Annotated in this window: 214 protein-coding genes, 1 other RNA gene, 2 pseudogenes and 1 other annotated feature (1 of these 218 only partly in view); of the genes and pseudogenes, 189 read left to right on the top strand and 28 right to left on the bottom strand. The window is 53.8% G+C overall.

All coding sequences use genetic code 11. The annotated features are described in order from the left end of the window. From PCAR_RS10915 to PCAR_RS10905, 3 genes are all read left to right on the top strand, one after another. Positions 1 to 861, top strand: partial view of a M16 family metallopeptidase gene (locus PCAR_RS10915; protein ID WP_011341729.1) — the 3' portion only. 636 nt of this gene lie to the left of the window's left edge; only the last 861 of its 1497 coding nucleotides appear in the window; its start codon lies off the left edge, out of view; it ends in the stop codon at positions 859 to 861. Beyond that, positions 858 to 2297: a M16 family metallopeptidase gene (locus PCAR_RS10910; protein WP_011341728.1), complete on the top strand. Its 1440-nt coding sequence runs from the start codon at positions 858 to 860 to the stop codon at positions 2295 to 2297. The genes PCAR_RS10915 and PCAR_RS10910 overlap by 4 nt, the downstream gene beginning before the upstream one ends. A 339-nt stretch (positions 2298 to 2636) precedes the next feature. Then, positions 2637 to 4004 (top strand): YihY/virulence factor BrkB family protein, encoded by a 1368-nt coding sequence (locus PCAR_RS10905; RefSeq protein ID WP_011341727.1) that lies wholly within the window; start codon positions 2637 to 2639, stop codon positions 4002 to 4004. Here the strand turns inward: PCAR_RS10905 and PCAR_RS10900 are convergent. After that, positions 3992 to 4711, bottom strand: a complete 720-nt coding sequence (locus tag PCAR_RS10900) for a UDP-2,3-diacylglucosamine diphosphatase (protein WP_052643396.1) — start codon at positions 4709 to 4711, stop codon at positions 3992 to 3994. The two genes, PCAR_RS10905 and PCAR_RS10900, sit on opposite strands and share 13 nt — an antisense overlap. Positions 4712 to 4955: 244 nt before the next feature. Between PCAR_RS10900 and PCAR_RS10895 the strand changes: the two genes are divergently transcribed. The 4 genes from PCAR_RS10895 (at position 4956) to PCAR_RS10880 (ending at position 9458) form a co-directional block, all read left to right on the top strand. Beyond that, positions 4956 to 5768 (top strand): ZIP family metal transporter, encoded by an 813-nt coding sequence (locus tag PCAR_RS10895; protein WP_011341725.1) that lies wholly within the window; start codon positions 4956 to 4958, stop codon positions 5766 to 5768. 85 nt (positions 5769 to 5853) lie between these two features. Continuing rightward, positions 5854 to 7155, top strand: coding sequence for a hypothetical protein (locus PCAR_RS10890; RefSeq protein ID WP_011341724.1), 1302 nt, complete (start codon positions 5854 to 5856; stop codon positions 7153 to 7155). 708 nt (positions 7156 to 7863) lie between these two features. Beyond that, entirely contained in the window at positions 7864 to 8643 is a 780-nt protein-coding gene (locus PCAR_RS10885; RefSeq protein ID WP_011341722.1) for a DUF364 domain-containing protein, read from the top strand. Positions 8644 to 8810: 167 nt separating this feature from the next. Beyond that, a complete protein-coding gene (locus tag PCAR_RS10880) occupies positions 8811 to 9458 on the top strand; it encodes a hypothetical protein (protein WP_011341721.1) in 648 nt (215 codons plus the stop codon). Positions 9459 to 9577: 119 nt separating this feature from the next. Here the strand turns inward: PCAR_RS10880 and PCAR_RS10875 are convergent, their stop codons facing one another. After that, complete coding sequence (locus PCAR_RS10875) at positions 9578 to 10477, bottom strand: OmpA/MotB family protein (protein ID WP_011341720.1); 900 nt, start codon at positions 10475 to 10477, stop codon at positions 9578 to 9580. 381 nt (positions 10478 to 10858) lie between these two features. Here PCAR_RS10875 and nadC point away from each other — a divergent pair, with 381 nt between their 5' ends. From nadC to PCAR_RS10815, 12 genes are all read left to right on the top strand, one after another. Beyond that, positions 10859 to 11683: a carboxylating nicotinate-nucleotide diphosphorylase gene (nadC, locus tag PCAR_RS10870; RefSeq protein WP_011341719.1), complete on the top strand. Its 825-nt coding sequence runs from the start codon at positions 10859 to 10861 to the stop codon at positions 11681 to 11683. Positions 11684 to 11692: 9 nt separating this feature from the next. Then, on the top strand, positions 11693 to 12676 hold the full coding sequence (locus PCAR_RS10865; protein ID WP_011341718.1) for a biotin--[acetyl-CoA-carboxylase] ligase: 984 nt from the start codon (positions 11693 to 11695) through the stop codon (positions 12674 to 12676). Positions 12677 to 12871: 195 nt separating this feature from the next. Then, positions 12872 to 13639, top strand: coding sequence for a type III pantothenate kinase (locus PCAR_RS10860; protein WP_011341717.1), 768 nt, complete (start codon positions 12872 to 12874; stop codon positions 13637 to 13639). 159 nt (positions 13640 to 13798) lie between these two features. Further along, positions 13799 to 15877 carry an elongation factor G gene (fusA, locus tag PCAR_RS10855; RefSeq protein WP_011341716.1) on the top strand — a complete coding sequence of 693 codons (2079 nt, stop codon included), beginning with the start codon at positions 13799 to 13801 and terminating at the stop codon, positions 15875 to 15877. A 206-nt stretch (positions 15878 to 16083) separates the two neighbouring features. After that, complete coding sequence (locus PCAR_RS17880) at positions 16084 to 17034, top strand: hypothetical protein (RefSeq protein WP_011341715.1); 951 nt, start codon at positions 16084 to 16086, stop codon at positions 17032 to 17034. A 285-nt stretch (positions 17035 to 17319) separates the two neighbouring features. Further along, positions 17320 to 17781 (top strand): MOSC domain-containing protein, encoded by a 462-nt coding sequence (locus PCAR_RS10845; RefSeq protein ID WP_011341714.1) that lies wholly within the window; start codon positions 17320 to 17322, stop codon positions 17779 to 17781. Next, positions 17778 to 18275: a MogA/MoaB family molybdenum cofactor biosynthesis protein gene (locus PCAR_RS10840; RefSeq protein WP_011341713.1), complete on the top strand. Its 498-nt coding sequence runs from the start codon at positions 17778 to 17780 to the stop codon at positions 18273 to 18275. The genes PCAR_RS10845 and PCAR_RS10840 overlap by 4 nt, the downstream gene beginning before the upstream one ends. Before the next feature lie 55 nt (positions 18276 to 18330). Further along, a complete protein-coding gene (locus PCAR_RS10835) occupies positions 18331 to 18987 on the top strand; it encodes an MgtC/SapB family protein (protein ID WP_245523284.1) in 657 nt (218 codons plus the stop codon). A gap of 56 nt (positions 18988 to 19043) precedes the next feature. Further along, complete coding sequence (locus tag PCAR_RS10830) at positions 19044 to 19778, top strand: TIGR02266 family protein (RefSeq protein WP_011341711.1); 735 nt, start codon at positions 19044 to 19046, stop codon at positions 19776 to 19778. Positions 19779 to 20007: 229 nt separating this feature from the next. Continuing rightward, positions 20008 to 21672 carry an AMP-binding protein gene (locus tag PCAR_RS10825; protein WP_011341710.1) on the top strand — a complete coding sequence of 555 codons (1665 nt, stop codon included), beginning with the start codon at positions 20008 to 20010 and terminating at the stop codon, positions 21670 to 21672. After that, entirely contained in the window at positions 21669 to 22886 is a 1218-nt protein-coding gene (locus PCAR_RS10820) for a M24 family metallopeptidase (protein ID WP_011341709.1), read from the top strand. Before PCAR_RS10825 ends, PCAR_RS10820 begins: the two co-directional genes overlap by 4 nt. A gap of 51 nt (positions 22887 to 22937) precedes the next feature. Next, a complete protein-coding gene (locus tag PCAR_RS10815; protein WP_011341708.1) occupies positions 22938 to 23915 on the top strand; it encodes a cytochrome b/b6 domain-containing protein in 978 nt (325 codons plus the stop codon). A 169-nt stretch (positions 23916 to 24084) separates the two neighbouring features. On the opposite strand, the gene PCAR_RS10810 is transcribed toward PCAR_RS10815, so the two are convergent. Next, on the bottom strand, positions 24085 to 25467 hold the full coding sequence (locus PCAR_RS10810) for a sigma-54-dependent transcriptional regulator (RefSeq protein ID WP_011341707.1): 1383 nt from the start codon (positions 25465 to 25467) through the stop codon (positions 24085 to 24087). A 118-nt stretch (positions 25468 to 25585) separates the two neighbouring features. Between PCAR_RS10810 and PCAR_RS10805 the strand changes: the two genes are divergently transcribed. The 3 genes from PCAR_RS10805 (at position 25586) to PCAR_RS10795 (ending at position 31375) form a co-directional block, all read left to right on the top strand. Beyond that, positions 25586 to 26998 (top strand): NfeD family protein, encoded by a 1413-nt coding sequence (locus tag PCAR_RS10805; protein WP_011341706.1) that lies wholly within the window; start codon positions 25586 to 25588, stop codon positions 26996 to 26998. Next, positions 26995 to 27744: a slipin family protein gene (locus PCAR_RS10800; protein ID WP_011341705.1), complete on the top strand. Its 750-nt coding sequence runs from the start codon at positions 26995 to 26997 to the stop codon at positions 27742 to 27744. The genes PCAR_RS10805 and PCAR_RS10800 overlap by 4 nt, the downstream gene beginning before the upstream one ends. A gap of 184 nt (positions 27745 to 27928) precedes the next feature. Next, complete coding sequence (locus PCAR_RS10795) at positions 27929 to 31375, top strand: pyruvate carboxylase (RefSeq protein ID WP_011341704.1); 3447 nt, start codon at positions 27929 to 27931, stop codon at positions 31373 to 31375. A gap of 106 nt (positions 31376 to 31481) precedes the next feature. Here the strand turns inward: PCAR_RS10795 and PCAR_RS10790 are convergent, their stop codons facing one another. Then, positions 31482 to 32435 carry an AEC family transporter gene (locus tag PCAR_RS10790; RefSeq protein WP_011341703.1) on the bottom strand — a complete coding sequence of 318 codons (954 nt, stop codon included), beginning with the start codon at positions 32433 to 32435 and terminating at the stop codon, positions 31482 to 31484. Between the two features lie 92 nt (positions 32436 to 32527). On the opposite strand from PCAR_RS10790, the gene PCAR_RS10785 reads away from it, so the two are divergent. From PCAR_RS10785 to PCAR_RS10745, 9 genes are all read left to right on the top strand, one after another. After that, positions 32528 to 32992, top strand: coding sequence for a PaaI family thioesterase (locus tag PCAR_RS10785; RefSeq protein WP_011341702.1), 465 nt, complete (start codon positions 32528 to 32530; stop codon positions 32990 to 32992). A 91-nt stretch (positions 32993 to 33083) separates the two neighbouring features. After that, positions 33084 to 33638: a peroxiredoxin family protein gene (locus tag PCAR_RS10780; RefSeq protein ID WP_011341701.1), complete on the top strand. Its 555-nt coding sequence runs from the start codon at positions 33084 to 33086 to the stop codon at positions 33636 to 33638. Then, positions 33638 to 34372, top strand: a complete 735-nt coding sequence (locus PCAR_RS10775) for a cytochrome c biogenesis CcdA family protein (RefSeq protein ID WP_011341700.1) — start codon at positions 33638 to 33640, stop codon at positions 34370 to 34372. The genes PCAR_RS10780 and PCAR_RS10775 overlap by 1 nt, the downstream gene beginning before the upstream one ends. 70 nt (positions 34373 to 34442) lie before the next feature. Beyond that, entirely contained in the window at positions 34443 to 34874 is a 432-nt protein-coding gene (locus PCAR_RS10770; RefSeq protein ID WP_011341699.1) for a Fur family transcriptional regulator, read from the top strand. A gap of 198 nt (positions 34875 to 35072) precedes the next feature. After that, on the top strand, positions 35073 to 37037 hold the full coding sequence (gene feoB, locus PCAR_RS10765; RefSeq protein ID WP_011341698.1) for a ferrous iron transport protein B: 1965 nt from the start codon (positions 35073 to 35075) through the stop codon (positions 37035 to 37037). After that, the gene (locus PCAR_RS10760) at positions 37034 to 37216 is read left to right on the top strand and encodes a hypothetical protein (RefSeq protein WP_011341697.1); all 183 of its coding nucleotides are present in this window, start codon (positions 37034 to 37036) and stop codon (positions 37214 to 37216) included. Before feoB ends, PCAR_RS10760 begins: the two co-directional genes overlap by 4 nt. Next, on the top strand, positions 37216 to 37872 hold the full coding sequence (locus PCAR_RS10755; RefSeq protein ID WP_011341696.1) for a metal-dependent transcriptional regulator: 657 nt from the start codon (positions 37216 to 37218) through the stop codon (positions 37870 to 37872). Before PCAR_RS10760 ends, PCAR_RS10755 begins: the two co-directional genes overlap by 1 nt. Before the next feature lie 235 nt (positions 37873 to 38107). Beyond that, entirely contained in the window at positions 38108 to 40609 is a 2502-nt protein-coding gene (locus PCAR_RS10750) for a response regulator (protein ID WP_011341695.1), read from the top strand. Further along, entirely contained in the window at positions 40590 to 42731 is a 2142-nt protein-coding gene (locus PCAR_RS10745; protein WP_011341694.1) for an LVIVD repeat-containing protein, read from the top strand. The genes PCAR_RS10750 and PCAR_RS10745 overlap by 20 nt, the downstream gene beginning before the upstream one ends. A gap of 17 nt (positions 42732 to 42748) precedes the next feature. Here the strand turns inward: PCAR_RS10745 and PCAR_RS10740 are convergent, their stop codons facing one another. Then, positions 42749 to 45178, bottom strand: a complete 2430-nt coding sequence (locus tag PCAR_RS10740) for a TonB-dependent receptor plug domain-containing protein (protein WP_158447418.1) — start codon at positions 45176 to 45178, stop codon at positions 42749 to 42751. Positions 45179 to 45575: 397 nt separating this feature from the next. Between PCAR_RS10740 and kdsB the strand changes: the two genes are divergently transcribed. The 23 genes from kdsB (at position 45576) to ahcY (ending at position 66226) form a co-directional block, all read left to right on the top strand. After that, on the top strand, positions 45576 to 46328 hold the full coding sequence (kdsB, locus tag PCAR_RS10735) for a 3-deoxy-manno-octulosonate cytidylyltransferase (RefSeq protein WP_011341692.1): 753 nt from the start codon (positions 45576 to 45578) through the stop codon (positions 46326 to 46328). Between the two features lie 123 nt (positions 46329 to 46451). Beyond that, positions 46452 to 48056 carry a CTP synthase gene (locus tag PCAR_RS10730; RefSeq protein ID WP_011341691.1) on the top strand — a complete coding sequence of 535 codons (1605 nt, stop codon included), beginning with the start codon at positions 46452 to 46454 and terminating at the stop codon, positions 48054 to 48056. A 1-nt stretch (position 48057) separates the two neighbouring features. After that, entirely contained in the window at positions 48058 to 48891 is an 834-nt protein-coding gene (gene kdsA / locus PCAR_RS10725) for a 3-deoxy-8-phosphooctulonate synthase (protein ID WP_011341690.1), read from the top strand. 5 nt (positions 48892 to 48896) lie between these two features. Next, a complete protein-coding gene (locus tag PCAR_RS10720; RefSeq protein WP_011341689.1) occupies positions 48897 to 49859 on the top strand; it encodes a KpsF/GutQ family sugar-phosphate isomerase in 963 nt (320 codons plus the stop codon). Next, a complete protein-coding gene (locus tag PCAR_RS10715) occupies positions 49859 to 50389 on the top strand; it encodes a KdsC family phosphatase (RefSeq protein ID WP_011341688.1) in 531 nt (176 codons plus the stop codon). Before PCAR_RS10720 ends, PCAR_RS10715 begins: the two co-directional genes overlap by 1 nt. Before the next feature lie 73 nt (positions 50390 to 50462). After that, on the top strand, positions 50463 to 51035 hold the full coding sequence (lptC, locus tag PCAR_RS10710) for an LPS export ABC transporter periplasmic protein LptC (protein WP_081425056.1): 573 nt from the start codon (positions 50463 to 50465) through the stop codon (positions 51033 to 51035). A 2-nt stretch (positions 51036 to 51037) separates the two neighbouring features. After that, positions 51038 to 51538 (top strand): lipopolysaccharide transport periplasmic protein LptA, encoded by a 501-nt coding sequence (lptA, locus tag PCAR_RS10705; protein ID WP_011341686.1) that lies wholly within the window; start codon positions 51038 to 51040, stop codon positions 51536 to 51538. Further along, entirely contained in the window at positions 51528 to 52253 is a 726-nt protein-coding gene (gene lptB / locus PCAR_RS10700; protein ID WP_011341685.1) for an LPS export ABC transporter ATP-binding protein, read from the top strand. Before lptA ends, lptB begins: the two co-directional genes overlap by 11 nt. A gap of 61 nt (positions 52254 to 52314) precedes the next feature. Beyond that, positions 52315 to 53772 carry an RNA polymerase factor sigma-54 gene (gene rpoN / locus PCAR_RS10695; RefSeq protein ID WP_011341684.1) on the top strand — a complete coding sequence of 486 codons (1458 nt, stop codon included), beginning with the start codon at positions 52315 to 52317 and terminating at the stop codon, positions 53770 to 53772. A 95-nt stretch (positions 53773 to 53867) separates the two neighbouring features. Beyond that, positions 53868 to 54416 carry a ribosome hibernation-promoting factor, HPF/YfiA family gene (gene hpf, locus PCAR_RS10690; RefSeq protein ID WP_011341683.1) on the top strand — a complete coding sequence of 183 codons (549 nt, stop codon included), beginning with the start codon at positions 53868 to 53870 and terminating at the stop codon, positions 54414 to 54416. Positions 54417 to 54506: 90 nt separating this feature from the next. Beyond that, on the top strand, positions 54507 to 54968 hold the full coding sequence (locus tag PCAR_RS10685) for a PTS sugar transporter subunit IIA (RefSeq protein ID WP_011341682.1): 462 nt from the start codon (positions 54507 to 54509) through the stop codon (positions 54966 to 54968). A 212-nt stretch (positions 54969 to 55180) separates the two neighbouring features. Beyond that, positions 55181 to 56047 (top strand): RNase adapter RapZ, encoded by an 867-nt coding sequence (rapZ, locus tag PCAR_RS10680; protein ID WP_011341681.1) that lies wholly within the window; start codon positions 55181 to 55183, stop codon positions 56045 to 56047. Between the two features lie 6 nt (positions 56048 to 56053). Continuing rightward, positions 56054 to 56455, top strand: coding sequence for a PTS sugar transporter subunit IIA (locus PCAR_RS10675; RefSeq protein WP_011341680.1), 402 nt, complete (start codon positions 56054 to 56056; stop codon positions 56453 to 56455). 17 nt (positions 56456 to 56472) lie between these two features. Continuing rightward, positions 56473 to 56955, top strand: a complete 483-nt coding sequence (locus tag PCAR_RS10670) for a PTS sugar transporter subunit IIB (RefSeq protein ID WP_011341679.1) — start codon at positions 56473 to 56475, stop codon at positions 56953 to 56955. 7 nt (positions 56956 to 56962) lie between these two features. Further along, on the top strand, positions 56963 to 57661 hold the full coding sequence (locus PCAR_RS10665; RefSeq protein WP_011341678.1) for a PTS sugar transporter subunit IIC: 699 nt from the start codon (positions 56963 to 56965) through the stop codon (positions 57659 to 57661). 3 nt (positions 57662 to 57664) lie between these two features. Beyond that, on the top strand, positions 57665 to 58435 hold the full coding sequence (locus PCAR_RS10660; protein ID WP_011341677.1) for a PTS system mannose/fructose/sorbose family transporter subunit IID: 771 nt from the start codon (positions 57665 to 57667) through the stop codon (positions 58433 to 58435). Then, entirely contained in the window at positions 58435 to 58701 is a 267-nt protein-coding gene (locus PCAR_RS10655; protein ID WP_011341676.1) for an HPr family phosphocarrier protein, read from the top strand. Before PCAR_RS10660 ends, PCAR_RS10655 begins: the two co-directional genes overlap by 1 nt. A 1-nt stretch (position 58702) precedes the next feature. Then, positions 58703 to 60478: a phosphoenolpyruvate--protein phosphotransferase gene (gene ptsP, locus PCAR_RS10650; protein ID WP_011341675.1), complete on the top strand. Its 1776-nt coding sequence runs from the start codon at positions 58703 to 58705 to the stop codon at positions 60476 to 60478. A 71-nt stretch (positions 60479 to 60549) separates the two neighbouring features. After that, entirely contained in the window at positions 60550 to 61719 is a 1170-nt protein-coding gene (gene metK, locus PCAR_RS10645) for a methionine adenosyltransferase (RefSeq protein WP_011341674.1), read from the top strand. Between the two features lie 57 nt (positions 61720 to 61776). Continuing rightward, a complete protein-coding gene (locus tag PCAR_RS10640; protein ID WP_011341673.1) occupies positions 61777 to 62859 on the top strand; it encodes a glycosyltransferase in 1083 nt (360 codons plus the stop codon). 123 nt (positions 62860 to 62982) lie between these two features. Beyond that, on the top strand, positions 62983 to 63711 hold the full coding sequence (locus PCAR_RS10635) for a hypothetical protein (RefSeq protein WP_011341672.1): 729 nt from the start codon (positions 62983 to 62985) through the stop codon (positions 63709 to 63711). A gap of 122 nt (positions 63712 to 63833) precedes the next feature. Then, positions 63834 to 64754 carry an ArsR/SmtB family transcription factor gene (locus PCAR_RS10630; RefSeq protein ID WP_011341671.1) on the top strand — a complete coding sequence of 307 codons (921 nt, stop codon included), beginning with the start codon at positions 63834 to 63836 and terminating at the stop codon, positions 64752 to 64754. 44 nt (positions 64755 to 64798) lie between these two features. Then, a complete protein-coding gene (ahcY, locus tag PCAR_RS10625) occupies positions 64799 to 66226 on the top strand; it encodes an adenosylhomocysteinase (RefSeq protein ID WP_011341670.1) in 1428 nt (475 codons plus the stop codon). 74 nt (positions 66227 to 66300) lie between these two features. On the opposite strand, the gene lptG is transcribed toward ahcY, so the two are convergent. Then, a complete protein-coding gene (lptG, locus tag PCAR_RS10620; protein WP_011341669.1) occupies positions 66301 to 67389 on the bottom strand; it encodes an LPS export ABC transporter permease LptG in 1089 nt (362 codons plus the stop codon). Between the two features lie 3 nt (positions 67390 to 67392). Beyond that, a complete protein-coding gene (gene lptF, locus PCAR_RS10615; protein WP_011341668.1) occupies positions 67393 to 68568 on the bottom strand; it encodes an LPS export ABC transporter permease LptF in 1176 nt (391 codons plus the stop codon). A gap of 206 nt (positions 68569 to 68774) precedes the next feature. On the opposite strand from lptF, the gene rpsB reads away from it, so the two are divergent. The 33 genes from rpsB to PCAR_RS10450 all read left to right on the top strand — a co-directional run bounded on the left by rpsB (position 68775) and on the right by PCAR_RS10450 (position 102844). Next, positions 68775 to 69578: a 30S ribosomal protein S2 gene (gene rpsB, locus PCAR_RS10610; RefSeq protein WP_011341667.1), complete on the top strand. Its 804-nt coding sequence runs from the start codon at positions 68775 to 68777 to the stop codon at positions 69576 to 69578. 122 nt (positions 69579 to 69700) lie between these two features. Continuing rightward, positions 69701 to 70612 carry a translation elongation factor Ts gene (tsf, locus tag PCAR_RS10605; protein WP_011341666.1) on the top strand — a complete coding sequence of 304 codons (912 nt, stop codon included), beginning with the start codon at positions 69701 to 69703 and terminating at the stop codon, positions 70610 to 70612. Positions 70613 to 70625: 13 nt separating this feature from the next. Beyond that, positions 70626 to 71351: a UMP kinase gene (gene pyrH, locus PCAR_RS10600; RefSeq protein WP_011341665.1), complete on the top strand. Its 726-nt coding sequence runs from the start codon at positions 70626 to 70628 to the stop codon at positions 71349 to 71351. A 5-nt stretch (positions 71352 to 71356) separates the two neighbouring features. Next, positions 71357 to 71914 (top strand): ribosome recycling factor, encoded by a 558-nt coding sequence (gene frr, locus PCAR_RS10595; RefSeq protein WP_011341664.1) that lies wholly within the window; start codon positions 71357 to 71359, stop codon positions 71912 to 71914. Between the two features lie 219 nt (positions 71915 to 72133). Continuing rightward, positions 72134 to 72862 (top strand): isoprenyl transferase, encoded by a 729-nt coding sequence (locus tag PCAR_RS10590; protein WP_148204334.1) that lies wholly within the window; start codon positions 72134 to 72136, stop codon positions 72860 to 72862. Beyond that, positions 72859 to 73671 carry a phosphatidate cytidylyltransferase gene (locus tag PCAR_RS10585; protein WP_342606863.1) on the top strand — a complete coding sequence of 271 codons (813 nt, stop codon included), beginning with the start codon at positions 72859 to 72861 and terminating at the stop codon, positions 73669 to 73671. Before PCAR_RS10590 ends, PCAR_RS10585 begins: the two co-directional genes overlap by 4 nt. An 8-nt stretch (positions 73672 to 73679) precedes the next feature. Next, on the top strand, positions 73680 to 74864 hold the full coding sequence (locus PCAR_RS10580) for a 1-deoxy-D-xylulose-5-phosphate reductoisomerase (RefSeq protein ID WP_011341661.1): 1185 nt from the start codon (positions 73680 to 73682) through the stop codon (positions 74862 to 74864). After that, positions 74858 to 76198 carry an RIP metalloprotease RseP gene (rseP, locus tag PCAR_RS10575; RefSeq protein ID WP_011341660.1) on the top strand — a complete coding sequence of 447 codons (1341 nt, stop codon included), beginning with the start codon at positions 74858 to 74860 and terminating at the stop codon, positions 76196 to 76198. The genes PCAR_RS10580 and rseP overlap by 7 nt, the downstream gene beginning before the upstream one ends. Before the next feature lie 2 nt (positions 76199 to 76200). Then, complete coding sequence (tsaB, locus tag PCAR_RS10570) at positions 76201 to 76902, top strand: tRNA (adenosine(37)-N6)-threonylcarbamoyltransferase complex dimerization subunit type 1 TsaB (protein WP_011341659.1); 702 nt, start codon at positions 76201 to 76203, stop codon at positions 76900 to 76902. A gap of 124 nt (positions 76903 to 77026) precedes the next feature. After that, the gene (locus PCAR_RS10565) at positions 77027 to 77248 is read left to right on the top strand and encodes a DUF465 domain-containing protein (RefSeq protein WP_011341658.1); all 222 of its coding nucleotides are present in this window, start codon (positions 77027 to 77029) and stop codon (positions 77246 to 77248) included. Positions 77249 to 77500: 252 nt separating this feature from the next. Continuing rightward, positions 77501 to 79171: a dihydroxy-acid dehydratase gene (ilvD, locus tag PCAR_RS10560; RefSeq protein ID WP_011341657.1), complete on the top strand. Its 1671-nt coding sequence runs from the start codon at positions 77501 to 77503 to the stop codon at positions 79169 to 79171. Between the two features lie 75 nt (positions 79172 to 79246). Further along, positions 79247 to 80944, top strand: a complete 1698-nt coding sequence (ilvB, locus tag PCAR_RS10555; protein WP_011341656.1) for a biosynthetic-type acetolactate synthase large subunit — start codon at positions 79247 to 79249, stop codon at positions 80942 to 80944. 12 nt (positions 80945 to 80956) lie between these two features. After that, a complete protein-coding gene (gene ilvN / locus PCAR_RS10550) occupies positions 80957 to 81463 on the top strand; it encodes an acetolactate synthase small subunit (protein WP_011341655.1) in 507 nt (168 codons plus the stop codon). A gap of 164 nt (positions 81464 to 81627) precedes the next feature. Beyond that, complete coding sequence (locus PCAR_RS10545; protein ID WP_011341654.1) at positions 81628 to 82272, top strand: phosphatidylserine decarboxylase family protein; 645 nt, start codon at positions 81628 to 81630, stop codon at positions 82270 to 82272. A gap of 207 nt (positions 82273 to 82479) precedes the next feature. Then, positions 82480 to 82699, top strand: a binding site (T-box leader). A 206-nt stretch (positions 82700 to 82905) separates the two neighbouring features. After that, positions 82906 to 84447, top strand: a complete 1542-nt coding sequence (locus tag PCAR_RS10540; protein WP_011341652.1) for a 2-isopropylmalate synthase — start codon at positions 82906 to 82908, stop codon at positions 84445 to 84447. Between the two features lie 57 nt (positions 84448 to 84504). Continuing rightward, positions 84505 to 85785 (top strand): 3-isopropylmalate dehydratase large subunit, encoded by a 1281-nt coding sequence (locus tag PCAR_RS10535; protein WP_011341651.1) that lies wholly within the window; start codon positions 84505 to 84507, stop codon positions 85783 to 85785. A gap of 39 nt (positions 85786 to 85824) precedes the next feature. Further along, positions 85825 to 86355, top strand: coding sequence for a 3-isopropylmalate dehydratase small subunit (locus PCAR_RS10530; protein WP_011341650.1), 531 nt, complete (start codon positions 85825 to 85827; stop codon positions 86353 to 86355). A 228-nt stretch (positions 86356 to 86583) separates the two neighbouring features. Then, the gene (gene leuB / locus PCAR_RS10525; RefSeq protein WP_011341649.1) at positions 86584 to 87681 is read left to right on the top strand and encodes a 3-isopropylmalate dehydrogenase; all 1098 of its coding nucleotides are present in this window, start codon (positions 86584 to 86586) and stop codon (positions 87679 to 87681) included. Positions 87682 to 87752: 71 nt separating this feature from the next. Further along, complete coding sequence (locus tag PCAR_RS10520; RefSeq protein ID WP_011341648.1) at positions 87753 to 88772, top strand: aspartate-semialdehyde dehydrogenase; 1020 nt, start codon at positions 87753 to 87755, stop codon at positions 88770 to 88772. Between the two features lie 76 nt (positions 88773 to 88848). Further along, positions 88849 to 89616, top strand: a complete 768-nt coding sequence (locus PCAR_RS10515; protein ID WP_011341647.1) for an energy-coupling factor transporter transmembrane component T family protein — start codon at positions 88849 to 88851, stop codon at positions 89614 to 89616. Beyond that, positions 89613 to 90371 carry a tRNA pseudouridine(38-40) synthase TruA gene (gene truA, locus PCAR_RS10510; RefSeq protein WP_011341646.1) on the top strand — a complete coding sequence of 253 codons (759 nt, stop codon included), beginning with the start codon at positions 89613 to 89615 and terminating at the stop codon, positions 90369 to 90371. Before PCAR_RS10515 ends, truA begins: the two co-directional genes overlap by 4 nt. Positions 90372 to 90462: 91 nt before the next feature. Continuing rightward, the gene (gene rplM, locus PCAR_RS10505) at positions 90463 to 90891 is read left to right on the top strand and encodes a 50S ribosomal protein L13 (RefSeq protein WP_011341645.1); all 429 of its coding nucleotides are present in this window, start codon (positions 90463 to 90465) and stop codon (positions 90889 to 90891) included. A 29-nt stretch (positions 90892 to 90920) separates the two neighbouring features. Next, on the top strand, positions 90921 to 91313 hold the full coding sequence (gene rpsI / locus PCAR_RS10500) for a 30S ribosomal protein S9 (protein ID WP_011341644.1): 393 nt from the start codon (positions 90921 to 90923) through the stop codon (positions 91311 to 91313). Between the two features lie 102 nt (positions 91314 to 91415). Next, positions 91416 to 92453 (top strand): N-acetyl-gamma-glutamyl-phosphate reductase, encoded by a 1038-nt coding sequence (argC, locus tag PCAR_RS10495; protein ID WP_011341643.1) that lies wholly within the window; start codon positions 91416 to 91418, stop codon positions 92451 to 92453. Positions 92454 to 92514: 61 nt separating this feature from the next. After that, entirely contained in the window at positions 92515 to 94392 is a 1878-nt protein-coding gene (locus PCAR_RS10490) for a YgiQ family radical SAM protein (protein WP_011341642.1), read from the top strand. A 222-nt stretch (positions 94393 to 94614) separates the two neighbouring features. Then, positions 94615 to 94803 (top strand): DUF2065 domain-containing protein, encoded by a 189-nt coding sequence (locus tag PCAR_RS10485; RefSeq protein ID WP_011341641.1) that lies wholly within the window; start codon positions 94615 to 94617, stop codon positions 94801 to 94803. A gap of 201 nt (positions 94804 to 95004) precedes the next feature. Beyond that, the gene (gene queA / locus PCAR_RS10480) at positions 95005 to 96036 is read left to right on the top strand and encodes a tRNA preQ1(34) S-adenosylmethionine ribosyltransferase-isomerase QueA (RefSeq protein ID WP_011341640.1); all 1032 of its coding nucleotides are present in this window, start codon (positions 95005 to 95007) and stop codon (positions 96034 to 96036) included. Between the two features lie 74 nt (positions 96037 to 96110). Then, positions 96111 to 97241 (top strand): tRNA guanosine(34) transglycosylase Tgt, encoded by a 1131-nt coding sequence (gene tgt / locus PCAR_RS10475; RefSeq protein ID WP_011341639.1) that lies wholly within the window; start codon positions 96111 to 96113, stop codon positions 97239 to 97241. Positions 97242 to 97328: 87 nt separating this feature from the next. Next, positions 97329 to 97640 carry a preprotein translocase subunit YajC gene (yajC, locus tag PCAR_RS10470; RefSeq protein ID WP_011341638.1) on the top strand — a complete coding sequence of 104 codons (312 nt, stop codon included), beginning with the start codon at positions 97329 to 97331 and terminating at the stop codon, positions 97638 to 97640. 205 nt (positions 97641 to 97845) lie between these two features. Next, the gene (gene secD, locus PCAR_RS10465; RefSeq protein WP_011341637.1) at positions 97846 to 99447 is read left to right on the top strand and encodes a protein translocase subunit SecD; all 1602 of its coding nucleotides are present in this window, start codon (positions 97846 to 97848) and stop codon (positions 99445 to 99447) included. 10 nt (positions 99448 to 99457) lie between these two features. Beyond that, the gene (gene secF, locus PCAR_RS10460) at positions 99458 to 100381 is read left to right on the top strand and encodes a protein translocase subunit SecF (protein ID WP_011341636.1); all 924 of its coding nucleotides are present in this window, start codon (positions 99458 to 99460) and stop codon (positions 100379 to 100381) included. A gap of 93 nt (positions 100382 to 100474) precedes the next feature. Next, the gene (gene recJ, locus PCAR_RS10455) at positions 100475 to 102199 is read left to right on the top strand and encodes a single-stranded-DNA-specific exonuclease RecJ (protein WP_011341635.1); all 1725 of its coding nucleotides are present in this window, start codon (positions 100475 to 100477) and stop codon (positions 102197 to 102199) included. A 93-nt stretch (positions 102200 to 102292) separates the two neighbouring features. Beyond that, positions 102293 to 102844 (top strand): thioredoxin family protein, encoded by a 552-nt coding sequence (locus tag PCAR_RS10450; RefSeq protein WP_011341634.1) that lies wholly within the window; start codon positions 102293 to 102295, stop codon positions 102842 to 102844. An 86-nt stretch (positions 102845 to 102930) separates the two neighbouring features. Here the strand turns inward: PCAR_RS10450 and PCAR_RS10445 are convergent, their stop codons facing one another. Further along, a complete protein-coding gene (locus PCAR_RS10445) occupies positions 102931 to 104121 on the bottom strand; it encodes a pyridoxal phosphate-dependent aminotransferase (RefSeq protein WP_011341633.1) in 1191 nt (396 codons plus the stop codon). A gap of 174 nt (positions 104122 to 104295) precedes the next feature. Between PCAR_RS10445 and pheA the strand changes: the two genes are divergently transcribed. From pheA to PCAR_RS10385, 12 genes are all read left to right on the top strand, one after another. Next, entirely contained in the window at positions 104296 to 105378 is a 1083-nt protein-coding gene (pheA, locus tag PCAR_RS10440; protein ID WP_011341632.1) for a prephenate dehydratase, read from the top strand. 43 nt (positions 105379 to 105421) lie between these two features. Beyond that, the gene (locus tag PCAR_RS10435) at positions 105422 to 106288 is read left to right on the top strand and encodes a prephenate dehydrogenase (protein WP_011341631.1); all 867 of its coding nucleotides are present in this window, start codon (positions 105422 to 105424) and stop codon (positions 106286 to 106288) included. Between the two features lie 45 nt (positions 106289 to 106333). Further along, positions 106334 to 107629 carry a 3-phosphoshikimate 1-carboxyvinyltransferase gene (gene aroA / locus PCAR_RS10430; RefSeq protein ID WP_011341630.1) on the top strand — a complete coding sequence of 432 codons (1296 nt, stop codon included), beginning with the start codon at positions 106334 to 106336 and terminating at the stop codon, positions 107627 to 107629. Between the two features lie 39 nt (positions 107630 to 107668). Next, entirely contained in the window at positions 107669 to 108376 is a 708-nt protein-coding gene (gene cmk, locus PCAR_RS10425; RefSeq protein ID WP_011341629.1) for a (d)CMP kinase, read from the top strand. Next, positions 108373 to 109212, top strand: a complete 840-nt coding sequence (locus PCAR_RS10420; RefSeq protein WP_011341628.1) for a 4-hydroxy-3-methylbut-2-enyl diphosphate reductase — start codon at positions 108373 to 108375, stop codon at positions 109210 to 109212. Before cmk ends, PCAR_RS10420 begins: the two co-directional genes overlap by 4 nt. Positions 109213 to 109314: 102 nt before the next feature. Beyond that, positions 109315 to 111036, top strand: a complete 1722-nt coding sequence (locus tag PCAR_RS10415; RefSeq protein WP_011341627.1) for a 30S ribosomal protein S1 — start codon at positions 109315 to 109317, stop codon at positions 111034 to 111036. Positions 111037 to 111094: 58 nt separating this feature from the next. After that, positions 111095 to 111991 (top strand): signal peptide peptidase SppA, encoded by an 897-nt coding sequence (gene sppA / locus PCAR_RS10410; RefSeq protein WP_011341626.1) that lies wholly within the window; start codon positions 111095 to 111097, stop codon positions 111989 to 111991. A gap of 14 nt (positions 111992 to 112005) precedes the next feature. Beyond that, positions 112006 to 112290: an integration host factor subunit beta gene (locus PCAR_RS10405; RefSeq protein ID WP_011341625.1), complete on the top strand. Its 285-nt coding sequence runs from the start codon at positions 112006 to 112008 to the stop codon at positions 112288 to 112290. A 42-nt stretch (positions 112291 to 112332) separates the two neighbouring features. After that, positions 112333 to 112716, top strand: coding sequence for a PaaI family thioesterase (locus PCAR_RS10400; protein ID WP_011341624.1), 384 nt, complete (start codon positions 112333 to 112335; stop codon positions 112714 to 112716). Between the two features lie 478 nt (positions 112717 to 113194). Beyond that, the gene (locus PCAR_RS10395; protein ID WP_011341622.1) at positions 113195 to 114100 is read left to right on the top strand and encodes an RluA family pseudouridine synthase; all 906 of its coding nucleotides are present in this window, start codon (positions 113195 to 113197) and stop codon (positions 114098 to 114100) included. A gap of 48 nt (positions 114101 to 114148) precedes the next feature. Then, positions 114149 to 114931, top strand: coding sequence for a prolipoprotein diacylglyceryl transferase (gene lgt / locus PCAR_RS10390; protein ID WP_041531784.1), 783 nt, complete (start codon positions 114149 to 114151; stop codon positions 114929 to 114931). Next, the gene (locus tag PCAR_RS10385; protein ID WP_041531783.1) at positions 114928 to 115563 is read left to right on the top strand and encodes an HAD family hydrolase; all 636 of its coding nucleotides are present in this window, start codon (positions 114928 to 114930) and stop codon (positions 115561 to 115563) included. The genes lgt and PCAR_RS10385 overlap by 4 nt, the downstream gene beginning before the upstream one ends. A 52-nt stretch (positions 115564 to 115615) precedes the next feature. Here PCAR_RS10385 and PCAR_RS10380 read toward each other — a convergent pair whose 3' ends face one another. From PCAR_RS10380 to PCAR_RS10370, 3 genes are all read right to left on the bottom strand, one after another. Next, entirely contained in the window at positions 115616 to 116035 is a 420-nt protein-coding gene (locus PCAR_RS10380) for an ATP-binding protein (RefSeq protein WP_011341619.1), read from the bottom strand. A 16-nt stretch (positions 116036 to 116051) separates the two neighbouring features. Next, positions 116052 to 116393 carry an STAS domain-containing protein gene (locus tag PCAR_RS10375; protein ID WP_011341618.1) on the bottom strand — a complete coding sequence of 114 codons (342 nt, stop codon included), beginning with the start codon at positions 116391 to 116393 and terminating at the stop codon, positions 116052 to 116054. A 211-nt stretch (positions 116394 to 116604) separates the two neighbouring features. Then, positions 116605 to 118170, bottom strand: coding sequence for an AAA family ATPase (locus tag PCAR_RS10370; protein ID WP_011341617.1), 1566 nt, complete (start codon positions 118168 to 118170; stop codon positions 116605 to 116607). A gap of 225 nt (positions 118171 to 118395) precedes the next feature. On the opposite strand from PCAR_RS10370, the gene PCAR_RS10365 reads away from it, so the two are divergent. From PCAR_RS10365 to mtaB, 17 genes are all read left to right on the top strand, one after another. Then, a complete protein-coding gene (locus tag PCAR_RS10365) occupies positions 118396 to 120105 on the top strand; it encodes a tetratricopeptide repeat protein (RefSeq protein ID WP_011341616.1) in 1710 nt (569 codons plus the stop codon). Beyond that, a complete protein-coding gene (locus PCAR_RS10360; protein WP_011341615.1) occupies positions 120062 to 120880 on the top strand; it encodes a hypothetical protein in 819 nt (272 codons plus the stop codon). The genes PCAR_RS10365 and PCAR_RS10360 overlap by 44 nt, the downstream gene beginning before the upstream one ends. Positions 120881 to 120919: 39 nt before the next feature. Beyond that, positions 120920 to 122542: a peptide-binding protein gene (locus PCAR_RS10355; protein ID WP_011341614.1), complete on the top strand. Its 1623-nt coding sequence runs from the start codon at positions 120920 to 120922 to the stop codon at positions 122540 to 122542. A 13-nt stretch (positions 122543 to 122555) separates the two neighbouring features. Then, on the top strand, positions 122556 to 123530 hold the full coding sequence (locus tag PCAR_RS10350; protein ID WP_011341613.1) for an ABC transporter permease: 975 nt from the start codon (positions 122556 to 122558) through the stop codon (positions 123528 to 123530). Positions 123531 to 123611: 81 nt separating this feature from the next. Then, complete coding sequence (locus tag PCAR_RS10345) at positions 123612 to 124211, top strand: type II secretion system protein (RefSeq protein WP_011341612.1); 600 nt, start codon at positions 123612 to 123614, stop codon at positions 124209 to 124211. Further along, positions 124208 to 125074, top strand: a complete 867-nt coding sequence (locus PCAR_RS10340) for an ABC transporter permease (protein ID WP_011341611.1) — start codon at positions 124208 to 124210, stop codon at positions 125072 to 125074. The genes PCAR_RS10345 and PCAR_RS10340 overlap by 4 nt, the downstream gene beginning before the upstream one ends. A gap of 14 nt (positions 125075 to 125088) precedes the next feature. Then, complete coding sequence (locus tag PCAR_RS10335; protein WP_011341610.1) at positions 125089 to 125538, top strand: YchJ family metal-binding protein; 450 nt, start codon at positions 125089 to 125091, stop codon at positions 125536 to 125538. Positions 125539 to 125743: 205 nt separating this feature from the next. Further along, a complete protein-coding gene (locus PCAR_RS10330; protein WP_011341609.1) occupies positions 125744 to 127105 on the top strand; it encodes a sodium-dependent transporter in 1362 nt (453 codons plus the stop codon). 2 nt (positions 127106 to 127107) lie between these two features. Continuing rightward, positions 127108 to 127923 carry a bifunctional DNA-formamidopyrimidine glycosylase/DNA-(apurinic or apyrimidinic site) lyase gene (gene mutM / locus PCAR_RS10325; RefSeq protein WP_011341608.1) on the top strand — a complete coding sequence of 272 codons (816 nt, stop codon included), beginning with the start codon at positions 127108 to 127110 and terminating at the stop codon, positions 127921 to 127923. Positions 127924 to 128155: 232 nt separating this feature from the next. After that, entirely contained in the window at positions 128156 to 128593 is a 438-nt protein-coding gene (locus PCAR_RS10320) for an acyl-CoA thioesterase (protein ID WP_148204333.1), read from the top strand. Between the two features lie 3 nt (positions 128594 to 128596). After that, a complete protein-coding gene (locus tag PCAR_RS10315) occupies positions 128597 to 128803 on the top strand; it encodes a hypothetical protein (protein WP_011341606.1) in 207 nt (68 codons plus the stop codon). Between the two features lie 98 nt (positions 128804 to 128901). Next, positions 128902 to 129588 (top strand): serine O-acetyltransferase, encoded by a 687-nt coding sequence (gene cysE, locus PCAR_RS10310; RefSeq protein WP_011341605.1) that lies wholly within the window; start codon positions 128902 to 128904, stop codon positions 129586 to 129588. Between the two features lie 3 nt (positions 129589 to 129591). Further along, positions 129592 to 130035, top strand: a complete 444-nt coding sequence (locus PCAR_RS10305; protein WP_011341604.1) for an RrF2 family transcriptional regulator — start codon at positions 129592 to 129594, stop codon at positions 130033 to 130035. A 23-nt stretch (positions 130036 to 130058) separates the two neighbouring features. Beyond that, the gene (gene nifS / locus PCAR_RS10300; protein WP_011341603.1) at positions 130059 to 131249 is read left to right on the top strand and encodes a cysteine desulfurase NifS; all 1191 of its coding nucleotides are present in this window, start codon (positions 130059 to 130061) and stop codon (positions 131247 to 131249) included. 55 nt (positions 131250 to 131304) lie between these two features. Further along, entirely contained in the window at positions 131305 to 131673 is a 369-nt protein-coding gene (nifU, locus tag PCAR_RS10295) for a Fe-S cluster assembly scaffold protein NifU (RefSeq protein ID WP_011341602.1), read from the top strand. Between the two features lie 129 nt (positions 131674 to 131802). After that, a complete protein-coding gene (gene mnmA, locus PCAR_RS10290) occupies positions 131803 to 132861 on the top strand; it encodes a tRNA 2-thiouridine(34) synthase MnmA (RefSeq protein WP_011341601.1) in 1059 nt (352 codons plus the stop codon). Then, complete coding sequence (gene mtaB / locus PCAR_RS10285) at positions 132858 to 134156, top strand: tRNA (N(6)-L-threonylcarbamoyladenosine(37)-C(2))-methylthiotransferase MtaB (RefSeq protein ID WP_011341600.1); 1299 nt, start codon at positions 132858 to 132860, stop codon at positions 134154 to 134156. Before mnmA ends, mtaB begins: the two co-directional genes overlap by 4 nt. A gap of 71 nt (positions 134157 to 134227) precedes the next feature. On the opposite strand, the gene PCAR_RS19270 is transcribed toward mtaB, so the two are convergent. The 5 genes from PCAR_RS19270 to PCAR_RS10260 form a co-directional block, all read right to left on the bottom strand. Continuing rightward, positions 134228 to 134347, bottom strand: coding sequence for a rubredoxin-like domain-containing protein (locus PCAR_RS19270; protein WP_011341599.1), 120 nt, complete (start codon positions 134345 to 134347; stop codon positions 134228 to 134230). Between the two features lie 114 nt (positions 134348 to 134461). Further along, the gene (locus PCAR_RS10275) at positions 134462 to 135277 is read right to left on the bottom strand and encodes a glycerophosphodiester phosphodiesterase (RefSeq protein WP_011341598.1); all 816 of its coding nucleotides are present in this window, start codon (positions 135275 to 135277) and stop codon (positions 134462 to 134464) included. Then, positions 135274 to 136596 carry an MFS transporter gene (locus tag PCAR_RS10270; protein ID WP_011341597.1) on the bottom strand — a complete coding sequence of 441 codons (1323 nt, stop codon included), beginning with the start codon at positions 136594 to 136596 and terminating at the stop codon, positions 135274 to 135276. The genes PCAR_RS10275 and PCAR_RS10270 overlap by 4 nt, the downstream gene beginning before the upstream one ends. An 86-nt stretch (positions 136597 to 136682) precedes the next feature. Next, positions 136683 to 136985, bottom strand: coding sequence for a YcgN family cysteine cluster protein (locus tag PCAR_RS10265; protein WP_011341596.1), 303 nt, complete (start codon positions 136983 to 136985; stop codon positions 136683 to 136685). After that, a complete protein-coding gene (locus tag PCAR_RS10260) occupies positions 136957 to 139191 on the bottom strand; it encodes a vitamin B12-dependent ribonucleotide reductase (RefSeq protein ID WP_011341595.1) in 2235 nt (744 codons plus the stop codon). The genes PCAR_RS10265 and PCAR_RS10260 overlap by 29 nt, the downstream gene beginning before the upstream one ends. 446 nt (positions 139192 to 139637) lie before the next feature. On the opposite strand from PCAR_RS10260, the gene PCAR_RS10255 reads away from it, so the two are divergent. The 12 genes from PCAR_RS10255 (at position 139638) to PCAR_RS10190 (ending at position 152982) form a co-directional block, all read left to right on the top strand. Then, positions 139638 to 140954, top strand: coding sequence for a PhoH family protein (locus PCAR_RS10255; protein WP_011341594.1), 1317 nt, complete (start codon positions 139638 to 139640; stop codon positions 140952 to 140954). Between the two features lie 54 nt (positions 140955 to 141008). Beyond that, positions 141009 to 142037, top strand: a complete 1029-nt coding sequence (gene tsaD / locus PCAR_RS10250; RefSeq protein ID WP_011341593.1) for a tRNA (adenosine(37)-N6)-threonylcarbamoyltransferase complex transferase subunit TsaD — start codon at positions 141009 to 141011, stop codon at positions 142035 to 142037. Between the two features lie 125 nt (positions 142038 to 142162). Next, positions 142163 to 142660 (top strand): DUF2062 domain-containing protein, encoded by a 498-nt coding sequence (locus PCAR_RS10245; protein ID WP_011341592.1) that lies wholly within the window; start codon positions 142163 to 142165, stop codon positions 142658 to 142660. Next, positions 142657 to 143451 (top strand): 16S rRNA (adenine(1518)-N(6)/adenine(1519)-N(6))-dimethyltransferase RsmA, encoded by a 795-nt coding sequence (gene rsmA, locus PCAR_RS10240; RefSeq protein WP_011341591.1) that lies wholly within the window; start codon positions 142657 to 142659, stop codon positions 143449 to 143451. Before PCAR_RS10245 ends, rsmA begins: the two co-directional genes overlap by 4 nt. Positions 143452 to 144280: 829 nt before the next feature. Continuing rightward, complete coding sequence (locus tag PCAR_RS10230; RefSeq protein ID WP_011341589.1) at positions 144281 to 144787, top strand: complex I 24 kDa subunit family protein; 507 nt, start codon at positions 144281 to 144283, stop codon at positions 144785 to 144787. Between the two features lie 20 nt (positions 144788 to 144807). After that, positions 144808 to 145191 carry a (2Fe-2S) ferredoxin domain-containing protein gene (locus PCAR_RS10225; RefSeq protein WP_011341588.1) on the top strand — a complete coding sequence of 128 codons (384 nt, stop codon included), beginning with the start codon at positions 144808 to 144810 and terminating at the stop codon, positions 145189 to 145191. An 18-nt stretch (positions 145192 to 145209) separates the two neighbouring features. Further along, positions 145210 to 146670, top strand: coding sequence for an NADH-ubiquinone oxidoreductase-F iron-sulfur binding region domain-containing protein (locus PCAR_RS10220; RefSeq protein ID WP_011341366.1), 1461 nt, complete (start codon positions 145210 to 145212; stop codon positions 146668 to 146670). Between the two features lie 24 nt (positions 146671 to 146694). Continuing rightward, the gene (gene fdhF, locus PCAR_RS18430) at positions 146695 to 149418 is read left to right on the top strand and encodes a formate dehydrogenase subunit alpha (protein WP_011341587.1); all 2724 of its coding nucleotides are present in this window, start codon (positions 146695 to 146697) and stop codon (positions 149416 to 149418) included. Between the two features lie 191 nt (positions 149419 to 149609). Continuing rightward, complete coding sequence (locus PCAR_RS10205; RefSeq protein ID WP_011341586.1) at positions 149610 to 150227, top strand: carbonic anhydrase; 618 nt, start codon at positions 149610 to 149612, stop codon at positions 150225 to 150227. 99 nt (positions 150228 to 150326) lie between these two features. Next, complete coding sequence (locus PCAR_RS10200; protein ID WP_011341585.1) at positions 150327 to 151481, top strand: cysteine desulfurase family protein; 1155 nt, start codon at positions 150327 to 150329, stop codon at positions 151479 to 151481. 19 nt (positions 151482 to 151500) lie between these two features. Further along, positions 151501 to 152307, top strand: coding sequence for a formate dehydrogenase accessory sulfurtransferase FdhD (gene fdhD / locus PCAR_RS10195; protein WP_011341584.1), 807 nt, complete (start codon positions 151501 to 151503; stop codon positions 152305 to 152307). A 42-nt stretch (positions 152308 to 152349) separates the two neighbouring features. Then, positions 152350 to 152982: a molybdenum cofactor guanylyltransferase gene (locus PCAR_RS10190; protein ID WP_011341583.1), complete on the top strand. Its 633-nt coding sequence runs from the start codon at positions 152350 to 152352 to the stop codon at positions 152980 to 152982. Positions 152983 to 153330: 348 nt separating this feature from the next. On the opposite strand, the gene PCAR_RS10185 is transcribed toward PCAR_RS10190, so the two are convergent. Further along, positions 153331 to 154209, bottom strand: a complete 879-nt coding sequence (locus PCAR_RS10185) for a formate/nitrite transporter family protein (RefSeq protein ID WP_011341582.1) — start codon at positions 154207 to 154209, stop codon at positions 153331 to 153333. A gap of 635 nt (positions 154210 to 154844) precedes the next feature. Here PCAR_RS10185 and PCAR_RS18800 point away from each other — a divergent pair. The 3 genes from PCAR_RS18800 (at position 154845) to PCAR_RS10170 (ending at position 156779) form a co-directional block, all read left to right on the top strand. Further along, on the top strand, positions 154845 to 155006 hold the full coding sequence (locus tag PCAR_RS18800; protein ID WP_158447416.1) for a hypothetical protein: 162 nt from the start codon (positions 154845 to 154847) through the stop codon (positions 155004 to 155006). Positions 155007 to 155180: 174 nt separating this feature from the next. Further along, a complete protein-coding gene (locus tag PCAR_RS10175; RefSeq protein ID WP_011341580.1) occupies positions 155181 to 155507 on the top strand; it encodes a hypothetical protein in 327 nt (108 codons plus the stop codon). A gap of 237 nt (positions 155508 to 155744) precedes the next feature. Next, complete coding sequence (locus PCAR_RS10170) at positions 155745 to 156779, top strand: radical SAM/SPASM domain-containing protein (RefSeq protein WP_011341579.1); 1035 nt, start codon at positions 155745 to 155747, stop codon at positions 156777 to 156779. Positions 156780 to 156903: 124 nt separating this feature from the next. Here the strand turns inward: PCAR_RS10170 and PCAR_RS10165 are convergent, their stop codons facing one another. The 3 genes from PCAR_RS10165 to PCAR_RS10155 all read right to left on the bottom strand — a co-directional run bounded on the left by PCAR_RS10165 (position 156904) and on the right by PCAR_RS10155 (position 160189). Then, complete coding sequence (locus PCAR_RS10165; RefSeq protein ID WP_011341578.1) at positions 156904 to 158079, bottom strand: SpoIIE family protein phosphatase; 1176 nt, start codon at positions 158077 to 158079, stop codon at positions 156904 to 156906. A 10-nt stretch (positions 158080 to 158089) separates the two neighbouring features. After that, on the bottom strand, positions 158090 to 159841 hold the full coding sequence (locus tag PCAR_RS10160; protein ID WP_011341577.1) for a [Fe-Fe] hydrogenase large subunit C-terminal domain-containing protein: 1752 nt from the start codon (positions 159839 to 159841) through the stop codon (positions 158090 to 158092). 99 nt (positions 159842 to 159940) lie between these two features. Next, on the bottom strand, positions 159941 to 160189 hold the full coding sequence (locus PCAR_RS10155) for a (2Fe-2S) ferredoxin domain-containing protein (protein WP_011341576.1): 249 nt from the start codon (positions 160187 to 160189) through the stop codon (positions 159941 to 159943). Positions 160190 to 160566: 377 nt separating this feature from the next. Here PCAR_RS10155 and PCAR_RS17875 point away from each other — a divergent pair, with 377 nt between their 5' ends. The 23 genes from PCAR_RS17875 (at position 160567) to PCAR_RS10050 (ending at position 182184) form a co-directional block, all read left to right on the top strand. Then, complete coding sequence (locus tag PCAR_RS17875) at positions 160567 to 165363, top strand: NAD-glutamate dehydrogenase domain-containing protein (protein ID WP_011341575.1); 4797 nt, start codon at positions 160567 to 160569, stop codon at positions 165361 to 165363. A 236-nt stretch (positions 165364 to 165599) separates the two neighbouring features. Beyond that, positions 165600 to 166403, top strand: a complete 804-nt coding sequence (panB, locus tag PCAR_RS10145) for a 3-methyl-2-oxobutanoate hydroxymethyltransferase (protein WP_011341574.1) — start codon at positions 165600 to 165602, stop codon at positions 166401 to 166403. Positions 166404 to 166425: 22 nt separating this feature from the next. Beyond that, entirely contained in the window at positions 166426 to 167277 is an 852-nt protein-coding gene (panC, locus tag PCAR_RS10140; protein WP_011341573.1) for a pantoate--beta-alanine ligase, read from the top strand. Positions 167278 to 167284: 7 nt separating this feature from the next. Further along, positions 167285 to 167680: an aspartate 1-decarboxylase gene (gene panD, locus PCAR_RS10135; RefSeq protein ID WP_011341572.1), complete on the top strand. Its 396-nt coding sequence runs from the start codon at positions 167285 to 167287 to the stop codon at positions 167678 to 167680. A 10-nt stretch (positions 167681 to 167690) separates the two neighbouring features. Further along, complete coding sequence (locus tag PCAR_RS10130) at positions 167691 to 168977, top strand: amidohydrolase family protein (protein ID WP_011341571.1); 1287 nt, start codon at positions 167691 to 167693, stop codon at positions 168975 to 168977. Positions 168978 to 169090: 113 nt separating this feature from the next. Then, positions 169091 to 169789 carry a DUF502 domain-containing protein gene (locus PCAR_RS10125; RefSeq protein WP_011341570.1) on the top strand — a complete coding sequence of 233 codons (699 nt, stop codon included), beginning with the start codon at positions 169091 to 169093 and terminating at the stop codon, positions 169787 to 169789. A gap of 48 nt (positions 169790 to 169837) precedes the next feature. Beyond that, on the top strand, positions 169838 to 170308 hold the full coding sequence (locus tag PCAR_RS10120; protein WP_011341569.1) for a SoxR reducing system RseC family protein: 471 nt from the start codon (positions 169838 to 169840) through the stop codon (positions 170306 to 170308). Then, positions 170298 to 170750 (top strand): SsrA-binding protein SmpB, encoded by a 453-nt coding sequence (smpB, locus tag PCAR_RS10115; protein WP_011341568.1) that lies wholly within the window; start codon positions 170298 to 170300, stop codon positions 170748 to 170750. Before PCAR_RS10120 ends, smpB begins: the two co-directional genes overlap by 11 nt. Before the next feature lie 119 nt (positions 170751 to 170869). Beyond that, positions 170870 to 171227: a transfer-messenger RNA gene (gene ssrA, locus PCAR_RS18425) on the top strand. A 174-nt stretch (positions 171228 to 171401) separates the two neighbouring features. Further along, on the top strand, positions 171402 to 172667 hold the full coding sequence (locus PCAR_RS10110) for a tyrosine-type recombinase/integrase (RefSeq protein ID WP_011341567.1): 1266 nt from the start codon (positions 171402 to 171404) through the stop codon (positions 172665 to 172667). Positions 172668 to 173111: 444 nt separating this feature from the next. Further along, entirely contained in the window at positions 173112 to 173327 is a 216-nt protein-coding gene (locus PCAR_RS19265) for a helix-turn-helix transcriptional regulator (RefSeq protein ID WP_011341566.1), read from the top strand. Positions 173328 to 173421: 94 nt separating this feature from the next. Beyond that, the gene (locus PCAR_RS10105) at positions 173422 to 173649 is read left to right on the top strand and encodes a hypothetical protein (RefSeq protein WP_041531346.1); all 228 of its coding nucleotides are present in this window, start codon (positions 173422 to 173424) and stop codon (positions 173647 to 173649) included. Beyond that, on the top strand, positions 173646 to 175370 hold the full coding sequence (locus PCAR_RS10100; protein ID WP_011341564.1) for a hypothetical protein: 1725 nt from the start codon (positions 173646 to 173648) through the stop codon (positions 175368 to 175370). Before PCAR_RS10105 ends, PCAR_RS10100 begins: the two co-directional genes overlap by 4 nt. A 291-nt stretch (positions 175371 to 175661) precedes the next feature. Beyond that, on the top strand, positions 175662 to 176075 hold the full coding sequence (locus PCAR_RS18665) for a hypothetical protein (protein ID WP_148204332.1): 414 nt from the start codon (positions 175662 to 175664) through the stop codon (positions 176073 to 176075). Beyond that, positions 176072 to 176572, top strand: coding sequence for a hypothetical protein (locus tag PCAR_RS10090; RefSeq protein WP_011341561.1), 501 nt, complete (start codon positions 176072 to 176074; stop codon positions 176570 to 176572). The genes PCAR_RS18665 and PCAR_RS10090 overlap by 4 nt, the downstream gene beginning before the upstream one ends. 19 nt (positions 176573 to 176591) lie before the next feature. Continuing rightward, positions 176592 to 177512: a hypothetical protein gene (locus PCAR_RS10085; protein ID WP_011341560.1), complete on the top strand. Its 921-nt coding sequence runs from the start codon at positions 176592 to 176594 to the stop codon at positions 177510 to 177512. Positions 177513 to 177564: 52 nt separating this feature from the next. After that, positions 177565 to 178716, top strand: coding sequence for a S49 family peptidase (locus PCAR_RS10080; protein WP_011341559.1), 1152 nt, complete (start codon positions 177565 to 177567; stop codon positions 178714 to 178716). Positions 178717 to 178742: 26 nt separating this feature from the next. Beyond that, positions 178743 to 179342, top strand: a complete 600-nt coding sequence (locus PCAR_RS10075; protein WP_011341558.1) for a hypothetical protein — start codon at positions 178743 to 178745, stop codon at positions 179340 to 179342. Positions 179343 to 179389: 47 nt separating this feature from the next. Then, the gene (locus tag PCAR_RS10070) at positions 179390 to 180442 is read left to right on the top strand and encodes a phage baseplate assembly protein (RefSeq protein WP_011341557.1); all 1053 of its coding nucleotides are present in this window, start codon (positions 179390 to 179392) and stop codon (positions 180440 to 180442) included. Between the two features lie 20 nt (positions 180443 to 180462). Further along, the gene (locus PCAR_RS10065) at positions 180463 to 180744 is read left to right on the top strand and encodes a hypothetical protein (protein ID WP_011341556.1); all 282 of its coding nucleotides are present in this window, start codon (positions 180463 to 180465) and stop codon (positions 180742 to 180744) included. A 201-nt stretch (positions 180745 to 180945) separates the two neighbouring features. Beyond that, positions 180946 to 181146: a hypothetical protein gene (locus tag PCAR_RS10060; RefSeq protein ID WP_041531344.1), complete on the top strand. Its 201-nt coding sequence runs from the start codon at positions 180946 to 180948 to the stop codon at positions 181144 to 181146. 210 nt (positions 181147 to 181356) lie between these two features. Continuing rightward, positions 181357 to 181560 carry a hypothetical protein gene (locus PCAR_RS10055; RefSeq protein WP_011341554.1) on the top strand — a complete coding sequence of 68 codons (204 nt, stop codon included), beginning with the start codon at positions 181357 to 181359 and terminating at the stop codon, positions 181558 to 181560. A gap of 105 nt (positions 181561 to 181665) precedes the next feature. Beyond that, complete coding sequence (locus tag PCAR_RS10050) at positions 181666 to 182184, top strand: phage baseplate assembly protein V (RefSeq protein WP_011341553.1); 519 nt, start codon at positions 181666 to 181668, stop codon at positions 182182 to 182184. 8 nt (positions 182185 to 182192) lie between these two features. Here the strand turns inward: PCAR_RS10050 and PCAR_RS10045 are convergent, their stop codons facing one another. Beyond that, a complete protein-coding gene (locus PCAR_RS10045; protein ID WP_148204331.1) occupies positions 182193 to 182444 on the bottom strand; it encodes a hypothetical protein in 252 nt (83 codons plus the stop codon). Between the two features lie 744 nt (positions 182445 to 183188). Between PCAR_RS10045 and PCAR_RS10040 the strand changes: the two genes are divergently transcribed. The 23 genes from PCAR_RS10040 to PCAR_RS18650 all read left to right on the top strand — a co-directional run bounded on the left by PCAR_RS10040 (position 183189) and on the right by PCAR_RS18650 (position 214672). After that, positions 183189 to 183863, top strand: coding sequence for a Fic family protein (locus tag PCAR_RS10040; protein WP_011341550.1), 675 nt, complete (start codon positions 183189 to 183191; stop codon positions 183861 to 183863). Positions 183864 to 183878: 15 nt separating this feature from the next. Next, entirely contained in the window at positions 183879 to 185324 is a 1446-nt protein-coding gene (locus tag PCAR_RS10035) for a DUF3375 domain-containing protein (protein ID WP_011341549.1), read from the top strand. Next, a complete protein-coding gene (locus PCAR_RS10030) occupies positions 185324 to 185959 on the top strand; it encodes a DUF4194 domain-containing protein (protein ID WP_011341548.1) in 636 nt (211 codons plus the stop codon). The genes PCAR_RS10035 and PCAR_RS10030 overlap by 1 nt, the downstream gene beginning before the upstream one ends. Then, on the top strand, positions 185952 to 189317 hold the full coding sequence (locus tag PCAR_RS10025) for an ATP-binding protein (protein ID WP_011341547.1): 3366 nt from the start codon (positions 185952 to 185954) through the stop codon (positions 189315 to 189317). Before PCAR_RS10030 ends, PCAR_RS10025 begins: the two co-directional genes overlap by 8 nt. Then, positions 189314 to 190489 carry a DUF3322 domain-containing protein gene (locus PCAR_RS10020; protein ID WP_011341546.1) on the top strand — a complete coding sequence of 392 codons (1176 nt, stop codon included), beginning with the start codon at positions 189314 to 189316 and terminating at the stop codon, positions 190487 to 190489. The genes PCAR_RS10025 and PCAR_RS10020 overlap by 4 nt, the downstream gene beginning before the upstream one ends. A gap of 1517 nt (positions 190490 to 192006) precedes the next feature. Further along, a complete protein-coding gene (galE, locus tag PCAR_RS10015; protein ID WP_011341542.1) occupies positions 192007 to 192981 on the top strand; it encodes a UDP-glucose 4-epimerase GalE in 975 nt (324 codons plus the stop codon). Positions 192982 to 193123: 142 nt separating this feature from the next. Continuing rightward, positions 193124 to 194527: a UDP-glucose dehydrogenase family protein gene (locus PCAR_RS10010; RefSeq protein ID WP_011341541.1), complete on the top strand. Its 1404-nt coding sequence runs from the start codon at positions 193124 to 193126 to the stop codon at positions 194525 to 194527. A 901-nt stretch (positions 194528 to 195428) separates the two neighbouring features. Beyond that, positions 195429 to 197258: a glutamine--fructose-6-phosphate transaminase (isomerizing) gene (gene glmS, locus PCAR_RS10005; RefSeq protein ID WP_011341540.1), complete on the top strand. Its 1830-nt coding sequence runs from the start codon at positions 195429 to 195431 to the stop codon at positions 197256 to 197258. Between the two features lie 248 nt (positions 197259 to 197506). Further along, positions 197507 to 198520 carry a UDP-glucose 4-epimerase GalE gene (gene galE, locus PCAR_RS10000; RefSeq protein WP_011341539.1) on the top strand — a complete coding sequence of 338 codons (1014 nt, stop codon included), beginning with the start codon at positions 197507 to 197509 and terminating at the stop codon, positions 198518 to 198520. A 365-nt stretch (positions 198521 to 198885) separates the two neighbouring features. Then, on the top strand, positions 198886 to 200406 hold the full coding sequence (locus PCAR_RS09995; protein WP_011341538.1) for a lipopolysaccharide biosynthesis protein: 1521 nt from the start codon (positions 198886 to 198888) through the stop codon (positions 200404 to 200406). Beyond that, positions 200403 to 200972, top strand: a complete 570-nt coding sequence (locus tag PCAR_RS19130) for an acyltransferase (protein WP_041531341.1) — start codon at positions 200403 to 200405, stop codon at positions 200970 to 200972. Before PCAR_RS09995 ends, PCAR_RS19130 begins: the two co-directional genes overlap by 4 nt. 364 nt (positions 200973 to 201336) lie before the next feature. Further along, positions 201337 to 202443 (top strand): polysaccharide pyruvyl transferase family protein, encoded by a 1107-nt coding sequence (locus PCAR_RS18415; RefSeq protein ID WP_011341535.1) that lies wholly within the window; start codon positions 201337 to 201339, stop codon positions 202441 to 202443. A 33-nt stretch (positions 202444 to 202476) separates the two neighbouring features. After that, positions 202477 to 203685 (top strand): glycosyltransferase family 4 protein, encoded by a 1209-nt coding sequence (locus PCAR_RS18410; RefSeq protein ID WP_011341534.1) that lies wholly within the window; start codon positions 202477 to 202479, stop codon positions 203683 to 203685. Positions 203686 to 203745: 60 nt separating this feature from the next. Further along, the gene (locus PCAR_RS18660) at positions 203746 to 205122 is read left to right on the top strand and encodes a hypothetical protein (protein WP_011341533.1); all 1377 of its coding nucleotides are present in this window, start codon (positions 203746 to 203748) and stop codon (positions 205120 to 205122) included. Positions 205123 to 205269: 147 nt separating this feature from the next. Next, entirely contained in the window at positions 205270 to 206445 is a 1176-nt protein-coding gene (locus PCAR_RS18405) for a glycosyltransferase (protein WP_011341532.1), read from the top strand. Beyond that, positions 206442 to 206972 (top strand): acyltransferase, encoded by a 531-nt coding sequence (locus PCAR_RS18655; protein ID WP_011341531.1) that lies wholly within the window; start codon positions 206442 to 206444, stop codon positions 206970 to 206972. Before PCAR_RS18405 ends, PCAR_RS18655 begins: the two co-directional genes overlap by 4 nt. A gap of 1 nt (position 206973) precedes the next feature. Beyond that, complete coding sequence (locus PCAR_RS18400; RefSeq protein WP_011341530.1) at positions 206974 to 207723, top strand: glycosyltransferase family 2 protein; 750 nt, start codon at positions 206974 to 206976, stop codon at positions 207721 to 207723. A 690-nt stretch (positions 207724 to 208413) separates the two neighbouring features. Further along, entirely contained in the window at positions 208414 to 208788 is a 375-nt protein-coding gene (locus tag PCAR_RS18395) for an NUDIX domain-containing protein (RefSeq protein ID WP_081425048.1), read from the top strand. 109 nt (positions 208789 to 208897) lie between these two features. Beyond that, complete coding sequence (locus PCAR_RS09965; RefSeq protein WP_011341529.1) at positions 208898 to 210403, top strand: mannose-1-phosphate guanylyltransferase/mannose-6-phosphate isomerase; 1506 nt, start codon at positions 208898 to 208900, stop codon at positions 210401 to 210403. 188 nt (positions 210404 to 210591) lie between these two features. Beyond that, entirely contained in the window at positions 210592 to 210975 is a 384-nt protein-coding gene (locus tag PCAR_RS09960) for a four helix bundle protein (RefSeq protein WP_011341528.1), read from the top strand. A gap of 42 nt (positions 210976 to 211017) precedes the next feature. Continuing rightward, positions 211018 to 212370 carry a phosphomannomutase/phosphoglucomutase gene (locus tag PCAR_RS09955; protein WP_011341527.1) on the top strand — a complete coding sequence of 451 codons (1353 nt, stop codon included), beginning with the start codon at positions 211018 to 211020 and terminating at the stop codon, positions 212368 to 212370. 346 nt (positions 212371 to 212716) lie between these two features. Beyond that, complete coding sequence (locus tag PCAR_RS09950) at positions 212717 to 213688, top strand: transposase (RefSeq protein WP_011341526.1); 972 nt, start codon at positions 212717 to 212719, stop codon at positions 213686 to 213688. An 825-nt stretch (positions 213689 to 214513) separates the two neighbouring features. Next, on the top strand, positions 214514 to 214672 hold the full coding sequence (locus PCAR_RS18650; protein ID WP_281047630.1) for a hypothetical protein: 159 nt from the start codon (positions 214514 to 214516) through the stop codon (positions 214670 to 214672). A gap of 63 nt (positions 214673 to 214735) precedes the next feature. On the opposite strand, the gene PCAR_RS09940 is transcribed toward PCAR_RS18650, so the two are convergent. From PCAR_RS09940 to PCAR_RS09930, 3 genes are read right to left on the bottom strand one after another with little or no spacing between them, the layout of a single operon-like run. Next, the gene (locus PCAR_RS09940) at positions 214736 to 215065 is read right to left on the bottom strand and encodes a type II toxin-antitoxin system RelE/ParE family toxin (protein WP_011341525.1); all 330 of its coding nucleotides are present in this window, start codon (positions 215063 to 215065) and stop codon (positions 214736 to 214738) included. Continuing rightward, complete coding sequence (locus tag PCAR_RS09935; protein WP_011341524.1) at positions 215062 to 215349, bottom strand: type II toxin-antitoxin system Phd/YefM family antitoxin; 288 nt, start codon at positions 215347 to 215349, stop codon at positions 215062 to 215064. The genes PCAR_RS09940 and PCAR_RS09935 overlap by 4 nt, the downstream gene beginning before the upstream one ends. A gap of 49 nt (positions 215350 to 215398) precedes the next feature. After that, positions 215399 to 216634, bottom strand: a complete 1236-nt coding sequence (locus PCAR_RS09930; RefSeq protein ID WP_041531335.1) for an ISL3 family transposase — start codon at positions 216632 to 216634, stop codon at positions 215399 to 215401. Between the two features lie 246 nt (positions 216635 to 216880). Between PCAR_RS09930 and PCAR_RS09925 the strand changes: the two genes are divergently transcribed. The 6 genes and pseudogenes from PCAR_RS09925 to PCAR_RS09905 form a co-directional block, all read left to right on the top strand. Beyond that, the gene (locus PCAR_RS09925; protein WP_041531334.1) at positions 216881 to 217129 is read left to right on the top strand and encodes a type II toxin-antitoxin system RelE family toxin; all 249 of its coding nucleotides are present in this window, start codon (positions 216881 to 216883) and stop codon (positions 217127 to 217129) included. Beyond that, a complete protein-coding gene (locus PCAR_RS09920) occupies positions 217126 to 217500 on the top strand; it encodes a helix-turn-helix domain-containing protein (RefSeq protein WP_011341521.1) in 375 nt (124 codons plus the stop codon). The genes PCAR_RS09925 and PCAR_RS09920 overlap by 4 nt, the downstream gene beginning before the upstream one ends. 132 nt (positions 217501 to 217632) lie before the next feature. Further along, positions 217633 to 218427, top strand: a complete 795-nt coding sequence (locus PCAR_RS09915) for a transposase (RefSeq protein ID WP_011341520.1) — start codon at positions 217633 to 217635, stop codon at positions 218425 to 218427. Positions 218428 to 218621: 194 nt separating this feature from the next. Continuing rightward, entirely contained in the window at positions 218622 to 218915 is a 294-nt protein-coding gene (locus PCAR_RS09910) for a nucleotidyltransferase family protein (RefSeq protein ID WP_011341519.1), read from the top strand. A 154-nt stretch (positions 218916 to 219069) separates the two neighbouring features. Beyond that, the gene (locus tag PCAR_RS19260; protein ID WP_200858967.1) at positions 219070 to 219249 is read left to right on the top strand and encodes a HepT-like ribonuclease domain-containing protein; all 180 of its coding nucleotides are present in this window, start codon (positions 219070 to 219072) and stop codon (positions 219247 to 219249) included. Positions 219250 to 219276: 27 nt separating this feature from the next. Then, a pseudogene (locus PCAR_RS09905) lies at positions 219277 to 219759 on the top strand (sugar phosphate nucleotidyltransferase); the annotation flags it as partial. A gap of 10 nt (positions 219760 to 219769) precedes the next feature. Here the strand turns inward: PCAR_RS09905 and PCAR_RS09900 are convergent. Continuing rightward, positions 219770 to 220747 (bottom strand): IS481-like element ISPca3 family transposase, encoded by a 978-nt coding sequence (locus tag PCAR_RS09900; protein ID WP_011341518.1) that lies wholly within the window; start codon positions 220745 to 220747, stop codon positions 219770 to 219772. A gap of 137 nt (positions 220748 to 220884) precedes the next feature. Here PCAR_RS09900 and PCAR_RS09895 point away from each other — a divergent pair. Further along, a pseudogene (locus tag PCAR_RS09895) lies at positions 220885 to 221853 on the top strand (mannose-1-phosphate guanylyltransferase/mannose-6-phosphate isomerase); the annotation flags it as partial. 152 nt (positions 221854 to 222005) lie between these two features. Here the strand turns inward: PCAR_RS09895 and PCAR_RS09890 are convergent. Then, positions 222006 to 222365, bottom strand: coding sequence for a four helix bundle protein (locus tag PCAR_RS09890; protein WP_011341517.1), 360 nt, complete (start codon positions 222363 to 222365; stop codon positions 222006 to 222008). 144 nt (positions 222366 to 222509) lie between these two features. On the opposite strand from PCAR_RS09890, the gene PCAR_RS09885 reads away from it, so the two are divergent. From PCAR_RS09885 to aroL, 4 genes are all read left to right on the top strand, one after another. Continuing rightward, positions 222510 to 223862, top strand: coding sequence for a phosphomannomutase/phosphoglucomutase (locus PCAR_RS09885; RefSeq protein ID WP_011341516.1), 1353 nt, complete (start codon positions 222510 to 222512; stop codon positions 223860 to 223862). A 2204-nt stretch (positions 223863 to 226066) separates the two neighbouring features. After that, positions 226067 to 226294 (top strand): ribbon-helix-helix domain-containing protein, encoded by a 228-nt coding sequence (locus tag PCAR_RS09880; RefSeq protein ID WP_011341515.1) that lies wholly within the window; start codon positions 226067 to 226069, stop codon positions 226292 to 226294. A 1-nt stretch (position 226295) separates the two neighbouring features. Beyond that, a complete protein-coding gene (locus tag PCAR_RS09875) occupies positions 226296 to 226571 on the top strand; it encodes a type II toxin-antitoxin system RelE family toxin (protein WP_200858965.1) in 276 nt (91 codons plus the stop codon). 482 nt (positions 226572 to 227053) lie between these two features. Continuing rightward, positions 227054 to 227566: a shikimate kinase AroL gene (gene aroL, locus PCAR_RS09870; protein WP_011341513.1), complete on the top strand. Its 513-nt coding sequence runs from the start codon at positions 227054 to 227056 to the stop codon at positions 227564 to 227566. 419 nt (positions 227567 to 227985) lie between these two features. On the opposite strand, the gene PCAR_RS09865 is transcribed toward aroL, so the two are convergent. Further along, positions 227986 to 228744, bottom strand: a complete 759-nt coding sequence (locus PCAR_RS09865; RefSeq protein WP_011341512.1) for an MlaA family lipoprotein — start codon at positions 228742 to 228744, stop codon at positions 227986 to 227988. Between the two features lie 4 nt (positions 228745 to 228748). After that, the gene (locus tag PCAR_RS09860; protein WP_011341511.1) at positions 228749 to 230038 is read right to left on the bottom strand and encodes an alpha/beta fold hydrolase; all 1290 of its coding nucleotides are present in this window, start codon (positions 230036 to 230038) and stop codon (positions 228749 to 228751) included. Positions 230039 to 230355: 317 nt separating this feature from the next. On the opposite strand from PCAR_RS09860, the gene PCAR_RS09855 reads away from it, so the two are divergent. Continuing rightward, a complete protein-coding gene (locus tag PCAR_RS09855; protein WP_011341510.1) occupies positions 230356 to 230601 on the top strand; it encodes a hypothetical protein in 246 nt (81 codons plus the stop codon). Positions 230602 to 230686: the final 85 nt, after the last annotated feature.

The following is a 230686-nucleotide window of genomic DNA, read 5'->3' as shown; positions in this document are numbered from 1 at the left end:
TCTTACGACAGTAATCCCGACGGTTTGCTTTATGAGCACCTGCTGGCGACGGCGTTTACCGTGCATCCTTATCGCCATCCCACCATCGGCTGGCCTTCCGACATCCGGAATCTGACTCCCCGGAATGCGCGGGACTTCATGCACAAGTATTATGCCCCAACCAATACCGTCATTGCACTGGTCGGGGCGGTCGATTTTGAGCAAGCCGTATCTTTGGTGGGGAAATATTTCGGTCACTTGTCTGCCGGCACGCCGGTTCCCGATGTGGCCGCGGTTGAACCCGCCCAACGAGGCGAGCGCCGTGTCGAGGTGGTGTTTGACGCCCAACCGAAGCTCCAGGTGGCCTACCACAAACCGACCTTACCCGCGCATGACGATTACGTTTTCGATGTTATCGATCTGTTGCTGAGTCAGGGTCGAACTTCGCGACTTTACCAGAGTCTGGTGATTGAAAAACAGCTGGCAACAGAGGTCTCAACTTACGGCGCGCCGGGTTCGCGTTACCCCAATCTGTTCGTTATCTCTTTGGTGCCGCGTTATCCTCATACCGTGCAGGAGGTTGAACAGGCCCTTTATGGGGAACTCGATCGCCTCTGCCGTGAACCGGCCAGCGAGGAAGAGCTGCAACGGGTTCGCAACCGGTTGCGCGTCGAACAGTTGCGGACATTACGGGAAAACAGCGGGCTGGCCCGGATGCTGACCTATTTTCAAACGGTTGCGGGCGACTGGCGCTATCTTGTGGACTACGACCGAAAGATCGCTTCGGTGACCGCTGAAGATGTCATGACTGCGGCACGCCGCTATTTTGTCAGGGAAAATCGCACGGTGGCGATTCTTGCTCCGAAAGGATCCCGGCCATGAAAAAATACGGGATGGCCCTTTTATGTGGGCTTGTATTGTTGACCGGTTGCGCAGGATCCGGTCGCAGTGTGCATCCGAATGCACTGTCGTTTGCGCCGCTGCAATTTGAGTTGCCGCAGGTCGAGACCTTCCGTCTGGCCAACGGGGTGCACGTATTTTTACGTGTGGATCATGAACTGCCACTGGTTACCGTGACCGCCATGCTCGATGCCGGCAGTGTCAGCGATCCGCAGCATAAAAGCGGTCTGGCCCAACTGCATGGTAGCGTGATGCGTAGTGCCGGTGCCGGTGAGCTTAGCGCAGATGAAGTCGATGTCGCCCTGGAGCGGATGGCTGCCGATATGGCGGTCGGTACCGACCGCTATGCGACGAGTATCCATCTGTCGGTGCAGAGCGATGATCTGGAACAAGGTGCAGGTATTTTGGCGGATATGCTGCGTCGTCCGCGTTTTGATTCCGAGCGTGTCGAACTGGCCCGTCGCCGCATGCTTGAAAATATCCGGCGTCAAAATGACCGTTCCTCGATGATTGCACGTAAAGCCCTGGTATCCGCCCTGTATCGAAACCATGCCCTGGGCGACATTCCGTCCTTGGCTTCCGTCGCTGCCATCACCCACGAAGATCTCAAAACCTTTCACCGGCGTTTTTTCCGGCCGGATAACCTCTGGATTGCGGTTTCCGGAGATGTGGATCGTAAGACCCTGGAGTCGCTACTGTCCGGTTTGCTGGATGACTGGGAAAACGCATCGGATCTGCCGCCTCAGTCTGTCGAGGCCTTGCCTGATCCGGAGCCACCGGTATTGCTGGCTGCTCACAAGGATCTGCCCCAGACCACCGTGCTGATGGGGATGCGCGGCATCGATAAAGACGATCCCGATCTCTATGCGTTACGGGTGCTCGATTTTATCCTTGGGGGGGGGAGTTTCAATTCCCGTATGATGCAGGAAATACGAACCAGGCGGGGGTTAGCTTATTCGGTCTATTCGTATTTCCAGGTTGGGCGTCGCTTGCCGGGATTATTTGTCGCCGGTGCCGAAACCAAAAATTCATCGGTCGCCGAGGTGGTTAGCCTGATGCGCCGGGAGATGGTGAAGTTGGCCCGGCAACCGGTGACCGATGACGAGTTGACGTTGGCCAAGGAAAGCCTTGTCAATTCATTTGTCTTCGCTTTTGAAAATTCCCACGAAGTGGTCAGCCAGACCATGCGGCTGGCCTTTTATGGTTATCCTGAGGATTACCTGAGTCGCTATCGCGAACGGTTGGCCGCAGTTTCTGCCCAAGATGTCCTGGCCGCCGCCCGGCGACACCTGCATCCGGAATCGTTGACATTGGTATTGGTGGGCGATCCCGGGCAGCTTGACGAATTGGCCGGTCAGCTCGAATTGCCCCTGAAACCCGTCGATGTAACGGCTGAATCCGCCCGTCGCGGAGATTGAGGATGGTTCTTCTGTACAGTGAAACGGGGACATCCGATCAAAACCAGGGCGAACCATTGCCGAAAGCGTTCTGGACATTACAGGGTAAGCTTCCCATATCATTGCACAACATCGCGTATATAATGTAATGTAGCGGCAGCCGGCGGCCGAAAGAGCGGTTCTTTTTTCAGGCGGTTAAATATTCGGCGCCGTAAAAACAGGTCAGGTAGAGCCACTGGATATGTGAATTAAGCCGCCGCACCATGGGCAATAGTCCAAAGGGCAGGCTTGAAAGGCTGGATTAACCGTTCGGGCCATGCACACAAGTTTGTGCGTTGGACGCACTTTGAGGAGGCCGAGGTGCCAAACCGGTTTAAGGATAAATTACGCGCATTCCTGCTGCATGATCTGTGGCATTTCGACCCTCACGAGTTGACGCGCAGGCGGTTGTTTCTGATGCGTCAGCTGCAAGTCGCCACTATCGTGGTGCGCGGGTTCGTATCCGATGGCTGTATGCTGCGCGCTTCGGCTCTGACTTACGCCACGTTGCTGTCTATCGTTCCCTTGCTGGCCCTGATGTTTTCTCTCATCAAGGGATTCGGCGGCCAGAATGTGCTGGAACCGCTGCTTTTCAAGATTTTTACTCATGGATCCGGCGAGGTGGTGGGTGCTATCCTCTCCTATATCGAAAATACCAACTTTCGGCGTTTAGGGACCGTCGGTCTGGTGATCCTGGTGGCAACGGTCCTTACGCTGCTGTCCAATATAGAAAAAAGTTTCAATCATATCTGGGGCGTTAAGGAAACACGCAGCCTGACCCGGCGTTTTGCCGATTATTTTTCCGTCGTTTTGCTCAGTCCTTTGTTGATTGTTGCCGCTCTGTCCTTGACAACCACCCTGCGTAATCAGGTATTGGTGCAGCGATTGCTGGAAACGGCTGTGATCGGCGAGGCATTGTTGCTGCTGTTCAATGTGCTGCCCTATCTGGCTGTGTGGGCGGCTTTTACCTTCATGTATCTGTTCATGCCCAACACCCGCGTGCAGCTCGGGCCGGCACTGGTCGGAGGCGTTTTCGGCGGCACTCTCTGGCAATTGGCGCAGTGGGCCTACGTTAACTTTCAGATCGGCGTTTCCAAGTACAATGCCATTTATGGCACGATGGCTGCCTTGCCCATACTTATCGTCTGGCTTTATGTTTCATGGATGATCGTTCTGCTCGGTTTGGAACTGACCTACGCCATGCAGAATGCGACCATTCTGCGCGAGGAATACAGTGAGGAGCCGGTCAGCTTTGCCAGTCTGGAGCGGGTGGCCATGACGATTTTGTTGCTCTGTTCCGCATCCTTTTATGCCAACGATACAGCCTGGAATCATGCACGGCTGTGCTCCGAATTAAAATTGCCGCCACGCCTGGTGCGCTGCGTTCTGGAGAATCTCGTCAGGCTCGGTTTGCTGGCCAGGGTTCAGGTTTCCGCCGAGGATGGTTTCGTCTATCACCCCGGCAGAGCTCCGGAGAACATCGAAGTCACCGCTGTTCTGCAGGCCTTGCGTGAAGACGGCTCAACCCAGCCGCGGAATTTTCGCATGCCCGGCAGGGAACTGGTCACCGATATCGAAGAGACGCTTCTTCACGCTCAGAATGAGGCTCTGGAAGGTTTGACATTTCGGGATCTGGCGTTGAGGAAGCTGGAGTCGGGACCCGGAGGGGCGGCTCTTCAGGAGGGGTAGAGAGTAAAAACACCGTCTTCCAGTACGGCGTAGGAGGGTTGTTTGGTCCAATCCCCGAGAGCAATAAGGGTGTGGCCGTTTTCATGATGCAGCAAAGGTACGTGAAAATGACCCGTGATCACGGTATCATAGCCTTCGGAAAAACGTTGCCGGGCATAGTTTAGCAGGTCGTCGTGCGGCAGGGAATGCCGTTCACGGCCACCGTTTTTGCGGGAACTTTTGGCGCTGGCCCAGCGAGCAATACGCCATGCCGTATCGGGGGGCACCAGCATCATCAGGCGATGGCTCAAAGGATGGCGCAAAACACGACGCAGCACCCTGTAGCCCGTGTCTTTCGGATTGACCAGGTCTCCATGGGCTATGAAGATTTTGCGGCCATCGCGTTCCAACGCACCTCCGTCGGGAAGAATGCGACAATCCAGCGTTTCGCTGAAATAGGGCCCCAGATGAAAATCGTGATTGCCCTCGACGAAGACAAGTTCGGTGCCTGCCTCATGCAGGCGCCGCAGCCTTTCGAGCAGGGGAAGGTAAGCTGAAAATACGGTATGGCGATAGCCCAGCCAGAATTCGAAAATATCGCCCAGCATGACCAGGCTGCGCAGACTGCCGCATTGCCCATCCAGAAAATCCAGCAAGCGCAGGTAAGGTTCATCGCAGGGATCGAGCAGGTGCGTATCGGCTAGAAAAAGATCTTTCATGGGATCCATTGTACCCGTCCTGAAACTTCACAGGGAGGGCGATATCAGGTTGTGTAAGGGGAAACGGGCGCTTCTCGCACGACTCAAAAACAGGCATACGTCTGTGTGCCGGAGAGGCGACCTGCGTCGCACATTTACGGGAGTTTCTAGCGCTTAGTTCGTATAAAAAAGGCCTTTTCCGAATGGAATCCAACTATAAAAGCGGGACAGGGTAAAGTCAAGCCGAACGGCTTTTACGCCAAGGGAGGAAAGAATGCTGACTATTTTGGGGAATATGCACCCCATTGTGCAGGCTTTGCTGGCTACCTGTTTTACCTGGGGGGTAACGTCGCTCGGCGCAGCTGCCGTTTTTCTTGCCCGCCAGCCAAGTCGCAGGACGCTCGATGGCATGCTCGGTTTTGCTGCGGGGGTGATGATTGCCGCCAGTTACTGGTCGCTGCTGGCGCCCGCCATCGAAATGTCGGAAGGGCAGGGCGGGCCTTCCTGGCTGCCTCCGGCCATCGGGTTTTTACTTGGCGGGTTTTTCTTGCGCGGACTGGATATGCTTTTACCGCATTTGCATCGGGGCCTGCCGCGTAGCAAAGCGGAAGGGATTGAGACTTCCTGGCCCCGCAGCACGCTGTTCGTCCTTGCCGTAACGTTGCATAACATTCCGGAGGGCCTTGCCGTAGGGGTTGCTTTCGGGGCCGTGGCGGTCGGACTGGAGGCCTCCAGCCTGACGGCTGCGGTAGCCCTTGCTCTGGGGATCGGCCTTCAGAACTTCCCCGAGGGCGTAGCGGTCTCCATGCCGTTGCGCCGCGATGGTTTGTCTCCGCTGAAAAGTTTCTGGTATGGTCAGCTCTCCGGTTTTGTTGAAGTGGTCGCCGGTGTGATTGGAGCCGCAACGGTATTGTTGGCACGGCCGATCCTTCCCTATGCCCTTGCGTTTGCTGCCGGAGCCATGATTTTTGTGGTGATCGAGGAAGTGGTGCCGGAGACCCAACAAGGTGAGTTCGGCGATTTTGCAACGTTGTGCGCCATGTTCGGCTTTGTCGTTATGATGAGCCTGGATGTCGGTTTGGGCTAAAAACTCGTTTCCGCCCTATAGAAGTGCGTTGTATTTATTTTTTGTGTTCATGTCTATGAACTTTACGGTTTGTCAGGAGGACAACATGTTTTGTAACATTTTAAGGGCCGCCGGTCTTTACAGGGTGGCTCTGGTCGGGGTGTGCTTGCCGCTGTTGCTGGCATCATGGGGCCATGCTGGCGAGTATCGCACCCCGAGAGCCGGTGAACGTTTCACCACGGAATTGTTCGGTCAGTCGGTCACGGCACCGTCCCGGGATCGCTGTTCCGTGACCGCTTTGAACCTTGGCGTCCAATGGCTTGACGAGGCTCCCAGCGATTATGAACTGCAGCCCTATGGCGCTTATTTTCTATGGCGCAACACCGATAACGGCCGGCAGAGACTTCGTGCCGTGCTTGTGGGGGTGTACAACGAGGTGCGTTATCATGTGACACCCGATTGGTTGGGCAAAACCGAACTGGTCATGACGTTCGACAACATGACCGTTCCCATGGCACGTCAGGAATTCATCGAAGGGGTGAAAATCGAAGAGGAAGAACTGGAGTGGCATCGCCTTCACCTTGGTTTGGGCTTCGGTTGGCGGACCCCCCTGGCGCCAGGACACCAGGATAATGCCCTGGAAGTGGCTCTGACCTATGAGCCGGGAATGTTATGGTTCGATGACGGTAGCGATACCGTTGACGGTTTTCGACAACCCCGGGATACCTATGAGGGGAGAGTGCATATCCGTATGCGTGCCGATGCTCTCGAACGCAACATCATGGAACTGCCCCATGTCGGTTGGGCTGCAGGGTTTGATGGATGGTATGGGCATCGTGCGCGCTGGGACGATTGGGGGGCTGCGACCATATCGGGTATGCAGTCCGGGGAGGAGCATCGTACCTGGGTTGCCGGGCGCTTCTATGGCCTGGTCGCCATGCCTTCACCGCTGGGCGATGGCGAGCGCAACCGTCTGCTGGCTTCCGTATATGCAGGTATGGGCAAAGATCTCGATCGCTTCAGTGCTTTCCGCCTCGGTGGTGAACCGACCGGCGGGGAATGGGAGGCGCTATCGCGGCCGATGGTCTTGGGGGCGATCTTTGACGAGTTCTACAGTCGCAGTTATGCCATTGCCAATCTTGAATATCGACGCGAATTGCTGTTTTTCTGCTATCTGCATCTTCGCGGACAGTTAGCGGTCGTTGACAGGCCGCGGGTTAAAAACGGTTCTCTTGATTGGGAAATGGATACCCTGCCGGCCATCGGTGCGGCCGTAACCTGCGGGGCACCATGGAACTCCCAAATCGAACTCGGTTTGAGTTATAACTTCGGATTATTGCGTGAAGACGGTGGCGACAGCGATTTCGGCGCCTCCGCACTGACGTTGGGTTGGTCCAAGGAGTTCTGATCGGCGAATCTTTTCAATACGGTCTCGCCAAATGAGCTGGAAGCTCCTGCTTCGCTGAAGCGTATGCCTGCTGACAGCCAATCTTTCTGTATTGCCAGCTTGTGTGCTTTGTCACAATAGATATCACCGCCCCGGTATCCTGCCGGGGCGGTTTTGTTTGTCATGTATTTTGGTTTTATTGCCCAAAAAGAGTTGAAAGCCGCGTTGATTTATGTAAATCTCGTTGTGTAGCTTGCAACATATCGAAGGGTTTGTTTTCGATACAGGCTCTATGTTGTATCTGCGGAATCGTTTCCATCGTTACGCAGGGCATAAAAAGAGCCGGGTTGCACCTTACCTATTTGGCCGCTGGAGGGATATGACGATGTATTGTCGATCTCTTGCAGCGGCAATTTTTTTGTTTGGCGGGGAACGCGGGACGAGGTCGACAGCAAATAGACTTGCATTAGGCTGTATTCATGCGTATTTTGGATGCAAGAGACACCTAGGGACTGGCGGACGCGCAACGCAATGAGGCCATGGGAAAATCGCAGGCCGGTTAGCAGGGATATGTCACCTGTTGCCGATCGGTCGAACAATTACGGAAACTCGATGGCTTCCCTTTTCAGGTGTGAGGTTTATTTTTCAAGTCCGACAGCTTCGAGGAATATTTTCATTCGGAAACCGGGATAACTCTTTACGGTGCATTCCAATTTACGGAGGTTCAGAATGACATTGCACATCCAAAACAAGCTTATGCAAACGTTGCTCGGCAAGGCCGAAACCCTCAAGATCGAGGAGGTTCGCATCGGGGTGGGCTATTCGGCGGTGAAACTCGATAACGGACATGCCGGTCTCGCCTGGACGCCCCCCAATAGAGGCGGCGGGTGCACGCATCTTCACGCTGCAGGGACGCTGGGCGGGAAACCGGCGACGGAATTGCTGGCCGGTCTCGTCGAAGAACGGCCTTTACTGCGTGCTCTCGGGGTGGCTACGGCCAATGCGTTGCTTGCCGACAGCCCCAGTCCCGATGTTTCCACTGTCAATGCCCTGGAACCGCTGCGCATTACACCTTCCTGCCATGTGGTCATGGTGGGCTATTTTGGCCCTCTAGTGCGAGATTTACAGAATGTCGGATGCCGGCTTGACATTGTCGAACTCGATTCGAATCGTCCCGGTGTTCTGTCTCCGCAACAGGGGCAAAAGGTTTTGGGGGTCTGCGATGTTGCTATTTTAACCGGTACCAGCCTGATTACCGGTACTCTGGACGAGCTGTTCGCCTCTCTCGGTCGTCCCCGCAGTGCTGTGTTGCTGGGACCGTCGGCACCCTTGTGTGCCGAGGTCTTTGCCGATACGCCTCTGACCCAGATCTCCGGCGCCCGTGTTCTTGATTGTGACAGCGTTTTTCGGGTCATTTCGGAGGGGGGTGGCACCCCCTTGTTGAAGCGGCATGTCGCTTTTGAAACGCTGCTGTTTAATGCTGTGCCTGCTTGTGGCGCATGCCGGTAATCTCGTTTTTGGAAACCTTTCCGGCAGCCTCGATTACGCATGCGTTGTAATCATCTTTGCTTTCGTTTTATTTCGTTTTGCTCAGATTATTCTGGAGCATGTTCCTAAGGTTTTGGTATGATTGCAAAGAAGATATCGGTAACTTAGGCGCCAACGAGAGGTATGATATGTCATTTAGTGAACCTGTTAAGGATCAGCTTGATCTGTTCGGAGCGGTAGTTGACAATCTGGCCATCATGGTGGATATGGCACGCAGCGCTTTTAATCATCAGTGTCGTCAGATGTTAGCTGAAATGGAACACCACAAAGTGATCGTTGAGGAAGAGATCGCCCTGGCGACGGAGAGGATCGACAACCTGCTGGCTGAACTTTCCGCCAAAGACCAGGTCAACGCGATCAAACTGCACAGCGTACTGGCGCATTTGCAGATTGTTACCGAAGCGCTGGGCGAACTGGTTCATCCGCTGCGGCGGCAGATCAGCGACGGCGTTCCTTTCTCTCCCAAGGCATGTAGTCAGATCAATGATCTGCTCAAAGGGCATTTGGAGATTCTTCGCGCTTTGGCTGATGTCCTGAAAACAGATAACGATGTTCTTAAAACGTATATCAGCGATGAAAAAGGGCCCCAGGTCTGTTCCCTCTGTATCGAGTTCGCTACCGATCACGAGGCCCGGCTTATAGAGGGCTTGTGCACTCCCCATGCCGCACCATTATATCTTGGGATTCTCGATTGTCTGCGAGTTATGGCGCAGCATGAAATTTCCGTGGCACAGTTGCTGCGGGAGATTTCCAAGGCTGAAGGGCCTATGGCTTGATGGCTGTTTCGGCCACGGCTCAGTTACGGAAAAGGCCGGACGACAGTGTCCGGCCTTTTTTTACGATTGCGCTGAAGGTGGTTTCGGCTTTCGTCGACAGGTGACGTTTCCTGTCGTGGTTATTCGAGCGTTTGAGTCTGCTGCGGTACCAGCACGATCTGAATGCGCCGGTTTTGAGCCCGGCCCTGGGCCGTGGCATTGCTGGCGATCGGCATGTAGGGTCCGAATCCGCAGACGGATAAACGTTCGCCGGAAATTCCCAGGCGATCCTGCAGGAAATGCACCACGCTGCCGGCGCGAGCGGTCGACAGCTCCCAGTTGGAGCGGTAAATGTCCTTTAACCGGGGGCTGATGGGCACATTGTCGGTATGGCCTTCGACCCGAATGGATTTGTCGGCGGTATTCTTGAGGATGGTGCCAATGCGCTTGAGGATGTTGAGTCCGGCCGGTTTGATGTCGGCCTTGCCCGAATCGAAAAGAATCTTTTCCACCATGTTCACGGTCAGGCGGCCCTGCAGGTCCGAGATGGTCACTTCGCCGCGTTTGATTTCGCTTTCCAGTTTGTCGACCAGGTCATCGTAGGTTGTTTTCAGCTGCGCGATGCGTGCCTGGCGTGCCAGATGTTCCTGTTCCAGTTGCGAGTTCAAATGGCGTTTTTCCTCCTGCAGGCGATCAATATCCTGCCGCAGTTCGGTCATGGCTTGACCGGTTTCGGCACTGCGGTTGGCGAGGATTTTTTCCAGACGCGCGATGTCGGCTTTGGCGCGCAGGTTGTCCTGACGCAGCGTCACAGCCGTATTGCGGGAAGTTTCCAGTTGTTGCCCCAGTTCATCGTAACGAAGCGCCAGCTGTTTTTGCTGTTCCATCAGCTTGGCGTAGTCCTGTTCGAGATTGCTGCTGAGGGTTGCATAATGCTCGGCCTCATCGGATTTACGCTGAAAAGCGGATCGGCTGACGCAACCGCTGGCGAAAATGGCAATGATCAGGCTGATAGTGATGAACCGAAGGGTAACGCGCACGATAATGTTCCTCCTGTAAAGTCTGCCGCGGTGGGCGCCTGTGGATATTCCGACCATTGTTAAACAAAAAACCATCCACTTGTAAAGTACAAAGACCGTTTGCAGGGGCTTTATCCAAAGACCGGCAAGGACGGTTTCTGTTTTGGGGCCGATCGTGCGAAACGGATTTACCCTATAAGGGCATCGTGGGGGCAGCGTTGACGGACAGGTACGATTGCCGGGTTCGCGATGACAACATGATGTCGGGGTCGTTATCGAAATCGTGCCGGCTGTCGCGTGTGAGTCTGCAACGTATTGGTTGCGGGGGCTTCTGCGACCGTGATATAAAAAGGCTCGATGTTATTGTGTAAAGTTGTTTTAAATTCATCCTTGGAGAGAACCATGTTCGAAATAGATCGTATTATCCGGACCGCCCTGCAAGAGGATATCGGTCTTGGCGATATAACCACTCAGGCAACCATCGCAACCGGCACCACGGCCCGGGCGGAACTGGTTGCCAAGCAAGATTTCGTTTTGGCCGGGATCGATGTGGCTTGCCAGGTTTTTCATGTACTGGATCCTTCCATCGCTTTTGAAAAACTGCGGGAGGACGGTGTGCACGTGCAGCGTGGCGATGTCCTGGCCTGGATAAAGGGCGAGGCAGCCACCCTGTTGCAAGGTGAGCGAGTTGCCTTGAATCTTATGCAGCGCATGAGTGGTGTGGCTACCCATGCCGCAGCGTTTGTGAAAGAGCTGGAAGGCACCGGTGCGGCGGTGGTCGACACACGAAAGACCACGCCGGGGTTGCGTGTTCTTGAAAAATACGCGGTAAGGGTCGGTGGCGGCCGAAATCATCGCACCTCCCTTTACGACGGTGTTCTTATCAAGGAAAATCATGTTGCTGCGGCCGGAGGGATTGCCGTTGCGGTGGCCCGTGCACGTGAAACGGCGCCGCATACCTTGCGTATCGAGGTCGAAACACGCAATCTTGAGGAAGTCAAAGAAGCTTTGGTCGCCGGTGCCGACGTCATCATGCTCGATAACATGGATCTCGAAACATTGGCCGAGGCTGTCGCTTTGGTGGACGGAAATGCCGTGACGGAAGCTTCTGGCGGGGTAACGCTGGAGACCGTGCGCGGTATCGCCGAAACCGGTGTGGACCTGATTTCGGTGGGCGCCTTGACGCATTCCAGTCCGGCCGTCGACATTTCGATGCTTTTTCAATAACAGGCTATTATGACCGGGCAGGATGCACGCACAACCATACTCGCGTTATTTCGCGCGGCCGGCGACGGATTTGTCTCCGGTGCTCAGATCAGTCGTGCCCTGGGTGTTTCGCGTACCGCCATCTGGAAAAAGATCGAACAACTCCGTTTGTTGGGATATGCGATCGAGGCCGTGCCTTCCAAGGGCTACCGCTTGCAGGGCTCGCCCGATGTCCTGTTGGCTGCGGAGGTGCAGGCGAACCTGGAAACCGAGCGCATCGGCTGCGAAGTGATATACTACGCAGAGACCGATTCCACGAACCTGTGTGCCCACGAACTGGGCAAGGCCGGAGCGCCCGAGGGCAGCGTGGTGTTGGCGGACAGCCAGATCGCGGGACGGGGGCGACTCGGCCGTCGATGGTGTTCCCCCCCTGGAGTCAACCTGTACGCTTCGGTGCTGTTACGTCCTCCGGTGGCTCCCCGATATGCCAGCCAATTGACCTTTCTGTCCGCGGCCGCGGTGGCACGTACGGTGGCCGAAACCGGAAACCTTGCGGCGACGGTCAAATGGCCCAACGATGTGTTGGTGGGAGGGCGCAAAATTGCCGGCCTGTTGAACGAGTTGGACGCCGAAACTGAACAGATTCACTATCTGGTATTGGGGATTGGGGTCAATCTCAACATGCGGACCGAGCAGTTTCCGGAAGATTTGCGATATCCCGCTACCTCCATGATGTTGGAATGCGGCCGCAAAGTGTCGCGCCTCGATTTCGTTCGCTGTCTGCTGCGTCATCTCGATCATCTTTACGCTCTTTACCTTAGCGAAGGATTCCCTCCGGTGCTGGCCGTTTGGCAGCAATATTTCGACCTGGTGGGACGTAGCGTCGAAGTGGACCTTCAGGACCGTCGCATCATCGGGAAGGTCGCGGGGCTCGATAGCGATGGTGCGCTGTTGCTGGATCTTACGGATGGTACCCGGGAGCGGGTTCTGGCCGGCGACGTAAAACCGCTGTAGTTTCATCTATTCCGATGCTGGTTGGTTTCGTCCGACTCGCGTCATGGCTCACAAAATACTTAAGTACAAGTCTCGGTGGTTTTCGTAAACTACCGGCAGGAATATAGCCCGTTTACACGCTGGAGACCGTCAGCGTCCGACGCCGGGATTATGGGTGGACGCTGCCTGAATAAATGTGAAATTCAAAGGAACACTATGCTGCTGGTTATCGACGTCGGCAATACCAATACCGTTGTTGGACTTTATGAAGGGCAAACGCTGGCCTATAATTGGCGTATTACCACCGATAAAGGGCGTACCGGCGATGAATATGCCATGTTGCTGCACGAATTATTGCGTCTTGCCGGTGTCACCTTCGATCGCATAGAAGATGTGATCGTATCGAGTGTTGTGCCTCCGACGCTCCAGGCCATCGAGTCCCTGTGCCGCAAATATGTAGGACGCAGCCCTTATGTGGTCGGTCCGGGGATCAAGACGGGCATGCCGATTCTTTATGAAAACCCCCGTGAGGTGGGGGCTGATCGTATCGTCAATGCCGTGGCCGCTTTTGCCCGCTGGCAGCGGAGTTTGATCGTGGTCGATTTCGGTACGGCCACGACCTTCGATTACATTAATGCCAAGGGGCAGTACCACGGGGGCGCCATCGCTCCCGGGCTGAAGATCAGTGCCGATGCCTTGTTCGATAAAGCCAGCAAGCTGCCCCGGGTCGAGGTTTCCAGGCCGCCCACGGTGGTCGCCAAAAATACCGTCAACAGTATCCAGGCCGGGCTATTTTACGGTTATGTGGGCTTGGTCGACGGTATTGTCGAACGTATGAGAAAAGAAACCCGTGACGATCCCCTGGTTGTCGCTACCGGGGGCCTGGCCACTCTGATTGCCGACGAAACCCAAACCATACATGAGGTGGAAAGCGATTTAACTCTGGAAGGATTGCGCATTCTGTACCTGCGCAACAAGGGGTGATTTCCCTATAAAAATATTTTCTTCATGCTCACAACGGCAGCAGATTGCCGATACGATGTCATAAGCGGCGATGTTGTTTTATCCATCGCAGCGTTCGTTGTTTCCTTAGATGTGATTCTCACGCGCGTTCCCCCGGCGGGGAAAATGAAGGGAGAGACCATGGGAAAGTACGACACGGCTAAGTTGAGGAATTTGGGAGTTGTTGCACATGGCGGGGCGGGTAAGACCTCCCTGGTCGAGGCCATGCTGTTTTGCAGCGGGGTGACAGACCGATTGGGGCGGGTCGACGACGGCAGTTCATTGCTGGATTATCAGCCGGAAGAAATCAAAAGAACCAGTTCTATCGATGCCAGTTCCTGCTTTCTTCCCTGGAAGGAGCATGAGTTGCACATCCTCGATAGTCCGGGATATGCCAATTTTTTGCACGATACACGCAACTGTCTGCGTGTGGTTGATGGCCTGTTGTTGGTGGCTTCGGCTATTTCCGGGGTTAAATCCCAGACACAGAAAATGTGGGAATGGGGCCGCGAGTACAAGCTGCCGGCTGTCGCATTCGTAAGTAAGATGGACCGCGAGCGGGCCGATTTTCAAAAGGCCGTGGCAACCATGGCGGAGGCCCTGTCGATTCGTGCCGTGCCGCTGGTGTTGCCCATAGGCGCGGAAAATGAGTTTTCCGGTCTGATCGATCTGATTACCATGCAGGCGTACCGGTTTTCCGAGGATGCTTCGGGCGGGGTAGAGCCTGTTGAGATCCCCGGTGACTTGCAGGAAGAAGCTGAACTGCAGCGCATTGCCCTGGTGGAGGCCGCGGCCGAAACCGATGATGTGCTGATGGAAAAATATCTTGAAGAAGATAATTTGAGCGAGGCGGATATTCGTAGCGGGTTGCGGGTAGCGACCCTGTCCGGAGAGATTGTTCCGGTTTTGTGCGGCAGCGGTCCCGCCAATCGGGGGGTATCTTTTTTACTCGATGTGATTAATTTATGTTTGCCCTCGCCGGCGGATTGTCCGGTCCCTGTGGGCAGTGTGCCGGAATCCGGGGACCTGGCTGAACGGCAGGCGGCCAAGGATGCGCCCTTTTCCGCCTTGGTGTTCAAAACCATCAGTGACCCTTATACCGGCAAGTTGAATCTTTTGCGCGTTTATTCGGGAACGCTTGAATCCGATTCGACGACGGGCAACGCCAATCGCGATTGTACGGAGCGTATCGGTCAGTTGTATAAAATGGTCGGGAAAAAACAGGTGGCCGTCGATCGGGCCATGCCTGGTGAGATCGTGGCTGTGGCCAAGCTGAAGGAAACGGTCACCGGAGATACCTTGTGCGACCGTTCCCAACCCCTTTGTTTCGATTTTCCCGAGCCACTTAAACCGGTTATTTCCTTCGCGCTTGAGGCGCTCAGCAAGAACGATGAAGACAAGATCCATGCCTCCTTGCAGCGTTTGGTCGAGGAGGATCCGACACTGCAGTTGGTGCGCGATGAGGAAACGCATGAACTGATTTTGTCGGGCATGGGGCAGGTTCACGTGGAAGTCACGGTTGAAAAGCTCAAACGCAAATTCAATGTCGAGGTGGAACTCAAAGAACCGAAAGTCCCCTATCGAGAGACGTTACGCGGCTCTGCCAAGTTGCAAAGCAAGTATAAAAAACAGTCCGGTGGTCGGGGGCAGTATGCCGACGTGTGGCTCGAATTCAGTCCCTTGAGCCGTGGCGAAGGGTTCATGTTCGAAGATAAAATTGTGGGAGGCGCCGTGCCGCGTCAATATATTCCCGCCGTTGAAAAAGGTATCAGTGAGGCGGCCCGCACCGGTGTGCTGGCAGGATTCCCCACGGTGGACTTCAAGGTGACGCTGTTCGACGGTTCCTTTCACTCGGTGGATTCTTCGGAAATGGCTTTCAAGATCGCCGGTTCCATGGGGTTCAAGAAAGGGATTGAGATGGCGTCTCCGGTGTTGCTGGAACCGGTGATGAAAATGGAAATTACCGTCCCTGATGAATGCGTTGGCGATGTGATCGGGGATATGAATTCCCGTCGGGGTAAAGTCCTCGGTATGGATCCCAAAGCCGGCAATCAACAGGTCAATGTCATGGTGCCTCTGGCCGAGGTGCTCAAATATTCACCGGAGCTTCGTTCCATGACCTCGGATCGGGGCATGTTTACCATGGAATTCTCTCATTACGAGGAAGTTCCTGCCCATCTGACCAACAAGCTTCTCGCCGAACTGAAAGAGGCAGAATAAGCAATGCCGATCTTCTTTAGTGGGCGATGCGGAAAAGATCCGGCAAGGTGTGAGAATGCAGTCTGCCCGGGTTCCGGGTCATGCGACCGACGGCTGAAGGGGCCCGAGCAAACGATGCATTGACCTGCACAGGCCACTAAATCTATCCTGGCCGCCGACATGTGCCATTTGCCGGCGGCCTTTTTCTTTGATGAAAACAACAGGTAATGACTGCATCTGAAAATTCAAAAAACAAAAAATCGGTACGGTTGAAGGTTTCGCCACGTGTGGCGCGACTTGTGTCCGGTGATGCTGGCTGCGATGAGCAGGTGCAAGCCCTTCGCGGGCATCTGGATCTTAACGACGTAGAGTGGCTGACGCTGCTGGTTTATTTTGGACAGCGCGCCGACCGGGAACTCCTCCGGGAGGTTCGTCGGGCATTGGATACTTTTCCGGAGGATCGTTTGCGCCTCCTGGCTGCCGACAACTCGCTGCAGCTGCCTTTACTCGGTTTTTTGGCCAAGCGTTATGCGCACTGCCCTACCGTTGCCGATGCACTTCTGACGAATTCCGCGTTGCCCGCCGCGTTGCGTTCGCATCTGCGCAAAACGATGGCAGCATCCAGCAAACCTGTTGCGGACGAAGATGCCGGGGAAGCGGCTGAAGAGGCAGGTGCAAGCCAGCAGATGACGGACGCAACGGATCAGAACGAAAATCCGGCTGAGACCCAGCCTGAAGATGAAGAGCCTGAGGGTACTGAAAAACTCAGTAAATTTCAGATGGCCATGCAAATGGGGGTTGCAGAAAAGATCAAAGCAGCAATGACCGGGGATAAGGAATGGCGGAGTCTGCTCATCAGTGATTCGAATAAACTTGTTTCGTCGGCGGTTTTAAAGAATCCGCGCATTACCGAGGGGGAGGTGCAGACCATTGCCCGCAGCAAGTCGACCAATGACGAGCTGATTCGTATTATTCTGCTCAATCGGGAATGGGTCAAGAATTACAGTATCAAACTCGCTCTGGTATTGCATCCTCGTACGCCGATCGGGAATGCCTTGCGTTTTATGGGGTTTCTGACGGAAAAAGACCTCAAGAATATGGTGAAAAGCCGCGAAATATCACCGGTGATTGTCAATAACGCCCGACGGATACTGATGGCCAAGTCAAAACGCAGCTAAACCCGTTGATGGCAGATGCGGGGGCGTTTGATTTTTCTCCGGATCCTTTTTGGGGATGGGGTTGCTCAAGTCCGGTCGAGGGCAGAGGCAATGGTGTCGGGGAAAAATGCCCGGCCGGTGGCGTGGGACTATTTTTATTCTAAAATATGATATATTCTTAATATCCCGAGGGGGACCCGGGATGCAACAGGATTTCTTTCGGGAACAGGCCGAACCATAGTGCGGGGCCAGAGGGCAAATCGCACTTAATCGATAAAAACAATCGCAGTGGAGGAGATAGGATTTATGAAGGGCAGTATCGTTGCAGTATGTGTAAGCCCCGGAAAGGGCGAACGCAAAAAAAACGTGGGACAAGGTGTGCTGGTCGAAGGGTTTGGCCTCGAAGGCGATGGTCATGGGGGCGACTGGCACCGTCAGGTCAGCCTGCTGGCCATGGAGAGCATCGCGTCCATGCAGGCCAAAGGCTTGGATGTCAAACCCGGCGATTTCGCTGAAAATCTTACCACCGAAGGCTTGGAACTGTTTACCCTGCCCATCGGGACGCGACTGCAGATCGGTGAGGATGTGATGCTGGAGGTGTCCCAGATCGGAAAAGTCTGTCATACACGCTGTGCCATCTATCATCAGGCCGGAGATTGCGTGATGCCGCGCGAAGGAATCTTTGCCGTGGTGCTTAAGGGCGGACCGGTAAAAACCGGCGATGTGGTGGAGGTTTTGCCACCTTTGGCCAAGGAGACTTCGGCATGAGCGAGTTTGCCTTCACCATCGGTATTTTGACCCTTTCCGATAAAGGGGCGCGTGGTGAGCGGGAAGATCTCAGTGGTCAGGTCATTCGCGAGATGATTGCTCCGATTGGCAAGGTCACCCACTACAAGGTCGTTCCCGATGACCTGGATACCATCGTCGAAACCCTGGTGGAATGGGTGGATCGGGATGAGGTGGATCTGATTCTCACAACCGGCGGTACGGGACTCAGCCCCAGAGACGTTACCCCCGAAGCGACCGCCCGTATTCTCGACTGGGAAATACCGGGAATGGCCGAGGCGATGCGCGTGGCGAGCATGCAAAAAACTCCTCATGCCATGTTGTCCCGGGCCAAGGTGGGGGTGCGGCGCCGTTCCATGGTCATTAATTTGCCTGGCAGTCCCAAGGGGGTGCGCGAAAACCTTGAAGTCGTCATGCCTGCGCTGGGGCACGGTCTGAGCAAGCTTAAGGGCGACCCGTCCGATTGCGCTCAATAGGTTCAAAGACGTGAATCTTTTGGATACGGGTTTAATTCATTACGACATTTCCCTTTTGGGAAGGCTCCTCCTGGCGGCTTTGCTGGGTGCGATGCTCGGTTTTGAGCGGGAGATCCATGGCCGGCCGGCCGGTTTTCGTACCCATCTGCTGGTAACCATGGGAGCCTGTTTGATGATGGTGGTTTCGGAGTATTTTTATACCAGGTACCATGTTCTCAGCAGTAGCGGTTCCATGCGCATCGATCCCGGCAGGGTTGCCGCCCAGATTGTCACGGGGATCGGTTTTCTCGGTGCCGGGGCGATTATCAAGGATGGCTCCGCGATTCGAGGGTTGACGACGGCAGCCTGTTTGTGGATCGCGGCAGGTATCGGAATGGCCGTTGGTGTCGGGCTGTATGTGCCGGCGTTGGCCGTTACCGGCATGGCGGTAGGCGCTCTGATGTTCCTCAAGCGACTGGAGGACGCCATGGCGAAAGACAGTTATGCCGATCTGACGATCTTTTGCGACCCTGATCCTGCCGTCAGTTCTTCGCTTGAAGCATTGCTCGACGACCGGGGGCTGAGGCGGGTCGAAACCGCAATGGAAAAAGATAAGGTAGCGCAGGAAGTGCGCTACGATTTTGTTGTTAAAAAGTTTGGTGGTATGGATTTCAGAACTTTTGTGGATGAGCTTGCAGCGATTCCGGGAGTGCGCAAAGTCCGCTATCGCTGACGCTACGAAAGAGGAGTTACTCACCCTGCATATTTTTTCAGAGAGGAACCGTTGCTATGATGTCGCCTCAGGATGTTAAGACAACCATTCTGCTTGCCGATGGCACCCGTACCATTCTTGATCTGGAAAAATCGTTTTTTCGCAGGGAGCAATATAATGTTCATACGGCAACCGGCGCTCGGGAGGTTTTTGATCTTGCTGTCAAGCACCAACCGGATATTCTCTTTATGGGCGCCGAGTTGTGCGATATGTGCGGGGCCGAGATGTGTCTGAGGCTGAAAGCGCACCCCAGTCTTTGTCGTCTGGCAGTGGTGCTGCTGGTTCAGCCCAACATGCCTGATCAGTTGTTGCGCTGTCAGCGGGCAGGTTGTGATGATATCCTGCAGAGACCGCCCCGGCGGCATCAGTTTCTGCAAGCCATAGAGAAGCACCTGCAGGTTCCAAGGCGGGCGGCGCCGCGCGTTCAAGTTCATATGCATGTCAAATATCGGGAACCATCGGGCGAACATGATTTAACTCATTATTCCGTCAACGTCAGCACCGGCGGATTTTTTATCGAAACCCGCGCCCCGTTGCCGGTCGATACGCCATTGCGGCTCGAGTTTACCATTCCCGGGCATGTGAATCCGATTTGCTGCCAGGGCAGGGTGGCCTGGATCAATGCCCTTGACGAGTCCCGGACAAAGCGATTGCCGGAAGGTATGGGGGTGCAGTTTATAGGATTGACTCTTGAGGATATGGCGGTCATAAGGGCTTTTGTCATGCGCTCGCTTGTTGTCCCCGATTGGTAACTTTATTTGATTTTCCCAAGGTTTTTAAAACGCTCCGTCAGGAGCGTTTTTTTTATTTGGAGCGACGGGGGTGTGGGAGACCGGGCCCACGAATGTTTGAACGAATAGAGTTTGACCGAGAGGTGTCTTTGTGATATTCAAAACGCCAAATAAAGACGGTGTTTTATTTTTATTCATGTCGAATGTGGGGAACATAAGGATTTAGAGCCATATGGAAGGAACGGGTGATATGGGCAAAAGTCTGCATTTTACCATGGGACAATTGCTGGAACACATGGCGATAAAGTATCCGGATAACGACGCTTTGGTATACCCCGACCAGGGGTTGCGTTACTCCTATAAGGAGTTTAATGCCATCTGCGATGGCGTGGCCAAAGGCCTTTTGGCTATGGGGGTCGGCAAGGGCGACCACATTGCCATCTGGGCAACGAATGTGCCCCAGTGGGTGATCCTGCAATTTGCGTCGGCAAAAATCGGCGCCATTCTGGTTACCGTCAATACCAACTATAAAGCCGTTGAACTGGAATATGTGCTTAAGCAGTCGGATACCACGACTCTTTTTTTGGTGTCGGGTTTCAAGGATACCGATTACGTCGAAACCCTCTACAGTGTGGTGCCTGAATTGCGGAATGCGGAACCGGGACAGCTGCAGTCCGAGCGGCTTCCGTTCCTGAAAAATGTCGTCTTTCTTGGTGAGCGGGATTATGCCGGTATGCGTCGCTGGCATGATCTGGAAGTTCTCGGGGAGGGGGTCGAAAACGATCAACTCAGTGCTGTGCAGAAGCTTCTCGACGAGCACCAGGTTATCAATATGCAGTACACCTCCGGAACTACCGGGTTTCCCAAGGGGGTGATGCTGACGCACCACAATGTCATCAATAATGGTTTCAATATCGGTGAATGCATGCGTTTTACGGAAAAAGACCGATTGTGCATACCGGTACCTTTTTTCCATTGCTTCGGCTGTGTCCTCGGGGTGATGGCCTGCGTGACCCACGGTAGCACCATGGTGCCGGTGGAGACATTCAGTGCCGAAGCTGTTTTGCGCACCGTCCAGACCGAGAGGTGCACCGCGCTGCACGGTGTGCCGACCATGTTTATCGCCGAACTCGATCATCCCGCTTTTGACCGCTACGATTTAAGCAGTCTCAGAACGGGTATCATGGCCGGTTCGCCTTGTCCCACTGAGGTCATGAAACGTGTCATTCGCGAAATGTACATGACGGAAATCACCATCGCTTATGGGCAGACCGAATCGTCGCCGGTCATTACTCAGACGCGCACTGACGACCCTGTGGAATTGCGTGTTGCCACCGTCGGGCGTGCCCTGCCCGACGTAGAGGTCAAGATTGCTGATATCGAGACAGGTCAACGCCTGCCCCCAGGGCGCCAGGGTGAGCTCTGCACCCGCGGTTATCTGGTCATGAAGGGTTACTACAAAATGCCCGACGAAACGGCGCGGGTTATCGATGAGGACGGCTGGCTGCATACGGGCGATCTGGCGGTGATGGATGAAAACGGGTATTGCAAGATTACCGGTCGCATCAAAAATATGATCATTCGGGGAGGGGAAAATATCTATCCCCGTGAAATTGAAGAATTCCTCTATACCCATTCCAAGGTAGCCGACGTGCAGGTGTATGGGGTTCCCGATGTGAAATATGGCGAGCAGGTCATGGCAGCGATCAAACTTAAAGAAAACACCTCGGCTACCTCGGAGGAGATTCAGGATTTTTGTCGTGGCCGTATCGCAAATTACAAAGTTCCCCGATACATCAAGTTTGTCGATGAGTTTCCCATGACCGCCAGCGGGAAAATCCAGAAATTCAAATTGCGTGAAATGGCCATCATGGAATTGCAACTCGAAGCTGCCGGCTCGGTGGAAACGGCATGAATGGTTATGCCGCCGACAGCTGGACCGATAGAGTTCCGGTGGAGGAACTTCGAGCGCGCTGGCAGCATTTGCAAAAGGCTATGGCCGCAGTCGGTCTTGAAGCTGCCGTGGTCATGCAAAATGCGGATCTGTATTATTTTTCAGGTACCTTGCAAAGTGGCGTGTTATATATACCGGTTGAAGGCGATCCCTTGTATGCTGTACGCCGTGATGTGTGCCGTGCCCGCCGTGAGAGCTATGTGCCCAGCATTGTACCTTTTCGCAGTTTCCGGGAACTGCCGGGCATTGTAGCCGATCATGGTTTGCCCCGTGTAGAACGCGTCGGCATGGAACTCGACGTGTTGCCGGTGGCAACGTTTCAGCGCGTGAGTCACGCCCTGGGGGATCCGCATGTCGAGGATCTTACCCCGTTGGTGAGGTCTTTGCGTTCGGTGAAATCCGCATGGGAACTGGAGCGCATGCGTCAGGCGGGTCGTCAGCTCGATGAAAGTTGGCGACTGGCGACGCAGATGGCTTGCGAGGGGCTTAGTGATCTTGACCTGGCTGTTGCCCTGGAAGGTTTGGCGCGACGGCGTGGCCACCCCGGTTATGCCCGCATGCGGGCTTTTAACGGGGAGGTCGCCATGGGCCTGGTATTGGCGGGGGCGGACGGCGCCGCATCAAGTTTTCGCAATACGCCCCTGGGCGGCGCAGGCCTGCATCCTTCCGTCGGATTCGGCCCCAGCGGGCGACGCCTGCGCCCCGGTCAACCGGTGACTGTGGATCTGATCGGATTCTATAACGGGTATCTGGCTGACCAGACCCGTACCCTGGCTTTGGGGTATCTTGACGAGCCTTTGTGCCGGGCTTACGAGGCCATGTGCCAGATCCAGGATCTGCTGAAGAAATCCGCTCTTCCCGGAGTAGCCTGGGGGCAGTTGTACGACGATTGTTGCCGATTGGCGTCCGAGCTTGGCTATGCCCGGCATTTCATGGGACAGGAGGGCTCCCAGGTATCTTTTATCGGGCACGGCATCGGCCTGGAGATTGACGAATATCCCTTTATAGCTCGGGGGTTCCGGGATCAGGTGCTGCGGGAAAACATGACCTTTGCCTTTGAGCCCAAAGCGGTTTTCCCCGGTCAAGGTGCGGTCGGCATCGAAAACACATTCGTGGTAACCGCTGCCGGTGTGGAACCCCTGACCCTTTCCGACGAGACCCTGTGCATCTTGTGATTTTCGCACAACTGGCAAGACCGGACCTTGCCATGACAGAGAAGACTCACCATGACTTTCAGAAAACCGATACTTTCCTTTGCCGCCGGGGTTGTCCCGGCGGCAATGCTTTTGTCGCTGGCGATTCTTCTTCCGGCGGCTAACGCAGCCGATGGCAGTCCCCCCCTGGATTGCCGAGGCTGCCACCGTGTCCTGCCGGTTGCGCACCCGTCGGTCGAAGGCCACCGCAGTGACTGTATGCAATGTCATGCGGGCCATGCCATGGGGGCAGCGGTTACGCCATCCCCGGCAGACAACCAACACCGCCGTCATACGGTATGGCTAACGCCGCGGCGTATCGAAAATCTTGGCGTTTTCCTGTTTCTATCCGGTTTGTTGGGCCCTGTGGTACACGGCCTGCTGTTTCTGTTCTCGGTTGGCATGCGCAGGCCTTCCGTTGTCGATCCCGAAGTCCCCCAGCTTCCCCCTTGCTCCATATTGTTGCGCTGCTGGCATGCGCTTAATGCCATAAGCGTAATGTTTCTTAGCGCCAGCGGGTTTGCTTTACGCTGGCTGCATGCCGGCAGCGGGATGCCGGCGGCGGCCCGTATCGTGCGTTGGCACAGCATGGTCGGGGGGCTGTACCTATTGGTCTGGGGGGGATGGATGGGGCTTAAATTGTCATCCGTCGGCCATGCCCAACGCTATCGACGACCGGCCGAGGGGTGGGTGAAAGGCATCGAAAAACAGCTGGCATATTACGGGTGGGGAATCTTTTGGGGTGCGCCTCGACCTCATGCCAACGAAGTTTTCAATCCGTTGCAGGCGGCGGTTTATTTGCTTGTCATGGGGGTTCTTTTGCCGGGGGTATTGCTGACCGGCCTCGGATTGTTGTCCATGCGGAGTGCCGTTATGGCGGCACTACGTCCGTGGCGAAGTTTGTTTCTGGAAGGGCATTATCTGTTGGGGTGCCTGCTGTTGGGGTTTTTTTTCGTACATCTGTACCTGGCCATCTGGGGGCCGGGCGGGCGTCTCTGGAAACGATCGTAGCGATCTGTATCGGAGGTCATGTCGCATCAATGCCGGGTCTTGTTCCGGTCTCTGGTAACCGGTTTTTCCTGAAGGGAATTTCTGCCGGATTCCGAGTTGAGAGGTTCTCCCCTTTATTGGGTATCGCAAAGGAGCCGGAGTCCCCTGGGGGGCTCCGGCTCCTTTGGTTTTAAATGCCCAGGCGTTTGATTTTTTCGACCAGGGTCGTGCGTTTGATATTTAAAAGGCTGGCGGCACGGGCCTTGACGCCGCCACTCAGACCCATGGCGGATTTGATCAGGCAGCGTTCGATACCGGCGATGACTTCGGGCATATCCATGCCGGATTCGGTCAGGCGCGGACAGGAAATCTGGGGATCTTCATCTTCGCAGCAACTGCCGCTGATATTGGCCGGCAGATCGCTTTTGCCGATCGCTATGCTGTCCGTGAGGGTAACGGTTCGCTCGATGACGTTTTCCAGTTCGCGCACATTGCCGGGCCAATGATAATTTTCCAGGCAATTCATGGCCCCGGGGGTAATGGAAATAAGCGGTTGGTTCATTTCGGTGCAGGTCTTCTGGAGAAAGTAGCGGGCCAGCAGGGCGATATCCTCGCGTCGTTCACGCAGGGGCGGCAGGGCGATGGGGATAACGTTCAGGCGGTAGTAGAGATCCGCCCGAAACCGGCCTTGTTCAACTTCTTCCTCCAGATTGCAGTTGGTGGCCGAGATGACACGTACGTCAAGCTTGATTTTTTTGGAAGAACCGACTTTCTCGACTTCCTGTTCCTGCAATACGCGCAGCAGCTTCATCTGCAGATGCAGTGGCATCGTGCCGATTTCATCAAGAAAAATCGTGCCCTGGTGGGCCTGCTGAAATTTACCCGTTTTGTCGGCAACAGCCCCCGTAAAAGCGCCGCGGACATGACCGAAGAGTTCACTCTCCAGCAGTTCGGCGGGAATCGCCCCGCAATTTATGGCGACGAACGGTTTTTCCCTCCGATGTCCGTTGTAATGAATGGCTTTGGCGACAAGTTCCTTGCCGGTTCCCGATTCGCCGAGAATGAGAATCGTGGAATCGGTGTTGAGTACTTTTTCCATGCGAGAAAAAACATATTGCATGGGCAGGCTGTTGCCAATGATGTTGTCGAACCGATATTTTCCGCGCAGTTGCTGTCGCAGATAGAGGTTTTCGGCCACCAGTCGGCTTTTTTCCACCGCCTTGGCGATTATCACCTGGAGCTTTTCGAAATGCAAAGGCTTGGTAATATAGTCGAAGGCACCTTCTTTCATGGCTTCGACCGCCGATTCAGCGGAACCCTTGCCGGTGATCAGGATAACGTTGGTAAAGGGCCATTGCTCTTTGACGCGTTTAAGGATTTCGATGCCGCTGACTCCTGGCAGGAAGAGGTCGGTAAGAATGACCTCGAAGGGCGTTTTGCTCAGGATTTCAAGGGCTTTTTCACCGGTTTCAGCTGTGGTGACCTGATATCCGGCATTGCCGAGAAGCAGGGCGATCGCTTCTCGATTGGCCGCTTCGTCTTCGATAACCAGAATCTGTGATATGTTTTTCATGGTGCAGCCTGCAGAAAAGGGTTGGCATGTCATCCGGTTGACGCTATGATGAGAGGCTACCACGTCTTAAAGGTCTATGCAAGATTGAGCGTTAAAAAAATGGCGCATCAGGAAGGCGGTGGTTCAAATTATTGACGTTCGGCGTTTCGTTGATTGCTTACACGGCTCCTGCAGGGCTCTTGCTCTGCTGATTGCGGTGGGGGTTTTTGTCGGTATTTTTCTGCTCTCCTCCGCTGAATCGCAGGGTGCGGTTCGCATCGGGGCGGTGCGTATCGCCGGGCCCATAAATCCGGTTGTTGCTGAATTTGTAACGCAAGAACTTGATCGCATCAACCGCGAAGAAGCCGTGGCCTTTCTGCTCGAGATCGACACGCCCGGTGGTCTGGACAGCGCCATGCGCCAGATTATCAAAGGCATGCTTGGTTCGCAAATCCCTGTTATCGTGTTTGTCTCGCCCTCGGGGGCACGGGCGGCATCGGCCGGTGCGCTTATCGCTCTGGCAGCCGATTTTGCCGTTATGGCTCCGGGAACCAATCTTGGGGCCGCCCATCCCGTTGCCATTGGCGGCGGGCAGAAGCCCCCGGATGACGTTATGATGAACAAGGTGGTGGAAGATGCCGCCGCCTATGCACGCAGTTTGGCGGCCCGTCGCGGACGCAGCGAAATATGGGCAGAGAAGATGGTGCGGGAAAGTGCGTCTATCTCTGCCCGGGAAGCGCTTCAGCACGGTGTCATCGACCTGATCGCCGAAGATAGGGCGGAGCTTCTGAAAAAGCTCCACGGTCGCAGTTATCGTCGGGCAGAGCGCTCTGAAGTGCTGCTTTGCATGGATGCTACGGTAGATATGGCGAGCATGGGGTGGCGGCAGAAGATTCTCAACGCCATCAGCAATCCGAATGTTGCCTATATGCTGCTCATGCTGGGCATACTCGGGGTGTTCTTTGAGATTTCCCAACCCGGGGTGCTGCTGCCCGGAGTGGTCGGCGCCATGTCTTTGCTGCTGGCTTTGTTCGCCTTTCAGACTCTGCCCGTCAACTATGTCGGCATTTTACTGATTGTGCTGGCCATGGTGCTGTTTATTCTGGAAGTCAAGGTGACGTCCTTTGGCATGCTTACCGTCGGAGGGATGATCAGTATGACGCTGGGTTCCCTGATGTTGTTCGAACATTCCGAACCGTTTCTCAGGTTGTCAAAGGTGGTGGTGGCCTGCACGGTATTGGTCACCAGCGGTTTTTTCCTGTTGGTCGTGTATTTTGTGGTGCGAACGCAACGGCGCCGTTTTGTGTCCGGCCGTGAAGGCATGGTCGGGTTGGTTGGCGAAGCCGTCACGGAGATTCATGCCGACGGGCAGGTGTTTGTGCATGGCGAATATTGGAAGGCTTTTTCCGCCGAGCCGATTGCGGCGGGAGCAGCTATAGAGGTGGTACGTCTGGCCGACAATATGCGTCTGGAGGTTCGTAGCGCCGGTGTCGGTCCGCATCGGCTCGATTCACATTCAACGTCAGGTTCCGATAAGGAGGATTGCACATGATATATCCCGTTATTGTCCTGGTTCTGTTGGCCCTTATCCTGAGCAGTGCCATCAAGGTGGTTTACGAATACGAACGCGGTGTGGTTTTTCGCCTTGGCCGTTACAGCGGTGTCAAGGGGCCCGGCCTGCGCCTCATTATCCCGGTGGTGGACAAATTGATGAAAATCAGTTTGCGCACGGTGGCTATGGATGTCGCCCCGCAGGATGTCATCACCAAGGATAACGTATCGATCAAAGTGAATGCGGTTCTGTATTTCCGGGTGGTTAATCCGGAAAAATCGATCATAGAGGTTGAAAATTACCTCTATGCGACAAGCCAGTTGGCCCAGACATCGTTGCGCAGTGTTTTGGGGCAGTCCGAACTTGATGAGCTGCTTGCCCATCGCGACAGCATCAACCGGCATCTGCAGGAAATTCTCGATCGTCAGACCGACCCCTGGGGGGTCAAGGTATCCAATGTCGAGATCAAGCATGTCGATCTGCCGGTAGAAATGCAGCGAGCCATGGCCCGACAGGCCGAGGCCGAGCGCGAGCGGCGTTCCAAGGTTATCCATGCCGAAGGCGAATTTCAGGCGGCCCAGAAGCTTACCGATGCCGCAGGCATTATTTCATCCCAACCGGGCGCCTTGCAGTTGCGTTATCTGCAGACCTTGACCGAGGTCGCGGCGGAAAACAGTTCGACGGTGATTTTCCCCTTCCCGGTGGACCTGGTAAAACCTTTCCTCAACTTGCAGGACAAGGGCTAAGGTCGTCTCGTCCGGATCTGAAATCGTTGCGGGCGAGGGCGTGCCGTTGGTTGCAACGGACGTATCCGAGTGATTACGGTGAAGTTTCTGTTCATTGCTCAATAAAGAGAGAGTTGCTTTGGATCTGTGGTTTTGGTAAAGTGCCCGGTCGGTCCAAACACCTAGTAACAGGGAGGTTTGATTCATGGAAGTGAAGAAATTCAATAAAATCATGGCGGCCAATCGCGGCGAGATCGCCATTCGAATTTTTCGTGCCTGTATTGAATTGGGCATCAAGACCGTTGCCATTTATTCCGAGGAAGATCGCGTTTCTCTGCATCGCTACAAGGCGGATGAGTCCTACAAGGTAGGCAAGGGCAAGGGTCCCATCGAAGCGTATCTGGGTATCGATGAAATCATCGATCTTGCCAAGAAAAAAGACGTTGACGCCATCCATCCCGGCTACGGTTTTCTTTCGGAGAATCCCGAGTTCGCCGAGGCCTGCGAAAAGGCCGGCATTGCCCTGATCGGGCCGGGGGCCACCATTCAGCGCCAGTTGGGTGACAAGGTCGCGGCACGCAAGGTCGCCATCGAAGCCGCGGTACCGGTGGTGCCGGGCACTGACAAGCCGGTCACCAGCGAAGAAGAGGCCCTGCTGTTCGCCGCCAAATGCGGTTATCCCATTATGATTAAAGCCGCCGCCGGCGGTGGCGGACGCGGTATGCGTATCGCCCGCAATCGCCAGGAGTTGGCTGAAGGATTGCGTTCGGCTTCTTCCGAGGCCAAGGCCGCCTTCGGCAATCCGTCGGTGTTTCTGGAAAAATATCTCGAGAATCCCAAGCATGTCGAAGTACAGATCATGGGGGACAAGTACGGCAACGTGGTGCATTTTTATGACCGCGACTGCTCCATTCAGCGCCGTCATCAGAAGGTCATCGAGATCGCTCCGTCGCCCAATCTGAGCGCCGCCAAGCGCCAGGAATTGTGCGATTACGCCCTGCGAATCGCCAACCACGTCGGTTATGTCAATGCCGGGACGGTTGAATTCCTCATGGATGCCGACGGCAATTTTTACTTTATCGAGGTCAATACCCGCATCCAGGTCGAGCATACCGTGACCGAGATGGTCACCGGGCGGAACCTGGTGCGCAATCAGATCCGTGTTGCCGAGGGCTACCGTCTCGACGATCCGGAAATCGGTATCCGCAGCCAGAAAGACATCCAGCTCAACGGTTTTGCTATTCAGGCCCGCGTAACGACCGAGGACCCCACACGTAATTTTTCTCCCGATTTCGGCACCATCACGGCTTATCGCAGCCCCGGCGGGTTCGGTGTGCGCCTCGATGCGGGCAGTGCGTTTCCGGGGGCGCGTATCTCTCCCCATTACGATTCGCTGCTGGTTAAAATCAGCGGTTGGGGGATAAGCCTGCGCGAATCGGCGCGGACTACCGCCCGCGCTCTCGAGGAATTCCGTCTGCGCGGGGTCAAGTGCAATATCGGCTTTTTGGATAATGTCATCAGCCATCCGACCTTTCTGGCCGGCGCCTGCGATACTTCCTTCATCGACAATCACCCGGAATTGTTTCAGATTCCGGTGAAGCGCGATCGCGCCAACAAATTGCTGTCCTATATCGGACATGTGGTGGTCAACGGTTATCCCGGCATTAAAGATCCGCTGCATTACAAGGATCTGCGGGATGCCGCTATTCCGGAGATCCCTTACGATGTGCCGCGGCCCCGGGGTACCCGTGACGTTTTCCTGGAAAAAGGCGCCGAGGGCCTTGCTCAATGGGCCTTGGACCAGCAACAACTGCTGGTTACCGATACCACCATGCGCGATGCCCATCAGTCGCTGATGGCCACGCGGTTCCGGACTCATGACCTGACCCGGATCGCCCCTGCCACCAGTCACCTGGCGAGCGGACTCTTTTCCCTCGAGATGTGGGGCGGAGCGACCTTTGACGTATCGATGCGGTTCCTGCGGGAAGATCCCTGGGAACGTCTCGATCGTCTGCGTGAAAAGATCCCCAATATTCTGTTCCAGATGTTGTTGCGGGCTTCCAACGCCGTCGGCTATTGCAATTATCCGGATAATGTCGTACAGGACTTCGTCGCCAAAGCGGCGCAAAGCGGTATCGACGTGTTCCGCGTGTTTGACTCTCTCAACTGGACCAAAGGGATGCGGGTCGCCATGGAGGCGGTTCGTAAATCCGGCGGTATTTGCGAGGCGGCGATTTGCTATACGGGCGATATCCTCGATCCCAAACGGGATAAATATCCTCTGGCCTATTATGTGAATATGGCCAAGGAACTGGAAAAGATGGGTGCTCATATTCTCGGCATCAAGGATATGGCCGGCCTGCTCAAGCCGTTGGCCGCCGAAAAACTGGTGCGGGCACTCAAGCAGGAAGTCGGTATCCCCATTCACCTGCATACCCACGATACGTCCAGCAACGGCGGTGCCACTCTGCTTCTCGCGGCCCAGGCGGGGGTCGATATCGTCGATACCGCTCTGTCGTCCGTATCCGGTCTTACTGCGCAGCCGAACCTCAACGCACTTCTTTCCGGTCTCCACGGGCATGAGCGCGACCCCGGTCTGGATCAAGGCGGTTTGCAGAAACTGGCCAATTACTGGGAAACCGTGCGTACCTATTATGCGCCCTTCGAATCGGAGTTGCGTAGTGGTACCGCGCAGGTCTACCACCACGAGATTCCCGGCGGACAGTACTCGAACTACAAGCCCCAGGTCGAAGGGATGGGGCTCGGCAGCCGCTGGGAAGAGTGCAAAGACATGTACCGCAAAGTCAACGATATGTTCGGCGACATTATCAAGGTTACCCCGTCGTCCAAGATCGTCGGCGATATGGCCATCTTCATGGTGCAGAACGATCTGCAGCCCGAGGATATTTACCAACGCGGTCATGAGTTGACCTTCCCTCAGGGAGTGGTCGATTTCTTCAAGGGGATGATCGGGCAGCCCCACGGCGGTTTCCCCGCGGAGCTGCAGAAGATTATCCTCAAAGGGGAGGAGCCTCTGACCTGCCGGCCGGGAGAATTTCTCGAACCGGTCGATTTCGGAGCCAAGCGTCAGGATCTCGAGAACAAGCTGGGACATCCGGTTACCGAACGGGACGTCATGTCCGCCGTATTGTACCCCGGCGTGTTCGAAGAGTTCGATGCCCATCGCACGGAATACCACGACACTTCGGTTTTGCCGACGCCGGTGTTTTTCTACGGGTTGGATCTTGGGGACGAGACCACCGTCGAAATGGAACCCGGGAAAACCCTGCTGGTGCAGCTCAATGCCATCGGCCGGGTGATGGAAGACGGCCACCGCGATATCTATTTCGAGCTCAATGGCGAACCCCGGCAGGTCATGGTTCCCGATCTTTCCGTGTCGACGGATCAGATCAAGCATCGCAAGGCCGATCCCGACAACCTGCACCACGTCGGTGCTCCCATGCCCGGCAAAGTATTCCGGATCATGGTCAACGTGGGGGATGTGGTCAAGGGTGGGGATATTCTGCTGTCCACCGAAGCCATGAAAATGGAGACCAACGTCAAGGCGGAAAAAGACGGTGTGGTCGCCGAGATTCTGGTCAATGAAGGAACTCAGGTGGAGCAGGGCGAATTGCTGCTGATCCTGGAATAATTACTTTGATTGCCATATAAACAAAAAAGCCGAACCGTCAAGGTTCGGCTTTTTTGTTGGGAACAGCCGGAAATGCCTTTGCCGGTATATGCGCAACTGCCGGTGGTCACGTCGGCAGCAGGTTCATCAACCCCAGCAGCGTTAACATGATGGTAAAACTGCCTGCGCAGAACAGGGTGGAAAGAACGATGATGGAACTGGTAAGCTGGGCATTGCTGTTCATTTCAAGGGCCATGACATAGCTGGCGGCGGCAGTGGGGGTGCCGGATAACAGCACGGCTATTCCCAGATCCATTCCTTTTACTGCGAACAGCTGTAACATCAGAAGGTTCAGCAACGGAAAGGCTGCCAGTTTGTAAACGGTAGCCAGGCCAGCTTGTTTCAGGTCGCCTTGCAATTGCTGCAGGGAAAAGGCGCCACCAATGGCCAACAGTGCCAGAGGCAAGGTGGCGCCGGTAATCAGGTGCAATGAGCGTGCGGCCATGCCGGGCATGGGCAGATGGCACAAGCTCCAGACGATGCCTGCCAGCGAACCCAGGATGAGCGGATTGCAAAGCAATTGATCGCGAATTAATTTCCATGTTCGGTCGGGGTGGCTGTGACGCTGCGGAAGAAGCAGCACCAGGATGGACAGCAGGTTGATGGTGGGTACCAGGCAGCCCATAAGCAGTCCGGCTCGCGTAAAACCAGTTTCGCCGTAGGCGCTCAGCACGATGGGCAGTCCGACATAGGCGAGATTGCCACGAAAAGCCCCCTGGCTGAAGCTGCCGCGATCCTCGGCCGGACAGCCGAGTATGCTCCCCAGGGCATAGGACGACAAGGCCCCGAGACTTAACGCCGCGATCATGGCCAGGGTCAGTTTTGCATTAAAGCTTGACTCAAAGTCGGCGGTGCCTATTTTATAGAAAAGCAATAAAGGCAACAGGATGTAATAGAGCAGGCGATTTGCCTGCCTGAGAAATGCCGAATCGATCAGACCCTTGAGGCGCAACAGGCCGCCCAGGAATATAACGGCGAAAACAGGCAAGACAATATTTAGAGTTGTTAGAAATGGTTGCATGCTACTTCCTCCCAGGGTATACCGCGACCATACGCTGTCCGTTTATGTATGGCAACGATCTTTTATTACAAGAACACGACAAGGGGCGCGCAATGGCCACAATCCTGGTGGATGGCGATACGTTACGAAAAACCTGTGAACAGCAGTTTCTTATGGATGGCTGGATTGCCCTGGCACCATTTGAAGAACTGTTGGGTATTTCCATTGTGGAGGCATGTGACGGGCGTTCTGTCTTGACCATGCCTTTTACGGTAAAACTATCTCAAGGCGGCGGTTTTCTGCATGGTGGCGCTTTGACCACGCTTGCCGATACTGCTGCGGCTATGGCCGTTAAAACCAGACTGGCTGAATCGGTGGCTTTTGTCACCCGGGATCTGAACATCCGTTTTCTTGCGCCGGTACGCGAAGGTCAGGTAACCGCCACAGCTGTGCTGAAGCAGATCCATGAACGTCGTTTCGAGGTGAATGTCGATCTCGAGGACGATCACGGTGTCAAGGTGGCGGCCTTTTCGGCGGATTTTCGGTTGTTGCGTGAACAACCGGTCGCAAATCCCTGAAAACCGGGCCTCCCCGATTGTTCGGGGCGATGGATAACGTGCCGGTTTTATAGCGTTGTGTTTCGATATTTCGGCGAAAGGTGCATGTATTATGAGCGCTTACTACAGGTTTCTGGTGCTGTCTGTCGGGATGTTGCTGCTTTGCTTTGCGGTTGTTCTGGCCGGAGGGCGAAGAGATAAGCAAAGTCAGGGGCAAGAGCTGGGCATTGGCCTGGAAGCTCCGAATTTCAAATTGAAAAACCAGGCTGGCGAGGTAACGACTTTGCGGCAATATCGGGGACAGGTTGTGGTTTTGGCTTTCTGGGCTACCTGGTGTCCGGCCTGTCGTGAGGAATTACCTTCCCTCGCGGGGCTTCACCGTCGCATGGCGGGACAGGGAGTCATGGTTCTCGGCATCAACGGCGGTGAGTCCGCCGCAAGGGTGAACGATTTTATGAACAGAGCGAATCTCGATCTTCCCGTTCTTCTGGATGCATCGGGCGAGGTTCATGGCCTTTATCAGGTACGGCAATATCCCACGACTTATATCATCGATCGACAGGGGAAGCTCGTAGAACGCCATATCGGGTTTCACGATTGGAATGCGCCGGAAGTGGCCGGAGCATTGCGCTCCCTCGCCGGTAACGGATCGGAGGTTAAACCATAATGGAGGGGCAAGAAATTACTTTGTGGATAGCTTTTTCGGCGGGCCTGGCTTCTTTTGTTTCGCCCTGTGTATTGCCGCTGATTCCTTCCTTTATCACCTACATTACCGGTCTCAGCTTCCAGCAGTTACAGCAGGCCCACCCCGGTGGACGCATCCGTATGCGGGTGGCTTTGCACTGTCTGCTGTTTATCGCCGGCTTCTCCCTTGTGTACACTACCATGGGGGTTGTGGCCGTAAGTCTTTTCAGCCTCATGGATGTCGGTTTGTGGTGGATCCAGAAGATCGGTGGTGTGTTGATCTTCCTGTTCGGGGTGCATCTGACCGGCCTGTTCCATTTTGGCATTCTGCTCGGTGAAAAGCGTTTGCATCTTCACGCTAAACCGGCCGGCTATATCGGGTCGTTTCTCGTTGGCCTGGTGTTTTCCGCGGGATGGACTCCCTGTACCGGACCAATATTCGGCGCTGTATTGACCATGGCCGCCGGTTCTTCCGATGATTCCGTGCGCGGCGGGGTGTTGTTGGCGACCTATTCGGCCGGTCTCGGATTGCCGTTTTTGCTCTCCGGTCTGCTGTTTCACAGCTTTCTTGGGTTTTTTAACCGTTTTCGTAAATATATCCGGCTGGCCGAATTGGCCACCGGGGTCATGCTCATGGTCGTCGGCGTCATCCTGTTTTTTGACTGGTTCATTTTTCTTACCGGCTATCTCTCTCAGTGGCTTCCGGCCGCTGGATGATCCGTGTCTTACCGCTTGACACCCACCCGGCCACTCTGGTACTTTGATATTCAATTTCACTGGAGGGGTCATGCCTGATAAAATTGAAATATTTCGGAAGTATATCAGCCAGCAGGGGCTTAAGCTTACCCGTCAAAGGGAAATTATCCTCGATGAATTTCTCCGTTCTGCCGCGCATTTATCGACCGAAGATCTCTACCTGAAGGTGCGAAAAAAACATCCTCGTATCGGATATGCCACTGTTTATCGAACGCTCAAGCTGCTGGCCGAGTGCGGCTTGGCGAAAGAGCGCGACTTCGGTGCGGGCCAGGCTCTTTACGAAGTGACCAATCAGGGGCAGCACCATGATCACCTTATCTGCACCGAATGCGGTGAAATTATCGAATTCGAGGATGAGCGTATTGAAGAGTTGCAGAGTAAGGTGGCGAAGGAGCATAACTTTACCATCCGAGATCACCGTCTGGAGATCTACGGACGGTGCTCCAAGTGCTCCTCTTCCTGATGTCGTTGTTTAATAATGTAAACCGTGACCTGCGGCACGGCATTTTGCCTTGAGTAGTGGTAGGCAATGCCGCTGGCTACTTATGTCCGCGACAAATAATGATCGTAAAATAGTTAATGTGACGACCCTTTGTGGTCACAAGGCAGCAGAAATTCTTGTTATTTAATTGTTCAGCAACCCCTTCCGGAATATTCAGCTATGGCAGTACAAAGTGAAGTGTGTCCAGCCGAACGCAAAATCGTGCTGGTCGGGAATCCGAATGTCGGTAAGAGCGTCCTTTTCAATGCCCTGACCGGGGCCTATACCGTTGTATCCAATTATCCCGGTACCTCCGTGGAGGTTTCGCGCGGCTGCTGCGAGATCGAAGGTGTGTCCTACGAAGTCCTTGATACGCCCGGGATGTATTCCTTGCTGCCCATAACCGAAGAAGAACGGGTAGCTCGGGAAATCCTGCTTAAAGAATCGGCGCATACGGTCGTCCATGTTATCGATGCCCGTAATCTCGAGCGTATGCTGCCCATGACTTTGCAGCTGGTCGAGGCCGGGCTACCGGTTGTGCTGTTGATCAATATCCTCGACGAGGCCGAGCGCAGAGGGATGCATATCGATATTCCTTTGCTGCAGGAAAAACTGGGTATTCCCGTCATTGGCGGTGCTATGGCAAGAAAACGCGGGCTTTCCGAGCTGCGCCAGGCTATAGCGTCCTATAATCCCGACGTTAAGGCGGTATTCGGTTATTCCCATGAGCTTGAAAAAGACCTGGCCAAGGTATCCCGGCATTTGACCGATGACTATACCCTGGTTCCACGCTCCATCGCTCTACTTCTTCTCCAGAAAGATGAAGATGCCTGGGCGCTGATCAAAAAGGCGGAACCGAGTCGCTTGGAGGCCATCGAGAAGGCCGTCAACGATACCATTTACGAGCGGCGCATGGATCTTAATCTGCGGATCAGTCTGGAACGCAAGCGCATCTGTCGCGCCATTTTGGAAGAAGTAATCCATCAACAGGCCGATCGTGCGCCGACTTTTTTCGAGAAACTTGCGGCGTGGACCATTAACCCCTGGACCGGGTTTCCCTTGCTGTTGCTGGTCCTTTACTTCGGTATTTACGTCTTTGTCGGCAAGTTTGGCGCCGGAACGCTGGTCGATCTTCTGGAAGGCGGATTGTTCGAGGATTACATCAATCCCTGGGTTATCGACCTGGTTCAGAAAATGACATCCTGGTACTGGCTGCGCGAATTGCTGGTCGGCGAATACGGGGTCTTCACCCTCGGCGTGCGTTATGCCGTTGCGTTGGTGCTGCCCATTGTCGGGACTTTTTTCCTGGCTTTCTCGATCATGGAGGATGTCGGATATTTTCCGCGTCTGGCCATGCTCGTCGACCGGATCTTCAAGAAGATCGGGCTAAACGGGCGGGCGGTTATCCCCATGGTGTTGGGCTTTGGTTGCGATACCATGGCGACTATGGTAACCCGTACTCTTGAAACGGTGCGAGAGCGCATCATCGTGACCTTGCTGCTGGCTTTGGCGGTTCCCTGCAGTGCTCAGTTGGGGGTCATCATGGGGTTGTTGTCCGAAGTTCCCGGGGCTTTGCCTGTGTGGGTGGCGTGCGTAACGCTGGTGTTTCTGGCTGTTGGATTTCTTTCAGCCCGCCTGTTGCCAGGAGAGCGCCCCATGTTTTACATGGAATTACCTCCCATGCGTCTGCCCCAGGCCCGCAACGTATTGATCAAAACCGTCAGCCGGATGCAGTGGTATTTCCTGGAGATCTTTCCGCTGTTCATATTCGCTTCCGTTTTGCTCTGGGCCGGGAAAATGACCGGTGCTCTTAATGGTCTGGTGCGCGTCATGGCTCCGGCTATTTCCGCTCTCGGATTGCCGGCCAAAACGACCGCTGCGTTTATTTTCGGATTTTTCCGGCGCGATTTCGGTGCTGCCGGCCTTTATGATATGCACGCCCAGGGGTTACTTAGCCCCCGTCAACTGACGGTCGCCGCTGTCACCATGACCTTGTTTGTTCCTTGTATCGCCCAGTTTCTCATGATGAAAAAAGAACGCGGGTGGAAGGTCTCCCTTGGTATTTTCATGATGGTGACGCTGCTGGCTTTTGGCGTAGGCTGGGGTCTTAACCTTGTGCTTGGCTTTACCGGATGGCTGGCATGAAATGCGGTTTCTGCGGTCGCACACTGCCGCCGCCGGATAAGTTGCGGCAAAAACCTTGCGGTGCCTGTCTGGGCGGATGCCGCAAGATACATTGTCCATGGTGCGGGTATGAAAATCCCATGGTGCCCGGTTTGTTGCGCCGCTGGAGAAAAAAAGACAATTCCAAGGAGAACGATTGATGGAAAACTCGGAACGGGCTGAAGATATTCTGGAAGCCGTCTGGATAGCCGTGGTTGAAGAAGGGGATAATTCGGCTTCCCTTGAGGCTTTGGATGTGGAAGCCCGGGAACCGGCTTTGATGGATCTGGAACGCCAGGCTCTGATCGAAGTCAAGGGCGAGAGGGTTTATCTGCGCTCCGAAGGGCGTATCGCCGGGGAAAAGGTTGTGCGGCGACACCGATTGGCAGAGCGTTTGATGATGGATATTCTCGACCTCAAGGGCAGCAATGCCAACGCCAAGGCGTGTGAATTCGAGCATTTACTCAATGAGGGTGTCGATACCCGTATTTGCACCTTGTTGAACCACCCTACAACCTGTCCGCATGGCAGGCCCATTCCTCTCGGTGAATGTTGCCGGGCTGCCCGTCACGCGGCGGAGGTCGGGGTGGTTCCTTTGACCGAAATGAAAGTCGGTCAGAAAGGCGAAATAGCCTATCTGACGACCAGCGATGCCAAGAAGATGCAGAAGCTCATGTCTCTTGGTGTTTTGCCGGGCAACGACATATGCCTCAATCGTCGATTCCCCTCGTATATTTTTCATGTGGGAAATTCCGAATTCGCCGTTGATGAGCAACTGGCTCGGGAAATATTCATCCGCACCGATGTTGCCGAGTGATTCGGCTGTTTTTATATTCCCCCGTTCAAGACGGCTCCATTCCCGGTTCTCAGGGGATGGAGCCGCTTTTTTATGTGCTTTGCACATACAGGAGAGATTGGACTTTGCTTTAAAGGGTGTATTTGTTAGAATCCGTAACGCTTAAGGCTCTATCATTGGCCGAGTCAATAGGTAGGTTTTTAGCTTGACCTATCGTACTGCGCACTTTCGCCCTTCTACGAAAAGGTTACAAGCGATGTTTGGATTCCGGAATGCCACGCTCAAGAAAAAACTGACCGGCATTATCATGCTGGCTTGTGCCGTGGTTCTGGTCCTTGCTGCGGGCGTATTTGTGACCGTCGAAATCCTGTCTTTTCGTCGCAATATGGTCCGGCAGAGTTTTTCCCTGGCCGAGATCCTGGCGGCCAACAGTACCGTTGCCTTAACTTTCAGAAGCCAGCATGTCGGGGACCAGGTTATGTCGTCGCTGCTGTCCGAACCCCACGTCTGTTGCGCCTATCTTTTCAATAGTTATCATCAAACTGTCTCAAAATTCCACCGGCCGGAACCTGGGGTCGGTGCGTCAGGTCAATTGAGCACCGAGGTCGATGACACCACCTATCAGCAGTTGGCGCTGGTTGTATCCGATGGCGTGCGCCGGCATTTTTTCACTCGGGACTCCCTGTCGGTTATCGTCCCTGTACGCCGGCTTAACAAAATCATTGGTACGGTGTATGTCCGGACTGATCTCAGTGCCTTTAACCTCTGGTTGAGATCCTTTGCTATCAGTGTCGTGGCTGTCCTGGTCGCGTCCTGTCTCATCGGCTACCTGGTGGCCAGGCATCTGCAATCTTTGATTTCCGCTCCTATTTTGTATCTGGCGGACAAAATGCGCCAGGTCTCCGATTGTGAAGATTTTTCCTTGCGCGTGGACAAACAGGCCAACGATGAAGTCGGCGTTCTTTTCAACGGTTTCAACCATATGCTCGAACAGCTTGCGTCTCGCGACCAGCAGTTGGAACGTTATCGTTACCATCTCGAGGAACAGGTTTTACAGCGCACGCAGGAACTGCATGAAACCAACGAAGAGCTCCAAAAGACCGTTGATAAATTGGCGCAGGCAAGGCAGGCCGCAGAGACTGCAAATCACGCTAAATCCCGGTTTCTCGCCAATATGAGCCACGAAATCCGTACCCCTATGATCGGGGTTATCGGTGTGGCGGAACTTTTGTCCGGCACTCCGCTGAGCGACCACCAGCGGGAATTGGCTCATATGATTCACAGTTCCGGCGAATCGCTGCTTAAAGTGCTTAACGACATCCTTGATTTTTCCAAGATCGAGGCGGGCCGTCTGGTGGTGGAGCGGGTTCCTTTCAATTTGGTGGATGTCGTGGAAGAGCCCCTGTCGCTGATTGCAAAAAACGCCCAGGACAAAAAGGTGGAACTGATCTGTCGCATCCAGCCCGGAACGCCGGTATCTCTATTGGGCGACCCTGCGCGTTTGCGCCAGATCGTTTTCAACCTGTTGGGGAATGCCGTTAAATTTACGTCCGAAGGCGAAATATCGGTTCGAATCGGTTGCCGGGATGAAAATTGTGCCAGCGCATCGATTTTCCTTGAGGTCCGGGATACCGGTATCGGCATAGATCGCGAGGCTCAACAGGCCATTTTTGACGCTTTCTCACAGGCCGACAGCTCAACCACCCGGCATTACGGCGGTACGGGGCTTGGTTTGGCGATCGTAAGGCAACTGCTGGATCTTATGCGGGGTCATATCCATTTGGAAAGTGAGCTTGGCCAGGGCTCGGTATTTACCTGCACTATCCGTCTGGACAAGCATGAGGATGTGCGATGGCCCGACAGGGTGTTGTCGCCGTTACAGAAAGCTTCCCGAATACTGGTTGTCGCTTCGCATGCCGGGGTTCGCGAAATGCTGATGGAGCAGGTGGTGGCGCTGTCCCTGCAGGTCGATGCGGTTGCTTCCGCCGAAGAAGCCTGCCCGCGTTTGTCGGCTTTGCCACGGGAGAAAAACCCCTATGGATTGATACTGGTCGACGCCGAGATCCATGAAGACAGTACGGAGCTGCAAAAAATTCACAGGGAAACAGCCCTGGAAGGCTGCCGCTGGGTGGGCATGGCGCCACGGGCTTTCTTTTTCGGGGACAGCGATTCCGGGTTGCTGAGTGACGTTCTGGCTAAGCCGGTGTGTCCTTCACAATTATGTTCCCTGGTGGTGAAGACTTTTTGCGAACGGCCTGCTTGTGACGCCGATTCCACCGAATCCGGAGTGAAACCGGGTAGTATTACCGGTGTGGCTTCCCGGAAGCCTCGCATATTGTTGGCCGAGGATAATCCCACCACGCGCAAAATGCTGGTTATCAGCCTTGAGAGTCATCATTGCGAGGTGGTTGCCGTGGAAAACGGTCAGCAAGCCGTGACCGCCGGACAAAGTCAGGGCTTCGACTTAATCCTCATGGATTGTCAGATGCCGGTCATGGACGGCTATCAAGCCGTGGCGGCATTACGCAAGGCCGGGGTAAAAACTCCTGTTATCGCGCTTACCGCACATGCGTCGGCCGAGGCTGTGGTTTTTTGTAGGCAAGCCGGTATGGATGATTATCTGGCCAAGCCTTTCAAACACAAACAACTGTATCTTCTGGTGGATAAATGGGTCGCTCGGGGGGAATCGAATTCCGCCGATGCCCATGCTTCCCCTTTAACAGCCCCTGCGGTATGCGATGCACTTCAAGACTCATAGATTACGACTCATTGCCGGACTCTGCGGATTGTGTTATCTGGCTCTGTTCACCTTTCTGCTGCTGAGCATATTTAAACCGACTCCGCAACAGGACGATTTTACGGTGAGTTCCGTAAAACGAAAAAAGGGTCGCGGCGTCGCAGAGAATTCGCTGGTCCTGAGAGGGCAGGGATTCTCCGAGGATATGCAGGCGCTTTTAAATTACGATATCGGCAATCACTATGCCATTGTCGGCAGTATGCCCAGTTGGGGGATTGCGAAAAGTGTTGCGGGCAAGGGCAACCTTGCTTTTGTCGTCGACACGGTGCGTGGATTGCAGGTTGTCGATGTGGCGATTCCCGAGCAGCCTGTCATTATCGGTTCCCTGCCGATTCCAGGGAAGGCCTGGGACCTGACCGTACATAACGATCGCGTTTATATCGCCGCTTCACAAGGCGGCATTCATGTGGTTTCCGTGGCGCAACCGTCAAATCCGTATATTATTGCTTCCGTTGCTACGCCGGGTTGCGCCCTCGATGTGTGGGTCGAGGACGACTGGGCTTATGTCGCGGATGATCTCAAAGGTGTGCAGGTCGTTGATCTGCGTGGCACACCGCGCATTACAGCAAGCGTGGCTACGCCCGGGTCGGCATCCGGCCTATGCAAGGTAGGCAGTTATCTCTACGTCGCTGACGATGCAGCCGGTTTAAGCATATTTGATTGCTCTTCAAACGGGCCACCGTCGCTGGTCGGCACAGTGGATACTCCCGGTTATGCTACCGGCGTTACGGTTCGCGACGGCAAGGCCTATGTGGCCGATCGCAGAGGCGGCATTCAGATCGTTTCGGTGGTCGATCCTTGCTCCCCGGAAATTTTGGCAAATATGCCGACGTTGGGGCAGGCCCGGAGCGTTAAATGGATCGATGGGCGATTATGGGTCGCTACCGACCATGGCGGCGTACAGGTTTTTGCCCCGACGCAAAAGCACGGCTTGCGCCTGCTTGGCATTGTCGATACCCCGGGCGTGTCCTGGGATATGACGTTAACCGGGCGGCATATCATGGTGGCTGACGGCAAGAAAGGTGTGCAGATTGTTGCACTGGACCGACTTTCCCCGATGGCACCGCCCAAGGCTTTGAATGCTGCTGGGGTTGCCCAGGGACTTGCCACCCGCGGGCGTTACATTTATGTGGCGAACGGTGCTGCCGGGTTGCAGATCCTCGTCAACGAGCAGCGGCACTTGCGTCTGATCCGGACTGTCGATACGCCCGGCAAGGCCATCGATGTGTCGCTTGGTGACGATCGGGCGTTTGTGGCAGACGGCTTGGGTGGTTTGCATGCGGTGAAGCTTGACGACACGAAGAGTAAAATCGCCGAGACCCTTTCGTTTGAGGGCAAAGTAAACCGGGTTGTCTATCAGCGACAGAAACTGTTTGTGGGGCAGCGGTGCGGTACCCTGCATATTGTGGATGCCCATCCGCATAACACGATGCGCTTGCGCATGTCGCTGGCGGTTCCCGATCCTTTGCTCGATATTGCGGTGGCGGGAGATTATGTATATCTGGCCTGTGGCAGTGCCGGTACCTTCGTGGTCGACGTTCGTCACCCCGATAAAGCGGCAGTGGTCGGTAAGCTTCCCGTACCGGATTATCTGTTGCCGTTTTGTCATGCGACCTCATTGTCGGTGGCAGACAACCAACTTTATGTCGCCAACGGTCGAGCCGGCACCCAGGTTTATGATTTGACCCGGGCCGACAAACCACAGCTCCTCGGTTCCGTGGGAACGCCGGGCTATGCCGCGGCTCTGGTCGCATCCGGAGACTACGTGTATGTGGGGGATGTGCAGGCGGGTTTGCAGGTGGTCGATAGCCGTATTCCGAACAGCATGCAGGTGTTGGGAGGATTGGGGATCAGCATCAAGGCCAAGAAAATGCTTCTGATGGGGGACGAGTTGCTTGTGTCGTCGAGCCTCGGCGGGGTGGTGGCGCTACCGCTGCCTTTGAAAGTGCCGCATATCAGACGGCACGGTTCGAGACAGCTGGAGGTGGAATTGCCTGCGTTGCCCCGGGCCGGTAATTATTCCCTGTGCCTGTCCGACGGCCATAAAAATATGGTTTTGCCCAATGTCGTGTCGTCGGACTGAAAGCCTTAACGCATGGTCTAAAAGCTGTATTTCGCGCTGAGCCAAAACTGCCTTCCCAATTCATAACTGTCCTGCGACTCGCCAGCGACGGATTTTTTGTCCAGCAGGTTAAGGATATCCAGACTCAGATGCAGTTGCTGGCGGTTCCATACCCGGATACCCCAGCCCAGGCTGCAATTCACCGTCACGGCACCTCCGTATCGGACTTTTTCGTATATGGGGATGCCGAGGTCTTCATGTACGGCGCCGGTTTTCGATAATGTCTGATAACCGCTGCGATATTTCAATAAACTGCTGAAAGTTATGCCGTAAGGAAACTTTCCGACATAGAGCAGACTGACAAGCCAGGGGCGATTGAAATCCTTTCTCGGCAATTGGCTTTTGGAAAGCACCTTTCCGTTGTACCAGATGTCTTCATCGAGATCATCATCCTCCAAAATATCTTCATACGATTCGTTGCTCGAGGTGGTTTCCTGGTAGGTGCCGTTGATACTCAGGGAGTGGTTCTGCCAGTGCCGTTCCCAGCTCAAACGATAGCTTTCATGCCGGCTGCTGCCATTGTTGTTGAGAGTGTAGTGCCATAGACCATCAGGTTGCCGGTCGCCGGCAGTTTTCGCAAATTCATCTTTGCCGTCACGTCGCACGTATTTGAACGTGGCCTTGCCGCCGAAAATCCGTTGTTCAAGGCCGATGACGTATTCATCCGCATAGGGCGTTTTCAGGGTCTGAAAATCGGTGGTTGTGGAGTAGGTTTTTGTAAAGGTCCATTCGCCGCCATCCAGTCGCGTTTCATAATAGGTGGTCGGCATTTCCTGTCGTAACTTGTAGGTCAGGAGGGTGTTTGCATAGTAGCGATTGACCCCACCGATCAGAACGGTTCGCCCATTGCCGAAGATATCCAGTGCAGCGGCCAGACGTGGCGCCAGGTTAAGGTTCTGCATAAAATCGTCGTAAGAGATGCGCAGCCCGGGACGGAGTTCCAGACGGTGATAGCGAAGGATGTCTTCAGAGTAAAAGTTGTACTGTCTCAGAACGGCTTCGGCCCGGTGCTTTGCATAGACGGTGCGTCTGGCTGTGCCGTTTTTATAGAAGGTGTATAGGTAACTGGTTTCGTCACGCTTGGAGGTTCCCCGTATATGCTGAAAGTCAAACCCCAGGTTGATGTCATGGGAAACCGAACCTGTTGAAAGCTGATGAAGCGCCAATTCGGTTTTGCATTGCACGCTCTGCTGGGTATTATCGATATCCCCGGTAAATCCTTCCCGTTCCCAACTGTTGTCGGGGTTCTGGGTCAAAATCATGTGGTCGGGACCTTCGCGGGAATTTTCGCCTTCTGTATAACCCGCCTGCAGGTGCAGGTCGGCAAAGGGCAGGGCGGTATGAAAATCGGCGTTGACCATATAGGCGCCGCCGAGGATGGTCAGGTCGCTATTTTTGTAATCTTTTTTGAAGTATCGGCCCTGGTAGGGGCTGTAGGTCCAGCTGAGGTTCAGTTTTGATAATGCCGTCGGTTCCGTGGCGAGCTTGACGAGAAAGGTTTCGTTGCGGCGCCGCTGGTTGCGGGTTTCGCCAAGATGCTGCAGGGGAATGGTGGAGAGCTGTAGCCGGTACCCTGCCAGTAAACGCAGGTGGGAACGGATCGGGAGATGTATATCGAATCCGGCCTGATGTTTTTCAAATTTCGGCTGGCTGGTATGTTTCCCGGAGTTTTCGAAATCGTCCTTTTGGGATGGGGCTATATGGAATTTCGTCCAGGCCGCGCGGGTGGTGCGATAAAAGAAATTGCCACCGAATTCATCATCCGGTTCAATGGTTCTGGCATGCACTACCCCACCTTTGAAATCCCCGTAGCTGGCGGGTACATTGCTGTCGTAAAGGGTGATTTCATCGACCAGCGAGGCATCCAGGAAGATTTGCTGGGCATGCCCCGGTACGTTGTTCACAGCCAAGGGGTCATCGGCGTCCGGATCCAGCATACTGTTGTTGCTCAATCCATCGATGATAAAATTGTTTTCAAAACCTTTACCGCCGGCGATCGACACGGCAGCGGGCAGGATCTCGCCACCCTGGGTGGACAGATTGGATGTTTCGCTGAACTGGATGTCGGGCAAAAACGAAAGAATTTCGTTGATGCTGTTGTTGCCGCTGGGGAAGCTGTCGATGATTGTGCGATCGATGGTCTTCGATGCGGTTGTCAAAGGTTCCCGCCGGCCGTGAACCGTAACCGGTGCGAGCACTGTTGAATCGCTGTCATCCGGATCGGTATTTTTTGCGGTCAGATCGATTTCAGAGGCGCATACGAGGCCGAAGCTGTCCTGTTGTCCCGTTTGAGGCAAAAGCAGCATAGCCAGCAACAGCAGGCCGATCAGCAGACGGTGTCTGCTTCGTGCAGCGCGTTTTTCTTTTCTCCGGGGGCCAAGAAGATCTATATAGGTCAATAGTTTCATTGCATGCTTTTCGGATGCTGATTTCAGGACATCTTTTAATCTGTGTGTTTTATCATAAAAAAGCATGTAATTGACAGCAAAACCTGAAAAAACAAACACTTGCGATAGTTTAATTAGTTTTTGTGCATACTTTATCCGGCGATGGGCCATCCCTGTGCCGGTAGGCGGGCCGATGAGTTTAAAGAAGAATTGGTGCTGTCATGGCCCGCCGGAGCCGGTGCATTTCAATATGTTGCCATAAAAAGCCGGGGAAAACCGCATTCGTTGCCCGCCCATGGTCGGGGGTTGCGACCAGGTGACGGTTTTTTCGCGGCGAGGCCTTGCGCTGTTCTTGACAAGCTTTGCGTGTTTTCTTACCCTACGAGCGAAATTTACCCTGAAAGGATGGCACCTTGTTATGTCGATTACTGCGGTTATACCCGCCCGCTACGCCTCATCGCGGTTTCCGGGAAAACCTCTAGCCCGGATTCTGGGCAAAACCATGATTCAGAGAGTGTATGAACGTACCGCGCAGGCGGCCTGTATCGACAGGGTGGTTGTGGCGACCGACGACTCTCGCATCGCTGATGTCGTATCCGGTTTTGGCGGTGAAGTACAAATGACCCGTGCCGATCATGCCACCGGCACCGATCGTCTTGCCGAGGTGACAGCCAGAATCGATACGCAGCTGATTGTGAATGTGCAGGGAGATGAGCCACTTATCGATCCGCATATGATCGAAGCGGCAGTCGCCCCGTTGTCTGAAGATCCGGCTATTCCCATGGGGACGCTCAAAACTCCCTTGCTGAACTGGCAGGAATACCGGGATCCCAACGTCGTTAAAGTGGTGACCGATCGGCGGGGATTCGCTCTGTACTTTTCCCGGGCACCGATTCCGCATCCGCGGGAACTGGCTGTTGACGATTCTGCGGTTTCGCCCGCGTCGATGGGCTTGTTTCGTCATATCGGCCTGTATGTCTATCGGAAAGACTTTTTACTGACCTTTGCGGGACTGCCGGAATCCCCCCTCGAAAGGCTCGAAAAACTCGAACAGCTCAGGGCGCTGGAGAACGGCTATGCCATACGGGTGGTGGAGACAGACCGGGTCAGTCTCGGTGTCGATACTCCCGAAGACCTGGTCAGAGTCGAAGCTCATCTCCGGGGGCTATGACGGATTGTCCGGTCGGGGATTTTGATGCTTTAAATCTCCGTGGTTTCCGTGTAGAATCGAAATTTTCGTTTTGATCCTTGAGGGTGGTTCGACTGTGACCATCCGGATGGAGGAATTTAGTTCATGAAAACCAAATTTTTATTTATCACCGGCGGCGTGGTTTCTTCTCTTGGCAAGGGCCTGGCAGCCGCTTCCATCGGAGCTTTGATGGAAGCGCGGGGTTTGCGGGTATCCATGCAGAAAATGGATCCCTATATCAACGTCGACCCCGGCACAATGAGCCCGTTTCAGCATGGCGAGGTTTTTGTTACGGATGACGGCGCGGAGACCGATCTCGATTTGGGTCATTACGAGCGATATACTTCAGCCCGTTTGAGCCAGAAATCCAACTTTACCACCGGCCAGGTGTATGATTCGGTAATCCGCAAGGAGCGCCGCGGAGACTACCTCGGCGGTACGGTGCAGGTGATTCCGCATATCACCAACGAGATCAAGGCCAAAATTCTGGCGAACTCCAAGGATGTGGACGTTGCCATCGTCGAGGTCGGCGGCACCGTGGGCGATATCGAATCTTTGCCGTTTCTCGAGGCCATTCGTCAGTTTCGGGTGGAGCGCGGACGTGAAAATGTTCTGTACCTGCACCTGACGCTGGTTCCTTATATTCCGACGGCGGGTGAACTCAAAACCAAGCCGACTCAACATAGCGTCAAAGAGCTGCGCGAGATCGGTATCCAGCCCGATATTCTGTTGTGTCGCTGTGACCGTGAGATCCCTCGGGATATGAAGGCCAAGATTGCGCTCTTCTGTAATGTGAGTGAAGAGGCCGTGGTTACCGCGCGGGATGTCGAGTGCATCTACGAGGTGCCCATCGCTTACCACGAAGAGGGGCTGGATGAGCGGATCATCGATTATCTGAACATCTGGACCAAGGCTCCCGATCTCACCGACTGGGAGCGCATCGTCAGGCGCTTTAAAGAACCCGAATCCGAAACCACCATCGCCATCGTCGGTAAGTATGTCGAACTGACGGAGAGCTACAAGTCCCTGTCGGAGGCGCTGATTCATGGCGGGATTGCCAATAACTGTCGCGTGAATCTGATTTACGTCGATTCCGAGTCTCTGGAACGGCACGGTGTCGGTGACACTTTCAAGGATGTTGACGGGATTCTGGTGCCTGGCGGGTTCGGCCACCGCGGCAGCGAAGGCAAGATTGCCGCTATACGTTACGCGCGCGAGAACCGGATTCCTTTCTTCGGTATCTGTCTCGGTATGCAGATGGCGGTTGTCGAGTTCGCCCGTAACGTATGCGGCATCGACGATTGCTTTTCCTCCGAATTCAAGGAAGATGCGGCCAACCCGGTTATCCATATCATGGAAAATCAGAAAAAAGTTACTCGCAAGGGCGGTACCATGCGTCTGGGAGCCTATCCCTGTCAGTTGGTGGAGGGGACTCTGGCGCGGCGTATTTTCGGTACGGGAGATGTTGAGGAGCGGCACCGGCACCGGTATGAATTCAACAATGCCTATCAGGAGCGTCTGGAAAAAGGCGGCCTTGTGATTTCCGGTGTCTATCGTGACGTCGGTCTTGTTGAGATTGTCGAAATCGAAGATCATCCTTGGTTCCTGGGATGTCAGTTCCATCCCGAGTTCCGGTCGCGGCCCATGGAACCGCACCCTTTATTTGAATCCTTTGTCGGTGCCAGTCTGAAGCACCACGGCGAGGCCTGATATGCCAGACACATTGAAGGTGGCCGACGTCACTTTTGGTGGGAATCATCCGGTTGCACTGATAGCCGGACCCTGCGTTATGGAAAACGAGGCCCATACCCTGGCGATTGCCAGGCAGTTGCTCGAGGTGAAAAACGAGCTTGGGGTCGGAGTTGTGTTCAAGGCCTCCTTTGATAAGGCCAACCGGACTTCCGTCAGCGCTTATCGCGGTCCGGGCCTGGAGTCGGGGCTGCGCATTCTGGACAAGGTACGGCAGCAGACAGGTTTGCCCATTGTCTCGGATATTCATGATGTCAGTCAGGTCGAGGCGGCTGCGGAGGTGCTGGACATTCTCCAGATCCCCGCTTTTTTATGTCGGCAGACCGACTTGTTACTGGCCGCGGGCCGCAGCGGTAAGGTGGTCAATATCAAAAAGGGGCAGTTTCTGGCCCCCTGGGATATGGCCAATGCCGTGGCCAAGGTGGCTTCGACGGGCAACGATCGCATCCTGCTGACCGAGCGAGGTACCTCCTTCGGCTACAATAACCTGGTTGTGGATATGCGTTCTCTTGCCGTTATGCGAGAACTGGGGTGTCCGGTTGTCTTCGATGCCACCCATGCCGTGCAGCTGCCCGGCGGGGCCGGAACCTCCTCGGGGGGGCAGCGCCAATTTGTGGCTGCGCTTTCGCGTGCTGCGGTTGCCGTCGGCGTCGACGGCCTGTTCTGGGAAGTGCATCCGGATCCGGATCGCGCCTTGTGCGACGGCGCCAACTCCCTGCCGCTCGACCAGGTGAAAAAAACCCTAAAAGAGATGATGGCCATTGATGCCATTGTTAAAGGAAACACTGAATCGTGACCGATATGTTGGATACCGCCAGACGGGTTCTCCAGGTTGAAGCCGATGCCATTGTTGCAATGGCGCAGCGACTGGATGAACGCTTTGTTGCCGCCGTGGAATTGATTCTGTCCTGCCAGGGACGGGTGGTGATTACGGGGATGGGCAAATCCGGGCTGATCTGCCAGAAAATCGCTGCGACCATGGCTTCAACGGGTACCCCGGCGTTTTTTTTGCATCCCGCCGAAGGGATCCACGGCGACCTGGGTATGCTCATGAAGGGCGATGTGGTGATCGCTGTGTCCAATTCCGGCAATACCGAGGAGATCGTACGGATTCTCCCGGTGATAAAACGGATGGGGCTGCCGCTGATTGCCATGGCCGGTCATCCTGAAAGCGCTCTGGCCCGTGCGGCCGATGTGCTTCTGAATGTTGCCGTGCGCGAAGAGGCCTGCCCGTTGGGGTTGGCGCCCACCGCCAGTACCACCGCCACCCTGGCCATGGGTGACGCTCTGGCTGTGGCGTTGCTCGAAAGACGGGGATTCCGGGAAGAGGATTTCGCCTTGTTCCATCCCGGGGGCGCCCTTGGTAAAAAACTGCTGCTCACCGTGGAAGACCTGATGCATACCGGCAGCGATATTCCCCTGGCATCCCTAACGACTCCGCTGAAGGATGCTCTTTTCGAAATCAGCAGTAAAAAACTGGGCATTACCGGTGTGCTTAACGCAACAGGCGAGTTGGTCGGGGTGTTTACGGACGGGGACCTGCGCCGTACTATGGGCAGGGGCTGCGATGTTCTGGATCTGCCTTTGGGCGATGTCATGAGCTGTCACCCCAAGCGCATTCTGCGCTCCAATCTGGCGGCCAAGGCCGTGCAGAAGATGGAGGAGTTTTCGATTACCTCGCTGTTTGTCTTTGATGATGACGACAGTACGGTGCCGGTCGGCATCATCCATCTTCATGATCTGCTCAAAGCGGGGGTGGTCTGATGCAGCAAGCCATGGCAAAAATTCGCCTTTTGTTGCTGGATGTGGACGGGATCTTGACCGATGGGCGCATTCAGTACGATGAGCGTGGCGGTGAGATCAAAAGCTTCGATGTCAAGGACGGGCATGGCCTCAAGTTGCTTCAGAGGGCCGGTATCCAGGTCGGCATCATAACTGGCCGCAGTTCGTCCATTGTGCAACGGCGCGCCAGCGAATTGGGGATAGAAATCCTCTACCAGAATGCCAAGGACAAGCTGCTGCCGTATGGGGAGATCCTCCGGCTGCATGGCTTTAAAGAGGACCAGATTGCCTACATGGGGGATGATCTGGTGGATCTGCCGATTTTGATGCGGGTCGGTTTTTCCGCTACGGTTGCCGATGCTGTGACCGAGGTGCAGGAACGTGTCGATTATGTCGCCTCCAGGCCCGGGGGGCGAGGCGCGGTGCGTGAGGTGTGTGACATGTTGTTGAAGCAGGCCGGTGGCTGGGAGGCTGTCACGGACCGTTATTTCAAAAGCGGGGAGCCGGCGTGAATCAAAAGTCGTGCCAGTTGTTTACGGATCCTTCTTTACAGCAATTAGCGATAATGTTATACTGACGGCACCTATGATGCGAAGGGTAACTATTCGAAATTTCTTGCTTATTATCGTTCTGGCGGTTGCATTCGGTCTTGGGATGAGAATGTGGACTCACCGTCCGGAGCCTGTTTCCGAACCTCCTGTTGATTCTCTCCCCGCGAATACCGATCTTGCTCTGCAGGATATTCAATACACTGAAACCAGCGACGGCTTGCGACGCTGGATGCTTACGGCCAAATCGGCAGCTTACGATGACCAACAAAGCAAGAGTACTGTCCAGGATATGCGGGTGGAGTTTTTCGACAAACAGGGTCGTGTGCAAATGACGCTTACGTCGCGCGAGGGGGTCTGGTTCTCGGAAACGGGCGAAATAGAAGCTCGCGGCAATGTTGTCGTGAAAACCACCGAGGGGTATACCGTTTATACCGAACGTTTGCGATACCGCTCCCGGGCGGATGAGGTGTCAACGGATTTGCCGGTACGTGTCGAGTCCGTCAACATGCGGCTTTCCGCGCGTGGCATGCATTACAGGGTTAAAGAGCGTTTGCTGACCTTGGATTCTCAAGTCAAAGCGTCCTTGCCCGCTGGAATAGGGAATTGAATATGGGTTTGATGCGTGTTCTTCTGGTTACGGTGTTGGTGAGCTTGTCGCTGGTTGATACGGCGTGGTGCGAGGCATCTGCGACTGCAGGCAAGGCACAACCTCTGGAAATTACCTCGCAGAAACTCGAAGCCGACGGAACTTTGAAAAAGGTGGTTTTCGTCGGCAAGGTCGTTGCCAGGCAGGACGGATTGACCATTCGGTCGTCCAAGCTGATCGTCGCATATGGACAAAGCGGTACGCGGGTTTCTTCCATCGAGGCCATCGGTGACGTCGTTGTGCAAAAAGATGACCGTACTGCCACCGCGGGCCGCGGACTGTACAACGTCGCCGAGGGGACGGTTGTTCTGACCGAAACGCCGCGGGTGCAACAGGGAGACAATTCCGTCGAAGGCGATGAAATCGTTTTCTATCTCGAGGAGGATCGCAGTATTGTCAAGAGTCAGAGCGGTTCTCGTGTTAGAGCGATCCTGACCCCGGGGGGGACTCCCGTTGAGCCGTAGACTCGAAGCCAAGGATCTTTGGAAGAGCTATCGCGGCCGCGGTGTCGTGCGGGGCGTGGATCTGGAAATCCGTTCCGGGGAGGTCGTCGGTCTGCTCGGGCCCAACGGTGCGGGAAAGACAACCTCATTTTATATGGTTGTCGGTCTTATTCGCCCCGATCGGGGACAGGTGCTTCTCGATGAGCAGGACCTGACCGGGATGCCGATGTTCCAGCGAGCCCGTGCAGGTATATCTTACTTGCCTCAGGAAGCCTCGGTTTTTCGGAAGCTTACGGTCGAGCAGAATCTTCTGGCGATCCTGGAAACCGTCGACAGTGCTGCCGGGCAGCGTAAACAACGCGCCCACGATTTGATCGAAGAATTTCGCCTGCAGCATGTGGCACGCTCACCCGGTTATGCGCTTTCGGGGGGAGAGCGTCGTCGATTGGAGATTGCGCGCGCTTTGGTCATCGATCCCGGATTCATCCTTCTGGATGAGCCTTTTGCCGGTATCGATCCGTTGGCTGTGCACGATATTCAGAACATCATTTGTCGCTTGCGTGAGCGAAGGATTGGTGTGCTGGTGTCCGATCACAATGTGCGGGAAACTCTCGGAGTCTGTGACAAGGCCTATATCTTGAGTGACGGCCAGATTCTGGCTTGCGGCGATCCGGAACAGATTGCTTCCTGTCCGGAAGTAAGAGCGACCTATCTTGGCGAAAAATTCCGTTTATAATGACACCGTCACATGCTTATAGCCGGCATTTTCGACCTTTGCAGTAAAAGATTGGGGAACCATGGCATTAGAAATTCGGCAACAGCTCAAATTAAGTCAACAGCTTGTCATGACGCCGCAGTTGCAGCAGGCCATCAAGTTGTTGCAGCTTTCGCGTTTGGAGTTGGAGGCGGTGGTCCGCCAGGAACTGGAAGAAAATCCTGTCTTGGAAGAAGGACTCGATCCCGCCGAAGACAAGGAGTTGGCCGCTGAAGTTGCCGAAATTGCCGAAACGCCTGAGCCTGAAACCAAGACCGAAGAGGTCAAGGAACTGCAGGGCGATATGGAGGAGTTTAACCAGGCCGATTGGCAGAACTACCTCGATGGCTACAATGCCAGTGGGGCAACCGCCGATACGTATGAAGCCGATGAGGAACGTCCCAGCTTTGAAAGCCTGCTGACCAAGAAAACCTCTCTTGCCGATCACCTCCTGTGGCAACTTCACTTGTCCCGTATCCCTGATGATCAGCGTGCCGCTGCCGGTGAGATCATCGGCAATATCGATGAGGACGGTTATTTTAAGTCGACCATCGAGGAAATTGCAACCGCCGTAGGCGTCAGTCCGGATGCCGCCGAAAACGCCCTGGCTGTGGTGCAGGATTTCGATCCTCCCGGGGTTGCCACGCATAATCTACGCGATTGCCTGCTTAAACAGGCCGAGGTGCTGGGTATGGGAGAATCCCTGGTCGGTACCATCTTGAGAGATCACATCGCGGAGCTGGAAAATCGTAAATACCAGGTCATAGCCAGAACTCTTGGCGTGCCGCTGGATGACGTCCTTGGTGCCGCCCGGGTTATCTCCGGACTCGACCCGCGGCCCGGCAGGGCTTACAGCCAGGACGAAATTCAATATATAACCCCGGATATTTTCGTACACAAGGTCGGCGACGAATACGTTGTGGTACTTAACGACGAGGGGTTGCCCAATTTGCGCATCAATTCCTTTTATCGCAATGCCATGTCCGGGGAAAAGAAGGTCGACGAGGCCGCCGGCGAATACATCCAGGACAAATTACGCGGTGCGCTGTGGCTGATTAAAAGCATCCATCAGCGGCAACGCACTATTTTTCGTGTCACCAAGAGTATTGTGAAGTTCCAGCGCGATTTTTTTGAAAAGGGTATTGAACATCTCAAGCCTTTGGTCCTACGCGATGTTGCCGAAGATATCGAAATGCACGAGTCGACGGTGAGTCGCGTGACAACCAACAAATACGTGCAGACTCCGCGTGGATTGTTTGAGTTGAAGTATTTTTTCAACAGCGGTATAAATACGACAGTAGGGGAATCGATAGCGTCCGAAAGCGTGAAAAGCAAGATCAAGGATATTATCGCAGACGAAAATCCCAAAAAGCCCTATTCGGATCAGAAGATTGTCGATATTCTTCGTCAGGAGGGGATCGACATCGCCCGTCGTACCGTGACGAAGTATCGGGAAATGTTGAATATTCGATCATCTACCGAGCGTAAGCGATTGTTTTGAGCGTTATCAAAAACCCGGGGTATAATTGGTATAGAGACCTGTAAGCGGAAAGCCTCGTTACTCTACCTAACCCGTTCACCAGGAGGTTTACAAGCATGCAGATTGCCGTGACGTTTCGACACATGGAAGTTAGTGAAGCACTGAGAGCGTATGTTGAGGAAAAAATTTCACGGGTCAAAAAGTACATTGAAGAACCGATTGATGCTCAAGCCGTTCTGTCGGTGGAAAAGAAAATTCGGCATTGCGCCGAGGTGACTTTGGTGGCTAAAGGTATCACCATCAAAGGTTCCGACGAGACTAACGACATGTATGCCGCGATCGACGGCATGGTTGACAAAATCGAACGCCAGCTTAAACGGTATAAGGAAAAGATCAAAAGACACAAGCCCGTATCGGAGCGTGTACGCCAGGTAGAAAAAACCGTATTTGCGGCTGACAGTATCGATGAGGGCTCGCCCGAACCGGTTGTCATCCGCAGCCAGAGCTTTTCCGTTAAGCCCCTGTCCGTTGAAGAGGCGGTTATGCAGATGGATCTGCTGAATAAAACCTTTCTGGTTTTTTCGGATGCTTCTACCAACGAAATCAGTGTTGTTTACCGCCGTAAAGACGGTAATTACGGGCTGATTGTGCCGGAAACAAAGTAAGCTGTTTCGTCTATTTTATGGAATGCTGAGGAGGAGAGACGAATCCCGTCGGTTGCTCCGCCATGGGATCTCGATGCTCTTGTTTAACTTATGAAAATCGTCGACCTGCTTAACCCCGCCGCCATTATTGCAGACCTGGAAGCGGTGGAAAAAGATGCCGTGCTAGAAGAACTGGCAGGAGCTGCAAACAAGATCGAGAAAGGTCTTGAGCACGATGAGGTCTTACGTGTACTGCAGGAGCGTGAGCGTCTGGGCAGTACCGGGATCGGTGAAGGGGTAGCGATACCTCACGGTAAGCTCCGCACCATCGATCAACTTTTGCTTTCTTTCGGTCGCAGCCGCAAGGGAGTCGATTTCGACTCCCTTGACGGCAAACCGGCGCAGCTTTTCTTTTTGTTGCTTGCCCCGGAAGAATCGGTGGGAGTGCATCTCAAAACTCTTGCCCGTATCTCCAAGCTGTTAAAAAGCCCGGCCGTGCGTCAACGTTTGCTGGGTGCCGATTCCGGTGACGAGCTTTATCGCATCATTGGCGAAGAAGAAGAGCGGCTTTGATGCCTGCTCGCTTTGCAGGGTAGTAGTCGAAAGCTTTTTGCAGGCCATGGCGGCAAGTCGTCTGCCGCGCAGTGTTCATTGAAAAGGGTGTCTTGGCGACCGCATTCGAAACTCGAGGTCGTCCGGCACCTTTTTTTGCGTATTTCCCAGTCATTGCGGTCAACTAATGTTTTGTGTCGGTTGATTGAAGGGAACATCTGTATTGGAGTGCTATGAAACGTGCACGTCTGATTATCATCACCGGGTTGTCCGGATCCGGTAAAACCACAGCGGCCAGGGCTCTTGAAGACGAGGGTTTTTTTGTTGTCGATAACCTGCCGCTGGTTCTGCTGCCTGAATTCCTGAAGTTGCATGCCGGCAGCGCCGTCGCCGGCTCCAATGTGGCCGTCGTCGTCGACGTTCGCAATAAGCCGTATCTGGAGGGATATAAACAGACCCTCGCCGAGGTACGTTCGGCGGGCCACGTTGTCGATATTTTCTTCTTCGACGCCGTTGACGATGTCCTTCTGCGGCGCTATTCGGAAACGCGGCGTCGCCACCCACTTTCGCAAAAAGAGGGCGTCGCCGAATCGATCCGCCAGGAACGCGCCCTGCTTGGCGGCATTATGGATCTCTCCACCGAAATTATCGATTCGTCCTGGCTCACCCCTCATCAATTACGGGCCAGGGTGGTTCATATGGTATGCGGCGATGACAAGGGAAACCCTCTTGCCGTACTGGTGCAGTCTTTCGGGTACCGTTACGGGATTCCGCAAGGATCCGACCTTGTCATGGATGTGCGTTTCCTGCCCAATCCGCATTTCGTGCCGGATTTGCGTCCGCAGACAGGGCTTTCCCAAGGTGTCCGCGATTTTGTTTTGGGACAGCCTGCATGTCGGGAATTTTTGGATCGTTTCAATCATCTGCTCGATTATCTTTTGCCCTCTTACCGCAAAGAGGGCAAAAGCTATTTAACCATTTCCATCGGCTGTACGGGTGGTCGCCATCGTAGCGTCGCTATTGCCGAACATCTGCGGTATGCGATTCAGGGTGAAGATATGGTGGTGGACGGATTGCACCGCGATGTTGCCAAGGAGTAGATGCCGGTGGTCGGTTTAGTCGTTGCTACACATTGCAGTTTGGCCGGAGAGCTTGTTAAAACCGCCGAGATGATACTTGGCCCGTTGCCTATGGTCGCGTCTGTCGAGATCCGTCATGGCCAGGGGGCTGACGAGATCCGGCAGGGGTTCAGTCACGCCATAGACAAGGTGGGAATAGACGGGGATGGGGTTTTGATCCTGACCGATATGTTTGGCGGTACACCGTCGAACATCGGATTCTCTTTTCTCGAGCAGGGGCTTGTCGATGTTCTGAGCGGAGTTAATTTACCGATGCTTCTCAGGGCTTCTCAGGAACGTTCCGGGCGCACCATGTCGGATCTTGCGGTACTTTTGAGAGATTACGGACAGCAAAGTATTCTGCTGGCCAGCGATATCCTATCCAAATAGCCCTGGCTGATGGTGTTATGAGCGTTGTTTTAGCACGAGTAGATAACCGATTGATTCACGGACAGGTTCTTGAAGCGTGGATTCCCTCGACCAAGGCGAACTGTCTTGTTGTGGCGAACAACAAGATTGCCGATGAAGGCCTGCATAAGCGTCTCATGGCTGCCGCTGTGCCGCGCGGGATTCAGGTGGTTATCGAATCTGTAGAGGATTCCGCCCGGTTTGTTTCTTCTCCCGATAACGATGCGCTTCGGGTTCTGGTTCTGTTTGCCAGCCCTGACGATGCATTGCATGCTTATCGTTCAGGATTGCACTTCCCGCAACTTAACCTCGGCAACCTTCATCGGCCCCAGGGCCTTCATCAGCTGGGATGTACCGTTACGTTGGATCGCGACGATGTGGAAAACCTTGAAAAGCTCGAGTCCGAAGGGGTTGAGATCGTTCTGCAATGTATTCCTTCGGATCGACAGCTTGGATGGCGTGCCGTGTTGAAGGATAAGTGAAGTCAATATGATGTCTGCCGTTCCCTATTGCATGGCCGCAGTGGCATCGCTGGTCGCCGGACTGGATCGCACAGCCGTACTGCAGTTGATGATAGCCAGGCCTATAGTGGCCGCGCCATTGACCGGATGGCTGATGGGGGATGTCGCGACCGGCTTGCAGATCGGGGCGTTTCTTGAATTGCTGTGGTTGGGGCGCATTCCCATCGGCGCAGCCATTCCCCCGGATGATACCCAGGTTGCTGTCGGCAGTACCTGCCTGGCCGTGACCCAATATCCTGGCGACCCCGTGCCTGCGCTGGCATTTTCCATCCTGTGTCTGCTCATTGCCCTGCCTTTTGGCAGAGTGGGAGGATTTTTCGATCGCGTCGCCCGGCGTTTAAACGGATCTTTGTGGCAGCGCGCCGAGCAGGCGATCGAAGCCGAGCGCTACCACCAACTGTTCTGGCTGCACCTGCAAGGTATTCTACATTTCGGTTTTGCATCGTTGTGTACGTTCGGTGTCATTGTGCTTGGGGGTTTGGCGTGCTTATGGATTTTAACCCCCGTGCTGGCAGGGGAACTGCCGGCGATGCAACCCTGGTTGAAGATAGTCGTACCGCTGGCGGGCGTCGCTGCGTGTCTGTGTACCGTGAATTTTCATCGCGCCATATGGGTGTATAGCGGCGCCTTTCTGCTGGTATATTCTTTGCTGTCGGTTTTTGGATAAAGCATGATCGTATCGTCCGGGTTTTCCAAAAAGCTTCTGTGGTCCATGGCTTTACGGGCCTTGTTTTTACAGTCCAGCTGGAATTTCGAGCGCATGCAGAATCTCGGATTTCTGTTCGTGACTTTGCCCGGTTTGAGGCGGCTGTATCATGGCTCCGATTTACAGCGTGTGTGTCGAAAAAATTTAGCCTACTTCAATTCCAACCCTGTGCTTGCCTTGCCTATTATCGGTGGCAGTCTGCGTCTGGAAGAGCAGAAAAGTCGGGGTATGGATTCGAGCATGGAGGTAGAGGATTTCAAGTCGGCATTGGCCGGTCCCTGCGCCGCCATGGGCGACAGTTTTTTTTGGGGTACGTGGCGCCCACTTGCCGCATGCCTGGCGGTCTGGTTAACCCTGGCCGGATACGGATGGAGCGTTTTTTTGTTCCTGTTGATCTACAATACGCCGGCTTTCTTTCTGCGGTTCTACGGCTTTTGGCTGGGGTATCGCCGGGATTATCGTATTATCGACAATTTGCAGCGTTGGCGATTGCCGGATCTTGCCTATCGTTTAAGAGCCTTAATGGTTATGCTGTTGGGGGGATTGTCTGCCTGGGTGGCTCATACCGGACTTGAGGGCCTGCAGGTATCCTCTGTCTGGGGATGGTTGGTCGTGCCCGGCGTGTTGGCCGCGGGCAGCCTTGTCCGGCGCGGTTTATCCTCCCTTCTGATGTTGATCGCTGTGGTTACTTTGTTATGGATCGGATTGCATTTATGCGGCATTGCGAGACTTTGATGGAAAAGAAACGGTTCACTATTATCAATAAACTTGGCCTTCATGCCAGGGCGGCGGCTTTATTCGTTCAGACCGCCAGCAAATTTACGTCCGAGGTTACCGTCTCGAAAGATGGGGAAGAGGTTAGTGGCAAGAGTATTATGGGGATTTTGATGCTGGCAGCTGCCCAGGGATCGCATATTGAACTCGCCATTTCCGGGCAGGACGCCCAACATGCCATGGAGGCCCTCGGGGAATTGATCGATAACGGTTTCGGAGAATTGTAACATGCTGCAGGATGTTTTCCTGGTAGGCATAGGCGCATCGCCGGGTATTGCGATCGGATCGGCCTATGTGGTTGACCGCCGACGCATGTCGGCCGTTGAGCGAACCCTTGAACCCCACGAGCTCGAGGAGGAGGTTCGTTTATTTCACGCGGCTCTGCAACATTCCAGGGAGCAGCTGGAAGACGTTAAAAAGCGTGTCGCCGATCCTCATATCGCCGAACATCTGCATATTATCGATACGCATCTGTTGATTCTGAAAGACCCGATGCTTGTCGATGAGACGGTGGCCACCATCCGGCGGGAAAAAATCAATGCCGAGGGTGCGCTTATGCGAACCCTGAAAGGGTTCCGCGCCGTTTTCGATGTTATTGACGATGAGTATCTGCGTGAACGCCGGTCGGACGTCGATTCGGTTGGCGATCGTATTCTGCGTAACCTGGTAGGTGTTTCCCAGCAATCTTTGGCCGATATCGAGCGGAAGTCCGTGGTGGTGGCCCACGATTTGTCTCCTGCGGATACCATGCAGATGGATAAATCGCGCATTATCGGTTTTATCACCGACCTCGGCGGCCGGACATCCCATACCACGATTCTGGCGCGTTCCCTCGGCATACCGGCAGTGGTCGGTCTCGAGTCTGTTACATCGCAAATACGCGAACGTATGCCGGTTATCATCGATGGTTGCACCGGTACCGTTGTCCTGAATCCCTCACCGGATACATTCAGGGAGTACCTGGACAAAAAACAGTTTTACGAATACCAGGCCGAAGAACTCACCTATTTTCGTGGCCTCGATGCCGTTACTCTCGATGGCCATAACATCATATTGCGCAGTAATATAGAAATTGCCGAAGAGGTGCCCATTGCCTTACGCGAAGGCGCTCAGGGGGTGGGGCTGTTTCGCACCGAATTCCTCTATATGAAGCGTAAATGCGTACCCTCCGAGGACGAACAGGTCGAAGCTTACCGGGAAATTATCGAAAGCATGGCGCCGCACCCGGTGACCATTCGAACACTCGATGTCGGCGGGGATAAGCTGGTGTCGGATATCGATCTCTCCGATGAAGCGAATCCGGCCATGGGGTTGCGCGCCATCCGTTTTTCCCTGAAAGAAAAAATCCTTTTCAAAGTTCAGCTGCGTGCCATTCTGCGTGCTTCCGCCCATGGCAAGGCCCGTATCCTTTTCCCCATGATTACCGGGGTGGCCGAAATTAAAAGTTGCAAAAATCTGCTGAATGAAGTGAAACGGGAATTGGCCGAAGAGGGGCATGCGTTTGATGCAGACATTGAAATCGGCATAATGATCGAGACCCCTGCGGCGGCGCTGGTCACGGAATTGCTTGCCCGGGAAGTCGATTTTCTGTCGGTAGGGACCAACGACCTTATCCAGTACTGTCTGGCGGTCGATCGAGGCAACGAACACGTTGCCTATCTGTATGAGCCTCTGCATCCGGCGGTTTTGCGTGCGTTGCGCATGATCTGCCGGGCCGCCCAGCAGGCCGGTGTCATGGTGGGGATCTGCGGCGAAATGGCTGCGGACCCTCTTTATACGCTGGTGCTACTGGGGCTTGGTTTCGATGAATGGTCCATGAATGCACCCTTTATTTCCCAGGTCAAACGTATCATTCGGCAGGTATACAGACCCGAGGCCGAGCAATTGGTGGCTGAGCTTTTCGAGTTGGGCTCGGCACCGGAGGCCGCCAGAAGACTGGCGGGCGAAATGAACAGGCGCTTTCCTTCCCTTTTCGGTAAGCCAATCGGCGGACCTGTCGAGTAAATGCTTGACAGTTTAAACAGTGGTACTTAGAATTTGGCGGTTTAATAATTTTATAACAGGAGGGGTTTCCCATGCCCATGACCGATTTTCTTTTCACATCCGAATCCGTAAGCGAAGGCCATCCCGATAAAGTCGCAGATCAGGTTTCCGACGCCATCCTTGACGCTATCCTTGATCAGGATCGCCAAAGTCGTGTTGCCTGCGAAACGATGGTAACAACCGGAATGGCCGTTATTGCCGGTGAAATCACCACCAATGCCCGCGTCGAGTATCCCAAGGTGGTCCGCGAAGTTATCCGGGATATCGGGTATAACGATTCCGCCATGGGTTTCGACTGGGAAACCTGTGCGGTGCTGACCTCTATCGACCGGCAGTCGCCGGACATTTCTCAAGGGGTTACCGAAGGTGCGGGGCTCTTTAAAGAACAGGGCGCTGGTGACCAGGGCCTGATGTTCGGTTATGCCTGTGATGAGACCTCGGTGCTTATGCCGATGCCCATTACCTATGCTCACCAATTGACTCAGCGTATGTCCGAAGTACGTAAAAGCGGTCTTTTGACCTTTTTGCGTCCCGACAGCAAGTCGCAGGTTTCGGTGCAGTATATCAATGACAAGCCGGTGCGGGTCGATACCGTTGTCGTTTCTTCCCAGCATGCGCCCGACGTCGCCTATGAAACCTTGCGCGAGGCCCTGATCGAAGAGGTGATCAAAAAAGTCGTTCCGGCCGACATGCTTGATGAAAATACCAAGTTTTACGTCAATCCCACCGGTCGCTTTGTCGTTGGCGGTCCTCAGGGTGACTGCGGTCTTACGGGGCGCAAGATCATTGTCGATACCTATGGTGGCCAGGGATCCCACGGTGGCGGAGCTTTTTCGGGTAAAGATCCCTCCAAGGTCGACCGCAGCGCATCTTACATGGCTCGCTACGTCGCCAAGAACGTCGTTGCCGCTAAGCTGGCCCGTAAGTGCGAGGTCCAGATCGCTTACGCCATCGGTGTCGCCGAGCCGGTATCCATCATGGTCAATACCTTCGGAACCGGGGTGTTGCCTTCCAATGAAATCGCCCGCATCGTACGCGAAGAGTTTGATATGCGGCCGGCCGCAATTATTGAAACCCTCGACCTGCTGCGCCCGATTTATCGCAAAACCGCAGCCTATGGGCACTTTGGTCGTGAACTCCCCGAATTTACCTGGGAACGCACCGACCGTGTCGACTCCCTGCGCGGACGCGCCGGTCTCTGATCGTTGCAGACAAAAGGCGAACCGAAAGGTTCGCCTTTTGTTTTATGCAGGCACATCATGCCCCCTTTGCCCGATTTATTGAAACCTGAGCTGTCGGTCATTGTTCCCATCCTCAATGAGGGTCGCACCCTTGTCGATCTGTTTGCCACTCTGCGCCGGCAGCAGGGGGTGACTTTCGAACTCATCCTTTGTGATGCCGGTTCCGATGATGACAGTGCCGCCGTTTTTTCTTCATTGCGTCAGGGCTGTCCCTTCGATTGCCGCCTAATCGTTTCCGAACCCGGCCGAGGCCGGCAATTCAATGTCGGCGTTTCGGAAAGCCGTGCCGATTATTTGCTGTTTCTCCACGCCGATTCCACTTTTGAAGATCCACAGGCCCTCGCCAGTGCCCATGCCTGCCTTAAGTCCACCCATCAGCAAACTGGTGATGGGGCCGTTGTCGGACATTTTCCTCTTACCTTTACGCGCCATACGGAAGAACGTTCCTGGCTCTTTTATCATCATGCCTGGAAAACCTACCTGCATCGTCCCTTTTGTACGCACGGTGATCAGGGATTCATGATGGCTCGTTCGTTTTTCGATGTGCTGGGCCCATTTGACGAAACATTGCCGTTTCTTGAAGATGTTCGTATGGCGAAAAACATCGATGCCCGCGGACAGTGGTTGCTTTTGCCCGCCGTTCTCGGGACCTCGGCGCGTCGGTTCGAAACGGAAGGCTTTTATCCCCGGCAAGCCCTCAATGCCATGCTGTTGGCCTGTGAAGGCACCGGTTACGGTGCCTGGATTACAGCTGTACCGGGCATATATCGGCAGCAGTCGGCATGTGAACGACTGCGCCTGGGGCCTTTCTTCAAGGAATTCTCTCGGCGGCTGCGGTGTCTTTCTTTTCGCCATAGAATCCGCTTTTGGCGTCATATCGGAAAATTTGTCTGCCGCAATGCCTGGCAGTTGGCATTTATGCTCGATACGGCCCGTAACTATCGTCATGCGGTAACTGTCGGACAGGGGCGGTTGTCGGTGCTCGATTATTTCGATCGACGTATCGAGGGGATTATCGACCGACCTGCGGTTTACTGGGTTTGCGCTTTGTTGTCCTGGATGTGGTATCGATGTCACCTGCTGGCCTGGCGGTGGCTTTGAGGGAGGCAGGTAAGCACGCTGGTCGATCCCCATCATGCCTGCGGCGGGAATTCACATTGCAGGGGCCTTGTCAGAATGTATGGTAGAATATTCCTACAATCGCTAACTGAAAGGTGCGGGATCATGAAAATTTCACGTTTGGTTGTATTCGGTGGTCTGCTGGTGTTGTTGGCCGGTTGTACGACCTATCGAAGTCAGGAAGTGCCCTTTCGTTCTCCGGCCAGCTACGGCAACATGCAAACGGTGGCCGGCGCCCAGCTAGCTTCCAAGGCGTTTGTCGAGAAAACCGAGGCCTCCAAAGTCTTCGGTTTCGATATCCGTAGCGCCGGCTTGCTGCCCGTGCAGGTGGTGTTCGATAATCAGGGATCGCAGGCTCTCGCCATCGTGCCGGAACAGTCTTTTTTGATCGATAATGAAGGCAATCTGTGGAACCTGCTCGATAGCCGTACAGCCTATACACGCATCGAGAAGAGTTCAGAATATGCGCGCATTGCCAAAGGTGGCGGCAAGGGCGCGATGCTTGGAGCCGCCGGCGGTGCTGTTCTGGGGGCCGCGATTGGCATTTTGAGTGGAGAAAATGTCGGCTCGGCTCTGTTTAAGGGGGCTGCGGTCGGCGGTGCCGGTGGTGCCGTGGTTGGTGGCACACAGGGGGCTACGGATGATGACGCCGGTCGACAGATCGCTCGCGATCTGGCCAATAAATCACTCGTGAATCAAGGGATACAGCCTGGCGGCCTCGCCCACGGTTTTCTGTTCTTTCCGGGGGAAGCCATCTCTGCCGCGCAACTGCGATTACAGATCACCGAAATTGCCACCGGGCGCGTGTATACCGTACTCATGCCTCTTCGGTAAGATTGCCGTATTTGTCGGAAAGCAGGCGCACCCGCATGTGGGTGCGCCTTTTTTCTTGCATTCTGGGTTCGGATTGGTTATATCAAGAAAAGTTGATATATAGAAATCAGGATGTTCGATAGATGCTCACGACCTTTAAATCCTTGGCCGATCCGACCCGTTTGCGTTTGTTGGCGGTGCTTGCCCGCGGAGAATTTACCGTGCAGGAGTTGACCACCATTCTGGATGTGGGCCAATCCCGGGTTTCGCGTCATCTCAAGATTCTTTCAGAAGCCGGCCTGTTATCGGTGAAGCGCGAAGGAACCTGGGCCTATTATCGCCTGGATGGCCGCAATGATTTTTTCCAGGATATTCGGCCATTCGTGGAGTCGCGTTTGACGCGTGATGCCGGGGCGTGTCCCGACCGGGAACGCCTGCTTATGGTGTTGGAGCAACGGCGGGTCAGGAGCCTGGAGTTTTTCAATCGGCATGCTCGACAATGGGATGATCTGGTGCGGGATGCGTTGCCCATGGCAGCTTACCGAGCCCGGTTGCTGGATCAGGTACCGGCAAGGCCGGTCATCCTCGAAATCGGGGTTGGCACCGGTAATCTTCTGGATGGCTTGCGCCGTCGGGCGGATCGCGTGATTGGTGTGGATCATTCTTCGGTCATGCTGCAGCAGGCCGGTCAGCGTATTCGGGATGCCGGATTGACCGGTATCGAATTACGCTTGGGGGAGATGCGGCATCTTCCCGTATCCGAAGGGGAAGTGCAGTGGGCCGTGCTTAACATGGTGCTGCATCATGCTCCTCAGCCACAACAGGTGTTTTGCGAACTTGCCAGGGTGCTGGCGCCAGGTGGTGGGATTACCCTGGCCGATTTGCATCGTCATCAAAACGAGTGGGCCCGGGAGCGTATGGCCGATCAATGGTTGGGCTTCGAGCGTTCGGAACTGGAGGGCTGGCTGCTTATGGCAGGCTTTGAGCTAAAATCGTTTGAGATGCTTAATGGTCGCGATTCGGAGCATGCCGTCGTACTTTTATCCGCGGTGAAAATCCAATAGCCTGCCCATCGGGTATGGCCTTAAATTCAAATGGAGTACAAATCATGAGTAGTGAGTCTATTTCGGAAAATTACGTTGTCAAAGACATGGGGTTGGCTGAATGGGGGCGTAGAGAAATCCGTATGGCCGAGGCGGAAATGCCCGGCTTGATGGCCATCCGGGAGGAGTATCGCGGTACCAAACCGTTGGCCGGGGCCCGTATCACGGGGTCTTTGCATATGACGATCCAGACGGCGGTATTGATCGAGACCCTGGCGGAGTTGGGTGCCGATTTGCGTTGGGCCAGCTGCAATATCTATTCAACCCAGGATCATGCCGCTGCCGCCATCGCTGCCACCGGTGTTCCGGTGTTTGCGTACAAAGGGGAGACTCTGGAGGAATACTGGGAGTACACTTTCAAGGCTCTGGCTTATGAAGAAGGTCCGCAGCTGATTGTCGATGACGGTGGCGATGCGACCCTCCTGATCCACCGCGGGGTGGAGCGTGAGCGCGCCTATGCCCGTACCGGAAAGGTACCCGAAATTTCTCACGATAATAAAGAGCTCAGTATCGTGGACGCCTTGCTCAATCGGCAACTGCTGGTGGATGCCGAGTACTGGCAGCGCATGGCTACGGGGCTTTTAGGCGTAAGTGAGGAAACAACCACTGGCGTGCACCGGCTGTATCATATGGCCCGAAACGGGGAACTGCTGTTCCCGGCTTTTAACGTCAACGATTCGGTGACCAAAAGTAAATTCGATAATCTTTACGGATGCCGTGAATCGCTTATCGATGGAATCAAACGTGCCACCGACGTCATGATTGCCGGAAAAAAATGCGTCGTGCTGGGTTACGGAGATGTGGGCAAGGGCTGTGCCCAGGCCTTTAAGGGGATGGGGGCCCTGGTGTCCGTCACGGAAGTCGACCCCATCTGTGCCCTGCAGGCCGCCATGGAAGGTTTTGCGGTGGTGGATATGGACGAAGCTTGCCAGTGGGGGGATATTTTTGTGACAACCACCGGTAATGTCGATGTCATAACCCGCAGCCATATGGATGTCATGAAGAACGAAGCCATCGTCTGCAATATCGGGCATTTCGACTCGGAAATTCAGGTCGATGCGTTGTATGACGACCCCAGTCTGACGGTGCACGAGGTCAAACCGCAGGTCGACCAGATTGAATGGCCCGACGGCAAGCGTATCACCGTGCTGGCCAAGGGCCGGCTGGTGAATCTTGGCTGTGCCACGGGACATCCTTCCTTTGTCATGTCCAACTCTTTTACCAATCAGGTGCTGGCGCAGATCGAACTGTGGCAAAACTCCGATCGGTATGAAAACAAGGTCTACGTACTGCCCAAGCAACTGGACGAAAAAGTGGCGCGTTTGCACCTCGCTAACCTGGGGGTGAAGTTGACCAGGATGACGGAAAAGCAGGCCGACTATCTTGGCGTTCCGGTGGATGGACCCTACAAGCCCGAACACTATCGCTACTGAGATTTCGTTTAAATCTTTTCGGCAACAGAGGCGCTCCCGAGTGGGGCGCCTTTTTTTTACGGATCGGCGGGAAATCAGCCTTCGCTATGCAAAAACAGCCAGGTACCGAAAAGCAGGAACAGGATGTTGGCGCTCCATGCGGCGATGATTGGGGGGAAGGTTCCCGAGTAGCCAAAGGCCAGCAGGGTTGCGTTCAGGATGAAATAGAGGGCGCCGATGGCGACACTGATGGCGATGCCGAGGGCCATGCTGGCGCCGCGGCCTTTGCGGATCGCGAAAGGGATGCCAAGGAAGGTCATCATCAGACACCCAAACGGGGCGGCTATACGGGCGTGCATGTCGACCTGGAAGCGGGTAGGGTTGTATCCTTCGCGTTTAAGCTTTTTCCCCAGGCGATGGAATTCGCTGATGGGCAAATCTTCGTTGCGTTTGCTGCCGGGAACCTTGAAGTCTTCCGGAACCACCGGCAGGTCCTCTATCTTTTCCGCAAGGCGTTGTTCCGTTAACAAATTGCCGGATGTCGTGTCGAATCGACGGGTAACGGCATCCTGGCAATACCACCTGCCGCCGCTATAAACGGCGCTGCCGGCATCAAAGCGTTGTTGAATGCGGAAGTTTTTATCAAAAGACAGCAGCGTGATACCTTTTAAAGTTTGCTGTACCGGTTCGATCTGACGGATGTTGAGGATGGATCTATTGTGTCGTAGCCAGATTTTATCCTGCTTGTAATGCACGGCGGGGCCTCCTCTTACTTCGGTGGTGAGGATATGCCTGGCCCGCTGTATGGAGGGCGGTACGATAACTTCATTGGCGGCGAGTATGATAAGTGAGAATAAAAGCCCCATACGCAGCATGGGCGCGGCTATTTTCGCCAGGCTGATGCCGCCGGCATGCATGGCCACCAGCTCTCCTGAACGGGTGAACCCGCCAAGGGTCATGAAAACCGCCATGAGGCATGCCAGGGGGGCAACCTGGGTAATGATCAGAGGGGTTTTGTTGAGGAAGTACGCTACGCATAAAGTGACGGAAGCATGATACTCGATAAAATCGTCAATCCGTTCGAAAAACTCGACGAGTAGATAAAGGCCGGCAAAGGCCCCGATAGCCAAGCCGAACAGTCGGAAAAAAGTTGCTAAAATATAGCGGCTGTAGAGAGGCGTCATCGCTTATTTCCTCAGGCGGCGGATGAGGATGTCCGTCCATCGACGGCAAAACTCCACCAGGGGAAGGGGCTTTTCCTTGGCTGCGGCACGTAAAACGACGATGCTGGCCAAAAGGAAAATCGAATTGGGCCCCCACATGATGAGGCCAGGCAAGCCGGCATCGACGACCAGGGTGCCGGCAAGGGACAGCAGGACATAATAGGCCAGGAAAACCAGCAGGCCGGCGGCAAACCCGCTGCCGCGACCGGAGCGCACCGGCTGAATGCCCAGGGGAACGCCGAGCAGGGCGAAAAGCAGGGGGATTACGGGAACAGCCAGGCGCCAGTGGAATTCGGCCAGCAATTCCCTTTTTTTGGAAGGGGGCGTTGCTGCGTCGGGTCGGATGGCCTGGTATAGCTCTCCAAGCGTCATGGTTTTTTTGTTTTTCCGTGGTTGATCCGCCGACATGGAGGTCTGCCCGAGGTCGAGATTCAGGTCGTACCGCGTAAACTCGATAACCTGAAAGCCGCTGCCGGTTTCCCGGCGTTGGCGATGTATGGTGCCGTTTTCCAGGTGCAGGGTAAGGGTCAGGTTTTCCTGGTTGGAAAAAATCCGACCCTCATTGGCCAGGATGATGGAGGACAGGGTGTCGTCTCGTTCATCCGAGATGAAAACGCCCTGCATTCGTCCGGAGCGTTCGTCGACATCGTTGGCGTACAGGATGATGCCTTCGAATTCGTCGTTGAAGATTTGGGCCTGAATACCGATGTTGGCGCGACTGCTGGCGATATGGAACAGTTTTTCGCGAAACAGGTCTTCGCTGGCCGGTTTGATGGCAATGGTTGTCGCAGCGGTAGCCAGACTCACCAGTAATCCCAATCCTACGATCGGCGCGGTCAACTGGCGCAATCCGACGCCGCATGCCTTAAGTGCAAGAATTTCCCGATCCGCGGACATGCGTCCGAACCCGGCCATAACCCCCAGCAGGAAGGACAGAGGCAGTGTCAGGACGAGAAACGTCGGCAGCAGGTAGGCGAGCAACAGCAAGACATCAACCAGGGGTACCCCTTTGTTGATGACCAGCTCGACCAGATTGAGGATGCGACCCAGAAGCAGGACGAGGGTGAAAACCGCCAGTCCCAGGAGCATGGGAACAAGGGTTTCGCGCAGTAGATAACGTTGGATGCGAAGGCTTGTCATAGCCCGGCATAGTAATACAGTTCGAGCCGTTTTGTAAACTGGCTTGCATCGATTTTGTCCTTGCCATAACGGGTCTTCCATGGTACATAAGCTTGTTCACAATACGCACGCGTCCTGACTTGTGGCGGAGGTGCCCTGCCGACGGTAAGGCTGGGTCCGCCAAGGAAGATGGGCGCGGAGGCAAACCAATTTTAAGGAGAAAGTTCATGGCACAAGTAAGTATGAAACAACTGCTCGAGGCCGGTGTGCATTTCGGCCACCAGACCAAACGCTGGAACCCCAAAATGAAGCCCTATATTTTCGGGGCACGCAACGGTATCTATATTATCGACCTGCAGAAAACCGTTCGCTATTTCAAGTCGGCTTATCAGTTTATCCGCGAAACGGTTCAAAACGGTGACAAGGTTCTGTTTGTCGGCACCAAGAAGCAGGCTCAGGAAGCGATTCGTGAAGAAACGGCACGCGCCGATCAGTTTTATATCGACAACCGCTGGCTCGGCGGCATGTTGACCAACTTTGCGACCATCAAGAAAAGCATCGAGCGTCTCAAGAAGATCGAAGTCATGGCGCAGGACGGCACCTATGAGCTTCTGACCAAAAAAGAAGCGCTGAATCTTGAGCGCGAAAGAGAAAAACTGGAAAAGACCCTTGGCGGTATCAAGGGGATGAATAAACTGCCCGGTGCCATTTTTGTCATCGATCCCAAAAAAGAAACCATTGCCGTCAAGGAAGCCCGTAAGCTGGGCATCCCTGTTGTCGCCGTGGTGGATACCAACTGCGATCCCGACGATATCGATTACATCATTCCCGGTAATGACGATGCGATTCGTGCGATCCGTCTGTTTGCTGCAAAGATGGCCGATGCCTGCATCGATGGGGCTCAGGCTCGCGAAGCCGCGATTCGGGCCGAATCGGACAAGGCCGAGACCGATAAGGTCGAAGTTGAGGGCAAGGGCGAAGCCCCGGCAGCAGAAGCTGCCGAAGTGGTTGAGTCTGCCGACAAAGCTTAATCGTTCAAGGTGTTTTGAACTCGCAAAAAGGCGGTCCGGGAAACTGACCGCCTTTTTGCTGAATATATCAGGGACGTGGCACGCGTTTTGTCGCTCCCAAGCATAACTGAGGAGGGTTTTTTATGAAAATCACCGCATCGATGGTTTCTGAGCTGCGCACCAAAACCGGCGCAGGCATGATGGATTGTAAAAAGGCTCTTAGCGAAGCTGACGGTAACATCGAAGAAGCTGTTGACATTCTTCGTAAAAAAGGCCTTTCCGCTGCGGCCAAAAAAGCCGACCGTGCTGCTGCCGAAGGTCTTGTGGTCGGTCTTAACGAAGGTAGCTGCGGCGTTTTGGTCGAAGTTAACGCCGAAACCGACTTCGTTGCCAAAAATGCCAATTTCCAGGAATTCACCAACGGTGTTGCCAAGGTAGTTGTCTCCTCCAAACCCGCGGATCTCGAAGCTCTCAAGGCTCTGCCGTTTCCCGGTACCGATCGCACCGTTGCCGAGGAACAGACGCATCAGATCGCTACAATCGGTGAAAACATCAACCTCAGGCGCTTTGTATGCTTCGATGTAGCGCAGGGTGCGGTTGCCGTGTATATTCATGGCGTCGGTAAAATCGGTGTCCTCGTCGAGCTCGAAACGTCCAAAGGCGATGATGAGCGCGTCGCGGCTCTCGGTCGAAACCTGGCCATGCATATCGCCGCTGCCAACCCTCAGTATCTGAACCGCGACGAAGTGTCGGCCGAGGTTGTTGAAAAAGAAAAAGAGATTATGCGTACCAAGGCTCTGGAGAGTGGTAAGCCGGAGAAGATCGTTGAAAAAATTATCGCCGGGCAAATCAATAAATATTTCGGCGAAGTCTGCCTGCTTGAGCAGGCTTATGTCATCGATCCCGATCTCACCGTGACAAAAGTTGTCGAAAACCTCGGTAAAGAAATCGGTGCTGAGGTTACACTGTCCCGTTATGTCCGGTTCCAGTTGGGTGAAGGGCTTGAAAAACGTTCCGATGACTTTGCGGCCGAGGTCGCATCCATGACCAAGTAAAGTGACATCGACTATGGATGATCAAGAACCGGTTTATAAGCGGATTCTTTTGAAACTCAGTGGTGAAGCCCTGGCCGGTAACCAGGGCTTCGGCATTGACCCTCAGGTTATTTCCGGTATTGCCGAGGAAATCCGGGAAGTCATTGGCCTAGGGGTGCAGGTGGCCGTGGTCATCGGCGGGGGCAATATCTTCCGCGGCATGGCCGCCGCTGCCGGCGGGATGGATCGTGCCGGCGCCGACTACATGGGGATGCTTGCAACCATCATGAACAGTCTGGCTTTGCAGGACGCCCTCGAGCAGGCCGGAGTGCCGACCCGGGTACAGACGGCTATCGAGATGCGCGAGGTGGCCGAGCCTTATATCCGCAGACGCGCGATTCGCCATCTGGAGAAGAAGCGCGTGGTTATTTTCGGTGGTGGCACCGGTAATCCGTATTTCACCACGGATACGGCAGCCAGTCTGCGTGCCATGGAAATTGACGCCGATGTCATTCTTAAGGCCACTAAAGTGGACGGTGTATATAGCGCCGATCCCTGCAAGGACAAAAACGCTGTCAAATTCGATAATCTGAAATATCTTGACGTGTTAAAAAAAGGTCTTAAAGTTATGGATGCCACGGCGACTTCGCTGTGTATGGATAACGATCTGCCTATTGTGGTATTTCAGCTGTCTCGCCCCGGCAATATCAAGAAGGTCGTGCTTGGCGAGGCCATTGGTACCATCGTCAAAGGAGAGTAACTTCCATGTATAACGATGTCATCAAAAAAGCTCGCAGCGGCATGGACAAGGCTGTGGAGTCCTTGAAGAAGGACATGACCAAAGTACGCACCGGGAGGGCTTCTACGTCTCTGCTGGACGATGTCATGGTCGATTACTACGGCACCCCGACACCTCTGAACCAGGTCGGAACCCTTGCCGTGCCCGAACCCCGTCTGATTACCATTCAGCCCTGGGAAAAGAAACTGCTGGCCGATATCGAGCGCGCTATTTTCAAAGCCGATCTCGGTCTTAATCCCACCTCCGATGGCAACCTGATTCGTCTTGTCATTCCGCCCATGACCGAAGAGCGTCGCAAGGAAATGGGCAAAGTGGTTCGCAAGATGGGCGAGGATGCCAAAGTGGGGGTCCGCAGCGCCCGCAGGGATGCCAACGACGGCATGAAAAAACTGGAAAAAAACAAGGAAATCAGTGAAGACGACCTGAAACGCGGCGAAAAGGAAATTCAGGACGTTACCGATTCCTATGTCGCCAAAATCGATGATCTTGTGTCCCAAAAGGAAAAAGAGATCATGGAAATCTAAACTCGGCAATAAAGCGCTTCATGGGTTCCGCTAAAGGGGGCCGTCGGGCGTTTTATTGCGGGCTTGCCCGATCAGTGAAAGTTAAACCGAGGGACGTCGGTGCCGGCGTCCCTTTTCTTATATCCCGTTTCATGGCGATCCTGTCTTGCTGGTGAAAATCGGTTATGTTAATGTTTGATCTTTCCTTCCCGAATGCACTTTGAAAACGGCGGTGCCGAAATGCGTATACCCCGACATCTTGCTATCATTATGGACGGCAATGGCCGATGGGCCGAGCAGCGTGGACTGCCCCGAATCCTCGGACATCACCACGGCGTGGAAACGGCAAAGGTTATTATCGAGGAGTCGCGACGGCTGGGTCTGTCCTATCTGACCCTCTATGCCTTCAGTTCCGAGAATTGGGGGCGTCCCGAAGAAGAAGTCGATTCCCTGATGTCGCTGCTCAATACCTTTCTCGAACGGGAGTTGGAAACCCTTCTGACCCATCGCATTCGTCTGAATGTTATCGGGGCCATTCACCGATTGCCTGAAGCTGTGCAGCACACCTTGATTGGTACTATGGAGCGAACGGCCAATAATCGGGATATGGTACTGACGTTGGCGCTTTCCTATGGCGCCAGGGACGAAATTCTCGGCGCTGTAAAGGCGATCGCCGGCGAAGTGGCTGTTGGGCGACTCGGATTGGATGCCGTAGATGAGGAATGTTTCTCCGGTTTTCTTCAGACCGCCGGTATGCCCGACCCCGATTTTCTCATTCGTACCAGTGGCGAAATTCGCATCAGTAATTTTCTCTTGTGGCAACTGGCTTATGCGGAAATCTACTTCACTCCGGTATTGTGGCCCGATTTCAGCCCCACCCATCTGCACGAGGCTTTTACTGAATTCAGTCGTCGCCAACGCCGTTACGGTTTGACTGCCGATCAATGTCAAGATGATGTCACCGACTGAAGGAGAATGTTATCAAATCCCGAATTCTGACTGCATGCATCGCGCTGCCTTTGTTGATTGCGTTTATCCTGTGGGCTCCGCCATGGGGCTTTTTTTGTTTGACCTACGCGGTTGCCGGCTGGGCTTTATATGAATATTACGCCATGGCTCTGGCCGCTGGGCGGTCCATGGAAAAATACCTGGGCATTGTGGCCGGAATCGGCCTTATGGTCCCGCTTGTGCTGGGCCATTATGCCGTGTTTGTGGGGTGTTTGATCGCATCGGTCTTTTTGTTCGCCTGCGTTTTTCTGTTCCGCCACGGTGCGATCGATAAAGTTTCCGGGCAGTTGGCCCTTTTGCTTTTCGGTTTCATCTATATCAGCATCCCCCTGGCGCATCTGGCCTTGTTAAGGAGCCAGCCCCACGGCATACAGTGGGTACTGCTCGTACTTATGATGGTCATGTTGAACGATACCTGCGCGTATTTTACGGGCACCTTTTTCGGGCGTCGAAAGCTCTATCCGAGCGTGAGTCCCAAAAAGAGTGTCGAAGGTGCCATCGGCGGACTTGGCGGCAGTGTGCTTGCCGCCGGTTTGGCGCATCTGACCTTTGCACCATGGGCGGCACTTGTGCCATTGTTGCTCCTGGGTCTGGTGGTGGGGGTGATCGCAGAGCTCGGCGATCTGTTTGAATCGCTTCTGAAGCGATCCTTCGGCGTCAAGGATTCCGGTACCTTGATTCCTGGACACGGGGGGATCCTCGACCGTCTCGACAGTTTGATGTTCGCATTTCCTTTAACATACTATTTCATCCTGATTTTTCAGGTTTAGAGGGGGTTATGGCTTCCGTTAAAAAACTCGGCATCCTCGGATCTACCGGTTCCATAGGTGTAAGTACTCTGGATATTGTTGCGGCTTTTCCCGAACAGTTCGAGGTCGTTACCCTTACAGCCGGCAACAATCTCGCTCGTCTGGAGGAGCAAATCCGCCGCTTCCGTCCCAAAATGGTGGCGGTAATATCCGCGGACGGTGCGCAGCAGCTGAAAGAGCGCCTCGGCGCCGATGCTCCGCAGATCCTTTCCGGGGTCGAAGGGCTGGTGGCGTGCGCCTGTCATGAAGATATAGACATGGTTGTCTCCGCCATTGTCGGCGCGGCCGGCCTGGTTCCAACCATGTCCGCCATCGAGACAGGCAAGGATATTGCCCTGGCCAACAAGGAAACGTTGGTCACGGCCGGTTCCCTGGTTACGGAAGCGGTCGCTCGCCACGGTGTGCGGCTGTTCCCCGTGGACAGTGAACACTCCGCTATCTTCCAATCGCTGGAAGGCCATCGTATGGATGATGTTCGGCGACTTATCCTGACAGCCTCGGGGGGGCCTTTTCGCAACCGGATGCTGGCGGATATGGCCAGTGTCACTCCGGCAGATGCCCTGGCTCATCCGAACTGGAGCATGGGACGTAAAATCTCCATCGATTCCGCCACCATGATGAACAAGGGGCTCGAGGTTATCGAGGCACGCTGGTTGTTCGATGTGCCGGCAGAGCGCATTGCCGTGCATATCCATCCGCAGAGTATTGTGCATTCCTTGGTTGAGTATGTCGATGGTGCGGTAATTGCCCAGTTAGGTATTCCCGATATGAAAACCCCCATTGCCTATGCCCTGTCTCACCCCACTCGTCTGCCTCTGGATCTGCCGCCGCTCGATCTTTGCAGTATGCGCAATCTCACTTTCGACGAACCGGATCTGGAGAGATTTCCATGTCTGGCCCTGGCCTATGAAGCTCTGGCGATGGGGGGCACCGCTCCGGCCGTACTTAATGCCGCCAACGAAATCGCTGTCGATGCTTTTCTCAATGAAGAAATTGCCTTCCTCGATATCGCCCGGGTGATACGCGCCGCATTGCAGGGCCTGGAGGTCAAGCCGCTGGAACATATCGACCAGGTTCTGCGCGCCGATCTTTGGGGTCGCAAGGAAGCCCGCCGCTTTATCGATGCCAGGGGCGAAGGAGCGACGGTATGCTGAAAATACTTGGCGGGATACTGATGCTCGGGGTGCTGGTTTTCGTCCACGAGCTGGGGCACTTTCTTGTTGCCAAATGGTGCCGCGTCAAGGTTCTCAAGTTTTCCCTGGGGTTCGGTCCGAAACTTTTTTCGCGTACCTTGGGGGAAACGGAATATAAAATCTGCCTGATACCGTTGGGTGGTTACGTTCAGATGCTTGGGGAGGGTAACGATGAGGAAGCCCTGCCGTTAAGCGAAGAGGATAAGCTGCGCTCTTTTGCCGAAAAACCGGTTTTGCAGCGGCTTGCCATCGTCGCAGCCGGTCCCGTTATGAATCTGGTGCTGCCCTTTGTGTTTTTGCCGCTGGCCTTTTTTATCGGCATGGATCAGCCGGCGTTTCTGGATCAGCCGGCGTGTATCGGGCATGTGGTTACCGAATCGCCTGCAGATAGGGCGGGTTTAGCTGCGGGCGACTGTATCCTCAAGGTTGGTGGCGTGGAAGCTGGCAGCTGGTCCGAGTCAGAAAAAAAGCTTCTGGCCCAGGCGGGCAGCGATCTGTCGTTTCTGGTTGCGCGTAACAGCGAATTGTTTGCCGTGCAACTGCCCGCCGATGCTTCGGCTACGGAGGGTTTGCGAGGACTGGGGGTGTTGCCGAAGCAGGCCGCAGTGATCGGCTACCTCGAGGATCGGATGCCGGCCGCTTCCGCAGGTCTGCAGCTGAACGATCGCATCGTTTCCATCGATGGCAACCCGTTAGGCTCCTGGTATGATATTCCCGCATTGGTCCAGGCCGGCGGCGGCAAGCCCATGACCGTGGTTGTCGAGCGTTCAGGGGTTCTGTTGACCCTGCAGGTGGTTCCTTTGTTCAAGGAAAACGCCGGCGGTGAGTCCGGGGTGGGTCGTTATATGCTCGGTGTCGGCCCCAAAACCGAGTCCGTGTTCAAGCGCTATGTGCTGGGAGACGCTTTTCGGGAAGGCGCGGCGCGAGGTTTTGAACTCGTCGACATGACGCTTCTGTTTCTGCGCAAACTGTTCGCCGGCCATGTTTCCGCCAAGAATATCGGTGGCCCCATTATGGTGGTGCAGATGGCGGGATCCGTCGCCGAGTCTATCGACATAGCCCAGATCCTCTCCATGCTGGCATTTTTGAGCATTCAGCTGGGGATTCTCAATCTTTTGCCCGTTCCGATTCTGGATGGGGGGCACCTGTTGTTTGGCGTTGTTGAATTGGTGCGTCGCAAGCCCCTGTCGGAGCAGGCCAGGGAAGTCGCCCAGCAGATTGGGCTGGTTTTGCTTATCCTGCTGATGGCGTGGGCCTTTTACAATGATATCATGCGTCTGACATTTGGAGGGTAGGCATGGCGCCGTTGATTGTTACTGTCGATACCTCGACTCCCGCCGGCAGCGTGGCTCTGAGTCGCGGCCCCGAATTGCTGGGTGAGGTGCTGCTGCACCTGCGCGGTACACATACGGATCGTGTTCTGGGCTCATTGCAATGGCTGCTGGCCGAAGCTCAAGTCAAGTTGGCCGAAGTGGAGGCCTTTGGCGTCGTAGTCGGTCCCGGTTCTTTTACCGGCTTGCGGGTTGGCGTGGCCACCGTTAAGGGATTGGCTTATGCCTCGGGTGCATCCGTGGTCGGCGTTTCGTCCCTGGAGACGCTGGCCGCAGCCTGTCCGTCGGCTGCCTACCCGGTATGCAGTATAATCGACGCTCGCAAGAGTGAAGTCTACGCAGCGGTCTTCGATTGTCGCTCCGATATGCCCGCCGCAGTGACGGATGAGCAGGTTCTGGCGCCCAAGTCATTGTTGCAGCAGCTGCAAGGCGAGCATCTGTTTGTCGGCAGCGGAGCACTGTTGTATCGGGATCTGATCAGTGCGCAGCTGGGATCGCGCGCCCATTTTGCACCGATGGCCGTCAACCTGCCCCGCGCTTCGAGCGCTGCCGGGTTGGTTTGGGACCGGCTTCAGGCCGGCAGGACAACCACGGCCCAGGCCTTAGTGCCGTGCTATATCCGCGCTTCCGAGGCCGAAATCATGCGTGCATCCCAAAAAAGCTCCTAGCCCTGATGGGGCTGCGCATCCGGGGTCACATGAAGCTTGTCAGGGCAGTTGACATATGAGGGCCGATTCGTTATTTTGAAACAAGCTCGTCGCTCTTTGTCAACCCTTTCCTGGGAGGTGTCTGATGGAAGAACAAGATCTCGGGCTGATCCAGCATCTGTGCGATGCAAGCCCACGTTATCGCAGGCTTTATGAAGAGCATGTGCTCCTCGAACGCGAATTGGTTGTACTGGATCAGCAGCAACATCTTAGTCCCGAAGAAGAATTCCAGAGAAAAAAGGTGCAGAAGCTGAAATTGGCAGGCAAGGATGAAATGGAGCAGATATTGCGCTCATTCAAGCGGTAGAAAACATTATTCCGATTTTGTAGAAAGGGTTTGGGCATACCGTCCGAACCCTTTCTGCATCATGTGTTGTTTGTTGTTCTCAAAAAAAGTTTCATATTATCGATATCATGAGGTGGTTCGTTTGGTTCGCCCGCCCGCGGCCCTATACCGGGTCAGGAACGGGTATCTTTGAAAAGCAGGTATACAGCTCCGGGATTTTTGTCTGGAGTCTAAAACCATAGCGATGAGCAAGAAAGGAAAGATTTAAACCATATGAAAGGCAAACGTAGCGAGGCCATTACGCAAGGTTTTGAAAGGGCACCTCATCGTGCCTTATTGATGGGTACCGGTATCCCCCGCAAGGAATTGGGTAAGCCCCTGATCGGGATTGCCACCTCCTTTACCGATCTGATCCCGGGTCACATCGGCATGCGCGACCTGGAACGGTTTATTGAAAAGGGCGTTCATACCGGAGGCGGGTATTCGTTCCTGTTTGGCATCCCCGGCGTCTGTGACGGTATTGCCATGGGGCATAAGGGGATGCATTATTCTCTGTCGACCCGTGAATTGATTGCCGATATGGTCGAGTCCATTGCCGAGGCGCACCGTCTCGACGGCTTGGTGCTGCTGACCAATTGCGATAAAATCACTCCCGGCATGCTGATGGCCGCTGCGCGCCTCGATATTCCCTGTATCGTGGTGACGGCCGGTCCCATGCTTACCGGAACCGGTCGCGGTGGTCGTCGGTATTCTTTTGTGACCGACACCTTCGAGGCCATGGCACGCTACAAAGCCGGGGAGATCAACGCTGCGGAATTGCAGCAGTGCGAAGACCGTGCATGTCCTGGTGCCGGCTCCTGCCAGGGGTTGTTTACCGCCAATACCATGGCGATTCTCACCGAGACGCTGGGGATGAGCCTTGTTGGCTGCGGTACGGCCCTGGCTGTTTCTTCTTTGAAACGGCAGATTGCCTTCGCTTCCGGCGAGCGGATTGTCAGTCTGGTGCGCGAGGGCATAACGCCCCGGCAGATTCTGACGCGCGAAGCCTTTGAAAACGCCATCCGGGTTGACTTGGCCCTGGGTGGTTCCAGCAATACCGTGTTGCATCTGCTGTCCATCGCTCATGAAGCCGAAGTCGATTTGCCGCTTGATCTGTTTGACAAGCTCAGCCGTGAAACGCCGCAACTTGCCTCCATGAATCCCGGCGGCAAGCATTTTATGGAGGACCTCGATGCGGCTGGCGGCGTGCCCGGTGTGCTTTACCAGTTGCGCGACCAGATTCACGATAATCCCACCCTCAATGGCGTCGGTGTGAAGCAGATTATCGATAGCGTTATCGATGTCGATGAAACGGTTATCCATCCTAAGGAAGATGCCGTGCGCCCAGAGGGCGGAATCGCCATTCTGACCGGTAATCTTACTCCCGATGGAGCAGTTGTCAAACAATCCGGCGTATCCGAAAAAATGATGACCTTCGAGGGGACTGCCCGGTGTTTCAATTCCGAAGAAGAAGCCATGCAGGCGCTGATGGGCGGACAGGTGAAAGCCGGCGATGTGGTTGTTATCCGTTATGAAGGTCCCAAAGGCGGCCCCGGCATGCGTGAAATGCTGGCACCTACGGCCACCCTTATGGGGTTGGGGTTGGGTGACAGCGTTGCGCTGATTACCGACGGGCGTTTTTCAGGCGGTACGCGCGGCCCCTGTGTCGGTCACGTTTCGCCCGAAGCGGCGGTCGGCGGTCCCATAGCCCTGGTGGAGGATGGCGATACCATTGTGTTGGATATTCCTTCCCGGCGTCTGGAGGTTAAAGTCTCCGATCAGGAACTGGCCAAGCGTCGTGAGCGCTGGCAGGCGCCCGAGCCTAAAATCAAAAAAGGCTGGCTGTCCCGCTATGCTTCTGTCGTCACGTCGGCCAATACCGGTGCCGTCTGTAAGGCACGCTGAAAAGAATGATATGGCCTGGCCGCTGCCGGCGGCCAGGCGTTTGTTAAGTAAAGCTGGCTTGTGAGGAGGCGTTGCGTGAAAAAGACCGGTTCTCAGATTTTGCTTGAAAGCCTGTTGCAGGAAGGTGTGGATACCGTTTTCGGTTATCCCGGCGGCACGGTTATCAATATCTATAACGATTTACCCGATTACCCCATCAAGCATATTCTTACCCGGCATGAACAGGCGGCTGTACACGCTGCCGACGGTTATGCCAGGGCGAGCGGCAAGGTCGGTGTGGCGATTGCGACCAGCGGTCCGGGTGCCACCAATACGGTAACCGGTATTGCCACTGCCTATATGGATTCCACTCCGATGGTGGTCATTACCGGACAGGTGCCCACGCCCTTGATCGGTAACGATGCCTTTCAGGAGGCCGATATCGTCGGCATCACCCGTTCCATCACCAAGCACAACTATCTGGTCAAGGATGTCAAGGATCTTGCGCGCATCGTAAAACAGGCGTTTTATATCGCGCGAACGGGGCGCCCCGGTCCGGTACTGATCGATTTGCCCAAGGATGTGCAGTTGGCTTCCACCAAGTTCGTCTATCCTGAAAACGTTGAATTGCGCGGTTATAAACCGACCTACAGCGGCAATGTCCGCCAGGTCGACAAAGCTGCCAAGATGATCCTGGCCGCCCGTCGACCGGTGCTGTATGTCGGTGGCGGTGCCACGGCCTCCGATGCAAGTGAGGATCTGGTAGCTTTTTCCGAACTTATCCAGGCTCCGGTGGTGACGACCCTTATGGGCATGGCGGCTTTCCCCACGGCCCATCCTTTGTCGCTGGGTATGCTCGGTATGCATGGCACTTATTACGCCAATATGGCCGTAACCAATGCGGATCTTCTGGTTGCCGTCGGTGCCCGCTTTGACGACCGCGTTACCGGCCGTATTGCGGCCTTTGCGCCCAAAGCCAAAATCATTCATATCGATATCGACCCCACGTCCATCAAGAAAAATGTACGTGTCGATCTGCCCATTGTCGGCGAGCTGCGCGATGTTATGGGTAAAATTGTCGCCAAACTGAAGGAGGATAGCGAGAAGGTAAAGGAGCTTTCCGAAATCAGCGCTCCCTGGCGCAGTCAGATCGATAGCTGGCGGGCCCAGTATCCTATGACCTACAAGTCCAGCGATACGGTGATCAAGCCTCAGTACGTCATCGAAAAAATACGCGAGCTAACCCGCAAGGATGCTATCATTGCCACTGAAGTCGGGCAGCATCAGATGTGGACCGCGCAGTTTTTCAATTTTTCCCACCCGCGCACCTTTCTGACATCCGGCGGTCTGGGAACCATGGGATTCGGATTGCCTGCGGCTCTCGGTGCCCAGGTCGGCTGTCCCGACCGGCAGGTTATCGATATCTCCGGCGATGGCTCCTTTCAGATGAATTCCCAGGAACTGGCGACTCTTGTGCAATATCAATTGCCGGTCAAAATCGCCATTCTGAATAATAATTTCCTTGGCATGGTTCGGCAGTGGCAGCAGCTCTTCTTTGACCGCCGCTATAGCCAGACACCACTCGATCTGCCCATCGATTTCGTCAAGTTGGCTGAAGCATACGGTGCTACCGGTCTGCAGGCGAGCAGTCCTGATCAGGTTGAGGGTGTTATTCGCAAGGCGCTGGAAACGCCCGGCCCGGTATTGATGGAGTTCAAGGTCGATCGCGAAGAAAACGTTATGCCCATGGTTCCTGCCGGGGCTGCAATCGATGAAATGGTTCTGGCTTCATAGGAGGTGGGTGTCATGGCAAGCCGTGAGGCAAAACATACAATATCCGTTTTGGTGGAAAACGAGTTCGGTGTTCTGACACGCGTTGCGGGTCTTTTTTCCGGGCGGGGATTCAATATTGAGAGTCTCTCCGTTGCACCGACGCTGGATGATAGTCTTTCCCGCATGACCATTGTAACCAGCGGGGATGAGCGCATCCTCGAGCAGATCACCAAACAGCTCAATAAATTGATCGATACCATCAAGGTTATCGATTTTACCGATACCGAATATGTAGAGCGCGAAATGGCTCTGATCAAGGTGCAGGCAACCGAAGATACGCGCGCGGAAGTGCTGCGCATCGTTGATATTTTCAGGGGCAATGTTGTCGATGTGACAGCGCGATCCTACACCATGGAAATCACGGGCGCCCCTGGCAAGATCGAGGCTGTGATCGATTTACTCAAGCCCATCGGCATTCAGGAAATCGTTCGCTCCGGTCCGGTCGTTCTGGGGCGGGGCGCCAAGGGCCTGCACGGCTGATTTCACCCGTTGCCACTCCGGGTGGCAGATTGCAGGTGACCTTTGGTCTTTTCCCCGGTCGGTTGCTTTACTTACAATGTTGGAGTCCATGCCATCAGGTATTTTCGGGGGTTTTATGAAATCTGAAAGATCAATTTTATACGCCCCAGAGAGGAAACCGTTATATGCGTAATCAGAATCAGCCTGTTGCTATTGAAGGCTATCCATTCATTGGGTTGTTTGCTTTTATTACTTTGGTCTTTGCTCTTCTCGGTTGGAGTGTCTGCACTCTTTTGTTCCTGGGTCTGACACTTTTTGCGGCATATTTTTTTCGTAATCCGGATCGTTATAGCGATGCGGAAGATGCGGCTATACTGGCGCCGGCCGATGGCAAGGTCGTTTATGTCGGCCCCGCGCTTGAAGAGCGTTATTTTAAAAGCGAAGTGACCAAAATCAGTATCTTCATGTCGGTCTTCAACGTGCATGTCAACCGGGTGCCGATGGCCGGCAAGGTTGTCGATATGTTCTACAATAAGGGCCAGTTTCTGAATGCCGCCATGGATAAGGCCAGCCTGCACAATGAACAATCCGGGATGTTGCTTGAGCATACCTCCGGTCGGCGGATGCTGGTGGTTCAGATCGCCGGTCTGATTGCACGGCGCATTGTGACCTATCCGGTCGTTGGCGATATTCTGCAGCGGGGTGCCCGGTACGGGCTGATTCGCTTCGGATCACGGGTTGATATCTATCTGGAGGACGACGTCGACATTCAGGTGACTGTCGGAGAACGTGTTTGCTGCGGGGAGACTGTCCTCGGCTTCCTGAAGTAACTTGTCGTCGCCCCGGAGGGTATGCCATGTAACCGCGCCCGGGCAATTCCATGCCATGCCCGGGTGCGAGGTTTTGCCCGCATCGATTTCAAGGCCGCTGAATTTCGTATTGTCGCATCGAAAAAACGCTGCATTGCCCCGCCTCGGGGCCATTACGGCTTGACAGTAAGGCTTTGAGTCTGGTCTATTAGGGCGAACGAAAGAAAAATAAAGACGTTGAAGAGGAGTATTAGGTCTTTACCTCGATAGGAGAGAGCCGGCGGTCGCTGCGAGCCGGTATCGAGCGGACTGAACTCGCCTCGGAGTCGCACGGTTGATCCGGTTGAAATCGGCTAGGTCGTGACGTGATCCTGCGTTAAGGGCAATGAAGGGTTCCTGCTGGAACTGAATCAGGGTGGTACCGCGAAGCAAAGCTCTCGCCCCTGGAAGGGAGGGAGCTTTTTTGTATGCAGCGCACGACTCGCGGTTCTTTTGCCAAAGTGGAAAGAAAGGGGGTGGTCAGGTGGAATCGGACCTAAGCGACCTGATGCTTCATCCGCATGATGAAGTACCTGAAATCGTCCGTAAATCATTCACAACAACGACTGCTCCCGGCTCTTGGTGAAGTGGGGAGTCACGACTGACGGAGGTCACATGGAGAACGTCAAAAGTATCAAAATTTTCGACACCACCTTGCGCGATGGCGAACAATCGCCCGGCGCCAGCATGAATATCGATGAAAAACTGCGGATAGCTTCCCAGCTTGCAAAGCTGAATGTCGATGTTATCGAGGCAGGCTTTCCCATTGCCTCGGAAGGGGATTTCGCGGCCGTCAAGCGGATCGCCGAGACCATCAAAGGGCCGCAGATCGCTGGCCTTTGCCGCGCGGCGGTCAAGGACATCGACTGTGCATGGGAGGCCCTCCAATATGCGGGGGAACGCGGGCGTATTCATACCTTCCTGGCTACCAGCGATATCCATATGAAGTATAAGCTGAAAATGAGCGAGGACCAGGTTGTCGAAACCGCCGTAGCCGCCATCAAACATGCCGGCCGCTACACGGAAAATATCGAATTCAGCTGCGAGGATGCCGCCCGCACCCGTCCGGAATTTCTGGCCCGGGTGGTCGAAGCGGTTATCGCCGCCGGTGCCAAAGTGGTGAATATCCCCGATACGGTCGGGTACAGTATCCCCTCCGAATTCGCGGCCCTGATTCGCGGTCTCAAAAACAACGTACCGAATGTGGACAAAGCCATTCTGTCGGTTCACTGCCATAACGACCTGGGGCTGGCCGTGGCCAATTCGCTGGCCGCTGTCGAAGCCGGTGCCGAACAGATCGAGTGCACCATCAACGGGATCGGCGAACGGGCCGGAAACTGCTCGTTGGAGGAAGTCGTTATGGCCCTGCGCACCCGGGCCGATATCCTGCCGTTCAAGACCGATATCGTGACCGAGCATCTTTATGCCAGCAGCAAGCTGTTATCGACCATTACCGGCATTCAGGTGCAGCCCAATAAGGCCATCGTCGGTGCCAATGCCTTCGCCCACGAAGCCGGGATTCACCAGCACGGCGTTTTGATGGATAAGTCGACCTACGAAATCATGACCCCCGAATCGATCGGCCTGACCCAGAACAAGCTGGTCCTGGGCAAGCATTCCGGGCGTCACGCTTTCGGACAGCGTCTGGTTGAGTTGGGATACGATCTTTCCAAGGAAGATCTGGATCGGGCCTTTACCCGTTTCAAGGCACTTGCCGATCAGAAAAAAGAAATTTTCGACGAAGATCTCGACGCCATTGTGGCCGACGAAATTATTCGTATCCCTGAAAAGTACAAGCTGGTGCAGATGGTTACCAGTTCCGGTTCGTTTGCCGCCCCGATCGCTACGGTGGCCATGGAGATTGACGGCGAAATCAAAAAGGCGGCTATGATGGGCGGCGGTCCTGTAGACGCCACCTTCAAAACCATCAAAAAGCTGACCGACAGCAAGGCCGATCTGCTCAGTTTTACCGTGGGGGCTATAACCGGGGGAACTGACGCACAAGGTGAATGTACGGTCCGTTTGGAGCTTGACGGCCGCGAAGTTCTGGGTCAGGGCGCACATCCCGATATCATCGTGGCCAGCGCCAAGGCGTACATCAATGCCCTTAACCGTTTGGCATTGATCGTAAAGGCCCGCCCGTCGGCCCATTTTTAAGTGTGTCACAGGCCGCCTGTTCGGCCTGTTTTTTTCAAGAATTGTTTGGAGTCATTTATGGGACAGACTATCGCACAGAAAATATTCGCAGCGCATTTGCGTGACGAACCTTTTCCGGGTACTTACGTTCTCGACCTGGACCGGGTTCTCTGTCATGAAATCACTACCCCTGTCGCTATTGCCGATCTCGAGTGGCGGGGCAAGGATCGGGTTTTCGATCCATCTAAAATTAAAGCCGTTATCGATCATGTGACCCCGGCCAAGGATACCAAAACGGCCATTCAGGGTAAAATCCTGCGCGAGTGGGCGCAACGTCATGACATTCCCGACTTTTTCGATATCGGTCAGAACGGTGTATGCCATGCGCTGTTCCCTGAAAAGGGGTTCATCCGACCCGGTTACACGGTCATCATGGGGGACAGTCATACCTGTACCCACGGAGCCTTCGGTGCTTTTGCCGCAGGTGTCGGGACCACCGATCTGGAGGTCGGCATCCTCAAGGGGGTATGTGCTTTTCGCAAGCCGCAGAGCATTCTGGTCAATATTACCGGTACCTTGCCCGAACATGTGTATTCCAAAGACGTGATTCTGCACATTATTCACAAGCTTGGCGTTAATGGCGCTACCGATCACGTGCTCGAATTCCGTGGGCCCGTGGTCGATGCCATGTCCATGGATGCTCGTATGACCTTGACCAACATGGCCATCGAAGCCGGCGGCACTTGCGGCATCTGTCTGCCGGATCAGGTGACTGTCGATTATCTCTGGCCGTTTATCTCGGAAGAATATGCCAGCAAGGAAGCGGCCCTCGCCGATTTTCGTAAGTGGCATTCCGACGCCGATGCCGAATACGCCAAGGTGCTCGATATCGACGTCAGCCAACTTGAGCCGCAGGTGACCTACGACTATAAACCCGATTGCGTCAAGACCGCTCGGCAGATGGCCGGTACGCCTGTTAATCAGGTTTATATCGGTACCTGTACCAACGGTCGACTGGAGGATTTACGTCAGGCCGCGGATATTCTCAAGGGGCATAAGCTGGCGCCCAATGTGCGAGGCATTCTCTCGCCGGGGACGCCGAAAATTTTCCGCGAGGCCATGGAAGAAGGGATCCTTGCCACGTTTATGGATGCCGGTTTTTGTATTACCAATCCCACCTGCGGCGCCTGTCTCGGTATGAGTAACGGCGTGCTTGCGCCCGATGAAGCCTGTGCGGCTACCAGTAATCGCAATTTCCAGGGGCGCATGGGGCAAGGCGGAATGGTCTACCTTATGAGTCCGGCCACGGCTGCCGCCACCGGTATTAAGGGAACCGTTACCGATCCGCGCGATCTTTAACGGCTGCGGCGGTTTTTATAGGAAGGAGCAAAGATACCCATGAAAAGAACTTTTGGAGGGCCGGCATTGTTTCTGGACCGGTCCGATATCAATACCGACGAAATTATTCCGGCCCGTTACCTGACCGAGGTTACCAAGGAAGCCCTTAAGCCCTACTTGCTTGAGGATCTGAAGCTGGAGGGGTTTGATCCTGCCGGCGAGGCATTGCAAAAAGCTACGGTAGTGGTCACGCGTAAAAACTTCGGCTGCGGATCTTCCCGTGAACATGCGCCCTGGTCTCTTGAGGTTAACGGCATTTATACGGTGATTGCAGAGAGCTACGCGCGCATATTCCGCCAGAATATGTTCAATTGCGGGATGTTGGCCATTGAGTTGCCTGCAGCCGATATCGATCGGATTTTTGCCCTGTCACAGGAGGGTGAAGTCAGTATCGAGGTTGATCTTCAGGGGCACCAGCTTACGGCTTCGGCCGGTGGGCGCAACGAGGTATGCCGTTTCGACATCAGTCCCTTCGATCAAGCGCTGGTTGAGGCCGGTGGTTGGGTCGAGTTCGCTGATAAGCGTTATTGAGCAGAAGACGGCCGGGCCAAGGGTCCGGTCGTTTTTTGTGTCACATGTGCCAAAAGTTGCACACATGGTTGTGTCGAAGCTGGACCAGGCTTGATGTTGTGTTCTCGGGTCAGGGGAAAATATTTGACAATTTCCAGGGGTGCTTTTTATCATGACGCCGGTTGAGCGGGAACCTGTGCCGGATTGTGTGGCAGGGTAGGGGCTCGGCCGTGAGGAGAGTATATTCAGATGAAAAAAGAATTCAAGTTGGCGGTATTGCCCGGAGATGGAATCGGTCCTGAAATCATGGCGGAAGCCATGAAGGTACTCGATGCCGTGGAACAGAAGTTTCAAGTGCGTTTTGAGCGTCAGTTCGCCAATGTCGGCGGCGCCGCTATCGACCGGGATGGCAAGGCCTTGCCCGATGCGACTGTGGAGATCTGCCAGGCTTCCGACGCTATTCTATTCGGCAGCGTCGGTGGTCCCAAGTGGGATACGTTGCCTGCCGAAGAGCGCCCCGAGCGGGGGGCATTGTTGCCGTTGCGGCGTATTTTCGGGCTGTTCTGCAACTTGCGGCCCGCCATCGTTTTTCCTGCCCTGACCTCCGCTTCCTCTTTGAAAGAGGAAGTCATTGCGGGTGGCTTCGATATTCTGGTCGTGCGGGAGCTTACGGGCGGTATTTATTTTGCCCAGCCCAAAGGCGTGGAAGGCGAAGGCGGTGAGCGCCGCGGTTTCGATACCATGGCTTACACCGATGCCGAAGTCGAGCGTATTACGCGCGTGGCTTTCGATGCGGCCCGCAAACGCGGCAAGAAACTCGTTTCCATCGATAAAGCCAACGTACTGTCGACCTCGGTGCTGTGGCGTGAAGTGGTCGAGCGTGTTTCCGCCGATTATCCGGACGTTGTCTTGAGCCACATGTATGTCGATAATGCCGCCATGCAGTTGGTCAAGGCACCCAAGCAGTTCGATGTTCTTTTGTGCCCCAACATGTTCGGCGATATCTTGTCCGATGAAGCGGCTATGCTCACCGGCTCCCTCGGTATGCTTCCCTCCGCCTCCCTGGCCGAGGGTAGTTTCGGCATGTATGAGCCGGCTGGTGGCAGCGCCCCCGATATTGCCGGCAAAAATATAGCAAACCCCGTGGCTCAGATTCTTTCTGCGGCCATGTTGCTGCGCTATTCCTGCGGACTTGCCGATGCCGCCGATGCTGTCGAAAAAGCCGTGGAAAATTGCCTCGCCGCCGGTTTGCGTACCGGAGATATCTATCAGGATGCCGACGGTGAACAACTGGTATCCACCAGCGCCATGGGCGATGCCGTGGTTGCCGAGCTTATTAAAAGTTAAACGGAAAGGGGCCGGAGTAGGTCCGGCCTGACGAATCTATATTATTGCGGTTCAAGCGGAAGGAATCACCCATGTCCAAGTTGTTTAATGTTGCAGTTGTCGGGGCCACCGGCGCCGTGGGAAATCAGATGCTCGAAGTATTGGCCGAGCGCAATTTCCCCGTTAAGGAGTTGCGGCTGCTGGCCTCCGAACGTTCTGAAGGCAAATTTCTTGAATTCAAGGGCGAGCAACTCGTGGTGCAGAAGCTTGGCAGGGATTCTTTCAAGGATATCGATATCGCCCTGTTCAGCGCCGGGGGATCCCGTAGTGAGGAGTTTTGCCCCATTGCTGCCGCTTCCGGCGCTGTTTGTGTCGATAATTCCAGCGCCTGGCGCATGGATCCGGATGTGCCCCTGGTGGTTCCCGAGGTTAACCCCGCAGACGTAGCGCTGCATACCAATAAAGGGATCATCGCCAATCCCAACTGTTCCACCATTCAGATGATGGTGGCACTGAAGCCGTTGCACGATTATGCCAAAATCAAGCGTATCGTGGTGTCAACCTATCAGGCAGTCTCCGGTACCGGCCTCAACGCCATCGACGAACTGCGCGTTCAGTCGGGGGAATTGCTTAACGGCCGTCCCGCAGAATGTAAGGTGTATCCTCATCAGATCGCCTTTAACTGTCTGCCCCATATTGACGTCTTCCTCGATAACGGCTATACCAAGGAAGAGATGAAGATGGTTAACGAGACGCAGAAGATTCTGGGTGACGAATCTTTGCGGGTTACCGCGACAACCGTGCGCGTTCCGGTTTTTTACAGCCACAGTGAAGCTGTAAATATCGAAACCGAAAAACCGCTGTCCGCGGCCAAGGCCCGTGAACTGCTTGCGGCGGCCCCCGGTGTCAAGGTGGTGGATGATGTGGCCAATCTGGTTTATCCTACGGCCATCGATGCGGCCGGGCAGGATCTTACCTATGTCGGGCGCATCCGGGAAGACGAGTCCATCGATAACGGTTTGAACCTGTGGGTGGTGGCCGACAATCTGCGTAAGGGAGCAGCTACCAATGCAGTGCAGATAGCCGAATTGCTTGCGGCCAAGTATCTGTGATCGTTGGATGCGTTTTATCGTTTGACTTTATGGACAGAGGGGGCCGCTTGGCCCCCTTTATCTTTTGGTGACGACCATGGGCATCGATTGGGGTTCAGCAGGTGGCGATGTTGCGGCGCCTTGGATCGTAAATATTGACCCCCGGGGGAAGCTGGTTGCTCTGACGGCGGTCCTTGTTGCGGTCTTTTCCGCCACGCAGATCTGGCGGTTGGCCTTGCTGACGATGGTCGTGTTGCTGGCGGTCATGGTGGGGCGTGTTTCCTTCCTTCGTGTTCTGAAGCGGGTTTATGCCTTGCGCTGGGTGTTGATGGCGGGTGTGTTGTTGCATCTGATCGGTGGTTCGGGACGAACGCTTATGGGGCTGCCTTTTTTGTCTCTCGATGGATTGATAGCAGGTTCGATGGTGGGTTGGCGCCTGATATTGGCGGTTACCTGTTCATCGTTATTTTGCTGGACTACCTCAGCGCCGGCGTTGCTGGCGGCTGTGCTTGTCGTGATGAGGCCGGTCGAAGGATTGGTCCCGATTCATCGTGTGGCTCGCCACGGTATGCTGGTCCTTATGTGGTTGCCCCGGGTTCAGGATGAAGTGTTGGCTTTTATGGATGCTCGCAAGGCTGCTGTCGGCGCCCATCGCTATGGGGTCGCAGGATGGGTTAGCGAGTTCGGCCATCTCTTCGACCGACTGATTCTGGCGACCGATACGATGGCCGACGCCGTGCTTGACGGCGAGGTTCCTGTTTCGATGGAGGGAGCCGGCGTCGCCCATCGTTTGGCTTTTCGTGACCTGGGGATCTTTTTTGTCGTAGGTATTTTTGCATTCGTTTGGTTCTGGGGGTTGCCGTGAGCGTAGTCCGGCTTATTATTGAATACGATGGAACGCCGTACGTTGGTTGGCAGCGACAACCCAATGGTCTCTCGGTGCAACAGGTGGTCGAAGAAGCACTGGCAAAGGTTTGTGGCGGCCCGCATAGCCTGGTGTCTTCCGGACGTACCGATGCTGGTGTGCACGCACGGGGCATGGTGGCGCATTTCGTTACGCCGCAACCTTTGCCGATGGCGGCCTACAGGGAGGGTGTGAACCGTTTTCTTCCCGCCCAGATCGCGGTGCGCGATGCGGCTTTGATGCCGGATGATTTTCACGCCCGTTACAGCGCTGTGGGCAAGTGGTATCGTTACAGTATTTACCGCTCGCCGGTGAGATCGCCGTTGGCTTGCCGCTTTAGCTGGCATGTGCGGACCGTGCTCGATCTGCAAGCTATGCGACAGGCAGCTCGGTTGCTGGTCGGCCGTCATGATTTCGCGGCCTTTCGTGCCAGCGGATGTGCCGCCCGCACCACGGTTCGCGAGGTATTTTCCGTCGATATTGTGGATGCCGAGGAGTGGGTTTATGTCGATGTGCGCGGTAGCGGGTTTTTGCGCAACATGGTGCGTATCATGGTCGGCACCCTGGTCGAGGTTGGCCGGGGGGCTCGTCCGCCGGAAGAGGTCGGCGCCATGTTGGCCGGTGGTTGCCGCAAACAGTCCGGCATAACCGCACCTGCGCAGGGGCTTTGTCTGATGGAAGTCGCCTATGCGCCCCAGGATTGCGTCGAAGGCTAAAAAGACCTTGACATACCGGGGGCTTTCCGTTAAGTTCGGTTGTCCTGTGGTCCCGTTACGAAAATCACAGTTTACGCATAGAGAGGAAGCCATGAGCACGCAGGTAGCAAAGAAATCCGAGGTCAAAAAGAATTGGTACATCGTAGATCTGGACGGCAAGGTGCTGGGTCGGGCTGCGACTGAAATTGCTCGCGTTTTGAGGGGAAAGCATAAAGCGATCTACTCCCCGAGTGTCGATACCGGCGATTTCGTCGTTGTCGTCAACGCCGAGAAAGTCAAGCTGACCGGTAACAAGATGTCCGCTAAGATGTACTATCGTCATTCGGGATATCCTGGCGGGTTGCGTCAAGCCAACGCCGCTCAGATGCTCGAGAAAAAACCCGAAGATCTGATCAAAAAAGCTGTCAAGGGCATGCTTCCCAAGAACAAACTGGGGCGTGACATGTTCCGCAAGCTGAAGGTTTATACCGGCAGCGATCATCCCCACGCAGCTCAGCAGCCGCTCGAATTGAACATCTGAAGAATTCAGAACCGAGTCAGGAGATAAAGATGGCCGAACAAAGGTTCTACGCAACCGGCAAAAGAAAAACTTCCATTGCTCGCGTCTGGCTGAAGCCGGGTGAAGGCAATATTACCGTTAATCGTCGCACTCTGGATGAGTACTTTGGTCGTGAAACCTCCAAGATGGTTATCCGCCAGCCGCTCGAGCTGACCGACAATATGGGTAAGTTCGATATTATGGTCAATGTCTGCGGCGGTGGACCTTCCGGACAGGCCGGTGCCATCAAGCATGGTATCACCAAGGCTCTGCTGGAGGCCGATCCCGAATTGCGCGGCGTTCTCAAAAAAGCCGGCTTCATCACCCGTGACAGCCGTGCCAAGGAACGTAAGAAATACGGGCGCAAAGGTGCTCGTGCGCGGTTCCAGTTCTCCAAACGTTAATCCGGATATGTTACAGCCCGGCATCAGGCGGGGCTGTTTCTTGTCAGTCAAGGTGCAAAGGGAAACCCGTGGGTTTCCCTTTTCGCTTTTGAGGAGGATATCATGCTGAAAGTTGCCATTGTCGGCGCCAGTGGATATACCGGCGTCGAACTGATTCGTCTGTTGCTCAACCATCCTCAAGTCGAAATCACTTGTGTCACGTCCCGGCAAAACGCCGGTGCAAGTATTGACAGTGTGTTTCCTTCTCTGGCTGGGCGCATCGATCTGACATTCGATCCCGTAGATGTCGATACGATTATTCGGAAATCCGATTTCGTGTTCACGGCATTGCCCCACAAGGCAGCTATGGCCGTGGTTCCGGCTTTCCTCCATGCCGGGAAAAAGGTGGTGGATCTTTCCGCCGATTATCGCCTGCACGATGTCGATGTCTACGAAGCATGGTATGACAAACACACCAGCCCCGAGTTGCTTGACGAAGCGGTCTACGGCTTGCCTGAACTGTATCGTCAGCAGGTGGTTGATGCCCGGCTCGTCGCCAATCCGGGGTGCTATCCTACCAGCATTGCGCTGGGGTTGGCTCCGTTGTTGGAAAATAACCTTATCGACGCAGCTTCGCTGATTATCGACAGCAAGTCAGGTACCAGCGGGGCGGGTCGATCAGCCAAGGTCGGCAGCCTTTACTGCGAAGTCAATGAGGGATTCAAGGCCTACGGCGTGGCGTCTCATCGGCACACCCCCGAGATCGAACAGACCCTCGGGCAGCTTGCCGGAAAGCCTGTGCAGGTCAGTTTCACTCCCCATTTGTTGCCGGTGAACCGCGGTATCCTGTCAACCTGTTACGCTTCTTTAGTGCAGCCGATGGACACGGCACAGCTCCAGCAATTGTACGCCCAGCGCTATGCCGGCGAGATCTTCGTGCGGGTTCATCCTCAAGGCGAGCTTCCCAATATTTTGCATGTACGTGGCAGTAACTACTGCAATATCGGTGTGGTCAGCGACAAGCGAACCGGTCGCGTCATTATCGTGTCGGTTATCGATAACCTGCTTAAGGGGGCGGCAAGTCAGGCGGTACAGAACATGAATCTTATGCAGGCGTGGTCGGAAGATAGCGGATTGAGTGATCTTCCGCTGTATCCCTGATTTATGTCTTGCCGATTGAGGAACCCTGTGTCGTTTCTATGTCAATGTATCGGTCAACAAGGTGATTAATCCAGCCGCCGGGACTTCCGGAGGGCAGCACTGCAGCGATTTTTTGCCTACCAACAGGCAGGAAATGCTCGCCCGCGGCTGGGACGAACTGGATATCCTGTTTGTCAGCGGCGATGCCTATATCGATCATCCGGCCTTTGGCGTTCCGTTGTTGGCCCGGTTTATGGCCCATTACGGTTACCGTGTAGGTATCCTGGCTCAGCCCGATTGGCGTCAGCCGCAAGCCTTTAGCGTCATGGGGCGTCCAAGGTTGTTTGCCGCCGTGTCCGCCGGCGCCATGGATTCCATGGTTAATCACTATACGGCCGCGCGCAAGCTGCGGCGGAACGATGCTTACACTCCCGGCGGTAAAGCGGGCGCCCGCCCGAATCGGGCCGTGATTGCCTATACCGCGGCTCTCAAGGGCGTATTCAAAGGGGTGCCCGTCGTTGTCGGCGGCATCGAAGCGAGTTTGCGCCGCCTGGCTCATTTCGACTATTGGACCGAGCAGGTGCGTCGTTCGGTATTGGTTGACGCCAAGGCCGATCTTCTGATTTACGGCATGGCCGAAAATACCTTGCTCGAGCTGGCCCGGCGCTGTTGCGCCGGGGAGAGCCCCGCACAGATTATGAATCTGCCCGGCACCGCTGTTGTTTGTCCGGATATCCCCCCTGGTGCCCTGGAACTTCCATCTTATGAAGCGGTCAGCAACGACCCGGAGGCTTTCGGTCGTGCCTTCCGTCTCGCCGCCGAGGAGGGCAACCCCTATAGCGGCCGGGCTGTGGCGCAACGGCACGGCAACCGTTGGGTGCTGGTAAATCCGCCGTCTCTGCCATTATCCCAGACCGAGCTTGACGGCATTTATGCCTTGCCTTTCAGTCGTAAGCCCCATCCCGGTTACCGGGAATCGATCCCGGCTTTTGAACAGATCCGTTTTTCCGTTACCAGCCATCGAGGTTGTTGCGGGGGCTGTGCTTTTTGCGCCATCGCGTCTCACCAGGGAAAAATTATCCAGTCTCGCTCTCAGGCTTCGATTGTCTCTGAAGTAACGGACATGGCCCGGGATAAGGGCTTCCGCGGTACAATCACCGATGTGGGCGGCCCGACCGCCAATATGTACGGTATGTCCTGCGGGAATATCAAGGCACGCAAATCGTGCCGCCGTGACGGTTGTCTGTTTCCGCAGCCGTGTCGGCATCTGGTCATCGAAGATCAAGCCGCGGCCTCACTGCTCGAAAAAGTGAGAAGGCTCCCCGGCGTGAAGCATGTTTTTGTCGCGTCCGGAATTCGCCTGGATCTGTTGGAACGACAGCCGGCATATTTTCAACAATTGCTTAAACATCATGTCGGGGGATTGTTGAAAGTTGCGCCTGAAACGCTCAGCGACAAAGTGGCCCGTATCATGCGCAAGCCGGGTGCGGCGCTTTTCAACCGTTTTTTGAAACAGTTTCGTGCTTACAGCCGCGCTCTGGATAAACGTCAATCCGTGGTCCCTTATCTGATCGCCGGTCACCCGGGATGTACCCTTGGCGATATGGTCGATACCGCGTTGTTCCTCAAGGAAAACGGGATGCGCGTCGAGCAGGTTCAGGAATTCACTCCCACGCCCGGGACCCTTGCCACATGCATGTACCATACGGGGGTCGATCCCTATTCGGATACGCCCGTTGCGGTTGCCAGGTCGGCCAGGGAAAGGCGACTGCAAAAAGCTTTGCTGTTATCGCATCTTCCCGAAAACCGGGATGATGTGTTGCAGGCATTGCAAATCTGCGGGCGGGAGGACGTTGCCGCGCAACTATTGGGAGCCCCTCCTGCCAACATGCCGAAAAAGGCCGGGCCGCCCCGAAGATCGAGAAGGCGCCCCCCGAAAAGGCCGAGTCGCGGAAAATAACCTGGGATCCAGGCCGTTTTCTGTGAACGATTGTGCGCTGGCTCTAACCTGGAGGCCTGCTTGACAGGCCTGGCACGGAAGCTTAATATAGCGCCCCTTGGCGAAGGCCCAGGTCGGTCTGCTGAGTCCGGTCGATACGGTCTTCGAGCGTGTTCTTGCCCTGCAAAGGTCTATAAGTCAGGGAATGATAATGGTTTTAGACAATTCCGGCAGGAGACAACCATGGTCGAATTTTTGGTGACAGTTGCAGGGGTCGTTTTGATTGTCGAAGGGATGCCCTGGTTTCTTTCACCGCCGAGAATGAAAAGAACGCTGCTCAGTTTTGTCGCGCTGCCGGATCGTGTTTTGCGTGGTATGGGCCTGTTTCTGATGCTGGGCGGATTGCTGCTGGTATATCTTGTGAAGGGATAACCCTTGTCATATCGACGCTCCTTTTTTTGCATTCCATATCCGCAGTCGGCTTGGAGCCGGCCTGTTTCCCGGATGATTTGCATGGCGCGTTATTGATGTCCGATTTTTTGCCAGAGGCCGATAGACGTTGACTTTTGTTCGACAGGTATGTTTGATTGCTGGGGCACTTGGGCCCCGCGCAACCGGTAGGTTTTTCAAGCGATGCGTTTGAGTGATTTTGATTTTGAGTTGCCGGAGGAATTGATCGCCCAACATCCTTTGGCGCAAAGACAGGCTTCCCGCCTGATGGTTCTCAACCGAGTGACGCAACAGCTTCAATTGGCGCAGTTCGCCGATATCGCCGATTGGTTTCGTCCGGGTGATGTGCTTGTGGTGAATGATACGCGTGTAATCCCGGCGCGTCTGATCGGCCGCAAGCAAACCGGCGGCCGTATCGAGGTATTTCTGGTACGGCGTTTGCCCGGCGTGGAAGAGGTTTGGGCGTGCCTTACCAAGTGTTCCAAATCACCCCGTCCGGGGACGCGCTTGATTCTTGGCGAAGGCCTTGAAGGCACGGTTGTCGAAGGGGGTGAACCTCCTTATCGGCATGTGCGGTTTTCTTTTCAGGGCGATTTCAGTCAAGTCTTGGAGCAGGTGGGCCGGATACCGCTGCCGCCGTATATCCGACGTGAGGCTACACCGGATGACCGCAGCCGTTATCAGACTGTCTTTGCACGCGAGGCCGGCGCGGTGGCGGCGCCCACGGCAGGGCTGCATTTTACCGATGAGATTCTCGATGTTTTGCGGGCCAAGGGGGTAGAGATTCAGCCTCTGACCCTGCATGTCGGCCTGGGGACATTCCTTCCCATGCGTACCGACGATATTACCGAACACCGGATGCACGAGGAAAATTATTTTGTGCCCGAGGGTACGGCCGCTGCGGTTAATCGGGCCAAGGATGACGGCCGGCGTGTGATTGCCCTCGGTACCACCAGTACCCGTACACTGGAGTACGCTGTCGATGAACAGGGCAGGTTGCAGGCAGGGGCCGGCACATGCGATCTGTTTATACGCCCCGGATTCAAGTTTCGGATCGTTGACGGGCTGGTCACGAATTTCCATCTTCCGTGCTCCACATTGTTGGTGCTGGTGGCCGCCCTTGCCGGACGTGAATTCATCCTTGAGGCTTATCAGCGGGCTGTGGCGGAAAAATTTCGATTTTTCAGTTACGGCGACTGTATGTTGATCCTTTGATAGGTACCCATGTCGAAGTCCGGAGATGTCTCCGAATGTTTCCTTCGATCGTCTTTTAGAGAGAAATGTGATCTGTGACCGATTTCAGATTTGAACTTTTAAAACAAGATACCACCAGCAGAGCCCGCCGCGGCAGGATGATCACTCGGCGAGGCGTGGTCGAAACGCCCGTGTTTATGCCGGTAGGTACCCAGGGTACGGTCAAGGCTATTTTGCCGGAGCAGTTGAAGGAAGAAGGCGCTCAGATTATACTTGCCAACACCTATCACCTGTTTTTGCGGCCAGGCCATGAACGTGTCAGGCGATTAGGCGGCTTGCACCGTTTCATGCACTGGGACGGACCGATTTTGACGGACAGCGGCGGTTTTCAGGTTTTCAGCCTCGGGAAATTGCGCAAAATAAGCGAAGAAGGTGTACGTTTTCAGTCCCATCTTGACGGCTCCCATCAGATCCTTACGCCGGAGCTGTCTATCGCCGTGCAGGAGGCTTTGGGGTCAGATATCATCATGGTCTTTGATGAATGTATTCCCTATCCGTCTTCGCGCGAGTATGTCGCCGAATCTACGGCCCTTTCAACGCGCTGGGCCGAGCGATCCAAAAAAGCCCGCAGCGCACAGGACGGTTCAGCCCTGTTCGGTATTGTACAGGGAGGCATGCATGCCGATCTGCGCCGCCAAAGTGCCGAGCAGCTCATGGAGATCGGCTTTGACGGCTATGCCCTTGGCGGCCTGTCCGTCGGCGAAGAAGCCGAGCGTATGTACGAGATGATGGATGTGGCCCTGCCGCTGTTGCCTGACAACCGGCCGCGTTACGTCATGGGGGTAGGGACGCCGGAAAACCTTATTGAAGGCATTGCCCGTGGGGTCGACATGTTCGATTGCGTCATGCCGACACGCAATGCCCGCAACGGAACATTGTTTACGTCTTTCGGCAAGATCAGCATCAAACAGGCGCGTTACGCCGACGACGACGGTCCCATCGACCCTGACTGCGGATGCTATGTCTGCCGTCATTATAGCCGTGCCTATCTGCGGCACCTGTTTCAAAGCAACGAGATCCTGGCTTCGATGCTCAATACCCGGCATAACCTTCACTACTATCTGGATTTGATGGCGCAGGCACGTGTTGCCATCGAAGAGGACCGGTTCGAAGCCTTCCGTGCGGATTTTTACCGACGTAGAAACGATGGCGGCCTGTCGGTTTGAAAAAGTCGGAGACTGTTCTTGCATTTATGTTAGTCTGCTCATAAACTCAACCTCGAAGATCGAAACTTCAAACTAAAGGAGCTGATTATGTTCTGGATTTCCGAAGCACATGCCATGGCGGCCCCTCCCGGTGGTCAAAGCAATCCCTACGGAACGGTCATCATGCTGGTGTTGATGTTCGGTATTTTTTACTTTTTGCTGATTCGTCCCCAGCAAAAACGCGCCAAAGAGCATAAGAACCTGGTGGATGCACTCAAGGTCGGCGATATGGTCGTTACCGCCGGCGGCATTCATGGCAAAGTGGCCAGCGTGCAGGATGAAATCGTCACCCTGGAAGTTGCCACCGGTGTCAAAATCAAGATGAATCGTTCCTCTATTGTAAGTGTTGGGCAGAATTAAGCCTCAGGGGGTAACCCTTTCGGCGGATCCGACCTGTTGCTTTTGCATGTTGCCATTGCGGGCGGGAAGAGATTCTTATTTACGGCGCTGACGCTTGCTGCGAGCGTTATTGAGATTCGGCAGGACCTCCTGCCGGAATACTCAACTCGCGGGGGATTGTCGGACGACGTGTTGCCATTGATTGCGAAAGGAGTAGTGAAAAGCCATGTCCAAGAGCATCAAGCTGCGGGGAGGGGTTGTACTGTTCTGCCTCGCTCTGTCATTGTTGGCTTTAATGCCGACTCTGTTTCCCAACAGTTCCCCTGATTGGCTGAAGAAGAGCTTCGACCCTTTGCATCTCGGACTCGATCTGCAGGGCGGCATGCACCTGGTTCTCGGGGTTGATGTCGAAAAAGCGGTCGAAAGCCGGATCGACGGCATCGTCGACCAGGTGGAAACCGAGCTGAAAGAAAAAGACATCATTTTCAAGCGCGTCTCCCGGGTGGGTAACGATCGCTTGGTTGTCGTTGTTTATGACGACGAGGCCGGCAAGCAGGTCGATGCCTTTATGGCCGACGGCGGCTATCGCGATCTGGAGCCTTTAACATTGGAAACTCAGGGCGGTTATATCGAAAAATATTTCCGCTTTTCCTCTTCTGCCGTGGCGTCCATCCAGGATAATGCCGTGAAGCAGGCTCTCGAGACCTTACGTAACCGCATCGACCAATTCGGCGTCAGTGAAACCGTTCTGCAAAGGCAGGGCAGCGACCGTATTCTGGTTCAGTTGCCCGGCATCAAGGATCCCCGGCGGGCCGTGGACCTGCTCGGCAAAACCGCTTTGCTCGAATTCAAGATGGTTGCGGAAAACATCGATCTGCAGGCTGCGGCCAAAGGGGTGTTGCCTCCCGGTACCCAGTTGCTTTACGAAAGACAGGTTGACCGGCGCAGTGGCGCGGTCACCCAGACGCCCTTGGTGGTCTACGACAAAACCGTGCTTACCGGCGATCTGGTCTCCGATGCGCAGGTGCGGATAGACCCCCGATTCAACGAACCCTACGTATCGATCGACTTCAATGCTGTCGGTGCCAAGCGTTTCGACCAGATAACCGCTTCCAATGTCGGCAAGCGCATGGCCATCGTGCTTGACGATACCGTTTATTCCGCGCCGTTTATCCGCGAACGGATCTCCGGCGGCAGCGCGCAGATCTCCGGTTCCTTCGACGAGCAGGAGGCCACCGATCTGGCCATCGTACTGCGGGCCGGATCATTGCCTGCGCCGGTTACCATCCTTGAAAATCGCACCGTCGGTCCCTCCCTCGGTCTGGATTCCATCCATCGTGGTATCTGGTCGGTCATTATCGGCTGCGTGGCGGTGGTGCTGGCCATGGGCATCTATTACAACCTCGCCGGCCTGGTGGCCAACCTGGCCCTGGTACTCAACCTGGTGTTCATTATGGCCATGCTGAGTCTGTGCAAGGCCAGTCTCACGCTGCCAGGTATCGGCGGTATCGTGCTGACTCTGGGGATGGCGGTGGATGCCAATGTGCTCATTTATGAGCGTATCCGTGAGGAGTTGCGGCTCGGCAAGAGTGCCCGCAATGCCCTGGAGGCCGGCTACAGTAAAGCCTTTTTGACCATTATGGATGCCAATATCACGACCCTGATCGCTGCTTTGGTGCTCTTTCAGTTCGGCACCGGTCCGGTCAAAGGCTTTGCCGTGACCCTGTCCATCGGGATTGCCGCGTCGCTGTTTACGGCGATATTCGTCTCACGTGTTATTTTCGACTTTTTCCTGGAACGCTACCAGGTCAAGCGATTGAGTATCTAGGGAGGACGGCATGCAGGTTATCAAGCATGATATCAATATAAATTTTGTCGGCTGGCGCAAACTGGCGCTGATCTTCTCTCTGGTGCTGATTGTAGTGGGCATGGGTTCTCTGGTCGTCAAGGGCGGTCCCAATTACGGTATCGATTTTTCCGGGGGAACCCTCATTCAGGTCAAGTTTACCGAAGCGACCAAGGCAGCCCAGATCAAGTCCGCTCTTAAGGAGATGGATATGAAGGGTTTGCTGGTGCAGAACTTCGAGGGAGATTCCCATGAATTTCTGCTGCGCGCCCAGGATACCAGTTCCGAGCTCGAGGGGCTTGCTGATGAGATTCGCCTTCACCTGGAAAAAACCTACGGTGAAGGTACCGTTGAAATCCGCAGGGTGGAAATGGTCGGTCCGCAGGTCGGTAAGGATTTGCGCAAAAAAGGTCTGCTGGCCATTGTCTTTGCCATGGTCGGCGTCCTGATCTATATCACCATTCGTTTCGAGTTCAAGTTCGCCGTGGGTGCCATCATCGCCCTGCTGCACGATGTACTTATCACCCTTGGCGCGTTTTCCTTGTTCAACAAGGAGATCGATCTGCCGATCATCGCCGCTTTTCTGGCCATCATCGGTTACTCTCTGAACGACACCATTATCGTTTACGATCGCATCCGCGAAAACTGCGCGAAATCGACCAAGGAGGAATTCCCCACCAGGGTCAATGCCAGTATCAACGAAACCCTGTCCCGGACCATTCTTACCTCCGGAACGACGCTGCTGGTTATCCTGGCCTTGTTCCTGTTTGGTGGCGGTGTCATCCACAACTTCGCATTCGCCATGCTGGTCGGGGTGGTGGTCGGAACCTATTCGTCGATTTTTGTTGCCAGCCCCGTGTTGCTGTTCTGGGATGACTACAAGAATCGCAAGCAGGCGGCCGTCAAGGCACCTTGATTGCGGGTTGCCGTTACTGGTAAAAATGGGGCCGGGGGGGGAAACCCTTCCGGCCCTTTCACTTTTGGTGCGTACCGATCGATCCGAGGAAATATGAGTGAAGCATCCGACACGCTCTGGTTAGAGCGAGACGTTAGCGAACAACTCGATGCCGTGGCTTTGCAGCAATGCCTGGGCCTGTCGCGACTTGCATCGGAAGCGCTGTTGCGGCGCGGGCTTGGCTCCCTCGATGAGGTGCAAGCCTTTTTGCAGGCAAAACTGTCCAGTATGCCCGATCCCTGCCTGATGGCCGATATGGACAAGGCCGTAGAGCGCCTTGCGCAGGCGGTGTGCAACCGCGAAAAGATTGCGGTGCACGGCGATTATGACGTCGACGGCATATCCGGTACAGCGTTGCTGGTTGAAACCCTGAGGGCCTTCGGGGCCCGGGTTTCCTATCATATTCCGCTGCGTCTCAAGGACGGCTACGGCGTTTCCGCCGCGGCCCTGGAAGATTGCGCGACCCATGGCGCGACTCTTGCGGTGACCGTGGACTGCGGTGTTTCCGCGCACGCACAGGCCATGCGGGCGGCTGAACTGGGGCTGGATCTGATCATAACCGACCATCATCAGGTTCCGGAAACGCTACCTGCGGCCCTTGCCATTGTCAATCCATCCCGCCCGGATTGCGGTTATCCTTTCAAGAATCTCGCCGGTGTCGGGGTGGCATTTTTGCTGTTGGTCGCGTTGCGAAAACACCTCCGGGATCTTGGTCACTGGAAGACGGTTTGCGAGCCCGACCTGCGTTACGGACTCGATCTTGTCGCTTTGGGGACAATTGCCGATATTGTACCGCTCAAGGGCCTCAACCGGGCCTTGACCAAGGCGGGACTGGAGTTGCTGTCCCATTCCGGTCGGGCCGGACTACAGGCTTTGAAGAAGGTCGCCGGCGTGGACAAGGTCACCTGCGGGAGCATCGGTTTCCGCCTGGCGCCGCGGATCAACGCCGCCGGCCGCCTCGAAGACGGTGCTGTCGGTGTCGAGTTGTTGCTGCAAGAGTCCGTACAGGATGCCATGGCGACGGCCGAAATGCTGGACAGGGTCAATAGCGACCGTCAGGCTATTGAACAGCAGACCCTGGAACAGGCCGATGAGCGTTGGCGGCAGCGGTCATCCGGCGCCACCCATAGCATTGTGCTGGCTGACGAGCGCTGGCATCCCGGTGTGATCGGTATCGTTGCCAGCCGCCTGGTGGAGAAGTATCATCGTCCGACCATCCTGATCGCACTGAACGAGGGGGTGGGGAAGGGGTCGGGCCGGTCGATAAAGGGGTTGCACCTCTATCAGGCGTTGTCGGACTGTCAAGCCTTTCTGCAGGGGTTCGGGGGGCACGAGTATGCAGCCGGATTGACAATCGATGCCGGCCGGGTGGAGGCCTTCGCCAGGGATTTCGAAAAACTGGCCCGCCAGACCCTGAGCCCGGAAGATTTGCGGTTCAGGCAATTTCATGATGGCGAGGTTTCTCTCGAGGAAATCGATCTCGACAGCATCGATGAACTATCTCGTCTGGCCCCTTTCGGTCCGGGCAACCCGCAGCCGGTTTATCTGGCGCGGGGAGTGCATCTGCAAAGCGTGCAACGGGTGGGGGACAAACACCTGCGTTTCATTGCCTGTCAGGGAGGGCACGGTCTGCCTTGTATCGCCTTCGGGATGGCGGAGAGGCAGGCGCAGTTGGCCGGCCCGCAGGATATTCTGTTCACTCCGCAACGCAACGAATGGCGGGAGCGCGTTTCCGTTCAGTTGCAGGTGCGCGATATCCGCCCGGTTTCCATGGCCTGAATCCGCATCTTACCCTTCCTGCCGGTTTTCATTCCGGCGTGATGCGTTATCATATCAGGGACGAATAATCTTTTCCGCAAGGGAGGTGGTGTTATGTCCCTGGTTTATTCGCAAGATATGCCCATTGGCAGCGCCATGCCGGCATTCCGTCTCAAGGATCCCTACGGGCATCTTTTCGGCAGTGATGAATTGTTCGGACGCAAGGGATTGCTGGTGGTGTTCAGCTGCAATCACTGCCCCTATGCCAATGCCCAATGGCCCAGGCTTGTCGCTTTGGCTGCCGAGTTCAAATCGCGTGGTATAGCCTGCGTGGCCATTAACAGCAATATCCACCCTGACTATCCCGAGGATGCGCCTTCGGCAATGAAACGGAAAATCGCCGCGTTGCAGATCGATTTTCCTTATCTCGTGGATGACACGCAGCAGGTTGCACGCGATTTTGCCGCGCAATGCACGCCGGACCCCTACTTGTTCGATGCCGCGGGGTTTCTTGTGTATCATGGTCGTATCGATGACAATTGGAAGGATGAGGGGAAGGTGACCCGGCACAATCTCAGGGACGCCATGGAAGCGCTTGTACACGGTGCGCCGTGTCTGGAAGTTCAATCGCCCTCCATGGGGTGTTCCATCAAATGGCGTCATTGAATTCTTGAAGCCGTAAAAGCGGACTCCATATGAAAAAAGCCCGGGGATAAAATCCGCCGGGCTTCGTAGGTTCAGGACGGCACGGATCAGCAGAGGCCGGTATCGCGTGCGATTTTTTCCCAGGCGGGCAGACTTGCCTGGATGGTTTCCATGGGGATGCAATAGGCGATACGGAAATAACCCGGGGTGCCGAAACCTTGTCCGGGAACGACCAGCACCCGGTGTTCCTGGGTCAGGCGGGCAAAGGCCACGTCATCTTCCATGGGGGATTCGGGAAACAGGTAAAAGCCGCCCTGGGGCTTGACCATGCGAAAGCCGAGCGCGCTGAGGTGGTTGTAGAGGACATCCCGCTTGGCCTGATAGTCGGCGATATCTACGCTTTCGTCCTGCAACCCGGCAACCAGTCGCTGCATGAGGGCCGGAGCATTGACAAACCCCAGGACACGGTTACAGAAAATCGCTCCTTCCATGAATTTCTGCACCTCATCCATGGCTGGATTGGCGGCCAGGTACCCGATGCGTTCACCCGGCAGGGCCAGGTCTTTGGAGTGGGATGTCACAATAACCGCATTCCGCACATGGGAGAAGATGCAGGGTACCTCGGCATGGTCGTAGCTCAAACGAGCGTACGGTTCATCGGACAGCACAAACAGGGTACGGTCCAATTCCTGTTGCTTGCGTTCCAGCATGTCGCCAAGAGTCTGCAGGTCTTCGGGCGGATAGATGACTCCGGTGGGGTTGTTGGGCGAATTAATGATAATGGCCCTGGTCTTGGGGCCGATGGCAGCTTCAATGGCATCTATGTCGAGTTGGAAGCTGTCTTTGCGGGTAGGCACGGTTTTGGTTGTACCGCCATGATTATCGACGTAGAAAATGTATTCGACAAAATAAGGGGCCAGAATAATGACTTCGTCGCCCGGGTCGAGGATGGTTTTGAGAGTTACATTCAAGGCCCCGCCTGCACCGCAGGTCATGATGATATGGCCGGCTTCAACCGGAGACTGGGCCACCTTCGACAGATGGCGGGCCACGGCCTCGCGGGTTTCCGGGTAGCCGGCGTTGTTCATGTAACGGTGCATGCCCGGTTGCGGATTCAGGGCCAGTTCCTGCAACGCCTTGTTGAAGGCCTTCGGCGGCTCTGTCGAGGGGTTGCCGAGGGTGAAATCAAAGACCTGGTCTTCGCCATAGATAGCCTTAAGGCGCGAACCTTCTTCAAACATTTTACGAATCCAGGATGCCCGTTCGATAAAGCCGGAAACTTTGGTGGAAATTGCCATGATCCCTCCGTGAGAAAAATACACCTGCGATGGTATACGCCGTAGTGTAATCCCTGGATCGTGGCCGGTCAAGGATTTAGCAGAAGGGCGTCAGGGCGCAACGCAGGCTTTCGTTTGCTTTTTATGCATGAATAGGCTAATCTTTCAGGCCAAATTTTAAGGGATGGGGTGACCATGGAAAAAAAAGATCTGGAAGTTTTGTCGAAATTGCGTCACAAAATCGATACCATCGATGACGAGATTTTGGATCTGCTCAATGAAAGGGCGCGTGTCGCCCAGGACATCGGCCACGCCAAGGCCGGGCAGGGGCTGGAATTCTATAACCCCGGCCGCGAACTGGCTGTATTCGAGCGTCTTATCGCCCGGAATAGCGGCCCGTTCCCGTCTGAAGCTATCCGCCGTGTGTACAGGGAGATTATTTCCGCGTCGCTGTCCCTTGAGCAGCCCATGAAGGTGGCCTTTTTCGGGCCCTCGGCAACATTCACCCATCAGGCGGCTCAAAAACAGTTCGGTTTTTCTGCACAGCTGGTGGCGCAGAAAAGTATCCCGGCAGTATTCGAAGAGGTGCGTCGCGGGCGCGCCGACTACGGCGTGGTCCCGGTCGAAAATACCACCGAGGGCATTGTGTCCCATACCCTCGATATGTTTGTCGAGTCCGATCTTAAAATCAATGCGGAGATTCTTCTGGAGATTTCCCACGATCTGCTTTCTCTTTCCGGAAAGATGGAAGATATCGAAAAGGTGCTGTCGCATCCCCAGGCTTTGGCGCAATGCCGTCATTGGCTGGAGGAAAATCTGCCAGATGTACCGTTGGTCGATGCATCGAGTACCGCTATGGCGGCACGCCAGGCGGCGGAGGATTCCAGCGTTGCCGCCATCGCCAGCGAAATTGCGGCTTCCCTTTACGGATTGCGCATCGTCAAGCCCAAGATTCAGGACAACACCAACAACCTCACGCGCTTCCTTGTCGTAGGGCGGCAGCTTACGTCTCCTACCGGACATGATAAAACCTCGGTACTGTTCATTGTCGCGGATGAGCCCGGAGTCCTTTGCCGGATGCTTGGGCCTTTCAATAAACGCGGTATCAATCTTTCCAAAATCGAAAGCCGCCCCATTAAAACCAAGGCGTGGGAGTATATCTTTTTCCTCGATCTGGAAGGGCATGTTGAAGATGCCGCCGTCGCTGAGGCGCTGGAAGACCTGCAGGCTTGCTGCCGCTCTTTCAAGGTGCTCGGTTCCTATCCCCGCTGTCGTTGACGCTGAATGTGAGTTCATTTCAATCAAGGTATAGATAGCTAACATGTCGGATTTTTTTATTCCCAAATTAGCCGTGGTCGGTGTCGGGTTGATCGGAGGATCCTTCGCCCTGGCCCTCAAGGAGGCCGGCCTGGTCGGCGAGGTTGTCGGTATCGGCCGTGGCCGTGCCAATCTCGAAACGGCCCTCAAAAAGGGCGTGGTCGACGCGTTCACTCATTCCCTGGCCGAGGGTGTGGCCGGCGCGGATGTGGTTTTTCTGGCAACGCCGGTGCAGACCCTGGCCAAAGTAGCGGCCGAGGTTATCCCGCATATGAAACCCGGTTCCGTGTTGACGGACGGCGGCAGCGTCAAGGCCGAAGTCATCTGCGCGATAGAACCTCTGTTGCGCGAGGATATCCAGTTTGTGCCCGGACATCCGGTAGCCGGTACTGAACAAAGCGGCGCAGCGGCTGCATTTGCCTCTCTTTATCGGGGACGCCGTTGTATTCTTACGCCGACCTCGCGTACCGATGGCCAGGCTCTGGAGCTGATCAAATCTCTCTGGCAGGCTGCCGGCAGCGAGGTGGTCGTGATGACACCGGAAAAACACGACCGCGTGCTTGCCGGCATCAGCCATCTGCCGCATATGGTGGCTTATGCACTGGTCGATGCCGTGGCCAATTGCGGTGGTGAGAATGAGAATATCCTCAACTATTCCGCCGGGGGATTCCGTGATTTTACGCGCATCGCATCTTCCGATCCGACCATGTGGCGGGATATCGCTCTGAGTAACCGGGTTGCTTTGCTGGAAGTCCTCGAGACTTTCGAGCACAGTCTGGCAGAGGTCAAGCGCGATATTTGTCAGGGCAACGGTGAGGCGCTATACGACTTTTTCCTACGGTCCAAGCAGCGTCGGGATGCCATCGTATAACGTGCCTGGCTGAACAATTCGATTGTATGAATGTTAGGGGAAACAATGAGTGAAAATCAGGTAATAAAACCCGGCGGCCGATTGGTTGGCGAAGTGCAGGTTCCCGGAGATAAGTCTATTTCGCATCGGGCCATTATGCTTGGTGCGCTGGGTGAGGGTGAGACCGTGGTGCGCGGGCTTTTGCGCGGCGAGGATAATTTAGCCACTCTGGAGGCCTTTCGATCTATGGGCGTGGCTTTCTGCGAGGATGGCGACGGCGCGTTGCGTATTGCCGGTCGCGGTTTGCATGGTTTGCAGGAACCTCAGGACGTTATCGATTGCGGCAATTCCGGAACCACCATGCGTTTAATGACCGGCCTGTTGGCGGGCCAGCAGTTTTTCTCGGTTATGACGGGCGACCGGTTTTTACGTAAACGCCCCATGAAGCGCGTGGTTGGCCCTTTGACCGCAATGGGCGCTCATATTCTGGGTCGGGCCGGCGGTGAATATGCGCCTTTGGCATTGCAGGGGAAAACACTGCAGGGAATCACCCATCACTCTGCCGTTGCCAGCGCGCAGGTCAAATCCGCCTTGCTGCTGGGTGGACTTTACGCCGAAGGCCCGACGACGGTCCACGAGCCCCATCGTTCCAGAGATCACAGCGAACGCATGTTGACCTGGTTCGGTGCCGATGTCAGGCCCTTTGAAGGCGGCGTGACCCTGCATCCCGGTTCTTGTCTTAAAGGGGGCGAGGTTATAGTGCCCGGGGATATCTCTTCGGCAGCCTTTTTTATGGTGGCTGCATTGATCGTGCCCGGCTCCGAACTCCTGATACGACAGGTAGGGGTTAATCCGACCCGCAGTGGTGTTATCGATATCCTTCGTCAGATGGGCGGCAACATCGAACTGCTCAACGAGCGCGACTGCTCCGGCGAACCGGTCGCCGATATCCTGGTTAAGGCAAGTGACCTTAAGGGTGTCGAAATCGGTGGCGCCGTGATCCCTCGTGCCATCGACGAGTTCCCTGTTATCAGTGTTGCAGCCGCTTTTGCCGAAGGCCGGACCGTGATTCGTGATGCCAGGGAATTGCGCGTCAAGGAGACCGATAGAATCGCATCCATGTGTTCGCAAATGGGGGCACTCGGTGCTCTGGTGGAGCCGCGGGAGGATGGCATGGTGATCACCGGCGGACCTTCTCTTGGCGCAGCTAAGGTCAGTTCCCTGGGCGACCATCGTATCGGCATGAGTATGGCGGTGGCGGCATTGCGCGCCTCCGCTCCGGTAACCGTTACCGATACTGAATGTACGGCAACCTCTTTTCCCGGTTTTTGGGAACTCTTCAACAGTGTTCGGGAACATTAAAGGCGCCCTTGGTTTTTCAGGGTCAGAAAGGCCACACTCGTGAATCGGCAGTTGATTATAGCCATCGACGGCCCGTCCGGCGTCGGTAAAAGCACCCTGAGTCGCCGTTTGGCTCAGCAGTTGCGGTACGTAAATATAGACACCGGAGCCATGTACCGTTGTGTCGCTCTGGCGGCTCACCGTGCCGGGCTGGCAGCGGATGACGAAAAATCTCTTCAGGCGCTGTGTGCCGATATGGAGATCCGCTTTGTCCGTAAGGATGGTACGGAAAAGGTTTTACTGAACGGAGAGGATGTGTCGGAAGCTATCCGCACTCCGGAAATCAGTCTGTTGTCATCCAGGGTTTCTGCCCAGCCGACAGTGCGCCAATGCATGTTGGGGCTGCAACGCCAGATGGGTGAGCAGGGTGGTGTTGTGCTGGAAGGCCGGGATATCGGTACCGTGGTATTCCCGTCTGCGGAGGTCAAGTTTTTCCTGGCCGCCACCGCCCGGGAACGTGGAAAACGGCGTTATCTGGAACTGAAAGCCAAAGGAATGGATGTCGATCTCGATCAAACCATCGCCGAAGTCGAAGCCAGAGATGCTGCCGACAGCGGCCGCCTGCATGCCCCATTGCGGCAAGCCGAGGATGCCGTGTTGATCGATACGACTTGCATGAATATCGACCAGGTACTGGAGCGCATGCTTCAGGTTGTGGCCGAGCGCCAACAGGTTTGTGATCCGTCGAAGGAGGGTGCTGCATCATGAAGATCATTCTGGCCGATAGTGCCGGTTTCTGTTTTGGCGTCAAGCGTGCCACCAACCTCGCTTTTGATGCCGCCGAGCAATTTGAGCACATCTGTTCACTCGGTCCCATTATCCATTCGCCGCAGGTAGTCAAAAAGCTGGAGGAAAAAGGGATCAAGGTCATCCGCAAGGTCGAGGACATCGATCATGGCGCCGTGATTATTCGCTCCCACGGTATAACGGCCGAGGAACTCGACATTATTCACGATCGCGAACTGAAGATTGTGGATGCGACCTGTCCGTTCGTAAAAAAGGCCCAGGATTATGCCACCATGCTTTGTAACGAAGGCTATTCGGTGGTTCTGGTCGGCGAAAAGGACCATCCGGAAGTGCAGGGCATTATTTCCTACACGCGGGGCGGTGAAGTGTTTGTCGTAGCCGATTGCAAGGAAGCCCAGCGTCTGCCCAACAGGCCCAAACTGGGCATTGTCGCACAGACGACCCAGTCGTTTAAGAATCTTCAGCAAATAGCGGATATCTGTCTCGGAAAGAGTAAGGAAGTTCGTATATTCAATACCATATGCGATGCAACTTCCGTGCGTCAGAACGAAGCTCGTAAAATAGCCTGCGAAGCCGATCTCATGCTGGTTGTGGGTGGTTTCAACAGTGCCAATACCACCAGGCTTGCCCAGATCTGCCAGGAAATCCAACCGCGGACTTTTCATGTCGAAACGGTCGAGCAGATTCAGGACGGGTGGTTTGAAGGGGTCGAATGCGTCGGTATTACCGCCGGGGCTTCCACGCCGCGCTGGATTATCGATCAGGTCGTCGAGCGGGTCTCCGACATGTCCAAATAAATGTTTGTTTTTTATAGGTTGTCGTGTTATGTTTGCGCTGATGACCTCAGGGCATCGCTGTCGCCGGGCGGCAGGATTATCGTTTAGGGGGTAAGTTTGTTAATGGTAGAAGCTAAGGAAAACAACAACACTGATGAATTCATGGATGATGAATTCGAAGACATGGAACAGAGCTTTAGTGAGCTTTTTGAAAACAGCATCAAGGAGCTGAACGTCGGCGATGTCGTCGAAGGCACTGTTCTGCAGATCAACGGTGACATGGTTGTCGTTGATGTCGGGTACAAGTCCGAGGGTATTATCCCGCTGGCCGAATTCGCTGATGAAAGCGGTCAGGTGGACATCAAGGTCGGAGACAAAATCGATGTGCTGTTCGAGCGCCGTGAAAACGAAAACGGCCTGATCAGTCTGTCGAAGGAGAAAGCCGATCGGCAGAAGATCTGGAACAGCCTGGAAGAAGACGCTGTTGTCGAAGGACGTATCGCGGCCCGTATCAAGGGCGGTCTGTCCGTAGACATCGGTGTCAACGCCTTCCTGCCCGGTTCCCAGGTCGATCTGCGCCCTGTCCGCAACCTGGATAAGCTGCTTGGTGAAACCTTCGAGTTCAAGATCATCAAGCTCAATAAGCGTCGCGGTAATATCGTGCTGTCGCGTCGGGTACTGCTGGAAGAACAGCGTGAGTCCCTGCGTCAGGACACCCTTGAGACGCTGGCGGAAGATCAGGAAGTCGTCGGTGTGGTTAAAAATCTCACCGATTACGGCGCATTTATCGATCTTGGCGGCATTGACGGTCTGTTGCATATTACCGATATGTCCTGGGGTCGCGTCGCGCATCCTTCCGATGTGCTTGCCGTCGGCGACAAGATCAAAGTCAAGGTTCTCAAGTTCGATCGCGAAAAAGAGCGTGTTTCCCTTGGCCTCAAACAGCTTACCGCCGATCCCTGGTTGAGCGTGGCTGAAAAATATCCTACCGGTAACAGGGTTTCCGGTAAGGTGGTCAGCCTGACCGATTATGGTGCATTCGTTGAATTGGATGAAGGCGTTGAAGGCCTGATTCACGTCAGCGAAATGAGCTGGACCAAGCGTATCAAACATCCCAGCAAGATCCTCAATATCGGCGACGATATTGAATCGGTTGTGCTGGCTGTCGATGTGTCCAATCGTCGTATCTCCCTTGGTCTCAAGCAGATCGAGCGTAATCCCTGGGAAGTTATCGGCGAGAAGTTCCCCATCGGAACCATTATCGAAGGTCAGGTCAAGAATATCACCGACTTCGGTATTTTTGTCGGCGTTGACGACGGCATTGACGGTCTGGTGCATATCTCGGATCTTTCCTGGACCAAGCGCATCAAGCATCCTTCCGAGTTGTTCAAAAAGGGTGATGTGGTCAAGGCTGTTGTGCTGAATATCGATCAGGAGAACGAACGTTTCTCTCTCGGTATCAAACAACTCGCTTCCGATCCCTGGCAGACCATCGCCACCCGCTATGCGCCGGGTACCATGATCAGCGGCAAGGTCACCTCCGTAACCGATTTCGGTATTTTCCTCGAAGTCGAGGAAGGGATCGAAGGCCTGATTCACGTGTCCGAAATCAGCAAGGAAAAGGTCGATTCGCCGAAGGATTTCGCTAAAGTCGGCGATAACCTCGAGGCCGTTGTGCTGCATGTGGACACCGAAGACAAGAAGATCGCCCTGTCTATCAAACATGTTGCGCACCAGAAGGAAAAGGCTGAAGTCGATGCCTTCCTCGGTTCGCAAAAAAGCGCTACCTCCAATCTTGGGGACATTTTCAAAGGCGCCATGGACAAGGCCGGCGATAAAGAATAAAACTCTTACCGGATGGTATCGGTCCGCTTGACGGCGGACCGATACGCCTTAAGGCTCCATGAAAAAGAGACCTTTTCTGATGGCCCTGTTCACTCTCGGGGCCATCTTTATTTTATTTTTGATCATTACGCTGCTGCTTTCGCGTTGTACGGGCAATTTTCAGGGATTGCCTGTTGGCGAACGCATCGGCGTTGTCGAGATCAGCGGCATGCTGATGGTCTCAGAGCCAACCGTTAAACAGCTTGTTTCCTTTAAGGAAGATCATTCCATAAAAGCTGTTATCCTACGCGTTAATTCCCCCGGAGGTGCTGTCGCTCCCTCCCAGGAAATTCATGATGAAGTTGCAAGGGTCGCTGCCCTGAAACCCGTGGTTGTTTCCATGGCATCGGTCGCCGCCTCCGGCGGCTACTACGTCAGTATCCCTGCTCAACGCATTGTCGCCAATCCCGGAACCATCACCGGTAGCATTGGGGTCATTATGCAGACCACTAACTATCAGGAATTGTATGATAAGTTGGGTCTTAAAAATGAGGTTGTCAAAAGCGGCCAGCATAAGGACCTCGGTTCACCTTTACGACCGATGACCCCTGCCGATCGAAAAATACTTCAGGGTGTTATCGACGATGTTTATGATCAGTTCGTTTCGGCTGTCAGCAAGGGGCGTAAGCTTCCTGTTGAAAAGGTTCGGACGTTGGCTGACGGGCGGATTTTTACCGGCCGGCAAGCCATGCAGGCAGGTTTGGTCGACTCTTTGGGTGGTATGCAGGATGCCGTTGCCATAGCCTCGGAATTGGCGGGTATAAGTGGCGAACCCAAACTGGTCTATCCACCCAAGGATAAAGAAAGTTTACTGAAATATTTTATTGAAGAATCCGTTTCTCAGGTTGGCCGAGCTCTGCAACAGCGACAACAGGGTTCTCCGGCAATGCAATATCTGTGGACGGGCCGTGATTAGGAGGGTAATAGTTCATGACCAAGAGCGAGTTGATTGAAGAGCTTTCCTATTTGAATGGGATCCTGAGTAAAAAAGAGTCCGAACTGGTGGTCAATACGCTGCTGGATGGCATACGTGATGCGCTGGTCGGAGGAGACCGGGTCGAAATCCGTGGTTTCGGGTCCTTTACGGTACGCACCCGTGAAGCTCGGGAAGCCCGCAATCCCAAAAGCGGTGAAGTTGTTGCTATTCCGGCCAAAAAGACAGCTTTTTTCAAAACCGGCAAACAGCTTCGCGAGCGCGTCGATAAAGGCGCATAAGTACATAGGGTATTTTACGGGTTTCAGCTGCATGGAGGCGTGATGCAATCAAGGACGCATAAAGCGATTTCGCCCACCCTGGTGGGGGAGATGGTGGAGCTTAAGGATGGTGAGGCTTCGGCGCAGCTCAAGACCTTCGCCGATATGTCCGCCGACGATCACGGTCTTGTTCACGGTGGCTTTACATTTGGTCTTGCCGATTATGCGGCCATGCTTGCGGTTAACGATCCGTTCGTCGTGTTGGGTGCAGCCGATGTTCGATTTTTGGCCCCTGTTCGCTGCGGTGATACCATGAAGGCTCACGCCATCCTCGAAAGTCGCGAAGGGAAGAAACACAGTGTTTTCTGTACTGTCGAGGTCGAGGGCAAGCGGGTTTTTGAGGCAACGTTTACTTGTTTCGTGCTGGAAAAACACATCCTTGACTGAACTTGTCATCGCTTGTGCTCGTCGTCACATTTCATAACAACAACAAAGCCCCGCTATCTGTGCGGGGCTTTGTTGTTGCGGATCGCTGATTATGGGTGTCTCCGAGATGTCGACCTCCCGGAAAATACGACCGGCTTAATATCCTGGTCCTCGCTGGTCATTTCAGGCGTCCCACTCGTAGGCGGGCTGGCTCACCATGACCTGTGGCGATAGACGCTCCGATCAAAATGTTGGTCATCTCATCCAGGGTGCTCGTGCATCTCAGAGACAACTTTCCATAACCTTGTGGTAAAAAGACTACCACGAAACCTGCCCCTGTCAACGAAGACGGCAGTTGGCATGGACATTTTGCCAGGACAACCGTAAGGGCTTGTGGTAGCATTCTCCCTATCCTAAACTTCCGGCAATCATTCGCATAGAAAGGTTAATCATGGCGGGGGGCGTTTTCAGGCGCACTGTTGCTGAGGAATGCAATGGCATGCGACTCGATCAATATCTGGCATCAGCCATTCCCGATTTTTCGCGTTCTTTTGCGCGTAAAATTATCGATTTGGGTGGGGTTCACCTTAATGGTCGGCGTATGCGCAGGAGTTCTTTTCCCGTACCGGGCCATGCCGCTGTCGAGGTCTATCTGGATCATCGGGATCTCGATATCTTTGCCCTTGACGATGAACATATTCTTCTGCGCGACAGGTATCTCGTTGTTGTAAACAAGCCCCCCGGTATTAACTCCCAGCCGACCCCTGCACGGTATAAAGGGACACTTTACGAGGCGTTGCTGAGGCTGCTCGATGATCCCTATAACAAAGGACGGAAACCGTCTCTCGGTATGGTCCAGCGGCTCGATAGGGATACCTCCGGCGTAATGATTTTTTCCATTCATGCGCGTGCGCACAAATCCTTGTCCGATATCTTTGCCGCCCGCCGTGTGCAAAAACACTATCTTGCCCTGGTCGCAGGTTGTATGCAGGCCCCCCAAGGAGAATTTCGTTCCCTTCTGGCCCGTCAACATCGTACCAACCTTATGAAATCGGTAGCCAGGGGAGGCAAGGAAGCGGTGACTCGGTACCGTGTCATTGAAAAATTCGGCGACGCGGAATTGCTGGAGGTCGAAATACCCACCGGACGCTCCCACCAGATTCGGGTTCATTTTGCCGAAGCCGGTCATCCTCTGCTTGGAGATATTCGCTACGGGGGACCGGACCGCTGGCGTGGGGTGGATGTTCCGCGTCAGATGTTGCATGCCCGGCGACTTGAATTGCTGCATCCAATCAGCAAGGAACCACTGAATATCGAGGCGCCTTTGCCGCAAGACTTTCTGAAGTTGCTCGAACTCGGGCGATCGCAGCAGACTGCGGCCGATGGTTCGGATGCTATCGTCTGAGTTTTCCATGACAGTTTTGCCGTTTTCCCAAATACCGAGGATATCATGTTGACCTACCCTCATATCGATCCGATTATTTTCAGGATCGGTCCTTTGGCCGTGCGCTGGTACGGTTTGATGTATCTGCTTGGATTTCTGGCGGCCTACGTTCTGATTCGTTTTCTGGCCCGCTACCGTCAACTCGACGTCACCTCCGATCAGGTGGCGGACCTGTTGTTCTATTGCGTGCTCGGCGTGATAGCCGGGGGCCGATTGGGATACGTGCTCTTTTACGATCCCGTTTTTTATTTTAATCATCCATGGCAGATTTTGGCTGTATGGCAAGGGGGCATGAGCTTTCATGGCGGGTTGCTTGGTGTCGTGGTTGCTGTACTGTGGTGGTGTCGGCACACGGGAAACCGTATTTTATTGACGGGCGATATTCTGGTTACTGCGTCCAGCGTCGGGCTTGGTCTTGGTCGTATTGGTAATTTTATCAATGGTGAATTATGGGGGCGTACCACCCAATTGCCCTGGGGGATGGTTTTTCCGGGTGCGGGGCCGCTTCCACGTCACCCCAGCCAGCTTTATGAAGCTGTGCTCGAGGGTGTGGTATTGTTCGGCATTCTCTGGCTGCTCCATCTTCGGCGTGCGGCAATCGGTGTTCCGTTTTTTGCTTTCCTGGCCTGTTATGGATGCTTTCGGTTTCTCATCGAGTTGGTGCGGGAGCCTGATGCCCATATCGGATTGCTCTGGGGCACGATCTCCATGGGACAGCTGCTGTCTGCGCCCATGATATTGGTGGGGATTGTCGGGGTGTGGTATTGCTGGCGCCGCGCAATGCAACCATGACCGAGATACGCGGAATCATATACGACTGCGATGGCGTTTTGTTCGATAGCCGACGTGCCAATCTTGCTTTTTACCGCCATGTTCTCGATCACTTTGATAGCCCCTTATCGTTGACCGAGAACAGTCCTGAGGCCGATCTCTGTCATACACATGCCAGTACCGTCGTATTCGAAGTTCTGCTCGGGGAGGCCAGGGTGGCCGAAGCTCAAGCCTTTGCAGCTTCCGCCGACCTGCGTTTTCTGCTGGATCTTATGACCCCCGAGGAGGGCATGCCGGGTGTTCTCGAATCGTTGGCCGGGCGCATGGAATTGGCTCTGGCAACCAATCGCGGCCATAGCGTTCGCGATCTTCTGGCGCATTTCCGCATGTTGCCCCATTTTCACACCATCGTGACATCCCAGGACGTCCATCGTCCCAAGCCTTCACCGGATATGCTGCTGCTGGCCGTTGAGAAACTGGGTCTGAGCCCTGGTGAGGTTTTATTTGTCGGTGATTCGGATTTGGATCGCCAGGCGGCCTTTCATGCCGGAGTACGGTTTGTGGCGTATAAGGGTTTGGTGGAAAGTGACCTGGTGATTCAGGACCATATGGAACTGCTGACACTGTTGGATCTATCCTCCCGGGAGGTTTGATTCTCGGCATCAACGCATGGGGGTGGGACCTGCAAGGCAGCAGGTCATGGCGTCAGTGAAGGGTTTTTTCCATTTCAAGCACATGGCCGCATTCGAGTTTGCGGTAGGTTACCCGATCCATGATGGTGCGAATAATGAAGATACCACGCCCGTGTTCTTGTAGATGGCTTGCGTCCGGGGGGGCGAGGGTGCAGAGATCGAAGCCCTGCCCCTGGTCGTAGACTTTGATGGTCAGTTTGTGCTGGATCAGGGTGATGGTAATGCGTATTTCCGTGGAGGAGGGTTTCTGGGCGTGTTGGATGGCATTGGCCATAGCTTCGGTGAGCACCAGGTTGATATGGTACGCCAGTTCCTCACGGTCGCCTGAAAAACGTCGCAGGGAACGGGCCATCGATTCGCCGATCTGCCCGACCAGGCTCAGATAGCGGGTTTCCTTGGGAAGCGTTATGTCCAGTTCGATCCTTTCGCTCATAGAAACTCCGCAAACATCAGGCCTGGAAGCTCGCTATAGCGTCTTCGGAATTGGGGAAAATCTCAAATACGCGGTGCAGGCGGGTCAATTCGAACATCGATTGCACCTGCGGTTGCAGGTTGGAAAGTTTGAGGCTTCCGTTCCTGGCACTGGCATTTTTAAATCCGGACACCAAAGCGCCCAGGCCGGAAGAGTCGACGAATCGCACCCCCTCAAGATTGATGACCATGTTGTTTTTTCCGTCTTCGAAAAGAGATAAAAGACGGGTTTTCAGGTCGGTGCTGTTATGGGCGTCGAGGCGCTCCTCATCTACCGAAATCAATACGATATCGCCGCGCTCATTTATCTGAATATTCATTCCTCAACTCCTGGTCGGTTCGCCAGTTCTGGTAACGGATTAATTGCAATAATACCACGTTTATCGACGAGCGAGTACGCGTAGTAAATGCCCTCATGCCTGCCCGCATTTGCTCTATGCGGTCGCGATGGGTTTTCAGATCCTCTGGTAGCGCATCTTGTTCGGGATATGCTTTGTCCCCCAATGGGGGGAAGTTTCCGTCTTTCCGTTCTCAGGAATCTGAAAGCATTGCATTGAGAAGTTCGTCGATGACGCTTGCAGTGTCGGCATTGCCGTCGACGCGCAATACCCGGGTAGCCTCCTTGACCGGATCGAAGTTCCGGGCCTGCTGGTCGTAAAGGGCTCTGCGGCCATCGGATGCGTCCTTGCCCTTGGCCTGACGGTCGTCGAGTCTTTGCAGGGCAATCTCCCGATCGCATGTCACCAGTACCGTCCACACCGGATATCCCGCCCGGTTTGCCGCGGCGTGGAATCTTTTTCGTTCCTTTTCATCGGCAAAGCTGGCATCGACGATGACGGGCCGGCCTGTTTCAAGTGTAGCCAGCGCCCCGGTGAGCAGGGCGTCGTAAGTAGCTTGACGCGAACTCTGGCTGTAGATGCCTTCGCCGAATGCCTCATGGTGGCGTTCTTGCTGAGGGATGCCGGCAAGCTCTTTGCGCAACGCGTCGGAGCTCAGCAGTTCTGCACCCAGGGGGGTTGCCAGCTCGCGGGCGATGGTCGATTTTCCCACCCCCATCAATCCGCAGGTAAGAATCAGTTTCGGTGTGCGGCACAAATAACCGAGGGCCTGGTTGAAATATTTTTTGGCCCGGCCCGCTGCCGCGCTGCGATTATTCTGGTCGGCATTCGGGTCGCTGCTTAAAAACGAGTCGACCTTGCCGCGGACGTAGGCCCTGTAGATCTGGTAAAAAGGCAGCAGCAGGTCGGTGTCGTCGCTTATGCCGATGACCTCGAGGTAGTTGTCGCGAACGATGGTGGCCAGATCGTAGCGTCCGCGCAATTCCAGATCCATGAGCAAAAAGGCCAGATCCGCAAGTACGTCCGCGATGCGAAAGCGACGGTTGAATTCGATGCAGTCGTAAATGGCGATATTGCCGTCGAGAAAACAGATATGTTCACAGTGAAGGTCGCCGTGTCCGTCGCGAACCCATCCCTGGGCTTCGCGCCTGTGGAAAAGTTCAGCCTGACTGTCCTCGAAGCTACGGACATACTCGGCAAGCCGTTCGAACGTACCGGATGAAATGGTGGTTCCGATAAAGGGCTCGGTTTGGACGAAGTTTTCTTCCCAGTTGTTTTTCACCACATCCAGGTGCGCAGTATCCTCCCCCGGGCCGACGCTTTGCAAATGCTGATAACGTTCGGCAATATGGCGTGCCAGGTCGGCCATGCGCTCGGGCAGGGCGGGGTCGTTTCGGGACAACAACTGGGGCAGCATATTTTCTTCCGGGAATCGTTTCATCACAACGGCGTAGTCGATGGTCTGCCCCGGGCCGTCGAGATTGATACGGCCGTTATGCTCGCGGATTTCCGCGACCCCGAGGTAGGCGCCTTCGCAGAAGCGTTTGTTCAGGCGTACTTCCTCCTGGCAGTAAAACAATCTCTTTTCAAGGGTTGTGAAATCCAGAAAACCGAAATCCACCGGTTTTTTAATTTTATAAACGCGATTTCCGACAAAATAGAGTCGTGAAATGTGGGTTTCCTTGAAGGTTATTTCGGTCTCACCGCTGTCGTAGGTCGAGGGGGCGAGGAGGGCTTTGTGCAGGGTTTGCGAATCCATAGGGTCTCCCAAGGTAAAGCTTTGATATTTCAGAGACTTTAACATATTGAATATTTCTGTAAAGGCTCTTTTGCCATCCGGGCAAAATGATTGACGGTGTCGGTGTGGTATGATAATTTCGTGGCATTTTACAGGGGGTCGGAATCGGGTGTGCGTTTTGTTCCGGCATCCTATCCTCATGTATCGTTGCCCTTCTTTTTTTCCTCAGCCCTGTGGGGTCCTCTGATGTTCAAGCGGTGGTTGCCGTTTCTGCTTTTCACATTCACGCTGGTCGGGTGTCTGTCGGAATCCGTCCCGGGTCAGGCTCTTGACGGTGGCGATAAAACAGCTGCCTTGCAGCCGCATGTTTCCGTTTCCGGCAAAGCTCTTTATCACTATGCCCGGGCCCGTCTGCTGGCTTTGGACAATCGTTTGCCCGAGGCTGTTGCCGCTCTTGAACGGGCCATCGATGCCGATCCCCATTCGGCGTACCTGCGTATGGTCATGGCGGAAATACAGTTGGCGCGTGGCGAAGAGAAGCTTGCCCGGCGGGCTGTTGAAGACGCCCTGATTCAAGATCCCGATTATATCGAAGCTCATCTGTTGCTAGGCAACCTGTTGCTGAACAGCCAGTCCTATCAAGGGGCTATCGAGCACCTGACCCGGGCCATAGACCTCGACCCGACCCTGGAGAAGGTTTATTTGCAACTGGCGGTTGCCTATGTGCGCGGCGGCGCTACCGATGACGCCATCGGTATACTGAAACGTCTTCTGGGGCAGAACCCTGCATCTATGGTCGGCCGCCTGGCGTTGGCGCGTCTCTATCATCAGCTTGGTCTGACCTCGCTGGCCGAACAGGTCTATGGCGAATTTATCGAAAAACATTCGCTACAGATACAGGGGTACGTCGAACTCGCACAGCTCTACACGCAACTGAACAAGGGGCAGCAGGCCCTGGCGGTTCTCAGGCGCGGGCTGACACAGGATTTTGCCGAGGATCGTTCCCGGTATCCGCTGTTGCGTGCTATGGTCGAGTTGGGCTACGTTGATGAAGCGCTGGTCGAGTTGCGTACGATGTTGAAGGAAAATCCCCAGCGGGTTGAGGCGCAGCGGTTGTCAGGGTTGCTGCTGTTGGAAAAGAAACAGTGGCAACAAGCCGGGGAGGCCTTTCGGAAACTTCTGGAGATGGATCCGTCCCACGAGCAGGGACTGTTTTATTTAGGTTTGGTGCACGAAAATCAGCAACAATGGACCGAGGCCATCGCCACCTTTGAAAAAGTTCCGGACACGTCGGACTTTTTCCTCGATGCGACCAGTCATCTCGGCTATCTGTACTACCGCCAGGGACAGTTGGAAAAAGCTATTCAAGTGTTGGAAGAACGCTTGCAAAAATCGCAGGGGCGGCCGCAATTATTTTCCTTCCTGGCCAGTCTATATCGGGAGCACAACGAAAACACCAAGGCCGGCAACTGGTTGCAGCGGGGGCTTGAAATATTCCCCGAATCGGCGGAACTCTATTACCATCGTGGCCTGTTGCGGGAAAGCGGGGGCAATCGGAAGGGCGCACTGGAGGATATGCGCCGCGCCATCGAGCTGGACGATAAACATTACGAAGCCATGAATTTCATTGCTTACAGCTATGCCGAGCAGGGCGAAAGTCTTGACGAAGCCCTGACTCTTGCCCGCCAGGCTTTGCAGCTGAATAATGAAGGGCATATCCTCGATACTCTCGGCTGGGTTCTGTTTAAATTGAAGCGCTTCGATGAGGCTCGGGGGGAACTTGAAGCCGCCGCGGCCCTGTTGCCCCAGGATGGCCTCGTGCAGGAACATCTTGGCGATCTATACCGCGAACTCGGATTGTTGGATAAGGCTGCGGCAATTTATGGCCGGGCATTGAAACTGAGACCCCAGGATGAAAAATTACGGAACAAATTACAGCAGCTCTCGCCGCATTGATGGCGCTAAACCAGCCTTGTTTGCCCTGTTTGTTCTGCTGACGGTTTTGGTGGTGGGCGGCTGTGCTCCGGTTCGTCCGCCGACGTCGCTTCTGCCGCCTGTTTCGGCGGACACCTTATTGGCATCCTTGCAGGCAGGGGGGCAGCGTTTTCGATCCTTGCAGGGCATGACGGCGCTGCGGGTTACGCACGCCGGTGAGGAGCATGCCGTCAAGCAGGTTTTGCTGGTGCGGAGGCCGGATTTTCTGCGAGCCGAGGTGCTTGGACTGTTCGGCCAACCGGTATTGACCGTAACCGCAGCCGATGATCGTTTGTCGGCCCTGGTGCCCGGCGAGTCGAAATTCTATACCGGCCCGGCCAGTTCGGCTAACCTTTACCGTCTGGTGCGCCTGCCCCTCGCGCTGGAAGAGCTGGTGCCGTTCATCTTTTACGATGTTCCCTTGCTGCCGCTGCCTTCCGGTGAAGTGGCGATTAAGGATGGCCTTTATCAACTCGACCGGTGCTCGCGTGATGGCCGTCGTCAGGAACTGCTGTTCGATGGAAAACTGCGTCTTCGACAGGCGCGATTTTTCGCCGACGATGTCGAATTGTTGATGGCCGAATACGGCAATATGCGGGACGGGGATAATTTGCCGCAGCAATTGCATCTGGCGTTACCGGCTGTAGATATGGCCATAGATCTGGTTTGGCGGAACGTGCGCGCCAATGTGGATATCCCGCTAAGTCGCTTTGAGCAGTCCCCGCCTGCCGGTGTGCAGGTAGAGGCCTTGCCGTAAATTATCGAGATGTAGGAATAAATATTTCTGGAGTCGTCCTTGAAGCATTTGCTTTGCATTGTGTTGCTTTGTTCGAGTCTGTTGTGGGGCTGCGAGCGTCAGCCTCCCGCGCCCATTGAAGAGGACGCAGGGGGACAGTCGGCCGCCTATGGCGATACGCTGTTGATGGGCAGTATCGGTGAGCCGAGCAATCTGCTGCCGGTGCTGGCTTCCGACTCGGCCTCTTTCGATATCAACGCTCTGGTCTATAACGGGCTGGTCCGTTACGATAAAAACTTGCAGGTGGAAGGGGATTTGGCGCGTTCATGGGATATTTCACCGGATAGCCTGAGGATCACTTTTCATTTGCGCCAGGACGTGCGTTGGCACGATGGTCATCCTTTGACCGCCGAGGATGTGCTGTTTACCTACCGTCTGCTTGTCGATCCCGCGGTACCGACGGCATATGCGGAACGTTACCGGCAGGTGGTCAAGGCCGAGGCGCCCGATGCCTACACTTTTCGCGTTTCCTATGCCCGGCCGCTGGCCAGCGCGCTCGTCAGCTGGATGTTTCCGGTGCATCCCAAACATCTGCTCGAAGGCCGGGATGTGACAAAAAGCCCGCTGGCGCGGGCGCCTGTCGGTACCGGACCCTATCGTTTCGTGGAATGGAAGTCGGGCGAGAAGGTGGTGCTGGAGGCCAATCCGGATTATTTCGAGGGGCGTCCCAACATCCGTCGTGTGGTCTATCGCATTATTCCCGATCCTTCGACCATGTTTCTGGAGCTGCGTTCCGGAGGCCTGGATCTTATGGATCTGACCCCTCTGCAATATGCGCGACAGACCGATACGGTGGCCTTCAGACGCCGGTTTGAAAAATTCCACTATCCCGATTTCGCCTACACCTATCTGGGATTCAACTTGCGTCGCCCCCTGTTTCAGGATGTTCGGGTGCGCCGGGCTTTGGCGCATGCCGTGAATAAACAGGAGTTGGTTGATGGCGTGTTACTCGGTCTGGGAGTGGCAGCCACCGGTCCCTACAAACCTGGTAGTTGGCCACATAACCCTCAAGTGCGCCGTTACGCGTACGATCCGGTCAAGGCGCGTCAAATGCTCGAGGAGGCCGGTTGGCACGACAGGGACGGCGATGGTGTCCGCGAAAAAGACGGACAGCGGTTCTCCTTCACCATTGTGACCAATCAGGGCAACGATCAGCGCATCAAGGCCGGTGAGATTATACAGCGCCGCTTTCGCGAAGTGGGCGTTGAGGTCAAACTGCGGGTGATCGAGTGGGCGTCCTTTCTCAAGGAGTTTATCAACCCCGGAAACTTCGATGCCACCATCCTGGGTTGGACGATTACCCCTGATCCGGATTCCTATAATATCTGGCATTCCAGTAAGACCGGTGTCGGCGAACTGAATTTCATCGGATTTGAAAGTGCCGAGGTCGATACGCTTCTCGAAGCGGGACGCCGTACCCTGGACCAGGATCGCAGGAAGGAAATTTACGGCCGCTTTCAGGAAATCCTGGCTGAGGAGCAACCTTATATCTTTCTTTATGTTCCTGAAACCCTGCCGGTAGTCGCCAGACGTTTCCATGGTATCGAACCGGCTCCATCCGGCATCATGCATAATTTTATTCATTGGTATGTGCCCCGCGAGCAACAGAAATACCAGCGTTGATTGAGAATTTGCCATGCTTGTTCAGATAGCCAAACGTTTGATTATGATGGTGCCGCTGCTACTGGGGATTACCCTGATTTCCTTTGTGGTCATCCATCTCGCCCCCGGTGAACCGACCGATCTGCAGACTCAGCTCAATCCGGAAGTCAGTGCGGAATTGCGCCAGCGGTTGCGTGCCCAGTACGATCTGGACCAACCGTTGCTTGTACAATACGGCAAGTGGCTTGGACGTCTGGCGCGGCTCGATTTCGGCGAATCCTTTGTCCAGGACCGCCGCCCGGTGGCTGAAAAGATCGCTGAACGGCTGCCGGTAACCCTGATGATCAATGTTCTCTCCATCGGTTTGATTCTGTTGATTGCGGTGCCTCTGGGTGTCCTTTCGGCGGTACGGCGCAATTCCCTGTTCGATCGCTTTACCACAGTTTTCGTATTCCTCGGATTTGCCACCCCGTCGTTCTGGCTGGCATTATTGTTGATGGACTTTTTCGGGGTGCGGCTCGGTTTGTTTCCTGTTGCGGGACTCAAATCTCTGGGACACGAATATCTCAGCACCGGCCATCAGATCGCAGATGTTCTGCATCATCTGATTTTGCCTGTTTTCGTTTCGGCGTTCGGCGGCCTGGCCGGATTCTCGCGGTACATGCGCGGTAATATGCTGGAGGTGATCCGGCAGGATTACATCCTCACCGCTCGGGCCAAGGGTTTGTCGGAGCGGGTGGTCGTTTATCGGCACGCTTTGCGGAATGCGCTGTTGCCGGTGATCACCATCCTTGGTCTGTCGATACCCGGGTTGATCGGCGGCAGCGTTATTTTTGAGACTATTTTTGCCATCCCCGGGATGGGTAAGATGTTTTATGACGGTGTCATGATGCGGGATTATCCATTGATCATGGGGGTGCTGGTGATTGGCGCCGTGCTTACCCTGTCGGGTAACCTGCTTGCCGATCTCGCTTACGCCATGGCCGACCCGCGTATTCGCCGGCGTTGAGTAAATTTTTTGCCGGTCGGGGATAACGGGGCCGTGCCGACATGTCGGGAAGGGGCTCGCGCGTAGTTGGGAGGTAGCGCGATGAATCATAGTAAACTGAAATTGGGCGAGTTATTGCTGGACGCCGGCCTGGTAAGTGAACGGGAGTTGAAAGCGGCGTTGTGCTATCAAAAGAACCAACGCTGTCTGCTTGGAGCGTCTCTGGTCAAGCTCGGTTTTCTGTCCGATGATAATCTGCTCGATTTTCTCGAGCACAGTTTGCAGTTGGAGAGGGTCGATCTCGACGGGTTTTTGCCCGTTCCCGAGGTGCTTGCCTACGTGCCTGAGGATCGAGCACTGGCATTTACGGTCTTTCCCATAGAGCGTTGTCAGGGGCATGGGGGGCCTGCTTTGCGCATGGCCATGGCCGATCCCTGCAATCTTACCGCCATCGATGCCCTGGAATTTATGACCGGGCTGAATGTGCAACCGGTCCTTGCCTCGGAACAGTCCATACATGCCGCCATTCAGCGCTGTTATGTGAATAACCCGGCGCCGGATCCGTGCGCAGAAGTGACGTTGGATTCCAAAACATCCGAAACAACGATGGTGTCCGTCGAAAAATTTAATAAACTGGTTGAACTTCTTCAGGCCAAGGGATTGTTGTCCCTGGACGAGGTTCGGATGCTTGAGCGGATATGACTATGGATGCACGTACAACAACACCGTCTCAAGGAACCGGACTTTTTCTGCAGCGGTTGAAACATAATCGCATGGCACTGGCCGGCGCCGTTATCGTGGTGGCCATGTTTGCCCTGGCGATGCTTGCTTCCGTTGTCGGACGTGATCCCGGAGACATCGATATCACCCGTCAATTGCTGGCGCCTTGCTGGCAATTTCCCCTGGGAACCGACGATCTCGGCCGCGATGTACTGGCACGTATTCTTTACGGTGCGCGGATTTCTTTACTGGTCGGTTTCGTCGCCGTTGGTATTTCCACCTGTATCGGCGTGCTGATCGGAGCTTTGGCCGGTTATTACGGCGGTTGGATCGATAGTCTTGTGATGCGCTTTGTCGATATCATGCTGTGCTTTCCCAGTTTTTTCCTGATCCTGGCGGTGGTAGCCTTTCTCGAACCTTCCATCTGGAATATCATGATCGTCATCGGCCTGACCAGTTGGATGGGGGTGGCCAGGCTGGTGCGGGCCGAATTCCTCTCCCTGCGGGAAAGGGATTATGTGCAGGCGGCAAAGGCTTTGGGCGCGCGCGATGGCCGTGTCATTTTTCTGCATATCCTGCCAAACGCCCTGTCGCCTATCCTGGTATCCGCCACCCTTGGCGTGGCCGGTGCGATACTGGTCGAAAGCGCGTTGTCGTTTCTGGGGATCGGTGTCCAACCTCCTACCCCTTCCTGGGGGAATATGCTTATCGCCGGCAAGCAGACCCTCGGTACCGCTTGGTGGTTGTCGGTGTTTCCCGGTCTGGCCATCCTCGTAACCGTGCTTGGTTACAACCTGCTCGGTGAAGGCATTCGCGATGCTCTGGATCCCCGTCTCAAAGAATAACCGGAAGGAAAATCATGATGGCACAACATAACCAAAGCCAGACGCTGGATACCCTGGAGCCCTCGGAGCTGGTGCTGGCCCGGGTCAAGGCTTTTCAGCGCAACGATTTCAGCTTTGTCTTTCACAGTTATCATGCCGATGCTCCGTTTTTACAGGCTTTTCCCCATTGTAGCGATTATCTCGACTATGCCGCGCAAGCGCTGCGGGGGGCTTTTGTCATCCGGGAGTGCCGTATCGTGCGGGTACGTGCGGTCGAGAGTGGTGAAGTCCAGGTGCTGTTCACGATGGAAGTCGATTACGCCGGTCAGGTTCAAAGGACTCTGGAACTGGCGTGCGTCAAACGTACGGAGCAGGGGTGGCGTTATCATTCCGGCGCGAAACGCCCGGTGGAGGACTTTTCCTGCGCACCGGAAGCTGTCGACTTCGATGAATTCTTCGATTCTCCATCCCTGGTCTTTTTCTAGCTTGTGTGCATGCGGAAACTCAGGGAGTAAACTGCGTAGTTTTCATAAGGAAATGAGCGATTTTTGCCAAGGTCAAGGAAATCAAGCACTTGCGCGGAGACCTAGTTTTTACGCCGCACAAGCAAGTGGGAAGTTAGACACAGAGATTGGGGAAAAGAACCGTTTCGTGACGAAAACTAGCTTGCAGGTATGAAAGAAGAGGCGTATGGAAAACCCTCCCGCTATGCGAAGTGGCTGGGCCAGCCGGCTCGGTTTTATACTGGCTGCCGCCGGCAGTGCCATCGGTCTGGGCAATATCTGGAAGTTTCCCTATATTGCCGGTAAGAACGGCGGCGGCGCTTTTGTGCTCGTGTATCTGGTCTGCATCGTGTTGCTCGGACTGCCGATCATGGTGGCGGAACTCCTTGTCGGACGGTCCGGTCAGCGTGATGCCGTCGGCTCTTTCGTTGCCCTGGAGGGGCGCCGCAGCCCTTGGCGCATGGTTGGTTGGGGCAGTGTGGTGGCCGCTTTTCTGCTCCTGGCCTTTTATTCCGTGGTTGCGGGATGGAGTTTCGATTATGTGGTCAAGGCGGCTTCCGGTGCCTTGCATCGGGGCAGTCCCGAACACGTCAGTCAATTATTTAGGCAATTAACGGCTTCTCCCGGGCGCGTTTTGTGGTGGCAGGGGGTGTTCATTCTGGCGACGGTGGGGATCGTCCTGGGCGGAATCCGCGGCGGAATCGAGCGTTGGAGCAAAATTCTCATGCCCGGACTGTTCGCTCTGCTGATGGCATTGTTTCTGCACGCCATGTTTTCCGCGGGCGGACCGCAGGCGTTGCGCTTCATGTTTGAGCCGGATTTTTCGCAACTGACTTCCCGTTCCCTGCTGGAGGCTCTGGGGCATGCGTTTTTTACCCTATCCCTGGGTGCCGGCGTGATGATTACCTACGGCTCTTATCTGGATCCGGAGGCGGATCTGTTCGGTTTGTCCATGCGGATCGCATTGCTCGATACGCTGGTGGCCCTGCTGGCGTCCCTGACGATTTTTTCTGTGGTCTTTTCTGCCGGTATGCCCATTGGGGGCGGGCCGGGCCTGGTTTTTGAAACACTGCCGATCCTGTTTATGCAGTTGCCGTTCGGTCAGTTGTTGGCGGTGGTGTTTTTTCTGCTACTGGCTTTTGCCGCGTTGACCTCGGGGATTTCCATGCTGGAGGTGGTGGTCGCCTATGTTATCGACGAGTGCCGTTGGCCGCGCCTGAGGGCCACCGCTTTTGTCGGCGCCGCCTCATTCGTTCTGGGCATACCCTGCGCTTTGTCCTTTAATCTCTGGTCGGATCGGCAGTTGTTGCCAGGGCGCACCGTATTTCAAACCTTCGACCTGTTCGTCTCTTCTTATATGTTGCCGTTGGGGGGGCTGCTGGTGGCTCTGTATGTCGGTTGGGTGTGGTCCAGGGATCAGGAAAGGGAGGCGCTGGCACATTTGCGACACAACGCGGCTATGTTCAAAGTGTGGCACGTGCTGGTGCGTTACCTGGCACCGGCGGCAGTGATTCTGGTGCTGCTTAACGAAGCCGGGCTGTTTGCCTGATTATGCCCGAGTTGCCGGAAGTAGAGACCATTCGTCGCGGCATATCGCCCTGGGTCATTGACCAAAAGGTGGTGGCCGTGGTGGTGCGTCAGCCCAGGTTGCGCTGGCCTGTGCCTTCGAATCTGTCCGCATGCCTGGTCGGTTATGCTTTCAGCGGCGTCGAGCGGCGGGCCAAATACCTCCTGCTGCCCAATCCGGCCGGTTGTTTGCTGATTCATCTTGGTATGAGCGGATCTTTGCGCATCGTTCCGTCGGATACTCCACCCGCCGCACATGACCATGTCGACATCGCTCTGGAAAGCGGACGCACCCTGCGTTTGAACGATCCCCGCCGCTTTGGCGCGGTTTTGTGGATCGAAGGACGCCCCGAGGACCACGCTTTGCTCGCTCATCTCGGTCCCGAGCCCTTCGCCGTGGAATTTACCGGAGCCATGCTGTATGCCCGTTCGCGCGGACGCAAACTGGCCGTTAAAAATTTCATCATGGATCAGCGTATCGTGGTCGGTGTCGGCAATATCTATGCGAGTGAGGCCTTGTACCGGGCCGGAATCCATCCCATGCGGGCCGCGGGAAGGGTTTCCCGCCGCCGCTATGCCGCTCTGGCCGAAGCGGTGCGCCAGGTACTGACCGCAGCGATCGAAGCCGGCGGCACCACGCTACGGGATTTTACCGATGAAAACGGCCGTCCGGGGTATTTCAGCCAGAGGTTGCTTGTGTATGGACGCGAGGGACAACCGTGCGTGCATTGCGGCCGCCCCATCCGTTGCGAGACCATCGGCCAGCGCAGCAGTTACTTCTGCACGCGCTGCCAGCGTTGAACTCGACAGCGCTTCGTCGATGAGCAATTTCGCCGAATCCCGGCGTTTGGCAAGGCCCGAAACAACGGCGCAGACCCGAGCCCTGTAAAGGTTGCGGCCGAAAGGCCGTTGATGCCAGGCTGCCGGCGTGCGCATGTGAGTCGGGTTTGTATAGTGACGTGTAGAAGTTCTGTGTGTTTATCGCTTTCAGCAAGGTATCGGTGCCTGTGGTTGCGGGGCCGGGGAGGTGCTTTTGAAGGATTTTCGATTTACCATGCCCTACAAGGTGCGTATCGCCGACATCAATTACGGTGGACATGTTTCCAATGCCGCGGTGCTGAGTTTCTTTCAGGATGGCCGTATCGGTTATCTTGCGCAGTTGGGTGACTTCAGCGAAATGGACATCGGCGGTTGCGGCATTATATTGCCCGAAGCCCATACCCGCTACCGTGCCGAAATGTTTCTCAATGATGAGTTGGTCATCGGCGTACGGGTGGAAAGTATGAAAAACTCATCGTTCAGCATGGCTTATCGCATCGAAAGGGATGGTGTTGTAACCGCCGAGGGCACTACGGCATTGGTCGCTTTCGATTACCAGCAACGCCGTCCCTGCCGTCTGCCTGACGCCTTTCGCAAAGCGGTGGTCGTGCATGACGGTCTTGACGATGATCGGCCCGGTGAAAGGAGATGAGATATGCGTGATTTTCGTATCTGCCCCAAATGCCAATACGGACGTGGTTTTCATGTCTCGCTGCACGAAACCGACGACGGTCTCAGCATCATGTTGATCTGCCCGGATTGTGGACAATCCTACATACTGGGGTGGCGCGTCGAAATCTCTGGTGGAAATGTCAAGGAAGGTCCCGTTTTCCCTGGAAGGGAGAAGTCATCCCCCGATTAAGGCGCTTGTTGCGGCGGGCTTAATAGTTGACAAAAATGATCAGGCATGTTATCCGTAGCGCAACGACATCCTTTCATGTAACACGCAAGGGGGTTTTTGTGCTACGGACGTTGAAACAGGACATCAAGACGGTTTTCGATCGGGATCCGGCGGTACGCAGTATTCCGGAAATTATTTTCTGCTATCCCGGTTTCCATGCCTTGCTCTTTTATCGTCTCGCACATGCCTTGTGGGTACGCAAATGCCGTTTGCTGGCCCGCTTTTTATCCCATCTCGGGCGTATGTTTACAGGGATCGAGATACATCCCGGCGCGCGCATCGGGCGTGGGTTTTTTATCGACCATGGCATGGGGGTGGTTATCGGAGAAACAGCCGAGATCGGCGATGACTGCACCCTTTACCACGGCGTGACCCTGGGCGGAACCTCCTGGGCTAAAGAAAAACGCCATCCGACCCTGGGTAACAATATCGTGGTCGGTGCCGGCGCCAAGGTTCTGGGGCCGTTCAAGGTCGGTGACAACAGCAAGATCGGCGCGAATTCCGTGGTGGTTCGCGAAGTGCCGGAGAATTCGACCGTGGTCGGTATTCCCGGCCGGGTGGTCTATGCCAACGGCGAAAAGGTCGGTAGTCAGATCGACCTGGAACATGGCCAGTTGCCTGATCCCGAAGGCAAGGCCATGTCCTGCATGTTCGATCAGCTGCATGCCCTTGAACGGCGTGTCAAGGAACTGGAAGGCGAACGGGGAGCACGGTGCTCCGGCGATCGCAAACAAGAGGTCATCTAATTCATGCGTTTGTCTACCAAGGCACAATATGCCGTGCGAGCTATGGTTCGACTCAGCCTCGAGAATGCCGATACGCCCGTTTCGAGCAAGGCTATCGCCGATCTGGAGGGCATCTCCGTCACGTTTCTGGAGCAGATCCTGGCCAAGTTGCGGCGCGGCAAAATCGTCCGCAGCGTACGTGGACCTGGCGGCGGTTTTGTGCTGGCCCGGCCGGCTGAGGAAATCCGCGTCGATGAAATCATCGAAAGCGTGGAGGAAGCGTTGATGCCGGTGGCCTGCATGGATGAAACGGGCGAATGCCAATGCGAAGAACTCTGTTTCACGCACATGGTCTGGGCCGGTTTGGGGCATCGTATAAAGAAATTTCTGGCATCGATCACTTTGGATGAGTTGTCCAGAGAGGCATCGGTGATCCGGCAAGGTACCCGTCAGCAGCGGGAAATTTGAAAGTGTTACTGGGAGGAACAGAGGTGAAACGGATTTATATGGACAACAACGCCACCACCGCGGTACGACCGGAGGTGATGGAGGCCATGCTGCCTTTTTACAAGGAGCATTTCGGCAATCCCTCCAGCGTCCATTGGGCCGGCAGGGAAACGGGGGCGGCCCTTGAGGCGGCCCGGGAGAAGGTGGCAAAACTTATCAACTGCGCGCCAGCAGAAGTGGTTTTCACGTCCTGCGGCAGCGAAGGCGACAACCTTGCCATAAAAGGGGTTGCGGATGCCTACCGGGATCGCGGCAATCACATCATTACCACCGCGGTTGAGCATCCTGCCGTGCTGAACTCTTGCAAGTATCTTGAAAAGCACGGTTTTGAAGTCACCTACCTGCCCGTTGACGGGCACGGTATGCTGGATGTTTCTTCTCTTGAAGCCGCTATAACGGACAAGACCATACTGATTTCCGTCATGTGGGCCAACAACGAAACCGGTACCCTGTTCCCCATCGAAAAGATCGGCGCCGTGGCTCGCAAGCACAAGATCTGTTTTCATACGGATGCGGTGCAGGCCATCGGCCGGGTACCGGTCGATGTGGACGCCGCCCAGGTCGATCTGCTGGCGATTTCCGGCCACAAGATCGGTGCTCCCAAGGGGGTTGGCGCTCTGTACGTGCGTAAAGGTGTCCGCTTGACGCCTTTGGTTCACGGCGGGCACCAGGAACGCAATCGGCGGGCCGGCACCCACAACCTGCCGGGGATCGTCGGGCTGGGGGTAGCTTGTGAGCTGGCTGACGCCGATCTTCGCAACACGGCACAGCGCTTGTCCGCCATGCGAGACAGGTTGGAGCAGGGCTTGCTGGCGGCCATCCCCGAGAGTCAGGTCAATGGTCATCCCACCATGCGCCTGCCCAATACCCTCAACATCAGTTTCAATTACATTGAGGGCGAGGCGGTACTGCTGTTTCTCGATATGCAGGGTATCGCCGCTTCATCCGGCTCCGCCTGCATGTCCGATTTGGAAGGCCAGTCCCACGTCATCGATGCCATGGGTGTCGATCCGATGATGGCCAATTCCGCCATACGCTTTGGCCTCGGTTACGACAATACCGAAGCCGATGTCGACCAGGTGTTGGAAATCCTCCCCAATATCGTTAAGAAACTACGCGATATGAGTCCCTTTTACCATGAGCGGGATGCCGCAAAAGCCACGGCGAATTCCTGAAATCAACCCATGCCCGCTACGGGCCTGATTCAGTTCATAATGAAAAGGAGTCCTTATGTATTCGGATAAAGTTATCGACCACTTCACCAACCCCCGTAATGTTGGTGAGATCGAAAATGCCGATGGTGTCGGCGAAAAAGTCAGCTCTTCCTGCGGTGACCGCATGAAGGTTTTTCTCAAGGTTGAGAACGATATCATTGAGGATGTCAAGTTTCAGACCTACGGTTGCGGCGCCGCCATTGCGTCCTCTTCCATGATGTCGGAACTGGTCATCGGTAAAACCCTGCAGCAGGCCCTCGATCTGACCAACGATCAGGTTGCCGATGCCCTCGGCGGCTTGCCTGCGCCCAAGCTGCACTGTTCCAACCTGGCCGCCGATGCTCTGCATGAGGCCATCAAGAATTACCAGGAAACCAACGCCTGATTGCAGATCTACCGAAGCGAATTCCGAAGGGCCACCCGTCAGCGCGGGTGGCCCTTCGGTTATGAACCCGGGCTATGGCGTATCTTCCGGTGGTGAAGGTATGGGTGAGACTCGGGGTAAAGGTTAGTCATGAAAGAGAAGAACAAGCATATCTTGGTCGCTATGAGTGGCGGTGTCGATTCCACAGTAGCCGCGGCCCTGCTTTTGGCGCAGGGGCATCAGGTCTCCGGGGTGACCATGCGGGTCTGGGATACCGAGCCCCTTGGCGATGGCCGGGAGCCTGCTCATATACGTGATGCGCGCAAGGTTGCATTCGACCTGGGGATACCTTTGCATGTCGTCGATTTGCGCGAGGAGTTTCTGCAGCAGGTGGTCACCCCTTTTTGCGAGGAGTATTTATCCGGACGCACCCCCAATCCCTGTGTGCTGTGCAATCGGGTCTTTAAATTCAGCCGATTGTTACGGGAGGCCGACCGTCTTGGCGCCGACGCCCTGGCGACCGGCCACTATGCCCGCATTGTCGAGCATGACGGCCTGAAGGTTTTGGCCAAAGGGAGCAACCGGCAAAAGGACCAGAGCTATTTTCTCTTTACCCTGACACAGCAGCAGTTGCAGCGGGTGGTTTTCCCTCTTGGAGAAATGAGCAAAGAGGAGGTGCGTACGCATGCTGAGCGTCTCGGCCTTCATGTGGCGCAAAAGGGCGACAGTCAGGATATCTGTTTCATTCCGGATGGGGATTATATCGGCTTTCTGGAACGTCAGTCCCATGCCACAGATACCGAAGGTTCCATAGTGCATGTGTCCGGCAAGCGGCTGGGCAAACACCGTGGCGCCTATCGGTTTACCGTCGGTCAGCGGCGGGGTCTGGGTATCGCCTGGCCGGAACCCCTGTATGTCGTTGCTATCGACGCGGCCAAAAAACAGGTGATTGTCGGTGAGAAGGAACACCTGCACGTCGACCGGTTGGTCACCACCGGGACCAACTGGATCGTCGCGCAGCCGCAGCAACCGTTGCAGGCCCGGTGTCGCATCCGGTACCGTCATCAGGAAGCGCCGTGTACGCTGGTTGTGCTTGGCAACGACCGGGTGGAGGTGCGTTTCGATGAGCCGCAAAGCGGCGTCAGTCCCGGACAGGCGGCGGTTTTTTACGATGAAGACCGGGTATTGGGTGGGGGCTGGATTGCATGAAGGGGAGCTTTGCCATTGTCACCTTGGGGTGCAAGACCAACCAGTTCGAATCGGCGGCCATGGCCGAACAGCTGGAACAGGCCGGATACCGGCGCATCGATTACAGCGCCGGGGCGGATCTGGTCATTGTCAATACCTGCACCGTAACGGCGGCCACCGACAGTCAGTCGCGCAATCTCATACGTCGGGCCCGGCGACTCAACCCCGCTTGCCGGGTGGTTGTGACGGGCTGTTATGCCCAGATCGATCCGGCAGCCGTGCAAAATCTGCCGGGGGTCGACAGGGTTCTCGGCAATGAAGAAAAGAGCGAACTGCTGCATTGGTTGGACGCTGACGGTCCGAAGGTGCAGGTCGGGGATATCCGCCAGGCCCGCGGCGTTACCTTTGACCTGAACGCTTTTGGCAGCCGCAGCCGTGCCTTCGTGCAGATTCAAAATGGCTGCAATGCCTTCTGTTCGTATTGCATTATTCCCCATGCACGGGGACCCAGCCGGTCCGCTTTGCCGCAACAGGTGGTGGACCAGGTGTGCAAGTTCTGCACCGCCGGTTTTCCCGAGATTGTTTTGACCGGTATTCATATCGGCGGTTACGGCAACGACCTGCAGCCGCCCCTGAGCCTGGCGGATCTGGTACGCAGGCTGTTAGACGACACCCAGGTCAGCCGCCTGCGACTCGGATCCATCGAGCCTCAGGAAGTCTCCATGGAATTGATCGATCTGGTGGCCCACTGTGAGCGGCTTTGTCCGCATTTTCATATCCCGCTGCAAGCCGGCGACGATGCCGTGCTCAAGGCGATGAATCGCCATTATTCGGTGAAGGATTTCCGTAATCTGGTGGAAGGCATCAAGTTGCGGGTGCCGCAGGCCGCCATTGGGCTGGACATCATTACGGGATTTCCCGGGGAGACGGAGAACGCCTTTGCCAACACCCTGGCTCTGGTCAGGGATCTGCCGGTCACCCACCTGCATGTTTTCCCTTTCAGCAAGCGGCCCGGAACTCCTGCGGCTACCATGCGCCATCAGATTTCAGGCACCGTTGCGCGGCAACGTGCTGCCGAACTGCGCGCGCTTGGAGAAGGGAAACAGGCGGAATACGCCCGAGGCTTTATCGGGAAGAACCTGCAGGTCGTGGTCGAAGGAAGCAAACAGGGGAGCAAGCGTCACGGTCTGAGCGTGCATTATCTGCCTGTGGAGTTCGATACCGACGATCATTGGAACCAACGCACGGCCACTGTTTGTGTGGAGACAACCCGGCAGGGAACCTTGCTGGGCAAGTTGATCGATGATGTTGGTTGAGGTTTAAGTGTGCTGCAACAAAAAAGCCCCGCGGATGCGGGGCTTTTTTCAGTTGCGATCTGGGTGCTCAACTATTTGATTTTAATAAATTTGCTACTGTTGACACCGCACTTGGGACAGGTTTTCGGAGGCGCGTCGCCATCATGCTTGAGACCACAGACAGTACATTGCCAGGTTTTGGTATTCGGCATAACTTTCTCCCTCGGTTAGAAATTCAGGATGTCCGATGTGCTTTCAAGTCGTGGTCTATATATAACCACGCAGGTTATATATGTCAAGGGTAATTTTGTTGCCACTGGCATTTTTTAATGATCGTTGGGCAAGGTGAGGGCGGCGACTTTTTGTAAAACGGCAGGCCGGTCGCTCATCACGCCATCCACCCCCATGCGCAGCAGGCGCTCCATGTCTTGGGCTTGGTTGACCGTCCAGACGTGGATTTCGATCCCAAGGGTATGCGCTGCGGCGATGGACTGGGGCGTTACCAGCGTTTGCCCCTCGTATGTCTCGGGGATCTGCAGGGCCTGTGCCGGCGGGTGGTAGGGGGATTGTCCGCCGGCTTGCAGCCAGGTGAAAAAGCTCACCAGCTCGCCATAGCTGAAACTGGTCGGAATACCGGCCGTTTGGCACAGGGGGCGCAAACGGGCCATGACCGCGTCGTTTTCCGCAGCCAACAGTACCTGCTCGGTCATGTCTGCACGCCGGATGACTTCCAGGGTGGCGGTTTCCATCGCCGGTGTCTCCTGTTTGATTTCGATATTGAACAGGGCCCTGGGAAAAGCCTGCAATACATCCGCCAGCAACGGTACCCGGATTCCGCATCCGCGATGGGGGTAGGAACGCCCCTGGTCCGGGGTGAAGGTCGCACCGGCATCGTAGTTTTGAAGCTCGGCAAAGGTCAGGCCGGCGACGGGGCGGTCGATGCCGCAGGTGCGCAGTAGTGACTCGTCGTGAATGACAACCACTTCGTCGTCTTTGGTAGCGCGCACATCGAGTTCGAGATAGGGCGTGCCGCAGGCCAGGGCGTCGCTAAAGGCGGGCAGTGTGTTTTCCGGAAAATCGCCCGAGTTGCCGCGGTGACCGAACAGCCTTGGCCGCGGTGGGTCGAAATACTTTGATTTCATGGTGTCTTCTCCAGGGCCGCCTCGCGGCCGCGTTGCACGTTGACGGAGAGCAACAGGCCGAAACCCGCCCCAAAGAACAGTCCCAGGCCGAGAATCGCCATGCGGTTGGAGCCCGTGATCTGGGCCAGCAGCCCGAAGGCAACCGGTCCGAGGATGGCGGCGAATTTGCCGCTGACGGCATAAAAACTGTAGAATTCGGCATTTTTCCCAGGTGGCAGCAAACTTCCGAACAAGGAGCGGCTGATGGCCTGACTACCGCCCAGGATCAGGGCGACGACCAACCCCATGAGCCAGAACTGCCAGGCCTGTTGCATGGCGTAGGCATATACCGTGACCACCGTAAATAAAACCAGGGACAGCAGGATAGCTCTTTTGGCGCCCCACAGGTGGGCGAAGCGGGCGAACAGCAGCGAGCCGGGCATGGCGACGAATTGGATCATGAGAAAACAGCCGAGAATGCTGGTCGTACCCAGTCCCAGTTCATCCTTGCCGAAAATGGCGGCTACCGCAATGACGGTCTGAATACCGTCGTTGTAAAACAGGTAGGCGAGCAGAAAACGCAGCAGATCCGGATAGTCCCGAAGTTCTTTCCAGACTTGCCACATGGCGCGCAGACCGGTGGCCGTGGTCGATTTCACGCTTGGCAGGGGAATCATTTCCTCGCGCAGAAAATAAAACGTCGGCAAGGAGAAGAACAACCACCAAAGCCCGGTCAAAAAAAATCCGAGACGTGTGGCTTGCGAGGGGGTTGCCAGACCCATCACGTCATGGTGTTGGATCAGCAAAAAGGTGAGCAGCAGCATCAGGCCGCCGCCAACGTAGCCCAGGGCGAATCCCCGGGCCGACAGGCGGTCCATTTCATGGTTTTGGGCAAGTGCCGGCAAAAAGGCATTGTAGAAAATGTTGGCGGTGGCAAAACAGGCGTTGGCCAGCATGAACAAACCCGCCGCCAGCAGGTAGCGGCCGGGGCCGGCCAGGGCCAGAAGGCAGGTGACAGACGCGCCCGTAACGCAGAGGATCATCAGCCAGCGTCGGCGGCAACGGCTGCGATCCGCAATAGCGCCAAGGCCCGGCGCGGCAAGCGCCACCAGGGTCATGGATCCCGCCACGGCATAGCTCCACAGAGCCGAGGCGCTCAGCGGGCCTCCGATTATCGGCAGTGTGACGCCTGCCGTGGGGACCAGCGAAACGAAATATACCGGCAGCACCGCCGCCAGAATCACTGTGGCGAAGGCCGAGTTGGCCCAATCGTACATGCACCAGCCAAACCAGGCCTGCCGGCGTGTCGGAGCGGGTTTGGTCTTTACGGGGTCAGGCATGGTGTTCGATCCCACGGGTTATGAAAAAGCAGGCTGTCGCCTAAAATCCGGTGTGCCCCATGGGTTCCATAGGGCACGCCGGATTGTCACTTCTCTTTTTCGCGGCGCATATGTTGGACATAGGCGCAGTCCTCCGGCAGCCAGTCGGCTTCACGGACCACTTCAGGGGTCAGTTTGACACATCCTTCGCCGACGTCAAACCGCTTGTGATAGACCTTGCACTTGCGGGTGGCCACATCCAGAAACCGGCATGCGATGTTGCTGGTGTATAGCCGCCCATGTTTGTCGGGAAGCTTTTCGAAGCAGCAGGCCCCGCATTGCCGGCAGATATCCTCCCATTCCTGCATCTCGGCCGATTTATCAGGCACATTCCGAATAGCCGCAGGCATGACAGACGCAGCATCCTCCCTCGTGCTCGACCGGGCCTCCGCATTCCGGACAGGCGCCGCCGTTGTTGACGGTTTTGATCACGGAGTCGTCGTCGGTTTCCATCTGCATGTGGGTCAGGATCGCCCTGGCCACCGCATCGGCACAGGAGGTTACCCGATTTTCACCGAACCCGGCCGGTTTATGGCAGGTGATGCCGATCAGTTGCTTGACCACTTGCCGCGCCTGTACGCCGCTGCGCCAGGCCAGCGATACCAGCCGACCAATGGCTTCGCACTGGCTGGCGGCGCATCCGCCGGCTTTGCCCATGGTGGTGAACAATTCGAACAGACCGCTGTTGTCCTGGTTGATGGTAACGTACAAGGGGCCGCAGCCGGTGCTCATCTGGTAGGTTTTTCCGGTCAGAGCGCGGGGCCGCTCCCGTTTGTGCCCGGATTTGCCCGATTCGACGGGAATCGCGGGCTCTTCCGGTTTTTCTTCGGCTTTGGCGACGGACAATACCTGCATGTCCCGCGAGCCATCCCGATAGATGGTTACCCCTTTGCACCCTTCCTTATAGGCCAGGCGGTAAACCTCGGCCACTTCTTCGCGCGTTGCCGAGTGGGGGAAATTCACTGTTTTGGACACGGCATTGTCCGTATGTTTCTGGAAGGCCGCCTGCATGTGGATGTGATCCTCGGGGGTGATGTCGTGGGCGGTCACAAAGAGTTTACGCACCTTTTCGGGGATTTCGTCAAACCCCTGGATGGTGCCTTTTTCAGCGATGGCCTTCATCAGTTCGGGACTGTAGAAGCCTTCTTTATGGGCGATGGCTTCGAACAGGGGGTGAACCTCGACGAGCACGTCGTTATCCATGACCTGGCGGATGTAGGAAACGGCAAAGATCGGTTCCACGCCGCTGGAGGTGTTGGCAATGATGGAGATGGTTCCGGTGGGGGCGATGGTGGTGCAGGTGGCGTTGCGCAATGGTCCGTCGCCGGCCTGATCGTAGCTGCTGCCGGGGAAATTGGGGAAAGCGCCGCGCTGTTCGGCGAGTTTGACAGAGGTGGCGCGCGCTTCGGTGGTGATGAAGTTCATCAGTTTGTCCGCCAAGGCAATGGCCTGGCTGCTGTTGTAGGGCAGCCCCAGCAGTATCAACATGTCCGCCCAGCCCATGATGCCGAGACCGATTTTGCGATTGGACAAGGTCATTTCCGATATCTGCGGCAGGGGGTAGCGGTTTATCTCGATGACATTGTCGAGAAAACGTACGCCCAACTGAACGGTGTCACGCAGCTTTTCCCAGTCGACTTCGCCATCGCCGGTCACCATGCGGGACAGATTGATGGAGCCGAGGTTGCACGATTCGTAAGGCAGCAGCGGTTGCTCCCCGCAAGGGTTGGTCGCTTCTATTTCCCCGACATGGGGGGTCGGGTTGTCGCGGTTGAGGCGATCGAGGAAGATGATTCCGGGTTCACCGCTGGTCCAGGCCATGTCGATAATCCGGTCGAAGACCTTGCGGGCATCGAGTTTTTTAAGCGGTTCACCGGTGCGCGGGTTGAGCAGATCGTATTCCTGACCTTCTTCCACGGCTTTCATGAAGGCCTCGGTCAGTCCCACGGAAAGGTTGAAATTGGTCAGGACCGTAAGGTCTTTTTTGACCATAATAAAATCCATGATATCCGGATGGTCGACGCGCAGAATCCCCATGTTGGCCCCGCGCCGGGTGCCGCCTTGCTTGATGGTCTCGGTGGCGGCATCAAAAACCTTCATGAAGGAGATCGGTCCCGAGGAGACGCCTTTGGTGGACAGGACGACATCGTTTGCCGGGCGGATGCGTGAAAAGGAAAAGCCGGTGCCGCCGCCGCTTTTGTGAATCAGGGCGGTCTGTTTGATGGCCTCGAAGATGCTCTCCATGGAATCGTCGACGGGCAGCACGAAACAGGCCGACAGCTGGCCGAGTTCCCGTCCGGCATTCATCAGGGTCGGGGAGTTGGGCAGAAACTCCAGGCAGGTCATGGCGTCGTAAAACCGGTCGGCGAGGGATGTGGCATCCTGGCCGGAAGCCAATCGGGTTTCGGCGTCGGCCACGGCGTCGGCCACACGGCGGAACATGTCCGCCGGATCTTCGAGAATCCGGCCATCCTGGTCGCGCTTGAGATAGCGGCGCTTGAGAACGGTGAGGGCGTTTTTGCTGAGCAGGGATGCAAGATCCGCGGTGGTCATCATATGCAACGATCCTTTGTGTATTTTATTTAAGGGAAATTTGTGCGCATTGACAATATACTGTACCAAAGGGGTCTTTAAACCACAATATCTTGGGTTGTGTCAAGCACGCTGTAGCGTTTGCCGCAAGCCCTTTGCCGAAACGCCCCCGGTAAGCCGGCCGGCCTTCGGTTGACGGATTTTCCAAAATGAATTTTACCTGGAATGACCTGTTATTGTAGAATACACCCGATGTGTTGAGAATCGTATCTTCCGCTGCGGGAAACCCGTTTCGACGCAGGACAAAGGGGTTGCCAAACCGGACGCCCGGTGGTAGTTTCACACAGTTTTTTTCACAATGCACCGTGTTTCATTTCCGGGTACACAAAAAATGGCCGGGCCCCGGTCGTGGCCTGCAAGGTTTTCCGCGTATCGTCATCCAACGATTTCGGCATTTTGAAGGGAGCGCCATGAAAAAGGTTTTCGTCCTGGACACCAACGTTCTGCTGCACGACGCTCAGGCTCTGCTCCGTTTTAAGGACAACGATGTGATGATTCCCATCACGGTTGTCGAAGAAATTGACACCTTTAAAAAGGATCTCAGCGAAATAGGGCGCAATGCGCGCCAGGTTTCGCGTCTGCTGGACAGCTTTCGCGCTCAGGCTCACCTTATCGATGGTGTGCAACTTCCTGAGGGGGGCACGCTTAAGGTGGTTCTTTATTCCGAGCAGGCCCTTAAACGTCTGCCGCCGGAGCTGCGCGCGGATCGTGGCGATAACCGCATCCTGGCGGTAGCCATGCAACTGAAGGATGACTGCAATTGTCCCGTGGTGTTTGTCACCAAGGACACCAACTTGCGCATCAAGGCCGATGCCGTCGGCCTTAATGCCCAGGATTACGAGTCGGACAAGGTTTCCATAGAAGAACTCTACTCCGGTATGGACGAGGCGGTTCTGCCCCGCGAGCAGGTTGACCGCTTCTACGGTCAGGGGTATATCGATGTCGACGGTGATTTTTTCGATAACCAGTGTTTGACCCTGGTCGACGAGGGCAATACCTCCCATACGGCCGTGGGGCGCTACGATGCCGCCCTGGGACGGGTCTTACCGCTGATTAAACCTCCCAAGGAAGGGTTGTGGGGCATTACCCCGCGCAATCGCGAACAGCAATTCGCTATCGATCTGTTGCTCAACGATGACATCCAGCTCGTTACCCTGGTGGGCAAGGCCGGCACCGGCAAGACTCTGCTCGCCATTGCCGCGGGTTTGGCCAAGTCGGCCGATGAAGGCAGTTACAGTCGCCTGTTGGTGTCGCGGCCCATCTTTCCCCTCGGTCGGGATCTCGGGTTTTTGCCCGGCGACGTCGAGGAAAAGCTCGCTCCGTGGATGCAACCGATCTTCGATAACGTCGAATTGTTGCTTGGCATGGTCGATGAGCACGGCAAGCGCAAGCGCGGTTACAAGGAGCTGGTCGAAATGGGGATATTGGAAATCGAACCCCTGACCTATATAAGAGGGCGTTCCATTCCTAAACAGTACATGATTGTCGACGAGGCGCAAAACCTCACGCCTCACGAAATCAAGACGATCATCACCCGTGCCGGGGAAGGGACCAAAATCGTCCTGACGGGCGACCCGTATCAGATTGACAATCCGTATATCGATTCATCGAGTAATGGCCTGACCTATGCCGTGGAAAAATTCAAAAATCAATCCATTGCCGGGCACATAACCCTGATGCGCGGAGAGCGTTCGCCGTTGGCGGAACTGGCGGCCAATCTGCTTTGATTTTCTGCATGCCTCGATTTACGGGCTGCCGGTTCAGAAAGAAGACCCTGTTTCATGTTATTGTTGACCCTTGAATCTTCCTGTGACGAAACTTCGGCGGCTGTCGTACGTGACGGCCGCCAGGTTTTGTCGAATGTCATTGCATCGCAGATCGACGTTCACGCATTGTATGGCGGTGTCGTCCCCGAACTGGCTTCGCGCAAACATATGGAAGCTGTGGCGGTGGTGGTCGACGATGCTTTGCGCCAGGCCCGGGTTGCGCTTGGCGATATCGAAGGCATCGCCGTAACGCGCGGTCCCGGTCTGGTGGGTGCCTTGCTGGTCGGTTTGTCCATGGCCAAGGCCATGGCCATGTCGCTGGATATCCCGCTGGTCGGCGTTCATCATATGGAAGGGCACATTCTGGCGCCTCTGTTGGAGCAGGATGTCCCGTTTCCCTATCTGGCTTTGGCTGTTTCAGGGGGGCATACCCACCTTTATCGCGTCGACGGTATCGGTCGGTACCGGATTGTCGGCCGGACCCTCGATGACGCCGCGGGGGAAGCTTTCGACAAGGTCTCCAAGCTTCTGGGGCTCGGTTATCCCGGCGGTGCGGTCATCGATCGGCTGGCCGCCGAGGGCAATCCCAAGGCCTTCGATTTTCCACGGCCGTTGCTTAAAAAACCCAACTTTGATTTCAGTTTCAGCGGAATCAAAACCGCCTTGCTGTATTATGCGCAAAGTCAGAAAGGTCCCATCGAAGGGGATCATCTTCGCGATGTTGCGGCCAGTTTTCAGCAGGCGGTGGTCGAAGTACTTTGCAAAAAAACCCTGCGGGCGGCCAGGGAAACAGGGCTGCAACGCATCGTGGTGGCCGGTGGCGTAGCTTGCAACAAGGGACTGCGTCGCATGATGGGGGAGCGTTCGGCTAAAGAAGGATTCCAGGTATTTTTCCCCAGCCCGGGCTTATGCGCGGATAATGCCGCCATGCTCGGTGTTGCCGGAGACGCCTACCTTGCGGGGGGCTGTACCTCCGATCTGGATCTCAACGCCCGGTCCAATTGGCCCCTCGATCAGGCCGGTTGGCCACAGCCCTGCCGGTAGCTTGTGCTCTGCCCCTGACTTTTTTCGGTTGGCGAGGGTGTTGGTGTGTTTTTGCAAGACCTGACATTTTCAGAGAGATGTGACGCCACTTCCCGCACAGGCTAGTCACGAACGGATGGAACCGCATGTATAGGCGATGGCCTCTGGTTCGGCAAATCAAATTATTGGTTGTACGGTTTCTGCGTCTGCGCGGTGCTCCTGAGGAAATATCCAAAGGTTTGGCTCTGGGTATTTTTATCGGGCTGACCCCGACCTTCGGTTTTCAGATGCTGCTGGCCGTTTGCCTGGCCGTGATGCTCAAAGAGAATAAGTTCGCCGCCGTGTTGGGCGTCTGGGTGACGAATCCTTTTACCGCGCCTTTCATCTATGCCCTCGAGTATGAATCCGGACGCGTATTGTTGAATATGGATTATGTCCACATACCGGCCTCTTTGAGTTTTTCCGCATTGAAAAGCCTCGGTTGGGAAGTGTTGCTGCCCCTCGGTGTCGGCAGCCTGTTATGGGCTGCATTGACCGCCATGACGGTCTATCTCGCCGCTATTCGCATTATTCCCATAACGCAAACCTGGAAAATACCCCGCTGGCCCCGACGGCCTCGGCGCAGACAGAAAGAAGGGCCATGAATCACCGTCCCAAAAAACGTTTCGGACAGAATTTTCTGCAGGACCGCCAGGTTGTCGACGGGATTTTCGCGGCGGCCGATTTGCAGCCTGAGGACCGGGTGCTGGAGATCGGTCCCGGCCTTGGAGCGTTGACCGACCGGTTGTTGCCGGAGGTGGCCAGACTGCATGTCATCGAGATCGATCGGGATCTTGGGGCCGGCTTGCAGGCCCGCGATGAGGACAAGCTTGTTGTACATCTCGGGGATGCCCTGAAGCTGGATTGGACGGCTCTTTTGACCGATCCGCCGTATAAGCTGATCGCCAATCTGCCCTATAATATCTCCAGCCAGATTGTTTTTAAGATCCTCGATCACCGGCATCTTTTTTCGCGCCTGGTATTGATGTTCCAGCAGGAGGTCGGAGAGCGACTGTGTGCCGGTCCCGGCAGCAAGAATTACGGCATTCTGTCCGTATTGTGCCAGGTGTGGTTCGATATCCGCCGTGTCTTGCGCGTTCCTCCCGGCGCGTTTTACCCGCCACCGAAAGTCCATTCGGCTGTGTTGTGTTTCGATGCACTGGCGCAACCGCGCATTGTCGTCGAGGATCAGCAGTTTTTCCGACGCGTCGTCAAGGCCGCCTTTGCCCAGCGGCGCAAAACTCTGCGCAACAGTCTGACCGGCGCAGGTTTGGGATTCGACGGTCTGGAAGTGTCCCTGCTGGACGCCGGGATCGATCCCGGTCGACGTGCCGAGACCCTCAGTCTTGAAGAGTTCGGCAAACTGGCGCAATTGATTCAACCGCATTTCGTTTGATCGTAGCGCTATGCGCAGCGCCGCATGCGTTTTAATCCGATCTGTCTCGGTATTTCGGGGCTGTCTCCGACTTATTCCCGCCGCTTTCCCTGTCTCCTGGATTTCAACAAACGGAAAAACAGCAAGAACGCCCTGTCGCCAGTCAACGCTATTGTTGCCGCTTGCGGCGGCACCGCCCTGGATGTGGGGGGGGCGAACGTCGTTATTCTCTTCCGCTGGTCGGCTATGATTTATCCGATGGTAACGTTGTGTAAATTTAATGTTTTGCTTATTTTTTTGTAAACCATTGGGAATAAAATGATTTCCCCATAAAATTGTGTTTCATCCGGTGATTTCAGGGCGAATTATGTTGAAATGATATTTTATTGATGCTATCAATCATGTGGCCTTATTTGGCAGAAAAAAACGATAGCGAGGAAAACTTGAGGGTGCCTTGAGGTGCCGGCGAGGAGATTCATGACTGGGGCGCCGTCTATGAAATTCTTTGTCTTTAACTCCCTGTTGTTTTTGTCTGCCTGAGAAGGGCCGACGTTTGCATATTGTTATTGGAGGAGGAGAAATGGCCGAGTGTTAAGGCTCGGCCTTTTCTCTGTATATCCCACACTCAGTAAAAAACCAGCAAAAAAAACCGCATAGATGCGCGATATCCAGCAACGCGTGTCCTCTTGCGTGGTATTTCAACCGGGATCTAGGCGTTTCGGGCGAGGGATAGCTGCGCCTGTTTGCCGACAGGTCAGGCATGCAATGCATGCGTGATAATTCTGCACCTGTGTGCAAATGCCCTCCGTTTGCGTTTGGATGCCAATCTTTTGATTCAGGGGAGGAAGCTATGTCTAGCTGCCAGGAAACACAGAAATGCGGGTCGCCGCAAGATTTGCCGGAATATCTTTTCCGGGAACTCGATGATTTCATCGAGGCCTTGCCGACCAAGGAAGGCCACCTCATTACCGCTTTGCACAAAGCGCAGAGTCTGTTCGGGTATCTTCCCGAAGAGATTCAAGAGTATGTTGCCAACGCCATGAACGTTCCGGTCGTGCAAGTGTTCGGAGTGGTCAGTTTTTACACTTTCTTCACAATGATTCCCAAAGGGAAGCATCCCATCTCTGTCTGCATGGGTACCGCCTGCTTCGTTAAAGGTGCCGACAAAGTCGTTGATGCCTTTAAAAATCAGCTTAATGTCGCTGTGAGCGAAGTGACCGAGGACGGTAAGTTCTCCATCGACTGCCTGCGCTGCGTTGGTGCTTGCGCACTGGCTCCGGTTGTTCTGGTTGGCGAAAAGGTTTACGCCAATGTTACGCCCGACCAGGTCAAAGACATCATCGCCGAGTTTGCTTAATGCAGGGAGGTAACACGGAAATGGCCAAGATCAAATCTCTGGCAGAGCTGCAGAAAAAAGCTGAAGAACTGAAAGCTGCTGCCAACAAAATCAAAAGCGATAACGTTATAGTCAATGTTTCTCTGGCAACCTGCAGCATCGCTTCGGGCGGCAAGGAAGCCATGGAAGCCATGAAGCAGGAATGCGCAGCGCAAGGGCTGACCAACGTCGAGTTCAATCAGGTGGGTTGCCAGACCTACTGCTACGCCGAGCCCACCGTTGAGATCACTCTGCCCGGCAAGGAGCCTGTTGTTTTTGGATACGTCAAAGACGAAAAGGCCAAAGAACTGGTGCAGAAATACATCAAAAACGGCGAGATGGTCGACGGTGTGATTCCGTCCGCCTACGAGCGCGTTGTTTTTTAATCCAGGGAGAGAATGACTATGGCAACTCAGCTTAGAATAGCCACCCGCAACAGCGGGTTTATCGATCCGGAATCCGTCGAGTCCTACATTGCCGTCGGCGGCTACCAGGCTCTGGGCAAATGCCTGTCCGAAATGAAGCCTGCCGACGTTATCGAACTGATGAAAAACAGCGGTCTGCGCGGCCGTGGCGGCGCAGGTTTCCCCACCGGCGTAAAATGGGGTTTTGCCGCCAAGTACGATTCCGACATCAAGCATGTCGTATGTAACGCCGATGAAGGCGACCCGGGGGCATTCATGGACCGCGCGGTTCTCGAAGGCGACCCGCACAGCGTTCTGGAAGCTATGGCCATCGGCGCCTACGCCATCGGCGGCAACAAAGGCACCATCTACATCCGTGCCGAGTACCCGCTGGCCATTGCCCGCCTGAAAATGGCCATCGAGCAGGCCAAGGAAATGGGCGTGCTGGGCGACAACATCATGGGCACCGACTTCTGTTTCGACCTCGAGTTGAAATACGGCGCCGGCGCGTTTGTCTGCGGCGAGGAAACCGCCCTGATCAACTCCATGGAAGGTAACCGCGGCGAGCCTTACACCAAGCCTCCTTTCCCTGCCGAAGCCGGTTACTGGAACAAGCCGACCATCGTGAACAACGTCGAGACCCTGGCCAACATCCCGGCCATCATCATGAAGGGCGCCGACTGGTTCAACAAGATCGGTACCGAAACTTCCAAGGGCACCAAGGTTTTCTGTATCTGCGGTAAGATCGCCAATGTCGGTCTGATCGAGGTTCCCATGGGAACCACCCTCAAAGAAGTTATCTACGATATCGGCGGCGGCATCCCCGGCGGCAAGGAATTCAAAGCCGTTCAGACCGGCGGTCCCTCCGGCGGTGCTTTGACCTACAAGGATCTGGACGCTCCTATCGACTACGAAAACCTCGTGGCACGCCAGTCGATGATGGGTTCCGGCGGCATGATCGTCATGGACGAAGAGGACTGCATGGTGTCGGTTGCCAAGTTCTTCCTCGACTTCACCATGGACGAGACCTGCGGCAAATGTACGCCCTGCCGTATCGGCTCCAAGCGTATCTACGAACTGCTTGATAAAATCACCATCGGTCAGGGTACCGAAGCAGATCTGGAAAAACTGCGCAGCCTGTCGGTGAACATCAAGGACACCGCTCTGTGCGGCCTGGGCCAGACCATGCCTAACCCGGTATTGTCGACCATGCGCGTCTTCGAAGACGAGTACCGCGCGCACGTTATCGACAAGAAATGTCCTGCCGGCGTTTGCGCCGAACTGCTCGAATACACTGTTGTGGACCAGAAGTGCGTTGGCTGTACCCTGTGCGCCAAAGTCTGCCCGGTTAACTGCATCAGCGGTAAGCCGAAGGAAGTCCATGTCATCGACCAGGCTGCATGTATCAAGTGCGGCGCATGTCTGGACAAGTGTAAGTTCGACGCCATCATCAAACAGTAACGAAAGGAGACATTCCAGATGTCTATGATGAATATAACCATCGACGGTCAGTCTGTCGAAATGCCTGCCGGCAGCACGATTCTGCAGGCAGCGCAGAAGGCAGGGATTGATGTTCCTACCCTGTGCCATCTCGATATGGAAAAAATGTTCAGCCAGCAGGCTGCGGCTTGCCGTATCTGCGTGGTTGAAGTTGAGAATCGCCGTAACCTCGCTCCGGCGTGCGCTACTCCCCTGATGGACGGAATGGTGATCAAGACCGATACCCCGCGGGTTATCGAAGCGCGCAAGACGGTGCTTCACCTGATGCTTTCCGACCATCCTCTCGATTGTCTGACCTGCGAGAAGGCCGGTAATTGCAAGCTGCAGGATCTTTGTTATCAGTACGGTATCGAGGAGACCATCTACCCCGGACTGCGTAACGATTTCCCGGTGGACGATACCAATAAATTCTATATCCGCGACCTGAATAAATGTGTGGCCTGCCGTCGTTGCGTGCAGGTTTGCTCCAACTTCCAGAATACCAATGCCATCGGCTTCGGTAATCGCGGTTTTACCACCCATCCCGTAGCTCCTTTCGATAAGGGCATGGATGCTTCCGATTGCGTCTCCTGCGGTAACTGCGTGTCGGTTTGCCCGGTCGGCGCCCTGCTGCCGAAAAGCAAAGAAAAATATCGCAGCTGGGAAATCAGCAAAACCCAGACCACCTGCTCCTACTGTGGTGTCGGTTGCCAGATGAACCTGGTTACCAAGGGCAACAAAGTGGTCGGCGTTGAACCGCTTAACGGCGCTTCCAACGACGGTCTGCTGTGTGTCAAAGGTAAGTTCGGCTACAATTTCATCAATCATCCCGATCGTCTGACCACCCCGTTGGTCAGGAAAAATGGCGAGCTGGTCAAGGCGACCTGGGAAGAAGCTCTCGATCTGGTTGCCTCCAAAGCCAAGACCGTCAGGGCTGAATACGGTAGCGAAGCTCTCGCGGGTTTGAGCTCCGCACGTGTCACCAACGAAGAAAACTATCTGTTCCAGAAAATGGTACGCGCGGGGTTCGGCACAAACAGTGTCGACCACTGCGCCCGACTTTGACACAGCTCCACCGTTGCCGGTCTGGCAACTACGCTTGGTAGTGGCGCAATGACCAACTCCATCAACGAGTTGATCGATAGTAATGTTATTTTCATCAGCGGTTCCAATACCACCGAAAACCATCCGGTTATCGGTGCCAAGATCCGTCAGGCAAAGAAAAAAGGCGCGAAAATCATCGTTGTCGATCCGCGCAGGATTGACATTGCCAATGATGCCGATGTTTTCCTTCAGGTCAACCCCGGAACCAATATCGCTCTTAGCAACGCCATCATGAACTACATCATTACCGAAAGGCTGGAGGATGCCGAGTACGTCAAGGAGCGCACCGAGAACTACGATGAACTGGTGTCTATCGTTGGCGACTTCACTCCGGAAAAAGCTGCTGAAATCTGCGGTGTCAGCGCCGAAGATATCAAGAAGGCAGCTCGCATGTATGCCGAAGGTGAAAAAGGCTCCATCGTCTACTGCATGGGTGTAACCCAGCATTCCAGCGGTACCGAAGGCGTTATGAGCATGGCCAACCTGGCTATGCTGTGCGGCAACATCGGTATCGAATCCGGTGGCGTTAACCCGCTGCGCGGACAGAACAACGTACAGGGTGCCTGCGATATGGGTGCTCTGCCCGGTACCTATCCCGCCTACCAGAAGGTAGTCGATGCCGATGTCAAGGCCAAGTTCGAGAAGGCCTGGGGTGCCGAGTTGTCCGATAAGGTGGGGCTGACCCTTACCGAAATCGTTCACAGCGCCGGTCACGGCGATATCAAGTTCCTGTATATTATGGGCGAAAACCCGATGGTATCGGATCCGGATCTGAACCATGTGGAAGAGGCCCTGAAAAACACCGAATTTTTGGTGGTGCAGGATATCTTCCTGACGGAAACGGCTCAGCTGGCCGACGTGGTTCTGCCTGCGGCCTCTTTCGCCGAAAAGGATGGTACCTTCTCCAATACCGAACGGCGTGTTCAGAGGGTACGCAAGGCCATCGCTCCCGTCGGCGACTGCAAGCCCGACTGGCAGATCCTGTCCGAGGTCCTCAAGCGACTTGGAATCGGGAAAGACTATGTCAGCCCTGAGGACGTGTTTGCTGAAATCCGCGAGGTAACGCCTTCGTATGCCGGTATCAGTTACGATCGTCTCGCGGAGCTGGGCAGCCTGCAGTGGCCCTGTCCCACCGAAGATCACGCCGGCACCAAATTCCTGCATGTCGGCAAGTTTGCTCGTGGTCTCGGTATCTTCAAGCCTGCTGCATTCAAGCCCAGTGCCGAGTTGCCTTGCGACGAGTACCCCGTGATTATGACCACCGGTCGTGTTCTCTATCACTATCACACCCGTACCATGACCGGCAAAGTGGATGGGCTGAACGCCATGTCACCCGAATCCTTTGTCGAGATCAATCCCGAAGCGGCTCGCAAGCTGAGCATTGTGGAGGGGGACAAGGTCAAGGTCAGCACCCGTCGCGGTACTGTCGTGGCAACGGCCAAGGTTACGCCCAAACTGAAGGAGAACGTCATCTTCATGCCGTTCCACTTCGCCGAGGGTGCGGCCAATACCCTGACCAACCCTGTACTCGATCCGATCGCCAAGATTCCCGAGTACAAATCCTGTGCAGCCAAGCTTGAAAAGGTGGCCTGGGACTGGTCTGAGGAAACGGACAAGATCAAATAGTAGTCCATATGTACGGGGACGGCATTCGCCGTCCCCGTTACCGTATGGTCCGATTGCCCCGTTTTTTCAATGTATAAGGCTCAACAGAGGAAGGACTTTTCTCTTACCGTTCCCCCATGCCAATCGTATCTGGTATGGGGGGCGTTGTTATCAGCAACATATTTCATGTCAGGATAGGGGAGGGTTGACCAATGATCGAAAAAAACGTTGTCACTGATTTTTGTAGCGAGGCATCGGAGCCTGTCATCGATGCCAGCACCTATGTTCACCCCTTGGCGGCAGTCATCGGGAATGTTATTCTGGGAAAAAATATCATGGTTTCGCCTACCGCCGTCGTGCGGGGCGACGAGGGACAGCCGCTTCATGTCGGCGACGATTCCAATATTCAGGACGGGGTGGTGATTCATGCCCTGGAGACGGAGATGAATGGCAAGCCGGTGGCCAAAAACCTTTATCAGGTTGATGGCCGGTCGTATGGGGCCTACGTCGGCTGCCGGGTTTCTCTCGCGCACCAGGTGCAGATCCATGGTCCGGCTGTGGTTCTGGACGATACTTTCGTGGGCATGAAGTCGCTGGTATTCAAATCTTTTGTCGGTAAGGGTTGTGTTATCGAACCGGGGTCCATCGTCATGGGCGTGACGGTAGCGGACGGGCGTTATGTGCCGGCCGGTTCCGTTATTCGTACCCAGGAAGATGCCGATGCCTTGCCGGAAATCGGTGCCGATTACCCTTTTCGGGCGATGAATCCGGGTGTTGTGCATGTTAACACGGCCCTGGCCAAGGGGTATATGGTCAAGCAGGGCAACTGATTCTGTAGCTTATTGATGAAAGTGTCGGAAGGCTCGCTTGCCGCATGGTTGCGACCTTTCGGCACACATCTGCGAATTATGCACCTAGGAATGTAGCTTTTGAGTCACGAACCTATTTATCTCGATTGTCATGCCACCACCCCGGTGGATCCCCGGGTGCTCGAAGACATGCTGCCCTATTTTACCGCTCAGTGCGGCAATCCGGCCATGTCGGAGCATAGACATGGCGAGGTCGCGCATCGGGCCGTAGAGCAGGCGCGACAAACTGTCGCCGAGTCCCTCGGTTGTCGTTCCGGGCGCGAGATTGTTTTTACCGGCGGCGCTACCGAGGCCAATAATATGGCACTGTTCGGAGCTTTGGGAGCCTGTAGCGGCAAACGCCATGTTATCGCTTCGGCCATTGAGCATGCCTCGGTGCTGGCGCCGCTGGCCCGGCTTGAAAACTTCGGTGTCGAGGTGACCCTGCTTCCGGTCGACAGCTGCGGTCGCATCGATCCGGAGTGTCTGCGACGAGCCTTGCGGCCCGAAACCAGGCTGGTTTCGGTCATGTTTGCCAATAACGAGATCGGTACCTTGCAGCCGGTGGCGGATATCGGACGAATATGCCGCGAAGCCGGAATCCTGTTCCATTGCGATGCGGCCCAGGCCGTTGGGCACGAACCGCTCGACGTCGAACAGTTGCACATCGATTTGCTGTCCTTTTGTGCCCATAAATTTTACGGGCCCAAGGGCATTGGCGGTCTGTATATCCGAGATACCGTGGCGACCGCTCACTGGCAACCGATTCTGTACGGCGGCGGTCAGGAGCAGGGACTGCGCCCGGGTACCCTCAATGTGCCGGCTATTGTCGGTATGGCGTCCGCTTTGCGTTTATGCATGACGGAGATGGACGAAAATCAACGGAATCTTCGGGAGGCGTCAGGGGAGCTTTTCGCCCGTCTTCAGCGCGCATTTCCGCAACTGCGCATGAATGGCGATGCGGAACACAAGCTGGCCCGCAATCTCAGCATAACCATTCCCGGGATCGAGGCCAGTGCCCTTATGCTGCTTCTCAAGGACACGTTATCCTTTTCCGCCGGCTCGGCCTGTTCCTCGTCCGATACAAAGCCGTCTCATGTCCTGAGGGCCATCGGATTGAGCGATGAGGAATGTTTTCAGACTATTCGGCTCGGCTTGAGGCCCGGCGTGGCGATCGATAAAATCGCCAGGTTGCTGCAGCGGGGCATCGCAGCGGCCCCGTCCTTTATTGATTGACGTTTTCGGGAAGGCGACTATGGCAGCAGACAGGGAACAACGAGAATTCGATATCCTGCAATACCGGCAGGGGCAGATCCGTCAGGTTACGGATGTGGTGGCTGAGGAATACGATCTGGCGATTCAGGTCAACGGTAAGGATTTCATCACATTGCTGTGTACGCCCCGTTCCCTGGAAAACCTGGTGGTCGGCTTTCTGTTCTCCGAAGGGGTTATTCAGAGTCGCGACGAACTGGAAAGCCTGAGTGTCGATGTCGAACGGAAACAGGCGCAGGTGACCCTGGAAAACAAGGATGCGTTTATGCTGGCCGGAGATCAGCTCTTTGCCCAGAAGACCGTCACCACCGCTTGCGGCAAAGGGCGATCCATGTTGTACCTGGCCGATTTCGGTGACCTTGCCGACCGTATCGAGGGTAACTTCACATTTCAGGCCACCCATATCCTCGATCTGATGGCTCAGTTCAACAGGCAATCTCAGCTGTTTCTGGATACGGGCGGAGTGCATAGTTGCGCGCTTTCCGACGGTTCCGGAATCCTGGTTTTCGAAGAGGATATCGGCCGGCACAATGCCCTGGATAAGATTCTGGGCTATGCCATGCTGCAGGGTATATCGTTACAGGATAAAATGGTTCTGACCAGCGGCAGGATTTCCAGCGAAATTGTCGGTAAAGTGGCCCGGCGCGGTATCCCTGCTATTGTTTCCCGTTCCGCACCGACCAGTGCCGCCATTGAGCAGGCCCAGGCGCTGGGAATGACCCTGGTCGGTTTTGCCCGTGGCGGCAAGTTTAATGTCTATACCCACTTTGATGCTCTGTGCAGTGAGTGATCACCTCGTCCGATAAGCGAGGCAGCCAGGGGATATAAAGATATGAAATTCGGCAGCGCAGTGATTCTGGCCGGTGGCAAGAGCCGTCGGATGGGTTTCGACAAACAATTTTTGCAGGTAAAAAATCACTACCTGCTTTGCCATCACGGAGAGCAGCTTGCGGCGCTTTTCGACAAGATTATCGTTGTCAGCAATACGCCGGAACTCTATCGTGAAACACCCTTTGTCGTGGTTAGCGATGAGATCCGCGATAAAGGGCCGCTGGGCGGGATTCATATCGGTCTGAAGACAGCCGTCTCGGACTATGTTTATTTCCTGGCCTGCGATATGCCCAATATTAATCTGGATTATATTCGTTATATGCGGCAATGCCTTGAAAGCAGCCCGGCTCGTGCCTGTATCACGCGTTTCGGAGACTGGATCGAACCTTTCAATGCTTTCTACTCACGCGATCTGGTCGCGGCGATTGAGGATTATCTCGGCGCCGGGCACCATTCCCTGTTCCGGTTTCTCAAAAGCCTGGCCACGCACTATGTTTCGGAGCAACAGGCCAGGCACTTCAGTCCCGATTGGCGGATGTTTCTCAATCTCAACACCCGCGAGGATTTCGAAAAATGGCGGCGTCAGGGCCCCGGTCTGGGATTCCATGCGCCGTCATGCGCCGCTTCCCGGTGAAATTTCCCTTCTGAAAAACAAAATCCATTTTTATTTATCGTTTAGGTGGGGCAGATTTGCTGCCGGGTGGGTACCCGCAGTATTTGTTCGATCAGGTGCGTCTACGGTGTTTTCTTAAGCCGATTCCGGCCGTCCGGAGTTAACGGCGTAGGCATCGAAAACCCTGTTGCGTGACAGTCCGATACGGGCTGTTGTTTTACCGATCGTGGTCAGGTCGGGCCTGGATGGCGAAGGCGGGCTTCGGGGTGGAGTTTGTGGCTGTCAATCAGTGAGGCGAGGCGCAAAATAAAAAAAGGCATAGAGGAGAGTGCTCCTCTATGCCAAATCCCGATCGATTATATAAGGTGTTTAGATAGCTTTAGCCGTCGATTTGGCTGCAACTGCTTCAGCTTGCTGGGTCGTACCGCGGACGAAAGCCCACCAGTAAACGACACCGCACAGAACGGCTCCGCCAACGATGTTGCCGGCGGTAACGATCAGCAGATTGCTGGTCCACATGGTGCTCCAGTTGAGGCCGGCGAGGGCTTCGGCGGATTTGCCGGAAGCTGCCACGGCAGCAGCGGAGGACTTGGCGAAGATACCGGCAGGGATGAAGTACATGTTGGCCACGCAGTGCTCAAAACCGGAGGTGACGAACGCCATGATGGGGAAGAAGATCGCCAGTACTTTGCCGGCGATGTCCTTGGCTGCGATAGCCATCATAACGGCCAGGCAGACCAGCCAGTTACAGCCGATGGCGCGCCAGAAGTACATGCTGATGTGTGCATCGCCGCCGGCGGTGACTTTGCCGAAAGCAATCTTGATGGCGGTAGCACCGACGGCGCCGTCGAGCAGGCCGCTGGCGCTGCCGATCATCCAGGCCAGGGCGATGGAACCGACGAAGTTGCCGAAGTAGACAATGACCCAGTTGCGCAGCATCTGCGCCAGGGTGATGTCTTTGTTGAACAGAGCAACGGTCATCATGTTGTTGCCGGTAAAGAGTTCCGAACCGGGAATCATGACCAACATAAGTCCTACGCTGAAGACCGCGCCGATGAAGAATTTTTTCAGGCCGAAAACGGTCCAGGCGCCGGTGGCGACAGTGGTGGCAAGGTGTGCGGCAAAGCCGATGAAGACACCTGCAAGAATGCCGAGTACAAAAAGTTTTACGGTGGTGTTGTTAGCCTTTGCCTTGCCGATGGCAATGAAAGACTTGGCCAGTTCCGCAGGTGGTGCGAAGTTAGACATCTGGTTCTCCTCCCCATGAAAATGCGTTTTATCGACCAGGAACAATAACAAAGGGATTTTAGATGGTTTTGGGCCTTTAATAAGGTGCAACTCACCTTATTGAGCCCGCGTGCAGAACTAGCCTCCCAACCAGCTCGACAAAACCAGCGAAATAATCCCGAAGGTTACAACTATATGTTTTATAAGGTAGATAAAGAGAAAAATAACATCATAAAAACGTTCGCAGTATAGGTCTGAATGACGATTTGTGTCAATAATATTTTTTGAAAAAATGCATGACGCAGGCTGTGTTGGTGAATGCGGCAAGGTGAGTATAACGCTGTTTAGTCCGGGCCTGGATTTGTATCCCGTTCGGCAGGCTTTGGATGCGCGCGCGGGATAAGCGGAAATTCATGGTGGTGTCGAATTATGGCGTACATTAATTAGCGTTTGCATGTGAATGGTAGGAGTGGTAAATTATAACGCACTTCTGCTCCGCTGTTTCATTCCCCACTTTTGTAACGGGGTAACGGTTTGCGATGAAAACTTATTTTCTCGTTATCAGAGCCAGGCCTGTTCCCGGGAATCCGAACTTTCGTGTTGTCCCCGGGGTCAGCGCTCATTTTTGGGTGATGGAACGTAGTCCGGACGGAGCGATGCGGCGTGCCCGGCACTATCTGAAACATCAGGGCTGGGATCCCGAGAGGGTCGAGCAGGACGCCATGTTGTCGGGGCCTGCGCTGCATGCGTGGTCCCAGAACGAAACGGCCGGATATCGGCGGGCTCAGGATGTCGGTATCTCCATGTTTTTGAAATAAACTTTCAGGTGTTCCCGGGCTCCCGATAGCTCATGGTTCGTGACATACTTAAATTTAGCCGGTTGCATAAGATTTCCATTGATTTTATTGCGAATGAGCGTATCTTTCGGTCGTCTGTCATAGGGGCAGACGGATTTCTCAAAATAATTACTATGGATATTTAGGAGATTTGCCATGATGAAAAAAGTGCTTGTTTTCTTTTGTATGCTGCTTATGGCCGGTATGACGGTCGCGTGTCAGAAAAAAGAAGAGGCTCCTGCTCCCGCGGAAGAGGTCCAGGATGTCGCTCCGGCCATGGATCAGGCGGCTGACGAAGCTGCAGACGTCATGGATGAAGCCGCTGAAACTATGGACCAGGCTACCGAAGCCGCTGAAGAAGTCGCCGAGGACGCCGCTGAGGCTGTCAAGGATGCTGCTGCCGATGTTATGGATGAAGCTGCCGAGGCTACTGAAGCTGCCGCTGATGCCATAAAAATGGAAAAACCCGAAGCTGCCGAATAATATCGCCGTACAAAAACCCTCTGTCAGCGTGTACGTGCACACTGGCCGGGTGTAAATCGTGATTTTTAAAGCCTCCGAGCTATGCAAGGGGGCTTTTTTTGTTGTAAAAGAATGCCTGTTCGCCATCTTGCAGCGCGTTTTGAGGGGAGTCGGTGACGGATGTGGCCATGCCGGATGACGGTTCGTTTCCTTCGGTCGGGGATTTTCCCCGGCGATTTAAAAGTGTGACGGTTTGACATGAACGATCATGGTTTGGTTTGCACGCAACCTTTTACCTGGTGCGAAGTCCATGCGGACGGGTCGGTCTTTGCCTGTTGTCCAAGTTGGCTGGAGCGGCCGTTGGGTAACCTGCTGCAGAATGCTTTTGGTGATATCTGGAACGGTGCCGTGGCCCTGGCCATACGTCGTTCCGTGATCGATGGATCCTTTGCCCGGTGCAATCGTTTGCGTTGTCCCAGACTGGCCGCTGGTTCGTCTCCGGTTATGCCGCTGACGGCGGTTACGCCGGCGTTGCGGCATATGATGCAACGCCAAATGGTGCAGCTGCCTTTTGGACCGCGTGCCATAAATCTTTGTTACGACCATCGCTGCAATCTGGCCTGTGCCAGTTGTCGCAGAGATTTCATGCAGGCAGGCAAGCGCACCGAAAGGCGGCTGCGGCAGATCGAGGATCGCATTCGAATCGCCATCGGCCCCGGTCTGGAGGAGATGACCGTCAGCGGTTTCGGCGACCCTTTCGGCAGTCCTTCCTACCGGTCTTTGTTGCAGACTATGACCCGCGGCGATTTTCCGCGCCTGCATACCCTTCGTCTGCATACCAACGGTTTGCTCTGGGATGCGCGCATGTGGGATTCCATGCCCCATGCCCGGGAATTGCTGAAATCCGCCGAAATCTCGGTGGATGCGGCCCGTGCATCGACCTATGCTCTTAATCGGCGGGGCGGCGATTTTTCGCGGCTGTTGAATAATCTGGCCTTTATCCGGTCTCTGAACGTGCCGCTTACCCTGAGTTTTGTGGTGCAGCAGAACAATTACACGGAAATGGCCGCGTTCGTCGATCTGGCACGGGAGTACGGTGCCGCGGTTTATTTCAGCCGACTGGTCAATTGGGGGACTTTTTCGGAACAGGAGTATCGCCTTCGATGCGTCCACGATACCCGGCATCCCGAACATGGCGCATTGATCGGTATTTTGGAGACGCTGGCCGATCAGGCGGGGGTCGACATCGGCAATTTGCGCCCGTTGCTGCCCGGACAGGAAGGTGCCGGCTGAGCGCTTCATTATCAAGTTGGTGACGAAAAGCTGTGTCCGTAGCATGAAAACGGCATCGAATTATCGAGAGGCTTGCTTCGAAATTCGATGCCGTCAGTTCGGAATCTGCGAGATGCAGGTCGGATCAGATATAACGAATGGACACCTCTTTGAGGTATTTCTTTTCCAGTACCGTGGCCAGGCGTTTGGTGATATTACGGCGTATTTCCAGGTCTTCGGGGTGACGCGGATCCTGATGTGCTTCGTTGATTTTGGTGCCGATCACGAACTGGATACTGTCGCTGTCCCGCAGCAGGTTGGTCAATAGCGCGGCGCCGTTTTTTTCCTGAGGGGCCTCGCCGCTCTCCAGCAACTGGGCCGTATGGGTAAGGGTCAGGATGCCTTCGGTAATGAGATCGACCCCCTCCATGGTGGCGATGGGTGGAATCCCTTCGGCGACGGTGGACAGATCGGTATGGATTTCCCGGTCCAGTTCCCGTGCCACGATTTCCGCCGAGGTGCCGCCGCAGATGACCTTGTTGCCGCGAAAGGCGTTCAGAATCCAGGCATATTCCCGGTCGTGATCCTTGGAAAAAGGAGGGCCGGTGAGCAGGATGGTGCGACGGGGAATGCGAAAATAAAACACGGCCGCCGTCATGTCGTCGCCGGGTTTGCCGTTTTCTTCCAGTTCCCGGGCCTTGACGACAATTTCCCGCGCCAGTTTACGGGCCGAGATCGACGGTTGCGTTCGGATCATATCCAGCGCATAGTCGGCACAACCCTGGCGGCGCCACCCGAGTTTGTAGATGTCGGAACCGAGTCCGGCCTGGCTGATTCCGTCGGACATGATAATGAGGCGATCCTGGGGTTGCACGTCGATTTCATAGATGCGCATTTTGCGGTTTTCATGTCGCGGCGACCAGACTTCCTTATAGGGGGGATCGAGCAGGGCGCCGTTGCGGATCAGGATGACCGGGGGGTTGTCCATTTCGATGACGCGAACCCCCTCGCCGGGCATGTAATCGACGATGGAAAAAGTCGCATAACTTATTTTGCGGGTTTGGCACACCGGCAGGGCGTCCATCATGATCTCGGCCGAGGGGATGAGCGCCTGGTTGCTGGCCATGAATTTAAGGGCCATGGAAGCCGTCATGTTGGACAGGATACCGGCTTTGACGCCGTGTCCGAGGCCGTCGGACAGGATGGCAATGATGCGGTTGAAGCCGGGGGTCTTCTGCATCTGGAAGCAGTCGCCGCAAATGTCCTCCCCGACACAGTTGTATTGGAACGAATCGATTTCAACAAACAGCGAATGGTTCATGGAAGATCACCTAGTCCTTGTCGTTGCTGTCGTCATCTACCGGCTGACTCGGGGAGAAACCTTCCGCCAGGGAGCGCAGCAGAATTTCCGTGTCGGCCATATTCTCGCCAAGCCGGCAAGCGATTTCCTGAACCGTCTTGAGGTTTTTGTGAATAACCTCGCGAGCGCGTTTGGCGATCATCTCGCGCGGCATCTCATGGGCCGTGATATCGCTGATGACGCCACCGGTGATCTGGCTCGGTTCGATGGGGAATATGGTGACCTGATAGATGCGGTCATCGACGTGCAGGGCATCGTGCTGCAGAGTGGCTCCGCTGTCGAAGACTTGTTTGAAAAGTTTGGTAAAGGGCAGAATGTGTTCCAGCACGGCGCCCTTGAGACCCGGGCACATGTCGTAGGCTTCCGCAAGGTCGTCGCTGAACAACTCGGCAAACTGGCGGTTGCAGTCCACGACACGCAAATCCTTGTCTACCAGCACGATGGCCGAGGGAATGCAGTGCAGCAACGCGTTGGCTTTGCGCTGCGCCTGGCGTCGTAAATAGGACAGGCACATGGACGCTTCGGCGTGGCCGGAGAGAATCGCTTCGGCAAAGTCCCGGCAGGTTTCATAGCCGCAGCCGCCGCAGTTCAGTTCGTCCTCGATCTTTTCCTTGTCGATGAGGCGCAGGGCCTGCCGCAATTGTTCATCGTTATATTTACGGGTCGGTAACGGCTCGTCGATAATGGTCTCGATGATATCGTTGCGCGGAACGCGGTGCACCGGAGCCGCAGGCACATCTGCCCGGGCGATCACCTCCTGCCATTGATCCAGGTTTCCTTCGCGCAACTCGGCGCAGGGACCGTTGATGCAGCCGCCCCGGCAGGCGAGCAGTTCCATGAACAGCGGTTGGGGCAGCGATTTGGGTTTGAACCCGGATAAGACGTGGCGGATGCCGTTGATGCCGGCCACAGTGATGCAGCGCACGTTATCGCAGCCGCCCTGCAGGCGTATGGTCTCGATCATGCCGCCTTCCACCGGATACAGGGCACCTTCCTGGGAAGTTTCCGGCACGAAGCGGTCCTCCGGGGTTGTGGGCAGAGCCCCCGGGTGGATGCGTTCATCCTCCAGCCATTGGCGCAGGTCCGCAAAGGTGATGACGGCGTCAAGCAGTTCAGGATGACGGTCGGCTTCATTCTTTTTGGCGCCGCACGGCCCGATAAAGACAATACGAATATCGTTGCCGAAATGTTCTCGCAGCTTGGTGCAATGGGACAGCAGCGGCGACAATACCGTAGTGATGGAGTCGGTCAGATCGGGCAGGTATTTCTGGATGTAGGTTACGGCGGCCGGGCAGGCCGATGACAGGTACAGGCGGTTTTCCCCTTTGGCCAGATCGGCGGCCACCAGGGCCGATACATCCTGGGCACCCAGGGCGGTTTCACTGACGCCGGCAAACCCAAGTTTGCGCAGGGCCGCAATGATCTGGGTCGAGGGGATGTCCGGGAACTCGCTGACGTAGGATGGGGCGAGAGACACATAAACTCGATCGCTGGAAAGCAACATCCGTTTGGTCGGATCGAGGTCGTCCCGAACGCGCTTGGCGTTGGCGGGACATACCCTTACGCAGGTGCCGCAGGCCACGCATTTTTCAGGCACGATGCGGGCTTGCCCGTCAGCGACCTTGATCGCCTTGACGGGACAGTAGCGCACGCATTTGGAGCAGTCCTGGCATTCAGTTTCCCGGGTATAGATGGGGGGTTGAGCAGGCTGGTGCGGATTCATGACAGATGATACCCCTTGTGTTGGTCGTGTCGATGAATAGTGAGATGAACTTTGCCGTATGAACGTTAACGGTGCATGGATGAGGATCCGGGTCTTGCATCAATCGTTTGCGAAAAGGTTCTCTTTCAGGATCTCAACAATGTCGCTCTGATTTGCATGGGAAAAAATCTTGTCATCGATCTTGAAGACCGGGCCCTGGTCGCAGCGACCCTCGCAACGACTGCCGCGCAGATCGACCTCAGCGTCCAATTGGTGACGGGCGATGAACTCCTCGATGATTTCAAGGTTGCGGTCATTGCCACGGCTGAAACAGGAACTGCCCATGCAGATGACGATTTGTTTTTTCATAAGATTAGGTCTCCTCGATCCGGTGCGGACAGTCTCCTCCAGCCCCCTTGTTCAGGCACATCGCCGTTTCCGTCCACGCATCTTCCCCAATAGATGCATGGTGGTTAAAAAAGTAACAAGTGACGGCCATGCGCGTTTAAGTCTGATCATTTCCCGGTATTATAGGCCAAAGCCGCGGTTAAGTGAAACATTTCTGCACACGATATGATATTAAATGTTGTTTACGGTAAGTTCTTGCGTAGGCCCCATCCTTTATAAGCGTCGAGCCGGTCGGCGGCTGACGTATGTTTCAAATTTTCTTGTATCCTTGTTTATATGATATAGCCTCTTGATAAGACAATGAATATTTAAAGGGTAAGCTCTTCGGGAGAGGTTTGATGACAACGACGGAATCGGCATCGCAACCTATTGAGGTTCTTCATGGCACGGCGGAGCGGGCTCTCCGGATTCTGGCTCAGCGGCATGCCGGCCGCCGGTTACAGTCCCTGACGCTGTTGGCGCAACGTTTGACGGAGCGCGCGGCGCCGGCCGCTATTGCCGAGTTGGGGGAGCAGGCGCTGGCCGGGCTTCTGGAACAGATGCTCGAGATGCTTAAAAGTTGTGTCCAAGAAGAGGCGGTTGCGCTGCATCCCCTGGCAAAACCCGGCCGTTATTGGTTGGTTGCCTGTGTTGTCGATGTGCCCTATCTCTTCGATGCGGTGGTCGGATTCATCAAGCAGAGGGTCTTGCGGTTCCGGGTGGTGTCACATCCGCTGCTCAATGTGCGCATGGCAGAGGGCAAGGTTCGGCTGGTGCGGGGGGACAGGAAGGTCTCCCGGTTGTCGTTGATGGTTTTCGAGTTGCAGAGTTTCCTGCCGGAAGAGTCTCCCGAGCTGGTGGATGATGTGCGTCGACTCGTCCAGGGCATGACGCGGTTGGCCGAGGACCAGCCGGCACTCAAGCAGCGCCTGGAGAGTTTGCAGGATTTTGCTGCCGCCGACGGTTACGGCGCTTTCTGGCGATGGTTGCAGGCGGGTAATTTCGAACCGGTAGCGTACCGTTGTCTCGATATCCGCCTGCGTGGAGACGGCGAACTGGTGCTTTACCAGCAACATGATGCAACGGTGGGGTTTATTCCCGGAGACTGGGAGGTTTTTCCGGAGACGGGGCAGTGCTTGTGCGAAATGCCGATGCCGTTTCGACAGCGCATGTTACGTCATGAGACCGTCACCGTGGTTCCCGGAGAACAGCCGAGCCCGGTAAGACCCGAGGAGCCACTGTTGTTTCTGGCCCTGCGGGAAAATGTCGATCCGGAATTGTGCCGTGAACATGTTTTTGCCGGCATGCCGACCCCTCAGGGGCGGATGCAGGGCAATATGGGCTTGCCCCCTTTGCGGCGTCGGATTCAACAGGTTTTGCAATCCCTGGGGATTCGTCCTCACTGTCACGACTGGCGCAAAACCATGGAGATTCTCGATGGTTTCCCCACCATCGAGCTTTTTTTGATCCAACGTGTCGAATTAACACGTATCGTGCGGGCCCTGACGCAGCTTTATCGTGACGGCACGGTCAAGGTAGTGGCTGTGCCGGGGCTTGCCGCCGGTTGGTTGACACTGGTCATTATGCTGCCGAGACGTTTTTATTCCGCCGATAATCTGCATCGCATGGAAATCTACATGCAGCGCTATCTGCGGACCGACCAGTTGTCCCTTCGCATGGGGCAGGGGGGTGCGGATACGGTTACCCTGCAGGTACGCTGTCCCCTGGTCACCGGGCATGAACAGTTCGACGGTAGCAGGCTTGAACGCGCTCTGACCCGCATCGGCAGATCCTGGGAGGAAAAATGCGGACTGCTGTTGGAAAAACTACATGGCCCTGTCGAGGGGGCCCGTCTGACGTCCCGCTTCGTTCCGCTTTTTTCCCGCGAATATCGCGCTCTTGTACATCCGCGGTTTGCGGTACGTGACATCAAAGCTCTGGATACGCTGCTTGCTCGAAAACGTGAGCATTTTGCCCTGTGGGGGCCCCTGCCGGGGCCTGGCGGACAGCACCTGCTGCAATACTACGGTATGCGGGCTTTACCTTTGGGCGAAATCATGCCGGTGCTGGAAGATCTCGGTCTCGAGGTGGAGACCAATGTCGATTTCCAGATCGACCGGGATCAGCAGCGTTATTTCATACACAGTATCGCCGTGCGACTGCCGCCTTGCCACGATGGTGCCGCATCCATCCACGACCTGCTGCTCGATGCCCTGCAGGCCCTGCGTGACGGTTACGCCGAAAGCGATATTCTCAACCGGTTGGTGACGATCGGCGGCATGAGCTGGCGGCAGATTCACGTACTGAGGGCTTATCGCGATTACCTGCTGCAGTTGGGACATCCTTTCAGCCGGGGAGACGTCGGTCGGGCCCTGGTGACCCATGTTGCGACAGCGCGCCTGCTGTACAGCTATTTCGAGGCCAGGTTCCGGGGTCCCGGTGAAGTGCAGGCGTTGCGGCAAAAGGAAGCAGGGCAGTTGCCGGCGTTGCGACAGTCCATGGTGTCAGCTCTGTCCGAGGTGAAAGATTTACGTCAGGATACGATTCTGCGGATGCTGTTCAACTTGATCGACGCCACGGTGCGGACCAATTTTTTCCTGTGCGAAGAACGTCCCTGCTATCCCTTATCCTTCAAGATCGCGTCCATGGGGATTATCGACTTGTCGGCGCCGCGCCCGCTTTATGAAATATTCGTCCATTCTCCCCTGATGATGGGGATCCATTTACGTGGCGGCAAGGTGGCCAGGGGCGGCATTCGCTGGTGCGATCGCCATGAAGGGATGCGCGACGAGGTGTTGGGCCTCATGAACACCCAGATGATCAAAAATGCCTTGATCGTTCCGGTGGGTTCCAAGGGCGGGTTCATTGTCAAGCACCTGTCCGAACACCGGGAAAAGGTTCAGAAACAGGTGGCGCAGGCCTATGAGGATTTTATTCGCGGCATGCTCGATGTGACGGATAACCTCAAGGGCGGCGCGGCGCGGCGCCATCCCCAGTTGGTGGCTTACGACGACCACGATTCGTATCTGGTGGTCGCCGCCGACAAGGGGACTGCGCATTTTTCCGACCGGGCCAACCACATCTCCGCCGAGTATGATTTCTGGCTCGGCGATGCTTTCGCCAGTGGCGGCTCGCATGGCTATGACCACAAAAAGCTGGGTATTACAGCCCGCGGCGCCTGGGTCAGCGTTCGCAGACATTTCAGCGAGCTGGATGCGGATAGTACCGACCGGTCCCTGACCGTCATCGGTATCGGCGATATGAGTGGCGATGTTTTCGGCAACGGTTTGCTGCAGTCCGACACCGTGCGCCTGCTGGCAGCCTTCGATCATCGGCATATTTTTCTCGATCCCGATCCCGATCCCGCCCGTGCGTTTCGGGAGAGACAGCGGCTGTTCGCCCTGCCGCGCTCCAGCTGGGCCGACTACGATCCGCAAGCCATGTCGGCCGGCGGGGGCGTCTACCCGAGGAACAGCAAGGATATTCCGCTCTCGGCGCCGGTGCGGCGTTGGCTCGGAACTCGCCAGCGATCGACGGACGGCCCCGGCCTGATACGGATGATTCTGGCTGCGCCGGCCGATCTGTTGTGGAACGGCGGCATCGGAACCTACATCAAGGCCGATGGAGAGACCCATCAGGAGGTGGGGGATCATGCCAACGACGATGTGCGGATCGACGCCCGGGACCTGCGGGTGAAAGTGGTGAGCGAGGGTGGCAACCTGGGCTTTACCCAGCGGGCCCGTGTCGCCTACGGACTGGGCGGTGGCCGCATTAATACGGATGCCGTAGACAATGCCGGTGGCGTGGCCTGTTCGGATCGCGAGGTCAACCTCAAGATTTTCATGCGCCAGCTTCTCGAAAGCGGTCAATTGGCCAGCCGGGACGAACGCGACCGGATGCTGGAAGCCGTATCCGAAGAGGTCTGTCAGGCGGTGCTGGACGATTGCGGCAGGCAAGGACTGTGCCTCAGCCTGGATCAGGCCCGATGCGGGGACCGGCTGGAATCCTTTTTCGCCCAGATGGAAACCCTGGCCAACGCGGGTATCCTCGATCCGGAAGCGCACTATCTGCCGACCCTCAAGCAAACCATGGCGCGCTCCGAACCTGTCCTTGCCCGGCCGGAACTGGCCGTTTTGATGGCCTACAGCAAGATGCAGATGTACCACGCGGTGTTGCAGGGGGATTTGCCCGAGACGGCTTTCGGGCAACGTTGCCTGCGGGAATATTTCCCCTCCCGGCTGGTGCAGAGATTCGGGGAGGCCCTGCCGGCGCATCCTTTGGCGCGGGAGATCGCCGCCACCGTTATGACCAACCGGGTCATCAACCAGGCGGGTAGCGCCATGTGCGGCCGGCTCTGTCGGCAGACCGGGGCGGAGCTTACCAGGGTGGTCGGCCTGTATCTGTTGTTCGATGAAGCCCTTGGGGGGGCGCGAATCCGGGATGCGGTGGCCGGCAAAGATAACCCGTGGCCCGCTACGCAACAGTTGCAATGGCTGCTGCGCCTTGAGAAGACCCTGGAGGAGATGTGCCGATGGGCGCTTGTGCGCAATCTGACGATCGAACTGCGGACTTCCGTGGTGGAAGCCTTCCGCAAAGATATCGCCAGTTATCTTCGGATTCTCGATGAAATTCAACCGGAGCAAAGTCTGCAATCCCGGGCCGAAGCGGAGCGCCAGCTGGTCGCAGGTGGTTGCGAAAAAAATCTGGCGGCAAAATGTGCCGCATTGCATTATCTGGAAGATTTTTTGCCGGTAGCGAATCTGGCGCTATTGACCGGTAAAGACCTTTTGACCATGGCCCGGCTGCTGGCGGATACCAAACAGCGCCTCGGCTGGTACGAAATTGTCGAGCAGCTTGGCAGGGTGCAGGCGCTGGAGCGATGGGACAGGCTGGCCTGGCAGGCGTTGCACAGCAAGTTCGGTTCTCTGGGGTTCGATGTGGCCCTTGCCGTGTGGCGGGAAACCACGGGGGACTGCCAGCGCTTTTTAGCGCGGCGGGGGTCGCGTATGCGGGTGCTGCGCGAACAACAGGACCGCTTGCGTGGCAGTTCGCCTTTGGGGTATCATCCATTTGTGGTTCTGGTGGGGACTCTGGAGTCGTTGCTCGCGAGCGGCGACAGGGAAAAATCTGGACAGCCTCCCGGGACTATGCTATAGATGGCCACCTGAAACAGGCAGGCGCAGGCCCGGAACATGAGCCGGAGCCAAAAGATCGCCGCCTCGTTCAGCCAAGACTTATACCGCCTGGATCCATCGGACCGGGACGGAAGGCAGTTGCACCAGAGGGGGAGGCATACCGCTTCTACCGTACAGGCACAGCTCTTTCGGACGGCGTCCGGGGGGCTTTTTTTTTGCCGTGTATTTTCAATCCGGGCGCGTTACGGAGAGCGCGCATGCAAAAGCGTAAAACGGTACTCGATATTCAACGCATGAAAGCCGAGGGCGAAAAAATCGCCATGCTGACGGCTTACGATTATCCCTTTGCACGGTTGATGGACCTGGAAGGCATCGATATGGTGCTGGTCGGCGATTCCGTCGGTCCGGTGGTTGCCGGTTACGACCATACCTTGCCTGTAACCATGGACGAAATGATTTATCATTGCCGCGCCGTGGCGCGGGGGCTGGGCCAGGCGTTTCTGGTGGCCGACATGCCGTTTTTGTCCTACCAGGTCGATTTGCGCGAAGCCCGTCTCAATGCCGGTCGTCTGGTCAAAGAGGGTTGCGCCCAGGCGGTCAAGCTCGAAGGCGGAGAACCTGTTGCCGAAGTCATCCGGACTCTCGTGGATATGGACATTCCGGTGGTCGGTCATATCGGTTTGACTCCCCAGTCCATCCATCGTATGGGCGGCTACAAGGTGCAGGGCAAGCATGATCAGCAGGCCCGCCAGTTGATGCGCGATGCCCGGGCGGTGCAGGAGGCCGGCGCTTTTGCCGTCGTCCTCGAAGGTATTCCGGCGGGGCTGGCCGGTCAGATTACGGAGGCCCTCGACATTCCCACCATCGGCATCGGTGCCGGCGTCGATTGTGACGGCCAGGTGCTGGTGATTCACGATATTCTCGGTCTGTGCGAAAAATATTCTCCTCGCTTCGTTAAACGATATGCCGATGTGGCGTCCATCATACGCCAGGGGGTCAAGGAATATATCGGCGACGTGAAACAAGGTGTTTTCCCCGGACCCGAGCACAGTTTTTCCTGATACGAGGTTGTTTCAAATCCATATGGACATCATCAACGATATTGCCACAGTCCAGAGCCGCTGTCTCCAGGCGCGGCAAGCCGGTCAGCGTATCGCCTTCGTTCCGACCATGGGGTATCTGCATGAGGGGCATCTGTCCCTGATGCGCGAAGGGCGCAAGCGCGGCGATCTGCTGGTCGCCTCCATTTTTGTCAATCCTACCCAGTTCGGTCCCAAGGAGGACCTTGCGTCCTACCCGAGGGATCTGGAGCGCGATGCCGAGCTGGTCCGCGAGGTCGGTGTCGATATCCTGTTCCATCCGACGCCTGCAACCATGTATCCCAACGGTTACAAGACATACGTGCATGTCGAGGGGCTGACCAAGACCCTGTGCGGCGAAAGCCGGCCCGGACATTTTCGCGGCGTGACCACGGTGGTCTGTAAGTTGTTCAATATCGTTCAGCCCGACATAGCCCTGTTCGGGAGGAAAGATTTTCAGCAATTGGCCGTCTTGCGCCGCATGGCCGCGGACCTTAACCTGCCCGTGGAAGTTGTCGGGCTGCCGACGGTACGGGAAAAGGACGGTTTGGCCATGAGTTCGCGCAACGTCTTTTTGTCTGCCGAAGAGCGCAAACAGGCGCTGGCTCTGGTCGACGCTTTGCGGCAAGCCCGGGTTGCGGCGCATCATGGTGAGCACCACGCCCGGCGTCTGGTCGGCCTGGTCCGTGAACGCATCGGCAGAGAGCCGGACGCCCAAATCGATTATATAAAGATCTGTGACGGCGACACGTTGGAAGGTGTCGACCGGATAGATGCCAATTCGGTGCTGTTGATGGCAGTGCGAATCGGCCAAACGCGATTGATCGACAATAACTATATCCTTGAGGAGGTTTGACATATCCATGAAACGGAAAATGCTCAAATCCAAGATTCACCGCGCCACTGTGACCGGCGCCGACCTGCACTACGAAGGTAGTATCACCATCGACTCCGAACTGATGAAACAGGCCGATATCCTGCCTTACGAAGCCGTCGATATCTGGAATGTCACCTATGGCACCCGTTTTCAGACCTACGCCATAGAAGGACAGCCCGGTAGCGGCGTGATCTGCATCAACGGCGCCGCGGCGCGGATGGTTTCCAAGGGCGACATGGTGATTATCGCCAGCTGGATCGATATCGATGCCGACAAGGCTGCGGCTTACGAGCCGAAGCTGGTGTTTGTCGACGATAAAAACGTTCCCACCACGCAAAAAAGCGAAAATCCCGGGCAGGGCAGCCTGCGTAACGCTATCTGAGCGGCTTGCCATGGCGAGCGCCGAAACGATGATTTTCAGGGCCCGGTATCTGCTTCCCATGAGCGGGCCGTGCGTGGAAAACGGCGCGTTGCTGGTGCGCGACGGACGCATTGTCGAGGTCGGCAACGATCGCAGCCTGAAAGCCTGGGGCGATGCAGGGGAAACCGTCGATTTCGGCGAAGCCATATTGCTGCCGCCCATGGCCAACGCTCATACTCACCTGGAACTGACCCACGTTCCCTATTGGGACGCTTTCGGTCAAGACCGGGAAATTGCCGGTTTTACCGACTGGATGCTGCGTCTTATCGGGGTGTTGCGGGGCGTTCCGCAGGAAGAGTTCGGCGTATCCCTGCGCGATGGCATCCGACGATCGATCCGCTATGGTACCGGTGCCATCGGCGATATCCTTTCCCGAATCCATGCCAGAGACGCCTATGTGAGCACGCCGCTGCGGGGGCGCCTGTTTCTGGAAGCGCTGGGGCTCGACGCCGGGCGCAACCGGCAAACCCTCGACGTTCTGAGCAACCTTCTGGATCAGCCGGCCCCCGGGAAAATGATCTACGGTCTGGCACCGCATTCCATCTATACGGTGTCCGCCGATTTTCTGCAGCAATTATTCGAGCTGGCATCGCAGCGGCACCTTATGCAGTCGATGCATGTCGCCGAATCTCCCGAAGAGGTCTCTTTGATAAGGGATGGCGACGGTCCCTTTGCCGAACGCTTATATCCCCAGGTCGGATGGGGCGACAGGATTCCCCCGGCCCGGGGCCTGACGCCGGTCCATTGGTTGGCGCAGCATCGCTTGCTGAAAGCCGGCGATCTGCTGGTGCATGGCGTGCATGTGTCCGCCGAAGAGATTGAACTCCTTGCCGATGCGGGGGTGTACGTGGTGCTTTGTCCCCGTTCCAATCATCGGCTCGGTGTCGGTAAAGCCCCGGTGGCCGCCTATCGGGCCGCAGGGGTGCCGCTGGTGCTGGGTACCGACAGTCTGGCCAGCTGCGACAGCCTTTCCGTCTGGGACGAAGTGGCTTTTGCCCGACAGTGCTTCGGCGAGGATCTCGACGCGGCCAGTTTGCTGGAAATGGCGACCTATTACGGGGCTTGCGCTTTGGGGCTGGCCGGGGAAATGGGCGCTTTGGCACCCGGTTACGGCGCACATTTCCAGGTATTGCGACCTGCGCAATTGCCGTCTCTGCCCGATCTCCCAGACTTTTTGTGCCGTCCCGGGCGTACCGATGAGGTGGACGCGCTGTTTCTCGATGGCAAACCTTGCAATCCTTCCATGGCCTCTTTATAATTCCTTTGCATCAGGCAACTTTTTCACGGGTACGCATTCGTGGCGAGACGCTGAAATTTTCGGGCGCAAGCGCCATACGGTGCTATGCGATTCGCCCATAGAAGGGTCCTTGTATGGCTCGCGTATCGGTTCTGAAACGTTTTTTACGGAAAAAACTGCGTCGCTATTTTTTCGCCGGCCTGCTGGTGCTGGTGCCGGTAGGACTGACCATCGTCGTGGTGCGATGGATTGTCAGCCTGATGGACGGCTTGCTGGTGCGCATGCTGCCGCTGCGCTGGCAACCCGAGCAGCTGTTCGGATTTGCGGTGCCCGGCCTCGGCGTGGTATTGACTTTCCTGCTGATTATTTTTACCGGCGTGCTGGCTACCAACTATTTCGGGCACAAGCTGGTGCGTGCTTCCGAAAAACTGGTCTACCGCATTCCCCTGGTCAAGGGGATCTATACCCTGTTCAAGCAGGTGGCCGACACGGTTCTCAGCAGCGATCGCCAGGGATTTCGCAAGGTTGTTCTCATCGAATACCCGCGCAAGGGCCTCTGGTCCATCGGCTTCGTTACCGGTGTCAGCGAGGGTGAGCTGCAGCGCATCACGGCGCGGCGGGTGATCAACGTTTTTATACCGACCACCCCCAATCCGACCTCGGGCTATTACATCCTGGTGCCGGAGGAAGACACCTGCGTACTCGGGATGACGGTGGAAGAAGCTTTCAAGCTGATCGTCTCCGGCGGCATGGTGTCGCCGCCCGATCGCTATAAGGGCGTTCCCGTCGCAGGCGCTGCGGCCAGCAGCTTCCCGTCAGAGGATGGTCGGTAACAAACCTTTCGTTTTCCGGCATGGGAACCAGAGCGAGGTAGTTCAGCCATGATGCAGGAAACTGGAACCGTCGTCGAACTTCGCGGATGCCATGTGGCCATGGTGCTTTGCCGCAAGAGCACCTTTTGTGCGGGCTGTGCTGCCATGGGGCTCTGTCATGTCGGCGATGACGGGCGTTCCATGCTGGTGGAGACTCATAATGTGCTCGGTGCCGTGGTCGGCGACAAGGTGCGGCTGGCCAGTCGCGCCGGGCAGTTCCTGCTGGCGTCCTTTCTGCTCTATGTGGTGCCGCTGCTGGCCCTGATCGGCGGCGCTGTGCTGGGCGAGATTATCGGCGCCTTTTATACGTTACGCATCGACCCCAATCTGCTGGCGGCGATATTCGGCCTAAGCTTTTTGGTGGGATCTTTTTTCATCATCCGCATAGGGAGCCGCGCCATTCCGCGCGGGACTTTTATGCCGGAAATCATCGAAATACTGCCCGGCGAGGAGTGCAGCGAAGAACAACATGGGTATTAAAATCATTGCAAATAACAAAAAAGCCTACCACGACTATTTCATAGACGAGGTTCTGGAAGCCGGCATGGTGCTGCTCGGTACCGAGGTTAAATCGCTGCGCCTGGGCAAGGCCAATCTTAAGGATGCCTTCTGTCGCATCATGGGCGGAGAGTTGTACGTCAACAATCTGCATATCAGCCCCTACGAATTCGGCAACCGCGAAAATGCGGATCCGACCCGTGCCCGCAAGCTGTTGGTGCATCGCGCCGAACTCGACAAACTGGCGCGTAAAGTCGATGAAAAGGGACTTTCCCTGGTGCCGACCAAGCTCTATTTCAAGGAAGGGCGGGTCAAGATCGAAATTGGTATCGCCCGCGGTAAAAAACTGCATGATAAACGCCAAACCCTTAAGAGCAAAGAGGCCGATCGCGAAATGGCCCGCGCCCTGCGCGACCGGCATTAAGCCTTCATATCCCTTGGCTTTTTTTGCCAGTCGTGCGATAATGCAGATGTTCCAAAAAGCAATTCAGCGTGTCGGGTCTTCGGATCCGACATTTTATACTCAAAATCAACAAGAATCATGGGGGTGACACGGTTTCGACGGGGATTGGAAGCGAAGGTGGCATGCCGGGGACGCCAGTTGGCCTCGTTAAAAAACTGGCATACATACAAACGCCGATACTGACGTTTCGTACGCACTGGCAGCTTAATTGCTGCCTCGTCTTGAGTTCCTTCGCCTGCGCGGAGCTTAAAGACGTCAATTGAGTGGGCTAGTTTCGGTGAGCGTTCGCGGTGCCGAAGCGAAATTTAAGCGAACTCGCCTGATACACATCCTGTCGACGGGAGTTGTATCCGGTTAAACTCAAAACATCGACTACGCATGTAGAAGCCTTATGTGAAAGATTTTCGGACGCGGGTTCGATTCCCGCCACCTCCACCATTTGAGGGTACCACAAGGTACCATAAAGTAGAAAAGGCCCTGAGAAATCAGGGCTTTTTCTTTTTTGTTTGTCTCACGTTGTTCCATAAAAAACCCTTGAATCTCATCATTATGGGTATATGATGTAGGCAAGATATACCCACGCGTTTGAGTGTATACCCAAGGGGGCGAGCAATGGCTAAAAGCATTAAACCGTTATCCGCTACGAAAGTGAAGAAAGCGAAGCCAGCCGAAAAGCAGTACACCCTTTTTGATGGTCAAGGGCTGTTTCTGCTGGTGACACCAACTGGTAGTAAGCTGTGGCGCTTCAAGTATCGTTTGAATGGTAAGCCGAAGCTGATGTCTTTCGGGGCATATCCCGAGGTCAGTCTGGAGCAGGCCAGGGAAAAGCGCACCGCAGCAAGGAAGCAGGTTGCCAACGGTATTGATCCTTGTGTGGTGCGGAGGGCTGTTAAAGAATCGCAGGCTGCCGGTGAAGGTAGTTTTGAGGTTGTAGCCAGGGAATGGCACCAGAAATTTTCGTCAACATGGTCTGAATCTCACGCCAAAACCCAACTTGGACGAATGGAGCGTGACCTGTTCCCATGGTTGGGAGATCGTCCAATTGTCGAAATAACCTCACCTGAGTTGTTGGCCGTATTGCGCCGGATCGAGTCACGCGGAGCTTTGGAAACAGCCCACAGGGTAAAAACTATCTGCGGTCAGATATTCCGTTATGCAATAGCAACGGGTAGGGCAGAGCGCGATCCTGCCGCAGACCTCAAAGGAGCTTTGCCTCCAGTGCAGGCGACCCATCATGCCGCCATGACGAAACCTGGCGATCTGGCCGACCTGCTTCGTACAATTGACGCTTATGAAGGGTCACACGTGGTCCGCTGTGCTTTGCGTTTCGCCCCTCTGGTATTTGTCCGGCCAGGGGAATTGAGACAGGCTGAATGGTCTGAGTTCGACCTTGATGCAGGGGAGTGGAACATACCTGTTGAGCGCATGAAGCTGCCGAAAAAAACCAAAATACGACGTGCCGGTGAAGCGCACCTTGTCCCGTTGTCGAAACAGGCTGTGGAGATCCTGCGGGATCTGCAACCTCTGACCGGGGATGGTCTATACGTGTTCCCATCGGTGCGATCTGCTGGCAGGCCGATGAGCGACAACACCATAAATGCCGCCTTGCGTCGTCTTGGATATTCAAAAGACGAAGCAACAGGTCACGGTTTTCGAGCCACTGCGCGAACGATCCTTGATGAAGTGCTACAGGTTCGCCCCGATCTGATCGAGCACCAGCTGGCGCACAGTGTACGTGATCCTCTCGGGAGGGCATACAACCGCACAAGTTTTCTACCCGAGCGCCGGGAAATGATGCAGCTATGGGCCGACTACCTCGACGGCCTGAAAGCAGGTGCCAAGGTGATACCGATTTCAAAGCGCACTGCATCCAAATAACCGCACCCAATACCCCCGACACGCATGGCCCTCATCCTCACGGATGGGGGCTTTTTTTGTGCTTTTAGACCTTTCAAGAGACATTACAAGACTAAAAAATCCTTTAAATTCAAAAAAAATCCGTTGACAAATTCCAAATTTCGATAACTACCCGTAAACACTACGTATTGTTATTTATTAATTTTACAGTTACACAAACAACGACTTTGCAAGTATCTGGTTTATCGATTGAAAAAAGCATAATTTCCATTTTTTCCGTATTTACCGCATTTTCCGTGTTTTCCGTATAGTACTTCGTTAAGAGGGCTATGTTTGATCCTCTAGCCCTGTATGTTTTTGGTCACCGCTTGCGCATCTTGTCTAGTTGTGTGTATCTTTGAATCACGTTGTTCGACGCGTTGAATGATTGAAACAACAATTCAATCGACAGAAAGGTAAAACATTATGTACAAATTATTGCGCATTAAACAAATCATCGGAGATCCGAAGGCAACGCCACCGATTGAACCAATCATACCTGTGTGCCGGGCGACAGTTTATCGACGCATAAGTGATGGAACCTGGCCTAAACCTGTAAGGCTCGGCCCCAGAACGGTTGCATTCAGGGAGCAGGATATACGAGCCATTGCTAACGGTGAATGGGTGCCTGAAAACGCCTGAACGTAAAAGCGCCCCCGCTGGTGATAGCCGGGGCGCTCTCGTGAAGTGGTGTGTGCGGTTGGACGGACCGCGCAGCAGTGGAGGAAGTGGAAACGTGACACCAGAATACATCGAAAATTCAAAATCAGAAACCCTTGGTGGATTTACCCGCGCCGACCTGTCCAAGGTCCGCGACGCTGCCAATGCGTTCCTGGTCGCCTATATCTGGCGCCAGGGGGATGGCGAACTGAATCACCGTGCCGTGTTGGCGTCCCTCCGAAACCTTCGTCGAGAAATTAATCTGTTCGTTCATGCTGCCGGTCTTGCGGAGGGTGAACGATGATCGATCACGCCGAACAGATACCACTCCCCGAAGAGCCGCCCGAACTGGATGGTGCACCACTCCCCTGCGATCATTCCGATCCGGATCAGTTCACGCTCGACGGAGCGTCGTTCCAGGTGCTCGGGTACGATCACGGCAGGTATTTTTATTTACCTCGCGGAACCAGGCAGGTTGTCGAACTCACGGCGGCAGGGCATAACAAGCCAAATCTGACAGGGCTGGCGCCGCTGCAATGGTGGGAACGTAAATTCCCCAACAAGAAGACGGGGGTTCACTGGGATACGGCCATTAACGCCTGTCTGCGGGCCTGCGAGCGCAAGGGCGTCTATGATGCTGGCAAGGTTCGGGGGCGTGGCGCATGGGAGGACGACGGGCGCAGTGTGTTGCACCTGGGGGACCGGCTGATAGTTGATGGCATCGCCACAGACGTTGGTTGCATCGAGTCTGAATATGTTTATGAACAAGCCGCTGCCATCGATGCCGGTATGAATGAAAAACCGCTATCGACCAAAGAGGCTAATCGGTTCGCCGAACTCTGCAACTTACCTTCATGGGAATCTGGGATCTATGGTCGTCTACTCGCTGGCTGGTGCGTCGTCGCTCCGATCTGCGGGGCCATGTCATGGCGTCCGCACCTATGGATTACGGGTCAAGCCGGGACGGGCAAGACGTGGTGCGCCGATAACATTGTGAAACCCGCAGTCGGGCCCATCGGTCTTCACGTCCAGGGGGCCACTACAGAGGCAGGGCTTCGACAGTTTCTGAAACACGACGCAAGGCCAATTCTGTTCGATGAAGCCGAAGGGGAAACCCAAAAAGCGGCAGGGAAAATTCAAGCCGTGTTAGAGCTCATGCGGCAGGCGTCAAGTGAAACCGGCGCCGGAATCATCAAGGGATCATCAAGCGGCGCTGCACAAACATATTTTATAAGGAGTATGGCCTGCCTCGCGTCAATCGTGCCAGCTGCCACCCAAGCTGCCGACATTGGCCGTATCACTGTTTTAACTCTGTGCCGGAACTGTGGCCCTGATGCCAAGTCGCAGTTTGAGTTTTTACAGCGCACCGTTCACGAACTGCTGACAGATGAATGGTGCGCAGCCCTTCGCGCAAGAACTGTTCTTCTGATCCCGACCATTAAGCGTAACGTCAAGACGTTCACCCGCGCCGCCGCTGGCCATGTTGGCAACGCTCGCGCCGGGGACCAGCTGGGCACCCTTCTGGCCGGAGCCTACAGCCTGTTTTCAACGTCTGAAATATCCCCCGAAGAAGCCACCGCTTGGATCAAAAAACAGGATTGGGGAGCACTCGCGCCGACTGCTGCCGATACCCAGGCCGATGAATTCCGATGCCTGTCGAACATCCTCGAAAACACCATCAGGATCGATGCTGGCCGTGGCATTGCCGATATGGCCATCGGTGAGGTCGTTGGGGTCGTTTCAGGCCGTGCTGGTGGCTATGACGGGCTCGACGCCGCGAAGCTGGCACAGGCATTGGGCCGAACCGGCCTTAAAGTCAAAACCGCATCGGAGGATCTGCTGGTCTCCAACAACCATCGCGAAATCGGAAAAATTCTGCGGGATACTCCGTGGTCGAAAAACTGGGATGTGCTGCTGCTGAGACTGCCGGGGGCAGAACGGGCTGGGGCTGTTTATTTCAGCGGATCGACAAGCCGGGCCGTTTCAATCCCGTTGGACACCGTTTTCCCGGCGTTGGAGGACTAACTTATGTTGGACTCCAACACTCCAACATACTTCCAACACCTCTGTGTTGGGCCGATTTCGCAAGGAAAACAAATGGTTACGGATTTCCCAACGTTCCAACGCTTTTTGAGAGACACACCCCTATGTATAAACAAGCCCGTCTCTCGTACGTATCTATTATTAATTCCTGTTGGAAATGTATAGATATGTATATAAGGCACCGATTTTAAAGGGTTTTTCGTCCAACAAAAGACCGTTGGAAGGGCGTTGGACAGGTGTTGGAGCGTTGGAGATTTCGAGGGAAACAAGGAATTGAACCTAACTGCCGGGGGTTTTGAATTGAACGACACAGCAGACAGCACAAATAAAACCAACCGCTGCCCAAGGTGCGGAGGCCCGCTGTGGTATCAGCGCGTCGGGACCGATGACGGCATCGCGCCGGGCCTCTCCTGCGTACTGTGTGGATTTTGGCGGGATGTTGATGACGCTCCCAGGGGCATGACCCGCCAGGTCGTGAAAAACCGGAATACTCGCGTCCCGTGCTCCGTGGTCGGCTGCCAGAACATGATTCATCTCGAGAATAACGAAACAGGTCGCTGCACGAAGTGTAACCGGTTGATGTTCGACTGGGAACGCAGCGCGAAAACGAAGCCGGCACCGATCATCAAGGTTTTAGACCGCTGGATTTTCAACCCAGACCGCAAAAATAACGGAGGCAAAAATTGAATTTACCGGACCGTCACGAGATCGAAACCCAGCTCGCAGGTATTCGCGCCGAAGTCGCAGAGCATCGCCACCAGCTGGGGCGACTGATTAACAACCGGCGCCAGGCGTACCGCTCCGAAGCAGTCTTAGCCGGTCTGCTTGATAAGCCTGGCGAGGACCCCGAGAACATTCAGCGCCAGCTTGCCGAAGCACGGGAGAATATCGACCGGTACACAGCCGAAATCGACCACACCGAGGAAATGGTCGAGGATCTGGAGGCCGAAGCGTTGCGGCACATCGAATGTTTGGAAATTCGCCGCCGTGTCCCTGGGATCGTGCGCGACCTTAGCGTTCTGTGGTCTTGCAGAGCCAGCCGTGGGCGTTTGGCACCATCGCTGCCGAGCTATGCCGGGGAGCTTATCCGCGAGCAACTACAGGCCGCTGGGCGGGAGTTTCAGACCGGCGAAAAGGATCTGGCCGCTGTTACTGGTCGGCTGAAACGAAGTTATCGAATTTAACAACCAACTGGAGGAAAACATGGCAAAGAAAAACACCGATTTTTTGGGCAACATCCAAAAGGCACTGGCGGGCCGCGACACAGCCCGCGAAGCACTCGACGCGATTAACGGCTCCCATCGCACGCTGGAGGAAAAACTCAAGATCGCGGATACCAGGTTTAAGGGTCTTGCCGAAAGTGGCCGCGACCATCTGGACTATTGGGGTAAGGCACAGGGTGAACGTGACGTGCCTTGGACCTCGTTGTTTGGCGAAAACAACTGCCATGCCGAGGCTGTTTTCGCGAGCTTGCACCCGGAACTTTCCGAAACCATGCACCAGGCCATTGAGGCGCAGCACCAGCGACACGTCGAAGTTGGGGGCTTGGCAATCTCTGCTGCCGACTTGCCCGGTGAGGTTGCCAAGGCCGAAGCCAGGTTATTCACCGCCGAGCAGGCCCTCGAGGCCGCGTATTGTGCCGCTGAGGAGGCTGGGTTCCTTGTGAATCGTGACCCGGATATGAGCCCCGAGAGCGTGCTGGGAATCGAGCGTAACGAGTTGCTTCCCCACGACTTTTTCAGCGAGAAAATGGAGAGAATTATCGCAGCCCGTGACGGGTCTCACGCCGCATTCGTTGACGCCCGGGAACGCTGGCAGGGCTCCCGTGGGAAAGAGGCTTTTCTGAAGACCGAGGCAGAAATCGAGGCAGCTAAAAAGCATACCGAGCGCCTGCTGGCCGCTAAAAATGCAAGGTCCGAGGAGGTGCAACGTAAAACCCGTCTGGCATCGGCACTTGAGGATTATGTCCGCGATCATCGCAAGGCTCCCCCTGTGGCACAGCCCCCCGCCGAAGACAGCAGAAAGCCTGTGACCATGCAGTTAAAGGACAACGGGCCCGCGAAAGGCACCATTTGGCGCGATCGATTCGAGCAGGCCACTGGTATTGGTAAGGCCGACAAGTAAGTTATCCGGGCGGCTGCACCGTGGCCGCCCACCATTTTAAAGGAGCAAAGAAATGAAAAACGCAAAATTCGCCGGGCGGATATTCAACACGCCCTTGATGATCGCCGAAGAAAAATTAAACGTGCTGTTGCACGTGCTTGGCCCACGCTTCGACCTGGACCTGGATAACCTGCCAGCCATCGAGGCGCGAGAGGTTGCCGAATCCGAGCGAAACCGTGCCGGGTACGTGGTGCGCAACGGGACCGCTATCATCGGCATTCAGGGTACGTTGGTTCACAAATCGGGATACCTCGACGCTCTCAGCGGTTTAAGCAGTTATGAATCCCTGCGGAGTTCTTTCGACCTGGCCCTTGAGGATGACGCCGTGCGCCGGATCATCTTCGATGTTGATTCCCCTGGCGGTGAAGTTACCGGTTGTTTCGACCTGGCAGACCATATCTACCAGAGCCGAGGCAAAAAGCCGATAACCGCTGTGGTGAATGAGTCCTGCTACAGCGCCGCGTATGCCTTGGCCAGTGCTGCCGACAAGATTATCCTCCCCCGCACTGGTGGGGCCGGGTCCATTGGGGTCATCTTGGCACATGTGGATCAGAGCGGGTTCAACGAGAAAAACGGCCTTGCGGTTACGCATATTTTCGCTGGCGCACACAAGGCTGATTTTTCGCCGCATCACGCCTTGAGCGAGGAAGCAAAGACCCGCTTGCAGGGGATGGTTAATGAAACATATTCGTTGTTTGTCTCGACCGTCTCCCGCAACCGCAACATGAGTGCCGAGGCCGTCAGAAAGACTGAGGCCTGTATTTACATCGGCTCCAAGGCTGTGGCGGCAGGTCTGGCCGATCAGGTCGCAGCCGTGGACAGGTATCTGTCCGGATCAGGGGGTAGCAGCACCCCGCTCCGCATGGAGGCAGCAGAACCGGCCATCGCCATCGATAAAGCCACCGAGAGCGAGCGGGCCATGTTCGGTTCACAGGCCCGGAAGGATGCCGAGTTGTTGACGGCGAAAGAGCCCGCAGCCGCGAGTTTCGATAAAATCGCCGCAGATGCCTACTTCAAGCGCGAAAAGACCCGGCAGGAATATACCCAGACCGTCGAGGAACAGCCGCAGGAACAGCAGCCGCCCGCAGCGCAGAGCAGCCATGTCGTAGTCGAGAAAGACCGGCTCGCAGCAATCGCAGCACGGATCTACGGACCCGAGGCATAACACTTACAACGAAAGGAAACGGCACAATGAACGCAGAGAAAAAAAAGAGATTGCAGGACAACATCACCGAAGCACAGACCGCCCTTGCCGACCTCAAAACCAGCCGTGACACAGCAACCGCTTCGCTGACCGACCTGCGGGTCCGTCGTGGCGAACTTGTCGAGCGTCGCAATACCGCCGCGAAGCTGGCCGCATCGGCGAGTGAGACAAAAACCGGCCTTGCTCGCCGACAGGTCAAAGGCCTCTCAACTGCCGAGGAAATCGCCGACGACCTGTCAGCCGCACAGAGCGATGCCGATGCAGCAGAAACCGAGCTGGATGCAACGCGGACGCTGTTGAATGTCACCGACGATGAAATCGACGCGCTGCAGGTCACCATTACCGAGTCGGAAACGGCAATCCCCACCGCAGAGGCCGCATTGTGGGACGCCGTGCGCCGTGTCGAGGTGGCATCGATCACCGCCGAGTTGGTGCCCGGTCTGGCCCGATTGGAAGCGGTGCTCCGCAAGGCAATCGACGGATTTGGCCGGCAGGATCTTGTTGCCGCGTTGACCAAGGCCATTGACCAGGCATCCGGCAAACGTGAAGCAGCCACCACTGCCATCGAGGCAGAATATCTCGCGTAAATTAACCGGGGGCCGGTCTGCGGACTGGCCCCACCCTTGGAGGAGACATGGGATCTGAGATTGTAAAACTCACCACTGGTGGCCGAATATACCAGGGCTGGACCAGCATATCGATCACCCGCAGCATTGAAGCCATATCCGGCAGGTTTTCACTCGGTCTTACCGATCGCTGGCAGGGGCAAGACACGCCATGGCCGATACTGCCAGGCGCTGAGTGTACCGTAAAGATCGGCGACGATACCGTTATCACAGGGCGGGTTGACTCGATCGCCCCGCGCTACGACGCGAACAGCCATACGAACAGCGCCAGTGGCCGCGACCGAACCGGCCAGATGGTGGACTGTTCGGCAGTTCATAGCCCTGGCGATTGGGCAAACATCAGGCTTGAACGTCTGGCCGCGATTCTGGCAGAGCCGTTCGGAATCTCGGTTAAAACCGAAGTCGATACCGGCGCTCCTATCCAGTTGGTTAAAATTCAACCAGGCGAAACCTCTTTCGAGGCATTGGACCGGCATTGCCGTTTCTGCGGGGTTCTGCCTGTTTCTGATGGTCAAGGTGGCTTGATACTAACTAGGCCGGGGAAAACCAGATGTAGCACTGCATTAATCCAGGGCCAGAATGTGAAATCTGCCAGCCTGATTGACGACATCATCGACCGTTTCCGCACGTATGTCGTCCGTGGCAGTCAACCGAGTACCGATTTTATTGCCCCTGAACAGGCGTTTGCAGTAGATGGCCGCGCCAGCGACGTGGGAGTACCCTCTGGCCGGACCTTGATTGTTCTTCCGGAAAACTCCGTTGATATCGCCGCAGCGAAAAAACGCGCCCAATGGGAGGCGACTGTCAGAGCCGCTAGGGCCGTATCAGCACAGGTGACAGTTCAGGGATGGCGACAGGGCAATGGGGAGTTGTGGCCGGTCAATGCACTGGTGAATGTCGATCTGCCGTGGCTGCGACTGTCTGGGGATATGCTGATAACGGAGTTGACCCACACGCTGGATGAATCGGGGACGCAGACCACACTGACGCTGCGGAGGCCGGATGCCTTTATACCGAAACCGACTGTGCCCGAAGATCTGGACCCGTTGGCATTAATCTGACCCGAACCGAGGAGATCTACATGGCACATAAAACATACAACGAACTTGACAGCGTATTTTTTCGTGAAAGAGGCCGCTTGCAGAGTGAGATGCAGACCGAGGCCGCCGCAGCGATCTTGCAGATCGAAGGAGTCAATGCAGACATCGATCCATCCGACTTCGGAAAACTCGAAACACAGGATGACGGGACGACCCTGTTCACCTGGCGCGGAAAACCCGTGCTGCTGTTCGGGTTCAAGCCATCTGCCAAGGTCGGCAAGGGGCTGGAGTTGACGGTGGACCGTTTGCACCTGGCGCAATAACTTACGATAATCCCGCCATCCGTGAGCATCGGGCGGGACGCGGCAACTACAGGAGTGCCGCGTGGAATAACCCTGTAGAGCCCATGGGAGCGTTACCGGACCTTCTCTCCGTTCCGCGATGGGCAGAATGGCCCCTGGTTTTTCCGGGGGCCTTTCTTTATGCTACAATCTCAACAGAAACCACATCCGGAGGAGATACCCATGGCCCGAAAACGGAAACACGACACCGCAGCCGAATGTGTAGCTGAACACCGCAAACGCAAGTCCGACACCCACCGCAGGGTTGAAATTTCCTTGCCCATCGATGCCGCAGAAAAATTAAAACGGCTCGCTACCAGCGAAGCCACCACGCCGTCAATCATCATCGAGCGCATTCTGGCAGACATTCCCGACCCATCCTGAAACTTTTTTCACGTGAAATTCCCTCCAAAACGTGAAAATTCCGCAAGCATTCCCGATAGTTCACATTAAGTGGTCCAGCCGTTCACAGTAAGTGCATGAAAAATAAGCATTTTTTTCCTTGACGCTGAATAATGCTGGGCGTATGGTTGGCGCACGGTAATTCTTTCCGGTAAGTTTTTATAACTTCTCACCATTGAAAGGATCTTCACAATGCACCAAGTTTCCGTACCTGCCAACATCGCCCCCGCCGTTAAAACCATCGTTCAAGCTGTCGAGAAATTCGAATTAAGGCCCGCCGATCTGAGCGCGGCCATGCTGGAATATATCGAGAGAACGCAAGCAGATCGCTGCACCTGCACTGGTGATGGTGAGTTTTGTCCGGTCTGTGCCGCTATGGCTGAGTTGGGTGGGTGATCGATAAATGTCAGAATCAAAAGGACTGAGCCCCGTGGTGTGATACTGCGGGGCTTTTTTCCTCATGGGTTGCGGAGCCTGTCTCGCCTATCGCACAATATTCCCATGATAACTTTCGTACGGAAAATGCAGCGCTCCATTACTCATCGCGTCATGCTCATGATCGGGCGGGCTGTGGTGCGTGCTGTTAACGATGGTCCGAAGATACAGGAGCTTCAAGTATCTCTGCTCACCGATGAACTGCGCGGCGCCATCCAGTATTTTCAGCAGTTCGGCCATTGCGCGGTTCCGCTACCTGGTGCGCAGGCAGCAGTTGTTTTCCCCGGTGGCGACCGCAGCCATGGCATAGCGGTATCTGTTGACGATGGCAGATACCGTCCGCACCTCGATCCAGGCGAGTCCTGTCTGTATAACTCCGAAGGTGTGGTGATTAAGCTGCTGGCAGGTAAAACCGTGGCGATAACCGGAGCCACGCGGGTGGACATAGATGCAGACCTGCACGTTACCGGGGATATTTACGATGGCGTGAGGACTATGGCGGCCGACCGTGATATTTACAACAGCCACAAACATCCTGAAAACGACAGCGGCGGCCCGACAGATACGCCGGATCAGGAGATGTAGCATGGCGCCTATCTCGCCGGCGCCCCGAAAAGCACTGCAGCAAACTCTTTTTTTAACTCTTTTGCTTTAGCGTTGAATTGAGAGTTTATCCGTTTCTTTTCCTTCTCGATTTCATTTAATCTGCGGTCAAGATCAGCCAGCTTTGCAGGGATAACAGTTTTATTGACAACCTGTAGGGCGTGGATCATTTCCTCCTCATCTCCCTGGTCAACCAGTATCGACGCATCCCCGCGCAGAATAGCATTTTTGTGCTTGCACATCTGTCCAAGCTCCCCGGCTCGGCAAGTACAAGACACCCTCAGCAATTCATTCCGCCTAATCACCTCAACCAAATAGTGCCTGTCTGGGTCGCTGCTCTTCACCTTCACTGAAAAATGCACTGATATACCTCCTGTTCAGTAACCATAAAGTAAAAGCTCAGAGATATTTAATATCGCATTTCATGACGAACTCAAGTGGCCTGCGGATTTGCCGTAGGTTCTTTCTAGCGTCTAAGCCGGGGGTAGACGCGGAGGCCCGGCTTTTAGCTAGATACAGGTCGATTTTTGAGGGTGCCATTTTACTGTTGCCAGATATGGTAAAAGTTTACCAAATATAGAACTGGTGCGGTTTTGCGGCTGGAACGTGGATCTGGAACGGTTCCAGTTTTGAGGTTGCCAAATGGAACCAGTTGCCATTTTTGGAACGTGGGGTGAGACGACCAGAAAAACACCGCATAGAATTCATGACTACCACCTGGGGGAGATTTTTTCTGCCTTGTTATGTGGCTCGGATATGGGTAATATTAAGAAATCGGACGTCGGTGTGATTTCGATTTTCACGTATTTTTATGGGTATAGGCGTGAGTATACGATATTTTTATAAATCGCAAAAAGGGTAGGGAAAACAAGACCTTGCGATAATTATTCGATTCCCGCCACCTCCACCATTTAAAAAAGCCGGACTGTTCTCAGCAGTCCGGCTTTCCTCACTTTCCGCATGGATTGGGAAAAGGGTTGATTCCCATGAGCAACCAACACCCATACCAACCTCCCTACACCATTACTCCGGCCATCGTAAATTTTATCGCCAAGATCAGCGAAGTTACGGGGCGTCTGACCGTTATTGCTGAAAACGCCAAAGCTTTGCGGCTGCGGCGTATCAACCGTGTACGCACCATCCATAGTTCGCTGGCCATCGAGGGCAACACGCTGAGCGAGGCGCAGATCACCGCAATTCTGGACGGCAAACGGGTGATCGCACCGCCTCGCGAGGTGCAAGTAGTTAAAAACGCCCTGTTCGCCGGCCTCCCGGTGGAAAGCCTGATCTTCGAGCACCAGGCCGAGTATTATCAAGCCATTCAGGAGAGCACCCGGCAGACCGACTCCGCGCCTTTCATTGCCTTCATGCTGCGGATGATTCTGGATACTCTGATCACCTCCGCCCCCCAAGTCAGACCTCAAGTCACCCCCCAAGTCAGCGGGTTGCTGACAACGATCCAAGGCGAAATGGGTCGTGAGGCGCTGCAATCCGCCCTGGGTCTTTCTGACCGTAAATCCTTCCGCGAGCGCTACCTCAAACCCGCTCTGGCCGATGGCTTAATCGAGATGACCCTTCCCGACAAGCCCAACAGCCGCCTGCAAAAATACCGTCTTACCGCCAAAGGTCGCCAGTGGCTGGTACAGCATGGAGAAAGATAACTTCTGGGGGAATCTATGGCACTGGACTACGCCACATTAGAATTGCTCCGCCAGAACCATCCGGCCTGGCGGTTGTTGTGTGCTCATCACGCTCCGCTGGTGGCCGGTTTTCTGCACCGGGTGTTTATCGTGCCCAATGTTCGAAATCTACCACAGGCAGACCTGGTCGAGGCGCTGGAAGATGAGCTCTTCGCCCTGCGCGAGCAGTTGGGGGATGAAGCCTTTCCCGGATCCGCGCAAAGCTATCTCAACGATTGGGCTGAAAATGACAAGGGGTGGTTGCGGAAATTTTATCCGGCAGGGACGGACGAACCGCACTTTGATCTGACTCCAGCGACGGAGAAGGCTTTGGTTTGGCTGGAAGGGTTGACCGAGCGCGCATTTGTCGGCACTGAATCCCGTCTACTTACCTTGTTTGAGCTGTTGCGGCAGATGAGTGAGGGGAGCCAGACTGATCCGCAAGTGCGAATCGCTGAATTGCATAAGCGCCGCAGCGATATTGACGCGGAGATCGCCCGTATTTTGGCGGGTGATATTCCGCTTTTGGATGACACCGGTCTGAAGGATCGTTTTCAGCAGTTTTTGCAGCTGGCGCGGGAACTGCTGACCGACTTTCGCGAGGTAGAGCACAATTTCCGAACTCTCGATCGGCGGGTGCGCGAGCGCATTGCCCTTTGGGATGGATCCAAAGGGGCGCTGCTCGAGGAAATTATGGGCGAGCGCGATGCCATCGCCGATTCCGACCAGGGGAAAAGCTTTCGTGCCTTCTGGGATTTTCTGATGTCCCAGTCCCGGCAGGAAGAGTTGAGCCGCCTGCTGGAACAGGTCTTGTCCCTTCCGCCGATCCTTGCCATGTGTCCCGAATCCCGGCTGCAGCGCGTGCATTACGACTGGCTGGAAGCTGGAGAACACACCCAACGAACGGTGGCTAAGCTTTCCGAGCAGCTACGGAGGTTTCTCGACGATCAGGCCTGGCTGGAGAATCGCCGCATCATGGATATCCTGCACAGCATTGAAAACAACGCGTTGGCGGTACGCGAGGCGGTTCCTTCAGGGGGCTTTACGACTTTGTCAGAGACCTCCGCAACGGTCGAACTTCCCTTGGAACGACCTCTTTACCGGCCTCCGCTTAAAACTCTCATTACCGAGATGGCGCTTGATGAAGGGGACGCGGATGTGGATACGGCGGCTCTCTACGCACAGGTGGTGGTCGACCGGGCCGAGTTGACCCGCAATATTCGGCAGGAACTCCAGGGCCGCAGTCAGATCAGCCTTGCCGAGGTGGTGACCCGCCACCCGTTGCGTCACGGATTGGCCGAACTGGTTGCTTATTTGCAGCTGGCAGGTGAATGGCCTGAAACGGTCGTGGACGATGAGGTTCAGGAGAAGGTGAGCTGGCAGTTGGGGACTGGCGTTATGCGTCAGGCGACTTTGCCACGCATTATTTTGCTGAGGAACTGATGATGAATGTTGCCGATACCAATCCGGGTTATTTTGCCAAACCGCTCCACGAACTCTCGTCTGTGCTGGTGCCACTGCTCAAGGGTGTGCTCTATCGGGAGGATAACCCAGGGCTGTGGGGTTTGCTTCAGAAGCTTCAAGCGAGTGTTCGGGATTATGTCGCCGTTCTCGGCCTGGAGTTGATGCTCGACGAGGCAGAGGGGTACGCTTTTTTGCGTTCCCGACGCGATGACGAAGAAGATGCTCCGGTAGCCATCCCACGCCTGGTTGCCCGGCGGCAGCTCTCCTATCCGGTCAGTTTGCTGCTTGCCCTTTTGCGGAAAAAACTGGCCGAGTTCGACGCTGGCGGTGGAGATACACGCCTGATTCTTTCTCGGGATGAGGTGGTGGAGTTGGTCCGGATTTTTCTTCCGGCGGGCAGCAACGAGGTAAAACTCATCGATCAGGTCGACGCTACCTTGAACAAGATCGCTGAACTGGGTTTTATTCGCCGCTTGCGGGGGCAGGGGCAGATGATTGAGGTTCGACGCATTATCAAGGCGTTTGTCGATGCTCAATGGCTCGCCGACTTTGATAAACGGCTGGCGGAATATCGGCAGCAAATAGCCGAACCACCGGAGGAAACGGATGTCTGAAACATTGGAGCTGGAATTTATCGGCGATGATCGTTTGGCCGGATTTCGCCTGCAACGGCTCGAGGTTTTTAACTGGGGAACCTTTGACGGCCGGGTCTGGACACTGCGCCTGGGCGGGGAAAACAGTCTGCTTACCGGTGATATCGGTTCCGGAAAATCGACCCTGGTCGACGCCGTTACCACTCTGCTGGTGCCGAGTCATCGGGTTGCCTACAACAAGGCGGCTGGGGCCGAGAGTCGTGAACGTTCGCTCAGATCCTATGTGCTGGGGTTTTATAAATCGGAGCGGCAGGAAACTCTGGGCAGCGCAAAACCGGTCGCACTACGCGACTTAAACAGTTACTCGGTCATCCTCGGTGTTTTTCACAATGCAGGTTACAACAAGACCGTCACTTTGGCGCAGGTCTTCTGGATGAAAGAAGCGGGTGCGCAACCGGCTCGCCTGTATGCGGCTTGTGAACGCGACTTGTCCATTATGGCCGACTTTTCCGGGTTCGGCAGCGAGATTCTCGGTCTTCGCAAGCAACTGCGGGCAAGCCATGTCGAGTTGTTCGACAGCTTCCCTTCTTACGGTTCCTGGTTTCGCCGTCGTTTCGGCATCGATAGCGAGCAGGCGCTGGATCTGTTTCATCAGACAGTATCCCTCAAGTCGGTCGGAAACCTGACGGAATTCGTGCGCAGCCACATGCTTGAACCTTTCGATGTTGCACCACGTATCTCAGCTCTGATCGGTCACTACGAGGATCTCAACCGAGCTCATGAGGCGGTTCTCAAGGCTAAGCATCAGGTTGAAATGCTAGAGCCCTTGGTGGATGATTGTGATCGATATCGGACGCTGGCGCAAACGGCGGATAATCTTCGAGCGTGTCGTGATGCCTTGCGCCCCTGGTTCGCTACCCTGAAAATCGATCTGCTGGAGAAACGTCTTACTTCGCTGAATGAAGAGTTGGCCAGACATCGAACCGTCATCGTGCGGTTGGAGGAGCAGCGTCGCGAGCAGCAGGGACAGGAGCGCGATCTTCGCCGTACTATTGCGGAAAATGGTGGGGACCGCATCGAAAGCATCGCCGGGGAAATTCTCCAGAAACAGGATGAATTGGAGCGTCGCAAGCAAAAAGCCTCCCGCTATGAGGAGCTGGTACGTGCTTTGGGCCAATACCCCGCTACGACCTGCGACGAATTTCTGCGGCAGCGGTCCGAAATCGCCAATTGGCGTGAAACGACAGAAGAAACCGAAATCCGCACGCAGAATAATCTCAATGAAGCAGGTGTCTTGTTCAAGCAGGGAAAGGACGAATACGATCAACTGCAAAATGAAATCGCAAGTCTGAAAGCTCGGGTCAGCAATATCGACGAAAAACAGATCGCCATGCGGCGCGCACTCTGTGGGGCCCTGAATCTGGTCGAAGAAGAGATGCCTTTTGCCGGTGAGCTGCTGAAGGTACGCGACGATGAGCGTGACTGGGAAGGTGCCATTGAACGTCTGCTTCACGGTTTCGGCTTGTCTCTGCTGGTTCCTGATCGGCATTACGCCAAGGTAGCGCAGTGGGTAGACCAAACCCATCTGCGTGGGCGTCTGGTTTATTTCCGCGTGCGGGCAAAGGGGCGCGGCGAGTTGCCGTCGCTTCATCGCGATTCCCTGGTGCGCAAGATCCAGGTCAAACCCGATTCGCTCTTTTACGATTGGATTGAACGCGAGGTGGCACATCGCTTTGATTTAGCGTGCTGTCAGTCGCAGGAGCAGTTTCGCCGCGAAACCCGTGCCGTTACCAAGGCTGGGCAGATCAAGGCTCCAGGGGAAAGACATGAAAAAGATGATCGGCATCGGCTCGATGATCGTCGTCGCTATGTCCTCGGCTGGAGCAACGCCGAAAAAATCGCGGCATTGGAAAAAGAGGCCAAGCGGCAGGAAACACAACTCGCCGAACTTGCCGGTCGCATCAGCACGCTGCAAAAGGAACAAGCCGCCCTCAAGGAGCGTCTTTCGGTTCTCTCGAAGCTAGGCGAATACACCGATTTTCATGACCTTGACTGGAAACCCGTGGCGGTTTTTATCGCCAGGCTGGAAGCCGAGAAGCGAGAGCTTGAAGCGGCCTCCGATCTGCTCAAAACCCTTACAGCGCAATTGATCGCGCTCGAAGGGGAGTTGAAAGAAACGGAGGAGAAGCTTGATGGGCGGAAGGATAAGCGTTCGAAAACCGAGGAAAAAATCAGCTTCGCGCAAGAGTTGCAGGAACAGGCTCAAGCCCTTTTGGCGGAAACAACCGAAGAGATTGTACAGCGATTTTCCATGTTGGGGGAGATGCGCGAGGACGCGCTTGGCGATCAGGTGTTGACGGTTGAATCCTGTGACAACCGCGAGCGCGATATGCGGGACTGGTTACAGGCCAGGATCGATGCCGAAGCTTCGAAGATCAAGCGTTTGTCCGGAAACATTATCAAGGCAATGACCGAATACAAAGGGCAGTGGGGTTTGGAAACCAAGGATGTCGATGCCGATTTAGCTGCCGCTCCCGAGTTCCGGTCGATGCTGGATCAGCTAAAGGCTGACGATTTGCCACGCTTTGAAGGACGTTTCAAGGAACTCCTGAACGAGAACACCATCCGAGAGGTGGCGAATTTTCAATCTCAGCTGGCACGCGAACGGGAAACCATCAAAGAACGCATTGCTCAAATCAACGAATCACTCACCCAGATCGATTACAACCCCGGCCGCTATATAAGTCTCGAAGCACAGATGAATCTAGATGCCGATATCCGTGAATTCCAGACCGAGTTGCGTACCTGTACCGAAGGAGCGCTCACCGGCTCGGAGGATGCCCAGTATTCGGAAGCAAAATTCCTGCAGGTGAAGCGAATTATCGAGCGGTTCCGAGGCCGGGAAGAACATTCGGATCTGGATCGGCGCTGGACGGCCAAGGTGACCGATGTGCGCAACTGGTTCGTTTTCGCCGCCAGCGAGCGCTGGCGTGAAGACCACACCGAGTATGAACATTATGCAGATTCCGGCGGAAAATCGGGTGGTCAGAAAGAAAAGCTGGCCTACACCGTGCTTGCAGCCAGTCTGGCGTATCAGTTCGGCCTGGAATGGGGATCGGTGCGTTCGCGCTCTTTCCGCTTCGTGGTGATCGACGAGGCTTTCGGACGGGGTTCCGATGAATCGGCTCAGTATGGTTTGCAGCTTTTCGCACAACTCAATTTGCAACTGCTGATCGTTACACCGTTGCAGAAAATCCATATCATCGAGCCTTTTGTTGCCGGTGTCGGTTTTGTTCACAGTGAAGAAGGTCGCAACTCTGTCCTGCGCAACCTGAGTATTGAGGAATATCGCGACGAGAAGCAAAGGATGCAAGGATGACGTGGACGACCCCGGCTGACCTCAAAGCTCAGGTGCAAAAGCTATGGGATCGCGGCTTGCTGCTCGCATCATTGTCCGGCGATGAGTCGGTTTTCCCCAGACGTCTCACGTTCAAAGGCCCTGACTCCCAGGAACTGAGCCAAAGGTTTTCCGAGGTGCGTGACTGGATCGCCCAGTTGTCCGCTGCCGCTGGTCCCTATCGAATCGAATGGCGTTGCATCAACCACCGTGTCCTTGGGGCTAATGAAATTCCCTCGAAAATCTGGGTCGACAGCCTTGAGGACGCAGTCGGGTTGATCGGCAAACGCAGAGCGGCGGAGCAGTTTGCTGCGTTGGTCGAATTGACGAGAGAGAAACAGCCCGAACTGGTTTCCTGGTTGGGAAAACGCCCGCTACGAGCTCTTGAATTGGGCGCAGATTGGCCGCGGCTCCTTGCGATTGTCGACTGGTTGCACAGACACCCTCGTCCTGCCATTTATCTGCGCCAGATCGATCTGCCGGGTGTTCATAGCAAGATTATCGAGAAGTATCGGGGAGTGCTTGCGGACCTGCTCGATCTTGTCTTGCCAGAGTCCGCCATTGACGCAACACACAAAGGCGTCGGTGGATTCTGCCGTCGTTATGGTTTTCTGGATAAACCCACACGTGTGCGTTTTCGAGTGTTGGACTCAAATATTCGCTTGCTGCCAGTGAAAGCTGGTCAAGATATTACTCTGACACAGGAAGCCTTTGCCTCATTTGCTTTGCCGGTATCGAAAGTGTTCATCACCGAAAACGAGATCAACTTCTTGGCTTTTCCGGATGTCTCGGATGCGATGGTGATTTTCGGGGCGGGATACGGTTTTGACAATCTCTCTGCGGCCTCTTGGCTGCACGAGAAAGATATCTACTATTGGGGGGACATCGATACTCACGGATTTGCCATTCTTAACCAATTGCGCGGATTCTTGCCTCATGTTGTATCTTTTCTCATGGATCAGCAGACACTTCTTGCCCACAGAGCACTCTGGGGAGTTGAAACTCAGCCTGAAACAGGGACCCTTTCGCGGTTACTCTTGGACGAAAGCGCCCTTTACGACCAATTACGGCAGAACCATTGGGGGGATCGCGTTCGTCTTGAGCAGGAGAGGGTCGGGTATGACTTTCTGCTTGAAGTTCTTCGGGAGCTATGAATTGCAACTGTCAAGAAACCCTTGAACGTAATGCCACAAGCCCGTGGCGGCCCTTTTAGCGCCCAAGTGCGTGCCGTTTTCAGGCTGCTCGTTCGCAGATCGCGAAACAGCGTCATTGCTCGTTGCTCATGTTGGCGGGATTGGTCAGCAACACATGCTTGGTGCCGCTCAGCTTTCTAACATATTATTATTCGATTGCCGCTACCCCACCATTTGAAAAAGCCCGGCCTTTCGGTCGGGCTTTTTGTTTGCCTGAGGGTAAATTGACTCCTGAATGACATATTCAAATGGTTGATGGGATATTGGTAGGGGAGGTTTTTGCGGGAACAGAGATGCACTAAAGCTGCGCGTTTATTAATTAAATTGGTAAAAAAACAATTTGACAATGGGAGGATACCAACATAGACTATGAGGGATGTCACTAGTTTGACATAACGCTTGATGGTATTTTGCACAACAGACATGATGGGCTGTCGTTTGGAAAGGGTTATCCATGGGGATGCGTAGTATAGTTTGTCCACGTTGTGGCAGGGCTAAAATTGAAAGAATCCGACGCGACTGGTGGATGCGTTTGTTTCCGCATTCCCGTTGTTATTTTTGCCTGCACTGCGACACCCAATTTTGGCGCTTATTCCATGCGTTTTCCTTGAAAATTCGATAACAGGCGCTTGCCTGCTTACACCATAATTCTGGCGGCTACCTGATAACCTGTCGTCGAAATGCTACATACATTTAATTTAATGTTGAGCGCCATTCAGGCTCTGCCTGACCATTCTTTCCCGCTTCTGTTCCACCTTTCGCATTTCCATTACAATTTCAAATCCAGTGCTCGCGCTTAACCTTTGCACCCATGATAAACATGCGCGAAATGTCCAACGATTGGAAACACGTCTTAATTTACAATTATTTAATTGAAAGTCGGTGTGGAAACGAGTATCTTCGCCCGATGTTATGTTGTCGGGTAGACAACGTTGGATTTTATTCAGGGATTCAAAACCATCCAGTACGGGTAATATTGGCCGGTGAAGAACTGGCCTTATGTGTGGTCGTTTGGCGGATTTTTCATGCTTGAGCTGCATGCTTCATCTCTTTTGTTCGATTCAATACAGCTTGCGGCTTACAGGCGGTACATGCTGGGGAAGCGGCAAGAGTAAAAAATTGACTTAAAGGCATTTTACCGCCCGTTCGCTTCGCTCACTCGAGAACGCGGAGATCGCAGAGGGAGGCAAAGCCCGGAGTTCGGTGTTTGGTTTTAAAGCAAAATCTAAGCTTTACTCTGCGCTCTCGGCGTGCTCTGCGGTTAACGGCTTGGTTTTAAGGTTGCCCCGCGTCCCATTGAACAGCATGTTACCGCCCGTTCGCTTCGCTCACTCGAGAACGCGGAGGTCGCTGAGAGAGGCAAAACCCGGAGTTGGTTGTTTGGTTGTTTGGTTGTAAGACAAAATCTAGTCTTGTCTCTGCGCTCTCAGTGTGCTCTGCGGTAAAATAGTTTTTTTAGAAATTTTAAAGGAAAAAACATGAACATCCTCGTTTGTGGTGGAGCAGGGTACATCGGTTCCCATATGGTCAAGATGTTGACAGCGTCGGGTCATATTGTAACAATCTTTGACAATCTCTCCACCGGGCACCGGGAAGCGGTCAAGTGGGGCAAACTGGTGGTAGGGGATCTGCTTGACGAGGCTGCTCTGCGGCAGTTGTTTGCGGAGAACAGCTTCGATGCCGTCATGCATTTTTCGGCCAAATCGTTGGTCGGTGAGTCCGTTGCGCAGCCGGCCATGTATTATAAGAATAACGTTATCGGTACCTTCAATCTTCTTGAAGCCATGCGTGCCGCCGATGTCAAGCGATTCGTCTTTTCCTCTTCGGCCGCCACCTTCGGCAATCCCGTCGCCGATCGCATCGATGAAAATCATCCCCAGGCACCCATCAACCCCTATGGCGAAACCAAGTTGATGGTTGAGCACATGCTGCGCGATTATGCAGCTGCCTACGGATTGAGCTCCGTCAGCCTGCGTTACTTCAATGCCGCAGGGGCTGATCCCTCCGGAGAAATCGGCGAAGCCCACGATCCGGAAACCCATCTGATCCCCAATATCCTCAAAGCCGCTCTCGATCCTCATAAAACCCTAAAGGTTTTCGGTCAGGATTATCCGACCCCTGATGGTACCTGCGTGCGCGACTACATTCACATCAACGACCTGTGTCAGGCCCATCTTCTGGCTCTTGGCTATATGGATAATAATGACGGTGCTTTTGGCTTTAACCTGGGTAACGGGCAAGGTTTTTCCATTTTCGAGATCAATAATGCGGCGGAGTGTGTCACCGGTGGGGAGATCCAATATGAGTCATGCGACCGACGCCCCGGCGATCCGCCCATTCTGGTCGCCGATGCCACTCTGGCAAAAAAAGAACTAAAGTGGCGTCCTCAATATGTCGATATCATTGAAATTCTTCGGACTGCTTGGGATTGGCACCGTAAACAATTGTTTTAGAAGATTAAATTGGTCGGGAAATTGCTTTAGGGAATGGGGGCTTTTTGAACCATTGTCCCCTTTGCAAGAAAGTTTGAAAGAGTCAAGAGACTAACATTTTATTAAATTTAATTGCAGCTAATGGATTGGAAGGCAACGAGTTATGAATTTGACAATTATAGGATCTGGCTATGTAGGGTTGGTGACTGGTACATGTTTTGCCGAGATGGGCAACCATGTGACGTGTGTTGACCTTGATGAGAAGAAAATAGCGGATCTCAATCAGGGGCGGATCCCCATTTACGAGCCCGGCCTTGAGCCTGTGATTCTTTCAAATCTGGCCGATGGTCGTCTGCGTTTCACCACCTCTCTGGCCGAGGCGATGACCGATTCCCAGGTTTACTTCATTGCCGTTGGTACTCCGCCTGGTGAAGATGGTTCTGCAGATCTGCGCCATGTGTTGGCCGTGGCCCGGGAGATCGGGCGGTGTCTGGATAAATATGCTGTTATTGTCGACAAGTCGACAGTGCCGGTAGGTACGGCGGAAAAGGTAGCCGCCGTGATCCAGGATGAGCTCGATAAGCGTAGTGTAGATATTGCTTTTGATGTGGTAAGCAATCCTGAGTTTCTCAAGGAGGGGGCTGCCGTAGACGATTTCATGAAGCCCGACCGTATCGTCATTGGCTGCAACAGCGACCAGGCTCGCGACATCATGTGTAATCTTTATGCTGATTTCTGCCGTAACCATAACCGTATGGTCATGATGGGGGTTCGTGAGGCGGAAATGACCAAGTACGCTGCCAATGCCATGCTTGCTACCAAAATTTCATTTATGAATGAAATTGCAGGGCTTTGCGATGCTTTACAGGTCGATGTAGAAAAAGTTCGCTTAGGCATCGGTTCCGATTCGCGTATCGGGTTCCCTTTTATTTATCCTGGCTGCGGTTATGGTGGGTCATGTTTTCCTAAGGACGTCAACGCATTAATTAGCATGGCAGAGGAAAACGACCTTGAACCTATGATCCTTAACGCCGTTCATCAGCGCAATGCGGATCAAAAGAACGTTCTCTTCCGTAAAATTGTTGCCCGTTTTGGATCAGATCTTTCTGGCATGACATTCGGCCTTTGGGGCCTGGCATTCAAGCCCGGTACGGATGACATGCGGGAGGCTCCATCTGTCGTGCTGCTGCGGCAGTTAATTGATTCCGGCGCCAAGGTCAAAGCATACGATCCCGAGGCAATGGATGTAGCTATGCAAGAGCTTCCCAAAGACTGGTTTGAAAAGGGTGCTTTGGTTCTTTGCCAACATCAGTATGATGCTTTGGATGACGTGGATGCATTGGCGCTGGTCACTGAATGGAAACCGTTTCGCCACCCAGATTTTAAAGTGATGAGCTCGTTGATGAGCCAAGCGGTTGTTTTCGACGGGCGGAATCAGTATGACCCCAAAGAGATGAAATCTGAGGGGTTTGAATATTGGGGCATTGGTCGATGTGGTGATTATTCTCGGGTTGCTGGTGTTTCCGAAAGTCTATCCGAGAGCATACCTACCGTTGCGATAGTTTAGATCCATTATGGTCGCAGATCCTTCCCTGTTTAAAAATGAACTTAAGTGACGTCCTCAATTTGTCGATATCATCGAAATTTTTCGAACTGCTTGGGGAGGCACCGTAAATAGTTATTTTAGAAGAATAAATTGGTTGGGAGATTGCTTGTAAAAACATACTTGTGGACGGTGAGGATAATAGCCGGATAAATTTGAATAAATCCAAACATCAAAGGCAATGGGACGCCGATGTTGCGGAAACGGCAGAGATAAAAGTCTGATCAATCCAAGGCGTTTGGTTTAGGGTTGATCCGCGTAAATCCGTGCGCATCAGATGTGATCCGTGTACCGTTAGGAATTTAAGCTTTAAAGCAAAAGGCATGTTGGCGAATACAGATAAAATCGGATAACGGCGGATAATACCTTGAAGTCTAAGGCAATATCCGGGGTTTAGATATGGTAGTAAGGTGTTATCTGTGTGCATCTGCCGTTATCTGTGTTCGAAGAGGTTTTGATTGAAAGGCAATTGAACGCGGATGCCGCGGAAACGGCAGGGATAAAAGTCTGATCAATCCAAGGCGTTTGGTTTAGGGTTGATCCGCGTAAATCCGTGCGCATCAGATGTGATCCGTGTACCGTTAGGAATTTAAGTTTTAAAGCAAAAGGCATGTTGGTGAACATAGATAAAATCGGATAACGGCGGATAATACCTTGAAATCTAAGTCAATATCCGAGTTTTTGTTATGGATGTAAGGTTGTATCTATGTGCATCCGCTGTTATCTGTGTTCAAAGAGGTTTTGACTGAGGGGCAATAGAGCGCGGATGCTGCGGAAATAGCAGGGATAAACTTCGTTGTCTTGGTTACCACTGACAACGGACAAATTTACATTCAATATTTGTTGGGATTGGGAACGAAAAATTATGTGTGGCATAGTCGGCTATGTCGGGGCGCGCCAGGCTCCGCCTATTATTATAGATGGGTTGAAAAAACTCGAATACCGCGGGTACGACTCCGCCGGTATCGCAACCCAGAACGGCAAGGGCATTGAAGTCCTTCGCGCCGAAGGAAAACTTGTCAACCTGGAGCGTTTGCTGACCAGTAATCCCGTTAGCGGCAGCTGTGGCATCGGCCATACCCGTTGGGCAACCCACGGACGGCCTTCTGTCGCGAATGCTCATCCGCACCGCGCTGATGGGATTGTTGTCGTACATAATGGCATCATCGAAAATTATCTTGACCTTCGAGATAGATTGATTGAGAAGGGGCATTCATTTAGTTCCGATACCGACACCGAAGTTATTTCCCATTTGGTTGAGGATTTTTATCGGGAGTCCGGAGACTTTCTCAGCGCTGTGCGGAAGACCTTAACCGAAGTGCGCGGTGCCTACGCTGTCGCGGTACTGTGCGAACAGGAACCGGGCAAGATGGTCGCAGCCCGATCCGGGTCTCCACTGGTAATCGGGCAAGGTCAGGAGGAGTTCTTTGTCGCTTCCGATGTCCCGGCGATTCTCAAGCATACCCGTGAGATGATCTTTCTCGAGGATGGCGAACTTGCCTGGTTCGCTGGGAATACCATGACCCTTATGGATCTCGCAGGTAATCCGGTCACCCGCCTGCCAAAGACCATCACCTGGAACCCGGCCATGGCGGAGAAGGGCGGTTACCGCCACTTCATGCTCAAAGAGATTTACGAGCAGCCCCGCGCCATTGCTGATACCCTTGCTGGTCGCATTCCCGATGATCAGGCCGACGTGGTACTTGAGGGACTCGGGCTGAGTGATGCAGAACTCCAGAGTTTCCGAAAAGTCTTCCTGGTCGCTTGTGGTACATCCTGGCATGCGGCTCTGGTCGGTAAGTTTCTGATTGAAAAACTAGCTCGCGTCCCGGTCGAGGTCGATATCGCCAGTGAATTCCGCTACCGTGATCCCATCGTCGATGAAGGCACTTTGACGATTTTGATCAGCCAGAGCGGCGAAACGGCCGATACCCTAGCGGCTTTGCGCGAGGCAAAAGGGAAGCAAGGCAAAGCGGTCGCCATTTGTAACGTGGTTGACTCTTCCATCGCACGGGAAAGTGATGGGGTGATCTATACCCACGCCGGTCCCGAAATCGGCGTTGCCTCGACCAAAGCCTTTACCACTCAACTGGTAGCCTTCATCCTTTTGGCCCTGCGCCTCGGGCGTGCGCGGAAATCCTTGACGGATGAGCGACTGGGGTCAATAATCGCCGCTCTGAAAACGCTTCCCTCAAAAATTCAGGATACCCTTGCAGCTTGTGAACATATGGAGGAGATTGCGCGTATTTATGCGCAGGCCACCGATTTTCTTTTCCTTGGGCGCGGTAATCAGTATCCGATTGCTTTGGAGGGGGCGCTTAAACTGAAAGAAATCTCCTATATCCATGCCGAGGGCTATCCTGCAGGGGAGATGAAGCACGGTCCCATTGCCCTGATCGATGATCAGCTGCCGGTAGTGGTGGTTGCCACCCAGAACGAAAGCTTTGAGAAGGTTTTTTCCAATATGGAAGAGGTGAGGGCACGCGGCGGGCAGGTTGTAGTGATCACCGACTGTGCTGATGATGGATTGAAGGGCAAAGCCGATGTCGTACTGCCCATCCCCTCAATTGCCGATGAACTCATGCCGGTGCTCACGTCGATACCTCTTCAACTCCTGGCGTATCATTTTGCTGTGTTGCGTGGCACCGATGTTGACCAACCGCGGAATTTGGCAAAGAGTGTGACGGTGGAGTAGGGGGGTATCAAAGGCAATAGGACGCCGATACCGCGGAAACGGCAGGGATAAAAATCTGATTTAACCTCAAATCATGTTTTTGGGTCTAGGTCTGCGAAAATCCGCGCGCATAAGATATTATCCGCGTCCTATTCATTTTGAGATGGCTTTGATTTTAGGATTTAATACTCGTACTATTCAACGCTTTGAAATATCACTAGCCATCATCAAATTGCATTGCGATGGCAGATACAAAATAGGAATCTTAAATGTCAAAAGTATTGGTCACCGGCGGTGCTGGTTTTATAGGATCTCACACCGTTGTCGAGCTTCTGCAGGCAGGTTATGAGGTGGTTGTAGTCGACAACCTTAGCAACAGCTCCGCTGTGGCTCTGGATCGTATTGCTCAGATCACTGGCCGGAATCCTACTTTCGAGAAGGTTGATATCTGTAATCGCGAGAGTCTCTGGCTGGTTTTTTCAAAACATCGTCCTCATGCTGTAATTCATTTTGCAGGACTAAAGGCTGTAGGGGAGTCAGTTGAAAAGCCGCTCAGCTACTATCAGAACAATATTTCCGGAACCGTTGTGCTATGTGAGGTGATGGCTGAGTTTGGTGTAAAACAACTTGTATTCAGTTCCTCTGCAACTGTTTATGGCAACCCATCCAGTTTGCCGATTCGAGAGGACTTTCCTCTTAGTGCTACCAATCCCTATGGTCGTACTAAGCTTTTTATCGAGGAAATGCTGCGGGATCTATACGCATCGGACACCACATGGCGGATAGCTCTTTTACGTTATTTCAATCCTGTTGGTGCTCATCCCAGCGGGCTTATAGGAGAGGACCCGCAAGGGACGCCTAACAACCTGTTTCCATTTATCACACAGGTGGCCGTGGGGCGGCGTAAACGATTGACTATCTTTGGTTCCGATTACCCTACGCCGGATGGGACTGGAGTACGTGATTTTATTCATGTTGTTGATCTGGTTCAAGGACATCTTAAGGCTCTTAAAAGAATAGAGATTGATTCAGGTTTCGTGACGTGCAACTTGGGGACGGGGAAGGGATACAGTGTCATGGAGGTTGTTCGAAGTTTTGAACAGGTTTCAGGGGTGACAATTCCTTGTCAGGTTGCTGGTAGGCGATCTGGTGATATCTCTGCTTGTTATGCAGATCCATCTTTTGCAGAAGATGAGCTTGGTTGGAGAGCCAGCCGGTCACTGGATGAAATGTGTAGCGATGGTTGGCGTTGGCAGCGGATGAACCCGAATGGGTACGAGTAAATAGGGTAATATTCAAAGGGGAGCATTTTTAAAATGCTTATCTCATTGGAGATTCGATCCTATAATCTTCACTTTTTAAAGGCGATAGGGCTGAGATCCTCTTTAGGCAGGTGTAGTCCGGGGCAAGAAATTTACTGGTAGTACTATTGCCTGTATCCTAGAATGTTGGAATTTTTGATTATGATTATAAAGAGAAAAATTCGGATTACCTAGCTTAGGTTTTGTAAATACCGTGTATTTGGCCTCCATTTTGAAATTGTGTTAGTTGGGGGGCATTGGTTATTAGTTTCAATGACTAAGAACTTCTGTATTGTTCTTTTTTAACACATCAACAAGGGCCAGTTGCCCTCTTCTGGAAAAAGCTTATGAGAAAAAATGGAAGTCTAGTAAGAAATCTGTCTTTTAATCTTATAAACTTTATTCTTAATGTTATAGTGGGTATTTTTTATACTCGTTATTTAATTGATAATCTTGGGGTATCTGGATATGGTTTGATACCTTTATGTGCAACAATAGGTACATATTTTACTGTTTTCGCTCTAGTGTTCAATGCAGCCGTTGGTAGGTTTATAGCAGTATCAATTGCTAGGGAAGATTTTAAAGAAGCTAATATATATTTTAATACTTCATTATTTTCAAGTATTACTGTTGGGCTTATATTGTTATTTCCATGTTTATGGATAGCTTTGACGCCTAGTAGGATGTTAAGTATTCCTATTGGTCAAGAGATCGAGGCAAGTAAACTTCTTTTATTTACATCAGGAATGATTTTTTTTAGTATAATTTCCGTTCCATTTGAGGTTTCAACTTACTGTAAAAACCGTTTTGACCTAAGAAATAGTGTTATAATAATAAAAACATTGATTAGGGTTGGAGTTGTAATAGTATTGTTTACCAACTATAGTGCAAAAATATCTTATGTTGGATTTGGAATGTTTTTGTCTAGTATGGCCTCCTTTCTTATTTCTTTGTTTGTATGGAAACACTTAACTCCTGAGTTTTATGTTGATATAAGAGAATATAATATTTCCTCATTGAAAGAGCTAACAGCTGCAGGTGGTTGGGTATCTGTAAGCCAAGTTGGCACCCTTTTGCTATTAAATATCGATCTATTTTTAATTAATAAGTTATTTGGGGTAGAATCGGGTGGTATATATGCGTCTTTGCTTCAATGGTCTATCCTATTTAGAAGTCTTGCTCTTACAATTGCAGGAGTCTTTGGGCCAACGATAGTTATACTATATGCTAAAAATGAGATAGAGGAATTAATTAAGTATTCTAGGAAGGCAGTGAAATATCTTGGGTTGTTTATAGCTCTCCCTATAGGGTGTGTAAGTGGTTTATCCAGTCCCCTTCTAAAGGTTTGGTTGGGGGCTGGGTTTGTTGAACATGCTCCCCTCCTTACCCTTATGACAGCTCCTTTATGTTTAAACTTAGGATACTCTCCTCTTCATAATATTTCAACTGCAACAAACAAAGTTAAAATACCAGGTCTCGTTCAAATATTATCTGGACTTGCTAACCTATTTCTCGCAATTCTTTTTTCAGTTCATATGGGGTTAGGTTTGTATGGAATAGCCATAGCTGGGATTTGTGTCTTAACAATAAGAAATGTTCTTTTTACACCATTATATGGATCCCATATTATCGGACGACATTACGGTACATTTATGAGCGAATTATTGCCAATTGTGATAATGACTACCATGTTAACTTTAATATGTTATTTTGTTTCATCTATTATTGATCTTGGATCTTGGTTTAGGCTGATTCCCTTTTGTTTGTTTGTTTCAATAATTTATATGACTTTTGTATGGAAAATTTTTGTTACTCATGAAGAAAAAGAGAGTTTTGCGAAGATGATTCCAAAATTAAAGAGGGCATGATGATTTTTATACATAAATTATATACCTTATTAAGGAACAAGGTGTCGAAAACCTCTCTCAAAAATCTTATAAAGTGTGGTGTCGGTACGCAAATACATTTTTCTACCAAAATTTCATATAAGAAAAAAGTATCCATAGGAGATTATGTTTATATTGGACCTAAGTGCAATTTTATCGGTCGTGGCGGATTGTTAATTGGTGATCATGTTATTATTGCTCCGGAGACTACAATATTAACATCATTGCATCGATACAGAGAGGCCGATATGGTTCCATATGATAATGTTGAACTACTGAAGCCCGTTGTAATTGAAAAATGTGTATGGATTGGAATTAGAGCTATAATAATGCCAGGAGTAACAATCGGAGAAGGAAGTATCGTCGGTGCAGGAGCTGTTGTAACAAAGTCTTGTCCTCCTGGGTCAATCCTTGGTGGAAATCCAGCTCATATTATAGGCTCAAGGGATATGGAAGATTATAGAAAATGTATTAAGAAAAATATGTACTATTTCATGAATAAACAAATTCATAATGTTGAGAAAGTTGAAGTTTGTCAAATTGATTAGTTTGAGGGATTCTTCTATATTCTCTGTATGGTAAGGGCTTTGGGTATTCATGGTCAATCATAATTATTGTCACGCGTATGATTCAAAAAGCTTCTCGTTGTTCTCAGGTTTAGATCGGTCAGAACTTTACGAAAAATATCGGTCGCAGTCCAATGGTAAGGCCAAACAAGAAACTCAGACTATTATGGAAGTGTGACATTGGCTGGAGATATCTTATAGATGAGAAAGTAGAAAATTACTCTCCAGCCTTACATGAGCATTGAACGTATGGTGCTATAAGAAATCTATTCGAGCATTTCTATGCCAAAAATAGTAAATAATGATCGAATTTTCAACCTCTTGCAGATATAAATTGGAGAAGAAAATGAACGCGGCGTTTTTATACGGATACTATGGAATGAAAAATACGGGAGATGATGCTCTTCTTTCTGTTTGCAACTGGGGGGTACGAAAATATTTAAAAGTCCAAAAGGTGTTCGCAACCTCTACGAAAATAAATAATCCATACCTAGGGGATGGGTTTTCTCCTGTTTATAGATCGAAAGTTTTCCTTCGTGGTGAGAATAGTTTGCGTGCTTATTTAGCTGCTTCCCTTTCGAGTTCTGTTGTTTTTGGTGGTGGATCGGTTTTTCATACGGCAAAGTACATTAACAAAATGGCTCAATTTGTCAAGTTTGCTGGGAAGGGGTTGCATTTTGCTGTTGGTGTTGGTGTTGGGCCATTTCGTGATCTAAATGCTGAGCGTGCCTGTGCTAAATTATTTAATAATCTAAGCTTTGTAGGTGTCCGTGACCAGTTGAGTTTCGATATTGTAACAGATATTTGCCCTAATATTAGGTGTGAAAAAACTTTTGATCTTGCACCGCTATTACCACTTTTGTCTTCTAATAATCTTAACTCAAAAATCAATACTCAACCTAAAAAGGGTATAGGTTTTGCTCTATGTGATTACGAAAGTTTTGTCGGAGGGGATACAAAACGAGAAATTATACGTAGAGAAAAGATAAAAAAGTTTATTGACTTGTTGGACCCTAATGAAGTCCAAGAGTTGATATTTATCGACTTTAATGGTCACTACAAATTTGGTGATCATAAAATTCATAATGAAATTATAGGTAAGATTGATAAGAGGTTCAAAGTAACCCACATCTCCTATCATTCGAATCCAGGTATTGCACTTCGAGCAATATCTAATCTTCGAGCAATGGTTGCTATGAGGTTGCATTCAGCTATTTTTTCTTATGTAGTTAATATACCTTCTATTATACTGAGTTATCATGAAAAATGTAATCAATGGGCAAATGATATTGGTGTTCCATCCAGTTGTTTATTTGATAGTGTTTCTTTTGATCCATCTGAATTATCCGATTCTGTTAGATTGATTTTAGATGGAAAAATCCCAGGGCCTATTTTGAGTCCTAGCAAGGCATTGGAGTTAGCCTTTAAAAATTGGACATGGCTTGACGAATAATCGTTTTATATACAAAGTAATTTTGGAGTTAAAATGAAGAAAATCATGAATATATGTAGTTGGCTTGGACCTCCCTATGATGGCGGCAATATTAATCGTTATGAAATATTGAAAAGGCTTTCGAAAAATCATGATTTAAGATTTTTCTTTCCCAGAGATGTTACCGATTCTAGACCTATGGATGGTAGGCAATTATTAAGTTTGGGTGTATGTAATTCTGGTGTAAAAGTTCTCGACTTACCAAAGCTCTCAAAATTTGACTATTTAAAAGGATTTTTATTTAGTAAATATCCAGCTGGCATTTATGCCCGTAATAAAGCATATTTTGAAATTTTCAAAGAAGCTTTAAGTGATTATTGTCAACAATGGAAACCTGATGTAATTATTGTTTGGAATCCAGCTCTGGCTCTAATACTCAAGGATATTTGCCCTTTTGTTCGAAGGAGAATTTTGTATGCTTGCGATTGCATGAGTCTTGTCCTCGAAACTCTTGCTGAAAATCATCACAGTCATCTGAAAAAGCTTTATTATAGGAATAGTGTAAAGGGTAGTGAGTTTATCGATCGAACTGTTTATCCCTATTATGATGATGTTATATTTATAAGTGAAAGAGATGCAAGCTATTCAAAATTTAATGGGAAATATAAAATTCTTTGTAATGGTGTGGATGTTAAAAAATTTAAGCCTTTACCGAGTTTTAAATCTAAAATACCCACTCTAGGTTTCCATGGTAATTTATCGTATGAGGCGAATAGAGATGCTGTTCATTATTTAAATAATTACATAGCCCCCAGAATTCAAGAGTATTTCCCGAATATCTTGATAAAAATTATAGGCGGACCATCAAGCTCTGTTGATTCCTTGAAAAAACATTGTTTAAATTCCTCGATTCAATTTACGGGTTATGTTGATAGCTTAGAAGAAGAGCTTAATAATCTTTGGGTTTATCTTGCGCCTCTTATGATAGGGGGGGGAGTTAAGAATAAAGTTTTGGAAGCCTTATCATGTGGTCTTCCTGTTTTAGGTACTCAGGAAAGTTTCAATGGCTTATCGCTTGGTAGCATGGATGCTATAGTCTCTGATTATGATCCTGATATTTTTGTTCGAAAATTGGTTTCTCTTATTGAAAAACCACAATATGCTATAGAAGTTGGGAATAATGCTAGAAAATGGGCTGTTGAAAATGCTAGCTGGGAATCAGTCTGTTCTAAATTTGATTCTATTATCAATCAAGAAGCTTGATAGTATAATTTTAAAATTTTACAAAATTATATTTTAGGGCTGTTGACTTAGCGATATTCCATGAAGAATAATATAAAAGTGGCCTTGTTTTTTTTGTTTGTATGCGTTGGGTTTAGTCTTTCAATTTGTAATATTTTTAGCAGTTATAATGGGTTGCTATGGGCTTCAGGGCTCTCTCTTGTTTCTGCTATAATTATTTTTGTTGTTTTTTTTAAAATGAATAAGTTGCTTCCTTTATTTTTTAGTTTGTTGTTTTCAATAGGTTATTTAATAAGAGGTGTTATCGTTGGTCTAAATCCTAGTCTACTAGATGATTTGTGCCCCAAGGCTCCTGATGAGTTGTGTTTTAGTTTTACCGTTGGTCTAATAGGTTGGTTTATGTTTGTTTTGGGGGCTCTTATCACTGGTAGACCAAAAAGGTTGGAATGTAAATACACATATGGAAAGAAATATATTATCATCACTAATTGTTTGATAATTGTAGGCCTCTTCTCTAGGGCAGTGCATCAAGCCTATTCAAACTCGTCTTTTTCTTCCACTTTTTTAGGGCAATTATCAACAATTGGATTTATTTGTATGTTGTCCAGGTTGGTTGTAGCGAGAAAGGAAGAAGCTAAGTATATTTGGGCAATTATTTTTATCTACTCTGGTTTAGGACTGCTTTCTGGTCAAAGAGCAGCATGTTTTCTTCCGATTATTGCTGTAATAATTTGCTCTATATTAATCGAAGGTCAATTTAAACCAAAGAAATTAATTTTAAATTTAGGTACAGTTATTCTCTTATTTGTTGTGTCTTATCCATTCTTGACACAGGTTAAGCTTGTAATGTCCAAGCAAAGAGTGGATGCTGTAGGAAAAGAAAGAGTTACACTTGCGCAAGACGTCATGACTTCTATTGAAATGAAACAAGACATGCCTGATGGGAACGTTTTAACTGCCTTTTCATCTTCTATATTAGCTGTTTCAAAAAGAATGTCGCATTTAGAAATTGGGGCTGTGTCTGTTATACGTGGTGTTGAACGATGGGGCTTTTTGGGCGGACGATCCTTTTACCATAGTCTTATACAATTTATTCCACGTAAAATATGGAAAAATAAACCCTTTATTGGCTTTGGTGAAGAAGTTTATTATCTTCAATATGGTAATCGTTTTGGAGCGGCAACAGTACCAATTGCTGTTGATTTTTTTATGAATTTTGGATTTGTCTCGCTAATTATTGGTATGGCAGTTGTTGGATATATATATAGTTTATTGAATAATATTGTTATAGAGAAACCTTCTCCTTTTGGGATTGCCTATCTTTCTGTAATAGCATTTGATTTAGCTTATTCAGGTAGGGGGATTCCTTGGTCAGTTTTTGTTATCGCAAGTTATGGTATGGTTTGTTATTTTCTTGCCAGAATATGTAAGATACGTACACAATCTGTTGGGATGTGATGTTCATGTAATTTAAATTTGTTGATTATAGGGGAAAATGATCTACTGTCGTAAAATTTAATATAAATATAAAAAATTTTGGCCAGAAGCATATAAATGACGTTTTGATATCAATTGCCTTTATTTCAAATGGTATAGGTTGTTTTTATGGAAAAAAACAGGAATAAAAAATTACTTTTTTATTGTAATTGGGGAGTATCTGTCAAAAATGGTGTTTTTTATATATCACAACTACATAATGAATATTTGAAAAAGAGCGAAAGTTATTTTAGTGATGTTATTCTTTTATCCAAAGAGAAGGAATATCATTACACGGATGTACCAATTAATAAGACAATCAAAGTAAATCTTCTTCCGCGATTTGAATCATATTTATCTTCTTTGAGGTATTTTAAGTGTATATATAAGTCAATAAAAATGTTGTCAACTACATTTGATATCGCATATTTAAGAACTCCAGAGCCCTTTTCATGGTTGTTTCACATTTACAAAGGCAGAAATACAAAGCTTGTATACCATTATGCATCGAATCCTATAGAAGCTATATGGGGTAAAATAAATGACGGTATATTTTTCAAAATTTTAAAAACAATTTTGTTTTTACCAGAATACCTTTTGACTTTATATGTTGCAAAGAAAAATACTGCCACTTGTAACGGTGAGGGCCTGAAAAATTCACTTGAAAAATTCGGGTTTTGTAGCTTTACTATTTTAAATGAATCAACGTTAACTAGCTCCTCCTATTTAAACAATTATAGACCTATAACCACTTTTGAATTTCCGATTAAGCTTCTCTATGTCGGGTTTATTCGTCCAGCAAAAGGACTTGATTTTCTTTTTGAAGCTGTTAGCTATCTGACTCATAAAGAAAAAATGAAAGTTACCATAGATATTGTAGGTGATGGTGAATATATTTCACATTTAAAGCGGCTTTCTTCTTCTCTTGATATTTCATGCTCAACTTTTTTTCATGGTTATTTGCCTCTGGGGGAGGATATATATAATCTTTATAGATCTAGTGATATTTTTGTCTTGCCTTCCTTATCGGAAGGAAGTCCTAGAGTGATTTTGGAGGCAATGGCTAATTGTTTACCTGTAGTATCCACAAATGTTGGAAATATTCCAAATTTGCTTGCTAGGGATCGTGGAATTTTGGTCGATGTCAAAGACCCTATGATGATTAAAGATGCAATTATTAAATTAGTTAAGGATCCAACATACGCCGATATTGTTTGCAAAAATGCATATATATTTTCCAAATCTAGATCCATTGATGCATTCTTTAATGATTTCTCTGATATTGCATATAAGGATATGCTGTGAAACACTCATTGCTTTTAATTTATTCCTATATTGTAAGGGTTTCAACCTACTTTTTTCCTGATATTCCATTTTTAATGTCATTCAGAGGCTTTTTATACTCTTTAGGAATGAAATCATCTGGTCGTAACTTTCAAGTTAGTTCAAGTGCTCTTATCCGTGGACTACAGTTTCTATCAGTTGGTGAAAATGTTTTTGTTGCTCATAATTGTACTATACTAGCCGGGTGCTCTGTCTCCATAGGTAGTAATGTTTTAGTTGGTGTGGGCTCTGTTATTACAGATGGAAATCATAGTTATAAAGATAAAACCGGATATCGTTTTGGTTTATCTAAAAGGAAACCCGTAGTTATCTTGCAAGGGTCCTGGATTGGTGGAAACTGTGTTGTTTTGCCTGGCTCAGAATTTCCGCAAAATTCTGTATTGGCGGCAAACTCTACATATAGAATGCGTTCAGATGATGAAAATAGTCTTTTTTCTGGCAATCCAGCTGTCTTTATAAAATATTTTCATCGTGAGGTTAAATACTAAAATGGACAAAGTTTCTATAATTACACCCTGTCATAATTCTGCCCCTTTTGTTTTGGAAACAATTAAATCTATATCTGAACAGACCTTTACTAACTGGGAGCACATTTTAGTTGATGATGCCTCAACTGATGATACTTGGCAAATTATTCAGAAATACTGTTCAAGTGAACCTAGAGCTAAGTGTTTTAGGCTTACTAAAAACTCTGGTGCCGCATTAGCACGAAACATGGCTATTGAGGCAGCTCAAGGTCGATATATTGCATTTATTGATTCTGACGATCTATGGATGCCAGAAAAACTAGAAAAACAAATCGAGTTTATGCGTTACAAAAATGCATATTTATCTTTTTCTAGTTATGAAAAAATAAATGAATACGGAGTTCGGTCAGGGCGGATGGTGGATGTACCTAATGAAGTTAATTATAATGAAATTTTAAAAGGGTGTGTAATAGGGTGTCTTACTGCTATGTATGACAGTAAATATCTTGGCAAGGTGTATATGCCTGATATACGACGAGGCCAAGATTATGGACTTTGGCTTCGTATTCTTAGGCGAGGACATATCGCATATGGATTAAATTGTCCTCTTGCTTTATATCGGGAAAGATCTGGCTCTATCTCTTCCTCTAAATTTAAAAAAGCATATTCTCAATGGCGTATTTACAGAAATATTGAAAAGCTATCTTTAATCTGTAGTCTAAAGAACTTTTTCTTTTATTCTTATAAAGGATTCAAAAAGAAAATCATTTGATGCCTATCAATAAAAATAATGTATTCCTATAAAAATTGTTGCCGTAGGATCCAAATACTTTTTCTCCATATTTGTAAGAATTTTACGCGTTGTCTATAGAACCCAATAATTGCAAGTGAAGTATTTTGTAAACATGGTCATGCACAACGCTATTATGTTAATGTCTCATGACCGTCAGAAGATCTGTCAGTTATGGCAGGCAGGCGAGTGCAAAGTTCGCTGCCTGGAAGTACTTTACCGAGTTCGCGGGTAACGATCTACAAAACATCGGTTTGAAACATAAAATAACAATTCTTCCCATGAAGAAGTGGTAATGATCGTTTTTCCACTTTAAAGTATGGGTAAAACTTCTGGCTAAGGTGGAGCGCAAACTCATAGAAATGCAAACGTGAAGCCAGATGTTAAAACAATGCGTATCCATGAGAGCAGGTCCACTCCGATAACAAACGCCTTCCCTTGTTCATGGGCGAAGACCAGACACTGCCCAATGAGTATCTTTTTGTCGCTATAGATGTCTTTTCCTGGGATCTCTAGTCGGGATCTTCTTGGATAAAACGCAATACAGTGTCGAACTTTTTCTAGTTCAGGTTGCTGATGAAAACCCTTAAACCATCGAATGCACAGATTTAAATAACGTTAAAAGGTTCAAAGGAGGTAGCGAAAATGCGTTTTTGAAAGCCTGCTCCGAAATTGTTATTGGGATTACGCACGAATGTGTCTGCTAAGGGGTATTGGTTTGTGCCTGGTGGGCGGGTTTATAAAAATGAGCGTCTGGAAGAGGTTTTAATCCGAATTTCTTTGGCCGAACTTAGTAGAAGTCTCACCTTGGCTGACTGCCGTTTTTTGGGCATGTACGAACACTTTTATGCATATAATGCTTGCTCGGAAGAGTTCAGTACACACTATGTTGTGGCGGCATTTTCTCTGAAAGTCGAAACGCTGGAGTCTTTGCCGGATCAGCAGCATAGTGAGTATTGTTGGTTTTCGACTGCTGAAATTTGCGGCGACCCAAACGTTCATGCTCATACTAAAGATTACTTTCTACCTTCAAATGGGATTAGGTGAGAGTAGCGTTGGGTGAGGAGTGAAGAGTTAGGTGTGAAGTGTTAGAACCACATATCAAATTACGACTGCTTATTTACAGTTGTTATTGCTTTGTACTTTTGGAGGAAAAATGATTGTCCCGGTAATTATGTCCGGTGGGGCCGGTACCCGTCTTTGGCCTTTATCACGTGAGCTTTACCCCAAGCAGCTTCTGCCTCTGGTTAACGAGGCTACCATGCTGCAGGAGACCCAGCTGCGTCTTAATGGTCTACAAAACCTGGTCGAGCCGTTGGTTGTTTGCAATGAAAGTCATCGTTTCATGGTGGCGGAGCAGTTGCGCCAGGCAGGGTGCCCTGCCGGTGCAATAATGTTGGAGCCGGTTGGACGTAATACCGCTCCGGCTGTTGCTGTAGCTGCCTTGCAGGCGCAGGGTGCTGGGGATGATCCGGTTTTGCTTGTATTGCCGGCTGATCATGTGATCGTTGATGCTGAGAGTTTTCGTTGTGCTGTGGTAGAGGGCGCGAAGCTTGCTGAGGCTGGTAAGTTGGTGACTTTTGGGATTGTGCCGACTAAGGCTGAGACAGGGTATGGGTACATACGCGCTGATCGCGCGTGTCCTTTGTCATCTGTCACTTGTCATTTGTGTAAAGGCGGTCCTTTGTCCTCGGTCACTTGTCATTTGGAAAAGACAAAGGACCAGGGACCAATGACTAATGACCCGACGGCTTTTGCCGTCGCTGAATTTGTTGAAAAACCCGATGCTGAAACGGCAGAGCATTACCTTGCTTCCGGCGATTACTACTGGAACAGTGGTATGTTTATGTTCCGGGCGTCGCGGTATCTGGATGAGTTGGAGAAGTTTGCTCCGGAAATGCTGAGTTGCTGTCGTGAGGCATTGGAAAAGGCGCAGCGGGATCTCGATTTTGTTCGGTTGGATGCGGAGGCGTTTGGGGCTTGTCCGAAGGATTCCATCGACTATGCGGTGATGGAGAAGACTGCCGATGCTGCGGTGATTCCGCTGGATGCGGGGTGGAGCGATGTTGGTTCCTGGTCGGCGTTGTGGGAAGTGGGGCAGGCTGACGGTGCCGGCAATGTGATGCGTGGTGATGTGTTGACCCACGACAGTAGCAATTGTTATCTGCACTCCAGCGGTCGCATGGTTGCTGCGGTGGGGCTTGAGGATCATGTGGTGGTGGAAACAGCCGATGCCGTGCTGGTGGCGCGGCGGGATCGGGCCCAGGACGTCAAGGCTATTGTCGAGCAACTTAAAGAGCAGGGCAGGGGCGAGGCGTTGCTGCACCGTCGGGTCAACCGTCCTTGGGGCAGCTACGAGAGCATCGACCAAAGCGATCGGTTTCAGGTCAAGCGCATTACGGTAAATCCCGGTGCCAGCCTGTCTTTGCAAATGCATCATCATCGGGCTGAACACTGGATCGTGGTCAAAGGCACGGCCCGTATCACCAAGGGTGATGAAATCTTGGTCCTTTCCGAAAACCAGTCGACTTATATCCCTCTCGGTGTGAAGCACCGCCTGGAAAATCCCGGTTTGATACCGCTGGAGTTGATTGAGGTGCAGTCCGGGGCGTATCTCGGGGAAGATGATATTGTGCGTTTTGATGATCTGTACGGCCGGTAGGCCGTATAGATCATCAAAACGGGTCCTTTGTCACTTGTCCTTTGTCATTTGTGGTCGCTTACGCTTAACTTTCCTTTCATGATTTTTGTTTCCCCCTGATTAATGTCGGAATAGCCTTTCTTCTTGGGGCTTTCTTTAATAAATGGTAGATTAGAGGGGATAAATAAAGCTTATCAAGGAGAGGAAAGATGACCACTCGAAGGTTTGAGGAGCTGCGGGTATATCAGCTTTCTGAAAAATTGGCGGATGATATTTGGAAGATTGTTTCGGAATGGGATTATATGGCCAAGGATACCGTTGGAAAACAGTTGGTTCGTGCTGTTGACAGTGTAGGGGCTAATATCGCTGAAGGAACTGGTCGGGGTTCTTATCAGGATAACCGACGATTTGTACGAATAGCCAGAGGCTCCCTTTACGAAGTCAGACATTGGTTGCGTCGGGCCTATAATCGTGGATTGCTGACTGAAGATCATATTCTCTCCACCAAGCTTCTGTTGCAGGAACTTGCGCCCAAACTCAACGCCTACCTGCGTTCCATTGGTGCCCAAAAAACTATGACTGATGACAAGTGATAAAAGACGATTTTTATACAAATGACCAAGGACAGGTGACAAATGACGAATTTAACATGCTTCAAAGCCTACGACATCCGCGGTCGTTTGCCGGATGAGTTGAATGAGGATATCGCTTATCGTATTGGCCGGGCTTATGCCGAGTATCTGAAGCCGGGCCGGGTGGTGGTGGGTCGGGATGTGCGGCTCAGCAGTGCTGCGTTGTGTGATGCGCTGGCTAATGGGTTGCAAGACGGCGGGACGGATGTTTTTGATATCGGTTTGTGTGGTACGGAAGAGATATATTTCGCCACCTTCGCCGAGGAGATGGATGGCGGCATCATGGTGACGGCCAGTCACAATCCCATGGATTACAACGGCATGAAACTGGTGCGGCAGGGCTCGCGGCCCATCAGTGGAGACAGTGGGCTGGATGCTATTCGGAAGTTGGCTCAGGACAACCAATTTGCTCCGCCGGCACAACGCGGTACCCGCACTGTTCTGGATACCCGACCGCGTTATATCGAACATCTGCTGGGTTATATCGACCGGCAATCATTGCGGCCTTTGAAGGTCGTGGTCAATGTCGGCAACGGTTGTGCCGGTCCGGTACTGGATCAGCTGGAGCAGCATCTGCCTTTTGAGTTCATCAAGGTTCATCATGAGCCGGACGGCACCTTTCCCAATGGCATTCCCAATCCCTTGCTGCCGGAAAATCGGTCGGCCACGGCCGAAGCGGTGGTGGCCCACGGTGCGGATCTGGGGATTGCCTGGGATGGTGATTTTGATCGTTGTTTTCTGTTCGATGAGAAGGGTGGCTTCATCGAGGGGTATTACGTGGTGGGATTGCTGGCGGCGGTGTTTCTGCAGCACCATCCCGGCGCCCGCATCATCCATGATCCGCGTCTGACCTGGAATACCATGGATCAGGTATCGGAGCTGGGCGGTACGGCGGTTATGAGCAAGACCGGCCATGCTTTCATCAAGGAACGCATGCGCCAGGAGGATGCGGTGTACGGCGGTGAGATGAGCGCTCACCATTACTTCCGGGATTTTGCCTACTGCGACAGCGGCATGATTCCCTGGTTGCTGGTTGCGGAACTCATGAGCCGCAGTGGCCAGCCTCTTTCCAGTTTGGTGGGAGAGCGTATCAAGTGTTATCCCGCCAGCGGCGAGATCAATCGCCGCCTGAGCGATCCTGCTGCAACTCTGTCCAACATCGAGAATCATTATCGTGTCGGTGCGAAAGCAACCGATTTTACGGATGGATTGAGTATGGAGTTCGATCAGTGGCGGTTTAATCTGCGCTGCTCCAATACCGAGCCGGTGGTGCGGTTGAATGTCGAAACCCGCGGCGATCAGGGGTTGATGGAGCAGAAGACGCAGGAAATCCTAGGCATGATGGATGCGCGTTAGTTTAAAGGCATATTACCGCCCGTTCGCTTCGCTCACTCGAGGGCGCGGAGGACGCAGAGAGAGGCAAAAACCAGGAATTTGTTGTTTGGTTTAAGATAAGATCTAGATTTTGCTCTGCGTTCTCAGCGATCTCTGCGGTAAATTCAACTCAAAGGCAATAGAACGCGGATGCCGCGGAAACTGCAGGGATTAACATCTGATTTAACCCCAAAGTCCGGTTTTTTGGGTCGAGGCATTTGTCTTTATCCGTGTGCATCCGTCGTTATCTGGGGGAGTCCCGGGGACGTTCTTACTTTAGTGCATTAGCTGGGTTGAATTAAGGATAAATTAATGATATGTTTGGCCAATGCCACGACAACCCCGTCTTGACATACCGGGCCTGCTTCAACATGTCATCGTTCGCGGGATCGAACGATCAGAAATATTCCTCGATGATGGTGATCGCCGGCGTTTTGTTGACAGGTTTGACCGATTACTGGTCGAAACTGAAACCGATTGCTACGCATGGGCACTGATTCCGAACCATTTCCATCTGTTGCTGCGCTGCAACCGGATGGAACTTTCTCGCTTCATGCGTCGCCTGCTTACCGGGTATGCCGTTTATTTCAATCTCCGCCATAATCGATCCGGGCATCTGTTCCAGAACCGCTATAAGTCAATTGTGTGCGAAGAAGAAACCTATTTTTTGGAATTGATTCGCTACATTCATCTTAATCCTCTCCGGGCCGGCCTTGTGTCAGACTTGGATGAGCTAGAGCGATACCCTTGGTGCGGCCACCAGGCAATTCTCGGCAATGCGCACGTTTCGGGGCACTCCGTGGAGGCAGTCCTGGCGCACTTTGGAAGACAAATGGACTTGTCACGGGATTTGTATCGTCGATTCGTTGCAGATGGTTCCGGGATGGGTGACCAACCCCATCTGGTAGGCAAACTGTCAAAGCGACAAGAAAGCCAAACAGATGCAGTTGTTTTCGACAACCGGGTACTCGGAAGTAGTGGTTTTATAGAAACCCTTAGTGAGCAGAATGATCTCAAGGGACGATTGCAGGATCGAAAATCATTGGAAGAACTGCAGCGAATTATTGAAGATTTTTTCCGAGTAAAACCGGGGGGGCTCGGTCAGCGGGGTCGACAAGATACGATTTCATCTGCCCGTGCTGTTTATTGTTTTCTGGCCGTGGCCAAACTGCGCTATTCGGGTGTAGAGGTCGGAAAGAGGCTTGGTATCTGCGGTTCTTCCGTGAGTCGGGCAGCCAGGCGAGGTAAGGAGCTGTTTCAGTCCAAGGGCGATCTTCAGGTGTTGTGGGCAGGTTGTTAATGCACTAAAGCAAGAACGTCCCCGACTTGTCCCCTAGAAACCCTTAGTGAGCAGAATGATCTCAAGGGACGATTGCAGGATCGAAAATCATTGGAAGAACTGCAGCGAATTATTGAAGATTTTTTCCGAGTAAAACCGGGGGGGGCTCGGTCAGCGGGGTCGACAAGATACGATTTCATCTGCCCGTGCTGTTTATTGTTTTCTGGCCGTGGCCAAACTGCGCTATTCGGGTGTAGAGGTCGGAAAGAGGCTTGGTATCTGCGGTTCTTCCGTGAGTCGGGCAGCCAGGCGAGGTAAGGAGCTGTTTCAGTCCAAGGGCGATCTTCAGGTGTTGTGGGCAGGTTGTTAATGCACTAAAGCAAGAACGTCCCCGACTTGTCCCCTTGGGGACTCACAGCGGAAGGCTCTGGGGTCAGGTCTTGCAATGCCACTTTTCCACGCTAAATTCCTGATGGAAGGAGAGGTGGAAGTCATGGCTCGTTCCTTACGCATTGAATCCCCTGGGGCTGTTTATCACCTTACTTCGCGGGGTAACGCCCGGCAGGGAATCTTTGGAGACGACAAAGACCGTGAGGCCTTCCTTAACCTCCTCGGTAAGGTTGTTCGAAAATATCGCTGGCTTTGTCAGGGAGGGGCTTTGGGGTCAGGTCTTGCAATGCCACTTTTTCACGCTAACTACTGATGATAGGGGGGCAGAGGGGACGTAGGTGACCTGTTGACTTATCGCAGCAGACGGAAAAGTTTTTTTGTTTGGAAGGCTCTGGGGTCAGGTCTTGCAATGCTGCTTTTCACGCTAAATTCCTGATGGAAGGAGAGGTGGAAGTCATGGCTCGTTCCTTACGCATTGAATTCCCTGGGGCTGTTTATCACCTTACTTCGCGGGGTAACGCCCGGCAGGGAATCTTTGGAGACGACAAAGACCGTGAGGCCTTCCTTAACCTCCTCGGTAAGGTTGTTCGAAAATATCGCTGGCTTTGTCAGTAGGTGACTTGTTGATTAATCGTGTGGTAACAGAGGCTGCAGGGGGGTAGGATGATCCATTGTCTCTTAAACACTTAAGGCTCGCTGTATCAAAACCTGTTCAACATCCCGGCGGCCATCGATGCAGGCCAATATGTGAACGGCGTTGTCCAGCACTTTATATATAATCCGATAAGGACCGTTGGTGATTTCTTGGATGTCCTGGATCCCCATAGGTACCAGTTCCGGCAATGCGTGGCCGCGGTCCGGGAAATTTTTGAGCTGTCGAGCGGCTTTTTCCAGTTTTTGTACCAAATCTCTGGCTCTATCCTTGCCATCTCTGAGGGCCACATATCGATACAGCTCAAAAAGATCGGAAAGGAAATCGGGGGCAAGCACAACCTGGTAGGTTTTCATCCCTTTTTTTCCTCATGGTCAATTTTCTTCCAAAGCTCTTCAAATCCCTCATCCAAGGTTTTGCCGCGACCTTCCCGGAGGCTGCGCTCGCTTTGCGCCAGGAGCTGCATGAGCGCAATGGTGTCTTTAAGGCGTTCATATTCACGGATGCCCATGATCACGGCTTTCGCTTCGCCATTTTGAGTAATAACCAGGGCGTTGCCGTCTTGGTCGAGATGGCCTAAAACCTCAGCCGAATGGGCCTTGAAATAAGTAATCGGTTTAACGGATTCGCTCAGTTTCATCGCTGGAACCTCCATTTTGTGGCTCTTCCCCCGATCGAGTGGGTAACAGCTATCGCATGATGCCTTCAGGGTATAGCTTCAAGCCCCCGAGATGGAAATAAATGGCATTGCGGAACCGCTCCTTATTGCGGAATCCGCGACTTCTTACCTTGATAGTTTTGATCCGGCTGTTGATGCTCTCGGCCGGGCCGTTGGTGACCTTCAGAATGATGGCATTGAGAATGCCCCAAAGGTGCTCTTTGATCGTTTTCGCAACCTTTTTCATGGGCTGCAAGCGGCAACGAACAGCCCAGGCCAGCCACTTCTTCCAGGCCTTGACGGCCCAGGGTCTGCGAACGTAATGCCACAATCCCATGGCGGCCTCTTTTAGCGCCCAGGCGCGGGCGGTTTTCAGGCTGCTCTCTCGCAGATCGCGAAACCAGCGCCATTGCTTGTCGCTCATGTTGACGGGGTTGGTCAACCACACATGCTTGGTGCCGCTCAGATCCTTGCAATCCTGTTTGAGTAGCACCTTATGTTCTTCACGGCGCACCTTGTCGACGGCCTCGCCGAGATATTTGGCCACATGAAACTTGTCGAAGGCGATTTTCCGGGACGCGTCGGGAATCTTCGCCAGAGTAGCGTTGATGTAGGCAGGCCACATATCCATGGAAACCGACTCAATGCCTGCTTTCTGTTCCTCGGAAAGGGAGTCGTAGTAGTCCGTCAGATCCTTCTTGTTTCGCCCCAGGGCGACATGGAGCACGTGTCCTTGCTCCTGGTCCGAGACGACTGTGACATAATCGTGCCGCTTGCGGAAGGAGGTCTCGTCGATACCAAGATGCTTGGGAGCCTCGTTTTCGCGTCGCGCAAGGCCCCGCGCGACGGCCCGCACCATGATGCCGTCAATGGCGTTCCAGCTGAGATTCATCTGTCGGGAGACGGCCGAGATAGTGGCCTCCTTGAGCCAGTCGATGACCAAGGCTTCAAACAGGGCCGTGAACCCGGAGCCAGGTTCCGCCCAAGGCACTTCAACGGTCACGACGCCGTGCTCAGGGCACTGAACGCGGGGGACATCGGCCACAAGCATGGTCTTATACTGGCAGGTATCTAGGTGCCGCCATTTCCGCTGTCGCGTGTCGTAGCCGGGGACCGTTGCCCCACACTTTGGACAGGTCATGGGGATAGTTTGATCCCGTTCAACAAAAACACTGACCTCGCCAGCAGCAAGCGCGAGTTTCACTTCGGCGACCTTCCAGGGCGACCGAATACCAAGGATTTGAGCGTACAAAGCTGTATCATTCATGTGAGAAACCCTAACTTACCCACTCGATTTTGGGAAGAGCCCATTTTGTTAACTGAATTCAGTTTAAATTAAGTTTGATCTGAAGGCAAGACATAGCGCAACTCCTGGGGCCCCAGATGGAAGAATAACCCATGGGGTAATGTCCCCCAGAGGGGACGTAGGTGACTTGTTGACTTATCGCAGCAGACGGAAAAGGTTTTTGTTTGCACATATGTTTGCAATTAGCTAACCTGAAGCAGGTACTCGATCGATTACTCAAAGGCCGCCCGCAAGGCTCTGAAAAGTATGCCGCGCAATACAGCAAGACTCGTCATGGAGAAGATCGAGACGCTGGCGGCTGACCCATACGCGCCGAATAACAATGTCCGCAAACTCACCAACCACCCAGGATATCGTCTAAGGGTAGGGGGGTTACGGGTTGTCTACCTGGTCCATGACCAGGCACTGGTGGTTGCCGTGGTGCGCATCGCATCGCGGGGAGAGGTTTATCAATGAAAGCGCAGATCATCAAGAAAAACGGCCAGCCCGAGTATGCCGTGATTCCATATGCCGACTACCTGCGGCTGTTGGAGGCCTTTGAAGACAAGGCCGATGCGGCGGCTGTGGCCGAATTCCAGGAGGCCTACCGGGCCGGCCGGGAGTTCCTGGTTCCTGCGGAAATCCTCCGCCGCGAATTGGAAGGTGATTCGCCGGTCAAGCTTTGGCGGGACTATCGCAGCCTGACCCAGCAAGAACTGGCCGACCGGGCCGGTATCAGCAAGCCGTACCTGTCACAGATTGAATCCGGTAAGCGGCAAGGCACGGTTGAAACCCTTGCCGCCATTGCTCGAGCCCTTGACGTGCCGCTGGACGTGATCACTGAGTGAGGAATCGTCATCTGGGGACCCCGGAGGTGACGGGACCCCAGCAAAGGCTTCTGGGCCAGGTCTTGCAAGGCAGCCCAGAGGGGACGTAGGTGACTTGTTGACTTATCATTTTTTGCCGATATTCTGACATGCATGCCAAGAACAGCGCGAATCGATCATCTGGATCTTCTTCAACACGTCATGGTAAGGGGCATCGAGAAAAAGCCAATTTTTCACGATCATGCTGATCGGATCGCCTTTCTCCAGCGGATGAATCTTCTGCTGGGGGAGACGGGCACCGAATGTCTGGCGTGGTCGCTGATGCGAAACCACTCCCATCTTCTGTTGCGGGCCGGGGCAGTTGGTGATATGGCTGCTTTGGACAGCTATCCCTGGTCGGGTCATGCGGTGCTGATGGGAACTCAGGATTTGACCGGACAAAATACCGACGAAGTTCTCGGTCGGTTCGGTGGCTCCCTCAGAACGGCGCGAACTGCTTACCGTCAGTTTGTTAGCATCGGCGCGGGGCAGGGGGAGCGTGAAGAGCTTTGTGGCGGCGGGTTGCGCCGTGTGATGATGACCGGGGTGGAGGATAAACCCCAGATGTACGATGAACGGGTACTCGGTTCGGGTGAGTTTGTGCAGGGACTGCTAGATGAGTCGCGCATTTCATCATCCGAACCTTCGATTCTGACGCTCGAAATTTTGGCAGAAAAGGTGGCGGAAGTGTTCGGTGTCACGGTCGAGGATATCCGACAACCAGGTCGTCGCAACGCGGTGACGGATGCTCGCAGTCTGATCAGTTATCTCGGTTTCAGACGTATGGGTTATTCGGGTGAAGCCGTCGCTCGCATCCTGGGTATCACCCGCTCCGGGGTGTGCCGTCGAAGTGCGGCTGGAGAGGATCTTTATCGAACAGACGATAGCCTTAGAGAGCTGTTTCCGTGAGCAGGGAAGAACGGTTGGTTAAAACATGATTTTGAGTTATTACGATTCTCAAACTCGTGCTATAAAAAGTGTGTAGGTACTGTTTGAAAAGCGGGAGCCGCAAAACTCCTATTTCTTTCAGAGTTGCCCCGCATGCCGATCCCTTGCCAGGCGGGAACAACTTGGATGGATACAGTTTCCGAAAGGGATATGTCATGCAACGGGAGCAGGTCATCCGGATTCTTTCACAACATATGGAAGAAATCCGGCAAAAATTCGATGTTCAATCCCTGTCTCTTTTTGGTTCGGTTGCCAGAGGGGAATCTAGGCCGGATAGCGATCTCGATATCCTGGTTACCTACAGTCAAGTGCCTGGGATGTTTAAATACTTGGATTTAAAAGAGTATCTCGAGGGCTTGTTTCATCAGCCGGTTGATCTTGTGACTATGAAGGCCCTCAAAAAACAACTGCGCGATAAAATCCTTGGGGAGGCTGTTCATGTCCACTAGGGACTGGAGGTTTCGGATCGAGGACATTCTGGAGGCAATTACTCGTATTCAGGAATATTCCGCTGGTCTTGATTATCCTGAATGGTAACAGGATCAAAAAACCGTTGATGCGGTTATTCGTAATTTTGAGATTATCGGATAGGCAGCAAATTATGTGCCTTTCGAGGTTCAAGAACGGTTCCGAAAAATTCCCTGGGCGAAGATGAGAGGCATCAGAAATGTCTTGATTCACGAGTACTTTGGTGTGGACGTTGAAGTTGTTTGGAGAACAATTCAGGATGACTTGCCAGGGTTGAAAATACTTTTGATGGAGCTAGATAAAGGTTTAGCTTAGATTTACAACTCTCCATGTGAAGATAACATGATACTTCCGATAATCCTCTCTGGCGGAGCCGGCACTCGTCTCTGGCCCTTATCCCGTGATCAATATCCTAAGCAATTCCTACCTTTAATCCATGAAGCTACCATGCTGCAGGAGACCCAGCTGCGTCTAAACGGTCTGCAAAATCTGGCCGAACCGCTGGTGGTCTGCAACAAAAGTCACCGGTTTATGGTGGCGGAGCAGTTGCGTCAGGCTGGTTGCCCTGCGGGCGCCATTATGCTGGAGCCGGTGGGACGCAATACCGCTCCGGCTGTGGCTGTAGCTGCTTTACAGGCGCAGGGTGCTGGGGATGATCCGGTTTTGCTTATATTGCCGGCTGATCATGTGATTGTTGATGATCTGACTTTCCGTGGTGCGGTGGTTGAGGGCGCGAAGCTTGCTGAAGCGGGGAAGTTGGTGACTTTTGGGATTGTTCCGACGAAGGCTGAGACGGGGTATGGGTACATACGAGCTGAGAAGCAGTCATTAGTGATTAGTTGTCAGGTCCCGCATGATTCCTGACCTGTTTACGGAAAAGTTTTGGTTTCTTTTTTTGCCAATCCTTCAGCGCTTGTATGGGAGCTTTATGCCCCAACGCTCGCTGAGGAATATGCTGGTTGTATAGATAACCATAACGTAACAATGTCTGCTCCAAATTTTCGGCGGAATCGAACCGGGTTGTTGCCAAAACCTCGCTGATGCGACCGTTGAATCGCTCAACCATCCCGTTGGTCTGAGGGTGGCGTGGAGGAATAAGCCGATGTTCAATACCATGCTGAACGCAGGTTTTGTCGAATACATGATTCCCTGTTGGCTTTCTCTCTCCAGCAGTGGAAAATCGATCCGTGAATGCCTTGTCGTTGTCGGTGAGCAATTTTTTGATCACAAATGGCGCTTTGGCTACCAGGCGATTCAAAAAGCCCTTTGCGGCTTGGGCGGATTTGCTCTTGCACACTTCCAGGTAAACCCAGCGGGTAGCACGGTCGATGCCTACAAACAGGTAACGCCGAGAGGTTTCGTCCGGCATCTGTGGCAAATATTTGATATCGACATGAACGAACCCCGGATCGTAGTTTTTAAATGTTTTGGGCTTGTTGTTGGCCGTTTCCTCTTTCGGGATCAGGTCCGCCAATCGGGATACCCCATGTCGTCGCAAACAACGGTCAAGTCCCGCACGAGAGACGTCAGCATTGACAAATTCCCGAGTGACGACCAGGAGATCATCGAGAGACAACAACAAAGAGCGACGCAACTCGATGACAACGGCTTCCTGGGCTTCGGTCATCGTTGTATTCAGTCGGTGTGCCGTATGAGACCGATCGTGAACATCGTCACGTTTGCGCCAGCGACGTACCGTGTCAATGGATATGCCCAGTTCTTTAGCTAAAGCCTTGTGCGATTTTTCCGACTCTTGGATATATCGTCGGATTTTCGGGGTCGTTGTGGCATTAGCGTGTAACCGTATCGTCATATCAGACTCCTTTAGATTTCACCGCAGAGAATATCAAAAAGCATATCCCGAGCTAAGAATAACGGGAAGCTTTTTCTGCTAATGGAATCATCCGGGACCCAACAATTAGTGATTGGTTATTGGATGATAAGCTCAAACCTGAGACTGATGGTTCCGTTGGTAATGCTCAAAGGCAAGCGACTGTAGAAACGAGCGCTTATCCTGTTGCTGAATTTGTAGAGAAGCCGGATCAATCTACTGCCGAATCGTATCTCGCTTCCGGCGACTACTACTGGAACAGCGGTATGTTCATGTTCCGGGCTTCGCGGTATTTGGAGGAGCTGGAGAAGTTTGCACCGGAAATGCTGAGTTGCTGTCGTGAAGCTTTGGAAAAGGCGCAGCGGGATCTTGATTTTGTACGGTTGGATGCGGAGGCGTTCGGGGCTTGTCCGAAGGATTCCATTGACTATGCGGTGATGGAGAAGACTGCCGATGCAGCGGTGATTCCGCTGGATGCGGGGTGGAGTGATGTCGGATCCTGGTCGGCGCTGTGGGAAGTGGGGCAGGCAGACAGTGCCGGCAATGTGATGCGTGGTGATGTGTTGACCCACGACAGCCGCAATTGTTATCTGCACTCCAGTGGTCGCATGGTTGCCGCCGTCGGGCTTGAGGATCATGTGGTGGTGGAAACCGCCGATGCCGTGCTGGTTGCGCGGCGGGATCGGGCTCAGGACGTCAAGGCCATTGTCGAGCAACTTAAAGAGCAGGGCAGGGGCGAGGCATTGCTGCACCGGCGGGTTAACCGGCCTTGGGGAAGCTACGAGAGCATCGACCAAAGCGATCGGTTTCAGGTCAAGCGCATTACGGTTAATCCCGGCGCCTGCCTGTCTTTGCAAATGCATCACCATCGGGCTGAACACTGGATCGTTGTTAGTGGCACGGCCCGTATTACCAAGGATGACGAAACCCTGGTCCTTTCCGAAAACCAGTCGACTTATATTCCCCTCGGCGTGAAACACCGCCTGGAAAATCCCGGGTTGATACCGCTGGAGCTGATCGAGGTGCAGTCCGGGGCTTATCTCGGGGAGGATGATATTGTGCGTTTTGAGGACAGATATGGGCGGTAGAAGTCAATTATAGTGATTGGTTGGAAAGTCAAATCAGTGATTGGTGATTGGTGATTGGTTAAAAAAATAAACAAAAGCAAAGCAAAAATTAAAGCAGTGATTGTTACTAGTCACGATTCACTAATCACTTGTCACTGTTTATATAACAAGAATTATCGACGTTTTTCCAGGGAACGAATAAGTCCTTTAAGCATTCGGGATATTTGGGAAAGATCTTGTTGAGCTTTAAGTAAATTCTCTGAGTGTCCCATGTTGATCAATTTGGCGATTTCGATCTGCGTATCCAACTCGCTCGCTGAGCCTGAAGAAATATGGAGAAAATGGATAAACTCCTTCAACGTTTGTCGTGCTGCACCTTCCGCAATATTGCTGGCTATGGAGACAGCCGCCCGACACATTTGAGAAGTTAACCCGTATTTCTCTTCCGGAGGAAAGCCTCGCGTTACCGAATATATTGCTCCGGCTAAAGCTACGGATCGTTTCCAAACTTCCAATTGCTTATGGTGTTTCATTGATTTCGATATTGGACTCTGCTGAAAAGGGTTAAATTGCTACCATGCCCAACTTACCCGAGATGAAACATTAAGTAAATCTATTTTTACCAATCACTAATCACCAGTTACGAATCACTTTTTTAAATAATGGACTAATAACAAATGACGAATTTAACTTGCTTTAAAGCCTACGACATCCGCGGTCGTCTGCCGGATGAACTCAACGAGGAAATCGCTTACCGTATCGGGCGGTCTTATGCCGAGTATCTGAAGCCGGGCCGGGTGGTGGTGGGTCGGGATGTGCGGCTCAGCAGTGCGGCTTTGTGTGATGCGCTGAGCAACGGGCTTCTTGATGGTGGGACGGATGTTTTCGATATCGGTTTGTGCGGTACGGAAGAGATCTATTTCGCCACCTTTGCCGAGGAGATGGATGGCGGCATTATGGTGACGGCCAGTCACAATCCCATGGATTACAACGGCATGAAACTGGTGCGGCAGGGATCGCGGCCTATCAGTGGCGACAGTGGTCTGGATGCCATTCGGGAGTTGGCTCAGGACAACCAGTTTGCTCCGCCGGTACAACGCGGTACCCGCACTGTTCTGGAGACCCGGCCGCGTTATATCGAACATCTGCTGGGCTATATCGACCGGCAATCATTGCGGCCTCTGAAGATCGTGGTCAATGCCGGCAACGGTTGTGCCGGTCCGGTACTGGATCAGCTGGAGCAGCATCTGCCCTTTGAGTTCATCAAGGTCCATCATGATCCGGACGGTGCCTTTCCCAACGGCATTCCTAATCCCCTGTTGCCGGAAAACAGGTCGGCTACGGCCGAAGCGGTGGTGGCCCACGGTGCGGATCTGGGGATTGCCTGGGATGGTGATTTTGATCGTTGTTTTCTGTTCGACGAGAAGGGTGGCTTCATCGAGGGGTATTATGTGGTGGGATTGCTGGCGGCGGCGTTTCTGCAGCACCACCCCGGAGCCCGCATTATCCACGACCCCCGTCTGACCTGGAATACCATGGATCTGGTGTCGGAACTGGGCGGCACGGCGGTCATGAGCAAGACCGGCCATGCTTTCATCAAGGAACGCATGCGGCAGGAAGATGCGGTGTACGGCGGAGAGATGAGCGCTCACCATTACTTCCGGGATTTTGCCTACTGCGACAGCGGCATGATTCCCTGGCTGCTGGTCACCGAACTCATGAGCCGCAGTGGCCAGCCTCTTTCCAGCCTGGTGGGTGAGCGGATCAAATGTTATCCCGCCAGCGGCGAGATCAATCGTCGCCTGAGCGATCCCGCTGCAACTCTGTCCAACATCGAGAATCATTATCGTGTCGGTGCGAAAGCAACCGATTTTACGGATGGATTGAGTATGGAGTTCGATCAGTGGCGGTTTAACCTGCGCTGCTCCAATACCGAGCCGGTGGTGCGGTTGAATGTCGAAACCCGGGGTGATCAGGGGTTGATGGAGCAGAAGACGCAGGAAATCCTAGGCATGATGGATGCGCGTTAGTTTAAAGGCATATTACCGCCCGTTCGCTTCGCTCACTCGAGGGCGCGGAGGACGCAGAGAGAGGCAAAAACCAGGAATTTGTTGTTTGGTTTAAGATAAGATCTAGATTTTGCTCTGCGTTCTCAGCGATCTCTGCGGTAAATTCAACTCAAAGGCAATAGAACGCGGATGCCGCGGAAACTGCCGGGATTAACATCTGATTTAACCCCAAAGTCCGGTTTTTTGGGTCGAGGCATTTGTCTTTATCCGTGTGCATTCGCCGTTATCTGTGTTCGATATCACGGTTTTGATTTTCGGTTTGAATCCGCGTAGATCCGCGCGCATCAGATTTGATCCGCGTACCATTAGAACTTAAAGGCAAAAACCAAGGCAAGTGTCGAACACAGATAAATGCGGATAACGGCGGATAGATTCTCAAAACCTGAAGATCAAAGGCAATGGAACGCGGACGCCGCGGAAACTGCAGGGATTAACATCTGATTTAACATCAGAATCCGAATTTTGGTTCGAAGAATTTGCCTTATCTGTGTGTATCCGCCGTTATCTGTGTTCGATATGATTGTATTGATTTCAGGTTTTAATCCGCGAAGATCCGCGCGCATCCGATTTGATCCGCGTACCATTAGAACTTAAAGGCAAAAACCAAGGCAAGTGTCGAACACAGATAAATGCGGATAACGGCGGATAGATTCTCAAAACCTGAAGATCAAAGGCAATGGAACGCGGATGCCGCGGAAACTGCAGGGATTAACATCTGATTTAACCCCAAGGTCCGGTTTTTTGGGTCGAGGCATTTGTCTTTATCCGTGTGCATCCGCTGTTATCTGTGTTCGATATCACGGTTTTGATTTTCGGTTTGAATCCGCGAAGATCCGCGCGCATCCGATTTGATCCGCGTACCATTAGAACTTAAAGGCAAAAACCAAGGCAAGTGTCGAACACAGATAAATGCGGATAACGGCGGATAGATTCTCAAAACCTGAAGATCAAAGGCAATGGAACGCGGATGCCGCGGAAACTGCAGGGATAAAAATCTGATTTAACCCCAAGATCCGATTTTTGGGTCGGGGAATTTGCCTTTATCCGTGTGCATCCGCTGTTATCTGTGTTCGATATGATTGTATTGATTTCAGGTTTTAATCCGCGAAGATCCGCGCGCATCCGATTTGATCCGCGTACCATTAGAACTTAAAGGCAAAAACCAAGGCAAGTGTCGAACACAGATAAATGCGGATAACGGCGGATAGATTCTCAAAACCTGAAGATCAAAGGCAATGGAACGCGGACGCCGCGGAAACTGCAGGGATTAACATCTGATTTAACATCAGAATCCGAATTTTGGTTCGAAGAATTTGCCTTATCTGTGTGTATCCGCCGTTATCTGTGTTCGATATGATTGTATTGATTTCAGGTTTTAATCCGCGAAGATCCGCGCGCATCCGATTTGATCCGCGTACCATTAGAACTTAAAGGCAAAAACCAAGGCAAGTTGTCGAACACAGATAACATCGGATAACGGCGGATAACTTCTCAAAATCTGAAGGTCAAAGGCAATGGAACGCGGATGCCGCGGAAACTGCAGGGATTAACATCTGATTTAACCCCAAGATCTGGTTTTTAGGCCGAGGAATTTGCCTTTATCCGTGTGCATCCGCCGTTATCTGTGTTCGATATCACAGTTTTGACTTCAGGTTTGAATCCGCGAAGATCCGTGTGCATCAGATTTGATCCGCGTACCTTTCAAAAGCGTATTACCGCCCGTTCGCTTCGCTCACTCGAGAACGCAGAGATCGCAGAGAGAATCAAAACCAGGAGTATGGTTGTTTGGTTTAAAACAAGAAATAGCCTTTTCTCTGTGCTCTCAGCGTTCTCTAGCGAATGGAATGAGCGGGCGGTGAAATATATGGTTTCAGCATCAAAAACAAATCCCTCGAAATGAGAGGTGGTCCCCGATTTTCGGACAGTGTGTTAAGGTGGATTACCGCACACTGACGAAGGAGGAACACCCGTGAGCAATACCCGACGGGGACCCCAGGGGGGACTCGGGTGACTTGATGACTTACCACAGCAGAATGTTGGACGAATACCCATGGCAAGAGTTTGCATTAACATTCAGGCTCCCACCCGGTGTTGCGTGGTTCTACCAGGCGAATATTTGACAAGGTGGAGCATAAGTGGCACACTGACGAAAAAGGAGATTTGCCATGCCAGCAAAAAACCCAAGGGTCAACGTAGTCCTTGAAAAACCCCTCTATAATGCCCTCCATGATCTTGCCGAAGACGAAGGTGTCTCCATGTCCATGTTGATGCGGGACTTGGTGAAGGAGGCCCTCGCAATCCGGGAGGACCGGGCCCTGGCCGATTTAGCCGCCGAACGGGAAAATGGTTTTGACCGCCGTAAAGCTGTAAGCCATGAAGATGTCTGGGGGTAGGGTGGCATTTTCGGTCATCTATCATCCTGACGTCAAAGGGCGAGATATCCCGAAGATAAACGGCGATGTCCGGGTGCGGATCAAAAAAGCGATCGAAACCCGACTCATGGTTGCTCCTCAAGAATATGGTGAACCTTTGCGAAAAACTCTCAAGGGCTACTGGAAACTCAGGGTCGGGGATTACCGTATTGTATTCAAGATTGACGGCGACGAAATTCTTATCCTTGGTATCTGCCATCGCAAGGGAGTTTATCCGCTGATGGAAAGCCGACAGTGAAAAAACTTGTGGGATCTCAGAGGGGCCGCTGGTGCCTTTTTGAACAAGCTTTTTGATTTCATCGGAGGATGAGCAATTCCTGGCCGAAGCAATCTGCTATTTGTCTTTATCTGTGTTCATCCGCCGTTATAGATTTGATCCGCGTCCTATTCAAAAGCGTATTACCGCCCGTTCGCTTCGCTCACTCGAGAACGCTGAGGTCGCTGAGGAAAACCATAGAGTCGGAGTTGTTAATTTCTTCTCTCTGCGCTCTCAGCGTTCTCTAGCGAATGGAATGAGCGGGCGGTGAAATATCTGGTTTCATCATCAGAAACAAATCCCTCGAAATGCTTCTCGTATGTCAACAGTTTCGGCGCTCTTTGCTGTAAAAAATAGGCCCTTCAGCATCTCTTCCCGGTAAAACCTACCCATTCCGCTGTGTTTGCTATATACTCCTGTTCGTTTTCGATGAATTTCAGTGACGAAAAAGTAGAGGATCTTTCATGGCGACCACCATTTACCTGATCGGTGCCCGCGCTTCGGGCAAAACCACCATCGGCCGCGCTCTGGCGAGTGTGCTGAACTATGCTTTTGTCGATACGGACGAGTATATGTCTGCAACGAGTCACATGACGGTTGCCGAGGTGGTGGCCAAGGAAGGTTGGGTGGGGTTTCGTCGCAGGGAAAGCGAAGCCCTGCACGCCGTGACGGCACCAAAAACCGTGATAGCGACGGGTGGGGGGATGGTCCTGGCTACAGCCAACCGGAAATACATGCGGGCCCATGGGAAAGTATTTTATCTGCATGTCCCGGCCGAGGTTATGGCGGAACGCCTTAAGGCCGATCCGAATTCCGCCCAGCGTCCGACGCTTACCGGGCGATCGATCGTTGAAGAGATCAATGAAGTGATGGCAGAGCGCGAGACTCTATACCATGAGACGGCGCACTATATTCTCAACGGTTCGGTTCCCGTCGAAAGAGTGGTCAAGCAGGCCCTGGATATGCTGGGTGGTTAATTGGAAGGTTGTTGTCGGAAGTAAAGTCATAAGCGTGTTACCGCCCGTTCGTTTCACTCACTCGAGAACGCGGAGGACGCTGAGAGAGGCAAAAACAAGGAATTTTGTTCTGGTTTAAAACAAGATCTAGGATTGCTCTGTGACCTCAGCGATCTCTGCGGTTAAATGCTTAATTTTAGATTTAATCCGCGTACCATTCAAAAGCGTGTTACCGCCCGTTCGTATCACTCACTCAAGAACGCAGAGGGCGCTGAGAGAGGCAAAAACAAGGAATTTTGTTCTGGTTTAAAACAAGATCTAGGATTGCTCTGCGAACTCAGCGAGCTCTGCGGTTAAATGCTTGGTTTCAGGTTTGAATCCGCATAAATCCGTGTGCATCAGATGTTATCTGCACCCTCTGCGGTCAAAAACATCTTTTCCTACCTCGCAATCTCCAACTCCCTTTTTTTCGTATAAAACAATCGCACCATTTCATACTCAAACGGCGATCCGGTCTGGTAGTAGCGGAACGATTGGCGGTGGCGGCGATCGACGGTGCTGACGCCGGTGAACGTGCGTGAGGCGGTGTTGCTTTCCGCCCAGGCTACCGGGCCGATGCCGGCAAAGCTGGCGGCGTCGCCGGCGATGCCGAAGGTGTCACGCAGGTTGGACGGTCCCAGGATGGGAAGTACCAGGTAGGGGCCGTTGCCTGCTCCGTAATGTCCGAGGGTTTGCCCGAAATCTTCCGGTTGTTTATGCAGGCCCCAGGTCGTGGCGGGATCCCAGAGTCCGCCGATGCCGACGGTGCTGTTGATCACAAATCGGGACAGGGTAATGCCCGCGCCCTTGAATTTCAATTGCAGGATGTTGTTGAACAGGTTGTTGAACTCGAAGACGTTGTCGACGAAATTTGAAATGCGATCCTCGGCGTAGTCTGGCAGGATAAAGTCGTAAGCGGTGACCACCGGTAAAAACAGATAGCGGTCGAAATAATAGTTGAAACGGTAGGTTCCGCGATTGATCCCCTCCAGGGGATCGTAAACTTCCAGGGGGTGCTCGGTGGTGCTGTCGACAAGGTTTTCGTAGGTTCGTAGCGGTGGCCGGCTTTGGGCGGAGGTGCGGGGCAGGGTGCTGCAACCGCCAAACAGCAATCCTGCCAGCAGCAGGATGGGCAGCAATATACGCGGTGTATACTTCATTGGGTTATCCCTCCCTGCCGCTGAAAAAGTTGGTCATAAATCGGACGACGTCGGGGTGGTTCATATTGCCGCAATGCCCCCCGTGGGGGTAGATTTGTGCGCGGGTTCCGAAAACCTGTCGCAGATACTCGATATCGCCATTTCCAAGAATGATGTCGTCCTGGTTGTGCAGCAGGCCGATTTTTTGTGTCCGGCGCAGGTAGGTTTCAATGTGTTTGAGACTGAGCCTGCCGATGACATCCGTTTCGGTGAGCTCGGGATGATCTCTGTGTACATGGGGGTACAGGTATTCATGGAAATAGTTGGCAAAGGTGGTCCGGCAGGCGACCATAGCATAAGGCGTTAGCGAAGTACTCTGGTTGAATTCCGCGTGGGTCGGTGTGATGTAACCGCCCCCGTTCATGATGTCGGCAGCAAAGATCATGTTGGACGATGATAAGCGGAAGGATAATCCGATGATGGCGCGCAGAAAACTCTCACGTCGGGGATAACGTTTGTGCACTTTGTACACATATTCGCCGGAAAATTCGAAATAGCCAAGCTCTTTGTAGATGTCAGAAAGATTCTGCATGACATCGTCCAGCCAGGGCCGAAAGTTGTTGAGCCCGCCGGGAATGTTATCGTCGAGCAAGCGATCGAGGATGGAGACGGAACGGTACAGGCTGACCGGCGGGTTGATAAGCAGAACCTTCTGAAAATCGAACTGCCGTTGTTTTTCATCCAAGCGGGAGACAAAGGCCGATTGAATGCCGCCCAGGCTGTAACCGGTGAGGTAATAGGCACTCACTTCTATATTGTTCTGGATTTTGTCTATGGCAAGCTGCATGACGCGGTAAAGATCGCGAGCGTCTTCCTCCAGGTTGCCGGGGATCATGGCGCTGGAGGCGTTGATGATAAAATCCATGTGCGTGGGCGACGAAATGCTAAGTACGTGAAACCCCGCCTGGTAAAAGGCCCGCTGCAGCGAAAGCATTTTAGGGGAATCGTAGCGGGCGCCGGTGCCGGCGATGATAAAAATCAGCGGGGCCTTGCCACGTTGGTAGACCAGTGAACAGGGCAGGCCGTCTTCATACCAGAATATTTCGGGGATCTTACGCTCAGGGAAAACCTTGAGATTGAGAATGCGTGTTGGTACTTCCTGGGGCAGTACCGCGCGGTAGGGTGATGGCGCTTCGATGACCGTCGCTTCGTAGGGGTTGGTAAAAGGGTAGTCAAAAGCGTTTTCGGCCAGAGCATAAGACCCTGATCCCATAACCATCAAAAAGGTGAGCAGAAATGCGCACAATGATCGCATGATATTCTCCTGCGCATGGGTTGCCATTTTTCGGCTGACATCGGTTGGAGCACGTGTGCAGTTGGATAACCAAGAGCGGGGCAAGAGGCCCTTTATGGATGAACGCCAATTATGGATTAAATGAAATGCAGAAGCAACGGTTAATGATTCATTCTGCAGGGTAGATCAAGCACGTATGAGAACATGTGTGAAATCGGCTGCATAGGAATGTTTTGTTACAAATATGTAAAAAGAGTGTTTGCCGCTTGTTGTAAAAACGCGACCGTCTTGTAGAATTATTCCTTTGTGGATACGGGATATTGGTCAGGGGGGGCAGCATGGCTAAGGATAGTTTTATTAGGCAGAAGCACCAGGAGTATGCACAGAGTCTGAGGGATATGCATTTTCAATTGGGGAAAATGGCCAGCGAACTGACGGTAGCTTACGGTAAGCCGTCGGCTTATTATGCTAAAAAAGCCCAGGATGCCATCGCGAGTCTGAGAGGGTTGCTTGCCGAGACTTTGTACGCCGAGCATTCGGAGTGCGATCAGGATGAGGCGGGACCGAGCTACTTTACCTTCTGAAATTTTGTGAGGAGTGAGTAGGACTTGGTGATTAGTGATTAGTGATTGGTAAAAGGAAAAAGCTTTTTTGTACCTGTGATCCTCT

Source organism: Syntrophotalea carbinolica DSM 2380 (assembly GCF_000012885.1).
GTDB lineage: Bacteria > Desulfobacterota > Desulfuromonadia > Desulfuromonadales > Syntrophotaleaceae > Syntrophotalea > Syntrophotalea carbinolica.
The sequence above is the reverse complement of the archived record's forward strand: the minus strand, read 5'-3'. Positions and strand labels throughout refer to the sequence as shown.

Coding starts and splice junctions, on each gene's coding strand:
- PCAR_RS10860 (WP_011341717.1), top strand. CDS start 12,872: ATGCTGCTGGTTATCGACGTCGGCAATACCAATACCGTTGTTGGACTT.
- PCAR_RS10415 (WP_011341627.1), top strand. CDS start 109,315: ATGGTAGAAGCTAAGGAAAACAACAACACTGATGAATTCATGGATGAT.
- PCAR_RS10265 (WP_011341596.1), bottom strand. CDS start 136,985: ATGCCTGCGGCTATTCGGAATGTGCCTGATAAATCGGCCGAGATGCAG.
- PCAR_RS10225 (WP_011341588.1), top strand. CDS start 144,808: ATGGCCAAGATCAAATCTCTGGCAGAGCTGCAGAAAAAAGCTGAAGAA.
- PCAR_RS17875 (WP_011341575.1), top strand. CDS start 160,567: ATGACAACGACGGAATCGGCATCGCAACCTATTGAGGTTCTTCATGGC.
- PCAR_RS10535 (WP_011341651.1), top strand. CDS start 84,505: ATGGGACAGACTATCGCACAGAAAATATTCGCAGCGCATTTGCGTGAC.
- lptC (WP_081425056.1), top strand. CDS start 50,463: ATGATGCGAAGGGTAACTATTCGAAATTTCTTGCTTATTATCGTTCTG.
- PCAR_RS09950 (WP_011341526.1), top strand. CDS start 212,717: ATGCCACGACAACCCCGTCTTGACATACCGGGCCTGCTTCAACATGTC.
- PCAR_RS10660 (WP_011341677.1), top strand. CDS start 57,665: ATGATCGTATCGTCCGGGTTTTCCAAAAAGCTTCTGTGGTCCATGGCT.
- PCAR_RS18415 (WP_011341535.1), top strand. CDS start 201,337: ATGAACGCGGCGTTTTTATACGGATACTATGGAATGAAAAATACGGGA.
- ahcY (WP_011341670.1), top strand. CDS start 64,799: ATGAGTAGTGAGTCTATTTCGGAAAATTACGTTGTCAAAGACATGGGG.
- PCAR_RS10350 (WP_011341613.1), top strand. CDS start 122,556: ATGCTTGTTCAGATAGCCAAACGTTTGATTATGATGGTGCCGCTGCTA.
- PCAR_RS10395 (WP_011341622.1), top strand. CDS start 113,195: ATGCGACTCGATCAATATCTGGCATCAGCCATTCCCGATTTTTCGCGT.
- PCAR_RS10890 (WP_011341724.1), top strand. CDS start 5,854: ATGTTTTGTAACATTTTAAGGGCCGCCGGTCTTTACAGGGTGGCTCTG.
- metK (WP_011341674.1), top strand. CDS start 60,550: ATGCCCATGACCGATTTTCTTTTCACATCCGAATCCGTAAGCGAAGGC.
- PCAR_RS09865 (WP_011341512.1), bottom strand. CDS start 228,744: ATGAAGTATACACCGCGTATATTGCTGCCCATCCTGCTGCTGGCAGGA.
- PCAR_RS19270 (WP_011341599.1), bottom strand. CDS start 134,347: ATGCCGAATACCAAAACCTGGCAATGTACTGTCTGTGGTCTCAAGCAT.
- nifU (WP_011341602.1), top strand. CDS start 131,305: ATGTATTCGGATAAAGTTATCGACCACTTCACCAACCCCCGTAATGTT.
- PCAR_RS10830 (WP_011341711.1), top strand. CDS start 19,044: ATGATGTCGCCTCAGGATGTTAAGACAACCATTCTGCTTGCCGATGGC.
- rsmA (WP_011341591.1), top strand. CDS start 142,657: ATGAATCACCGTCCCAAAAAACGTTTCGGACAGAATTTTCTGCAGGAC.
- queA (WP_011341640.1), top strand. CDS start 95,005: ATGCGTTTGAGTGATTTTGATTTTGAGTTGCCGGAGGAATTGATCGCC.
- PCAR_RS10230 (WP_011341589.1), top strand. CDS start 144,281: ATGTCTAGCTGCCAGGAAACACAGAAATGCGGGTCGCCGCAAGATTTG.
- PCAR_RS10420 (WP_011341628.1), top strand. CDS start 108,373: ATGAAGATCATTCTGGCCGATAGTGCCGGTTTCTGTTTTGGCGTCAAG.
- PCAR_RS10865 (WP_011341718.1), top strand. CDS start 11,693: ATGACCGGGCAGGATGCACGCACAACCATACTCGCGTTATTTCGCGCG.
- pheA (WP_011341632.1), top strand. CDS start 104,296: ATGGAAAAAAAAGATCTGGAAGTTTTGTCGAAATTGCGTCACAAAATC.
- PCAR_RS09880 (WP_011341515.1), top strand. CDS start 226,067: ATGCCAGCAAAAAACCCAAGGGTCAACGTAGTCCTTGAAAAACCCCTC.
- PCAR_RS10065 (WP_011341556.1), top strand. CDS start 180,463: ATGGCACATAAAACATACAACGAACTTGACAGCGTATTTTTTCGTGAA.
- PCAR_RS10305 (WP_011341604.1), top strand. CDS start 129,592: ATGCGTTTGTCTACCAAGGCACAATATGCCGTGCGAGCTATGGTTCGA.
- leuB (WP_011341649.1), top strand. CDS start 86,584: ATGAAAAAAGAATTCAAGTTGGCGGTATTGCCCGGAGATGGAATCGGT.
- PCAR_RS10155 (WP_011341576.1), bottom strand. CDS start 160,189: ATGAAAAAACAAATCGTCATCTGCATGGGCAGTTCCTGTTTCAGCCGT.
- PCAR_RS10760 (WP_011341697.1), top strand. CDS start 37,034: ATGAAATGCGGTTTCTGCGGTCGCACACTGCCGCCGCCGGATAAGTTG.
- PCAR_RS10165 (WP_011341578.1), bottom strand. CDS start 158,079: ATGAACCATTCGCTGTTTGTTGAAATCGATTCGTTCCAATACAACTGT.
- glmS (WP_011341540.1), top strand. CDS start 195,429: ATGTGTGGCATAGTCGGCTATGTCGGGGCGCGCCAGGCTCCGCCTATT.
- PCAR_RS10345 (WP_011341612.1), top strand. CDS start 123,612: ATGAATCATAGTAAACTGAAATTGGGCGAGTTATTGCTGGACGCCGGC.
- frr (WP_011341664.1), top strand. CDS start 71,357: ATGTATAACGATGTCATCAAAAAAGCTCGCAGCGGCATGGACAAGGCT.
- PCAR_RS10315 (WP_011341606.1), top strand. CDS start 128,597: ATGCGTGATTTTCGTATCTGCCCCAAATGCCAATACGGACGTGGTTTT.
- PCAR_RS09940 (WP_011341525.1), bottom strand. CDS start 215,065: ATGAAAACCTACCAGGTTGTGCTTGCCCCCGATTTCCTTTCCGATCTT.
- PCAR_RS10815 (WP_011341708.1), top strand. CDS start 22,938: ATGACTTTCAGAAAACCGATACTTTCCTTTGCCGCCGGGGTTGTCCCG.
- PCAR_RS10685 (WP_011341682.1), top strand. CDS start 54,507: ATGAAAATCGTCGACCTGCTTAACCCCGCCGCCATTATTGCAGACCTG.
- fusA (WP_011341716.1), top strand. CDS start 13,799: ATGGGAAAGTACGACACGGCTAAGTTGAGGAATTTGGGAGTTGTTGCA.
- PCAR_RS10100 (WP_011341564.1), top strand. CDS start 173,646: ATGATCGATCACGCCGAACAGATACCACTCCCCGAAGAGCCGCCCGAA.
- PCAR_RS09955 (WP_011341527.1), top strand. CDS start 211,018: ATGACGAATTTAACATGCTTCAAAGCCTACGACATCCGCGGTCGTTTG.
- PCAR_RS10175 (WP_011341580.1), top strand. CDS start 155,181: ATGATGAAAAAAGTGCTTGTTTTCTTTTGTATGCTGCTTATGGCCGGT.
- PCAR_RS10590 (WP_148204334.1), top strand. CDS start 72,134: ATGCGTATACCCCGACATCTTGCTATCATTATGGACGGCAATGGCCGA.
- rplM (WP_011341645.1), top strand. CDS start 90,463: ATGAGCACGCAGGTAGCAAAGAAATCCGAGGTCAAAAAGAATTGGTAC.
- panB (WP_011341574.1), top strand. CDS start 165,600: ATGCAAAAGCGTAAAACGGTACTCGATATTCAACGCATGAAAGCCGAG.
- rseP (WP_011341660.1), top strand. CDS start 74,858: ATGCTGAAAATACTTGGCGGGATACTGATGCTCGGGGTGCTGGTTTTC.
- ptsP (WP_011341675.1), top strand. CDS start 58,703: ATGCTGCAGGATGTTTTCCTGGTAGGCATAGGCGCATCGCCGGGTATT.
- PCAR_RS09855 (WP_011341510.1), top strand. CDS start 230,356: ATGGCTAAGGATAGTTTTATTAGGCAGAAGCACCAGGAGTATGCACAG.
- PCAR_RS10205 (WP_011341586.1), top strand. CDS start 149,610: ATGATCGAAAAAAACGTTGTCACTGATTTTTGTAGCGAGGCATCGGAG.
- PCAR_RS10790 (WP_011341703.1), bottom strand. CDS start 32,435: ATGCAACCATTTCTAACAACTCTAAATATTGTCTTGCCTGTTTTCGCC.
- kdsA (WP_011341690.1), top strand. CDS start 48,058: ATGCCAGACACATTGAAGGTGGCCGACGTCACTTTTGGTGGGAATCAT.
- PCAR_RS10270 (WP_011341597.1), bottom strand. CDS start 136,596: ATGCCTGACCCCGTAAAGACCAAACCCGCTCCGACACGCCGGCAGGCC.
- PCAR_RS10630 (WP_011341671.1), top strand. CDS start 63,834: ATGCTCACGACCTTTAAATCCTTGGCCGATCCGACCCGTTTGCGTTTG.
- rpoN (WP_011341684.1), top strand. CDS start 52,315: ATGGCATTAGAAATTCGGCAACAGCTCAAATTAAGTCAACAGCTTGTC.
- PCAR_RS18650 (WP_281047630.1), top strand. CDS start 214,514: ATGGCTCGTTCCTTACGCATTGAATTCCCTGGGGCTGTTTATCACCTT.
- rpsI (WP_011341644.1), top strand. CDS start 90,921: ATGGCCGAACAAAGGTTCTACGCAACCGGCAAAAGAAAAACTTCCATT.
- PCAR_RS10895 (WP_011341725.1), top strand. CDS start 4,956: ATGCTGACTATTTTGGGGAATATGCACCCCATTGTGCAGGCTTTGCTG.
- PCAR_RS10540 (WP_011341652.1), top strand. CDS start 82,906: ATGGAGAACGTCAAAAGTATCAAAATTTTCGACACCACCTTGCGCGAT.
- PCAR_RS10445 (WP_011341633.1), bottom strand. CDS start 104,121: ATGGCAATTTCCACCAAAGTTTCCGGCTTTATCGAACGGGCATCCTGG.
- PCAR_RS10715 (WP_011341688.1), top strand. CDS start 49,859: ATGCAGCAAGCCATGGCAAAAATTCGCCTTTTGTTGCTGGATGTGGAC.
- PCAR_RS10640 (WP_011341673.1), top strand. CDS start 61,777: ATGCCCCCTTTGCCCGATTTATTGAAACCTGAGCTGTCGGTCATTGTT.
- PCAR_RS10120 (WP_011341569.1), top strand. CDS start 169,838: ATGATGCAGGAAACTGGAACCGTCGTCGAACTTCGCGGATGCCATGTG.
- PCAR_RS10785 (WP_011341702.1), top strand. CDS start 32,528: ATGGCCACAATCCTGGTGGATGGCGATACGTTACGAAAAACCTGTGAA.
- PCAR_RS10050 (WP_011341553.1), top strand. CDS start 181,666: ATGATAACTTTCGTACGGAAAATGCAGCGCTCCATTACTCATCGCGTC.
- PCAR_RS10720 (WP_011341689.1), top strand. CDS start 48,897: ATGTTGGATACCGCCAGACGGGTTCTCCAGGTTGAAGCCGATGCCATT.
- PCAR_RS10130 (WP_011341571.1), top strand. CDS start 167,691: ATGGCGAGCGCCGAAACGATGATTTTCAGGGCCCGGTATCTGCTTCCC.
- PCAR_RS10085 (WP_011341560.1), top strand. CDS start 176,592: ATGGCAAAGAAAAACACCGATTTTTTGGGCAACATCCAAAAGGCACTG.
- kdsB (WP_011341692.1), top strand. CDS start 45,576: ATGTCGATTACTGCGGTTATACCCGCCCGCTACGCCTCATCGCGGTTT.
- PCAR_RS10370 (WP_011341617.1), bottom strand. CDS start 118,170: ATGGATTCGCAAACCCTGCACAAAGCCCTCCTCGCCCCCTCGACCTAC.
- argC (WP_011341643.1), top strand. CDS start 91,416: ATGCTGAAAGTTGCCATTGTCGGCGCCAGTGGATATACCGGCGTCGAA.
- PCAR_RS10075 (WP_011341558.1), top strand. CDS start 178,743: ATGAACGCAGAGAAAAAAAAGAGATTGCAGGACAACATCACCGAAGCA.
- tsf (WP_011341666.1), top strand. CDS start 69,701: ATGAAAATCACCGCATCGATGGTTTCTGAGCTGCGCACCAAAACCGGC.
- nadC (WP_011341719.1), top strand. CDS start 10,859: ATGTTCGAAATAGATCGTATTATCCGGACCGCCCTGCAAGAGGATATC.
- pyrH (WP_011341665.1), top strand. CDS start 70,626: ATGGATGATCAAGAACCGGTTTATAAGCGGATTCTTTTGAAACTCAGT.
- galE (WP_011341542.1), top strand. CDS start 192,007: ATGAACATCCTCGTTTGTGGTGGAGCAGGGTACATCGGTTCCCATATG.
- galE (WP_011341539.1), top strand. CDS start 197,507: ATGTCAAAAGTATTGGTCACCGGCGGTGCTGGTTTTATAGGATCTCAC.
- PCAR_RS10880 (WP_011341721.1), top strand. CDS start 8,811: ATGTCATTTAGTGAACCTGTTAAGGATCAGCTTGATCTGTTCGGAGCG.
- PCAR_RS09920 (WP_011341521.1), top strand. CDS start 217,126: ATGAAAGCGCAGATCATCAAGAAAAACGGCCAGCCCGAGTATGCCGTG.
- ilvD (WP_011341657.1), top strand. CDS start 77,501: ATGAAAGGCAAACGTAGCGAGGCCATTACGCAAGGTTTTGAAAGGGCA.
- PCAR_RS10040 (WP_011341550.1), top strand. CDS start 183,189: ATGAGCAACCAACACCCATACCAACCTCCCTACACCATTACTCCGGCC.
- PCAR_RS10755 (WP_011341696.1), top strand. CDS start 37,216: ATGGAAAACTCGGAACGGGCTGAAGATATTCTGGAAGCCGTCTGGATA.
- PCAR_RS10220 (WP_011341366.1), top strand. CDS start 145,210: ATGGCAACTCAGCTTAGAATAGCCACCCGCAACAGCGGGTTTATCGAT.
- PCAR_RS10030 (WP_011341548.1), top strand. CDS start 185,324: ATGATGAATGTTGCCGATACCAATCCGGGTTATTTTGCCAAACCGCTC.
- PCAR_RS09885 (WP_011341516.1), top strand. CDS start 222,510: ATGACGAATTTAACTTGCTTTAAAGCCTACGACATCCGCGGTCGTCTG.
- PCAR_RS10125 (WP_011341570.1), top strand. CDS start 169,091: ATGGCTCGCGTATCGGTTCTGAAACGTTTTTTACGGAAAAAACTGCGT.
- PCAR_RS10380 (WP_011341619.1), bottom strand. CDS start 116,035: ATGAGCGAAAGGATCGAACTGGACATAACGCTTCCCAAGGAAACCCGC.
- PCAR_RS10485 (WP_011341641.1), top strand. CDS start 94,615: ATGGTCGAATTTTTGGTGACAGTTGCAGGGGTCGTTTTGATTGTCGAA.
- PCAR_RS10910 (WP_011341728.1), top strand. CDS start 858: ATGAAAAAATACGGGATGGCCCTTTTATGTGGGCTTGTATTGTTGACC.
- PCAR_RS10020 (WP_011341546.1), top strand. CDS start 189,314: ATGACGTGGACGACCCCGGCTGACCTCAAAGCTCAGGTGCAAAAGCTA.
- PCAR_RS10795 (WP_011341704.1), top strand. CDS start 27,929: ATGGAAGTGAAGAAATTCAATAAAATCATGGCGGCCAATCGCGGCGAG.
- PCAR_RS09900 (WP_011341518.1), bottom strand. CDS start 220,747: ATGACGATACGGTTACACGCTAATGCCACAACGACCCCGAAAATCCGA.
- PCAR_RS10435 (WP_011341631.1), top strand. CDS start 105,422: ATGTCGGATTTTTTTATTCCCAAATTAGCCGTGGTCGGTGTCGGGTTG.
- PCAR_RS09860 (WP_011341511.1), bottom strand. CDS start 230,038: ATGCGATCATTGTGCGCATTTCTGCTCACCTTTTTGATGGTTATGGGA.
- aroA (WP_011341630.1), top strand. CDS start 106,334: ATGAGTGAAAATCAGGTAATAAAACCCGGCGGCCGATTGGTTGGCGAA.
- tsaD (WP_011341593.1), top strand. CDS start 141,009: ATGTTATTGTTGACCCTTGAATCTTCCTGTGACGAAACTTCGGCGGCT.
- PCAR_RS10340 (WP_011341611.1), top strand. CDS start 124,208: ATGACTATGGATGCACGTACAACAACACCGTCTCAAGGAACCGGACTT.
- PCAR_RS09960 (WP_011341528.1), top strand. CDS start 210,592: ATGACCACTCGAAGGTTTGAGGAGCTGCGGGTATATCAGCTTTCTGAA.
- mtaB (WP_011341600.1), top strand. CDS start 132,858: ATGAAGGGGAGCTTTGCCATTGTCACCTTGGGGTGCAAGACCAACCAG.
- aroL (WP_011341513.1), top strand. CDS start 227,054: ATGGCGACCACCATTTACCTGATCGGTGCCCGCGCTTCGGGCAAAACC.
- PCAR_RS09930 (WP_041531335.1), bottom strand. CDS start 216,634: ATGAATGATACAGCTTTGTACGCTCAAATCCTTGGTATTCGGTCGCCC.
- PCAR_RS10045 (WP_148204331.1), bottom strand. CDS start 182,444: ATGTGCAAGCACAAAAATGCTATTCTGCGCGGGGATGCGTCGATACTG.
- PCAR_RS10055 (WP_011341554.1), top strand. CDS start 181,357: ATGCACCAAGTTTCCGTACCTGCCAACATCGCCCCCGCCGTTAAAACC.
- PCAR_RS18800 (WP_158447416.1), top strand. CDS start 154,845: ATGCGGCGTGCCCGGCACTATCTGAAACATCAGGGCTGGGATCCCGAG.
- PCAR_RS10080 (WP_011341559.1), top strand. CDS start 177,565: ATGAAAAACGCAAAATTCGCCGGGCGGATATTCAACACGCCCTTGATG.
- PCAR_RS18660 (WP_011341533.1), top strand. CDS start 203,746: ATGAAGAATAATATAAAAGTGGCCTTGTTTTTTTTGTTTGTATGCGTT.
- PCAR_RS19265 (WP_011341566.1), top strand. CDS start 173,112: ATGTACAAATTATTGCGCATTAAACAAATCATCGGAGATCCGAAGGCA.
- PCAR_RS10185 (WP_011341582.1), bottom strand. CDS start 154,209: ATGTCTAACTTCGCACCACCTGCGGAACTGGCCAAGTCTTTCATTGCC.
- lptG (WP_011341669.1), bottom strand. CDS start 67,389: ATGACGCCTCTCTACAGCCGCTATATTTTAGCAACTTTTTTCCGACTG.
- PCAR_RS10775 (WP_011341700.1), top strand. CDS start 33,638: ATGGAGGGGCAAGAAATTACTTTGTGGATAGCTTTTTCGGCGGGCCTG.
- PCAR_RS10330 (WP_011341609.1), top strand. CDS start 125,744: ATGGAAAACCCTCCCGCTATGCGAAGTGGCTGGGCCAGCCGGCTCGGT.
- PCAR_RS09890 (WP_011341517.1), bottom strand. CDS start 222,365: ATGAAACACCATAAGCAATTGGAAGTTTGGAAACGATCCGTAGCTTTA.
- PCAR_RS10730 (WP_011341691.1), top strand. CDS start 46,452: ATGAAAACCAAATTTTTATTTATCACCGGCGGCGTGGTTTCTTCTCTT.
- PCAR_RS10255 (WP_011341594.1), top strand. CDS start 139,638: ATGAAAAAGGTTTTCGTCCTGGACACCAACGTTCTGCTGCACGACGCT.
- PCAR_RS10160 (WP_011341577.1), bottom strand. CDS start 159,841: ATGAATCCGCACCAGCCTGCTCAACCCCCCATCTATACCCGGGAAACT.
- rpsB (WP_011341667.1), top strand. CDS start 68,775: ATGGCACAAGTAAGTATGAAACAACTGCTCGAGGCCGGTGTGCATTTC.
- sppA (WP_011341626.1), top strand. CDS start 111,095: ATGAAAAAGAGACCTTTTCTGATGGCCCTGTTCACTCTCGGGGCCATC.
- PCAR_RS10770 (WP_011341699.1), top strand. CDS start 34,443: ATGCCTGATAAAATTGAAATATTTCGGAAGTATATCAGCCAGCAGGGG.
- PCAR_RS10530 (WP_011341650.1), top strand. CDS start 85,825: ATGAAAAGAACTTTTGGAGGGCCGGCATTGTTTCTGGACCGGTCCGAT.
- PCAR_RS10655 (WP_011341676.1), top strand. CDS start 58,435: ATGGAAAAGAAACGGTTCACTATTATCAATAAACTTGGCCTTCATGCC.
- PCAR_RS10170 (WP_011341579.1), top strand. CDS start 155,745: ATGAACGATCATGGTTTGGTTTGCACGCAACCTTTTACCTGGTGCGAA.
- panD (WP_011341572.1), top strand. CDS start 167,285: ATGAAACGGAAAATGCTCAAATCCAAGATTCACCGCGCCACTGTGACC.
- PCAR_RS10520 (WP_011341648.1), top strand. CDS start 87,753: ATGTCCAAGTTGTTTAATGTTGCAGTTGTCGGGGCCACCGGCGCCGTG.
- PCAR_RS10400 (WP_011341624.1), top strand. CDS start 112,333: ATGCAATCAAGGACGCATAAAGCGATTTCGCCCACCCTGGTGGGGGAG.
- PCAR_RS10035 (WP_011341549.1), top strand. CDS start 183,879: ATGGCACTGGACTACGCCACATTAGAATTGCTCCGCCAGAACCATCCG.
- yajC (WP_011341638.1), top strand. CDS start 97,329: ATGTTCTGGATTTCCGAAGCACATGCCATGGCGGCCCCTCCCGGTGGT.
- PCAR_RS10800 (WP_011341705.1), top strand. CDS start 26,995: ATGATATATCCCGTTATTGTCCTGGTTCTGTTGGCCCTTATCCTGAGC.
- PCAR_RS10070 (WP_011341557.1), top strand. CDS start 179,390: ATGGGATCTGAGATTGTAAAACTCACCACTGGTGGCCGAATATACCAG.
- PCAR_RS10745 (WP_011341694.1), top strand. CDS start 40,590: ATGCACTTCAAGACTCATAGATTACGACTCATTGCCGGACTCTGCGGA.
- PCAR_RS10740 (WP_158447418.1), bottom strand. CDS start 45,178: ATGAAACTATTGACCTATATAGATCTTCTTGGCCCCCGGAGAAAAGAA.
- PCAR_RS10190 (WP_011341583.1), top strand. CDS start 152,350: ATGAAATTCGGCAGCGCAGTGATTCTGGCCGGTGGCAAGAGCCGTCGG.
- PCAR_RS09910 (WP_011341519.1), top strand. CDS start 218,622: ATGCAACGGGAGCAGGTCATCCGGATTCTTTCACAACATATGGAAGAA.
- PCAR_RS10375 (WP_011341618.1), bottom strand. CDS start 116,393: ATGAATATTCAGATAAATGAGCGCGGCGATATCGTATTGATTTCGGTA.
- PCAR_RS10810 (WP_011341707.1), bottom strand. CDS start 25,467: ATGAAAAACATATCACAGATTCTGGTTATCGAAGACGAAGCGGCCAAT.
- PCAR_RS10565 (WP_011341658.1), top strand. CDS start 77,027: ATGGAAGAACAAGATCTCGGGCTGATCCAGCATCTGTGCGATGCAAGC.
- PCAR_RS19130 (WP_041531341.1), top strand. CDS start 200,403: ATGATGATTTTTATACATAAATTATATACCTTATTAAGGAACAAGGTG.
- recJ (WP_011341635.1), top strand. CDS start 100,475: ATGAGTGAAGCATCCGACACGCTCTGGTTAGAGCGAGACGTTAGCGAA.
- PCAR_RS10110 (WP_011341567.1), top strand. CDS start 171,402: ATGGCTAAAAGCATTAAACCGTTATCCGCTACGAAAGTGAAGAAAGCG.
- mutM (WP_011341608.1), top strand. CDS start 127,108: ATGCCCGAGTTGCCGGAAGTAGAGACCATTCGTCGCGGCATATCGCCC.
- PCAR_RS10885 (WP_011341722.1), top strand. CDS start 7,864: ATGACATTGCACATCCAAAACAAGCTTATGCAAACGTTGCTCGGCAAG.
- PCAR_RS17880 (WP_011341715.1), top strand. CDS start 16,084: ATGACTGCATCTGAAAATTCAAAAAACAAAAAATCGGTACGGTTGAAG.
- PCAR_RS10025 (WP_011341547.1), top strand. CDS start 185,952: ATGTCTGAAACATTGGAGCTGGAATTTATCGGCGATGATCGTTTGGCC.
- secD (WP_011341637.1), top strand. CDS start 97,846: ATGTCCAAGAGCATCAAGCTGCGGGGAGGGGTTGTACTGTTCTGCCTC.
- secF (WP_011341636.1), top strand. CDS start 99,458: ATGCAGGTTATCAAGCATGATATCAATATAAATTTTGTCGGCTGGCGC.
- PCAR_RS10670 (WP_011341679.1), top strand. CDS start 56,473: ATGAGCGTTGTTTTAGCACGAGTAGATAACCGATTGATTCACGGACAG.
- PCAR_RS10665 (WP_011341678.1), top strand. CDS start 56,963: ATGATGTCTGCCGTTCCCTATTGCATGGCCGCAGTGGCATCGCTGGTC.
- PCAR_RS18405 (WP_011341532.1), top strand. CDS start 205,270: ATGGAAAAAAACAGGAATAAAAAATTACTTTTTTATTGTAATTGGGGA.
- PCAR_RS10580 (WP_011341661.1), top strand. CDS start 73,680: ATGGCTTCCGTTAAAAAACTCGGCATCCTCGGATCTACCGGTTCCATA.
- feoB (WP_011341698.1), top strand. CDS start 35,073: ATGGCAGTACAAAGTGAAGTGTGTCCAGCCGAACGCAAAATCGTGCTG.
- PCAR_RS10385 (WP_041531783.1), top strand. CDS start 114,928: ATGACCGAGATACGCGGAATCATATACGACTGCGATGGCGTTTTGTTC.
- PCAR_RS10360 (WP_011341615.1), top strand. CDS start 120,062: ATGAAAAATTACGGAACAAATTACAGCAGCTCTCGCCGCATTGATGGC.
- PCAR_RS09935 (WP_011341524.1), bottom strand. CDS start 215,349: ATGAAACTGAGCGAATCCGTTAAACCGATTACTTATTTCAAGGCCCAT.
- PCAR_RS10060 (WP_041531344.1), top strand. CDS start 180,946: ATGGCCCGAAAACGGAAACACGACACCGCAGCCGAATGTGTAGCTGAA.
- PCAR_RS18400 (WP_011341530.1), top strand. CDS start 206,974: ATGGACAAAGTTTCTATAATTACACCCTGTCATAATTCTGCCCCTTTT.
- PCAR_RS09915 (WP_011341520.1), top strand. CDS start 217,633: ATGCCAAGAACAGCGCGAATCGATCATCTGGATCTTCTTCAACACGTC.
- PCAR_RS10780 (WP_011341701.1), top strand. CDS start 33,084: ATGAGCGCTTACTACAGGTTTCTGGTGCTGTCTGTCGGGATGTTGCTG.
- PCAR_RS09995 (WP_011341538.1), top strand. CDS start 198,886: ATGAGAAAAAATGGAAGTCTAGTAAGAAATCTGTCTTTTAATCTTATA.
- hpf (WP_011341683.1), top strand. CDS start 53,868: ATGCAGATTGCCGTGACGTTTCGACACATGGAAGTTAGTGAAGCACTG.
- PCAR_RS18410 (WP_011341534.1), top strand. CDS start 202,477: ATGAAGAAAATCATGAATATATGTAGTTGGCTTGGACCTCCCTATGAT.
- tsaB (WP_011341659.1), top strand. CDS start 76,201: ATGGCGCCGTTGATTGTTACTGTCGATACCTCGACTCCCGCCGGCAGC.
- rapZ (WP_011341681.1), top strand. CDS start 55,181: ATGAAACGTGCACGTCTGATTATCATCACCGGGTTGTCCGGATCCGGT.
- fdhD (WP_011341584.1), top strand. CDS start 151,501: ATGGCAGCAGACAGGGAACAACGAGAATTCGATATCCTGCAATACCGG.
- PCAR_RS10450 (WP_011341634.1), top strand. CDS start 102,293: ATGTCCCTGGTTTATTCGCAAGATATGCCCATTGGCAGCGCCATGCCG.
- PCAR_RS10545 (WP_011341654.1), top strand. CDS start 81,628: ATGCGTAATCAGAATCAGCCTGTTGCTATTGAAGGCTATCCATTCATT.
- lptF (WP_011341668.1), bottom strand. CDS start 68,568: ATGACAAGCCTTCGCATCCAACGTTATCTACTGCGCGAAACCCTTGTT.
- PCAR_RS10010 (WP_011341541.1), top strand. CDS start 193,124: ATGAATTTGACAATTATAGGATCTGGCTATGTAGGGTTGGTGACTGGT.
- PCAR_RS10900 (WP_052643396.1), bottom strand. CDS start 4,711: ATGGATCCCATGAAAGATCTTTTTCTAGCCGATACGCACCTGCTCGAT.
- PCAR_RS10245 (WP_011341592.1), top strand. CDS start 142,163: ATGTATAGGCGATGGCCTCTGGTTCGGCAAATCAAATTATTGGTTGTA.
- PCAR_RS10405 (WP_011341625.1), top strand. CDS start 112,006: ATGACCAAGAGCGAGTTGATTGAAGAGCTTTCCTATTTGAATGGGATC.
- panC (WP_011341573.1), top strand. CDS start 166,426: ATGGACATCATCAACGATATTGCCACAGTCCAGAGCCGCTGTCTCCAG.
- PCAR_RS09965 (WP_011341529.1), top strand. CDS start 208,898: ATGATTGTCCCGGTAATTATGTCCGGTGGGGCCGGTACCCGTCTTTGG.
- PCAR_RS10820 (WP_011341709.1), top strand. CDS start 21,669: ATGAATGGTTATGCCGCCGACAGCTGGACCGATAGAGTTCCGGTGGAG.
- ilvN (WP_011341655.1), top strand. CDS start 80,957: ATGGCAAGCCGTGAGGCAAAACATACAATATCCGTTTTGGTGGAAAAC.
- lptA (WP_011341686.1), top strand. CDS start 51,038: ATGGGTTTGATGCGTGTTCTTCTGGTTACGGTGTTGGTGAGCTTGTCG.
- PCAR_RS10260 (WP_011341595.1), bottom strand. CDS start 139,191: ATGATGACCACCGCGGATCTTGCATCCCTGCTCAGCAAAAACGCCCTC.
- PCAR_RS10825 (WP_011341710.1), top strand. CDS start 20,008: ATGGGCAAAAGTCTGCATTTTACCATGGGACAATTGCTGGAACACATG.
- PCAR_RS10275 (WP_011341598.1), bottom strand. CDS start 135,277: ATGAAATCAAAGTATTTCGACCCACCGCGGCCAAGGCTGTTCGGTCAC.
- smpB (WP_011341568.1), top strand. CDS start 170,298: ATGGGTATTAAAATCATTGCAAATAACAAAAAAGCCTACCACGACTAT.
- PCAR_RS10515 (WP_011341647.1), top strand. CDS start 88,849: ATGGGCATCGATTGGGGTTCAGCAGGTGGCGATGTTGCGGCGCCTTGG.
- mnmA (WP_011341601.1), top strand. CDS start 131,803: ATGAAAGAGAAGAACAAGCATATCTTGGTCGCTATGAGTGGCGGTGTC.
- PCAR_RS10635 (WP_011341672.1), top strand. CDS start 62,983: ATGAAAATTTCACGTTTGGTTGTATTCGGTGGTCTGCTGGTGTTGTTG.
- PCAR_RS10840 (WP_011341713.1), top strand. CDS start 17,778: ATGAGCGAGTTTGCCTTCACCATCGGTATTTTGACCCTTTCCGATAAA.
- PCAR_RS10845 (WP_011341714.1), top strand. CDS start 17,320: ATGAAGGGCAGTATCGTTGCAGTATGTGTAAGCCCCGGAAAGGGCGAA.
- PCAR_RS10365 (WP_011341616.1), top strand. CDS start 118,396: ATGTTCAAGCGGTGGTTGCCGTTTCTGCTTTTCACATTCACGCTGGTC.
- PCAR_RS10750 (WP_011341695.1), top strand. CDS start 38,108: ATGTTTGGATTCCGGAATGCCACGCTCAAGAAAAAACTGACCGGCATT.
- PCAR_RS10335 (WP_011341610.1), top strand. CDS start 125,089: ATGATGGCACAACATAACCAAAGCCAGACGCTGGATACCCTGGAGCCC.